Annotated in this window: 204 protein-coding genes, 2 pseudogenes and 1 riboswitch (2 of these 207 cut by a window edge); of the genes and pseudogenes, 121 read left to right on the forward strand and 85 right to left on the reverse strand. The window is 70.9% G+C overall.

Annotated features, from left to right (window positions below; translation table 11 throughout):
• From PE066_RS10780 to PE066_RS10795, 4 genes are all read left to right on the forward strand, one after another.
• Positions 1-677 carry the 3' portion of an ABC transporter ATP-binding protein gene (locus PE066_RS10780; RefSeq protein WP_271232543.1) on the forward strand. The gene continues 259 nt to the left of window position 1, outside the view, so only the last 677 of its 936 coding nucleotides appear in the window; its start codon lies beyond the left edge, outside the window; it ends in the stop codon at positions 675-677.
• An 11-nt stretch (positions 678-688) separates the two neighbouring features.
• The gene (locus tag PE066_RS10785) at positions 689-1,504 is read left to right on the forward strand and encodes an ABC transporter permease (RefSeq protein ID WP_271232544.1); all 816 of its coding nucleotides are present in this window, start codon (positions 689-691) and stop codon (positions 1,502-1,504) included.
• Positions 1,501-2,028, forward strand: a complete 528-nt coding sequence (locus PE066_RS10790) for a nitrous oxide reductase accessory protein NosL (protein ID WP_271232545.1) — start codon at positions 1,501-1,503, stop codon at positions 2,026-2,028. The genes PE066_RS10785 and PE066_RS10790 overlap by 4 nt, the downstream gene beginning before the upstream one ends.
• 91 nt (positions 2,029-2,119) lie before the next feature.
• A complete protein-coding gene (locus tag PE066_RS10795) occupies positions 2,120-3,643 on the forward strand; it encodes a YifB family Mg chelatase-like AAA ATPase (RefSeq protein ID WP_271232546.1) in 1,524 nt (507 codons plus the stop codon).
• A 10-nt stretch (positions 3,644-3,653) separates the two neighbouring features.
• On the opposite strand, the gene PE066_RS10800 is transcribed toward PE066_RS10795, so the two are convergent.
• Positions 3,654-4,640, reverse strand: coding sequence for a YihY/virulence factor BrkB family protein (locus PE066_RS10800; protein WP_271232547.1), 987 nt, complete (start codon positions 4,638-4,640; stop codon positions 3,654-3,656).
• A gap of 74 nt (positions 4,641-4,714) precedes the next feature.
• Positions 4,715-7,438, reverse strand: a complete 2,724-nt coding sequence (gene metH, locus PE066_RS10805) for a methionine synthase (RefSeq protein ID WP_271232548.1) — start codon at positions 7,436-7,438, stop codon at positions 4,715-4,717.
• Between the two features lie 37 nt (positions 7,439-7,475).
• A riboswitch (S-adenosyl-L-homocysteine riboswitch) is annotated at positions 7,476-7,549 on the reverse strand.
• A gap of 72 nt (positions 7,550-7,621) precedes the next feature.
• On the opposite strand from metH, the gene PE066_RS10810 reads away from it, so the two are divergent.
• The gene (locus PE066_RS10810; protein WP_271232549.1) at positions 7,622-8,611 is read left to right on the forward strand and encodes a Bug family tripartite tricarboxylate transporter substrate binding protein; all 990 of its coding nucleotides are present in this window, start codon (positions 7,622-7,624) and stop codon (positions 8,609-8,611) included.
• Positions 8,612-8,615: 4 nt separating this feature from the next.
• Here the strand turns inward: PE066_RS10810 and PE066_RS10815 are convergent, their stop codons facing one another.
• Positions 8,616-9,662: a homocysteine S-methyltransferase family protein gene (locus PE066_RS10815; protein WP_271232550.1), complete on the reverse strand. Its 1,047-nt coding sequence runs from the start codon at positions 9,660-9,662 to the stop codon at positions 8,616-8,618.
• 60 nt (positions 9,663-9,722) lie between these two features.
• Here PE066_RS10815 and recQ point away from each other — a divergent pair, with 60 nt between their 5' ends.
• Positions 9,723-11,576 carry a DNA helicase RecQ gene (gene recQ / locus PE066_RS10820; RefSeq protein ID WP_271232551.1) on the forward strand — a complete coding sequence of 618 codons (1,854 nt, stop codon included), beginning with the start codon at positions 9,723-9,725 and terminating at the stop codon, positions 11,574-11,576.
• 25 nt (positions 11,577-11,601) lie between these two features.
• Positions 11,602-12,267, forward strand: coding sequence for a hypothetical protein (locus PE066_RS10825; RefSeq protein WP_271232552.1), 666 nt, complete (start codon positions 11,602-11,604; stop codon positions 12,265-12,267).
• 26 nt (positions 12,268-12,293) lie between these two features.
• On the opposite strand, the gene PE066_RS10830 is transcribed toward PE066_RS10825, so the two are convergent.
• Positions 12,294-14,591: an ATP-binding protein gene (locus PE066_RS10830; RefSeq protein ID WP_271232553.1), complete on the reverse strand. Its 2,298-nt coding sequence runs from the start codon at positions 14,589-14,591 to the stop codon at positions 12,294-12,296.
• Between the two features lie 119 nt (positions 14,592-14,710).
• Here PE066_RS10830 and PE066_RS10835 point away from each other — a divergent pair, with 119 nt between their 5' ends.
• The 4 genes from PE066_RS10835 to PE066_RS10850 all read left to right on the forward strand — a co-directional run bounded on the left by PE066_RS10835 (position 14,711) and on the right by PE066_RS10850 (position 18,759).
• Positions 14,711-15,910 carry a threonine ammonia-lyase gene (locus PE066_RS10835; RefSeq protein WP_271232554.1) on the forward strand — a complete coding sequence of 400 codons (1,200 nt, stop codon included), beginning with the start codon at positions 14,711-14,713 and terminating at the stop codon, positions 15,908-15,910.
• A gap of 46 nt (positions 15,911-15,956) precedes the next feature.
• Complete coding sequence (locus tag PE066_RS10840; protein WP_271232555.1) at positions 15,957-16,361, forward strand: PaaI family thioesterase; 405 nt, start codon at positions 15,957-15,959, stop codon at positions 16,359-16,361.
• 63 nt (positions 16,362-16,424) lie between these two features.
• Complete coding sequence (locus PE066_RS10845; protein ID WP_271232556.1) at positions 16,425-16,577, forward strand: hypothetical protein; 153 nt, start codon at positions 16,425-16,427, stop codon at positions 16,575-16,577.
• 328 nt (positions 16,578-16,905) lie between these two features.
• Positions 16,906-18,759 carry a phosphoenolpyruvate carboxykinase (GTP) gene (locus PE066_RS10850; RefSeq protein ID WP_271232557.1) on the forward strand — a complete coding sequence of 618 codons (1,854 nt, stop codon included), beginning with the start codon at positions 16,906-16,908 and terminating at the stop codon, positions 18,757-18,759.
• Positions 18,760-18,823: 64 nt separating this feature from the next.
• Here PE066_RS10850 and PE066_RS10855 read toward each other — a convergent pair whose 3' ends face one another.
• Together PE066_RS10855 and PE066_RS10860 are read right to left on the reverse strand one after the other, a co-directional pair.
• Positions 18,824-18,976 carry a hypothetical protein gene (locus tag PE066_RS10855; RefSeq protein ID WP_271232558.1) on the reverse strand — a complete coding sequence of 51 codons (153 nt, stop codon included), beginning with the start codon at positions 18,974-18,976 and terminating at the stop codon, positions 18,824-18,826.
• Between the two features lie 6 nt (positions 18,977-18,982).
• Positions 18,983-19,426, reverse strand: a complete 444-nt coding sequence (locus PE066_RS10860) for a hypothetical protein (RefSeq protein ID WP_271232559.1) — start codon at positions 19,424-19,426, stop codon at positions 18,983-18,985.
• A 113-nt stretch (positions 19,427-19,539) separates the two neighbouring features.
• On the opposite strand from PE066_RS10860, the gene PE066_RS10865 reads away from it, so the two are divergent.
• Entirely contained in the window at positions 19,540-20,505 is a 966-nt protein-coding gene (locus PE066_RS10865) for a LysR family transcriptional regulator (RefSeq protein ID WP_271236558.1), read from the forward strand.
• Positions 20,506-20,530: 25 nt separating this feature from the next.
• Here PE066_RS10865 and PE066_RS10870 read toward each other — a convergent pair whose 3' ends face one another.
• Positions 20,531-20,698 carry a hypothetical protein gene (locus PE066_RS10870; RefSeq protein WP_271232560.1) on the reverse strand — a complete coding sequence of 56 codons (168 nt, stop codon included), beginning with the start codon at positions 20,696-20,698 and terminating at the stop codon, positions 20,531-20,533.
• Between the two features lie 160 nt (positions 20,699-20,858).
• Between PE066_RS10870 and PE066_RS10875 the strand changes: the two genes are divergently transcribed.
• Complete coding sequence (locus tag PE066_RS10875) at positions 20,859-21,692, forward strand: metallophosphoesterase (protein ID WP_271232561.1); 834 nt, start codon at positions 20,859-20,861, stop codon at positions 21,690-21,692.
• Positions 21,693-21,782: 90 nt separating this feature from the next.
• Here PE066_RS10875 and PE066_RS10880 read toward each other — a convergent pair whose 3' ends face one another.
• Entirely contained in the window at positions 21,783-22,691 is a 909-nt protein-coding gene (locus PE066_RS10880; RefSeq protein WP_271232562.1) for a LysR family transcriptional regulator ArgP, read from the reverse strand.
• Between the two features lie 75 nt (positions 22,692-22,766).
• On the opposite strand from PE066_RS10880, the gene PE066_RS10885 reads away from it, so the two are divergent.
• Together PE066_RS10885 and PE066_RS10890 are read left to right on the forward strand one after the other, a co-directional pair.
• Positions 22,767-24,092 (forward strand): D-amino acid dehydrogenase, encoded by a 1,326-nt coding sequence (locus PE066_RS10885; RefSeq protein ID WP_271232563.1) that lies wholly within the window; start codon positions 22,767-22,769, stop codon positions 24,090-24,092.
• A 132-nt stretch (positions 24,093-24,224) separates the two neighbouring features.
• Complete coding sequence (locus tag PE066_RS10890; RefSeq protein ID WP_271232564.1) at positions 24,225-25,232, forward strand: metal-dependent hydrolase; 1,008 nt, start codon at positions 24,225-24,227, stop codon at positions 25,230-25,232.
• A gap of 15 nt (positions 25,233-25,247) precedes the next feature.
• Here PE066_RS10890 and PE066_RS10895 read toward each other — a convergent pair whose 3' ends face one another.
• From PE066_RS10895 to PE066_RS10920, 6 genes are read right to left on the reverse strand one after another with little or no spacing between them, the layout of a single operon-like run.
• Positions 25,248-27,611 (reverse strand): xanthine dehydrogenase family protein molybdopterin-binding subunit, encoded by a 2,364-nt coding sequence (locus PE066_RS10895; RefSeq protein ID WP_271232565.1) that lies wholly within the window; start codon positions 27,609-27,611, stop codon positions 25,248-25,250.
• A 51-nt stretch (positions 27,612-27,662) separates the two neighbouring features.
• Positions 27,663-28,505 carry a M14 family zinc carboxypeptidase gene (locus tag PE066_RS10900; RefSeq protein ID WP_271232566.1) on the reverse strand — a complete coding sequence of 281 codons (843 nt, stop codon included), beginning with the start codon at positions 28,503-28,505 and terminating at the stop codon, positions 27,663-27,665.
• Complete coding sequence (locus PE066_RS10905; RefSeq protein ID WP_271232567.1) at positions 28,498-29,745, reverse strand: acyl-CoA dehydrogenase family protein; 1,248 nt, start codon at positions 29,743-29,745, stop codon at positions 28,498-28,500. The genes PE066_RS10900 and PE066_RS10905 overlap by 8 nt, the downstream gene beginning before the upstream one ends.
• A 38-nt stretch (positions 29,746-29,783) precedes the next feature.
• The gene (locus PE066_RS10910) at positions 29,784-31,022 is read right to left on the reverse strand and encodes a serine hydrolase domain-containing protein (protein WP_271232568.1); all 1,239 of its coding nucleotides are present in this window, start codon (positions 31,020-31,022) and stop codon (positions 29,784-29,786) included.
• A 7-nt stretch (positions 31,023-31,029) separates the two neighbouring features.
• Positions 31,030-31,818: an alpha/beta fold hydrolase gene (locus PE066_RS10915; protein WP_271232569.1), complete on the reverse strand. Its 789-nt coding sequence runs from the start codon at positions 31,816-31,818 to the stop codon at positions 31,030-31,032.
• A complete protein-coding gene (locus tag PE066_RS10920; protein WP_271232570.1) occupies positions 31,815-32,858 on the reverse strand; it encodes a peptidase M29 in 1,044 nt (347 codons plus the stop codon). The genes PE066_RS10915 and PE066_RS10920 overlap by 4 nt, the downstream gene beginning before the upstream one ends.
• Before the next feature lie 36 nt (positions 32,859-32,894).
• On the opposite strand from PE066_RS10920, the gene PE066_RS10925 reads away from it, so the two are divergent.
• The 3 genes from PE066_RS10925 to PE066_RS10935 are packed head-to-tail and all read left to right on the forward strand — an operon-like array spanning position 32,895 to position 34,807.
• Positions 32,895-33,419, forward strand: coding sequence for a flavin reductase family protein (locus tag PE066_RS10925; protein WP_440480527.1), 525 nt, complete (start codon positions 32,895-32,897; stop codon positions 33,417-33,419).
• Positions 33,420-33,423: 4 nt separating this feature from the next.
• Complete coding sequence (locus PE066_RS10930; RefSeq protein ID WP_271232571.1) at positions 33,424-33,852, forward strand: MarR family winged helix-turn-helix transcriptional regulator; 429 nt, start codon at positions 33,424-33,426, stop codon at positions 33,850-33,852.
• Positions 33,853-33,895: 43 nt separating this feature from the next.
• Entirely contained in the window at positions 33,896-34,807 is a 912-nt protein-coding gene (locus PE066_RS10935) for a DMT family transporter (protein ID WP_271232572.1), read from the forward strand.
• 34 nt (positions 34,808-34,841) lie between these two features.
• Here PE066_RS10935 and PE066_RS10940 read toward each other — a convergent pair whose 3' ends face one another.
• A complete protein-coding gene (locus PE066_RS10940) occupies positions 34,842-35,942 on the reverse strand; it encodes an aromatic ring-hydroxylating dioxygenase subunit alpha (protein ID WP_271232573.1) in 1,101 nt (366 codons plus the stop codon).
• Positions 35,943-36,049: 107 nt separating this feature from the next.
• Between PE066_RS10940 and PE066_RS10945 the strand changes: the two genes are divergently transcribed.
• The gene (locus tag PE066_RS10945; protein WP_271232574.1) at positions 36,050-36,955 is read left to right on the forward strand and encodes a LysR family transcriptional regulator; all 906 of its coding nucleotides are present in this window, start codon (positions 36,050-36,052) and stop codon (positions 36,953-36,955) included.
• Positions 36,956-36,970: 15 nt separating this feature from the next.
• Here the strand turns inward: PE066_RS10945 and PE066_RS10950 are convergent, their stop codons facing one another.
• Positions 36,971-38,992 carry an acetoacetate--CoA ligase gene (locus PE066_RS10950; RefSeq protein WP_271232575.1) on the reverse strand — a complete coding sequence of 674 codons (2,022 nt, stop codon included), beginning with the start codon at positions 38,990-38,992 and terminating at the stop codon, positions 36,971-36,973.
• Between the two features lie 123 nt (positions 38,993-39,115).
• Between PE066_RS10950 and PE066_RS10955 the strand changes: the two genes are divergently transcribed.
• The 3 genes and pseudogenes from PE066_RS10955 (at position 39,116) to PE066_RS10965 (ending at position 42,191) form a co-directional block, all read left to right on the forward strand.
• Entirely contained in the window at positions 39,116-39,718 is a 603-nt protein-coding gene (locus tag PE066_RS10955; RefSeq protein ID WP_271232576.1) for a TetR/AcrR family transcriptional regulator, read from the forward strand.
• 214 nt (positions 39,719-39,932) lie between these two features.
• A pseudogene (locus PE066_RS10960) lies at positions 39,933-40,806 on the forward strand (alpha/beta hydrolase).
• 68 nt (positions 40,807-40,874) lie between these two features.
• Positions 40,875-42,191 (forward strand): solute carrier family 23 protein, encoded by a 1,317-nt coding sequence (locus PE066_RS10965; protein ID WP_271232577.1) that lies wholly within the window; start codon positions 40,875-40,877, stop codon positions 42,189-42,191.
• 9 nt (positions 42,192-42,200) lie between these two features.
• On the opposite strand, the gene PE066_RS10970 is transcribed toward PE066_RS10965, so the two are convergent.
• Positions 42,201-42,770 carry a cob(I)yrinic acid a,c-diamide adenosyltransferase gene (locus PE066_RS10970; RefSeq protein ID WP_271232578.1) on the reverse strand — a complete coding sequence of 190 codons (570 nt, stop codon included), beginning with the start codon at positions 42,768-42,770 and terminating at the stop codon, positions 42,201-42,203.
• A gap of 160 nt (positions 42,771-42,930) precedes the next feature.
• Here PE066_RS10970 and PE066_RS10975 point away from each other — a divergent pair, with 160 nt between their 5' ends.
• The 3 genes from PE066_RS10975 (at position 42,931) to PE066_RS10985 (ending at position 45,719) form a co-directional block, all read left to right on the forward strand.
• Positions 42,931-43,791 (forward strand): hypothetical protein, encoded by an 861-nt coding sequence (locus PE066_RS10975; RefSeq protein WP_271232579.1) that lies wholly within the window; start codon positions 42,931-42,933, stop codon positions 43,789-43,791.
• 96 nt (positions 43,792-43,887) lie between these two features.
• Entirely contained in the window at positions 43,888-45,312 is a 1,425-nt protein-coding gene (locus tag PE066_RS10980; protein WP_271232580.1) for an FAD-binding oxidoreductase, read from the forward strand.
• An 11-nt stretch (positions 45,313-45,323) separates the two neighbouring features.
• Positions 45,324-45,719: a glycine zipper 2TM domain-containing protein gene (locus PE066_RS10985; protein WP_271232581.1), complete on the forward strand. Its 396-nt coding sequence runs from the start codon at positions 45,324-45,326 to the stop codon at positions 45,717-45,719.
• Positions 45,720-45,787: 68 nt separating this feature from the next.
• Here PE066_RS10985 and PE066_RS10990 read toward each other — a convergent pair whose 3' ends face one another.
• From PE066_RS10990 to PE066_RS11045, 12 genes are all read right to left on the reverse strand, one after another.
• Positions 45,788-47,218 carry a tetratricopeptide repeat protein gene (locus tag PE066_RS10990; RefSeq protein WP_271232582.1) on the reverse strand — a complete coding sequence of 477 codons (1,431 nt, stop codon included), beginning with the start codon at positions 47,216-47,218 and terminating at the stop codon, positions 45,788-45,790.
• 23 nt (positions 47,219-47,241) lie between these two features.
• The gene (locus tag PE066_RS10995; RefSeq protein ID WP_271232583.1) at positions 47,242-48,087 is read right to left on the reverse strand and encodes a hypothetical protein; all 846 of its coding nucleotides are present in this window, start codon (positions 48,085-48,087) and stop codon (positions 47,242-47,244) included.
• A 32-nt stretch (positions 48,088-48,119) separates the two neighbouring features.
• The gene (locus tag PE066_RS11000; RefSeq protein ID WP_271232584.1) at positions 48,120-48,602 is read right to left on the reverse strand and encodes a hypothetical protein; all 483 of its coding nucleotides are present in this window, start codon (positions 48,600-48,602) and stop codon (positions 48,120-48,122) included.
• A gap of 10 nt (positions 48,603-48,612) precedes the next feature.
• Entirely contained in the window at positions 48,613-49,254 is a 642-nt protein-coding gene (locus tag PE066_RS11005; protein WP_271232585.1) for a penicillin-binding protein activator LpoB, read from the reverse strand.
• Positions 49,255-49,354: 100 nt separating this feature from the next.
• Positions 49,355-50,278 (reverse strand): ParB/RepB/Spo0J family partition protein, encoded by a 924-nt coding sequence (locus PE066_RS11010; RefSeq protein ID WP_271232586.1) that lies wholly within the window; start codon positions 50,276-50,278, stop codon positions 49,355-49,357.
• Positions 50,279-50,280: 2 nt separating this feature from the next.
• Entirely contained in the window at positions 50,281-50,829 is a 549-nt protein-coding gene (locus PE066_RS11015; protein ID WP_271232587.1) for an RBBP9/YdeN family alpha/beta hydrolase, read from the reverse strand.
• Positions 50,830-50,879: 50 nt separating this feature from the next.
• Complete coding sequence (locus PE066_RS11020) at positions 50,880-51,650, reverse strand: ParA family protein (RefSeq protein WP_271232588.1); 771 nt, start codon at positions 51,648-51,650, stop codon at positions 50,880-50,882.
• 7 nt (positions 51,651-51,657) lie between these two features.
• Positions 51,658-52,272 carry a LysE family transporter gene (locus tag PE066_RS11025; RefSeq protein ID WP_271232589.1) on the reverse strand — a complete coding sequence of 205 codons (615 nt, stop codon included), beginning with the start codon at positions 52,270-52,272 and terminating at the stop codon, positions 51,658-51,660.
• Positions 52,273-52,312: 40 nt separating this feature from the next.
• Positions 52,313-52,957, reverse strand: coding sequence for a 16S rRNA (guanine(527)-N(7))-methyltransferase RsmG (gene rsmG, locus PE066_RS11030; protein WP_271232590.1), 645 nt, complete (start codon positions 52,955-52,957; stop codon positions 52,313-52,315).
• Positions 52,954-54,903 (reverse strand): tRNA uridine-5-carboxymethylaminomethyl(34) synthesis enzyme MnmG, encoded by a 1,950-nt coding sequence (gene mnmG, locus PE066_RS11035; protein ID WP_271232591.1) that lies wholly within the window; start codon positions 54,901-54,903, stop codon positions 52,954-52,956. Before mnmG ends, rsmG begins: the two co-directional genes overlap by 4 nt.
• Positions 54,904-54,905: 2 nt before the next feature.
• Positions 54,906-55,328: a type II toxin-antitoxin system VapC family toxin gene (locus PE066_RS11040; protein ID WP_271232592.1), complete on the reverse strand. Its 423-nt coding sequence runs from the start codon at positions 55,326-55,328 to the stop codon at positions 54,906-54,908.
• A complete protein-coding gene (locus PE066_RS11045) occupies positions 55,325-55,576 on the reverse strand; it encodes a type II toxin-antitoxin system Phd/YefM family antitoxin (RefSeq protein WP_271232593.1) in 252 nt (83 codons plus the stop codon). Before PE066_RS11045 ends, PE066_RS11040 begins: the two co-directional genes overlap by 4 nt.
• 62 nt (positions 55,577-55,638) lie before the next feature.
• Between PE066_RS11045 and PE066_RS11050 the strand changes: the two genes are divergently transcribed.
• From PE066_RS11050 to PE066_RS11060, 3 genes are all read left to right on the forward strand, one after another.
• Complete coding sequence (locus PE066_RS11050; protein ID WP_271232594.1) at positions 55,639-56,217, forward strand: NADPH-dependent FMN reductase; 579 nt, start codon at positions 55,639-55,641, stop codon at positions 56,215-56,217.
• A 578-nt stretch (positions 56,218-56,795) separates the two neighbouring features.
• Positions 56,796-57,047 (forward strand): YkgJ family cysteine cluster protein, encoded by a 252-nt coding sequence (locus tag PE066_RS11055; RefSeq protein ID WP_271232595.1) that lies wholly within the window; start codon positions 56,796-56,798, stop codon positions 57,045-57,047.
• Positions 57,048-57,129: 82 nt separating this feature from the next.
• Positions 57,130-57,885, forward strand: coding sequence for a class II aldolase/adducin family protein (locus PE066_RS11060; protein ID WP_271232596.1), 756 nt, complete (start codon positions 57,130-57,132; stop codon positions 57,883-57,885).
• A gap of 21 nt (positions 57,886-57,906) precedes the next feature.
• Here the strand turns inward: PE066_RS11060 and PE066_RS11065 are convergent, their stop codons facing one another.
• Positions 57,907-59,148 carry an AsmA family protein gene (locus tag PE066_RS11065; RefSeq protein WP_271232597.1) on the reverse strand — a complete coding sequence of 414 codons (1,242 nt, stop codon included), beginning with the start codon at positions 59,146-59,148 and terminating at the stop codon, positions 57,907-57,909.
• A 90-nt stretch (positions 59,149-59,238) separates the two neighbouring features.
• Between PE066_RS11065 and gstA the strand changes: the two genes are divergently transcribed.
• Positions 59,239-59,847, forward strand: coding sequence for a glutathione transferase GstA (gene gstA, locus PE066_RS11070; protein WP_271232598.1), 609 nt, complete (start codon positions 59,239-59,241; stop codon positions 59,845-59,847).
• Here the strand turns inward: gstA and PE066_RS11075 are convergent.
• Complete coding sequence (locus PE066_RS11075; protein WP_271232599.1) at positions 59,840-61,039, reverse strand: YbfB/YjiJ family MFS transporter; 1,200 nt, start codon at positions 61,037-61,039, stop codon at positions 59,840-59,842. The genes gstA and PE066_RS11075 overlap by 8 nt on opposite strands.
• A gap of 122 nt (positions 61,040-61,161) precedes the next feature.
• Between PE066_RS11075 and PE066_RS11080 the strand changes: the two genes are divergently transcribed.
• Together PE066_RS11080 and PE066_RS11085 are read left to right on the forward strand one after the other, a co-directional pair.
• A complete protein-coding gene (locus PE066_RS11080; protein ID WP_271232600.1) occupies positions 61,162-62,271 on the forward strand; it encodes an alkene reductase in 1,110 nt (369 codons plus the stop codon).
• Positions 62,272-62,307: 36 nt separating this feature from the next.
• On the forward strand, positions 62,308-63,186 hold the full coding sequence (locus PE066_RS11085) for a pirin family protein (protein WP_271232601.1): 879 nt from the start codon (positions 62,308-62,310) through the stop codon (positions 63,184-63,186).
• Positions 63,187-63,198: 12 nt separating this feature from the next.
• On the opposite strand, the gene PE066_RS11090 is transcribed toward PE066_RS11085, so the two are convergent.
• Entirely contained in the window at positions 63,199-63,591 is a 393-nt protein-coding gene (locus tag PE066_RS11090; RefSeq protein WP_271232602.1) for a hypothetical protein, read from the reverse strand.
• A gap of 207 nt (positions 63,592-63,798) precedes the next feature.
• Here PE066_RS11090 and PE066_RS11095 point away from each other — a divergent pair, with 207 nt between their 5' ends.
• Positions 63,799-64,284, forward strand: a complete 486-nt coding sequence (locus PE066_RS11095) for a Spy/CpxP family protein refolding chaperone (protein ID WP_271232603.1) — start codon at positions 63,799-63,801, stop codon at positions 64,282-64,284.
• A gap of 85 nt (positions 64,285-64,369) precedes the next feature.
• Here PE066_RS11095 and PE066_RS11100 read toward each other — a convergent pair whose 3' ends face one another.
• Complete coding sequence (locus PE066_RS11100) at positions 64,370-64,864, reverse strand: hypothetical protein (RefSeq protein ID WP_271232604.1); 495 nt, start codon at positions 64,862-64,864, stop codon at positions 64,370-64,372.
• Positions 64,865-65,028: 164 nt separating this feature from the next.
• A complete protein-coding gene (locus PE066_RS11105; protein WP_271232605.1) occupies positions 65,029-65,589 on the reverse strand; it encodes an acyloxyacyl hydrolase in 561 nt (186 codons plus the stop codon).
• A gap of 367 nt (positions 65,590-65,956) precedes the next feature.
• Between PE066_RS11105 and PE066_RS11110 the strand changes: the two genes are divergently transcribed.
• From PE066_RS11110 to PE066_RS11125, 4 genes are read left to right on the forward strand one after another with little or no spacing between them, the layout of a single operon-like run.
• Positions 65,957-66,724, forward strand: a complete 768-nt coding sequence (locus PE066_RS11110) for an endonuclease/exonuclease/phosphatase family protein (protein WP_271232606.1) — start codon at positions 65,957-65,959, stop codon at positions 66,722-66,724.
• 9 nt (positions 66,725-66,733) lie between these two features.
• Positions 66,734-67,981 carry a cardiolipin synthase ClsB gene (gene clsB / locus PE066_RS11115; RefSeq protein WP_271232607.1) on the forward strand — a complete coding sequence of 416 codons (1,248 nt, stop codon included), beginning with the start codon at positions 66,734-66,736 and terminating at the stop codon, positions 67,979-67,981.
• Positions 67,978-69,177 carry a lysylphosphatidylglycerol synthase domain-containing protein gene (locus tag PE066_RS11120; RefSeq protein ID WP_271232608.1) on the forward strand — a complete coding sequence of 400 codons (1,200 nt, stop codon included), beginning with the start codon at positions 67,978-67,980 and terminating at the stop codon, positions 69,175-69,177. Before clsB ends, PE066_RS11120 begins: the two co-directional genes overlap by 4 nt.
• Positions 69,174-70,475, forward strand: coding sequence for a UdgX family uracil-DNA binding protein (locus tag PE066_RS11125; protein ID WP_271232609.1), 1,302 nt, complete (start codon positions 69,174-69,176; stop codon positions 70,473-70,475). The genes PE066_RS11120 and PE066_RS11125 overlap by 4 nt, the downstream gene beginning before the upstream one ends.
• A gap of 42 nt (positions 70,476-70,517) precedes the next feature.
• Here the strand turns inward: PE066_RS11125 and PE066_RS11130 are convergent, their stop codons facing one another.
• Complete coding sequence (locus tag PE066_RS11130; protein WP_271232610.1) at positions 70,518-70,976, reverse strand: hypothetical protein; 459 nt, start codon at positions 70,974-70,976, stop codon at positions 70,518-70,520.
• A 178-nt stretch (positions 70,977-71,154) separates the two neighbouring features.
• Here PE066_RS11130 and PE066_RS11135 point away from each other — a divergent pair, with 178 nt between their 5' ends.
• A complete protein-coding gene (locus PE066_RS11135) occupies positions 71,155-71,622 on the forward strand; it encodes an SRPBCC family protein (protein ID WP_271232611.1) in 468 nt (155 codons plus the stop codon).
• A 106-nt stretch (positions 71,623-71,728) separates the two neighbouring features.
• On the opposite strand, the gene PE066_RS11140 is transcribed toward PE066_RS11135, so the two are convergent.
• The 7 genes from PE066_RS11140 to PE066_RS11170 form a co-directional block, all read right to left on the reverse strand.
• On the reverse strand, positions 71,729-72,067 hold the full coding sequence (locus PE066_RS11140; protein WP_271236649.1) for a hypothetical protein: 339 nt from the start codon (positions 72,065-72,067) through the stop codon (positions 71,729-71,731).
• An 83-nt stretch (positions 72,068-72,150) separates the two neighbouring features.
• Positions 72,151-72,726: an NnrU family protein gene (locus tag PE066_RS11145; RefSeq protein ID WP_271232612.1), complete on the reverse strand. Its 576-nt coding sequence runs from the start codon at positions 72,724-72,726 to the stop codon at positions 72,151-72,153.
• Between the two features lie 77 nt (positions 72,727-72,803).
• Positions 72,804-74,018 carry an arabinose transporter gene (locus PE066_RS11150; protein WP_271232613.1) on the reverse strand — a complete coding sequence of 405 codons (1,215 nt, stop codon included), beginning with the start codon at positions 74,016-74,018 and terminating at the stop codon, positions 72,804-72,806.
• A gap of 288 nt (positions 74,019-74,306) precedes the next feature.
• On the reverse strand, positions 74,307-74,822 hold the full coding sequence (locus PE066_RS11155; protein WP_271232614.1) for a DUF6527 family protein: 516 nt from the start codon (positions 74,820-74,822) through the stop codon (positions 74,307-74,309).
• A 205-nt stretch (positions 74,823-75,027) separates the two neighbouring features.
• On the reverse strand, positions 75,028-76,380 hold the full coding sequence (locus PE066_RS11160; protein WP_271232615.1) for a HesA/MoeB/ThiF family protein: 1,353 nt from the start codon (positions 76,378-76,380) through the stop codon (positions 75,028-75,030).
• Positions 76,377-76,760, reverse strand: coding sequence for an E2/UBC family protein (locus PE066_RS11165; RefSeq protein WP_271232616.1), 384 nt, complete (start codon positions 76,758-76,760; stop codon positions 76,377-76,379). The genes PE066_RS11160 and PE066_RS11165 overlap by 4 nt, the downstream gene beginning before the upstream one ends.
• A 5-nt stretch (positions 76,761-76,765) precedes the next feature.
• On the reverse strand, positions 76,766-77,023 hold the full coding sequence (locus PE066_RS11170; protein WP_271232617.1) for a hypothetical protein: 258 nt from the start codon (positions 77,021-77,023) through the stop codon (positions 76,766-76,768).
• Between the two features lie 319 nt (positions 77,024-77,342).
• Here PE066_RS11170 and PE066_RS11175 point away from each other — a divergent pair, with 319 nt between their 5' ends.
• Genes PE066_RS11175 through PE066_RS11185 form a run of 3 tightly spaced genes read left to right on the forward strand, consistent with a single transcriptional unit; the run spans position 77,343 to position 79,116 of the window.
• Complete coding sequence (locus PE066_RS11175; RefSeq protein WP_271232618.1) at positions 77,343-77,915, forward strand: hypothetical protein; 573 nt, start codon at positions 77,343-77,345, stop codon at positions 77,913-77,915.
• Positions 77,912-78,316, forward strand: coding sequence for a hypothetical protein (locus tag PE066_RS11180; protein ID WP_271232619.1), 405 nt, complete (start codon positions 77,912-77,914; stop codon positions 78,314-78,316). Before PE066_RS11175 ends, PE066_RS11180 begins: the two co-directional genes overlap by 4 nt.
• A 5-nt stretch (positions 78,317-78,321) precedes the next feature.
• Positions 78,322-79,116 carry an ImmA/IrrE family metallo-endopeptidase gene (locus tag PE066_RS11185; RefSeq protein WP_271236560.1) on the forward strand — a complete coding sequence of 265 codons (795 nt, stop codon included), beginning with the start codon at positions 78,322-78,324 and terminating at the stop codon, positions 79,114-79,116.
• 47 nt (positions 79,117-79,163) lie between these two features.
• On the opposite strand, the gene PE066_RS11190 is transcribed toward PE066_RS11185, so the two are convergent.
• A complete protein-coding gene (locus tag PE066_RS11190; RefSeq protein ID WP_271232620.1) occupies positions 79,164-79,796 on the reverse strand; it encodes a hypothetical protein in 633 nt (210 codons plus the stop codon).
• Positions 79,797-80,237: 441 nt separating this feature from the next.
• Here PE066_RS11190 and PE066_RS11195 point away from each other — a divergent pair, with 441 nt between their 5' ends.
• Positions 80,238-80,939, forward strand: a complete 702-nt coding sequence (locus PE066_RS11195) for a TauD/TfdA family dioxygenase (protein WP_271232621.1) — start codon at positions 80,238-80,240, stop codon at positions 80,937-80,939.
• Positions 80,940-81,135: 196 nt separating this feature from the next.
• Here the strand turns inward: PE066_RS11195 and PE066_RS11200 are convergent, their stop codons facing one another.
• The 3 genes from PE066_RS11200 to dnaA form a co-directional block, all read right to left on the reverse strand.
• Positions 81,136-83,763 (reverse strand): DNA gyrase subunit B, encoded by a 2,628-nt coding sequence (locus PE066_RS11200; RefSeq protein ID WP_271232622.1) that lies wholly within the window; start codon positions 83,761-83,763, stop codon positions 81,136-81,138.
• A gap of 157 nt (positions 83,764-83,920) precedes the next feature.
• Positions 83,921-85,027: a DNA polymerase III subunit beta gene (dnaN, locus tag PE066_RS11205; protein WP_271232623.1), complete on the reverse strand. Its 1,107-nt coding sequence runs from the start codon at positions 85,025-85,027 to the stop codon at positions 83,921-83,923.
• A gap of 236 nt (positions 85,028-85,263) precedes the next feature.
• The gene (gene dnaA, locus PE066_RS11210; RefSeq protein WP_271232624.1) at positions 85,264-86,676 is read right to left on the reverse strand and encodes a chromosomal replication initiator protein DnaA; all 1,413 of its coding nucleotides are present in this window, start codon (positions 86,674-86,676) and stop codon (positions 85,264-85,266) included.
• A gap of 194 nt (positions 86,677-86,870) precedes the next feature.
• On the opposite strand from dnaA, the gene rpmH reads away from it, so the two are divergent.
• Genes rpmH through mnmE form a run of 5 tightly spaced genes read left to right on the forward strand, consistent with a single transcriptional unit; the run spans position 86,871 to position 90,910 of the window.
• Positions 86,871-87,005 (forward strand): 50S ribosomal protein L34, encoded by a 135-nt coding sequence (rpmH, locus tag PE066_RS11215; protein ID WP_027101598.1) that lies wholly within the window; start codon positions 86,871-86,873, stop codon positions 87,003-87,005.
• A 60-nt stretch (positions 87,006-87,065) separates the two neighbouring features.
• A complete protein-coding gene (locus tag PE066_RS11220; RefSeq protein ID WP_271232625.1) occupies positions 87,066-87,494 on the forward strand; it encodes a ribonuclease P protein component in 429 nt (142 codons plus the stop codon).
• A complete protein-coding gene (gene yidD, locus PE066_RS11225; protein ID WP_271232626.1) occupies positions 87,491-87,763 on the forward strand; it encodes a membrane protein insertion efficiency factor YidD in 273 nt (90 codons plus the stop codon). The genes PE066_RS11220 and yidD overlap by 4 nt, the downstream gene beginning before the upstream one ends.
• Positions 87,760-89,484 carry a membrane protein insertase YidC gene (yidC, locus tag PE066_RS11230; protein WP_271232627.1) on the forward strand — a complete coding sequence of 575 codons (1,725 nt, stop codon included), beginning with the start codon at positions 87,760-87,762 and terminating at the stop codon, positions 89,482-89,484. Before yidD ends, yidC begins: the two co-directional genes overlap by 4 nt.
• 46 nt (positions 89,485-89,530) lie before the next feature.
• On the forward strand, positions 89,531-90,910 hold the full coding sequence (gene mnmE / locus PE066_RS11235) for a tRNA uridine-5-carboxymethylaminomethyl(34) synthesis GTPase MnmE (RefSeq protein ID WP_271232628.1): 1,380 nt from the start codon (positions 89,531-89,533) through the stop codon (positions 90,908-90,910).
• Between the two features lie 149 nt (positions 90,911-91,059).
• On the opposite strand, the gene PE066_RS11240 is transcribed toward mnmE, so the two are convergent.
• Positions 91,060-93,042 (reverse strand): cation:proton antiporter domain-containing protein, encoded by a 1,983-nt coding sequence (locus PE066_RS11240; RefSeq protein ID WP_271232629.1) that lies wholly within the window; start codon positions 93,040-93,042, stop codon positions 91,060-91,062.
• 34 nt (positions 93,043-93,076) lie between these two features.
• Here PE066_RS11240 and PE066_RS11245 point away from each other — a divergent pair, with 34 nt between their 5' ends.
• The 4 genes from PE066_RS11245 to PE066_RS11260 all read left to right on the forward strand — a co-directional run bounded on the left by PE066_RS11245 (position 93,077) and on the right by PE066_RS11260 (position 96,207).
• On the forward strand, positions 93,077-94,126 hold the full coding sequence (locus tag PE066_RS11245; protein WP_271232630.1) for a KpsF/GutQ family sugar-phosphate isomerase: 1,050 nt from the start codon (positions 93,077-93,079) through the stop codon (positions 94,124-94,126).
• A gap of 100 nt (positions 94,127-94,226) precedes the next feature.
• The gene (locus PE066_RS11250; RefSeq protein WP_271232631.1) at positions 94,227-94,787 is read left to right on the forward strand and encodes a KdsC family phosphatase; all 561 of its coding nucleotides are present in this window, start codon (positions 94,227-94,229) and stop codon (positions 94,785-94,787) included.
• Positions 94,784-95,431 (forward strand): LPS export ABC transporter periplasmic protein LptC, encoded by a 648-nt coding sequence (gene lptC, locus PE066_RS11255; protein WP_271232632.1) that lies wholly within the window; start codon positions 94,784-94,786, stop codon positions 95,429-95,431. The genes PE066_RS11250 and lptC overlap by 4 nt, the downstream gene beginning before the upstream one ends.
• The gene (locus tag PE066_RS11260; RefSeq protein WP_271232633.1) at positions 95,431-96,207 is read left to right on the forward strand and encodes an SDR family oxidoreductase; all 777 of its coding nucleotides are present in this window, start codon (positions 95,431-95,433) and stop codon (positions 96,205-96,207) included. The genes lptC and PE066_RS11260 overlap by 1 nt, the downstream gene beginning before the upstream one ends.
• A gap of 44 nt (positions 96,208-96,251) precedes the next feature.
• Here PE066_RS11260 and PE066_RS11265 read toward each other — a convergent pair whose 3' ends face one another.
• Complete coding sequence (locus PE066_RS11265; RefSeq protein ID WP_271232634.1) at positions 96,252-96,740, reverse strand: RNA recognition motif domain-containing protein; 489 nt, start codon at positions 96,738-96,740, stop codon at positions 96,252-96,254.
• Positions 96,741-97,187: 447 nt separating this feature from the next.
• Between PE066_RS11265 and metX the strand changes: the two genes are divergently transcribed.
• From metX to otnI, 4 genes are read left to right on the forward strand one after another with little or no spacing between them, the layout of a single operon-like run.
• Entirely contained in the window at positions 97,188-98,318 is a 1,131-nt protein-coding gene (metX, locus tag PE066_RS11270) for a homoserine O-succinyltransferase MetX (protein ID WP_271232635.1), read from the forward strand.
• On the forward strand, positions 98,315-98,899 hold the full coding sequence (gene metW, locus PE066_RS11275) for a methionine biosynthesis protein MetW (protein WP_271232636.1): 585 nt from the start codon (positions 98,315-98,317) through the stop codon (positions 98,897-98,899). Before metX ends, metW begins: the two co-directional genes overlap by 4 nt.
• A gap of 54 nt (positions 98,900-98,953) precedes the next feature.
• Entirely contained in the window at positions 98,954-99,967 is a 1,014-nt protein-coding gene (gene denD / locus PE066_RS11280; RefSeq protein WP_271232637.1) for a D-erythronate dehydrogenase, read from the forward strand.
• A 1-nt stretch (position 99,968) separates the two neighbouring features.
• Positions 99,969-100,790, forward strand: coding sequence for a 2-oxo-tetronate isomerase (otnI, locus tag PE066_RS11285; protein ID WP_271232638.1), 822 nt, complete (start codon positions 99,969-99,971; stop codon positions 100,788-100,790).
• Here otnI and PE066_RS11290 read toward each other — a convergent pair.
• Entirely contained in the window at positions 100,780-101,238 is a 459-nt protein-coding gene (locus tag PE066_RS11290; RefSeq protein WP_271232639.1) for a DUF421 domain-containing protein, read from the reverse strand. The two genes, otnI and PE066_RS11290, sit on opposite strands and share 11 nt — an antisense overlap.
• Positions 101,239-101,325: 87 nt before the next feature.
• Between PE066_RS11290 and PE066_RS11295 the strand changes: the two genes are divergently transcribed.
• Positions 101,326-101,910: an IMPACT family protein gene (locus tag PE066_RS11295; protein WP_271232640.1), complete on the forward strand. Its 585-nt coding sequence runs from the start codon at positions 101,326-101,328 to the stop codon at positions 101,908-101,910.
• Between the two features lie 4 nt (positions 101,911-101,914).
• On the opposite strand, the gene PE066_RS11300 is transcribed toward PE066_RS11295, so the two are convergent.
• Together PE066_RS11300 and PE066_RS11305 are read right to left on the reverse strand one after the other, a co-directional pair.
• Positions 101,915-102,109 carry a DUF3606 domain-containing protein gene (locus tag PE066_RS11300; protein WP_271232641.1) on the reverse strand — a complete coding sequence of 65 codons (195 nt, stop codon included), beginning with the start codon at positions 102,107-102,109 and terminating at the stop codon, positions 101,915-101,917.
• A 198-nt stretch (positions 102,110-102,307) separates the two neighbouring features.
• Positions 102,308-103,078 carry a DUF72 domain-containing protein gene (locus PE066_RS11305; RefSeq protein ID WP_271232642.1) on the reverse strand — a complete coding sequence of 257 codons (771 nt, stop codon included), beginning with the start codon at positions 103,076-103,078 and terminating at the stop codon, positions 102,308-102,310.
• 81 nt (positions 103,079-103,159) lie between these two features.
• On the opposite strand from PE066_RS11305, the gene PE066_RS11310 reads away from it, so the two are divergent.
• Positions 103,160-104,632 (forward strand): M20 family metallopeptidase, encoded by a 1,473-nt coding sequence (locus PE066_RS11310; protein WP_271232643.1) that lies wholly within the window; start codon positions 103,160-103,162, stop codon positions 104,630-104,632.
• A gap of 258 nt (positions 104,633-104,890) precedes the next feature.
• Complete coding sequence (locus PE066_RS11315) at positions 104,891-105,778, forward strand: alpha/beta hydrolase (protein WP_271232644.1); 888 nt, start codon at positions 104,891-104,893, stop codon at positions 105,776-105,778.
• On the opposite strand, the gene PE066_RS11320 is transcribed toward PE066_RS11315, so the two are convergent.
• From PE066_RS11320 to PE066_RS11330, 3 genes are read right to left on the reverse strand one after another with little or no spacing between them, the layout of a single operon-like run.
• On the reverse strand, positions 105,775-106,953 hold the full coding sequence (locus PE066_RS11320; RefSeq protein WP_271232645.1) for an MFS transporter: 1,179 nt from the start codon (positions 106,951-106,953) through the stop codon (positions 105,775-105,777). The two genes, PE066_RS11315 and PE066_RS11320, sit on opposite strands and share 4 nt — an antisense overlap.
• Positions 106,950-107,681: a 16S rRNA (uracil(1498)-N(3))-methyltransferase gene (locus PE066_RS11325; protein ID WP_271232646.1), complete on the reverse strand. Its 732-nt coding sequence runs from the start codon at positions 107,679-107,681 to the stop codon at positions 106,950-106,952. Before PE066_RS11325 ends, PE066_RS11320 begins: the two co-directional genes overlap by 4 nt.
• 13 nt (positions 107,682-107,694) lie before the next feature.
• Positions 107,695-108,792 (reverse strand): aminoglycoside phosphotransferase family protein, encoded by a 1,098-nt coding sequence (locus PE066_RS11330; RefSeq protein ID WP_271232647.1) that lies wholly within the window; start codon positions 108,790-108,792, stop codon positions 107,695-107,697.
• A 99-nt stretch (positions 108,793-108,891) separates the two neighbouring features.
• On the opposite strand from PE066_RS11330, the gene PE066_RS11335 reads away from it, so the two are divergent.
• From PE066_RS11335 to rsmA, 3 genes are read left to right on the forward strand one after another with little or no spacing between them, the layout of a single operon-like run.
• Entirely contained in the window at positions 108,892-111,261 is a 2,370-nt protein-coding gene (locus tag PE066_RS11335) for an LPS-assembly protein LptD (protein WP_271232648.1), read from the forward strand.
• A 14-nt stretch (positions 111,262-111,275) separates the two neighbouring features.
• On the forward strand, positions 111,276-112,622 hold the full coding sequence (locus tag PE066_RS11340; RefSeq protein ID WP_271232649.1) for a peptidylprolyl isomerase: 1,347 nt from the start codon (positions 111,276-111,278) through the stop codon (positions 112,620-112,622).
• A gap of 23 nt (positions 112,623-112,645) precedes the next feature.
• On the forward strand, positions 112,646-113,416 hold the full coding sequence (gene rsmA / locus PE066_RS11345; RefSeq protein WP_271232650.1) for a 16S rRNA (adenine(1518)-N(6)/adenine(1519)-N(6))-dimethyltransferase RsmA: 771 nt from the start codon (positions 112,646-112,648) through the stop codon (positions 113,414-113,416).
• Positions 113,417-113,680: 264 nt separating this feature from the next.
• Here the strand turns inward: rsmA and PE066_RS11350 are convergent, their stop codons facing one another.
• From PE066_RS11350 to PE066_RS11375, 6 genes are all read right to left on the reverse strand, one after another.
• Positions 113,681-114,109 (reverse strand): barstar family protein, encoded by a 429-nt coding sequence (locus PE066_RS11350; protein ID WP_271232651.1) that lies wholly within the window; start codon positions 114,107-114,109, stop codon positions 113,681-113,683.
• A 46-nt stretch (positions 114,110-114,155) separates the two neighbouring features.
• Entirely contained in the window at positions 114,156-114,551 is a 396-nt protein-coding gene (locus tag PE066_RS11355; protein WP_271232652.1) for a ribonuclease, read from the reverse strand.
• 217 nt (positions 114,552-114,768) lie between these two features.
• A complete protein-coding gene (locus PE066_RS11360; protein WP_271232653.1) occupies positions 114,769-117,081 on the reverse strand; it encodes an NADP-dependent malic enzyme in 2,313 nt (770 codons plus the stop codon).
• A 115-nt stretch (positions 117,082-117,196) separates the two neighbouring features.
• Complete coding sequence (locus PE066_RS11365; protein WP_271232654.1) at positions 117,197-118,582, reverse strand: aminopeptidase P N-terminal domain-containing protein; 1,386 nt, start codon at positions 118,580-118,582, stop codon at positions 117,197-117,199.
• On the reverse strand, positions 118,579-119,259 hold the full coding sequence (locus PE066_RS11370; protein ID WP_271236561.1) for a nucleotidyltransferase family protein: 681 nt from the start codon (positions 119,257-119,259) through the stop codon (positions 118,579-118,581). The genes PE066_RS11365 and PE066_RS11370 overlap by 4 nt, the downstream gene beginning before the upstream one ends.
• A gap of 14 nt (positions 119,260-119,273) precedes the next feature.
• Positions 119,274-119,636 carry an S-adenosylmethionine decarboxylase gene (locus PE066_RS11375; RefSeq protein ID WP_271232655.1) on the reverse strand — a complete coding sequence of 121 codons (363 nt, stop codon included), beginning with the start codon at positions 119,634-119,636 and terminating at the stop codon, positions 119,274-119,276.
• 96 nt (positions 119,637-119,732) lie between these two features.
• Between PE066_RS11375 and tkt the strand changes: the two genes are divergently transcribed.
• From tkt to PE066_RS11400, 5 genes are all read left to right on the forward strand, one after another.
• The gene (tkt, locus tag PE066_RS11380) at positions 119,733-121,823 is read left to right on the forward strand and encodes a transketolase (protein WP_440480528.1); all 2,091 of its coding nucleotides are present in this window, start codon (positions 119,733-119,735) and stop codon (positions 121,821-121,823) included.
• Between the two features lie 48 nt (positions 121,824-121,871).
• Positions 121,872-122,459 carry a hypothetical protein gene (locus tag PE066_RS11385; RefSeq protein WP_271232657.1) on the forward strand — a complete coding sequence of 196 codons (588 nt, stop codon included), beginning with the start codon at positions 121,872-121,874 and terminating at the stop codon, positions 122,457-122,459.
• Between the two features lie 31 nt (positions 122,460-122,490).
• Positions 122,491-123,492, forward strand: a complete 1,002-nt coding sequence (gap, locus tag PE066_RS11390; RefSeq protein WP_271232658.1) for a type I glyceraldehyde-3-phosphate dehydrogenase — start codon at positions 122,491-122,493, stop codon at positions 123,490-123,492.
• A gap of 109 nt (positions 123,493-123,601) precedes the next feature.
• Complete coding sequence (locus tag PE066_RS11395; RefSeq protein ID WP_271232659.1) at positions 123,602-124,834, forward strand: adenylate/guanylate cyclase domain-containing protein; 1,233 nt, start codon at positions 123,602-123,604, stop codon at positions 124,832-124,834.
• Positions 124,835-124,932: 98 nt separating this feature from the next.
• On the forward strand, positions 124,933-125,274 hold the full coding sequence (locus PE066_RS11400) for a DUF3703 domain-containing protein (protein ID WP_271232660.1): 342 nt from the start codon (positions 124,933-124,935) through the stop codon (positions 125,272-125,274).
• 10 nt (positions 125,275-125,284) lie between these two features.
• Here the strand turns inward: PE066_RS11400 and PE066_RS11405 are convergent, their stop codons facing one another.
• Positions 125,285-128,221, reverse strand: coding sequence for a DNA topoisomerase III (locus PE066_RS11405; RefSeq protein ID WP_271232661.1), 2,937 nt, complete (start codon positions 128,219-128,221; stop codon positions 125,285-125,287).
• Between the two features lie 79 nt (positions 128,222-128,300).
• Here PE066_RS11405 and PE066_RS11410 point away from each other — a divergent pair, with 79 nt between their 5' ends.
• From PE066_RS11410 to PE066_RS11425, 4 genes are all read left to right on the forward strand, one after another.
• A complete protein-coding gene (locus PE066_RS11410; RefSeq protein WP_271232662.1) occupies positions 128,301-128,771 on the forward strand; it encodes an SET domain-containing protein in 471 nt (156 codons plus the stop codon).
• A 90-nt stretch (positions 128,772-128,861) separates the two neighbouring features.
• A complete protein-coding gene (locus tag PE066_RS11415) occupies positions 128,862-129,605 on the forward strand; it encodes a biotin--[acetyl-CoA-carboxylase] ligase (RefSeq protein WP_271232663.1) in 744 nt (247 codons plus the stop codon).
• A gap of 9 nt (positions 129,606-129,614) precedes the next feature.
• On the forward strand, positions 129,615-130,274 hold the full coding sequence (locus tag PE066_RS11420) for an SPOR domain-containing protein (RefSeq protein WP_271232664.1): 660 nt from the start codon (positions 129,615-129,617) through the stop codon (positions 130,272-130,274).
• 19 nt (positions 130,275-130,293) lie between these two features.
• Entirely contained in the window at positions 130,294-130,953 is a 660-nt protein-coding gene (locus tag PE066_RS11425) for a glutathione S-transferase family protein (protein ID WP_271232665.1), read from the forward strand.
• On the opposite strand, the gene PE066_RS11430 is transcribed toward PE066_RS11425, so the two are convergent.
• The 3 genes from PE066_RS11430 to PE066_RS11440 all read right to left on the reverse strand — a co-directional run bounded on the left by PE066_RS11430 (position 130,938) and on the right by PE066_RS11440 (position 133,740).
• The gene (locus PE066_RS11430) at positions 130,938-132,416 is read right to left on the reverse strand and encodes a sensor histidine kinase (RefSeq protein ID WP_271232666.1); all 1,479 of its coding nucleotides are present in this window, start codon (positions 132,414-132,416) and stop codon (positions 130,938-130,940) included. The genes PE066_RS11425 and PE066_RS11430 overlap by 16 nt on opposite strands.
• 94 nt (positions 132,417-132,510) lie before the next feature.
• Positions 132,511-133,185, reverse strand: a complete 675-nt coding sequence (locus tag PE066_RS11435; RefSeq protein ID WP_271232667.1) for a response regulator — start codon at positions 133,183-133,185, stop codon at positions 132,511-132,513.
• 69 nt (positions 133,186-133,254) lie between these two features.
• Entirely contained in the window at positions 133,255-133,740 is a 486-nt protein-coding gene (locus PE066_RS11440; RefSeq protein ID WP_271232668.1) for a MarR family winged helix-turn-helix transcriptional regulator, read from the reverse strand.
• Between the two features lie 144 nt (positions 133,741-133,884).
• Here PE066_RS11440 and recA point away from each other — a divergent pair, with 144 nt between their 5' ends.
• On the forward strand, positions 133,885-134,949 hold the full coding sequence (recA, locus tag PE066_RS11445; RefSeq protein ID WP_271232669.1) for a recombinase RecA: 1,065 nt from the start codon (positions 133,885-133,887) through the stop codon (positions 134,947-134,949).
• A 30-nt stretch (positions 134,950-134,979) separates the two neighbouring features.
• A complete protein-coding gene (gene recX / locus PE066_RS11450; protein ID WP_271232670.1) occupies positions 134,980-135,423 on the forward strand; it encodes a recombination regulator RecX in 444 nt (147 codons plus the stop codon).
• A gap of 56 nt (positions 135,424-135,479) precedes the next feature.
• Here the strand turns inward: recX and argC are convergent, their stop codons facing one another.
• The gene (argC, locus tag PE066_RS11455) at positions 135,480-136,400 is read right to left on the reverse strand and encodes an N-acetyl-gamma-glutamyl-phosphate reductase (RefSeq protein WP_271232671.1); all 921 of its coding nucleotides are present in this window, start codon (positions 136,398-136,400) and stop codon (positions 135,480-135,482) included.
• Between the two features lie 153 nt (positions 136,401-136,553).
• On the opposite strand from argC, the pseudogene sucC reads away from it, so the two are divergent.
• The 12 genes and pseudogenes from sucC (at position 136,554) to PE066_RS11515 (ending at position 153,741) form a co-directional block, all read left to right on the forward strand.
• A pseudogene (gene sucC, locus PE066_RS11460) lies at positions 136,554-137,716 on the forward strand (ADP-forming succinate--CoA ligase subunit beta).
• A gap of 17 nt (positions 137,717-137,733) precedes the next feature.
• Entirely contained in the window at positions 137,734-138,627 is an 894-nt protein-coding gene (gene sucD / locus PE066_RS11465; protein ID WP_271232672.1) for a succinate--CoA ligase subunit alpha, read from the forward strand.
• Positions 138,628-138,948: 321 nt separating this feature from the next.
• Positions 138,949-141,633: a CHASE2 domain-containing serine/threonine-protein kinase gene (locus PE066_RS11470; protein ID WP_271232673.1), complete on the forward strand. Its 2,685-nt coding sequence runs from the start codon at positions 138,949-138,951 to the stop codon at positions 141,631-141,633.
• An 11-nt stretch (positions 141,634-141,644) separates the two neighbouring features.
• Positions 141,645-142,430 carry a Stp1/IreP family PP2C-type Ser/Thr phosphatase gene (locus tag PE066_RS11475; RefSeq protein WP_271232674.1) on the forward strand — a complete coding sequence of 262 codons (786 nt, stop codon included), beginning with the start codon at positions 141,645-141,647 and terminating at the stop codon, positions 142,428-142,430.
• 57 nt (positions 142,431-142,487) lie between these two features.
• A complete protein-coding gene (locus tag PE066_RS11480; protein WP_271232675.1) occupies positions 142,488-143,138 on the forward strand; it encodes an FHA domain-containing protein in 651 nt (216 codons plus the stop codon).
• 32 nt (positions 143,139-143,170) lie between these two features.
• Entirely contained in the window at positions 143,171-145,426 is a 2,256-nt protein-coding gene (locus tag PE066_RS11485; protein WP_271232676.1) for a CHASE2 domain-containing protein, read from the forward strand.
• An 87-nt stretch (positions 145,427-145,513) separates the two neighbouring features.
• Positions 145,514-146,305: an MBL fold metallo-hydrolase gene (locus tag PE066_RS11490; RefSeq protein WP_271232677.1), complete on the forward strand. Its 792-nt coding sequence runs from the start codon at positions 145,514-145,516 to the stop codon at positions 146,303-146,305.
• Positions 146,306-146,345: 40 nt separating this feature from the next.
• Positions 146,346-148,751, forward strand: a complete 2,406-nt coding sequence (locus tag PE066_RS11495) for a GspE/PulE family protein (protein WP_271232678.1) — start codon at positions 146,346-146,348, stop codon at positions 148,749-148,751.
• 193 nt (positions 148,752-148,944) lie between these two features.
• Positions 148,945-149,424, forward strand: a complete 480-nt coding sequence (locus PE066_RS11500; protein WP_271232679.1) for a pilin — start codon at positions 148,945-148,947, stop codon at positions 149,422-149,424.
• An 81-nt stretch (positions 149,425-149,505) separates the two neighbouring features.
• On the forward strand, positions 149,506-151,197 hold the full coding sequence (locus tag PE066_RS11505; RefSeq protein WP_271232680.1) for a PglL family O-oligosaccharyltransferase: 1,692 nt from the start codon (positions 149,506-149,508) through the stop codon (positions 151,195-151,197).
• A gap of 67 nt (positions 151,198-151,264) precedes the next feature.
• Positions 151,265-152,053, forward strand: a complete 789-nt coding sequence (tfpZ, locus tag PE066_RS11510) for a TfpX/TfpZ family type IV pilin accessory protein (protein WP_271232681.1) — start codon at positions 151,265-151,267, stop codon at positions 152,051-152,053.
• 134 nt (positions 152,054-152,187) lie between these two features.
• Positions 152,188-153,741, forward strand: a complete 1,554-nt coding sequence (locus PE066_RS11515) for a Wzy polymerase domain-containing protein (protein WP_271232682.1) — start codon at positions 152,188-152,190, stop codon at positions 153,739-153,741.
• Here PE066_RS11515 and moaC read toward each other — a convergent pair.
• Positions 153,680-154,156 carry a cyclic pyranopterin monophosphate synthase MoaC gene (gene moaC / locus PE066_RS11520; RefSeq protein ID WP_271232683.1) on the reverse strand — a complete coding sequence of 159 codons (477 nt, stop codon included), beginning with the start codon at positions 154,154-154,156 and terminating at the stop codon, positions 153,680-153,682. The two genes, PE066_RS11515 and moaC, sit on opposite strands and share 62 nt — an antisense overlap.
• A gap of 104 nt (positions 154,157-154,260) precedes the next feature.
• Here moaC and PE066_RS11525 point away from each other — a divergent pair, with 104 nt between their 5' ends.
• Positions 154,261-155,787 carry a M48 family metalloprotease gene (locus tag PE066_RS11525; protein WP_271232684.1) on the forward strand — a complete coding sequence of 509 codons (1,527 nt, stop codon included), beginning with the start codon at positions 154,261-154,263 and terminating at the stop codon, positions 155,785-155,787.
• Here the strand turns inward: PE066_RS11525 and PE066_RS11530 are convergent.
• Complete coding sequence (locus PE066_RS11530) at positions 155,755-156,108, reverse strand: phage holin family protein (RefSeq protein ID WP_271236562.1); 354 nt, start codon at positions 156,106-156,108, stop codon at positions 155,755-155,757. The genes PE066_RS11525 and PE066_RS11530 overlap by 33 nt on opposite strands.
• A gap of 76 nt (positions 156,109-156,184) precedes the next feature.
• Between PE066_RS11530 and PE066_RS11535 the strand changes: the two genes are divergently transcribed.
• Together PE066_RS11535 and PE066_RS11540 are read left to right on the forward strand one after the other, a co-directional pair.
• Positions 156,185-156,622, forward strand: coding sequence for a DUF3717 domain-containing protein (locus PE066_RS11535; RefSeq protein ID WP_271232685.1), 438 nt, complete (start codon positions 156,185-156,187; stop codon positions 156,620-156,622).
• Positions 156,622-156,930: a DUF2007 domain-containing protein gene (locus PE066_RS11540; RefSeq protein ID WP_271232686.1), complete on the forward strand. Its 309-nt coding sequence runs from the start codon at positions 156,622-156,624 to the stop codon at positions 156,928-156,930. Before PE066_RS11535 ends, PE066_RS11540 begins: the two co-directional genes overlap by 1 nt.
• A gap of 10 nt (positions 156,931-156,940) precedes the next feature.
• Here PE066_RS11540 and PE066_RS11545 read toward each other — a convergent pair whose 3' ends face one another.
• Positions 156,941-157,501 (reverse strand): YaeQ family protein, encoded by a 561-nt coding sequence (locus tag PE066_RS11545; RefSeq protein ID WP_271232687.1) that lies wholly within the window; start codon positions 157,499-157,501, stop codon positions 156,941-156,943.
• A complete protein-coding gene (gene purB / locus PE066_RS11550; protein WP_271232688.1) occupies positions 157,501-158,880 on the reverse strand; it encodes an adenylosuccinate lyase in 1,380 nt (459 codons plus the stop codon). Before purB ends, PE066_RS11545 begins: the two co-directional genes overlap by 1 nt.
• A gap of 124 nt (positions 158,881-159,004) precedes the next feature.
• On the opposite strand from purB, the gene PE066_RS11555 reads away from it, so the two are divergent.
• The gene (locus tag PE066_RS11555; RefSeq protein WP_271232689.1) at positions 159,005-159,619 is read left to right on the forward strand and encodes a glutathione S-transferase family protein; all 615 of its coding nucleotides are present in this window, start codon (positions 159,005-159,007) and stop codon (positions 159,617-159,619) included.
• A gap of 249 nt (positions 159,620-159,868) precedes the next feature.
• Here PE066_RS11555 and PE066_RS11560 read toward each other — a convergent pair whose 3' ends face one another.
• A complete protein-coding gene (locus PE066_RS11560; protein ID WP_271232690.1) occupies positions 159,869-160,438 on the reverse strand; it encodes a glutathione peroxidase in 570 nt (189 codons plus the stop codon).
• A 96-nt stretch (positions 160,439-160,534) separates the two neighbouring features.
• Between PE066_RS11560 and PE066_RS11565 the strand changes: the two genes are divergently transcribed.
• The 4 genes from PE066_RS11565 to PE066_RS11580 are packed head-to-tail and all read left to right on the forward strand — an operon-like array spanning position 160,535 to position 163,314.
• Complete coding sequence (locus tag PE066_RS11565; RefSeq protein ID WP_271232691.1) at positions 160,535-161,395, forward strand: ferritin-like domain-containing protein; 861 nt, start codon at positions 160,535-160,537, stop codon at positions 161,393-161,395.
• Positions 161,395-161,889, forward strand: a complete 495-nt coding sequence (rfaE2, locus tag PE066_RS11570) for a D-glycero-beta-D-manno-heptose 1-phosphate adenylyltransferase (protein ID WP_271232692.1) — start codon at positions 161,395-161,397, stop codon at positions 161,887-161,889. Before PE066_RS11565 ends, rfaE2 begins: the two co-directional genes overlap by 1 nt.
• 40 nt (positions 161,890-161,929) lie before the next feature.
• Positions 161,930-162,811: an RNA polymerase sigma factor SigJ gene (gene sigJ, locus PE066_RS11575; protein WP_271232693.1), complete on the forward strand. Its 882-nt coding sequence runs from the start codon at positions 161,930-161,932 to the stop codon at positions 162,809-162,811.
• Positions 162,812-162,855: 44 nt separating this feature from the next.
• The gene (locus PE066_RS11580; protein WP_271232694.1) at positions 162,856-163,314 is read left to right on the forward strand and encodes a carboxymuconolactone decarboxylase family protein; all 459 of its coding nucleotides are present in this window, start codon (positions 162,856-162,858) and stop codon (positions 163,312-163,314) included.
• A 13-nt stretch (positions 163,315-163,327) separates the two neighbouring features.
• On the opposite strand, the gene PE066_RS11585 is transcribed toward PE066_RS11580, so the two are convergent.
• From PE066_RS11585 to glnE, 4 genes are all read right to left on the reverse strand, one after another.
• Positions 163,328-166,450, reverse strand: coding sequence for an efflux RND transporter permease subunit (locus PE066_RS11585; RefSeq protein ID WP_271236563.1), 3,123 nt, complete (start codon positions 166,448-166,450; stop codon positions 163,328-163,330).
• Positions 166,451-166,463: 13 nt separating this feature from the next.
• The gene (locus PE066_RS11590; protein WP_271232695.1) at positions 166,464-167,639 is read right to left on the reverse strand and encodes an efflux RND transporter periplasmic adaptor subunit; all 1,176 of its coding nucleotides are present in this window, start codon (positions 167,637-167,639) and stop codon (positions 166,464-166,466) included.
• Positions 167,636-169,075, reverse strand: a complete 1,440-nt coding sequence (locus PE066_RS11595; RefSeq protein WP_271232696.1) for an efflux transporter outer membrane subunit — start codon at positions 169,073-169,075, stop codon at positions 167,636-167,638. The genes PE066_RS11590 and PE066_RS11595 overlap by 4 nt, the downstream gene beginning before the upstream one ends.
• A 112-nt stretch (positions 169,076-169,187) precedes the next feature.
• A complete protein-coding gene (gene glnE, locus PE066_RS11600; RefSeq protein ID WP_271232697.1) occupies positions 169,188-171,974 on the reverse strand; it encodes a bifunctional [glutamate--ammonia ligase]-adenylyl-L-tyrosine phosphorylase/[glutamate--ammonia-ligase] adenylyltransferase in 2,787 nt (928 codons plus the stop codon).
• 24 nt (positions 171,975-171,998) lie between these two features.
• Here glnE and PE066_RS11605 point away from each other — a divergent pair, with 24 nt between their 5' ends.
• The 4 genes from PE066_RS11605 to PE066_RS11620 all read left to right on the forward strand — a co-directional run bounded on the left by PE066_RS11605 (position 171,999) and on the right by PE066_RS11620 (position 179,732).
• A complete protein-coding gene (locus tag PE066_RS11605) occupies positions 171,999-176,129 on the forward strand; it encodes a YhdP family protein (protein WP_271232698.1) in 4,131 nt (1,376 codons plus the stop codon).
• Positions 176,126-176,935, forward strand: a complete 810-nt coding sequence (locus tag PE066_RS11610) for a carbon-nitrogen hydrolase family protein (RefSeq protein WP_271232699.1) — start codon at positions 176,126-176,128, stop codon at positions 176,933-176,935. The genes PE066_RS11605 and PE066_RS11610 overlap by 4 nt, the downstream gene beginning before the upstream one ends.
• A gap of 88 nt (positions 176,936-177,023) precedes the next feature.
• On the forward strand, positions 177,024-179,102 hold the full coding sequence (locus PE066_RS11615) for a two-component system sensor histidine kinase NtrB (protein WP_271232700.1): 2,079 nt from the start codon (positions 177,024-177,026) through the stop codon (positions 179,100-179,102).
• Positions 179,103-179,732, forward strand: coding sequence for a response regulator transcription factor (locus PE066_RS11620; protein WP_271232701.1), 630 nt, complete (start codon positions 179,103-179,105; stop codon positions 179,730-179,732). It begins immediately after the preceding gene.
• 33 nt (positions 179,733-179,765) lie between these two features.
• On the opposite strand, the gene PE066_RS11625 is transcribed toward PE066_RS11620, so the two are convergent.
• Positions 179,766-179,894 (reverse strand): hypothetical protein, encoded by a 129-nt coding sequence (locus PE066_RS11625; protein ID WP_271232702.1) that lies wholly within the window; start codon positions 179,892-179,894, stop codon positions 179,766-179,768.
• A 34-nt stretch (positions 179,895-179,928) separates the two neighbouring features.
• On the opposite strand from PE066_RS11625, the gene mltA reads away from it, so the two are divergent.
• The 4 genes from mltA to PE066_RS11645 all read left to right on the forward strand — a co-directional run bounded on the left by mltA (position 179,929) and on the right by PE066_RS11645 (position 185,131).
• Positions 179,929-181,032, forward strand: a complete 1,104-nt coding sequence (gene mltA / locus PE066_RS11630) for a murein transglycosylase A (protein ID WP_271232703.1) — start codon at positions 179,929-179,931, stop codon at positions 181,030-181,032.
• Entirely contained in the window at positions 181,020-181,409 is a 390-nt protein-coding gene (locus PE066_RS11635) for a hypothetical protein (protein WP_271232704.1), read from the forward strand. The genes mltA and PE066_RS11635 overlap by 13 nt, the downstream gene beginning before the upstream one ends.
• 58 nt (positions 181,410-181,467) lie before the next feature.
• Positions 181,468-182,709, forward strand: a complete 1,242-nt coding sequence (locus tag PE066_RS11640; RefSeq protein ID WP_271232705.1) for an adenylate/guanylate cyclase domain-containing protein — start codon at positions 181,468-181,470, stop codon at positions 182,707-182,709.
• A gap of 109 nt (positions 182,710-182,818) precedes the next feature.
• The gene (locus PE066_RS11645) at positions 182,819-185,131 is read left to right on the forward strand and encodes a PhoX family protein (RefSeq protein ID WP_271232706.1); all 2,313 of its coding nucleotides are present in this window, start codon (positions 182,819-182,821) and stop codon (positions 185,129-185,131) included.
• 13 nt (positions 185,132-185,144) lie between these two features.
• On the opposite strand, the gene PE066_RS11650 is transcribed toward PE066_RS11645, so the two are convergent.
• Entirely contained in the window at positions 185,145-185,624 is a 480-nt protein-coding gene (locus PE066_RS11650) for an Lrp/AsnC family transcriptional regulator (protein ID WP_271232707.1), read from the reverse strand.
• A 126-nt stretch (positions 185,625-185,750) separates the two neighbouring features.
• Here PE066_RS11650 and PE066_RS11655 point away from each other — a divergent pair, with 126 nt between their 5' ends.
• The 5 genes from PE066_RS11655 to PE066_RS11675 all read left to right on the forward strand — a co-directional run bounded on the left by PE066_RS11655 (position 185,751) and on the right by PE066_RS11675 (position 195,339).
• Positions 185,751-189,311, forward strand: a complete 3,561-nt coding sequence (locus PE066_RS11655; RefSeq protein ID WP_271232708.1) for an indolepyruvate ferredoxin oxidoreductase family protein — start codon at positions 185,751-185,753, stop codon at positions 189,309-189,311.
• 182 nt (positions 189,312-189,493) lie between these two features.
• Positions 189,494-189,820: a preprotein translocase subunit YajC gene (yajC, locus tag PE066_RS11660; RefSeq protein ID WP_271232709.1), complete on the forward strand. Its 327-nt coding sequence runs from the start codon at positions 189,494-189,496 to the stop codon at positions 189,818-189,820.
• Between the two features lie 70 nt (positions 189,821-189,890).
• Complete coding sequence (gene secD, locus PE066_RS11665) at positions 189,891-191,771, forward strand: protein translocase subunit SecD (protein ID WP_271232710.1); 1,881 nt, start codon at positions 189,891-189,893, stop codon at positions 191,769-191,771.
• A gap of 9 nt (positions 191,772-191,780) precedes the next feature.
• Positions 191,781-192,731 carry a protein translocase subunit SecF gene (gene secF, locus PE066_RS11670; RefSeq protein ID WP_271232711.1) on the forward strand — a complete coding sequence of 317 codons (951 nt, stop codon included), beginning with the start codon at positions 191,781-191,783 and terminating at the stop codon, positions 192,729-192,731.
• 7 nt (positions 192,732-192,738) lie between these two features.
• Complete coding sequence (locus PE066_RS11675) at positions 192,739-195,339, forward strand: DUF1631 family protein (RefSeq protein WP_271232712.1); 2,601 nt, start codon at positions 192,739-192,741, stop codon at positions 195,337-195,339.
• A gap of 71 nt (positions 195,340-195,410) precedes the next feature.
• Here the strand turns inward: PE066_RS11675 and PE066_RS11680 are convergent, their stop codons facing one another.
• The 3 genes from PE066_RS11680 to PE066_RS11690 all read right to left on the reverse strand — a co-directional run bounded on the left by PE066_RS11680 (position 195,411) and on the right by PE066_RS11690 (position 198,340).
• Positions 195,411-195,887 (reverse strand): DUF494 domain-containing protein, encoded by a 477-nt coding sequence (locus tag PE066_RS11680; RefSeq protein ID WP_271232713.1) that lies wholly within the window; start codon positions 195,885-195,887, stop codon positions 195,411-195,413.
• Positions 195,888-195,984: 97 nt separating this feature from the next.
• Positions 195,985-197,103 carry a DNA-processing protein DprA gene (gene dprA, locus PE066_RS11685; RefSeq protein ID WP_271232714.1) on the reverse strand — a complete coding sequence of 373 codons (1,119 nt, stop codon included), beginning with the start codon at positions 197,101-197,103 and terminating at the stop codon, positions 195,985-195,987.
• 10 nt (positions 197,104-197,113) lie between these two features.
• Positions 197,114-198,340, reverse strand: a complete 1,227-nt coding sequence (locus PE066_RS11690) for a LysM peptidoglycan-binding domain-containing protein (protein ID WP_271232715.1) — start codon at positions 198,338-198,340, stop codon at positions 197,114-197,116.
• A gap of 138 nt (positions 198,341-198,478) precedes the next feature.
• Here PE066_RS11690 and def point away from each other — a divergent pair, with 138 nt between their 5' ends.
• From def to PE066_RS11735, 9 genes are all read left to right on the forward strand, one after another.
• A complete protein-coding gene (gene def, locus PE066_RS11695) occupies positions 198,479-198,991 on the forward strand; it encodes a peptide deformylase (RefSeq protein WP_271232716.1) in 513 nt (170 codons plus the stop codon).
• Between the two features lie 7 nt (positions 198,992-198,998).
• Positions 198,999-199,496, forward strand: coding sequence for a hypothetical protein (locus tag PE066_RS11700; protein WP_271232717.1), 498 nt, complete (start codon positions 198,999-199,001; stop codon positions 199,494-199,496).
• A 16-nt stretch (positions 199,497-199,512) separates the two neighbouring features.
• Positions 199,513-200,478 carry a methionyl-tRNA formyltransferase gene (gene fmt / locus PE066_RS11705; RefSeq protein WP_271232718.1) on the forward strand — a complete coding sequence of 322 codons (966 nt, stop codon included), beginning with the start codon at positions 199,513-199,515 and terminating at the stop codon, positions 200,476-200,478.
• Positions 200,478-201,215 carry an AzlC family ABC transporter permease gene (locus tag PE066_RS11710; protein ID WP_271232719.1) on the forward strand — a complete coding sequence of 246 codons (738 nt, stop codon included), beginning with the start codon at positions 200,478-200,480 and terminating at the stop codon, positions 201,213-201,215. The genes fmt and PE066_RS11710 overlap by 1 nt, the downstream gene beginning before the upstream one ends.
• Positions 201,212-201,553: an AzlD domain-containing protein gene (locus PE066_RS11715; RefSeq protein ID WP_271232720.1), complete on the forward strand. Its 342-nt coding sequence runs from the start codon at positions 201,212-201,214 to the stop codon at positions 201,551-201,553. Before PE066_RS11710 ends, PE066_RS11715 begins: the two co-directional genes overlap by 4 nt.
• Before the next feature lie 76 nt (positions 201,554-201,629).
• Positions 201,630-202,823, forward strand: a complete 1,194-nt coding sequence (locus PE066_RS11720; RefSeq protein WP_271232721.1) for a phosphoglycerate kinase — start codon at positions 201,630-201,632, stop codon at positions 202,821-202,823.
• A 120-nt stretch (positions 202,824-202,943) separates the two neighbouring features.
• Positions 202,944-204,377, forward strand: coding sequence for a pyruvate kinase (pyk, locus tag PE066_RS11725; protein ID WP_271232722.1), 1,434 nt, complete (start codon positions 202,944-202,946; stop codon positions 204,375-204,377).
• Positions 204,378-204,535: 158 nt separating this feature from the next.
• Positions 204,536-205,600 carry a class II fructose-bisphosphate aldolase gene (gene fba, locus PE066_RS11730; protein WP_271232723.1) on the forward strand — a complete coding sequence of 355 codons (1,065 nt, stop codon included), beginning with the start codon at positions 204,536-204,538 and terminating at the stop codon, positions 205,598-205,600.
• 74 nt (positions 205,601-205,674) lie between these two features.
• Positions 205,675-206,583: a phosphoribosylaminoimidazolesuccinocarboxamide synthase gene (locus PE066_RS11735; protein WP_271232724.1), complete on the forward strand. Its 909-nt coding sequence runs from the start codon at positions 205,675-205,677 to the stop codon at positions 206,581-206,583.
• A gap of 72 nt (positions 206,584-206,655) precedes the next feature.
• Here PE066_RS11735 and trxA read toward each other — a convergent pair whose 3' ends face one another.
• Positions 206,656-207,552, reverse strand: coding sequence for a thioredoxin (gene trxA / locus PE066_RS11740; protein WP_271232725.1), 897 nt, complete (start codon positions 207,550-207,552; stop codon positions 206,656-206,658).
• Between the two features lie 46 nt (positions 207,553-207,598).
• Between trxA and purE the strand changes: the two genes are divergently transcribed.
• Genes purE through PE066_RS11760 form a run of 4 tightly spaced genes read left to right on the forward strand, consistent with a single transcriptional unit; the run spans position 207,599 to position 211,303 of the window.
• Positions 207,599-208,093 carry a 5-(carboxyamino)imidazole ribonucleotide mutase gene (gene purE / locus PE066_RS11745; RefSeq protein ID WP_271232726.1) on the forward strand — a complete coding sequence of 165 codons (495 nt, stop codon included), beginning with the start codon at positions 207,599-207,601 and terminating at the stop codon, positions 208,091-208,093.
• Positions 208,090-209,271 (forward strand): 5-(carboxyamino)imidazole ribonucleotide synthase, encoded by a 1,182-nt coding sequence (locus PE066_RS11750; protein ID WP_271232727.1) that lies wholly within the window; start codon positions 208,090-208,092, stop codon positions 209,269-209,271. Before purE ends, PE066_RS11750 begins: the two co-directional genes overlap by 4 nt.
• Positions 209,268-210,260, forward strand: a complete 993-nt coding sequence (locus tag PE066_RS11755; RefSeq protein ID WP_271232728.1) for an L-threonylcarbamoyladenylate synthase — start codon at positions 209,268-209,270, stop codon at positions 210,258-210,260. Before PE066_RS11750 ends, PE066_RS11755 begins: the two co-directional genes overlap by 4 nt.
• A 41-nt stretch (positions 210,261-210,301) precedes the next feature.
• Complete coding sequence (locus PE066_RS11760) at positions 210,302-211,303, forward strand: SGNH/GDSL hydrolase family protein (RefSeq protein ID WP_271232729.1); 1,002 nt, start codon at positions 210,302-210,304, stop codon at positions 211,301-211,303.
• 66 nt (positions 211,304-211,369) lie between these two features.
• Here the strand turns inward: PE066_RS11760 and dacB are convergent, their stop codons facing one another.
• Positions 211,370-212,752 (reverse strand): D-alanyl-D-alanine carboxypeptidase/D-alanyl-D-alanine endopeptidase, encoded by a 1,383-nt coding sequence (gene dacB / locus PE066_RS11765; protein WP_271232730.1) that lies wholly within the window; start codon positions 212,750-212,752, stop codon positions 211,370-211,372.
• A gap of 54 nt (positions 212,753-212,806) precedes the next feature.
• Here dacB and tsaB point away from each other — a divergent pair, with 54 nt between their 5' ends.
• From tsaB to PE066_RS11780, 3 genes are read left to right on the forward strand one after another with little or no spacing between them, the layout of a single operon-like run.
• Complete coding sequence (gene tsaB, locus PE066_RS11770) at positions 212,807-213,508, forward strand: tRNA (adenosine(37)-N6)-threonylcarbamoyltransferase complex dimerization subunit type 1 TsaB (RefSeq protein ID WP_271232731.1); 702 nt, start codon at positions 212,807-212,809, stop codon at positions 213,506-213,508.
• Complete coding sequence (gene rimI / locus PE066_RS11775) at positions 213,505-213,972, forward strand: ribosomal protein S18-alanine N-acetyltransferase (protein WP_271232732.1); 468 nt, start codon at positions 213,505-213,507, stop codon at positions 213,970-213,972. Before tsaB ends, rimI begins: the two co-directional genes overlap by 4 nt.
• A gap of 41 nt (positions 213,973-214,013) precedes the next feature.
• Positions 214,014-214,772 carry a uracil-DNA glycosylase gene (locus tag PE066_RS11780; RefSeq protein WP_440480602.1) on the forward strand — a complete coding sequence of 253 codons (759 nt, stop codon included), beginning with the start codon at positions 214,014-214,016 and terminating at the stop codon, positions 214,770-214,772.
• A 4-nt stretch (positions 214,773-214,776) separates the two neighbouring features.
• On the opposite strand, the gene PE066_RS11785 is transcribed toward PE066_RS11780, so the two are convergent.
• Positions 214,777-215,727 (reverse strand): GlcNAc-transferase family protein, encoded by a 951-nt coding sequence (locus tag PE066_RS11785; protein WP_271232733.1) that lies wholly within the window; start codon positions 215,725-215,727, stop codon positions 214,777-214,779.
• 244 nt (positions 215,728-215,971) lie between these two features.
• Here PE066_RS11785 and PE066_RS11790 point away from each other — a divergent pair, with 244 nt between their 5' ends.
• A complete protein-coding gene (locus PE066_RS11790) occupies positions 215,972-220,105 on the forward strand; it encodes a two-partner secretion domain-containing protein (RefSeq protein ID WP_271232734.1) in 4,134 nt (1,377 codons plus the stop codon).
• Between the two features lie 23 nt (positions 220,106-220,128).
• Here the strand turns inward: PE066_RS11790 and PE066_RS11795 are convergent, their stop codons facing one another.
• The 3 genes from PE066_RS11795 to PE066_RS11805 all read right to left on the reverse strand — a co-directional run.
• Positions 220,129-221,619, reverse strand: a complete 1,491-nt coding sequence (locus tag PE066_RS11795) for an FAD-linked oxidase C-terminal domain-containing protein (RefSeq protein WP_271232735.1) — start codon at positions 221,617-221,619, stop codon at positions 220,129-220,131.
• 91 nt (positions 221,620-221,710) lie between these two features.
• Positions 221,711-222,946 (reverse strand): S1C family serine protease, encoded by a 1,236-nt coding sequence (locus PE066_RS11800; RefSeq protein ID WP_271232736.1) that lies wholly within the window; start codon positions 222,944-222,946, stop codon positions 221,711-221,713.
• A gap of 9 nt (positions 222,947-222,955) precedes the next feature.
• A protein-coding gene (locus PE066_RS11805) for a DUF2846 domain-containing protein (protein WP_271232737.1) crosses the window boundary here: on the reverse strand, positions 222,956-223,156 show its end. The gene runs 393 nt beyond the window's last position; 201 of the gene's 594 nt are visible here — the last part of the coding sequence; its start codon lies beyond the right edge, outside the window; it ends in the stop codon at positions 222,956-222,958.

Below are 223,156 nucleotides of genomic sequence, written 5' to 3' on the forward strand. Positions count from 1 at the left end.
GCGGCATCGGCTACCTGCCCGAGAACGTGGTGCTGTACGACAACCTCACCGGGCTGGAGACGCTGCGCTTCTTCGCCCGCCTGAAGTCGGCGCCGGCCGCCAACTGCGCCCCGCTGCTGGAGCAGGTGGGGCTGGCGCACGCCGCCGCGCGGCCCGTGCGCGAGTACAGCAAGGGCATGCGCCAACGCCTCGGCTTCGCCCAGGCGCTGCTGGGCCGGCCGCGCGTGCTGTTCCTGGACGAGCCCACCACCGGGCTCGACCCGGAGGCGATCCGCGCCTTCCACGCCACGCTGGCGCAGTTGCGCGGCGACGGCGTGACCATCATCCTGACCTCGCACATCCTGGCCGAGCTGCAGCAGCGCGTACACCGGCTGGCGATCCTGGGCTCCGGGCGCGTGCGTGCGGTCGGCAGCGTGTCGGAACTGCGCGAACGCCTGCAGCTGCCGCTGCGGCTGGAGGTGCAGTTCGACCCCGGCGGCGCCGCCGCCGTGGAACGGGCGCTGGCGGCGTTGCCGCTGGCGCAGCCGAGCTGGCAGGAGGGCGCGCTGCAGGCGCAACTGCCGCGCGAGGCCAAGATGCCGGCACTGGCCGCGCTGGCCGCGCTGGGCAGCACGGTCGCCGACCTGAAGATCCACGAGCCGTCCCTCGAGGACGTCTTTTTCGGCGTTGCCGCCTGAAGGAGATGACGATGGAGTTCCGGCAAATCGCCACCATCGCCGCCAAGGAACTGCGCGACCGCCTGCGCAACCGCTGGGTGCTGGCTGTCGCGCTCGTGTTCACCGCCTTCGCGCTGGTCATCGCCTACTTCGGCGGTGCCCAGCAGGGCGCGGTCGGCCTGCGCTCGATCGAGTTCACCATCACCAGCCTGGTCAGCCTGGTGATCTACCTGATCCCGCTGATCGCGCTGCTGCTCGGCTTCGACGCGATCGTCGGCGAGCGCGAGCGCGGCTCGCTCGACCTGCTGCTGGCGCTGCCGATCACCCGGCTCGAACTGCTGCTGGGCAAGTACCTGGGGCTGGCCGCGGCGCTCACCCTGTCCACCGTGGCCGGCTTCGGCCTGGTCGCCGGGGTCCTCGCCACCCAGGCCGGCACGGCCGGGATGGCGGCCTACGCCGGTTTCATGGGCAGTTCGGTGCTGCTCGGGCTGGCCTTCCTCAGCCTGGCCGTGATGCTGTCGGTGCTGGCCAAGGATCGCACGCGCGCCTCGGGCCTGGCGATCGCCACCTGGTTCTTCTTCGTGCTGGTGTTCGACCTGCTGCTGCTCGGCCTGCTGGTGGGCACCGGCGGCGAGCGCGGCGCGCAGGCCTTCCCCTACCTGCTGCTGCTCAATCCGGCGGACGTGTTCCGCATCCTCAACATCTTTTCGCTCGACGACGTGCGCAGCCTGTACGGCCTCACATCCATCGTGCCGGCGGCGCTCGCCAAGCCCTGGCTGATGGCGCTGGTCATGCTGGGCTGGATCGCCGCGCCGCTGGGCGTTGCCACCTGGAGGTTCAGACCATGAAGCGCCGCCACCTGCTGATCGCCGCCGGTACCGCCCCGCTCGCCACGCTGCTCGCCTGCAGCGCCGAATCCGGCGGCAGCGCCGCGTCCGTCACCCCCGCCGAGATCGACCCGGCCACCACCTGCGACCTCGACGGCATGCTGCTGGCCGACTACCCCGGTCCGAAGGCGCAGGTGCACTACGCCGGCGTCGCCGCGCCCGTGTTCTTCTGCGACACGACGGAGATGTTCGCGCAGCTGCTGCGGCCGGAGCAGGTCCGCCCGGTGCGCGCGGCCTTCGTGCAGGACATGGCGAAAGCGGACTGGAGCAATCCGCTCGGCCACTGGATCGACGCCCGCACCGGCTTCTACGTGGTCGGCAGCCGGCGCCACGGCTCCATGGGGCCGACCATCGCCAGCTTCGCCGTGCGCGAGGCGGCGGAAGGATTCGCCAAGGAATTCGGCGGCCGCACGCTCGCCTATGCCGAGGTCAAGCCCGAGATGGCCGACCTGCGCGGCGGCGCCCAGCACGACCAGCGCATGTAAGCCAATCCTGTGCGGTAGCGCACAGGAAATCCGGCGGGGGTCGGCTCGGGTCCCGAGCGGCGCGTTGACGAGCGACGAAGGGAGCGCCCGCATGAGCCTGTCGCTAGTACGCAGCCGCGCGCTGCTCGGCCTGGAGGCCGCCCAGGTCGAAGTCGAGGTCCACCTGGCCAACGGCCTGCCCAACTTCTTCCTGGTCGGGCTGGCCGACACCGAGGTCAAGGAGGCCCGCGAGCGCGTGCGCGCCGCCCTGCTGACCAGCGGCTTCGCCTTTCCCCACAACAAGCGCATCACGGTCAACCTGGCGCCGGCCGACCTGCCCAAGGACTCGGGCCGCTTCGACCTGCCGATCGCGCTGGGCATCCTGGCCGCCAGCGGCCAGCTCGATGGCGAGCGGCTGCTGCCCTACGAGTTCGCCGGCGAGTTGTCGCTGTCCGGGGAATTGCGTCCGGTGCGCGGCGCCCTGGCCATGAGCCTCGCGCTGCAATCGGCTGGCGCGGACACGCAGCTCGTGCTGCCTGCGGGCAGCGCGGAGGAAGCGGCGCTGGTGCCCGGTGCACGGGTCTGGCGCGCCCGCCACCTGACCGACGTGGTGGCGCAGTTCCAGCGCGGCGAGCCGGTAGCCTCCGGCGAGGGCTGGCAACGCGTGCAGCGCCGGCCCCCCAGCGCGCCGGCCGCCTACCCCGACCTGGCGGACGTGAAGGGCCAGGGCGGCGCCAAGCGGGCCCTGGAGATCGCGGCGGCCGGCTCGCACAGCCTGCTGCTGGTCGGCCCGCCGGGCTCGGGCAAATCGATGCTGGCGCAGCGCTTTGCCGGGCTGCTGCCGCCGATGGAGGTGCAGGAAGCGCTGGAGAGCGCCGCCATCGCCAGCCTGGCCGGCCGGTTCGGCCTGGAGCGCTGGGCGGTGCGCCCGACCTGCGCGCCGCACCACTCCGCCAGCGCGGTGGCGCTGGTGGGCGGCGGCTCCCCGCCGCGGCCGGGCGAGATCTCGCTGGCGCACCGCGGCGTGCTGTTCCTCGATGAGCTGCCCGAGTTCCCGCGCGCGGCGCTCGAGGCCTTGCGCGAACCGCTGGAGACCGGGCACATCACCATCGCGCGGGCGGCGCGCCGGGCCGAGTTCCCGGCCCGGTTCCAGTTCATCGCGGCCATGAACCCCTGCCCCTGCGGTTGGCTGGGCGCGCCGCACCGGGCCTGCCGCTGCGGACCCGACCAGGTCAGCCGCTACCAGTCGCGCCTGTCCGGCCCGCTGCTCGATCGCATCGACCTGCAGGTGGAGGTGCCGGCCGTCACGCCGCACGAGTTGCTGGCGGCGCCGGCGGGCGAAGGCACGGCGGCCGTGCGCGCGCGTTGCCTGGCGGCGCGCGAGCGGGCCCTGGCGCGGCAGGGCAAGCCGAACCAGGCGCTGGAGGGCGCCGAGGTGGACACGCACGCGCGCCTGCTGCCGGCTTCGGCCGCCTTCCTCGACCACGCCGCCGCGCGCCTGGCCTGGAGCGCGCGGGCCACCCACCGGGTGCTGAAGGTCGCGCGCACCATTGCCGACCTGGCGGCGGCGAGCGACGTCGAAGTGGCCCACGTGGCCGAGGCAGTGCAGTACCGGCGCGGGCTGCAGGGCCACTGAGGCGCGCCCATCAGCGCGAACCCCGGCGCCGGTGCGAGCTGCCGCCGACCGCGCGCAGGCGCGGTTGTCCGTTGGAGCTGGCGCGCGCTGCGTGCGCCGGCTCCTCCACCGGCTCACCGGCCGTGCGCTTGCGCGTGTCCTCGGCCGCCCGGGCGAAGGCGGCGGCGAACAGCAGCACGCCGGAGGAGAAGTAGATCCACATCAGCACCGCCACCAGCGAGCCGGCGGCGCCGTAGGCCGACACCACGGCGGCGGTGGACAGGTACCAGGCCAGCAATTGCCGCCCCAGGCTGAACAGGATGGCGCCGACCAGCGCGCCGAGCAGCAGGAAGCGCGTGGCGGGCTTGGGCCCGGCGCTCAGGCGCATCAGGGCCACGAACAGCAGCGTCCACAGGCCCAGCACCATCGCCTCGTTCAACAGCCGCAGCAGGGTCTCCAGCAGCAGGAAGTCGCCGAGCGAGGCGGAGAACACCGACAGCAGGGTACTGGCCACCGTCGATGCCACCACCAGGAAGCCGAAGGCCAGGATGTAGGCCAGGCCGCGCAGCCGCAGGCTGGCGGTGAGCCACCACGCGGAGCCGACCCTTGCCTGCCGGCCTTGCGACCAGATCTCGGCGAGGGCCTGCTGCAGCTCGCCGAACACGCCGGTGGCGCCGAACAGCAGCACGCCGAAGCCGATCGCCGTGGCCAGCAGGCCTTCGGCCGGCTGGCGCGTGCTGGCCAGGGCCTGCTGCACCACGGCCGCGGCCTGCGGCCCCACCATCGAGCCGGCTTGGTCGACCAGGACCTGGCTGAGCGCCTGCCGGTCCATCCACCAGCCGAACAGGCCCACCAGCACCAGCAGCAGGGGCGCCAGGCTGAGGATGCCGTAGAACGACATCGCGGCGCTCATGCGCAGGCCGCCCGCTTCGCTCCAGAGCTGCGCCGCGCGCCAGACCGGGTAAGCGGGGCGCCCTGCGCGACGCAGTCGGTGCGGGATGCGGTCGTGCCAGGCCATGCCGCCAGCATCGAAGGCCGGCGCGGCATCCGCTATCGGCCGCGCATGGAAGGCGCGGTCGGAGGCCGCCGACGCTACAGGTTCGACCCCAGCAGCCGTTGCACCTCGGCCTGTTCGGCGCCACGGCGGCGCGCCAGGTCTTCCAGCTGGTCGGTGCCGATGCGCCCGACGTTGAAGTAGGTGCTTTGCGGGTGGCTCAGGTAGAAGCCGCTGACGCTGGCGGCCGGGATCATGGCGCCGCTGTCGGTCACGTCCATGCCGATCTCCTGCGCGCCCAGCAGGTCGAACAGCGGCGCCTTGATGCTGTGGTCGGGGCAGGCCGGATAGCCGGGCGCGGGCCGGATGCCGCGGTACTTCTCGGCGATCAGCTCCTCGTTGGACAGGGCCTCGTCGGCCGCGTAACCCCACAGGTCGGTGCGCACGCGGTGGTGCAGGCACTCGGCGAAGGCCTCGGCCAGGCGGTCGGCCAGCGCCTTGAGCATGATGGCCGAGTAGTCGTCGTGGTCCTTGAGGAAGTAATCGACCTTGGCATCGACGCCCAGGCCGGCGGTGACGGCAAAGGCGCCGATGTAGTCGCGGGCGACACCGCGCGGCGCGACGAAGTCGGCCAGGCAGCGGCTGGGTCGCATCACGCCGTCGATCACCTGCTTTTCGGTTTGCTGGCGCACACCCCACCAGGTCAGCGCCGCGTGCTCGCGCGACTCGTCGGTGTACAGCTCGATGTCGTCGTCGTTCACCGTGTTGGCCGGCCAGAAGCCGAGCACCGCGTGGGCGGTGAGCCAGCGGTTCTCGACCAGCCGCTTGAGCAGGCGCTGGCCGTCCGAGAACACCCGCACGGCCTCGCTGCCGACCACCTCGTCCTTCAGGATTTCGGGGAAGCGCCCGGCCAGGTCCCAGGTCTGGAAGAACGGGCCCCAGTCGATGTACTTCACCAGCTCGGCCAGGTCGAAGTTGCGAAACACGCGCCGGCCGATGAACTTCGGAACCGGCGGCGTGTAGCCGGCCCAGTCGAGCGGCGTCTTGTTGGCGCGCGCCTGCGCCAGCGGCCACAGCGGCGTCTGCTTCTTGCTGGCGTGCAGCTGGCGCACCTTCTCGTAGTCGGCCTCGACCTCGGCGATGAACTTGGCCGCCTGGTCGGACAGCAGGCTCTGCGCCACGCCCACGCTGCGCGAGGCGTCCGGCACGTACACCACCGGGCCTTCGTAGCGGTGCGCGATCTTCACCGCCGTGTGCACCCGGCTGGTGGTGGCGCCGCCGATCAGCAGCGGGATTTTCCTGACGCGGAAGTGCTCGTCCTTCTGCATCTCGCCGGCGACGTACTGCATCTCTTCCAGCGAGGGCGTGATCAGGCCCGACAGGCCGACGATGTCGGCGCCCTCGACCTTGGCGCGCGCCAGGATCTCGTGGCACGGGACCATCACGCCCATGTTCACGACCTCGAAGTTGTTGCATTGCAGGACCACCGTGACGATGTTCTTGCCGATGTCGTGCACGTCGCCCTTGACGGTGGCGATGACGATCTTGCCCCGGCTGCGCACGTCCTGGCCGGCCGCTTCCTGCTGCTTCTTCTCCTCCTCGATGAAGGGGATCAGGTAGGCCACCGCCTGCTTCATCACGCGCGCCGACTTCACCACCTGCGGCAGGAACATCTTGCCGGCGCCGAACAGGTCGCCCACGATGTTCATGCCGTCCATCAGCGGGCCTTCGATCACGTTCAGCGCCCGGCCGCCGCCGGCCAGCACCTGGTCCAGCATCTCGGCGGTGTCGGCCACGATGTGCTCGGTGATGCCGTGCACCAGCGCGTGCGAGAGGCGCCCCTCCACCGGCTGCTGGCGCCACTCGTTGCGCTTGCCCTCGTCGCGCGCGGCGCCCTTGGCCCGCTCGGCGATCTCGACCAGCCGCTCGCCGGCGTCGGGGCGGCGATCCAGCACCACGTCCTCGACCCGCTCGCGCAGTTCCGGATCGAGGTCGTCATAGACGCCGACCATGCCGGCATTGACGATGCCCATGTCCAGGCCGGCGCGGATCGCGTGGTACAGGAACACGGTGTGGATCGCCTCGCGCACCGGGTCGTTGCCGCGGAAGGAGAAGCTCACGTTGGACACCCCGCCACTGACTTTCGCGCCGGGCAGGTGCTGCTTGATCCACTGGGTGGCCTCGATGAAATCGACCGCGTAGTGGTTGTGCTCCTCGATGCCGGTGGCGATGGCGAAGATGTTGGGGTCGAAGATGATGTCCTCGGGCGGGAAGCCGACTTCATCGACCAGGATGCGGTAGGCGCGCTCGCAGATCTCGATGCGGCGCTGGTAGCTGTCGGCCTGGCCGCGCTCGTCGAAGGCCATCACCACCGCGGCGGCGCCGTAGCGGCGCACCAGCCGGGCCTGCCGCTTGAACTCGGCCTCGCCTTCCTTCATCGAGATCGAGTTGACGATGCCCTTGCCCTGCAGGCAGCGCAGGCCGGCCTCGATCACTTCCCACTTGGAGCTGTCGACCATCACCGGCACCCGGGCGATGTCGGGCTCGCTGGCGATCAGGCGCAGGAAGCGCACCATGGCGGCCTTGCTGTCCAGCATGGCCTCGTCCATGTTGACGTCGATGACCTGGGCGCCGTTCTCGACCTGCTGGCGCGCGACGGCCAGCGCCTCCTCGAACTGCCCGGCCAGAATCAGGCGGGCAAAGGCCTTGGAGCCGGTGACGTTGGTGCGCTCGCCCACGTTCACGAACAGGCTGCCCGGCCCGATCGAGACCGGCTCCAGTCCGGACAGCTTCAAGGGGGGAACGGCGGGGGTTTCGGACATCTGCTCACCTTCGTCGGGGTGCGGCCGGGGGCCGCGGTCGAGGTGAGCGCCGTTGGGAAGGGTCTCAAGCCTGACGCCGGGCTGGGCCGGCGCTGCAACGCTCCTTGAGAGCGTGTCATTCTAGCTTCTGGCCCACCGGCGAAAATAACCCGAACCCCGCTACTTTCTTTTCAGGAGATCTGCATGTCCCGCCTTCTGCGCCGCCGCGGCGTCCTTGCCCTCGGTCCTGCCGCCCTGCTGGCGGCCGCCTGGCCGCTGGGGGCGCTGGCCCAGCCGGGCGGACCGGCCCTGCGCATCCTGGTGGGCTTTCCGCCGGGCGGCGGCAGCGACGCGATCGCCCGGGTGCTGGCCGAGAAGCTGGAGGGTTTCCTGGGCCAGCCGGTGGTGGTGGAGAACCGGGCCGGCGCCGGCGGCCAGATCGCGGCGCAGGCGCTCAAGGCCGCGGCAGCGGACGGCCGCACCGTGTTCCTGTCGCACGACCACAGCATCTCGATCCTGCCGCTGGTGATCCGCAACCCCGGCTTCGATCCGGCCCGGGACTTCGTGCCGGTGGCCGGCTTCGCCACCTTCGTCAACGCGCTGGCGCTGTCGGGCGGCACGCCGGCCCAGTCGCTGCCCGAGTACGTGCAGTGGGTGCGCAGCCAGGGCGGCGGCCGCGGCAACGTGGGCGTGCCGGCGCCGGCCTCGGTGCCCGAGTTCCTGGTCAAGCTGATCGGCGAGAAGTTCGGGCTCGACCTGCAGGCGGCACCGTACCGCGGCAGCGCGCCGATGATGGCCGACATGCTGGGCAACCAGATCAGCGCCGGCGTCGGCTCGATCCCCGATTTCATCGAGAACCACAAGGCCGGCAAGATCCGGGTGGTGGCGGTGATGGGCCGCTCGCGCCAGGCGGCGGTGCCCGACGCGCCCACGTTCGCCGAGCTGGGCCTGTCCGGCTTCGAGGAAGTGCCCTACTACGGCCTGTTCGCGCCGGCCGGCACGCCGCAAGCGGCGATCGACCGCATCGGCGCCGCCGTGGCCAAGGCGGTCGCCCTGCCCGACGTGCGCGAGCGCCTCACGACCATGGGGCTGACGGTGGGCTACATGCCGCAGCCGCAGCTCGCGGCGCGCGAGCGGGCCTACTCGCAGGCCTGGGCGAAGATCATCAAGGCCAGCGGGTTCACGCCGCAGTGATGTCTCAGGCCGCTTCCTTGTAGAAGAAATCGCGCTGCCGGCTCCGCGCCGGCAGCGGCGCCACCGCCTCGCCGATCGCCTGGATGTGGGCCGGCGTGGTGCCGCAGCAGCCGCCGACGATGTTGACCAGGCCCTCGGCGGCGAACTCGCGCAGCAGCCGCGAGGTGACCTCGGGCGTCTCGTCGAAGCCGGTCTCGCTCATGGGATTCGGCAGGCCGGCGTTGGGGTAGCAGCTGATGAAGGTGTCCGGCGCGGCCTTGGCCAGCTCCTGGATGTAGGGCCGCATCAGCGCGGCGCCCAGCGCGCAGTTCAGGCCGACCGCCAGCGGCTGCGCATGGCGCACGCTGTGCCAGAAGGCGGTCACGGTCTGGCCGCTGAGGATGCGGCCGGAGGCATCGGTCACGGTGCCGCTGATGATCACCGGCAGGCGCTCGCCGCTGGCCTCGAAGTACTCGTCGATGGCGAACAGCGCCGCCTTGGCGTTGAGCGTGTCGAAGATGGTCTCGACCAGCAGCAGGTCGACCCCGCCCTCCACCAGCGCCTCGACCTGCTCGTAGTAGGCCGCGCGCAACTGCTCGAAATCGACGTTGCGCGCGCCGGGGTCGTTGACGTCGGGGCTGATGCTGGCCGTGCGCGGCGTCGGGCCGAGCGCGCCGGCGACGAAGCGGGGGTGATCGGGCGTGCTGAACTTGTCCGCCGCTTCGCGCGCGATGCGGGCGGCGGCCAGGTTCTGTTCGCGCGCGACCGGAGCCAGGCCGTAATCGTCCTGCGCGATCGCGTTGGCGCCGAAGGTGTTGGTCTCGATGATGTCGGCGCCGGCCGCGAGGAAGCCCTCGTGGATGTCGCGGATCACCTGCGGCTGCGTCAGCACCAGCAGGTCGCTGTTGTTGCGCACGTCCTTCGGGTGGTCCCGGAAGCGCTCGCCGCGGTAGTCGGCCTCGGTCAGCTTCAGGCGCTGGATCATGGTGCCCATCGCCCCGTCCAGGATGAGGATGCGCTGCTCGAGCAGGGCCGGCAACGCCTGGCCGCGGGTATAGGCTGGGAACTTCATGGCCCGCCGATTGTAGGAACCCGGGCCTGGACGCGGGCCGGCAGGGACAATCGCGCCATCGTGAACAACCCCCTTTCCATCCTCCAGCAGGTCTTCGGCTACGAGCGCTTCCGCGGGCCGCAGGCCGAGATCGTCGGGCACGTGATCGCCGGTGGCGACGCGCTGGTGCTGATGCCCACCGGCGGCGGCAAGTCGCTGTGCTACCAGATCCCGGCCATTGCCCGGCAGCGCGCCGGCCAGGGCGTGACACTGGTGGTGTCGCCGCTGATCGCGCTGATGCACGACCAGGTCGGCGCCCTGCACGAAGCCGGCGTCGAGGCGGCCTTCCTGAATTCCGCGCTCAGCTACGAGGAAGCGGTGGCGGTGGAGCGGCGGCTGGCGCGCGGCGAACTGACCCTGCTGTACGCGGCGCCCGAGCGCGTGACCACGCCGCGCTTTCTCGAGCAGCTCGACGCCCTGCACCGGCGCGGCCAGCTGGCGCTGTTCGCCATCGACGAGGCCCATTGCGTCAGCCAGTGGGGCCATGACTTCCGGCCCGAGTACCGCGCCCTGACGGTGCTGCACGAGCGCTTCGCCGGCGTGCCGCGCGTCGCGCTGACGGCGACGGCCGACGCGCTCACGCGCGCCGACATCGTCGAGCGGCTGCAGCTGCAGCAAGCGCGGCAGTTCGTCAGCAGCTTCGACCGTCCCAACATCCGCTACCGCATCGCCGAGAAGAAGGAGCCGGCGGCGCAGCTGCTGCGCTTCATCCAGCACGAGCACGAGGGCGACTGCGGCATCGTCTACTGCCAGACCCGCAAGCGGGTGGAGGAGACCGCGCAGTCGCTGTCTGCGCACGGCGTGCCGGCCCTGCCCTACCACGCGGGCCTGGACGCCGAGCTGCGCCAGCACCACCAGGATCGCTTCCTGCGCGAGGAAGGGCTGGTGATGGTGGCGACCATCGCCTTCGGCATGGGCATCGACAAGCCCGACGTGCGCTTCGTCGCCCACCTCGACATGCCCAAGAACATCGAGGGCTACTACCAGGAGACCGGCCGCGCCGGCCGCGATGGCCTGCCGGCCCAGGCCTGGATGCTGTACGGCCTGCAGGACGTGGTGAACCAGCGCCGCATGATCGACGAGAGTCCGGCCGGCGAGGAGTTCAAGCAGGTGATGCGCGGCAAGCTCGACGCGCTGCTGGCGCTGGCCGAAGCCACCGACTGCCGCCGCGAGCGGCTGCTCGGCTACTTCGGCGAACGTTCACAGCCGTGCGGCAACTGCGACAACTGCCTGGCGCCGCCGCAGCTGTGGGACGGCACCGACGCGGCGCGCAAGCTGCTGTCCACCGTGTACCGGGTGCAGCAGATGAGCGGCATCGGCTTCGGCGCCGGCCATGTGATGGACATCCTGCGCGGGCGCAAGACCGAGAAGGTGGCGCAGTTCGGCCACGAGCAGGTGTCCACCTTCGGCCTGGGCGCTGAATTCTCCGAGGCGCAGCTGCGCGGCGTGCTGCGCCAACTGGTGGCGCTCGGCGCGCTGGCGGTCGATGCACAGGCCTACAACACGCTCAGGCTCACCGACGGCTCGCGGGCGGTGCTGCGCGGCGAGCAGCCGGTGCGGCTGCGCGAATCGGTGGCCCAGGCCAGCGGCGGACGCAAGCGGCGCGAGGCAAGGGGATCGTCGGCGCTGCCGGCCGCGGCCGCGGGGCTGACCGAAGCCGGGCAGGCTCGCTTCGCGGCGCTCAAGGCCTGGCGCGGCGAGGTGGCGCGCTCGCACAACCTGCCGGCCTACGTGATCTTCCATGACGCCACCCTGGCCGCCATCGCGGCGCTGGGGCCCTCGTCGGTGGAGGAACTCGAAGGCATCAGCGGCATCGGCGCGCGCAAGCTGGAGGCCTATGGCCAGGAGGTGCTGCGGGTCGTGGCATCCTCCTAGCCTCGCCCCTGCCGCCCCGCCATCCATGAAGAAACTGCCCCATTGCCTGCCGCGCACCTGGGCCGGCCTGGCCCTTGCGCTGTTGTCGGCCGCCGCCTCGGCCCAGCCGGTGGCCACGCTGGTGGTGCGCGACCTGCTCACCGGCCGCGTCGAGCGGATCGCGCTGCGGTCGTTCGCGCTGGGCAACGGCGACGTGAGCTGGAGCACGGGTGACATGGTGTCGTTGGACCGGCGCATCGTCGCCTGGCGAATGGGGCAGCGCGTGTTCCGCAGCACCAAGGGCTCGCTCTGGACGGTTCCGCTGGAGCCGGGCAGCAGCGGCGAGGCCCGCATCGCGACGCCGCACGGCCGCGGCGTGGCGGGAACGATCCGCTGGAAGGTCAAGCCCGCGGCGGACGGGGAGCACACGCTGGAAGCGGACGTGTACCTCGACACGGCCGCCGGCATCTTCATGCCGAACGTCGCCGCCAGCGGCACCTGGACGGCCCGCTACGAAGGGCTGGTGCCGGTGCCGGTGGAGTCGCGCACCGTCATCCGCGGGGCCTCGAACGGCGGCCCGGGCACCGACCGGTCGGAGTCGCTGCTGGAGTGGCCCGCCATCGAGCCGCAGCGCGATGCAGCCGAGACGCCCGCCCCGGCCGACGCGCCGGCGGCGGCGCCCGCAGCGGCCACACCCCGCACATCGCCCTAGCGGGCCTTGCCGCGCCAGGTGGGACTTCAGGTGAAGCCGATCGGCCGCAGCTCGCGCACCTCCGGCTTGATGCGGTGCTCGGCCTCCAGCTGCTCCAGGAATTCCAGCGGCCCGTAGTCGGCCGCCGCCAGGATCTGCACCTGGCGCTTGACCGCGGCGAAGTCGCCGGGGCACAGCTGGTCGAGCCGCGCCAGCCGTGAGCGCATGTCGGCCGTCAGCGCCGCCGCATGGCCGCCCAGCGCCTCGGTGACGAACATCGCTTCGCGCTGCGCCGCGGTGAGGGCCTTGAACCGGATCTTGAAGGTGAAGCGCCGCAGCGCCGCCTGGTCGATGCGGTCCATCAGGTTGGTGGTGCAGATGAAGATGCCGGCGAAGCGCTCCATGCCCTGCAGCATCTCGTTGACCTCGGTGACCTCGTAGGTGCGCTGGGCGCCGCGCCGGTCGGACAGGAACGAATCGGCCTCGTCCAGCAGCAGCACCGCCTTCTCGGCCTCGGCCTCGCGGAACATGGCGGCCATGTTCTGTTCGGTCTCGCCCACGAACTTGCTCATCAGGTCGCTGGCCTGCTTGACCAGCAGCGGCTGGTCGAGGCTGCGCGCGATGTGCTCGGCCAGCGCGGTCTTGCCGGTGCCCGGCGGGCCGAAAAAGCACAGGGTGCCATGCCCGCGCGCCCTGAGGGCATCGACGATGCGCGGCACCTCGAAGCGGCTCTCGACGTTCAGCATCGCCAGGTCATAGGCGGTGACCGGCGGCCGCAGCGCACCGGGCGCGCGGTTGCCCAGCGCCTGGTCGGCGTTGCGCAACTGGCGCTCGATCAGGCTTTCGGCCGATACGCCAGCGCTTTCGGCCAGCCCGGCAAAGCGAACCGCGGTGCGGATCTGCGCCGGCGTCAGCCCCTTGCGCGCGGTCAGCCGGGCCACGAAGTCCTCGGACACCGCCACCCCTTCCAGCGTCTTGCGCACCAGGCCCTCGCGCGCGCCGGGCGGCGGCGACTTCAGCTCCAGGTGGTAGGCGAAGCGGCGCCGGAACGCCGGGTCGATCTGCTCGATGCGGTTGGTCACCCACAGGGTGGGGACCGGGTTGGATTCCAGGATCTGGTTGACCCACGCCTTGCCGCTGACGCTGTGGTTCGACGGCGCCGCCACCTGATCGGCCCGCGCCATGAGTTGCGCGGCTTCCGAGCTGATCGGCGGAAACACGTCCTCCACCTCGTCGAACAGCAGCGCGGCGCGGGCGCTGCCCTTGAGGAACACCTGGGCGATCTGCAGCGAGCGGTAGCGGTCGCGCCCCGAGAGCGAGTTGCCGTCGCGGTCGGCGTACTCCACCTCGAACAGCTCCAGCCCGGCGGCCTGCGCCACCACCTTGGCCAGTTCGGTCTTGCCGGTGCCGGGCGGGCCGTACAGCAGCACGTTGACGCCCGGCTCCTTGCGCTCCACCGCATTGCGCAGCAGCGCGCACAGCACCTGGGCGTCGTCATGCACGAAGCCGAAATCGGCCAGCATGAGGCCGCTCTTGCTGCTGGGCCGGGTGAACACCGCCATCAGCTCGTTCTGGTTGCGGTACTCGCGCATCAGCACCGGCGGCAGCTTTTCGCTGACCTTCATCAGGTCGGCCAGGTCGGTGATGTTGTGCTCGGAGATCAGGTTCTCCACCAGCCCGATGCGCTCCAGCCGCGAGCCGGCGCGCAGCGCCTCGCCGACGTCGGCGGCGTTGACGCCGGCCAGTTCGGCGATGGCGGCATAAGCCTCGGGCGCGTTGTTGACCTTGAACTCGACCAGGATGCTGCGCAGGTCGCGCTGGTAGCGCGCCAGGGTGCCGTACAGCAGCAGGGCACGCTCGGCCCGGTTGAGCTGCAGCAGGCCGGCCAGCGCGTCGATGTTCTTCTCCACCAGCGTGGACTGCTTCTTCAGGGCGCGGGTCAGCCACTCGCCGGTGGCGGCCAGCACCGACAGCAGGTCCTTGGGCTGGTCCTTCGCGTACTCGTCGAGGTAGAAGAACAGCGTGCCCTCCTCGTACGGCCCGCGCCAGACGCCGTGCCGCTCCAGGAAGTCGGCGGTGGACAGCTGCTCGTGGCCGCGCCAGAACTCGTTGTCCTTGCAGCGGCGGCCGAGGAACTCGCGCAGGCGGGCCAGCGCCGGCGCCGGCCACACCAGGTGCCGCCCGGCCAGCGACAGCAGGCCATTGAGGTCGCGCCGGACGTTGAACTTGCCGCCCTGCTTGGCCGCCAGCGTCAGCACGAAATGCGAGCACATCAGGTCCAGCACCGGCGCGTCCTTCAGACCGGGTGACACCAGCACTTGCGCATCGACCGTTCGCTTGACCATGGGGGGCGGCCTCCAGTGAATGTCCTGCCTGGACACGCGGCGCCTACGATAACCCGGGTTCATCGGCCGTGGAAGGCACGGCGCATCGCCCGGGGCTGTCGGCGGCCTGACAATGCGCCATGCTCGAACTCGCCGACATCCGCGCCGCCGCCGACCGCCTGCAGGGCCACGTGCTGCGCACCCCCTGCGTGGCTTCCCAGACCCTGTCGCAGCTGACCGGCGCGCGGGTGTTCCTGAAGTTCGAGAACCTGCAGTTCACGGCCTCGTTCAAGGAGCGCGGCGCGTGCAACAAGCTGGCCCAGCTGTCCGCGGCGGAGCGGGCGCGCGGCGTGATCGCCATGAGCGCCGGCAACCACGCCCAGGGCGTGGCCTACCACGCGCAGCGGCTGGGAATCCGGGCCGTGATCGTGATGCCGCGCTTCACCCCCGGCGTGAAGGTCGAGCGCACCCGCGGCTTCGGCGCCGAGGTGGTGCTGCACGGCGACACCCTGGACGAGGCGCGCGGCCATGCGATCGAGCTGGCCCAGCGGCAGCAGCTGGTGTTCGTGCACCCCTACGACGACGAGGCGATCGTGGCCGGCCAGGGCACCGCGGCGCTGGAGATGCTGGAGGACGTACCCGAGCTGCAGGCGCTGGTGGTGTCGGTCGGCGGCGGCGGCCTGATCGCCGGCATGGCGGTGGCGGCCAAGGCGATCAAGCCGTCGATCGAGGTGGTGGGGGTGCAGACCGTGCGCTTTCCCAACATGTACAACGCGGTCAAGCACACCGAGCTGCCGCAGGGGCCGTCGACCATCGCCGAGGGCATCGCGGTCGGCACGCCGGGGCGGATCCCGCGCGAGATCATCGAGCGCTGCGTCGACGACCTCCTGCTGGTGGACGAAGGCGACATCGAGCAGGCCATCGTCATGCTGCTGGAGATCGAGAAGACGCTGGTCGAAGGCGCCGGCGCCGCCGGACTGGCCGCGATGCTCAAGCATCCGGACCGGTTCCAGGGCAAGACCGTCGGGCTGGTGCTGGGCGGCGGCAACATCGACCCGCTGCTGCTGGCAGCGATCATCGAGCGCGGCATGGTGCGCGCCGGCCGGCTGGCGCGCATCCGGGTCTGCGCGCGCGACGTGCCGGGGTCGCTGGCCCGGATCACCGCCACGGTGGCGGACGCCGGCGCCAACGTCGACGAGGTGCACCACCAGCGCGCCTTCACCGTGCTGGCGGCGCAGAACGTGGAGATCGAACTGGTGATCCAGACGCGCGGCCCGCAGCATGTGCAGGCGGTGCTGGATGCGCTGCACCAGGCCGGGTTCCAGGCCGAGCGGCAGTGAGACAGGGGCTTTCGTCGAGGCGGACCCATCCGTATCATCTGCCGCCATGACGCTCGACCAGCTGCAGGCCGCCCTTGCCGAGTACTTCGCCCCCTGGGTGCAGGCGCTGGGCCTGAAGGCCGAGGCCTTCGATGCCGACAGCGTGACGCTGCGGCTGCCGCAGGACGCCCAGCTCGCCCGCACCGGCGGCATGCTCTGCGGCCAGGCCATGATGGCCGCGGCCGACACGGCCATGGTGCTGGCGCTGGTCAACCAGTTCGGCGAGTTCCGCCCCTGCACCACGGTCCAGATGAACAGCAGCTTCCTGCGGCCGCTGAGCGGCCAGGACGCCCTGGTGCAGGCCCGGGTGGTGCGCGCCGGCAAGGCGCTGGCGTTCGGCGAGATCGACATCCGCGGCGCCCAGGACGGCAAGAGCGTGTGCCGGGCCAGCACCACCTATGCCCTCCTGTAGAGGCAGGAACCGGCGCGCCGCTAGAATGGCGGCTTTCGAACTGCAGCCACACCCGCCACAGCCATGTCGAGCACCGAACCCCGCCACAGCCACGGCGAAACCGCCGAGCACCAGGACCCGATGGACGCCGTGGTGCACGCCATCCCGGTCGTGATTCCGGCCGTCGGCGCGCTGCTGATGTTCCTGCTGGCCTTCATCGCGGTGTACATGGCCTGACCGGCTGCGCCGTCTTCCTCCGGCAGCCCGGCTTGCGTTTGCAGCCGGGCTGTTTTGTTTGCGCTTCGGCTTCGATCGGCCTGCATAAAGTCATGAGTCTTTTGCATGGAATCGCCGGGATGGCCGAGCCAATGCGGCTTCCCCCTACCTAGAATCCTTCTTCCAGCCGACCCGTGGAACGCGCAAGGTGGTGCTGCAGTGTCTGCCGCCACCGCCGACGCGCCGCACGCCGACTGAGCCAAGCCCGGTTTCAAAAAGGCGCGCTCGGACCGTTGCAGAGCTCTCCCTTTCTGAAACCCGGTTTCTTTGTTTCAGGAGCTTCGTGACGATGAATTCACCCGTGATGCAGGGGCTGAACCTCAATACCCCGTCTTATGTGCGCAACGCCCGGCTGATCGCCTGGGTGGCCGACATGGTGGCGCTGTGCAAGCCCGATTCGGTCTACTGGTGCGACGGCAGCCAGGAGGAGTACGACCGGCTGTGCCAGCAGCTGGTGGACGCCGGCACCTTCAAGCGCCTCAACCCGGCCAAGCGCGCCAACTCCTACCTGGCCTGCTCCGACCCGAGCGACGTGGCCCGGGTCGAGGACCGCACCTTCATCTGCTCGCAGAAGAAGGAGGACGCCGGCCCGACCAACAACTGGATGGACCCGGTGGAGATGCGCGCCACCCTGCAGCCGCTGTTCGACGGCTGCATGCGCGGTCGCACCATGTACGTGGTGCCCTTCTCGATGGGTCCGCTGGGCTCGCCGATCGCCCACATCGGCATCGAGCTGTCCGACAGCCCCTACGTGGCGGTCAACATGAAGATCATGACCCGCATGGGCAAGGCGGTCTATGACGTGCTGGGCGTGGACGGCGCGTTCGTGCCCTGCGTCCACACCGTGGGCGCGCCGCTGCAGCCGGGGCAGGCCGACGTGAGCTGGCCGTGCAACCCGACCAAGTACATCGTCCACTATCCGGAGACGCGCGAGATCTGGTCGTACGGTTCGGGCTACGGCGGCAACGCGCTGCTGGGCAAGAAGTGCTTCGCGCTGCGCATCGCCTCCACCATGGGGCGCGACCAGGGCTGGCTGGCCGAGCACATGCTGATCCTGGGCGTGACCAGCCCGCAGGGCAAGAAGTACCACGTGGCCGCCGCCTTCCCCTCGGCCTGCGGCAAGACCAACTTCGCCATGCTGATCCCGCCCAAGGGATTCGAAGGCTGGAAGGTCACCACCATCGGCGACGACATCGCCTGGATCAAGCCGCACGCCGACGGGCGCCTGTACGCGATCAACCCCGAGGCCGGCTATTTCGGCGTCGCCCCGGGCACCAACTACAAGACGAATCCGAACTGCATGGATTCGCTCAAGCGCGACGTGATCTTCACCAACGTGGCGCTGACCGACGACGGCGACGTCTGGTGGGAAGGCATGGACGGCGAGCCGCCGGCGCATGCAATCGACTGGCAGGGCAAGGACTGGACGCCGGAGATCGGCAAGGCGACCGGCGCCAAGGCCGCGCACCCGAACGCCCGCTTCACGGTGGCCGCCACCAACAACCCGGCGCTGGACCCGGCCTGGGACGACCCCAACGGCGTGGCCATCGACGCCTTCATCTTCGGCGGCCGCCGCTCCACCACGGTGCCGCTGGTGACCGAGGCGCGCGACTGGGTGGAAGGCGTGTACATGGCCGCCACCATGGGCAGCGAGACGACCGCCGCCGCCACCGGCCAGCAGGGCGTGGTGCGGCGCGACCCGTTCGCCATGCTGCCGTTCGCCGGCTACAACATGAGCGACTACTTCCAGCACTGGCTGGACCTGGGCCGCAAGCTGCAGGCTTCGGGCGTCAAGCTGCCGCGCATCTACACCACCAACTGGTTCCGCAAGGGCGAGGACGGCAAGTTCGTCTGGCCCGGCTACGGCGAGAACATGCGCGTGCTCAAGTGGATGATCGACCGCATCGAAGGCCAGGCCGCCGGCCATGACCACGTGTTCGGCATCAGCCCGAGCTACGAGGAGCTGAACTGGACCGGCCTGGACTTCTCGCGCGAGCAGTTCGAGCGCGTGATGGGCATCGACAAGGCCGCCTGGCAGCAGGAGCTGGCGCTGCACGCCGAGCTGTTCGACAAGCTCGCGTACCACCTGCCGGCGGAGCTGACCCGGAACAAGGCGAAGATCGAGCAACGGCTGGCCGCCTGATCCGCGCCTGGCCCCATGAAAACAGCCGCCCTCGGGCGGCTGTTTTTTCGTCGGGAGCGCGGGTTCAGGACTGGCGCGCGGCGACCAGCCGGCGGCGGCGGCGCTCGGCCCGGCGATCGGCGCTGCGCCGGGCCCAGCCGTTCAGGCGCCGCAGCACGGGCCGCGGCACCGAGGCCAGGGTCCAGAGCCAGACGCGGCGGGCAGTGGCCAGCACCATGGCGGCTCAGCGGTAGTTGCGCAGGTCGACCGCGACGTCGCCCGAGGCCATTGCGCGGCTGATGTCGGCCATCACGCGCGCGTCCAGCAGCGCCGCTTCCCAGTACTCGCGGTCGGCGCGGGCCTGGCGGCGGGCGGCGCCCAGGCGCTCCCAGCTGGCCCCGAGCACCCGGCCGGCGCGGCGCGCCGGCGCGGCCAGCAGCGCGATGGCCGCGAAAGCCACCGTCCACAGCGCGATCCAGGCAGCCAGCAGGCCGCCTTCGGTCCAGGTGTCGACGACCTGGTTGGCAACCACCAGCAGCGCGGAGACGAGGGCCGCCAGCAGCAGGGTGGCGGCACTGCGCGAGCTGTCGAAGCTGCGGGCCGTCTGCTTGAGCGACCGGGCAGCGCGCTCGACGCGGGCCACGCCGGCGTGTTGGACGGGGTAGTCGATGTGGGCAAAGCTGGTCATTTGTGGTTCTCCTTCTTCAGTTCCGCAGGCGGCGCCTCGGGATGCCCATAGATTAGGGTTTCCACTGATATATTTCAACTCAATATTGGTGATTCATATCATTCACGAGGATTATTGATGTGACCAACTTCCGCACCCTCGACCTGAATTTGTTGCGCGTTTTCGACCAGGTCATGGCCGAGCGGAACCTGACCCGGGCGGCCCGCAACCTCGCGATGACGCAGCCGGCGGTCAGCAATGCGCTGAGCCGTTTGCGCGATGCGCTGGGCGACAAGCTGGTGGTGCGCAGCGGCTACGGGGTCGAGCCCACGCCCCGCGCCCTGGCGCTCTGGCCGTCGGTCAGCGACGCACTGCGGCAACTGGAGGGGGCGCTGGTGCCCGGCCAGTTCGTCGCGTCCGAAGCCGTCCACACCTTCGTGCTGGCGATGGCCGACGCGACGGCGGCCCTGCTGATGCCGGGGCTGGTCGAAATCATTGCGCACGACGCGCCCGGCATTACCCTGCGCGTGCTGCCGCTGACCACGCGCGACCCGCGCCGGCTGCTGGACGAGGGCACGATCGACGTGGCGGTGGGCTTCTTTCCGGCGGCGGTGGCCGACCTGACGGCGCAGTCGCAGGCGGGCGGGCTGGTCGCCTTCAACCACCAGCGCCTGTACGAGGGCCGCTACGTGTGCGTGATGCGGCGCGAACACCCGCTGGCCGGCCAGCCGATGACCCTGGACGCCTTCTGCGCCGCCTATCACCTGCTGGTCAGTTTTTCCGGCCGCCCCTATGGCTTCATCGACGAGGCGCTGTCGGCGCTCGGGCGCAAGCGGCGCGTGGTGCTGACGGTGAACCAGTTCTTCACGGCCGGCCGGGTGGTGACCGGCTCCGACCTGCTCACGGTGCTGCCCGAGCACTTCGTGCCCGCCACCGGCATCGCCGCCAAGCTGGTGATCCGCGAGCTGCCGTTCGAGGTGCCGCGGGTGCACGTGGAGTCGCTCTGGCACCACCGGCAGGAGCAGCGCAGCGAGCACGCCTGGCTGCGGCTGGCGCTCTACACCGCGGCGCGGCGGGCCTTTGCCGCCGGGCGCGGCTGAGCGCAGGGCAGCGCCGGGCTTGGGCTCAGCGGACGACGCGCAGCCAGGCCGAAGCGGCCCGGCGCAGTTCCGCCGCCTGCTCCGGGTTGCGGCCGAAGCGGGCGCCGGCCTGCTCCATGAGCTGGGCCGGGTAGTCGGCGCCTGCCGGCGAAGCACCGAACAGGCGGGTGAGGAAAGCGAGCAAGGTGTACATGGTTAAGGAGCACCTGGGTCGGTGCGTTTGAGGCTTGAACCAAGAATAAGGGTTTTCCCTTAGCTTTTCCATGCTGCGCCGGCGAGCGGCCATGCCGACTTGGCATGGCCCCGGCCGCGCCGCACATGGGCCCCGGGAACCGGCCGCCACAATCCCCTGCGTGAAATTCCAGCTCGCCTCCGACCTGCACCTTGAAACCCAGCCGGAGGCCCAGCTTCGGCCCGCACCCGGCGCCGAGCTGCTGGTACTGGCCGGCGATATCGGCTCCTACCAGGCCGGCAGCGCCTTGCCGGGCGACGACTTCGGGCTGGAGCGCTTTTCGCCCCGGCTCGGCTGGCCGGTGCCGGTGCTGTTCGTGCCCGGCAACCACGAGTACGACAACCTGGACTTCGACGAGACCCACGCCCGCCTGCGCGAGACCTGCGAGCGGCTGGGCATCACCTGGCTGGAGCGCGAGGTGGTGGTGATCGACGGGGTGCGCTTCGTCGGCACCACGCTGTGGAGCGACTTCGATGCCCTGGCCGCGCAGGCACCGGACACCGGCCAGGCGCTGAAGCAGCGCGACAAGGCCTTCCGCGCGGCCGACTTCTACCTGGCCAAGGCCGCCGCCCGGCGCCGCGGCCAGCCGATGCTGGCCGAGGGCTGGCGCGAGCTGGGGCTGGAGTGCCAGCAGTGGCTGCGCCAGGCCCTGGCCCAGCCGTTCGACGGGCCGACGGTGGCCGTCACCCACTTCGCACCGTCGCTGCGCAGCGCCGATCCGCGCTACGGCATCACGCCCGGCACGGCCGGCTTCTGCAATGCGCTGGACGAGCTGCTGCCACGGGCGCAGTTGTGGGTGCACGGCCACCTGCATTGCCCGCAGGACTACCGGGTGGGCTCGTGCCGGGTGGTCGCCAACCCGCTGGGCTACGCGCGCAAGGGCGAGCAGGACGGCTTCCGGCCGGACCTGGTGCTGGAGGTGCCGGCAGCGGCCGCGCAGCCGCCCGCCCGCTAGCGGGCGCAGTCGTGCCGATCGCGCCAGGCCGAGCGCTCGGCCGACCAGGGCGGCTCGGTGCATGCGCGAGACCTCGCCCTTCAACCGCTCTCACGACTGCCGCAGCGTCTGCGCGGCCGTACCCAGCAGCGCCTCGCTCAGCGCGTCCAGCACCTCGGACTGCAGGTTCCAGCAGTGCCAGTAGAGCTGGACCGGCAGCCGGTGGCCGGGCAGCGCGTCGACGAGCTGGCCCTGCTCCATCAAGCCGCGCACCAGCAGCTCGGGCACCACGCTCACGCCCCAGCCGGCCAGCACGGCCCGCACCTGCCCTTCGGAGCTGGGCACGAAGAGCTGGCGCAGCCCGACCCGGCGCAGCCCGAAGGCGCGCGCCGCGAACTCGGCCTGCAGGTCGTCCTTGCGGTTGAAGGCGATGAAGGGCACGCGGTGGAAGTTGTGCGGCGCCAGCGCGCCCTGCTGGCGCAGGTAGTCCGGCGTGGCGATCGCCAGGTAGTCCATCGCGCCCAGCGGCACCACCTTGCAGCCGCGCAGCGCCTGCCTGAGCGAGGTGACGCAGCCCAGCACCTGGCCTTCGCGCAGCCATTCCTGGGTGAAGTCCTGGTCGTCGGCGATCACCTCCAGCGGCAGGCCCTGGCGCGCCAGCTCGCCCAGCGCCGGCAGCGCCCAGGTCGCGATGCTGTCGGCGTTGATGGCGATGGAGATGCGCTCGTCCTCGCGGCCACCGCCGGCCGAGCTGGGCGCCAGCTCGCGCAGGTCGCGGTCGAGGTCGGCGCGCAGCAGCCGCAGCTGCCGGGTGTGCTTGAGCAGCAACTGGCCGGCGGCGGTGGGCCGCAACGGGCGGCTGCGCACCACCAGCACGGTGCCGACCTGCGACTCCAGCGCGCGCAGCCGCTGCGACACCGCCGACTGGGTGATCGAGAGCCGGCGCGCGGCCCGCTCGAAGCCGCCCTCCTCGACGATGGCGGCCAGGCATTCCAGCGCCGCGGGATCGAAGCTGCTCATATAAGCGTTGCTGATGGACAGGCTGTTAGCCTAACTTTGCTTCATGTCTGCGGCAATCGGGCCGACACTGCTTCCATGAACGTCCTCGTCCTCGGCGCCGGCATCATCGGCACCAGCACCGCCTGGCACCTGCTCGAGCGCGGCCACGATGTCACGGTGGTCGACCGGCAGGACGCCGCGGCGCGCGAAACCAGCTTCGCCAACGCGGCGCAGATCTCGGTCAGCTACTGCGAGCCGTGGGCCAACCGGCAGGCGCCGGCCAAGCTGCTCAAGTGGCTGCTGCGCAAGGACGCCCCGCTGCTGTTCCGCCCGCAGTGGGACTGGCAGCAGTGGCGCTGGGGCCTGCAGTTCCTGGCCCAGTGCCACGACGCCGCCTTCGCCCGCAACGTCGGCCAGCTGGTGGCGCTGGGCCGCTACAGCCACGCCGCGCTCAAGGACCTGGTGCGCGCCACCGGCATCGAGTACCAGCGGCTGCAGCGCGGCATCGCCCATTTCTACACCGACGCGCAGGCGTTCGCCGAAGCCGACGAGGCGGCGCGCCTGATGCAGTCGTTCGGCGTGGCGCGGCGCGTGGTCGGCCGCGACGAGCTGCTGGCGATCGAGCCGGCCTTTCGCGCCTTCGGCGAGCACATCGTCGGCGGCACCTACACACCGAGCGACGAGAGCGGCGATGCGCGCGTGTTCACCGAGCAGCTGGCGCAGCGCTGCGCCGACCGCGGCGCCCGCTTCCTGTACGGCCACGACGTCGATCGGCTGCAGCAGGCCGGCGGCGCCATCGAGGCGGTGCAGGTGCGCGAGCGCGGCACCGGCGTCACCCGGCGCCTGCGCGCCGACGCGGTGGTGGTGGCCTGCGGCTCGTACTCGGCGCCGCTGCTGCGCAGCGTCGGCGTCGACCTGCCGATCTACCCCGGCAAGGGCTACAGCGCCACCTTCCGCATCCTCGAGCAGGCGCGGGCGCCGACGGTCAGCCTGCTGGACGACTCGGTCAAGTGCGCCATCTCGCGCCTGGGCGACGAGCTGCGGGTGGCCGGCACCATCGAGGTGGGCGGCTGGGACACCCGGCTGGACACCCCGGTGGCGCGGGCCCGCTGCGAGATGCTGGCGCGCCGCATCGAGGAGGTCTTCCCCGGCGTGTGCGACACCCGCAGCGAGGCCGAAGGCGGCAACCCGCGCTACTGGGCCGGTCTGCGGCCTGCCACGCCGACCAACATCCCCTACATCGGCCGCACCCGGGTCGGCCGGCTGTGGGTCAACGCCGGCCACGGCACGCTGGGCTGGACCCATGGCGCCGGCTCCGGCAAGGCCATGGCCGCGCTGATCGACGGCGAACGGCCGGACCTGGCGTTCGGCTTCCTCGGCTTCGAGGCGCCGCGGCCCGAACTGCGCCATCGCACCGCTTGAGGGCGGGTGTCACGGCGGCCTCGCGCCGCCCTCCATCACCCGTCGCCTGAGTCCACGCGCCGGCGCGCCAGCGGCTGGAGGTGGGACCCGGCTTGCCGCTTGGCGGCACGGCGCCTGATAGCCTGCGCGCCCATGGATTCGATCTCGCAACTCGCCCTGGGGGCCGCCGTCGGCGTGGCCGTCATGGGCCGCCGCAGCGCGGTATGGAAGGCGGCGCTGGCGGGCGGCATCGCCGGCACCCTGCCCGACCTCGACGCCTTCATCGACCACGGCAACGCCGTGGCCAACATGACCTACCACCGCGCCGAGAGCCACGCCCTGTTCTGGCTGACCCTGGCCTCGCCGCTGGTGGCCGCGCTGGTCAGCCGGGTGGCGGGCGAGGCCGATCGCTTTCGCCGCTGGTGGCTGGCGCTCTGGCTGGCGCTGGTCACGCACCCGCTGCTGGACACGCTGACGATCTACGGCACGCAATTGCTGCTGCCCTTCACCGACCACCCGTTCGGCGTCGGCAGCATCTTCATCATCGATCCGCTCTACACCGTGCCGCTGCTGATCGGGCTGGCGGGCGCGGTGGCGCGCGGCCGCGGCCATGGCGGGCTGCGCTGGAACGCCTGGGCGCTCGGCCTGTCCACCGCCTACCTGGCCTGGAGCGTGGGCGCGCAAGCGCACGTGCGCGCGCTCGCGCAAGACGAGCTGGCGGCCGCCGGCCGCCCGGCCGAGCACCTGCTGGTGACGCCTACGCCCTTCAACACCGTGCTGTGGCGCATCGTGGCCATGCGCGACGGCGGCTACGAGGAGGGCTTCCATTCGCTGCTGGACGGCCGGCCGATCCGCTTCGAGCGCTTTGCCAGCGACCGCGCGCTGGAGCGTGAACTGCAGGACCTGTGGCCGGTGCAGCGCATGCAGTGGTTCACGCACGGCTTCTACCGGATGCAGCGCCAGGGCGACGCGGCCTACATCACCGACCTGCGGATGGGACAGGAGCCGAACTACTCGTTCAACTTCCGGGTCGGGCGGCGCGAAGGCGGTCGCTGGGAAGCGGTGCCGGCGCAGAACCGCGGGGCCCGCGGCGATCTCGGGGCGGGGCTGCGCTGGCTGTGGCGACGGATGGGGGGCGAGGACCTGCCGCCGCCGCGCTGATTGCGGCGTTGCGGATCAGGCCGCCGCCGGCGGTGCCGCCGGATCGCTCGCCGTCATCAGCGCCCACAGCCGCCCGGGCGTCAGCGGCATCTGCAACCGGCTCGCCAACGCCGGGTAGCCGCCGCCCGCCAGCGCATCGGCCACCGCGTTGACCACGCACGGCGTGGCCCCGATGGTGCCGAGCTCGCCCACGCCCTTCACCCCCATCGGGTTGTTCCGGCAGGGCGTGCTCTCGTCCATCGAGGTGACGAACTCGCAGGCCAGCAGGTCGGCACGGGGTGCCGCGTAGTCCATCAGGCTGCCGGTGATCGGCTGGCCGCTGCCCTCGTCATAGACCATCTGCTCCAGCAGCGCCTGGCCCAGCCCCTGCACCGCGCCGCCATCGAGCTGGCCGCGCACGATGGTCGGGTTGACCACCCGCCCGACGTCGTTGACGCTGCTGTAGGCGACCACCTGCACCTGGCCGGTGGCCGGGTCCAGTTCCACCTCGCTGACGTGGCAGCCGTTGGGCCAGCTCGGGCCGGCCACGGTGGTGGTGCTTTCCAGGTGGATGCGCCGCTGCGGCTGGCGCCCGGCCAGCGCAGCCAGGTCGATCGCCAGGTCGGTGCCGCGCACGCCGAAGCGGCCGGCGCGGTACTCGAGGTCCTGCGCGCTGGCCTCCAGCGCCTGCGCCGCCAGCCGGCGCGCTTCGTCCAGCGTGCGCTGCGCCCCCTCGCGCAGCGCCGAGCCGCCGGTGAAGAGCGAGCGCGAGCCGGCGCTGCCGAATCCATCGCCGCGGTCGGTGTCGCCCAGCACCACGCGCACCCGGTCGATCGGCACGCCGAACACGTCCACCACCAGCTGCGCCAGCGTGGTGGCGATGCCCTGCCCCATCGCGTTGACGGCCGAGAACGCCTCGATCACGCCGTCGGGCAGCACGGTGACGGTGACGCGCTCTTCCAGCACGTTGCCGCCGGTCCATTCGAGGAAGGTGGCGATGCCCCGGCCGCGCAGCTTGCCGCGCGCGCGGCTGTGCGCGCGCCGGGCCTCGAAGCCGTTCCAGTCGGCCTGCGCCAGGCCCTGGTCCAGCACGTGCTCGAAGCGGCCGACGTCGTAGGTCTGGCCCATCGGGTTGGTGTAGGGCATCTGCTGCGGCCGGATGAAGTTGCGCCGGCGCAGCGCGATGCGGTCGATGCCGCTCTGGCGCGCGGCCTCGTCCATCAGCCGCTCGATGACGAAGATCGCCTCCGGCCGGCCGGCGCCGCGGTAGGCGCCCGTCGGCGCGGTGTTGGTCAGCACGGCGCCGAAGTGGAAGTCGACCACCGGGATGTCATAGACGCTGGTCTGCACCCAGGGGCCGACCAGCAGCGGGATGACGACGCCGGTGCCGGTGGCGTAGGCGCCGACGTTGGCCAGCGAGCGTAGCCGCAGCGCCAGGATGCGGCCGTCGGCGGCCAGCGCCAGCTGCGCGTGGCTGCGCAGGTCGCGGCCGTGGTGCGAGGACAGGAACTCCTCGCTGCGGTCGGCCGCCCACTTCAGCGGGCGCCGCAGTTGCCGGGCGGCCCAGGCGACGGCGATGTCTTCCGGGTAGGCGCCGGTCTTCATGCCGAAGCCGCCGCCGACGTCGCCCACCGTGACGCGCACCTGCTCGCGCGCCAGGCCGAGCGCATCGCAGACCGAGGTGCGCACGCCGGACGGCATCTGCGTGCTCATGCGAATCGTGAGACGGCCGTCGTCGGCGACCCACGCCAACACCGTGCGCGGCTCCAGCGCCAGCGCCGCCAGGCGCTGGTTGGTCAGGTCCAGCGTGACGCGATGGGCCGCCTGCGCGAAGGCGGCCTCGGCCGCCGCCGCGTCGCCGTAACGTGCCTCGGCGGCGACGTTGTCCGGCGCCTCGTCGCACAGCGCCACGATGCCGCCGTCGACCGCCTGCTGCGCATCGACGACCGAAGGCAGCTCCTCGTACTCGACCCAGACCGCCTCGGCCGCATCGCGCGCCTGCTGCAGCGTTTCGGCCACCACCAGCGCCACCGCCTCGCCGGCGAAACGCACGCGGTCGATGGCCAGCACCGGCCGCGGCGGCGAAGCGGCGGCGCCGCCGCCGGGACGCTGGAAGGCGGCGTTGACCGGCAAGGTCTTGACGCCCGCCAGCTGCAGCTCGGCGCCGCTCGCAACCAGGGCGACGCCGGGCATGGCTGCCGCGGGCGCGGTATCGACCGACACGATGCGCGCATGCGCATGGGGCGAGCGCACGAAGGCCGCATGCAGCAGGCCCTCGGGCTGCAGGTCGTCCGTGAAGCGGCCGCGGCCCTGCAGCAGGCCCTCGTCTTCGATGCGCGGCACCGCGCGCCCGCTGCCGAAGCGGGCGACGATGCCGTTGGATGCGGGATCGGCGCTCATGGACTGTCCTCGCTGGGATCCGGTCCATTGTGCCGCCGGCCGGCGGCGGATTCAGCGCGACATCGACGCCGGCGCCAGCAGCCGCTCGTCCATCCAGCGCAACAGGTCCAGCCACATCTGGCGCATCTCGGCCTCCAGCGGCGTGCGCAGCGCGCTGGGCAGCTCGATGGTCACCACCGGCACGCCCCTGTGCAGGCCGCCGTAGTTGCCCAGCGAGCCGGGAAAGATGCCGACCTGGTCCAGGTACAGCCGGCCCAGCCGCGAGGGCGGCACCGACGGGCCGTCGAAGTCCAGCACGCCATAGGGCGCGTGGATCGACACGATCAGGTGGGGCTGGAAGGCCTCCATCTGCTGGTGCAGGAAGCGGCTCTCCGGCTCCGACAGCGGCTGCGGGCCGGGCCAGCGGCGCCGGTCCCTGCGGGTGCGCTTTTCCCAGTAGACCTGGGCCTCGCGCGCCCAGTCGGGCGTGGGAAAGTTCCGATTCAGGTCGACCCCGTTGGCATTGGTGCGGCGCGGCGGCCGGGCCAGCGCGCCGTCCGGGTTGAGCAGCGGGATGAAGCGCCAGTGCACCGGCTGCGCCAGCCGCGCGGGCTCGCCGGCCAGCCGGATCCAGTGCAGCGCCGCCGAGGCCGACGACAGCTCGTCGCCGTGGATCGCGCCGGCGACCAGCACCCGCATCGTGGCCTTGGGCTGCACCACGTCGCGCAGGTACAGCGGCACGCCGCGCACCGAGCGCGCGCCGCTGTCCACCAGCGCCGCCTGCCGGCACAGCGCGGCGCTCACATTGGGCAGGCGCACCAGGCTGTCGCAGGGTGTTCGGCCCTGGGCCGGCGCCAGCGAGGCGGCCGCGAGCAGGGCCAGGAGCGCGGCCGTGCGGCGCCCCGCCCTACTCATCCTTCTCGCCGGCTTCGTACAGCGTTTCGCGCCCCATCCGGTCGAGCACCAGCTCGGCCGTCCAGGGCAGCATCAGCGAGCCGCAGCGGCTGTCGCGGTAGATGCGCTCGATCGGCAGGTGCTTCATCATGCTCTGGCCGCCGCAGGTGCGGATGGCCAGCCGCGCCAGGTCGTTGGCGCCTTCCATCACCGTGTACTGCGCGGCGTACAGGCGCATGCGCTCGTCCTTGGACGGGTTCGGCCGGGCCTCGCGGATGGCGCGCAGGAAGATGCTCTTGAGGTTCTCCAGCTGGATGCGCATCTGCGCCACCGCCACCTGCTTGGTCGGGTACATGCGGCGCTTGACCGGCGGCTCGCCCGGCACCTCGCCGCGCAGGTACTGCACGGTGAAGTCGTAGGCGGCGTTGGCCAGGCCCAGGTAGGTCGGCGCCAGCGTGAAGAACATCGCCGGCCAGGTCTGCGCGCCCTTGAAGTACACGCCGCGCGGCATGAGCTGGGCCTCGTCGGGCACGAACACGTCCTGGAACGTGAGGTTGCGGCTGACGGTGCCGCGCATGCCCAGCGGATTCCAGTCGCCGCTGATCGCAAAGCCCTCGCTGGTGGCCGGCACCGCCAGGTACAGCGTGTCCCTGGGGTCCGGCTTGACGCCTTCCTGCTCCTCGGTGCACAGCACGCCGTAGTAGTCGGCGGCGCCCGACAGCGAGGCGAAGATCTTGCGGCCGTTGACCACCCAGCCGCCCTCGACCTTGCGCGCCGTGGTGCCGAACGGCGCGCGGCCGGCGGCGGCGGCGCTGCCTTCGGAGAACGGCTGCGCGTAGATCGCGCCGTCCTGCACCACGCGGCGGAAGTGCAGCTCGCGCCGCGCCGCATGCTCGGCACGCTGCGAGTCGGTCATCGGGATGCCATCGGCCAGCACGCCGGTCCACAGCGTCGAGCAGATGTGCATGTTCCAGGTCAGCGCGGTGGCGCCGCAGAAGCGGCCGATCTCGGCTGCCACCATCATGTAGGTGGCGTAGTCGGCGCCGCCGCCGCCGTGCGCGCCGGGGACGCACAGGGCCAGCAGGCCGCTCTCGCGCAGGTCGTCGTAGTTGGCGAACGGGAAGCTGGCCTGCTCGTCCCATTGCGCCGCGCGCGGGGCAAAGCGCTGCTCGCCCAGCTCGTGCGCCAGCGACAGCAGCGAGCGCTGCTGCGCCGTGAGCTCGGTGTCGCCGACCGCGGGCGTGAAGCCCAGGGAAGTCATTGCGTCCATGTCCTTGGTCCTGTGGTGGCCGGATTCCTTCAGTCGGTGCTGCCGCCGAGCGACTGCAGCACGCCGCGCCACAGCGCGTCGCGCTCCTGGAACGGGGCGGGGTCCTGCTGCCCGCTGGCGGCCTGCCAGGCCGAGGTCAGCACCATCACGACGCCCGAGGACGGCTGCACGTAGACCGCCTGGCCGTGGATGCCGTGCATGGCGAAGGTGCGCGCGCGCAGCGGCGACAGCCAGAACTGGAAGCCGTAGCCTTCCCAGCGGGTGGCGCGGTACGGCCGGAAGGCGGCGGGCTGGCGCGCGGCGTCGGTGGCCTGCAGCAGGTAGTCGCGCGAGACGATGGCGCGGCCGTCCAGTTCGCCGTCGCGCGCCAGCAGCAGGCCGAGCCGGCCCCAGTCGCGCAGGCTGGCGTTGAAGAAGGCGAAGGCCCCTTCCTGGCCATCGGCGCCGATGCGCCAGAACGCCTCGTGCTCGGCCCCGATCGGCTCCCACAGCCAGGCCTGGGTCAGCTCGGCCAGGCTGCGGCCGGTGGCGCCGCGCAGCACCCGGCCCAGCACCTCCGTTTCCGCGCTGGCGTAGACGAACTTCTCGCCGGCCGGCGAGTGGCGATCGGCCACCGATCGCAGCACCGGCAGCGTCCCGCCCGCATCGACGACGAAGGCGCGCGTCATCCGGCTCACGTCGTCGCGGCCGTCGTAGCGCTCGCTGAAGCTCAGGCCCGAGGCCATGCGCAGCAGGTGCACGAGCCGCGTCTGCCCGTAAGCGGTGCCCTCCAGCTCGCGGGCGTAGGTCTGCGCCGGATCGTCCAGCGAGGCGATCAGTCCCTTGTCGAGGGCGACGCCCACCAGCAGCGCGGTCACGCTCTTGGCCATCGAGAACGACAGGAAGCGGGCGTCCTCGTGCCGCCCGTAGCGGTAGCGCTCGGCGACGACCTGCCCGTCCTTGAGGATCAGCAGGCCGGTGGCGCGCTGGCGCTCCAGGTACTCGTCCAGCGTGTAGCCGATGTTGCGGTAGCGGTAGCGCAGCGGCGGCGGCGTGGCCATCCGGGCCAGCGGGCGCGGGCGGGGCGAGGCGGCAACCCGGCTGACGCGCACGCCGGGCACCTGGTCGAGCGCCGACCAGGACCCGACCCGGTACGGGTTGTCGTACCAGCCGGCCAGGTTGGGCGCGACCGGATAGCCCTGGTCCTTGCCGAGCAGCTGTTCGTCGGGCTCGGCGCCGGCCAGCGTGGCAGCCAGCAGCAGCAACAGGGGCAGCAGCCGGCGCTTCATGGCGGCCTCAGTGCAGCCGCACGCCCGGCAGCGCCAGGAAATCCAGCACCGCGGCGTCGAAGGCCTCGGGGGCCTCCAGGTTCAGCAGGTGGCCGACGCCGGCCAGCTCGAGGAAGGTGCTGCCGGCGATGGCTTGCGCCATCTTCTTCATCACCGCCGGCGGCGCCTGGCGGTCGTGCTCGCCGGCCAGCAGCAGGGTGGGCACGTGGATGTTCGGCAGGTTGGCGCGGCGGTCGAAGCTGACCAGGGCCTCCAGCGCGCGCCGGTAGGTCGAAGGGTTGACCAGGCCCATGCAGTGCTGCGCCAGCCGCACGCCTTCGGGCAGGGCCGCCGGGCCGATCATCTGCGGCACCAGCGCTTCGGCCAGATCGGCCATGCTGCGGCCGGCGTCCAGCGGCGCGGTGCGCTCGGCCACGAAGGACCGCTGCCAGTCGCCATCGGGCTTGCCGAAGGCCGGCGAGGTGCCGCACAGCACCAGCCGGCTGACCAGCTCCGGGCGGCGCGCCACCACCTCCTGCGCCACCATGCCGCCCATGCTGTGGCCCACCAGCACGACATGCTCGCACGCCAGGCCCTCGATCAGCGTGATGCAGCTCTCGGCCAGGCCCTTGAAGGTGTAGGGCTCGATCGGCGCGCTGTGGCCGTAACCGGGCATGTTCCAGGCCACCGCGCGATAGCCGCACGATGCGAAGCTCTCCACCTGCGGCGCGAACGCCAGGTGGCCGCCGCCGATGCCGTGCAGCATCAGCACCGTGGGGCCGGCGCCGAGCGTGGTGAAGGTCGGCAGCGTGCTCATGCGAGGAGCCGGCCCTGCTCCACCACCGGCGTGCCGTCCAGCGTGACCGTGCAATGGCGCAGCGGCAGGTCGAAGTGGCCGAGCGTGTGGCGGCCGGCGACCTCGTTGGCGCCGGTGCTGTAGAGGAAGTTGCCGGCGAAGGCGCGCAGCTCGGTGCCGTTGAAGTCGCGCTTGTCGTACAGCGCCATGCTGTCCCAGCGCGCCGCGGCATTCAGGCCGTAGCCGACGTGGCTCACCGCGTAGGCCTCGCGGTCGTTCCAGGCGGCGATGTAGCTGCGCATCAGCTCGGCATCCAGGCCGGTGCCTTCGATCCGGGTGACGTAGTCGGCCTCGATGACCAGCGTGACCGGCTGCTCCAGGTAGCGCTTGAACGTGAGGTTGACGTCGCCCGGCGCCAGCACCAGCCGGCCGTCGACGCTGCCCGCCGCCGGGAAGGCCAGCGCCAGCCCGCCCGGCCAATGGGTCATGGTGCCGGGCCGCGTGGTGTAGCCCCAGTTGCCACCGGCCACGGCGCCCTGCAGCGAGATCCGCAGGTCGGTGCCCGCTTCGGAGGTGACCCGCATCTCGCGCGCACCGCGCAGCCGCTTGACGTGTTCCTTGACCCGCCGCTCGAGCGAGCCATCGTCCAAGGGCGCCAGCCGGGCCAGCGCCTCGGGGTGTTCGTTGCTCACGTACAGGACGCGGGCGCCGCCTTCGAGGATGGCCGGGAGCTCCGGGGCATGCATCAGGCCTTCGACCGTGCAATCGACCACCAGCGTGCTGCCGGCCAGCGCTGCGACCGCCGGCGCGATGTGTTGCAGGGCGTCCGAGGCGCCGGTGGAGCGCGCCGGCGGGGTGCCGCTCGCGAACACCGTGGGCATCACCAGGCCGAACACGCGCGCGCCCAGGCGCGCGGCCGCCAGCCGGGCCAGCTCCACCAGCACCGGCCGGCTCTGGCTTTCGCTGAGCACGGCGACGGTGTCGCCCGGCTGGACGGCGCAGCGCCGCAGCACGGCCTCGAAGGCATCCAGCCAGGCGGGTTCGATTCTTTCCTGCAGCATGGGTCGGGCGTCTTGGGCCATACTACATGAAATTTCATGCAAACCGTGCTGATGAGCCCGCCCCGCAAGGCCCAGCCCCCGACGTTCTCGGCCACGGAGTTCCGCCGCGCGCTGGGCATGTTCGCCACCGGCGTCACCATCGTCACGGCGATGACGCCCGACGGCAAGCCCATCGGGCTGACGGCCAGCTCCTTCAATTCGGTCTCGCTCGAGCCGCCGCTGGTGCTGTGGAGCCTGTCGCGCGCGGCCGCCTCGCTGCCGGCCTTCAGCACCGGCTCGCACTACGCCATCAACATCCTGGCGGCCGACCAGAAGCTGCTGGCCGAGCGCTTCGCGGTCAAGGGCGCCGAGCGCTGGAACGGCGTGGCCTTCACGCGCGGCTGCGGCGACGCGCCGCTGCTGGCCGGCTCCGCCGCCACCTTCGAGTGCTTCAACCGCAGCCGCTACGAGGAAGGCGACCACGTGATCTTCGTCGGCGAGGTCGAGCGCTGCACCTGGCGCGCCGGCGCGGCGCCGCTGCTGTTCCATGGCGGGCGCTTCTACACCGAGCTGCCGCTCTAGCGCCATGGCCGCGCGCTTCGTCGACAACTACCTGGGCTACCTCCTCGGGCAGGCCAACCATGCCCTGTACAAGGACTTCGACGCCCAGGTGCGCGCGCGCGGCCTGTCCTCCATCGAGTGGCGCGTGCTGGCCACGCTGCACGACGGCGACCCGCTCACCGTCAGCCAGCTGGCGCACGAGGTGCTGTCCAAGCAGCCCACCGTGACCAAGCTGGTCCAGCGCATGGCCGAGCAGGGCTGGCTCGCGCTGCAGAGCGACCCGGCCGACCAGCGCCGCACCCTGGTCTCGGCCACCGTCGCCGGGCGCCGCCTGGTCAGGCCGCTGGTGGAGCAGGCCAAGGCACACGAGGCCCGCCTGCTGCGCGCGCTCGGCGCCACCGAGAAGAAGGCGCTGCGCCAGCTGCTGGAGAAGCTGGTGACGGCGCGCGGCTGATCGCCCGCGCGCGACTGGCGGCGGGCCGCTACGATTGCCGCCGATGAGGCAGAGAAAGAACACCCTCGACGGCCTGGCCGTGTCGCTGCTGCTGGCCTGCTGCCTGTTCTGGGGCTTCCAGCAGATCCTGATCAAGACCACCGTCGTGGAAGTGCCGCCGCTGTGGCAGGCGGCGCTGCGCTTTGCCGGCGCCACCGTGCTGCTGGGGATCTGGTGCGCCGTGCGCGGCGTGCCGCTGTTCCAGCGCGACGGCACGCTGCGCGCCGGGCTGCTGGCCGGCGCCCTGTTCGCCGCCGAGTTCTGCTGCATCTACCTGGGCCTGCTCGACACCACGGCGTCGCGGCTGACGGTGTTCCTCTACACCTCGCCCTTCGTGGTGGCGCTGCTGACGCCGCGCTTCGTGCCGAGCGAGCGGCTCGGCACGGTGCAGTGGGTCGGCCTGGTGATCGCCTTCGGCGCCGTCGCCGTGGCCTTCAGCGAAGGCTTCACCGGCTCCACCAGCGCGCGCCAGTTGCGCGGCGATGCGCTGGCGCTGGCGGCCGGCACGCTGTGGGGCCTGACCACGCTGGTGATCCGCGCCTCGCGCCTGGGCAGCGCCTCGGCCGAGAAGATCCTGTTCTACCAGGTGGCCGTCACGGCGGTGGTGGCGCCGCTGCTGTCGCTGGCCTGGGGCGAGAGCTGGTCGCTGCGGTACTCGGCCTATGCCTGGGGCTCGATCGCGCTGCAGACCGCGATCGGCGCCTTCGCCAGCTACCTGGCCTGGATGTGGCTGCTGCGCTACTACCCGGCCACCCGCCTGTCCTCGTTCACCTTCCTGACCCCGGTGTTCGCGCTGGTGTTCGGCGTGGCGCTGCTGGACGAGCCGCTGACCCTGCAACTGGTGCTGGCGCTGGCCGCGGTGGCCGCCGGCATCGTGCTGGTGAACCGGCGCAAGGCCGTCCCCCAGGCGGCCTGAGCGCCAGGCCGGCCGGGAGTCCCCCGGCAGCCCCCTAGGCCATGCCGATCTGGTGCGGCCTGGCCGCGGGCTTGGCCGCCGCTTGGCTGGTGACCTGCTGCGCCTGCTCCTGCGCCACCAGCGTGGCCAGGGTGCGGCGGAAGTGCGACAGGGCGGCGTCGGAGGCGATCGCCTGCAGTTCGAACTGCGGATCCGCATCGATCACCACCTGCTGCGCCTCGATCAGGTGCTTGTCCTCCAGGAAGCCCTCGATCAGGCTCTGGTGCAGCGAGCGCGAGATGTTGGCGTCGTCGCCCTCCCAGTTGTTCAGGTAGGTCCAGAAGAAGTGCGTGGTGCGGCGCGTCTCCGGCGTCATGAACTGGCAGTTGCGGTACTCCCGGGTGCCTTCCCGGTGGCCCTTGTCGCTGCCGCTGCCGGCCGGCGAGAACATCGACTCCAGGAAGAAGATGCCGGGGATGTGCATGTGGCCGATGTTGCGCCGGTCCACGTGCCGGTCCTTCTCGGCGGCCGGCAGCACCTTGCGGTGGAACGGCGGCGGCGCCGCGTCCAGGTGCCAGCGCTCGACCCGGAAACCGCGCGGCAGCCGCTCGATCGCCACTGGCTTGGTGACGTAGGCGTACTCCTCGGAGCCGCCCAGGGTCCTGGTGTGCACGAAGGCCAGGTGCGCGAAGTCCGACAGGTTGTCGACGATCAGCAGCCAGTTGGCCCGGTAGTGCATGTAGTCGGGGATGCCCTTCCACTGCGGATCGCGCAGGTAGGGAAAGTCAATGATGTCGGCCGGGTCGGCCCTGGCCGGATCGCCCATCCAGATCCAGACCAGGTGGTCCTTCTCGACCACCGGAAAGCTGCGCACGCCCAGCTTGGCCGGAATCACCTCCTGGCCGGGGATCTGGATGCACTTGCCGCTCGGGTCGAACTTCAGCCCGTGGTACATGCAGCGCAGGTCGTCGCCCTCGCGCCGGCCCAGGTGCAGCGGCACGCCGCGGTGGCAGCAGCGGTCCTGCAGGGCGACGACCTTGCCGCTCTCGCTCTTGTAGAGCAGCACGGCTTCTTCCAGCAGCGTGCGCGCCAGCAGCCGGCCATCCAGCAGTTCGTGGTCCCAGGCGGCCACGTACCAGCAGTTCTTCAGGAACATCGCGTTCTCCCGCGGACCGTGCCGCGCCAGTGGAACGGACAATGCTAGGAAGCGCCTGGGCGGCGATCAAGGGTCCGTCGTGGCCACTGTGTTCCGGATCCTGAACAATGAATTGGGACGACTTCGATGCCTTCTGCCAGGTGGTCGACCACGGCGGCTTCAGCGCGGCGGCGCGCGCCCTGGAGCGGCCCAAGTCCAGCCTGAGCGCATCGGTGGCGCGGCTGGAGGCGCAACTGGGCACCCGGCTGCTGGAGCGCACCACCCGCCGCCTGCGCCTGACCGAGGCCGGCGAATCGCTCTACCGTGACATCGCCAGGCCGTTCTCGCAGTTGCGCGAAGTGGCCGTCGACGCGATGGCGCAGGGCGCACGGGTGCAGGGCACGCTGCGCATCGCCGCGCCCTACGAGTTCGGCGCCCACCACCTGTCGTCGGTGGCCTGCCGCCTGCTGGCGCTGCACCCGCAACTGAAGGTGCAACTGGACGTCGAGCACGACCGGGTGCCGCTGTTCGAACGCCATTACGACATCGTGTTCTCGCCCATCGAGCAGGGCTTCGCGCCGGCCACGGTGGTGGCGCGGCGCGTCTACTCGCTCGAGCGCGGCGTGTTCGCCTCGCCCGAGCTGATGGCGCGCTTTCCCGACTTCGCCGGCGCCGAGGACCTGAACGCGCTGCCGCTGCTGGCCGGCGGCGACGACAGCGCCTGGTCGTTCTCGGGCCCGGACGGCGCGGTGAAGGTGGAAGTGCGCAATCCGCCGCTGCGCAGCGGCAATGCCGAGGTGCGCCTGCGCGCGGCCATCGCGGGGCTGGGCGTCGCGCGCATCACCGCCACCTTCTGCGCGCCGGCGGTGGCGCAGGGCCGGCTGGTGCGCTTGCTGCCGCAGTGGACCTGCGAGCCGCTGCGCATCTACGCCCTGCTGCCCGGCCGCCGGCTCGTGCCGGCCAAGGTCCGGGCCTTCCTCGACGGGCTCGAGCAGGAAGCGGCACAGCCAGGGAGCCTGGCGGCAACGCCGTGAGGAACCTCGCCGGGACTAAGCGAGACCGTCGTCGGCCGCGCTGCGCTCCTTCGCCAGCCGCACGAACCAGTCCAGGCTGGCCGGGTTGGCCATCGCGTCCTTGTTCACCACCTTCTCCAGCGGCTGGCCCAGCAGCAGCTTCTTGACCGGCAGCTCCTGCTTCTTGCCCGACAGCGTGCGCGGGATCTCCGGCACCTGGAACACCTGGTCGGGCAGGAAGCGCGGGCTGAGCGCCGCCCGGATCGCGCCGTGGATCCGCGCGCGCAGGGCCTCGTCGAACTCGACGCCGGGCCGCAGCACCACGAACAGCGCCATCCAGCTCTCGCGCCCCAGGTACTCCAGGTCGACCACCAGCGAATCGAGCACCTCGGGCAACGCCTCGACCGCGCTGTACAACTCGCTGGTGCCCATGCGCATCCCGTGCCGGTTGATGGTGGCGTCGCTGCGCCCGTAGATGATGCAACCGCCCTCGGGCGTGATCTCGAGCCAGTCGCCATGGCGCCAGACGTTCGGGTACATGTCGAAGTAGCTCGACAGGTAGCGCTGGTTGCCCGGGTCGTTCCAGAAGTACAGCGGCATCGAGGGGATCGGCCGGCTGCACACCAGCTCGCCCACTTCGCCGACCACCGGCCGGCCCTGCTCGTCCCAGGCCTCCACCGCGCAGCCGAGCAGGCGGCACTGCATCTGGCCGGCCACCTGCGGCAGCTCGCGGTTGCCGCCGATGAAGGCGCCGGCGAAATCGGTGCCGCCGGAGATGTTGCACCACCAGATGTCGGGCACGCCCAGCTGTTCGAATTGCTGCGTGCCCCAGCGCTGGACCTCTTCCGACAGGGGCGAGCCGGTGGTGCCGAGCGTGCGCACGGTCCTGAGCCCCGGGTAGTGCGAGAGCTGCACCCCGGCCTTCATGCAGTTGGCGAAGAAGGCGGCGCCGGCGCCGAAGAAGGTCACGCCCAGGTCGGCGGCGAAGCGCCACAGCACCGTCCAGTCGGGCTGGTCCTTGCTGCCGCCCGGGTTGCCGTCGTAGATGCAGCAGGTGGTGCCCAGCGCCAGCCCCGCCATCTGGGCGTTCCACATCACCCAGCCGGTGGAGCTGTACCAGTGGTAGCGCTCGCCGAAGCTGTTGGCGTCGTAGCTGCAGCCGATGTCGTTGTGCAGCGCCATCATCAGCAGCATCGTCATCAGGATGCCGCCGTGGCCGTGCACGATCGGCTTGGGCAGGCCGGTAGTGCCGCTGGAGTAGACGATCCACAAGGGGTGGTCGAACGGCAGCCAGAGCGGCTCGAAGGCCTCGACCTCGGGGCCGCGGCGCGCCGCGGCGGCGGTGAAGTCGGCGTGCGGCGGCAGCCCGGCGCCGGCCGTGCCGCCCAGGTTGCGCAGCACCAGCAGGTGCCGCACGCTCGGCAGCGCCGCCTTCAGTTCGGCCACGACGGCGCCGCGGTCGTGGTCCTTGCCGCCGTAGGTCACGCCGTCGCAGGCGATCAGCACCGTCGGCTCGATCTGGCGGAAGCGGTCCAGCACCGCGTTCGTGCCCATGTCGGGCGCGCACAGGCTCCACACGGCGCCGACGCTGACCACCGCCAGGAAGGCGACGATGGTCTCCGGCACGTTGGGCAGGTAGGCCGCCACCCGGTCGCCCGGCTGCAGGCCCTGCGCCTTCAGGTGCAGCGCCAGCGCCGCCGCCTGCCGCTGCAGCTCGGGCCAGGACAGCTCGTGCTGCTGCCCCTTCTCGTTGCGGCTGACCAGCGCCGGCAGGCCCGCCGCCTGCGCCGGCTGCACATGCCGCAGCACCTGCCGCGCGAAGTTCACCTGGGCCCCTTCGAACCAGCGGGCACCGGGCATCTTCTCCTCGGCCAGCACCTGCGCGTGCGGCGTCGGCGACTGCAGCTCGAAGTAGTCCCAGATGCTCTGCCAGAAAGCGCCGAGGTCCGTGACCGACCAGCGCCAGAGCGCGTCGTAGGAGTCGAAGGCCAGCCCGCGCTCGCTGCGCAGCCAGTCCTGGTACAGCCTCAGCCGAGGCACGAAAGGCGGCTTGCTCATGCGCGCTAGGGTAGCGCGGGACGGCATGCCGGACATCGGTGAATCGCCGCGGTGAGCGTCGCGCTGACCGGGCCGGACATGGCCCCGCTTGCCACTTCGCACGATCGTGCTAAAGTCCGCGCCATGGAAGCCAGGACCGCCCGCAGCGAGCTGACCCGCGCCGCCATCGTCGGCGCGGCGCTGGACCTGGCCGCGGCCGAGGGGCTGGAGTCGATCACCCTGCAGGCGGTGGCCGACCGCATCGGCCTGTCCAAGAGCGGCGTGTTCTCGCGCGTGGGCTCGCGCGAGACGCTGCAGAAGGCGGTGGTCGAGGAGTTCGGCCGGCGCTTCATCGAGGACGTGTTCGTACCGTCCATGCAGCAGCCCAAAGGCTTGCCGCGGCTGGAGGCGATCGTGCAGCGCTGGATCGTGCGCACCCGTGACCTCGAGGCGCGCACCGGCTGCATCTATTCGGCCGGCGCCTTCGAGCTGGACGACCGCCAGGGCCCGCTGCGCGACCAGCTGCACGGCGAGGTGGTGCGCTGGCGGGCCGCCTTGCGGCGCACCGTGCTGCAGGCCGTCGAGGCCGGGCACCTGCGGCCGGACACCGACGCCGAGCAGCTGGTCGCCGAACTCTCCGCGCTCGTGCTGGGTCTGGTGCACGACACCCGTTTCCTGCGCGACGGCCGCGCCGCCGAGCGCGCCCAGGCCAGCTGGCAGCGGCTGCTCGCCAGCTACCGGGCCTGACGCCCCACACCATCCAACCCGGACGCAGCCATGCCGCACCGTTTCTCCACGCGCCAAGTTCGCACGATCGTGCGAAGAAAGGACTTGCCATGTTGATCTTCCTGATGCTCGGCCTCGGCTGGGGCGCCTTCGAGGTGGTGCGCGCCGCCATCCGCTCGCTGCAGGCGCTGCCGCGCCGCAACGAAGACATGGTCTTCTGGTGAAAGGAGCGGCCATGAGCACCCGCACCGCCCTGCAGGCGACGTCCGCCTTCTACCAGGCCAGCCCCGGGCTGCGCCTGTTCCGGCTGGCGCTGGGCGCTTCCCAGCGCGTCTGGCCGGCGTTGGCGGTCCGCAGCGCCATCCGGTTGTTCAGCACGCCGCTGCCGCCGCGCCCACTGGCGCCCCGAATGGCAGGCCGCCAGCTGGGCCTTCGAGGACGGCGGCCTCACGCTCTACAGCCAGCCGGTGGCGCCGCACGCGCCGGTGGTGCTGCTGGCGCACGGCTGGGGCGGCCACGCGCGCCAGCTGCTGCCGCTGGCCGAGGCGGTGGCCCAGGCCGGCTTGCGGCCGGTGCTGCTGGAGATGCCGGCCCACGGCGCCAGCGCCGGCTCGACCAGCAACCTGCCGCAGTTCGCACGCGCCCTCGACTACGCCGTCGCGCGCCTGCAGCAGCAGGGCCACCGGCTGCACGCCGTGGTGGCGCATTCGCTGGCCGCCAATGCCGCCGCCTATGCGTCCAGCCGCGGACTGCCGGTCGATCGCCTGGTGCTGCTGGCGCCGCCGTCGTCGCCGCTGGAGTACACGCGCCTGTTCGCCGCGGTGTTCGGCCTGTCCGAGCGCACCCGCTCGCGCATGCAGGCCCGCATCGAGGCGCGCGAGGGTGTGGTGATGCGCCAGTTCGAGCCGGCCGAGGTCGGCCCGCGGATCGGGCTGCCGACGCTGGTGGTGCACGATCGCGGCGACAGCATCAACCGCTTCGCCGATGGCCAGGCCTTCGCCGGTGCCATCGGCGGCGCCCGCCTGCTGCCGACCGAGGGCCTGGGCCACCGGAAGATCCTCAAGGACGCGGCGGTGCTGGAAGCAGTGGCCGCCTTCCTGCGGCCCTGAAGATCCCGCTGCAGGATTTGTCACGTTCCCGGTAGCATCGCCGCACCTCAACAATCGAAGGAGCGGAGATGGGAATGTTCAGCTGGGCCGAGCGGCCCGCGCAGGTGCTGCAGCAAGGCGGCGTCATCGGCCCCGACGAGCGCCTGCCCTGGCCGCAGACGGCGGCCATGGGGGTGCAGCACGTGATCGCGATGTTCGGCGCCACCGTGCTGGCGCCCATCCTGATGGGGTTCGACCCCAACCTGGCCATCCTGATGAGCGGCATCGGCACGCTCATCTTCTTCTTCATCACCGGCGGCAAGGTGCCCAGCTACCTGGGCTCGAGCTTCGCCTTCATCGGCGTGGTGATCGCCGCCACAGCCTATGCCGGCAAGGGCCCCAACGCCAACATCGGCGTGGCGCTGGGCGGCATCATCGCCTGCGGCGTGGTCTACACGATCATCGGCTTCATCGTCCATGCCGTCGGCACCGGCTGGATCGAGCGCCTGATGCCGCCGGTGGTCACCGGCGCCGTGGTGGCCGTGATCGGCCTGAACCTGGCCGGCATCCCGGTCAAGAACATGGCGGCCAGCAACTTCGATTCGTGGATGCAGGCCGTCACCTTCGTCTGCGTGGCGCTGGTGGCGGTGTTCACCCGCGGCATGGTGCAGCGCCTGCTGATCCTGGTCGGCCTGATCGCCGCCAGCATCGTCTATGCGATCCTGGCCAACGGCCTGGGCCTGGGCAAGCCGATGGACTTCTCCGGCATCGCCGCCGCCGCCTGGTTCGGCGCGCCCAGCTTCGCCGCACCGGTGTTCAGCGGCCAGGCGATGCTGCTGATCGCGCCGGTGGCGGTGATCCTGGTGGCCGAGAACCTGGGCCACATCAAGGCGGTGACCGCCATGACCGGCCGCAACCTCGACCCGTACATGGGCCGCGCCTTCATCGGCGACGGCATCGCCACCATGGTCAGCGGCTCCGCCGGCGGCACCGGCGTCACCACCTACGCCGAGAACATCGGCGTGATGGCGGCCACCAAGATCTATTCGACCGCGGTGTTCGTGCTGGCGGCGCTGATCGCCATCCTGCTGGGCTTCTCGCCCAAGTTCGGCGCCGTGATCCAGGCCATTCCGCTGCCGGTGATGGGCGGCGTGTCGATCGTGGTGTTCGGGCTGATCGCCGCGGCCGGCGCCAAGATCTGGGTCGACAACCGGGTCGACTTCGCCGACAACCGCAACCTGATCGTGGCGGCCGTCACGCTGGTGCTGGGCACCGGCGACTTCACGCTCAAGTTCGGCGGCTTCGCGCTGGGCGGCATCGGTACCGCCACCTTCGGCGCGATCCTGCTGTACGCGCTGCTCAGCCGGGGCGGCCGGGCACCGCAAGCCGCCGCCGCGCCGCGCTGAGGCGCCGGGTCAGTCGCTGGAAGCCGAGCGGGCCAGCCGCTCGCTCTTCCAGTAGACGTCGTCACCGCCGTCCATGCGATTGAGCACGCGGGCCAGCACGAACATCAGGTCCGACAGCCGGTTGAGGTAGCGGCGCGGCGTGTCGTTGAGCGGCTCGGCCTGGCCCAGAGCCACCACCGCCCGCTCGGCCCGGCGCGCCACCGTGCGGCAGACGTGCGCCTGCGCGGCGGACCGGTTGCCGCCGGGCAGGATGAACTCCTGCAGCCGCGGCAACGCGGCGTTGTGCTGCGCCAGCGCCTCGTCCAGCACGGCCAGCGCCTCGGCCTTGAGCAATTCGTAGCCGGGAATGGACAGCTCGCCGCCCAGGTTGAACAGCTGTTGCTGCACTTCCACCAGCAACTCGCGCACGGCATCGGGCAAGCGCTCGCACAGCAGCACGCCGATGTGCGAATTCAGCTCGTCGACATCGCCCATGGCGTGCACCCGCAAGCTGCTCTTGGGCACGCGTGTGTTGTCGCCGAGTCCGGTGGTGCCGTCGTCGCCGGTGCGGGTGGCGATCTGGCTCAGGCGATTGCCCATGGTGCGCTTCCTTCGCTGCTGTTTGCCCGGATCGATTGTCCCACCGGGGCCCAGCCGCGTCGGCGGCGCCGGTGCGAGGCGTCCTACGCACATTGGCGTGTGTGCACGACAGCCAGCGAGCCAACGGCCGCGCCACCATGGACCGGTCAGGAGTGATGCGATGCGATCCTTGCTCCATTTCCACCCCCGCCCGCCGGTGCGGCTGGCGGCGCTGCTGCTGGCGCTGGGCGCGGCACCGACCTTCGCGCAGCTGCCGGCGCGCAGTGCGACCTCGCCGCCACCGGCGGCCTTCAGCACCCGCCCGGGGGTCCGCCCGGCGACGGTGACCACGCCCGCGACCGTGACCACCCCGGCCACCCCGCCTGTCTCGGTCGTCCCCGGCGGCGGCACCGCGGTCCTGCCGCCGACCGCGCCCGCCCCCGCCGGGCTGGCGCCGGTGTCGCCTTTTCCGGCCGGCCTGCCCTCGCCCCTGCCCTTCCCTGCCGGAACGCCCTCGACGGTGATCGCGGCGCCGGGCACCAGCGCCGCCATCACGGCACCCAGCACCACCGCGCGGCCGGATGCCGCCGGCGTGGCCGGCACGGTGGTCACGGTGCCCAGCAGCACGCGCGGCGTGGTGACCGTGCCCGGCTCGACCCTGTCCATTCCGACCGGCACCGCCGGGATGCCCGCGGCAGTGGGCGCCACGGTGGCGCCGGACGTGGGCACCCCGGTCAACGCCGGCGCCGCCACGGTCGGCGACGTCATGGGTGTGCCGATCGCACCGGCTGCGGGCGGCTATGCCGGTGGCCTGACCGGCGGCACGCCCTCGGTGGCGCCGCAGGCGACCGTGGCCGTGCAAGGGCCGCTCACCGCGCTGCAGATCGCCCAGTTCTTCCAGCAGGCCGACGCCGACCGCGACGGCCTGCTCAGCCGGGCCGAAGCGCTGCGCCTGCCCCTGGTCACCATGACCTTCGAGGACATGGACCGCAACCGCGACGGCAGCGTCTCGCGCGCGGAGTACGCCGACAGCCTGCAGTAGCCGCGGTAGCCCGGCGAGGGCTTGAGCCCGGGCGCGGAGCACCGGCACCGTCGCGCCTTGCCGCTTAAACTGCCTGCTTCCCAGGAGAGCCCGCCGATGAACGCGCCCACCGCCGTGTCCCACCTCGTCCCCGAGTTCCACCCGCGCCCGGTGCCGCAGGCGCTGCTGGACGCGCTGGCGGCGCGCTTCGGCGCCCAGTGCTCCACCGCCGCCGCGGTGCGCGAGCAGCACGGGCGCGACGAATCCTCGTTCGACGTGCCGCCGCCGGCCGCGGTGGTGTTCGCCGAAAGCACGCAGGACGTGGCCGATGCGGTGGCGCTGGCGGCGCAGCACGAGGTGCCGGTGATTCCATTCGGCGTCGGCTCCTCGCTGGAAGGCCACCTGCTGGCGGTGCAGGGCGGCATCAGCATCGACCTCTCGCGCATGAACCAGGTGCTCGCCGTCCACGCCGAGGACCTGACGGTGACGGTGCAGGCCGGCGTCACGCGCAAGCAGCTCAACGACGAGATCCGCAGCACCGGCCTGTTCTTCCCGATCGACCCCGGCGCCGACGCGACGATCGGCGGCATGAGCGCCACCCGGGCCTCCGGCACCAACGCCGTGCGCTACGGCACCATGCGCGAGAACGTGCTGGCGCTGGAGGTGGTCACCGCCAGCGGCGAGGTGATCCGCACCGGCACCCGCGCCCGCAAGTCGTCGGCCGGCTACGACCTGACCCGCCTGATGGTGGGCAGCGAGGGCACGCTGGGCGTCATCACCGAGATCACGCTGCGGCTGTACCCGATCCCGGAGGCGATCTCGGCGGCGGTGTGCTCCTTCCCCAGCATCGAGGCGGCGGTGCGCACCGTGATCCAGGTGATCCAGCTCGGCGTGCCGATCGCCCGCGTCGAGCTGATCGACGCCAACAGCGTGCGCATGGTCAACCGGCACAGCAAGCTCACGCTGCGCGAGGAACCGATGCTGCTGATGGAGTTCCACGGCTCGCCCGCCGGCGTCCAGGAACAGGCCGAGGCGGTGCAGGAGATCGCCGGCGAGCATGGCGGCAATGCCTTCGAGTGGGCCACCACGCCGGAGGAGCGCACCCGCCTGTGGACGGCGCGGCACAACGCCTACTTCGCCGCCATCCAGTCGCGCCCGGGCTGCCGCGCCATCTCCACCGACACCTGCGTGCCGATCTCGCGGCTGGCCGACTGCCTGCTCGACTCGGTGGCCGAGGCCGACGCCGGCGGCCTGCCCTACTTCCTGGTCGGCCACGTCGGCGACGGCAACTTCCACTTCGGCTACCTGCTCGATCCGAACGACCCGCGCGAGCGCCAGGTCGCCGAGGAACTCAATCACAAGCTGGTGGCGCGCGCGCTGGCGCTGGGCGGCACCTGCACCGGCGAGCACGGGGTCGGGCTGCACAAGATGGGCTTCCTGGTCGACGAGGCCGGCGACGGCGCGGTCGACATGATGCGCACCATCAAGCGCGCGCTGGATCCCAAGAACATCCTGAACCCCGGCAAGATCTTTTCGCTCTGAGGAGGGCTCCCATGAAGATCCGCACCGTCACCCTGCTGGCTGCCTGCACGCTGCTGGGCGCCTGCGCCCACCGGCCGGCGCCGGTGAACTATGGCCATCCGGCGTTGAATGCGGCGGCGGCACCGGCGCCGCGCCTGCAGAACGATCCCGGCCGGGTGGCACTCGGCACGGTGATCGGTGGGCTGGCCGGCGCGCAGGTGGGCGGCGGCTCGGGCCGGCTGGCGGCGGCCGGCGCCGGCGCGGCGATCGGCGCGATGGCGGCCCAGGGCGACTACAGCCACGAGGCGGCGCTGGGCGGGCTGGCCGGCGGCCTGATCGGCTCGCAGGTCGGCGGCGGCAGCGGCCGGCTGGCGGCGACCGCGGCCGGCGCGGGTCTGGGCGCCTGGCTGGCGGTGCCCCGGAACTAGCAAGCAAAAGGCCCGGCGCAAAGGCCGGGCCTGCTGCGCGGCTGGCGGGCGCCAGCCAGCCCGATCGCTTACTGCGGCGCGAACAGCGCCTGGATCTCCTGCCGGAACACCGGGTCGCGCTTGTGCTCGCCCGGCTCCAGCGGCCCGGCCTCGGACAGCAGCGAGGCCGGCGCGACCGACCGTCCCCAGTAGAGCTGGCACCGGGGCGCATCGACCAGGCGGGTCGCCGCCAGCACCGTGGTCTTGCCTTCGGCCTCGACGCTGACGCCCAGCCGTGCAGCGCCGACCTTCTGCTGCGCGGTGGCCAGCCACACGGTGGCGGGCAGTTGCTCCCATTCGCGGATGTCGGCCTGCGCCTGGGTCGACTGGGCCACGCCCTCGGCCACCAGGCCGGCGAACAGGCCCACCATGCCGACGCCGGCGGCGTCGCGGTTGCCGGACATCATGCCGGCCTGCAGGCTGGCCGCGCCGATGGTGGTGGCCACCGTGGAGACGTTCTCGGCCCCCTCGCGGAACGAGGCCTTGCCGCCCAGCACGGCGTCGACCGGCCGGCCGCCGCGGGTGGTGGCCTGGAAGCCGACATCGCCGCCGACCATGAAGGTGTCGGCCACGCAGCTGCCGCCTTCGACGCAGGCGGTCTTGACGGTGGACTCCGGCAGCTTGTGCGGCTGCCACTTGAGCGCCTCGGCGTACTTGCCGGCGCCGTACTTGAACGGCACGCGGCCGGTCTCGAACAGCAGCAGCACGGGCCGCTCGACCGGCACGCCCTCGTAGGCCTTGTCGCCCTTGGCCGCCTGCTGCAGGAAGTCGCGCGCGAGCTGGGCATTGCCATCGCAGTAGCTGGCCCAGCCCGCCATGTAGGGCATCAGCCCGAAGTCGCCGGCGTACTGCTCGGCCTCGGCCACGGTGTCCTGGTAGTCGGCCTGCTTGAACATGGCGCGGGCGTTCTGGAAGTCACCCTTGGCCGCCCACACGATGCCGCGGTAGAAGTAGGCCATGGCGCGCTCGTAGGGCTCGCCCTTGAAGTCCTTGACCTTCTCGGCCGTCCACAGCGACTTGGCCTTCTGCGCCTCCGGGTTGTCGGCGTAGATCATCTCGATGCGCACCACCGCCGCCTCGAACGCCTTCTCCGCCAGGTCGACCTGGCCGGCAGCCAGCGCCACCATGCCGATGCGCTGCAGGTTCAGGGTGGCGTTGCGCTCGCCCTCGATGTACAGCCGCTCCATCAGCGCGCGCAGGTCGGCCGGCGCGCCGGCCGCGAACGCGGTGGCGGCGGCCTGCACCTCCGGCGCGACCGGCTTGGCCGGGCCCCACTTCTTGGTCGGGTTGGCGGCCTGCTCGGCCTGCTGCTTGGCGGCCTGCTGCTGCTGCATCTGCATCATGTTCTGCAGGAAGCCGCCGAACTGCGCATGGGCCGGCACGGACAGCAGGCCGCCGCAGGCGGCCAGCACGGCCACGCAGCTGGTGCGCAGGCGGACAAGGGGTCGGGCGATCGTCAATGGGTTCTCCAGGCGGAAATGCATCACAGGGCGCGCGCCAGCCGGGCCAGCGTCTGCTCGGCCACCAGGCGGCCGACGTCGGTCACGGTGCGGGTCTTGACCACTTCGCGGAAGCCGCCCTTGGGGTCGGCCTCGTAGCGCGGCGCCGGACGCGGCGTGCCTTCGGGCTCCTGCCCGTTCATATAGCCCTCGGCCAGCACCACGCCGTCGGCCAGCCGCTTGATCGACACGTAGGTGGACCAGCCGGTGGCGGCGGCGGGATCGCGGGTGTTGAGCACCTCCATGAGCAGCTTGGCGTGGCGGGACAGCGCCTGGGTCTCGACCTGCTGGCTGTCCAGCGCGTCCTTGCGGGCCGCCGCGGTGGTCCTCATCACCACGTTGCGGTCCACCAGGCGCGCGCCGGCGCCGGCCATGGTCTGCATGAAGGCGCTGCGCATCTCCAGGTCGGTGCGCTCGACCGGGCCGGCGCGGCGGGCCTGCTCGGTCCTGGTCTCGCGCGCGGTGACGGTGGTGCTGCTGACGGTGGCGCCGGCGACTTCGGCACCGGCATAGCCCGGCAACCGCACCGCCTCGGCCGAGGCGGCCCCGGCGCGCACGCTGTCAATGCTCACCTGGCTGGCCGTGCCCTGCTGCAGCATGTCGGTGAACTCGCGGTTCCACAGCACGGCGATGGTCGGGCGGCCGGCCTTGGCATAGGCCGACAGGAAGGCGGCCCGGTTGAATTCCGGCTGCGCGGCGGCCGGCACGGGCGCCGGCGTCAGCACCTCCGGCATGCCGCGGCGGTAGGCGCTCTCGGGGATGGCGGGCGTTTGCGCCGCGGCGGCGGCCGCGAGCAGCGGCACGCCCAGCAGCATGAGGCGACGCTTCATGGCAGGACCTTTCGGGAAGGGGTTGGCGGCGCTCAGCGGGCCGGCGGCGGATCCAGCGGCACGCGGTAGCTCTGGCCCGGGGCGAACTGCGACTGACCGCGGTTGGCGTCGTAGATGTCGACCGCGACACGGCTGGTGGCCTGCGAGATGGCCGACTCGCCGTACACCGCCTGGCCGCGCGGGGGCAGGAACACCGTCTTCCAGGCGCTCGGCGGCTCGCTCTGGCCGCGGTCGCCGCTGAAGCGCGTGCGCACGCTGAGCACCACGTCGACGTCGGTGCAGTTCTGCACCGTGGTCTGCACCGCCGCCATGCCGGTGCCGGTGCGCGAGGTGACCACCTCCTGCACCCCGATCACCTTGGACAGCTCGGGCGACAGCACCGAAACGGCGGCCAGGTGGGGCTGGCCGGCCTGGCGGTCCCAGGTGGTGCAGCCGGTGAACGCGGGCGGCGTGCTCTGGGTGGCGCAGCCCGCCAGCAAGGCGGCCGCGCAGGCGGCCAGCAGATGGCTCTTCATGGAATTCCCCTCAGCGGTAGATGACGTCGTCGGCGGCGGCGCGCGAGAACTCGTAGATGCCGGTCCAGACGATCTCGCCGGTCTCCAGGTCGGTCATCTCGAACGAGATCTGGGTGTAGCGCTGCACCATGCCGGTCCTGACGTTGCGGCTGTCCAGGGAATTGATCTTGCCGGACAGGCGGTAGTCGGCGCCGAGCTGGGCCTTGGTCAGGCCGATGGTGCCCACGTCGGTGGTGCCGGAGCGCTTGAGCGCGCGCTCGTTCTCCACCATCGCGGTGTTCTGGCGGTTGACGAACTGCATGCGGGCCCGCGCCGCCCGGTTGAGGTTGACCATCAGCCGCTGGGTGATGATGTTGCGGTTGATCGCCTGCGAGCTCTCGTTGACGAAGTAGGCGCTGTCGATGATCACGCGCGGCCGCTTGCCGGTCTCCACGAAGATCGGCTCGGCCAGCATGTCGCGCATCATCTGGTCGGTCATGGCCACGATGTCCTGGCCTTCGACCCCCACCCCCGACACCGGTCCCTTGCGGCTGGAGTCGACCTCCATCGACGACACCCCGGTCGCGTTCTGCAGGGGCGGGTTGGTCTGGCACCCGGCCAGCGTGGAAGCCAGGGCAAGAATCAGTGCGGCGGGTCTGGCGGGGTGGAGCATGGCGGCCTTAAGTTGCAAACAAGCACACATTGTTGCAACCTTGGTCGGGGCCCGTCCATCCCCCAATTGGGCGCGCCGCCCGCCGTGTTGGCCCGAAGCGTCAGCCGGCGCGCAGCCGCTCGATCAAGCCGCTCAATTCGTCGAGCGAGCCGAAGCCGATCGCCACTTCGCCCGACTCCTCGGCGCGGCCGGCGCGCTTGATGCGCTTCTTCACCCGGATCTCGACTTCGGCGGTGAGCAGGTCCGACAGCTCCTCCTCCAGCCGCCGCAGGTCGCGCGACTTCTCCTTCTTCGGCTTGGGCGAGGTGAGCTGGAATTCGGCCCCGATTTTCTTCACCAGCGACTCGGCCTCGCGCACCGACAGCTTGCGCGCCGTGATCTGGTTGGCCGCCGTGATCTGGGCGGCGCGCTCCAGCGCCAGCAGGGCCCGGGCATGGCCCATGTCCAGGTCGCCGGCCATCAGCATGGTCTGCACCGGCTCGGCCAGGTTCAGCAGGCGCAGCAGGTTGGACGCCGCGCTGCGCGAGCGCCCCACGGCCTGCGCCGCCTGCTCGTGGGTCAGGCCGAAGTCGCGCACCAGGCGCTGCAGGCCCTGCGCCTCTTCCAACGGGTTCAGGTCCTCGCGCTGGATGTTCTCGATCAGCGCCATGGCGGCGGCCGACTCGTCGGGCACGTCGCGCACCAGCACCGGCACGCTGTCCAGGCCGGCCAGCCGCGCGGCGCGGAAGCGCCGCTCGCCGGCGATGATTTCGTACTTGCCGGCCTGCTCGCCGCCGGCCAGCCGGCGCACCAGGATCGGCTGCATGATCCCTTGCGCCTTGATGCTCTCGGCCAGCTCGTACAGCGCGCCCTCGTCCATGCGGGTGCGCGGCTGGTACACGCCGGGCACCATGTCCGACAGCCGCAGCGAGGCCGGCTGGCCGGGGTTGGCGCCGGGCGCTTCGGCGGCGCCGTTGCCGCTGGCGGCGGGTCCCAGCAGTGCCTCGAGGCCGCGCCCCAGTCCCTTGGGTTTTCGGGTCACCATGGTCATCTCTCTCGCAGGTTCATCAGTTCATCGAGCAGGGCCTGGCCGCGCGGCCAATCGCCCAGGCCGGAATCGGCATTGAGGTGGCCGGCTTCGCCGTGATCGACGAAGCGGCTGCCCCAGGCTTGCGCCAGCTCTCGGGCGCGCTCCAGGCGGCAATAGGGGTCGTTGCGGCTGGCCACCAGCACGCTGGGAAAGGGCAAGGGCTGGCGTGCAATGGGCGCCCAGCCGCGAAGCTGCTCGCGCAGATCGGGCCGTTCGACGTCGCCGGGCGCGACCAGCAGGGCGCCGCGGACCCGCGCCGTGCTGCGCGACACCGAGGCCCAGGCCGCGGCCAGGATGCAGCCCAGGCTGTGCGCCACCAGCACCACCGGCGCCTCGCTCGCCAGGACCGCGTCCTCCAGCCGCGCGCTCCAGTCGCCCCGCAGCGGCCGCATCCAGTCGTGCTGCTCCACCCGCCGGTAGCCGTGCCGCGCTTCCCACAGCGACTGCCAGTGCTGCGGGCCGCTGTTCTGCCAGCCGGGCAGCAGCAGGACGTCACCAGCCTTCATTCGCTAGCAAAACGAGAGCATGAAAGCCAGGATCGGCGCGCCATTGGCACTCACATCTTCTTCACGCGGGCGACCATCTCGTGGGCGAACTCGACGAAGGCCTGGCTGCCGCGGGCCCCGGGGTCGAACACCACGCCCGGCAGTCCGTAGCTGGGCGCCTCGGCCAGGCGCACGTTGCGCGGGATCACGGTGTCGAACACCTTCTCGTGGAAGTGGGCCTTCAACTGCTCGCTCACCTGCTGCTGCAGCGTGATGCGCGGATCGAACATCACGCGCAGCAGGCCGATGATCTGCAGGTCCTTGTTCAGGTTGGCATGCACCTGCTTGATGGTGTTGACCAGGTCGGTGAGGCCCTCCAGCGCGAAGTACTCGCACTGCATCGGCACGATGACGCCATGGGCGGCGCACAGGCCGTTGAGGGTGAGCATCGACAGCGACGGCGGGCAGTCGAGCAGCACGAAATCGTACTCGTCCCGCACTGTGGCCAGCGCCTCGCGCAGGCGGCGCTCGCGCCGCTCGACGTCGACCAGTTCCACTTCGGCGCCGGCCAGCTCGCGGTTGGCGCCCAGCACGTCGTAGCCGCACTTGTCGCTGTGCACCCGAGCTTCGGCGATGCTGGCCGACTCCAGCAGCACGTCGTAGACCGTCAGTTCGAGCTGGCGCTTGTCCACCCCCGAACCCATGGTGGCGTTGCCCTGCGGGTCCAGGTCGATCATCAGCACGCGCTGGCCGACCTTGGCCAGGCCGGCGGCCAGGTTGACGGTGGTGGTGGTCTTGCCGACGCCGCCCTTCTGGTTGGCGACACAAAAAATGCGGGCCATCGGTCGGCTACTTCGACAGGGCCAGGCGGATGCCGAAGCCGACCAGGAACAGGCCGGCGAGCTTTTCCAGGGTGCGCCCGATCACCGGCTGGGCGCGCAGCCGCGCGGCCAGGAAGTGGGTCAGCAGCACGGCGACCAGGCCATAGACGAAGGTCAGCACCGCGATGGTGGCCGCCATCACGCCGAAGGTCAGCAGGCCCTGGTGGCGCTGCGGGTCGACGAACAGCGGGAAGAACGCCATGTAGAACACGATCGCCTTCGGGTTGAGCAGCGTGATCACCGCCGCCTGGCGGAAGTAGTGGCCGGCATGGATGGTCAGCACCGGCGCGCCGCCGGGCTTGGCCAGCAGCATCCGCAGCCCCAGCCACGCCAGGTAGCCGGCGCCCAGCCACTGCACCGCATGGAAGGCCGCCGGGTAGGCCAGCAGCAGCGCCGCCACCCCGGCCACCGCCGCCCACATCAGCACCTGGTCGCCGGCGATGATGCCGAAGGTCGCCGCCAAGCCGCCGCGCAGGCCGCCCTTGCCGGTGGAGGTGATCAGCGCCAGGTTGCCGGGACCGGGGATGGCCAGGAAGATGATGATGGCGGCGACGAAGGCGCCGTAGTCCGCGACCCCGAACATTGAATCCCCCGGTGTTCTCGTGTGGAGCGGCGAGTGTAAGTCAGCCGCCCGGCGGCACCGGCCGCAACCAGACGATGCAGCGTTCCGCAGCCAGGCCCGGAACCGTGAGATGTTCCACGTGAAACACGACCACGTCCGGCGGCAAGGCGGCGATCTCCTCCTGCGGGTACTTGCCCTTCATGGCCAGCCAAGCGCCCTGCTCCGCCAGCGCCTGGCGCGAGCCGGCGGTGAAATCGGCCAAGGAAGCGAAGGCGCGCGCGCTCACCAGGTCGTAGCGGTCGGCCACCGTTTCGACCCGGGCATGGACGCCGCGCAGGTTGGGCAGCTTGAGCGCCGCGGCCGCCTGCTGGACGAAGGCCGCCTTCTTGCCCACCGCGTCAACGCAGTCGACCCGCCAGCCGGGGCAGCAGATGGCGATCACCACGCCCGGCAGGCCGGCGCCGGCGCCGACGTCCAGCAGGCGGCCTGCCTCGCCGGCTTGGCGCCGCAGTGGGCCGACCACCGCCAGGCTGTCCAGCAGGTGGTGGGTCAGCATCTCGCGCGGGTCGCGCACGGCGGTCAGGTTGTAGACCTTGTTCCATTTGGCCAGCAGGTCCAGGTAGCCGAGCAGCGCATCCTGCTGCTCGGGCCGCAGGGACAAGTCCAGCCCGGCCAGTCCGGCCTCCAGTTCGGCGCGCAAGCTCATGCGGCCTGCTTGGGCTGGTTGGCGGCCTCGGTGAAGCCCTGGAACCGGTTCTTCTTCAGGTGGATCAGCAGCAGCGAGATCGCCGCCGGCGTCACCCCCGAGATGCGCGAGGCCATGCCCAGCGTTTCCGGCCGGTGCTGGCTCAGCTTTTGCCGCACCTCGATCGACAGCGCCATCACCTGCATGTAGTCCAGCTCGGGCGGCAGCCGCAGGTTCTCGTAGTGGGCTGCGCGCTCGACCTCGTCCTTCTGGCGCTCGATGTAGCCGGCGTACTTGGCGTCGATCTCCAGTTGCTCGACCACCGGTCCGTACAGCTCGCCCAGTGTTTCACGTGAAACAGCCGGGCTGGCGTGGCGGCCGCCGTCAAGGGACATCAGCGCCTCGTAGCCGACCCCGGGCCGGCGCAGCAGGTCGGCCAGGTGGTGCTCGTGCTCGATCGCCTTGCCCAGCACCCGCTCCGATTCGGCCGCCGGCAGGTTGCGCGGGTTGACCCAGACCGTGCGCAGCCGCTGTGTTTCACGTGAAACCGCATCGCGCTTGCGGTTGAAGGCATCCCAGCGGTCGTCCGGGATCAGGCCCAGCTGCCGCCCGGCCTCGGTCAGCCGCATGTCGGCGTTGTCTTCGCGCAGCTGCAGCCGGAACTCGGCCCGGCTGGTGAACATGCGGTACGGCTCGGTCACCCCCTTGGTGATCAGGTCGTCCACCAGCACGCCCAGGTAGGCCTCGTCGCGGCGCGGCACCCAGGGCTCGCGACCCTGGCACTGCAGGGCGGCATTGATGCCGGCGAACAGGCCCTGTGCCGCCGCCTCTTCGTAGCCGGTGGTGCCGTTGATCTGGCCGGCAAAGAACAGGCCGCCGATCTGGCGCGTCTCGAAGCTGCTGCGGAGCGAGCGCGGGTCGAAGTAGTCGTACTCGATGGCGTAGCCCGGCCGCAGGATGTGCGCCTGCTCCAGCCCGGGCAGGGTGCGCACCAGCGCGTATTGGATGTCGAACGGCAGGCTGGTCGAAATGCCGTTGGGGTAGAACTCGTTGGTCGTCAGCCCCTCCGGCTCCAGGAACACCTGGTGGCTGTCCTTGCCGGCGAAGCGGTTGATCTTGTCCTCCACACTCGGGCAGTAGCGCGGCCCCACCCCTTCGATCTTGCCGGTGAACATCGGGCTGCGGTCGAAGCCGGAGCGGATGATCGCGTGGGTGCGCTCGTTGGTGTGGGTGATCCAGCACGGCACCTGGCGCGGATGCATTCCGGCCCGCCCCATGAAGCTGAACACCGGCAGCGGATCCAGGTCGCCCGGTTGCGCCTCGCAGCGCGAGAAATCGATGGTCCGGCCGTCGATGCGCGGCGGCGTGCCGGTCTTCAGCCGCCCCTGCGGCAGCTTCAGCTCCTTCAGCCGGGCCGACAGCGAGACCGCCGGCGGATCACCCGCACGGCCGGCCGCATAGTTGTTCAGCCCGACGTGGATCTTGCCGTCCAGGAAGGTGCCGGCCGTCAGCACCACGGTGCGCGAACGGAAGCGGATCCCGACCTGCGTGACGGCGCCGACCACCCGGTCGCCCTCCACCATCAGGTCGTCCACCGCCTGCTGGAACAGCGTCAGGTTGGCCTGGTTCTCCAGCCGCCGGCGGATCGCCGCCTTGTAGAGGATGCGGTCGGCCTGGGCCCGGGTGGCGCGCACGGCCGGCCCCTTGGAGCTGTTGAGGATGCGGAACTGGATTCCCGCCTCGTCGGTGGCGATCGCCATTGCCCCGCCCAGTGCATCGACTTCCTTGACCAGGTGGCCCTTGCCGATGCCGCCGATCGACGGGTTGCAGCTCATCTGGCCCAGGGTCTCGATGTTGTGGGTCAGCAGCAGGGTCCGGCAGCCCATGCGGGCCGCGGCCAGCGCCGCCTCGGTGCCGGCGTGGCCACCGCCGACGACGATGACGTCGAATTCTTCCGGGTAAAGCATGTCTAGGCCTCGATCAGTTCGGTGGTCAGGCCGGCGGCTTCGGCCGCCAGCGCCTGCCGGCGGTCGGCGGTGACGAACAGGTCGACCCCCGCCACCTGCGCCGACGCGACGTGCAGGGCATCCAGGGCGCGCAGCCGGCTGCGCTCCATCACGGCGATGGCATGCGCCTCCACCCGGCGGTCCAGCTCGATCCGGGTGAAGGCGCCGAAGTGCTGCTGCACGACCGCCATGATGCGCAGGTAGTCGTCGGCCGCCACCAGGCCATCGTGGCGCTGGCGGTGGAGGGCCGAGGCAACTTCGACCTTGCAGTGCGCCGCCACCACCAGCTCGCGCGCGGAGCCGACCAGCGCACGCACCTGGTCGCTGCCGCGCTCGCGGCTGTACAGCTTGTAGAGCGCCGAGGTGTCCATCAGCAGGCGGTTCACCAGCCACCCTCGCGTTCTTCGACGATGAGCTGGGCGCCGGTCTTGCCGTCGGGCCGGGTGATCCGCAACGGCTCGAACGGCTGCTTCCAGCTCGGCGGCGGCTCGTCGGCGGGGCGCTCCGGCTGCACCGGCACCAGGTCGGCCACCGGCTTGCCGTGCCGCATGATGCGCACGGTCTCGCCCCGCTCGACGCGGTCCAGCATGGCGGAGGCGTTGGCTCGGAATTCGCTCAGCGGGAGCACGTGCATGTACAACTCCAATGGTTTTGTACATTTTACCGGCTGCTGGAAGCCCGTGATGCAATCGGGTCATGAAGCTCCTCGTGTTCGCCGGCAGCACCCGACAGCAGTCGCACAACCGCCGTCTCGCCGGCGTGGTGGCCCGCATGGCCCGGCAGCAAGGCGTCGAGGTGACGCACCTCGAACTGGCGGACTTCGATGTGCCCATGTACAACGCCGACCTCGAGGCACGCGGCACTCCGGCCGATGTGCTGCGGCTCAAGCAGATCGCCTTCGAGCATCCGGCCTGGATCATCTGCGCGCCGGAGTACAACGCCAGCTACCCCGCCCTGCTGAAGAACACGCTCGACTGGATCTCCAGCCCGGTGAAGGCCGACCCCGTCTGGCGCGACGACTTGCGCGCCACCCGCGGCAAGGTCGTGGGCATGCTCAGCGCCTCGCCCGGCGCCTTGGGCGGCCTGCGCTCGCAAAGCCACCTCGCGCCCTTGCTGCTGACCCTGCGTTGCTGGCTCGCCCCGGAACACTTCGCGCTGGGCCACGCCGCCAGCGCTTTCGATGCCGCCGGCGAGCTGGTCGACGAAGCGGCGCGCCGACGGGTGCAGGCGGTGCTCGATCAAGTGCTCTGGGCGGCGTCACGACTGCAGGCGTGACGGTCGTGCCCTGCTGACGGCACTGAGCCGACGGCCACGCCCCCGTCGATCAGCTCACTTCCTCCGGATTCCCGCGCTCTTTAGGCACGCGCCGACGCGCGCCGCCGCAACCTTCGACGCCCAGGACCGCCTGGGGCGCAGGGACCGCGCCGCCCGAAAAAGCGCGTGGACAAACCTGTTGAGCGTTTCGGCACAACCCATGGGTTGTCCACAAGCCGAGCCATGCGGCCAGACTTGTCCCTTTTGGCGCGACAGCGCGAAAGCGCCCTTCCCCACATCCTTCAAGCGACCGCAAGTCCCTGTCAGGGCTCGGAAAGATGAGGTTGTCCACACGGGTCGCGGACCCCTACTACTACTACTAATTAAAGAAATAAGATAAATAAGAACAGCCAAGGCCCCGCCCCCGGCCCATGGCGCACGTGATCCCGCGCCGGGCGCCTCCGCGCCGATTCCCGGCGTGCTGCGGCAAATCGGGCTGTCGCCAAGAACCTGCCCGCGCGGCCACCGGCTGGAACCCACCTGGCAACGCCGGCCCACAATGAGGCGTTTCGTGTACGGATCCCGCCAGTCAGATGCCAATGGCCTGCCGCCCGGGCTGCGCTGCGTGCTGCATCGCGCCCTCGATCACCAGTTCGATTCCAGGAATGCCCGGAGGCAAGCCAGCCGGCGTGCGCTGCGTGCAGCTCGACGAGCTCGACCGCTGCAAGCTGTTCGGCCGTCCGGAGCGCCCCGCGGTGTGCGGCGGGCTGCAGCCGCAACCCGAGATGTGCGGCGACTCGCGCGGGCACGCACTGCACTACCTGCGCCGGCTGGAAGAGCTGACCGCCTGAGCACGCAGGCCGCGCTGACCGGCACGGCCCCGCCGCGTGAGGGAACAATGGCGTTTCCGCCCCCGCCGCCCAGGAGCCCGTCATGAACATCGCCTCGCTGAAGGAAGTGGTCAGCGCCCCCGAATGGGAGCTGCGCGTGCAACTCGCCGCCTGCTACCGGCTGGTCGCCCTGTACGGCTGGAGCGACCTGGTGTTCACCCACATCAGCGCGCGCGTGCCCGGCCCCGAGCATCACTTCCTGATCAACCCCTACGGACTGATGTTCGAGGAGATCACCGCCTCCTCGCTGGTGAAGGTCGATCCCGGCTGCAACAAGGTGATCGACTCGCCGTTCCCGGTCAACCCGGCCGGCTTCACCATCCACAGCTGCATCCACGACGCGCGCCGCGACGTCGGCTGCGTGCTCCACACCCACAGCCGCGCGGGGGTGGCGGTCAGCGCGCAGAAATGCGGCGTGCTACCGATCAGCCAGCAGAGCACGTTCGTGCTGGCCTCGCTGGCCTACCACGACTACGAGGGCGTGGCGCTGCGCGACGACGAGAAGCCGCGCCTGGTGGCCGACCTGGGCGACCGGAACTTCCTGATGCTGCGCAACCACGGCCTGCTGACCGTCGGCGCGACGGTGCCCGATGCCTTCCTGGCGATGTACCTGTTCGAGAACACCTGCCGCATCCAGATCGATGCGCAGGCGGGCGGCGAGCTGGTGCAGGTCAACCCGGCCATCCTGCAAGGCATGGCGCAGGTGATGAAGACCGTCACCGCCGGCCAGGGCGCGCAGATCGCCTGGCCGGCGCTGCTGCGCAGGCTCGATCGCAGCGATCCTTCCTACCGGACCTGAGCCGGCCGGCCGGGCGGGCGTTCAGCGGCCGAACAAGCCGCGCAGGCCCTTTTCCACCTTCTCGCCCAGGTGCGAGGCCGCGCCCGAACCGGGCAGCGACACCCCCACCGGCGTGACCGAGGGCTGGTCCAGCGTGCCGGCCACCTGCAGCGGCACCCCGGCCACCGATCCCAGCGGCCCGGCCGTGAGCTTGGCCTCCACCCGGCCGCTCAGCGAGCGGTCGGCCGCCAGCGTGACATGGCCGGTGGCCGACAGCAGGCCCGAGCTGGCCACCAGGTTGGTCAGGTGCACGACCCGGCCCTGGGTGGCGACGTTGCCGGTCAGCGTGTCCAGGGCGGTCTGGCCACCGCGGCTGGCGCCCAGGGTGCGCACCGCCTGGGCCAGGTCCACCCCTTGCAGCACCGCGTTGCGCACGGTGAAGCGGGTCTGGCTGCGCAGCGCGTCGGCCAGTGCCGCCGGATCGCGGAACTCGGCCTGCAGGCTGGTGCGCGCGTCCAGCTTGCCAGCCAGCGCGCGGCTGGGTGCGGTCAGCGCCGACACTTCCACGCGCTCGGTGGCGAGATCGCCGGTCAGGCGCCAGGCCCCGCCCTTCTGCGACTGCAGCCGCAGCGGGCCGCTGACGGTGCCGCCGCCGATGTCGGCGCGCAGCTGCCAGGCGTCGGCTTCGCGTTGCAGGCGCGCCTTGGCGCCGGCGAAGCGGCCCGCCACCACGTCGACCCGCAGCGACTGCGGCAGCGGCTCGTTCTCGAAGGCCACCTCGGCGTCGACCGTCAGCCGCTGCGACTTGGCATCGACCCAGGTGACGTGATCGAGCACGATGCGCCGCGGCAGCAGGGTGGCGGAAGCGCCCGGCTCCTGCGGCTTGGCCGGCGCACCCGCGGCGGCCTCCTGTTTTTGCACGGCGGTGGCCAGGGCCACCAGTCCCTGCTGCGGCAGCACGGCATTGCGCACCACCAGGGCATCCAGCTCGGGCCGGCCCGCCAGCAGCGAGGACCAGACCGGGCGCGCCTCGACCCGCTCCAGCGTCAGTGGCGGCCGGGTCTGCACCCGTACGTCGTCCACCGCCACCGACGGCGCCGGCCAGACCGACAGCCGGATCGCGCCGAGCTGCACCGGCAGCCCCAGCGCCTGCGAGGCCTGCTGCTGCGCGCGCTGGCGGAAGTCGTCGCTGGCGGCCCAGCGCCACAGGCCGAACAGCGCCGCTGCCAGCAGCAGCACCAGGCCGAGCGCGAGGCCCAGCAGCCACTTGATCGATGTACGCATCGCCGGATTCTCTCAAGGCCGGCCCCAGCAGGGAATCGGCTGCCCGGCTAGCATCGCGTTTTTCCGCTTTCCCAACTGCGTTTTTCCAACATGAAGCTTTACTACTCACCCGGCGCCTGTTCGCTGTCGCCCCACATCGTGCTGCGCGAAGCCGGCCTGGCCTTCGAGCTGGTGCTGGCCAGCACCAAGACGCACCAGCTGCAGGACGGCACCGACTACTACGGCATCAACCCGCTCGGCTACGTGCCGCTGCTGGAGCTGGACGACGGCACGCGCCTGCGCGAAGGCCCGGCCATCGTGCAGTACGTCGCCGACCAGGTGCCGACCAAGAACCTGGCGCCGGCCAACGGCACCCTGCCGCGCTACCGCCTGCAGGAGTGGCTGACCTTCATCGGCACCGAGGTGCACAAGTCGTTCTCGCCGCTGTTCAACCCGGCGATGCCGGAAGAAGGCAAGCAGATCTACCGCGACCGCATCGCCGCCCGCCTGCGGTGGGTCGACGGCCAGCTGGAAGGCAAGCAGTACCTGATGGGCGACGCGTTCAGCGTGGCCGACGCCTACCTGTTCGTGGTGACCAACTGGGCCAAGCCCATGAACCTGGACCTGTCGGCCTACAAGCACCTGCTGGCCTGGCGCGATCGCATGGCGGCGCGCCCCGCGGTGCAGGAGGCGATGAAGGCCGAAGGCCTGGTCAAGTAAGCGCCGGCCGGGGCAGCGGCTGCTGGCGCCAGGCCAGCAGCGCCCCCAGCCACAGCGCGCCGGCCGAGTACAGCAGGCCGCGCGCCAGGCCGCCCGGCCCATCGGCGATCCAGCCGACCACCGTCGGCCCGACGATCTGGCCGGCCGCGAACACGATGGTGAAGGCGCTGATGCCGCTGGCCCAGTGCGGCGCCGCCAGGTTGTGCCGCACCAGCGCGGTGGTCGAGGCCACCACCGACAGGAACACCCCGCCGAACAGCAGCCCGGAGGCCAGCACCAGCGGCCAGGCCGAGGTCAGCGCCGGGATCAGCGTGGCCACCCCCAGCAGGCCATTGAGCAGGGCCAGCGCCTGGCCGCCGCGGTAGCGATCCAGCAGGCCGGCCCACAGGCGCGACGACGCCATCACGGCCACGCCCAGCAGCGCATAGAACAGCGTCAGGCGGCCCGGTCCGGCGCCCTGCTCGCGCAGCAGCGCGATCACGAACGTCATGTAGCCGATGTAGCCGACGCCGAACAGGCTGTAGCCGGCCAACCCTGGTCCGAAGTCGCGCCAGTGAAACGCACGCGTGTCCGGCGCCCGGAACGAGGACGGGTTCGCCGCCGCGCCGGCCAGCACGCGCGCGGGCCAGGCCAGCACCGCGGTGCAGGCCACGCAGGCCAGCGCCAGCGCCCACCAGGCCCAGGCCCAGGCGTGCGCCAGCTGCGCCGCAGCCTGCAGCACCAGCGGCACCAGCAAGGCCGACAGCGCGATGCCGACGCCGGTGCCGCCGTAGTAGATCCCGAGCAGCAACCCGCCGCGCTGCGGCTGCAGGCCGGCCAGCCGCGCTGCCAGCACGCCGCCGGCGATGAATACGAAGGCGCTGGCCACACCGGCGAGCAGGCGCTGCAGCAGCAGCGGCGCGGCTTCGCTGAAAAAACCGGACAGGGCCATGAACAGGCTGGCCAGCGCGGCGCCGGCCAGCAGCAGGCGCGAGGCCCCGGCACGCCCCAGCAACCAGGGCGTGGCCAGCGCGCCCAGCAGGTAGCCCAGGGCGTTGGCGGTGTTCATGCCGCCGGCCAGCGCATACGACCAGTGCAGGTCCTCGCGCATCGGCGGCAGCAGCAGCGCGTAGGCGAAGCGCGTGATCCCCAGCGACACGGCGGCGCCGAGCGACAGCGCCAGCGCGAGGGGAAGGTGGGAGAGCGGCGCCATCGGCTGGGAGGTCGAGGCGCATTGTCGGCGATGGCACGGATCGCATCGGCTTGCAAGCCGCAAGGGCTTGGCGAGTTGGGCTACGCTGACCCACTCCCCGCGAACGACAAAACAAAGGTCCGATGCCCAGTCTCTTCGATCCCGTGCGCGCCGGCGACCTGGCGCTTCCCAACCGCATCGTCATGGCTCCGCTCACGCGCAACCGTGCACCCGGCGCGGTGCCCACCGCGCTGATGGCCGAGTACTACGCGCAGCGCGCCAGCGCCGGCCTGCTGGTGTCCGAAGGCACCGCGATCAGCCACCAGGGCCAGGGCTATGCCGACGTGCCCGGCCTGTACTCGCCCGCGCAACTGCAAGGCTGGAAGCAGGTGACCGATGCCGTGCATGCGCGCGGCGGCCGCATCGTCACCCAGCTTTGGCACGTGGGCCGCGTGTCGCACGTGGAGCTGCAGCCCGGCGGGCAGGCGCCGGTGGCGCCGTCGGCCATCGCCGCGAAGACCAAGACCTTCCTGATCCGCGACGGCGCCGGCGGCTTCGCCGACACGTCCACCCCGCGCGCGCTCGAGGCGCAGGAACTGCCCGGCATCGTGGCCGACTTCGGCCGCGCCGCACGCAGCGCGGTGCGCGAGGCCGGCTTCGACGGCGTCGAGGTGCATGCGGCCAACGGCTACCTGCTCGACCAGTTCATGAAGCTGGGCGCCAACCAGCGCACCGACGCCTACGGCGGCTCGATCGAGAACCGCGCGCGGCTGCTGCTGGAGGTGATGCGGGCCGTGGCCGAAGGCGCCGGCCCCGGTCGCACCGGCATCCGCCTGTCGCCGATCACGCCGGCCAACGACATCCACGATCCCGACCCGCAGCCGCTGTTCGAGTACGTGGTGCGGCAACTCGCGCCGCTGGGGCTGGCCTACGTGCACGTGATCGAAGGCGCCACCGGCGGCGCGCGCGAGCTGCCGGATCGCCCGTTCGACTTCGACGCGCTGCGCCGCGCCTACCGCGAGGCCGGCGGCCAGGGCGCCTGGATGGTCAACAACGGCTACGAGGGCGCGTCGGCCCAGCAGGCGATCGAGGGCGGGGCCGACCTGGTGGCGTTCGGCCGCAGCTACATCGCCAACCCCGACCTGGTCGAGCGCCTGCGCACCGAGGCCCCGCTCAACAAGCCCGACCGCGCCACCTTCTATGGCGGCGGCGCCGCCGGTTACACCGACTACCCGTCGCTGCAGGCCGGCTGAGCTCGCAAAATCCGGATCAACCCCCAACTGACGCAGATGAGCACCGCCGTACAGCAGCCGCGCAAGGTCGAAAGAGTGGTCGCCGGGCAGGCGACCCAGGACGGGGCGGGCGTCAAGCTCACCCGCCTGCTGACCCAGGACCTGCAGCGCCGGCTCGACCCCTTCCTGATGCTGGACAACTTCGCCAGCGACGACCCGAACGACTACGGGGCGGGCTTTCCCGACCACCCGCACCGCGGCTTCGAGACCGTGACCTACATGATCAGCGGGCGCATGCGGCACCGCGACAGCCAGGGCCATGAAGGCCTGCTGCAGAACGGCGGGGTGCAGTGGATGACCGCCGGCCGTGGGCTGGTGCACAGCGAGATGCCGGAGCAGGAACAGGGCTTGATGGAAGGCTTCCAGCTCTGGCTGAACCTGCCGGCGCGTGACAAGCTGCGCGAGCCCTGGTACCGCGACATCCAGTCGGACCAGATCCCCGAGGTTCGCACGCCCGCCGGCGTGACCGTGCGCGTGATCGCCGGCGAAAGCCAGGGCGTGCGCGGCAGCGTGCAGCGCGAGGTGACCGAGCCGCTGTACCTGGACCTGCACTTCGACGCCGACCCGGCCCAGCGCTTCGAGCAGCCGCTGCCCGCGGGCCACAACGCCTTCATCTGCGTCTATCGCGGCAGCGTGCAGGTGGGCGAAGGCGCGGCGGCCAGCGTGGTGTCGCGCGGCCAACTCGCCATCCTGGCCGACGGCGGCGATGGCGTGCTGCTGCGTCCCGCGCCCGGCAGCGCCGAAGCGCCCCGCGCCCTGCTGATCGCCGGCCAGCCGCTGCGCGAGCCGATCGCGCAGTACGGACCGTTCGTGATGAACACGCGCGAGCAGCTGCTGGAAGCGGTCGAAGACTTCAACCGCGGGCGCTTCGGCTAGGCCGCCGCGGCGCTATTGCGCCGGCGGCGCGGCCGGCTCGGCGGCATCGCCCGAACCGGCTTCGCGCACGTCGCCCCAGGTCCGCGCGCGCTCCAGCACGCGCGTGACGTTGTGGCCGATGGCCGAGGAGATACCGGTGCGTCGCTCGGCGCCCTGGAAGGCCTCGCGCTGGGCGCGCACGCGCGAGTCGTGCAGCACCACGGCGCCGGCGCTTTCGCGGTCTTCGGCCGGCAGCGGCTGCACGTCGCTCAGCACCTGGCCGGGTACCGGCTGCGGCGGCGCGTTGTCGATCTCGGCCGGCTGCACCGATTGGCCCTGCGCGCCGGCTGCCAGCCCGGCCAGCACGGCGAGGCCAGCCACCTTCCAGGCCAGCAGCTGCTCGGGTTGTGCCTTGTTCGGGTCCATGCAGCCATCCTGGCCGCGCCGGCGGCGCGCGTCTGTGGCCGGGCGCGACCAGTTGCCGTAGGACGCCCCGCACGCCCGCAAGGATGCGACAAACCTTTACAACGGCGCTACCTTGGGCGCACGGGCTGCTTACATCGCGGCGCGAGACTGGCTTCCAACCTGAGGCATGAATCCCGCCCAGGCTCACCGGAAAGGAAGGAAAGTGCCATGAAACTGAATGTCCGCAAGCACCTGCTGGCCGTCGCGCTGGTGGCCGGCGTGGCCGGTGGCGCGGTGGTCGCGCAAACCCAGCCGCCGCAAGCCAACGGCCCGGGCACCGAAAGCCGCCAGAGCCGCCACCACGACCCGGCCAAGATGGCCGAGCGCGTCAACCAGCGCCTGGCCAACCTGAAGCAGAAGCTGCAGGTCACGCCGGCCCAGGAAGCCGCCTGGACCAGCTTCGCCAACGCCATGCAGCCGCCGGCGCAGCGCCCGCGCGCCGACCGCGAAGCCCTCGCGCGCATGACGACGCCGGATCGCATCGACCACATGCGGGCGCTGCGCGACCAGCGCAACGCGGAGATGGACCGGCGTGCCGACGCCACCAAGGCCTTCTATGCCCAGCTCAGCGCCGAGCAGAAGAAGACCTTCGACGACGAGAGCGCGCGCATGTTCCAGCGCGGTGGCCGCCACATGGGCCGGCATCACGGCTGATTCCCGAAGCGCGCTGCGGATCGCCCCCATGAAAAAGCCTGCCGGCTCGCGCCGCGCAGGCTTTTTCTCTTCATCAGACCGACGCTCAGTTGAGCAGCGGATCGTCCGGGTTCCCGTTCGGCCGGCCGCCGACCATGGTGCTCATCTCGCCGGCGCGCTGCGGCACCCGCTCCACCGTCTGCTGCGGTGGCACCACCAGGCGGCTGTCATGGACCACCGGGTTGTGGGTCGACATGTTCGGCACGCCGTTCGTCATCGTGCTGACCTCGCCCGCCCGGGTCGGGATGTTGCTGGTCTCGGTCGCGCCGGACCAGGGCACCACGCGTGCGTCGGCGGGCGCGCCCATGACCGCGGTGTCCGGTGAAGCGGCGCTGTACACCGGCTCACCGGTGGCGCTGGTCACTGGGGCGGCGTGCCGCGGCGCGTTGCTGGTGGCCATGTTGGGCACGCCGTGCGTCACGGTGCTGGCCTCGCCGGCCGCCACCGGCACGTCGCTGGTGGCCGTGGCGGTTTGCGCGTACGCGCCACCGGCCAGCAGGCCGGCCAGCAACAGCGCAGCGGTTGTCTTGGCTGGGGTCATGATGGATCCTTTCGAATGATCAAATGGAAGCGCCCCATGCGAGGGGCGTGAATCCACTTTAGGACGGGCGCCCCTGCGGTCACTGCCGGACGTCCGCGGCGGCGCCTGTAGGACGGCGGGTTCCACCGGCGCGCGGGCGAACCTCGGCCCTGTGCAGGCCTTGGTCAGAAGCGCGCCGAGTAGCGCAGCATCAGCAGATCGAGTCCCGGGTTGGGCTGCTTCAGCCCGGCGTTGGAGGTGTGCTGCCAGCGCAGGCTCAACTCGTGCTGGCCCCGGGCGCCGAAGTTGCGGCCCACCGCCAGGTTGTCGCTGAAGTTCCAGCGCGAGCCCATGGTGCGCGCCGGCGTGGTGAACAGGCTGTCGGTCACCGACAGGCCGATGCCGCCTTCCACGAACCAGGGCGAACGCCCCTCGTCCGGCCGGTAGCGCAGCAGCGGCACCAGTCCGGCTTGCGTGTAGCCCTCGTGCGCGCCGGCCGCGCCGCGGGCACGCCACTGGCTGACGAACAACTCGGTCTGGGCGCTGAACTCGCCGCCGGCGGCTTGCGCACGCCAGTCCCAGGGCCACAGCAGGCCGATCCCGGCCGCCTGCACACCGTTCTCGCCGACGCCGCCCTGCGCGAAGACCGCGCCCGGATGCAGCCCCTCGGTCGGCGCGGCGCCAGCGGCGGCCGCGAAGAGGCTCGCGAGCAGGGCGCCGCCGATCGATCGGGTGAGCGCGCGCAAGCCCCGCCTTCGCGCCGCCTGGTGAACGGCTGCGGCCCAGCGGGCGGCAAGTGCAACGGACACCGATCGGCGGGCAGCCGGAACCACCGGCAGTGCATGGCCAGCGGGTGCGCGGCGTGCGGGCGGGGTCGACATGGCGTGGCGCGACAAGCTCGGAGCGCCCATTGTGGGCCAGCCTTGCCCGGCGCAGGGGCGCGCCGGGCGCAGCAAGCCCCGTTCGCCGCACGACTGCGCAGCGTCGCACGCCCTTTCCCTGCAAGGGCCGCCGCCTTCCCTGCCTGCCGTCCTACACCCCACCGCAGAGCGGGTCGGTAGAAAGTGCGGAAAAAGGAACCGCAACGCGAAAACGGGCCCGCAACGACACGGTATGACAGAGACCACGGCCACTGCCGCGCCGCTGACGGTGATGACGGTCAACATCCACAAGGGTTTCACCTTCTTCAACCGCAAGTTCATCCTGCCGGAACTGCGCGACGCCGTCCGCAAGGTCGGCGCCGACGTGGTGTTCCTGCAGGAGGTGCTGGGTGCGCACAGCGGGCACGGCAGCCGCTTCGAGGACTGGCCCGATGCGCCCCACTATGAATTCCTGGCCGACACGATCTGGCCGCAGTACGCCTACGGGCGCAACGTCGCCTATCCCAAGGGCGAGCACGGCAATGCGCTGATGTCCAAGTTTCCAATCGTTTCCTACCAGAACCACGACGTGTCGCTGCCGGGGCCGGAGCGGCGCGGCCTGCTGCACTGCGTGTTGCGCATTCCCGGGCAGGCGGTCGAGGTGCACGCCGTGTGCGTGCACCTGGGGCTGGCCGAGACGCACCGCGTGCAGCAGCTCGACCTGCTGTGCGAGATGGTGCGCAGCGAGGTGCCCGACAACGCGCCGCTGATCGTGGCCGGCGACTTCAACGACTGGCGCCGCCGCGCCAACGCCATCCTGGAGCGCGAGATCGGCCTGCGCGAGGTGTTCGTCACCGCCTATGGCGAGCCGGCCCGCACCTTCCCGGCGCGCTTTCCGCTGCTGTGCCTGGACCGCATCTACGTGCGCAACGCCTCGGTGCACCTGCCGGTGGTGCTGCCGCGCCGGCCCTGGTCGCACCTGTCGGACCATGCGCCGCTGGCCGCCGAGATCCACCTGTGAGCACCGGCCATGCAGCGCTGGCACGACGGCAACCATTTCACCCTGCTCGAAAACGGCGAGCAGTTCTTCCCGCGCGTGTTCGCCTGCATCGCCAACGCGCGCACCGAGGTCGTGCTGGAGACCTTCATCCTGTTCGAGGACAAGGTCGGGCTGCAACTGCACGAGGCGCTGGTCGCCGCCGCCCGGCGCGGCGTGCAGGTCGACGCCACCATCGACGGCTGGGGCTCGCCCGACCTGTCCGAGCGCTTCATCGCGAGCTTGTGCGAAGCCGGCGTGCGGCTGCACGTGTTCGACCCCGGGCCGCGCCCGTTCGGGCTGCGCCCCAACCTGCTGCGCCGGCTGCACCGCAAGATCGTGGTGGTCGACGGCGAGGTCGCCTTCATCGGCGGGATCAACTACTCGGCCGACCACCTGGGTGATTTCGGCCCGCAGGCCAAGCAGGACTATTCGGTCGAGGTGCGCGGCCCGCTGGTCGGCGAGATCCACCGCTTCGCCCACGCGGCGCTGGCCGCCGGCTCGCGCCACACCCCGCACCGCCGCTGGTGGCGCTGGCGCCGGCAGGCGCGCTTTGCGCCCGGACAACTGGCGCATGCGGGCAGCGCCCGCGCCATGCTGGTGACGCGCGACAACGGCCGGCACACCACCGACATCGAGCGCCAGTACCGCATCGCCATCCGCGCCGCGCGCGAGCGGGTGGTGATCGCCAATGCCTACTTCTTCCCCGGCTACCGGCTGATCCGCGACCTGCGCCGGGCGGCCCGGCGCGGCGTGGACGTGCGCCTCATCCTGCAAGGCACGCCGGACATGGCCATCGTCAAGGTCGGCGCCAGCGCGCTCTACAACCACCTGCTCAAGGCCGGGGTGCGCATCTTCGAATACTGCGAGCGGCCGCTGCACGGCAAGGTGGCGCTGGTCGATGACGAGTGGGTCACCGTCGGCTCCAGCAACCTCGATCCGCTGAGCCTGCAGCTCAACCTGGAAGCCAACGTCGTGATCCGCGACCGCGACTTCAACGCGCTGTTGTACGAGCGGCTCGACGCCCTGGTGCGCGACAGTTGCCGCCAGGTGCAGCCCGAGTCGGTGCAGGCGGCCGGCGGCCTGCGCCAGCTGCTGCGCAGTTTCATTGCCTTCCACCTGGTGCGCATCTACCCGACGGTCAGCGCCTGGCTGCCGCGGCACCGGCCGCGGCTGATGCCGGCCATGGCCCGGCCGCTGGCGCCGGCCGGCGCTCCGCCGATCGGACAGGAGCGGCGATGAACCCGCGGCCGGCCCGCCCGGGCGATGTCGCATCGGCGCACGGCCACGCGCCCGGCCATGGCGCGCACGGCACCCATGCCCCGCACGCGCACAGCCACGGCGCACACGGCCACGTGCATGGTCCGCAGGCCGGGCACGGCCCGCACCCCGGCCCGCCGCATCCGGCCCACGCGCGCACGCACCGCGCCAACGGGCCGCCCCACCGCGAGCGCGTCCGCATGACCCAGCGCGCCTGGTGGCCCTGGGCGCGGCGCACGGCATCGGTGCTGTTCTTCGCGCTGGTCGGCTGGCTGCTGTGGCGCTATGCCGGCAACATCGCCTGGGGCGAGGTGCTGCAGTCGCTGCGCGATTTGCCGCGCGCGGCGCTGCTGGCCGCCGTCGGGCTGGCCGCCGCCAGCCACCTGCTGTATGCCTGCTTCGACCTGATCGGGCGGCGCTACACGCGCCACACGCTCAAGACCGGCATCGTGATGGCGGTCACCTTCGTCAGCTACACCTTCAACCTGTGCATCGGCTCGCTGGTGGGCGGCGTCGGCTTCCGCTACCGCCTGTACTCGCGGCTGGGGCTGAAGACCGGGGTGATCACGCGCATCGTGTCGATGAGCATGCTGACCAACTGGCTGGGCTACAAGCTGCTGGCCGGCTTCCTGTTCGTGGTGCACCCGCTGGCGCTGCCACCCGAATGGCACTTGGGCAACTACGGCCTGCAGTGGGTCGGCTCCGCGCTGATGGCGATCTCGCTGGGCTATCTGCTGGCCTGCTGGAAGATGGGCGACCACGTCTGGCACTGGCGCGGCCACGAGCTGTACCTGCCGCCGTGGCGGATGGCGGTGCTGCAGATGGCCATCTCGTGCATCAACTGGAGCCTGATGGCCGGCGTGATCTGGGTGCTGCTGCTGCGCCAGCTGCCCTACACCGATGTACTCACCGTGCTGCTGGTGGGCGCCATTGCCGGCGTGGTGCTGCACGTGCCGGCCGGGCTGGGCGTGTTCGAGGCGGTGTTCCTTGCGCTGCTGGGCCACCGGATCGGCGCCGGGCCGCTGCTGGCCGCCCTGCTGGGCTATCGCGCGGTCTATTACATCGGGCCGCTGGCGATCGCTGCCGTGATGTACCTGGGGATGGAAGCGCGCGCCCGCCGGCTCAAGCGCAAGGCCCACGTCGGCCGGCCGGCGCTGCGCCGGGAGGAGTCCGCATGAGCATGCCGCGGCTGTCCGGCGAGACCGACCTGGCCGGCTTTCGGACCCAGGCGCGCGACCTGCTCGCCCACCAGGTGCCGCCGGAGGAGGTGCAGTGGGAAACCGTGCACGCGCTCAGCGACGACCTCGATGCGCAGCCCGTCGACGTCGAAGCCGGCGACCGCCCGCGCGACCTGCCGCGGGCCGCCGCCGCCATCGTGCCGGCCTCGTTCCTGCGGCTGTGCGAGGTGGTGGTGCTGCACCACGACCCGCAGCGCTTCGCCCTGCTGTACCGCCTGCTGTGGCGCCTGGTGCACGAGCCGGCGCTGCGCACCGATCCGCTCGATGCCGACATGCTGCAGGCCCAGCAGATGGCGCAATCGGTGCGGCGCGAGATGCACAAGATGAAGGCGCTGCTGCGCTTCCACCCGGTGTTCGACGAGGAGCACGCGGGCGAGCTGCTGCACCTGGCCTGGTTCGAACCCACCCACCACATCGTGGAGGCGCTGGCGCCCTGGTTCGCGCGGCGCCATGCGGCGCTGCGCTGGGCCATCCTGACCCCGCAGCGCTCGGTGCGCTGGGATCGCGAGCGGCTGCTGCTCGGCCCGGGGGCGCGCCGCCAGGACGATCCCGGCCCGCGCGGCAGCGACGAACGCTGGCTGGCGGCCTACCACCGCGTCTTCCGGCGCGGCAGGCTGGCGGGCGCCGTGGCGGGCGCCGGCGCCGGCGACGCCGGCATCGCATCGCTGGAGGAGCTCAAGGCCGCCACCATGCGCTGCCGCGAGTGCCCGATCGGCGAGCACGCCACCCAGTCGGTGATCGGCGAAGGACGGCTGCAGGCACCGCTGATGCTGGTGGGCGAGCAGCCCGGCAACCAGGAAGACCTGCAGGGCCACCCGTTCGTCGGCCCGGCCGGACGCCTGCTCGACAGCGCGCTGGACGCGATCGGCATCCCGCGCGAGATCGTGTTCGTCTCCAATGCCGTCAAGCATTTCAAGTTCGAGCTGCGCGGCAAGCGCCGCATCCACAAGAGCCCGAACCAGCGCGAAGTGTCGGCCTGCCTGCACTGGCTGGAAGACGAGATCGCGCTGGTGCGGCCGCGCGCGCTGGTGGCGCTGGGTGCCACCGCCGCGCGCGCCCTGCTCGGCCGCGCCGTCTCGGTGACGGCCGAGCGCGGCAAGTGGCTGCCGCGCTCCGACGGCCTGAAGGTGCTGGTGACGCTGCACCCGTCGGCCCTGCTGCGGCTGATGCCGCAGGACCGGGAAGAGGGGTTCAAGGCCTTCGTGGCCGATCTGCGCAAGGCGAAGGCGGCGCTGTGACGGCCCGGCTGCCCGCCTCTTCGCTCGATGGCCAGGAGTGGGCTATTCCCGCGAACGCTCCTCGCCGCTGCGTGGCGCGCGCTTGACCTTGTCGCGCGTGCGCTGCTGCTTGCGGATGCCGCTTTCGTCGCCGTCGCGGGGCGCCACATCGACGCTGCCGCGGTCGCGCCGCGGTTCGACCTCGTCCAGTTGCGCCGGCTGCGGCTGGTCCGGGCTGCGCGGCCGATCCAGCCCGCGGTCGCGCGGCACGGTCGGGCCCGTGTCGTGGCCGGGCCCTGGCCGCGGCAAGCGCAGGTCCTCGGTGCTCTGCACGCCCAGGCCGCCCTGCGGCGGTCCCGACATCGCGCCCAGGCCGCCCTGGGCGCCGGCCATCGCCGGGCGGCCTTCGAAACCGGCTGCCGAGCCGGCCTTCTGTCCGTGGGCGTCGGACAAGGTGAGCAAGGCCACGGCCAGCACAGCCGCGACGGCGGCCCAGTGCCATGGCGTGTGGTGCATCTTCATGGCGATCTCCTGGCGGGACACTGCCGCCAGTGTCCGCAACCGGCGCCACGACGACGAGGCGCCGGCAGCCACAGAATGCGTAGGACCCGGCTGTCTGCCGGGCCATAGGCCCAGCCCTACAAGGGCACGCGGCCCGCGCCGGCTGACGCGACCACGGCCGTGGCCGATAAACCCGGCCATGGCGACCTCCACCATCGTGCGCGTGCAGCGCGCCTTCGACTGCACGGCCGAGACGATCTACGACGCCTGGCTGGACCCGCGCATCGCGCGGCAGTTCTGGTTCGCCACCCCGCCCACCGGCGAGGTGGTCCGCTGCGACATCGAACCCGGCGTCAACGGTCGCTTCACCATCGTCGACCGGCGACCGCTGGAGTCCGATCCGACGCACACCGTCGACATCGAGCACAGCGGGCGCTTCCTGCAACTGGACCGGCCGCGCCGCATCGCCTTCAGCTTCGGGCTGCCGCAGTTCCAGGCGCACGAGACGGCGGTGATCGTCGACATCGAGCCGCAGGGCGACGGCTGCCTGCTCACGCTGCGCCACGACACCGGGCCCGCCGACGAGGAAACGCTCGACATGCTCGAGCGCGCCGAGGAGGGCTGGAGCACCGTCCTGGCCAACCTGGAGCGGGCGCTGAAGGGCTGACTCGGCGGACGGGGCGAGCCGGCCGCTTGGCGCTCCCCTTCTTCGTCATCCCCGCGAGAGCAGGGATCCCAGGTTTCCCGCCAGTTGCGCCGGCGCGCCCGAACCCTCAGCTCTTGCCCGACGGCCGCGGCGTGCGCTCGCCACTGGCCGGCGAGCCCTGGCGCACTTGCGGCTTGTTGCCGCTGCCGACCTGCATCTCCTGGTCGTGCCGGCTGTGCGGCGTGCGCCGGCCTTCGTTGCGCTGGGTGGGCGCCTGCTCGCCCATCTTGTTGTGGTCGTTGGCGGACTTGCCGCTGTGGGGCGCCTGCCGGTCCTGCTCGGACACCGACTGCACGCTGTGCCGGCGCGCCTGCTCCTCGACTGCCGCGGCGCTGCCGACCATGCCGGACTCGGGGTGCTTGTCGCGGCTTTGCTCCTTGCGAAGGAAGTCCTGCTTCTTGCTCATCGCTTGTCCTCCATCGGCGCGCGAGCGCGCGCGGGTGACCAGCATTCTGGAACTGCCGACCCGAAGCGGGTGTCGGACTGTGCCTAGAACGGCCGCACGCCGATCAACCAGGCATGGCCCCAGAACGCGAAGGCGCCGTAGGCCAGCAGGCCGACCGCCACGGTGGCGGCGGTACCGGCCGCCGTGCCGGGCGCGTAGTGAACGTTGTCGGTCCGATCGCGCCGGCGCGCCGCGCGGAAATTCAGCACCGCCCACAGCAGGAACGCGCCGAACAGCACCACGTCGGCCAGCGTGCCGTTGGCCAGCAGGTGGGCGAAGGCCCAGGTCTTGACGCCCAGCACCATCGGGTGGTGCAGCCGCGCCTTGATCGCGTTGCGCGGCACATAGGCAGCCACCAGCAGCACGAACGAGAACAGCATCAGCAGCGCCGCCACGTGGTTCATCGCGCGCGGCGGCATCCACAGCAGCACCGGCTGCTGGCGCGCCAGCCCGTAGCCCCACACGATCAACACGAAACCGACCAGCGAGACGACGGAGTAGAGGCCCTTGTACGGCATCTCGCCCATGCCGGCGATCCAGCGCCGGCGCGCGCCCTCGGCGAAGACGCGGGTCGAATGCACGCCCAGGAACAGTAGCAGTCCCAATACCAGCACGGCCATGAATCACCTCCTCGGTTCGAAGTTGCGGCGATTGTGCGTTACGCACCGTGGTTGGCGTATGTCCGCTTCCGGCCGCGTCAGCGCCGCTGCATCCAGATCGCCAACACCACCGATGCCAGCGCACCGATTGCGCCGGCCAGGTAGACCGAATCCACCCCGGCCTGCAGCGCCAGCAAGCCGCCCAGTGGCCCGGCCAGCCCCATCGACAGATCCTGGAACGCCACGTAGCCGCCCATGGCCGCGCCGCGGCTCTCCGGCGGCGCGCGGCGCACGGCCTCGACGCCGAAGCCCTGGAAGGCCAGCGCATAACCGGCGCCGGTAAGCGCTGCGCCGAGGCAGGCGAGCCACTCGATGGTCGCCCACCAGATCAGGAACTGGCCGGCCGCCTCCACCGCCACGCACACGGCCGCCACCCGGGCCCCACCGAGCAGGTCCGGCAGGTGGCCCACCAGCAAGCGCGCGACGATGAAGCCGCCGCCCAGCCAGGTGAACGCCAATGCGGCGCTGCCCCAACCGCGCTCCACCCACAGCAGCGCGACGAAGGCGTTGATTGCGGCATAGCCGAAGGACGACAGCGTCAGCGCCAGCCCGGGCAGCTTGACCAGGCCGACCACCTTGTAGAACGCCGGCCGTTCGACCGGCGCCGGCCGCTCGCCGTGGATGCCCGCCACGATCGCCAGCGTCAGCAGCGGAACCAGGATCGTCGCCCACGCGATGCCGGCATAACCAAAGCGCGCATACACCCAACCGCCCGCCGGCGCGCCGGCCGCGTACGCGCCGAACAGCGCCATGCCGATCCAGCCGATCACCTTGCCCGAATGGGCCGGCCCCAGCCGCGCGATGCCCCAGCTCAGGGCCGCGGTGATGATGAACGGCTCCGCGATGCCGGTGAGCACCCGCGCCGCCACCAGCAGCAGGTACGAGAGCGTCGGCCGATCAACGAAAGCGAGCGAAGCGAAGTACACCGCGCCGACGCCGCACACCCCGAGCAGCCCGGTCGGCACCGCCACCTTGGGGCCGCGGCCGTCGCTCACCTCCCCGGCCCACAAGCGGCCGACGAGGATGGAGGCTACGTACTGCGCGCCCATCACTACGCCGACGAAGAAGGTGCCTAAGCCGAGGTTGTCGTGGACGTGGCGTGGCAGCACCGGGAAAGCCATCCCCATCGCGAAGAAGCCGACGAAGACTGCCAGCATTAGCGGCAGGAGGGGGAGGAAGGCGGACCAGAGTGACGCTGGAGCGTGCTGGGCCGTGAGGTGGGTCGTGGTCACGGGGCGAATGGTGCCATCCATTACCACGTGGGTGGCGCGCCGAAGGCACACGCGCGTTCATGCCTCGCAATCAAGGGGCTGGCAATGCAATGCTTGCCAATAGGGAACTGACTACTTGGACGTTCACGCCGGGGAGCCGCCAACGCCGCGCACTTTATTGGGACATTGCGGAGCCGTGAAGCTCGAGCCACGGAGCCAGTGTGATGCAAGGACGTTTATGTCAATTGCGTAATCGGCCGCGAGGGCGGTCCGCGCGTGGAAGCTGCGCGATCGATGCTGCCGTCACCTGCAGCCCGAGCTCCACGTGACTCACGTCCGTTCGCGCCGGAACCACCCCTGCCGATCACCGCCGCCTTCGACAACTACGCCGCGTATCTGAAGTCGCCGGCATGCAGAGAGTGCCGCCCACGGGACCTCGTTGAGTTCCTGCGCGACATCCGAATACGGGCGCAGCGTGTCACTTAAAGCCTGCAAGACGCGGGCTTCAAACACCACGCCCACGGACAGCAATTCGTCCCCCCAGTCGCACCAATAGATGCGCGACCGCCAGACGATGAAGTGGCTGCGGCAGCCAGTGTTGCGCCACACGGATGGATAGAGGCTGAGAGCCTGTTCCTCCAGATATACGCGCCACGCCGGTCCACTGCGGCGATCCAAATTTATGGTGAGCACTTCGCCACAGCCATCGGGGCAGACCATGGTCAAGGATCGATCGACTCCGCGGTGAACCACCACGGCCTGGCCGGGCGCATCTAGGTGATCGTCGGCCTCGTGCCGGTGTTCCACCATTCCGCGGAAGTCCAGGGTCCGGGCGCGGCGCTTCATGTGGCCTCCTGATTTCGGCACTCCATCTGCTGAACCCCTTCGAGAAGCGGCGGTAGAGGATTCGTCGCTAGGCCGCGGCCGTGGAGGAAGTGCATCGCATCATGCTCCGTAACATTGGAGCCCATTTCGCACGGGGGCCGTGTTCAGCGTGCTCCTAGTGGTTAGCTCGGCTGGGGGGCGGCCTAGCCCGAGCACCTTGCCGTGTTCAACCATGGCCGGGCCCCATGCGAACGGGAAGCCCCCAGGCATCGCCGCGGGCGAGCGCCCCCTCACCCGAACAGACGATGCAGCCAGGGCGGGGCGCCAGCAACTGCGGCCGGATGGCGCTGCGGACGCCGTCGTAATGCAGCAGACGGGCATCTCCAGGGTACCCCGTCAGCGCGGATAGGAACATCGCCACCGCCGCAGATGTGACGACGCCGTTGAGCGGCATCACGGCGGGCTGCGGAATGGATGCATTCTCGAAGTACGGGTCGGCGCGCCGCTGGGCGGCACTCATCAACTCCCAGCGGACTTGCTGGCCGTCTAGGCCGTCGGCGCAGACGAGGCAGCCCAGCCCTGGCGAAAGCATCTGGACGCGACCGGTGACCGAAGCAATGCGGCCTTCCCGCACGTGAATGGCCACGCCCATGTCGATGGCTGGAATCAGGTACTGGTACGCGATCTGGTTGATGACCGCCCGGCTGGCCATGGAGTCGGTGCAACCGAAAATGAAGTCCGCCCCGAGGAGCCGCGCCGCAACCGTGACGTCCACCACGTCGCTGGCCACGACCTCGCATTGCATCTGGGGGTTGATCGCCAGAACCGCCCGTTGGGCGACGGCCACCTTCGGCAAGCCCACGTCGGCCGGGGTCGTACCCAGCAGTCGGTTCAGGTTGCTGGTGTCCACGGTGTCGTGGTCGATCAGCAGCAAGTGGCCGATGCCTAGATGGGCTAGTTCATGCGCGATGAAGGAGCCGGTGCCGCCGGCGCCCACAATGGCAACGCGGACGTCGCGAAGACGCGCTTGACCCGCCTGGCCAAAAGCCCGCACCTGCCGGTCGTAGCGCAAGTCGCTGTGCGCAATCGACGGTTGCACACCGTAGATGTGCACGGTCGGCCCGACGCCCATTGGGATTACGGATGGGCCGCAGCCCAGCTCGCGCAAGTGCAAGTTGGAGTGGGTTACCACCCCGGCAAAGTGGGCTTGCTCGCGGAGCCGGCCGCCGAAATAGTCCGCCAAGGGCATTTCGCCGGCGTCGTCGACCGGAGAGAAGCCGTCCAGCCCGTTAGCGCCAGGGTGGGTGTGCAGCAGTGCAATCCCGGCGCCCGCCGCGCGAGCGCGATTGGACACAGCGAGGATGAACTCCGATGTAAGCGACACACGCTCGGGCGTGCGTCGCTGGTAGGCCTCATGCGGCACCGGCTCCAGCGCTTGCACAACGTAACGGCGCTGCCCGAATAGCCCGCTTGGCGACGCCGGCTGCACGAAGCCGACCGCGCAACTTTCGTCCGCATGGCTGGCCGCAAGTTCGTGCATCCGGGCGAGGGCATCCAGCGGAAACGCAATCTTGGTCATACCGGTCGCGCCAATCGCTGGCGGATCACCGTCAACCAAGTTAGGAGATCGTCGCGAGCTGCGTTCCAGACCTGCAGATGCCAGGAAAACCAGAGTGCCGCTTGGCCGGGCAGGTGCGGGATTGGCGTCGTGAGCGCGGCGTTCTGGGGCAGCGCGCCGGAGCTCAATCGCAGGTCGGGATCTGCCCAGAAGCAGTCAGGCTGAGCGAACGGGTACCCTTGGGGTGTGATCAGGTGCACGGCCGTGGAGGGCTTGTTCCAGCCTGTCGGCAGCGCCACCGTTGGAATGGAGATCAGCTGGCTGCCGTCGGGTAACGACCGCAGCTGCAGTTCTGGCTCGCGCGCACGCAGGCGCTCGACGTGGAGGTCAGTGGGGCCCATGGCGATCAGCCGAAGTTGGCCGGCGGCACCAGCGTGAAGCGGCGCGGACCACCGTGGCGTTCGTCCAGGGACACCTCTTCGTCGTCGGCGATGATCCGGTCCGGCTCGTTTCCGTGGCCCTCCAAGGACAGCTTGCTGCCCGGTGCCACGTCCGGCACGTAGGCCTTGATCTGCGCGCCCGTCAGCTGGACCTGGCCGGTTTCGTACTTTTGACTGCCCACAAAGAACTTGTAGCTTTCGGGCTTTTTGGTGGTCTCGTTCACGTGCAACCCCTTATGCGGTGGGTGGTGGCAGCGGGCTGTTCCCGCCACCTACTTTCCATTGCTCCAGACCAGGCCCGACTGCGACATTCACCAGCGAATAACGCCGAGTGACGGCACCCGACGGCACCTCCTCCTTTGCGGTGCTCCGGCGCCGACGCATTGCGGACAACGTCCCGCGAAACGCTCGCCTTCGGCGAATGAGCGAAGGCCACTTGCGTCGGCAGCCGTCATGCTGGACAGTAGGAAGCGCAAGAACTTCTTGTGCCGATGTCCGAGTTCCGGTCGCGAGGGAGCAGTAGGGGTGACGGAGAAGATGCTGATGAACGCGCACAGCCAGTGGACGCCCGAGGAATTCCAGAGTTGGCTCGCTGCCAACATGTCGAGGCCTGTCGAGCACAAGCGCTGGGTGATGCTGGCGTCGCGCTTTCTGAAGGGGCTGCAGGTGGATCCTCAGGCGCTGCTCGCGGAGGCAATTGATCGCACCCTGAGGGGTGTCCGGAAGTTCAACCGCGAACACCCGATCGAGGCCAACCTCTACGGCACGATGCGCAGCATCGCTTCCAGCTGGCACAAGGCGCGAAAACGCAAACCCGAGATTGGTCTGGAAGATCTCATCAGCTCAGACGAAAACGAGCTGGATCCGCTGGAGGTGCTGGTGGCGCCGGAGGGTGCCCAGCCCAGTCCGGAAGAAGAACTGGCCTTCAAACAAGAATTGGATGGAATATTGACGTTGTTCGAGGATCGCGAGGACGCGCAGATGGTAATCCTGGGCCGAGCCGAGGGCCTGAAGGGCGCAGCGTTGGCGGAGTTCGCCGGCGTGGACCAGCCCAAGCTCGCTTCGGTGCAGCGGTTGATCAGCCGGCGTCTTGTAGGCTACAGGAGAGAAGCATGACCAATCCGAGCGCAAGAAGGCAGCTCTCCAACGTTTGGCAGGCGGCCGTAGAAGACCTTATGGCAATGTCTGAGAGTGAGATTGACGCGGAGCTGCGGGAGATGGGCATGGAGCCGGAGGCCGCGGCACAGAAGGGCAAGCTGGCCGTCGAGCAAGGTGTGGAGAAAGCGCGGGCGCGTAAGCGCACTCAGCTGCGCGAACAGATGGAAGCCGCACGCAAGAAGCCTAAGGTTCTGCGCGATCCTTCGGTCACTGCCGCGCAGGCCAGGAAGCAGATTGCGCAGCTACAGGCGGCCAACGACGCGATGTTGACCATGGCGGCTCGTAATCGTGATCCCCAGGACTTCAGCGACCAGGAGGCCCTTGACCTGTTCTGGAAGATCGAGGAACTCAAGTCTTGAATGTCATGCGACGCCCCGAAGAGCTCTTGGCCAATTGCTTCGTCGATCATCCGGACGACATCGACCTGGAGGTGATTGCGTTCCATGAAGGGCTGGAAGTGCGCGACGAGCACCTCGTAGGCTGCGAAGCGAGCTTAGTGGGGTATGGAAAAAAGGGCATCATCACCATCGCGCCCGGCGTGTCACCCGAGCGGCGGCGGTTTTCGATCGCGCACGAGGTCGGGCACTGGGAACAGCATCGCGGTCAGAGCTTTTCGTGCCGCATTGATGAACGGGCCCTGGATAAGGCGGCCAAGAGTATGGAGAGGGAAGCAGACGACTACGCCTCGTCCCTCATGATGCCGACGGGTCTTTTTAAGGAGGCGATCGCCACCAGCAAGGGCGCCGTTTCGCTCGCACTGCTCAATGGTCTGGGTACTACCTTCAAGGCCAGCTTCCCGGCTGCGGCGATCCGCTTCGTCGAGCTGTCCGGCGAGCCGGTGGTGTTGATCTTCAACGGAGTCGGCAACAGCCGTTGGTGGTCGGCTCGTTCGAAGCGAGTGCCGGAGCATCTTTGGCTGCGGCGCGAAATCGAATCGGACAGCTTCGCCAGTGACTTGCGTACGGCGACTCTGGCCACCAAGCGTCAGGGAAAGATGCCTGCGGAGGTGTGGATCAACGGCATCGCCGAAGATCGGTTCGAGTTGCAGGAGCACTCCGTGCGGCTGCACGAAGGGGTCTACACCTTGCTACATTTGACGGACGAATCCTTGCTCGAGGAGCGCCTCTCAGCCAAGCGTGCCTGGAAGATGCGCGATTGAACATGCCGAGTGGCGGCCGACCTCCAGTACGCACCTACGATCAGCTATCAAGCGGCCACCACGACGCCGGATACGGCGATGCACAGGCACGCGAGTTCCGACAGCGAAATTCCCTGCTCCTTCGCCAAGAGAACGGCCTTTAGGTATCTTTTCCGCGGGAGTCGCAGTGACCACTGCTTCGTGTTGTCCGACTGAAACTCCGCATACGAGGCACGGAAGTCCTTCAGCACGGCCGCAGACGCCTCATCCCATAGCCGCTTTTCGAACAGCTCGAGACCTCGCTCAAACATGTCTCTGGCCACCACCGAGGTTTGTTGATCAAGCTCTCCTGCATGTTCAACCAAGAACGCGCGAAGGTACTCAGTGGAGGTGACCCCTATGGTGCTGTTCGGCTCCTTCGTTCGCACCGGTGCAGGTTGCGTGACTTCGTTGACCTGGTCCGCCAAGCGCTTCACACTGGCTGCCGGACGGGAAGACGCGAGTACCCCATCGACTAGGTGCTCAACGTCCTGCTTCAGCCTCAGTTGATGCTTGGGCTGCGAGAGCGCTCGTTGGGCAGTCCCCTTCATCGGGATGACGATGGTGACGGTCAAAGAACGCTTGTCCGCATCGACGGCCACGTTCGATGATGGCCTGATCGCGCCGCCGTGCTTAGGCGCCGCCTTCTCCAGTGATTTCATGATCCTCGTACCCCTGTTCTCAAGGCCATAATGGTCAAGATGAGTCAGGTTCAGCTGACTGTATCGCCGTATCAAAAACATATCAACGTCAGGGGACGAACGCTGTAGGTGGAAACGCTGCCCGGACTAGGCCTTTGCGTAAGACGCTACGTGGGGCACCTGCTTAGCACGAGGGGCCCATCTTGGGCCGGCCAGGCGCTTTCGCAACCGGCGGACTTATCGCGCGACGAGGGTGATGCGTTCTTGGTCGCCCTGCGGGAGGCAGGCCTGTCCGGCGAGGTAGTTCGGGAGAGGGCTCGCCGCCATGCTTTTCTGCACCTTTCTGGTGCATTCTCCGTAGACGGCTTACCCGAGACGCCTTCGTACTGGTACCCAGTCCCGGCTTGTCCAGCTACGTCGGCGGCCAGCATTGCGGTCGCGTTGCTTGCCGGAACGTGCGGGATGGAGGTGGTCTCGTACGGTTCTGAGAACGACGGCGTGCCGTTCGTCAATCTGGTGACCCTTCCAGGGGCGGGCGCAATGGCTGAAAAGTCGAAGGGTGGTATGCGGGGGCACACTGACGCCGCTACTTTCCCTTTCCGCGGCACGTTCGATCCGGAGAACAAGCGCATCGCGCCCTCGCCGGACATCGTATTTCTGGCCGCCTGCCGGAATCCTGACCGCGTGCCGACCGTCGTCATGCCGCTCGAGGACGTGCTAGGAAAGCTCAGCGCCGACCAACTCGCCGCCCTCAAAGGCCCGAACATAGTTCTGAATGCCCAGCGGAGCTTTCAACGTGGGACGAAGCAAATCCTCGGCGACGAGCATCTGTTAGACGGAGCTGCAATATTGCTGGACTGCAACGAGGGTACGTGGGTCCGGTACACGCACTCACAAAGTCATTTGTACGACGAGGCTGATAAAGCCGCCGGCGCGGCGAAGGAAGCCTTCGAGCATGCTTGCGCGTCCTCGGCCCAGCACCTCGCTTTAGAGCCGGGAGACCTTCTGCTCGTCAATAACCGCAGGGCCTTGCACGGCAGGGCGGCGGTCGGTGACTCTATTGGCGGGAGAGGTCGATGGCTCGTCAGGAGCTACGGCCTTGATTGCACGACCCTACGTGGCGAGCAGCGCTACGAATCCGCACCATACAAGCTCTTCCCTTAGCGGTTGCGCTTCTTCCGACGTGCCCACTTAAGAGAGCGTTGGCCCCGCACCCGGTCGCTCAAGGTCCGGCCGGAGAGTCTGACCAATCGCCGCAGAAGCTGCACCTAGTGCCTAACTGCGACACTTACCCAAGGCGCCGACTTTCTCGGGTTTTGCTTCGGAAATTCTCAGGTTTTGCCGGCGCCTACAGCCGCCATCACACGTCGATATTCGCCGCCCTCAACGCATTCGTCTCAATGAAGTCCCGGCGCGGCTCCACCTCATCGCCCATCAGCATGGTGAACACCTTGTCGGCTTCGATGGCGTCCTCGATCTGCACGCGCAGCAGGCGGCGCACTTGCGGGTCCATGGTGGTTTCCCACAGCTGCTCGGGGTTCATCTCGCCCAGGCCCTTGTAGCGCTGGCGCGCGGTGGTGCGCTCGGCTTCGCCGATCAGCCACTGCATGGCCTGGCGGAAGTCGCCGACCTTCTCCTCCCGGGCGCGCTCGCCTTCGCCGCGCGTGACCTTGGCGCCTTCATGCAGCAGGCCGCGGAAGGTGTCGGCGGCCTCGGCCAGTGCCTGGTAGTCGGCGCCGTGCACGAAGTCCTGCGTGATCACGCTGCTCTTGACGTTGCCGTGGTGGCGCCGGCTGATGCGCAGGATGGGCTTGTCGGTGCGGGCGTCGAACTCGCCCGCCACTTCCGCCAGCGGCGAGTTGTTGGCGCGGTCGATCTCCTGCAGCTTGGCCTGCAGCGCCAGCGCCGACGCCTCGGCCTCGGGCACCGTGTCCAGGTTCAGGCGCACGCCGTCGGCGATGGCGCGCAGCGCCTCCGAGTCCATGAAGCCGGACAGGCGGTCGATCACGCGCTCGGCCACCTGGTGCTTGCGCGCCAGCTCGGCCAGCGTCTCGCCGCTGATGGTGCTGGGGTTGTCGCCGCCGGTGACGATGCCGGCGCCGTTCAGCGCCACGCGCAGCAGGAAGGCGTCGAGCTCGGTGGCGTCCTTCAGGTACAGCTCTTCCTTGCCGGCCTTGACCTTGTACAGCGGCGGCTGCGCGATGTAGATGTGGCCGCGCTCCACCAGCTCGGGCATCTGCCGGTAGAAGAACGTGAGCAGCAGCGTGCGGATGTGGGCGCCGTCGACGTCCGCGTCGGTCATGATGATGATGCGGTGGTAGCGCAGCTTGTCGACGTTGAAGTCGTCGGCGTCGGACTTGTTGCTGCCGTTGCCGTTGCCGTTGCCGTTGCTGTTGCCATGCGCGCTGCCGCCGGCCTTGCCGATGCCGGTGCCCAGCGCCGTGATCAGCGTCAGGATTTCGTTGGACGTCAGCAGCTTCTCGTAGCGCGCCTTCTCCACGTTCAGGATCTTGCCGCGCAGCGGCAGGATTGCCTGGAACTTGCGGTCACGCCCCTGCTTGGCGCTGCCGCCGGCGGAGTCGCCCTCGACGATGTAGATCTCGCACAGCGCCGGGTCCTTCTCCTGGCAGTCGGCCAGCTTGCCGGGCAGGCCCATGCCGTCCAGCACGCCCTTGCGGCGCGTCATCTCGCGTGCCTTGCGCGCCGCCTCTCGCGCGCGGGCCGCCTCGACGATCTTGCCGACGATGGTCTTGGCGTCGTTCGGCCGCTCCTGCAGGTAGTCGGTCAGCTTGCTGGCCACCACGTCCTCGATCGGGCCGCGCACCTCGCTGGAGACCAGCTTGTCCTTGGTCTGGCTGGAGAACTTGGGCTCGGGCACCTTGATGCTCAGCACGCAGGTCAGGCCCTCGCGCATGTCGTCGCCGCTGATCTCGACCTTGGCCTTCTTGGCCAGCTCGTTTTCCTCGATGTACTTGTTGATCACGCGCGTCATCGCCGCGCGCAGGCCGGTGAGGTGGGTGCCGCCGTCGCGCTGCGGGATGTTGTTGGTGAAACAGAGGACCTGCTCGTTGTAGCCGCTGTTCCACTGCATCGCCACTTCGACGCCGACCATGGTGCCCTGGTCGCTGACCTTCTCGCCCACCGCATGGAAGGCGTTGGGGTGCAGCACCTGCTTGCCCTTGTTGATGAAGTCGACGAAGCCCTTGACCCCGCCGGCGCCGGAAAAGTCGTCGCTCTTGCCGCTGCGCTCGTCCAGCAGCTTGATGTTGACGCCGTTGTTCAGGAACGAGAGCTCGCGCAGCCGCTTGGACAGGATCTCGTAGTGGAAGTCGGCGTTCTCGCGGAAGATGTCCGTGTCCGGCAGGAAGTGCACTTCGGTGCCGCGCTTGTCGGTGTCGCCCAGCACCAGCATCGGGCGTACCACCGCCTTCTGGCCGTCGGGGCCGGTCTGTTCGCCGACCTCGCCGCTCTTGACCACCACGCCCCGGCTGAATTCCAGCACGTGCACCTTGCCGTTGCGCCGCACCGTCAGGCGCAGCGACTTCGACAGCGCGTTGACGCAGCTCACGCCCACCCCGTGCAGGCCGCCCGAGACCTTGTAGCTGTTCTGGTTGAACTTGCCGCCGGCGTGCAGCTCGGTCAGCGCGATCTCCGACGCGCTGCGCTTGGGCTCGTGCTTGTCATCCCACTTGAGGGCCGTCGGGATGCCGCGGCCGTTGTCCGCCACGCTGATCGAGTTGTCGGTGTGGATGGTCACCACGATGTCGTCGCAGTGGCCGGCCAGGGCCTCGTCGATGGAGTTGTCCACCACCTCGAACACCAGGTGGTGCAGGCCGGTGCCGTCGGACGTGTCGCCGATGTACATGCCCGGGCGTTTGCGCACCGCTTCCAGTCCCTCCAGGATCTGGATGGAGCTGGCGCCGTAACCGTCGGCGGGGGTGCTGTCGGCCGGCAGGGCGCCGGCGTTCGGGTTGTTTTGCTCAGGCATACACGTCTTTTCTCTGTCGCTTGAAACACGCAACCCGCCGGGGCGGCGGGTGCGGGTTTGTATTCCGTCGTCCCCGCAAGTCGGGGACCCAGCGCAACGCGCCTGCGGCGCTCGCGCTCCGCGTTGCGGTGGATTCCCGCCTGGGCGGGAATGACGGCTAGATCCTCATCGGCATCACCACGTACTTGAAGTTCACGTCTTCCGGGTTGGTGACGAGGGCGGAACTGTTGGAGTCGGCCATCTCGATCTTGACCATCTCCTGGCCCATGTTGGCCAGTGCGTCGATCAGGTAGGTGACGTTGAAGCCGATCTCGATGGTGTCGCCGCCGTAGTCGATGTCCAGTTCGTCGACCGCCTCTTCCTGCTCAGCGTTGTTGCTGGCCACGCGCAGCGTGCCGGGCTCCAGTGTCAGGCGCACGCCCTTGAACTTCTCCGACGTCAGGATGGCGGTGCGCTGCAGGCTGGCCAGCAGCGGCGCGCGGCCCAGCGTGACGCTGTTCTTGTGGTTCTTCGGGATCACGCGGTTGTAGTCGGGGAACTTGCCCTCGACCAGCTTGGTGACGAACTCCATGCCGCCGAACGAGAACTTGGCCTGGTTGGGCGCGAACTGCATCTCGATGGCGCCCTCGGCGTCGGACAGCAGGCGCTGCATCTCCAGCACGGTCTTGCGCGGCAGGATCACCTCCTGGCGCGGCACATCGACTTCCAGCGTGGCGCTGGCGAACGCCAGCCGGTGGCCGTCGGTGGCCACCAGCGACAGCTGCTTGCCCTCGGCCACGAACAGGATGCCGTTGAGGTAGTAGCGGATGTCGTGCACCGCCATCGCGAACGACACCTGCGCCAGCAGCGCCTTGAGCGTCTTCTGCGGCACGCTGAAGACCGGGCCGAAGGTGGCCGACTCCTGCACCAGCGGGAAGTCTTCCGCCGGCAGCGTCTGCAGCGTGAAGCGGCTCTTGCCGCCCTTGAGCACCAGCTTGCTCTGGCTGGACTCCAGGCTGACGGTCTGGTCGGACGGCATCGTGCGCAGGATGTCGATCAGCTTGCGCGCGCCCACCGTGGTGGTGAAGTTGCCGGCGTCGCCGCCCAGCTCGGCCGTGGTGCGGATCTGGATCTCGAGGTCGCTGGTCGTGAGCTGCAGCTGGCCGCTCGTCTTGCGGATCAGCACGTTGGCCAGGATCGGCAGCGTGTGCCGGCGCTCCACGATGCCGGCGACCGACTGCAGCACCGAGAGCAGCTTTTCCTGGGTGGCCTTCAGGACGATCATTTGAGCCTCTCCTCTTTCTGGATTCTTTGTTTAAAGGTAGTAGTAGCTAGATAAGGGGCGCCGGGCCGTGTGGACAAGGCGCATTTTCCCCTTTTTCATCAGGCACTTGCGGCCGCTGCAAGGCTGTGGGCGAGCGTGCTTCCGGGCTGCTTCGCCAATTGGGACAACCCGGCGCCGGGCGCCGCCGCTGTGGACAACGGGGCCCTTGTGCCGGAATGCTCCACAGGGTTGTTCCATCAGCCCTTGAGCGTCTGCTCCAGCACGTGCAGCTGCTGGTTCAATTCGGTCACGTTCTGGCGCTCCTGGGCGATCTTGCGCACGGCGTGCAGCACGGTGGTGTGGTCGCGCCCGCCGAACAGCTCGCCGATCTCCGGCAGGCTCTTCTGGGTCAGCTCCTTGGCCAGGTACATGGCGATCTGGCGCGGCCGGGCGATCGAGGCCGGGCGCTTCTTGCTGTACATGTCGGCGACCTTGATCTTGTAGTAGTCGGCCACCGTCTTCTGGATGTTCTCGACGCTGATCTGCCGGTTCTGGATCGACAGCAGGTCGCGCAGCGCCTCGCGCGCCAGCTGGATGGAGATCTCCTTCTGGTTGAAGCGGCTGTAGGCCAGGATCTTGCGCAGCGCGCCTTCCAGCTCGCGCACGTTGGAGCGCACGTTCTTGGCCACGAAGAAGGCCACTTCCTCGGGCATCTCGGTGCCCTCGGCGCCGGCCTTGTTGATCAGGATGGCCACCCGCATCTCCAGCTCCGGCGGCTCGATGGCCACCGTCAGGCCCGAGTCGAAGCGCGAGACCAGGCGTTCGTGGATGTCGGCCAGCCCCTTGGGGTAGGTGTCCGACGTCATCACGATGTGGCTTTTCTTGGCCAGCAGGGCCTCGAAGGCGTTGAAGAACTCCTCCTGGGTGCGGTCCTTGTTGGCGAAGAACTGCACGTCGTCGATCAGCAGCAGGTCCAGCGAGTGGTACTTGCCCTTGAACTCGTCGAAGGTCTTGCGCTGGTAGGCCTTAACCACATCGGAGACGAACTGCTCGGCGTGGATGTAGAGAACTTTCGAACCGGGGCGCTCGGCCAGCAGCTTGTTGCCCACCGCATGGACCAGGTGGGTCTTGCCCAGGCCGACGCCGCCGTAGATGAACAGCGGGTTGTACAGCTGCCCGGGCATGCCCGCCACGTGCATGGCGGCCGCGCGTGCCATGCGGTTGGCCGTGCCTTCAACCAGGGTGTCGAAGGTCAGCGCGGTGTTGAGCCGGTTCTTGAAGGCGCCGGGCGCGCTTTCGTCGGCCAGCTCGACCGGTTCGGTGGCCGGCGGTATCTCCGGGGCCGAAACCCCAACGAAAGGCCTGGCCGGACTCTCGCGCTGAGCGAGCGCTAACTCAAGCTGCACCGGCTGGCCATAGAGCTTCTCCAGCGTGGCGGCGATGCGGCCCGCGTACTGGGCTCGCACCCAGTCGAGCTTGAAGCGGTTGGCCACGTACAGCGTGACCTTGGAAAAGTCGTCGGTCACCCGGGCGGCCAGCGGCTTGATCCAGGTGTTGAACTGCTGCTCGGGCAGCTCCTGGGCGAGTTGCTCGACGCAGGCCTGCCATAGGCTGCCCCCCGCGCCCATCGGCGCTCCTGCCGGCAGGCTGTTGCCGTACCCCTCGCTCATCCGGTTTGCCGCCCTCTGTGGATAGTTGTCATTCGCGCAAACAGTTGATTGTAATTTATGAAGACGTTATCCACACCGGGTTTTCGCTCTTGCGGGGGGCCGCCCCCGGGCGCGGAGCACAGCCTTTTCCTTGTCCAGCCCGGCGATTTGACCGATAATCGCGGGTTCCCTACGGACAGACGATCCACAGAACCATGAAACGCACCTACCAACCCTCCAAAGTGCGCCGCGCCCGCACCCACGGCTTCCTGGTCCGCATGAAGACCCGCGGCGGCCGTGCCGTGATCAACGCCCGCCGCGCCAAGGGCCGCAAGCGCCTGGCCGTCTAAGGCCGGGCTGCGCCTGGGCGTCGTCGCCGGGCCGAGCCTGCCGAGCAGTCCGGCTCCCCCGTGCAGCGGCTCAAGACCCCGGCGCAGTTCAAGGCCGTGATGGCCGGTGGGCGCACCATCGCCCGCACCGAGCATTTCGCGCTGCACCGCGTCCCGCTCGGTCCCGATCCGCGGCCGGCTGCGGCCGAAGGAGCTCCCACAGGGCCGGAACCCCCCAGGTCGCCGGCCCTGTTTGCTGTCCGGCAGGAACCTTGGCTGGGTGTCATCGTTCCCAAGCGCTGGGCCCGCCGCGCCGTCACCCGCAACGCCATCAAGCGCCAGATCTACACCGTGAGTCAGGATTTCGAAGCCGACCTGCCCGCCGCCGCCCACGTGGTGCGGCTGCGCGCCGGCTTCGACCGTGCCGAATTCCGCAGCCCCAGTTCCGCCGTGCTCAAGCAGGCGGTGCGGGCCGAGCTGCTGCGCCTGTTTTCGGAGGCCACGCGATGATCCGCGCCGTCCTGATCGGCCTGGTCAAGGGCTACCGGCTGCTGCTGTCGCCCTGGCTGGGGTCGGCCTGCCGCTTCACGCCGACCTGCTCGGCCTACTCGCTGCAGGCGCTGGAGCGGCATGGCGCCGCGGCCGGCAGCTACCTGACGCTGGCGCGCCTGGTGCGCTGCCATCCCTGGTGCGCCGGGGGCATCGATGAAGTGCCCGCGCACCCGCCGCGGCTGTTCACCCGCCTCCTGCCGCCCTCCTCGCAGAAGAAGACTTCATGAACGACATTCGCCGCACCATCCTGTGGGTGGTCTTCGGTTTCTCCATGGTGCTGCTGTGGGACCAGTGGCAGGTCCACAACGGCCGCCAGGCCACCTTCTTCCCGCAGCCCAAGCCGGCGGCCACCGCCTCCGCGCCGAAGGACGCGACGCCTGCCGCCGGCGCATTGCCGAGCGCGTCGGCGCCCGCGCACGCCGGCGCCGTCCCTGCTGCGGGCGGCGCCACGCCGCCGGCCGCGGTGCCGCAGGCCCCGCGCGAGCGCTTCACCGTCACCACCGACCTGCTGCGCCTGACCTTCGACTCGGAGGGCGGCTCGCTGGTGCGCACCGAATTCCTGCAGGTCAGCGCCGACTCCAGCCAGGGCAAGGCGGGCACCAGCACCTTCGTGCTGCTGCAGGACGAGCCGGGCCCGCAGGGCAAGGTCTACGTGGCCCAAAGCGGCCTGATCGGCGGCGACTTCCCCAACCACACCACGCCGATGGCGGCCAGCGGCGAGCGCGAGCTCAAGCCGGGCAGCGACGAGCTGAAGGTGCGGTTCGAGTCGCCGGTGGTCGGCGGCGTCAAGCTGGTCAAGATCTACACGCTCAAGCGCGGCCACTACGAGGTGGACGTGACCCACGAGGTGACCAACGCCGGCGGCCAGCCGGTCGCGCCCCAGCTCTACATGCAGCTGGTGCGCGGCGGCTTCGACGCCAGCAGTTCCTCCTTCATGAACCCGACCGCCACCTTCACCGGGCCGGCGGTGTTCACGGCCGACCAGAAGTTCCAGAAGGTCGAGCTGTCCGAGATCGACAAGAACAAGGCCGACTTCCAGAAGGAGGCCAGCGCCGGCTACGTGGCGATGGTGCAGCACTACTTCGCCAGCGCCTGGATCCTGCCGGACGGCGTCAAGCGCGAGAACTTCGTGCGCAAGGTCGACAACCGCTACTCGGTCGGCATGATCGCGCCGGTCGAGGCGGTCGCGCCCGGCGCCAGCAAGGCGCTGGAGGCGCGCTTCTTCGCCGGCCCGCAGGTCGAGAAGATGCTGGAGGGCATCTACCCCGGGCTGGACCTGGTCAAGGACTACGGGATGTTCACCATCCTGGCCAAGCCGCTGTACTGGCTGCTCGACAAGATCCATTCGCTGATCGGCAACTGGGGCTGGGCCATCATGGGGCTGGTGCTGGTGATCAAGATCGCCTTCTACTGGCTGCAGGCCAAGGGCTACGAGAGCATGGCCAAGATGAAGGCCATCAACCCGCGCGTGATGCAACTGCGCGAGCGCTACAAGGACAACCCGCAGCAGATGCAGCAGGAGATGATGCGCATCTACCGCGAGGAAAAAGTCAACCCGCTGGGCGGCTGCTTCCCCATCATGATCCAGATCCCGGTCTTCATCGCCCTGTACTGGGTGCTGCTGACCAGCGTGGAGATGCGCAACGCGCCCTGGATCGGCTGGATCCACGACCTGGCCTCGCCCGACCCGTACTACATCCTGCCGCTGGTGATGACGCTCACCACCCTGCTGCAGACGGCGCTCAACCCGGTGCCGCCGGATCCGATGCAGGCCCGCCTGATGTGGTTCATGCCGCTGGCGTTCTCGGTGATGTTCTTCTTCTTCCCGGCCGGCCTGGTGCTGTACTGGATCACCAACAACGTGCTGTCGATCGCCCAGCAGTGGCTGATCAACACCCGCATGGGGGTGCCGCCCGAGTTCAACTTGCCCAAGTTCAACAAGAGCTGATGAAGGGGGCCGCGCAAGCGGCCCTTGTCCTTTGCGGCCATCCGCCATGCTGCCCCGCCACGACCAGCCCATCGCCGCCATCGCCACCGCCCCCGGGCGCGGCGCGGTGGGCATCGTGCGCGTGTCCGGGCGCAGCGTGCAGCCGGTGATCGACGCGCTCTGCGGCCGGGCGCTGCGGCCGCGCGAGGCCAGCTACCTGCCGTTTCGCGCGGGCGACGGCTCGCCCATCGACCAGGGCCTGGCCATCCACTTCCCGGCGCCGCACTCCTACACCGGCGAGGACGTGCTGGAGCTGCAGGCGCACGGCGGCCCGGTGGTGATGCAGCTGCTGCTGGCGCGCTGCCTGGAGGCGGGCGCCGGCATCGGCTTGCGCCTGGCGCAGCCCGGCGAGTTCACCGAGCGCGCCTTCCTGAACGACAAGATCGACCTGGCCCAGGCCGAGGCGATCGCCGACCTGATCGACGCCAGCACCGAAGCCGCCGCGCGCAGCGCCAGCCGCTCGCTGGCCGGCGAGTTCTCGCGCGAGATCGGCGCCCTGCGCGATGCGCTGGTGCACCTGCGGATGCTGGTCGAGGCCACGCTCGACTTCCCCGAGGAGGAGATCGACTTCCTGCGCCAGGCCGACGCCCAGGGCCAGCTCGACCGGCTGCAGGCGACGCTGGCGGCGGTGATGCAGCGGGCGCGCCAGGGCGCGCTGCTGCGCGAGGGCATCAAGGTGGTGATCGCCGGCCAGCCCAACGCCGGCAAGAGCTCGCTGCTCAACGCGCTGGCCGGCGCCGAGCTGGCCATCGTCACGCCGATCCCGGGCACCACGCGCGACGTGGTGAGCCAGACCATCCAGGTCGAGGGCGTGCCGGTGCACGTGGTCGACACCGCCGGCCTGCGCGAGAGCCAGGACGTGGTCGAGCGCATCGGCATCGAGCGCGCCTGGTCGCAGATCGCCGGCGCCGATGCCGTGCTGTTCCTGCACGACCTCACGCGCGGCCAGGAGCCGGGCTACCGCGCCGCCGACGAGGAACTGCTGCAGCGGCTGCGCGCGCACGTGCCGGACGCGGTGCCGGTGCTGCAGCTGTGGAACAAGGCCGATGCCGCGCCCGGGGCCGCCGTGCCGCCCGACGCCCTGCGCCTGTCGGCGCGCACCGGCGACGGGCTGCAGGGGCTGCGCCGGCGGCTGCTGGAGATCGCCGGCTGGCAGGCCGCGCCCGAGGGCGTCTACATTGCGCGCGAGCGCCACCTGCAGGCGTTGCGGCAGGTCGATGCGCACCTGATGGAAGCGGCCGCGCACCTGGCCGGCGAGATGCCGGCGCTGGACCTGCTGGCGGAAGAGCTGCGCCTGGCGCAGAACGCGCTCAACGAGATCACCGGCGAGTTCACGGCCGACGATCTGCTGGGGGTGATCTTCTCGAGCTTCTGCATCGGGAAGTGACCGACCTCGCCCGCGCAGCGGGCGCGTCGGTCGTCCCCGCGAGCGACGCGGAAGCGGGGATCCAGAACGAGACCGCGCGCAGCCCCATGGATGGCGGGTCCGGGCCCGCCCAGACAAGTTCACCGCCCCGCTGCCGCGAGACGGCCGCCCTATCCCCCCAGCAGCTTCTCCTCGGCCAGCGCCAGCGCTTCCGGCCGCCCCGAGAGCACCACCGTGTCGCCGCCCTCCAGCGAAGGATCGGCCTCCACCTGGGCCGACGTGCCGCTGGCGCGCCGCAGGCTGACCACCCGGATGCCCATGGCGTGGAACGCGAAATGGCCGAGCCGGCGGCCGACCGAGCGGCCGCCCGGCGGCAGCGTCACGGTCGACAGCCGCTCCTGCTGGCGCTCGTCGGCGCTGTCGTCGGCGCCGTGGAAATAGCCGCGCAGCAGGCTGTAGCGGGCATCGCGCTGGTCCTGCACCAGCCGGATCACCCGCCGCATCGGCACGCCCACCAGCGCCAGCGCATGGCCGGCCAGCATCAGCGAGCCCTCCAGCGCCTCCGGCACCACCTCGGTGGCGCCGGCCGCCTGCAGCTTGTCCAGCTCGCGGTCGTCCTGGGTGCGCACGATCACCGGCACCTGCGGCGCATGGGCGCGCACGTGGGCCAGCACCTTGAGCGCGCCCGGCACGTCCAGGTAGGTCACCACCAGCGCGCTGGCGCGCGCCAGCCCGGCCGCCATCAGCGCCTGCAGCCGCGCGGCGTCGCCGAACACCACCGAATCGCCGGCCGCGGCGGCCTGGCGCACCCGGTCGGGGTCGAGGTCGAGCGCCATGTAGGGGATGTTCTCGCGCTCCAGCACGCGCGCCAGGTTCTGGCCGCTGCGGCCGTAGCCGCAGATGATCACGTGCCGGTTGACGTTGATCGAGCGGCGCGCGATCGAGGTCATCTGCAGCGACTGCTGCAGCCACTCGCTGGCCACCAGCTTCATCACCAGCTTGTTGCTGTACAGGATGATGAAGGGCGTCGCCAGCATCGACAGCACCATGCTGGCCAGGATCGGGCTGCGCAGGCTGTCCGGCAGCAGCGCGTGCTGCTGCGCCAGCGTCAGCAGCACGAAGCCGAATTCGCCGGCCTGCGCCAGGTACAGGCCGGTGCGCAGCGACACGCCGGCGGTCGCGCCCAGCGTCCGGGCCAGCGCCGTCACCAGCGCCAGCTTGAACAGCACCGGCAGCGTGACCAGCACCAGCACCAGCGGCCAGCGCTCGGCGACCACGCGCCAGTCCAGCAGCATGCCCACGCTGATGAAGAACAGGCCCAGCAGCACGTCGTGGAACGGCCGGATGTCGGTTTCGACCTGGTGCTTGTATTCGGTCTCGGCGATCAGCATGCCGGCGATGAAGGCGCCCAGCGCCAGCGACAGCCCGGCCAGCTCGGTCAGCCAGGCCAGGCCCAGCGTGACCAGCAGCAGGTTCAGCACGAACAGCTCTTCGCTCTTGCGGCGCGCCACCAGCGTCAGCCACCAGCGCATCACCTTCTGGCCACCCACCAGCAGCAGCGTGACCAGCGCCGCGGCCTTCAGCAGCGCCAGCGCCAGCGCGGCCAGCATGCGTTCGGGCTCGCTGCCCAGCGCCGGGATCAGCACCAGCATCGGCACCACCGCCAGGTCCTGGAACAGCAGCACGCCCACCACCCGCCGGCCGTGCTCGGAATCCAGCTCCAGCCGCTCGGCCACCAGCTTGAGCACGATGGCGGTGCTGCTCATCGCCAGCGCGCCGGACAGCACCAGCGCCGTCTGCCAGCTCATGTGCCACAGCCCGGGCGCGATCGCCGCCAGCGCCAGGCTGCCCAGGGTGCCAACCACCACCGTCAGCAGCACCTGCAGCAGCCCCAGGCCGAACACGTGGCCGCGCATGGAGCGCAGCTTCGACAGGCTGAACTCCAGCCCGATCACGAACATCAGGAACACCACGCCGAACTCGCCGACGTAGCGGACGGCGCCCGAGTCCTGCGCCAGCGCCAGCGCGTGCGGTCCGATCAGCACGCCCGCCATCAGGTAGCCCAGCATGGGCGGCAGCTTGAGCGAGCGGCAGGCCACCACGCCGAGCACCGCGGCCAGCAGGTACACCAGCATCAGCTCCAGCGTGGACATGCAACATGCTAACGGGGCCCCTAGAATCGCCGCCATGCCCGCTTTCCCCCACTCGGCGCCGGCCGCATCGACGCCGGCTGCACCGCCGGCGCCGGGCAGTTCCACCCCCGAATTCGACCCCGCCCGCGCCCTGCGCCTGGCGCAGGAGACCTTCGACATCGAGGCCGCCGCCGTGCTGGGCCTGAAGGCGCGCACCGGCGATGCCTTCGGCCGTGCCGTGCTGGCCATGCTGGCCGTGCGCGGCCGGGTGGTGGTGATGGGCATGGGCAAGAGCGGCCACATCGGGCGCAAGGTGGCCGCCACGCTGGCGTCCACCGGCACCGCGGCGCTGTTCGTGCACCCGGCGGAGGCCAGCCACGGCGACCTCGGCATGATCAAGCCGGTCGACCTGGTGCTGGCCATCTCCAACGGCGGCGAGAGCGACGAGATCACCGCCATCCTGCCGGTGCTCAAGCGGCTCGGCGTGCCGCTGGTGGCCGTCACCGGCAACCTGCACTCGACCCTGGCGCGGCACGCCGACATCGTGCTGGACAGCGGCGTGGAGAAAGAGGCCTGCCCGCTGAACCTGGCCCCGACCGCCAGCACCACCACCCAGCTCGCGCTGGGCGATGCGCTGGCGGTGGCGCTGCTGGATGCGCGCGGCTTCCGCGAAGAGGACTTCGCCCGCTCGCACCCCGGCGGCGCCCTCGGCCGCAAGCTGCTGACCCACCTGGCCGACGTCATGCGCACCGGCGACGCGGTGCCGCGCGTGGGGCCCGACACGCCGTTTCCCGACCTGATGCGCGAGATGAGCGCCAAGGGGCTGGGCGCCTCGGCCATCGTCGATGCGCAGGAGCGGGTGCTGGGTGTCTTCACCGACGGCGACCTGCGCCGGCTGATCGAGAAAGGCGTGGACCTGCGCCGGGTACGCGCGAGCGAGGTCATGCACGCCAACCCGCGCACCATCCGCGACGACGCGCTGGCCGCCGAGGCGGCCGAGCTGATGGAGCGGCACCGCATCACCAGCGTGCTGGTGGTCGACGCCCAGGGCCGGCTGTGCGGCGCGGTGAACAGCAACGACCTGATGCGGGCCAAGGTGATTTGATGGCAGGCCCACCCCCGAAGCGGCCTTCGGCCGCCTCCCCCGCGAGGGGGCGCCACCAGCGGACCGGCGCAGCCGGATCCGCGGTGGCCCTTGAACCGGCATGCAGGGCGCAAGCGTGAGCGGGCCGTCGGTCGGATTCCCGCCGGAACTGCTGCTCGCCGCCCAGGGCGTGCGGGTGGCCTTCTTCGACGTCGACGGCGTGCTCACCGACGGCGGGCTGTACCTGTCGGCCGAGGGCGAGTCGCTCAAGCGCTTCCACATCCTCGACGGGCTGGGGCTCAAGCTGCTGCAGCAGGGCGGCATCGAGCCGGTGGTGATCACCGGGCGCGATTCGCCGGCGCTGCGGGCGCGGCTGGCGGCACTGGGCGTGGCCCGGGTGCACTACGGCACCGAAGACAAGGCGCCGGCGGCCGAGCGGACCCTGGCCGAGATGGGGCTGGGGTGGACCCAGGCCGCCGCCATCGGCGACGACTGGCCCGACCTGCCGGTGCTGCGCCGCTGCGCGTTCGCCGCGGCGCCGGCCAACGCCCACGCGGAGGTCCGCGCCGCCGCCGCCTACGTCACCCGCGCGGCCGGCGGCCATGGCGCGGCGCGCGAGTTCTGCGACCTGCTGCTGGTGGCCGCCGGCCGCTACGCCGATCTGCTGGAGCGCTACCGATGAGCGGCGCCGCGACCCTGCCGCTGGCGCAGGCCTGGCGCTGGATCCGCCGCACCTGGGACCGGGCGGCGATCTACCTGCCGGTGATCCTGATGGGGGTGCTGGCGCTGGGCACCTACTGGCTGGCCAGCAACACGCCCTCGTTCCTGGGCGCGTCGGATGCCGCGCGGCCGCCGACCCACGAGCCGGACTATTTCATGCGCGGCTTCGCGGTCAAGACCTTCGAGCCCGGCGGACGCCTCAAGAGCGAGGTGCTGGGCACCGAGGCGCGCCACTACCCGGACACCGACACGCTGGAGATCGACAACCCGCGCATGCGCTCCTGGGACGAGAAGGGCTCGCTCACGATCGCCACCGGCCGGCGCGCCATCAGCAATGCCGACGGCTCCGAAGTGCAGCTGATCGACGACGCGGTGGTCACGCGCGAGCCCCCGGCCGGCAGCGAGGCGCCACGGATGGAGATCCGCGGCGAGTTCCTGCACGTGTTCGTCAACACCGAACAGGTGCGTTCGCACAAGCCGGTGGAGCTGCTGCGCGGCAACGACCGCTTCACGGCCAACACGCTGGACTACGACCACCTCGACCGCGTCGGCGAGCTGCACGGCCGGGTGCGCGGCACCCTGGTGCCCGACCCCCGGCGCCGGTGATGGCGCGCCCGCTGGTCTTCATCACCGGCGCCTCCAGCGGCATCGGCCAGGCGCTGGCGGCCTGCTACTACCGCGCCGGCTGGAGCCTGGCGCTGACGGCGCGGCGCGCCGGCGAGATCCAGGCCTGGGCGGCGGCCGAGCGGCTCGAGCCGGGCCGCTACGCCGTCTATGCGGCCGACGTGGCCGACACGGCCAGCATCGTCGCGGCCGGCCAGCAGTGCCTGGCCCGACAGGGCCTGCCGCAGGTGGTGATAGCCAACGCCGGCATCAGCATCGGCGTGGACACCGCCGTCCGCGAGGACCTGGACGTCATCGCCCGCACCTACGCCACCAACAACGTCGGCCTGGCCGCCACCTTCCACCCGTTCGTCGCCGCGATGGTGGCGCGCGGCTCGGGCACGCTGGTGGGCATCGCCAGCGTCGCCGGCATGCGCGGCCTGCCCGGGCACGGCGCCTACTGCGCCAGCAAGGCGGCGGTGATCAGCTACTGCGAGAGCCTGCGCGGCGAGCTGCGCGCCAGCGGCGTCAAGGTGGTGACGATCTGCCCCGGCTACGTCGACACCCCGCTGACCCGACAGAACCGCTACGCCATGCCGTTCCTGCTGCTGCCGGCGCAGTTCGCCGAGCGCGCCGCACGGGCGATCGGGCGCGGCAGCAGCTACCGGGTGATCCCCTGGCAGATGGCCATCGTGGCGGCGCTGCTGCGCTGGCTGCCCAACAGCCTGTTCGACCGCCTGCTGGCCGGCCGTCCACGCAAGCATCGGCAGGGGGAATGAAAAAAGGCTCCCGCAGGAGCCTTTTTGCACTGGATCGCCGGCGATCAGTAGTTGCCGCCGCCACCACCACCGCGGTTGCCGCCGCGCGGGCCGGAACCGTAAGGGCTGCGGAAGCCGCCGTCGCCGCCACCGCCACCGCCACCGCTGCGGCCACCGCCGCCGCCGAAGCCGCGGCCGCCACCGCCACCGCCGTAGCCGCCGCCACCACCACCGTAGCCGCCACCGCCACCGCCACCGCCGTAGCCGCCACCACCGCCGCCGCCACCGAAGCCGCGCGGGCGCTGCTCCATCGGGCGGGCTTCGTTGACCACCACGCTGCGGCCGCCGAGCGGCTGGCCGTTCATGCCGCTGATGGCGGCCTGCGCTTCGGCATCGCTGCCCATTTCAACGAAGCCGAAGCCCTTGGAGCGGCCGGTATCGCGCTCCATCATGACCTTGGCACTGGTGACGGCACCGAACTGGCTGAAGGCCTGTTCGAGGTCGCTGTCGCGCACGCTGTAGGGCAGGTTGCCTACGTAAAGTTTGTTGCCCATTGAGTGGGACTCCTGGAAGAACACATTTGAAGAAGCGATGGAGTCCGGAAAACGCATCAACCGAGAGCGAAGCGAAAGCGACCTGCTCACCGCAAACTGACGTGGCACTGCTTATCCACGTCAATCCATTATGGAGCAGATATGCGGCCCCATTGCAAGGGGGGAGCGCCCCGGAATGACCCGAATATGGCGCCCGGCGGCCTGTTGTTGAGCCGCCGCCGGGGCCTTCGATGAGCTGGGATGCGGTGCCCATCCGGGCCGCCGCCCCGACGCCTGGCCGGTCTCGCCGCGAGCCGGCGCTGGCCGGGGCCTGTCGGGCGCGTTGCTATACTGCCGACCCAGCGCCGATTTGCCACCGCTTGCGGGCGCTTTAACAAATGCAGCTAAAGACGCCGATGCAACCCGGTCCGCTTTAGCTGGCCGGGTTTTCTTGTTTTCGGGCCGACCATGCCGCTGATCGCGCAACCGCAGTCCATGCACTTCGCCGAGCCGCTGCCGCTGCGCAGCGGCGCCGCCCTGCAGGACTACGAACTGGCCTGCGAGACCTACGGCACCCTCAACGCCGACCGCTCCAACGCGGTGCTGGTCTGCCATGCCCTCAATGCGTCGCACCACGTGGCCGGGGTGTATGCCGGCCAGGAGCGCTCCGAAGGCTGGTGGGACAGCATGATCGGCCCCGGCAAGCCGGTGGACACCGATCGCTTCTTCGTCATCGGCGTCAACAACCCCGGTTCGTGCTTCGGCTCGACCGGCCCCAAGCACCTGAATCCGGCGACCGGCCGCGCCTGGGGCGCCGACTTCCCGGTGGTGACGGTGGAGGACTGGGTCGATGCGCAGGCCCGGCTGCTGGACCGCCTGGGGATCGACAGCCTGGCCGCGGTGATGGGCGGCAGCCTGGGCGGCATGCAGGCGCTGTCGTGGACGCTGCAGTACCCGCAGCGGGTGCGCCACGCCGCGGTGATCGCCAGCGCACCCAACCTGACGGCCGAGAACATCGCCTTCAACGAGGTGGCGCGCCGCGCCATCGTCACCGACCCCGATTTCCACGGCGGCCACTTCTACGAGCACGGCGTGCTGCCCCGGCGCGGCCTGCGGATCGCCCGCATGATCGGCCACATCACCTACCTGTCGGACGACGTGATGAACGAGAAGTTCGGCCGCCAGCTGCGCGAGGGCATCGACCTGCGCTACACCACGCAGGACATCGAGTTCCAGATCGAGAGCTACCTGCGCTACCAGGGCGACAAGTTCAGCGAGTACTTCGACGCCAACACCTACCTGCTGATCACCCGCGCGCTGGACTACTTCGACCCGGCGGCACGCCACGGCGGCAACCTGTCGCGTGCGCTGGCGGCCGCCACCGCCCGCTTCCTGCTGGTGAGCTTCACCACCGACTGGCGCTTCTCGCCCCAGCGCAGCCGCGAGATCGTCAAGGCCTTGCTGGACAACCGGCGCAGCGTGACCTACGCCGAGATCGACGCCCCGCACGGGCACGACGCCTTCCTGCTGGACGATGCGCGCTACCACTCGGTGGTGCGTGCCTGGTTCGAGCGCATCGCCTCGGAGCTGCGGGCATGAGCGATCGCGCGACGATGCGCAGCGTCGCCCGGCTGGTGCCGCCGGGCTCGCGCGTGCTCGACCTGGGTTGCGGCGACGGCGCCCTGCTCGACTTCCTGCAGCGCGAGCGCGGCTGCAGCGGCTACGGCATCGAGATCGCCGACGACAACGTGCTGGCCTGCACCCGGCGCGGCGTCGACGTCATCCAGCTGAACCTGGACGAGGGCCTGTCGATGTTCGGCGACGCCAGCTTCGACGTGGTGCTGCAGATCGACACGCTGCAGCACCTGCGCAACGCCGAGACCATGCTGCGCGAGACGGTGCGGGTGGGCAAGCTGGGCATCGTCGCCTTCCCCAATTTCGCCCACTGGCCCAACCGGCTGTCGGTCCTGCGCGGTCGCATGCCGGTGACCAAGCGCATGCCCTACCAGTGGTACGACACGCCCAACATCCGGGTCGGCACCTTCAAGGACTTCGAGGTGCTGGCCACGCGCAACCGGCTGGCCATCCTCGATGCCTTCGGCCTGCAGGAGGGCCGCGAGGTGCGCCGCCTGCCCAACCTGCTGGCGGGCACGGCGGTGTTCAAGTTCGAGCGCGGCTGAGGCCGGCGCCGCGAGCGCTCGGCAGCCCCTCGACGCGACGCTATCCTTGCGCGCATGCACATCCTGATCACCGGCGGCAGCGGCTTCCTCGGCGCCCGCCTGGCCCGGCAGCTGCTGCAGCACGGGACGCTGGCGCTGGCCGGCGCGCCGGCCGCGGCCATCGAGACCCTGACGCTGGCCGACCGCGTCGCCGCGCCCGCCGACCTGCTGGCCGACCCGCGTGTGCGCGCCGTGACCGGCGACCTGCTGGAGCTGGCCTCGGCGCGCGCGCTGCCGGCACCCGGCACCGGCGCCGTGTTCCACCTGGCGGCAGCCGTGAGCGCCGAATGCGAGGCCGATTTCGACCTGGGCATGCGCAGCAACTTCGCCGCCACGCACGCCCTGCTGGAGGCCTGCCGGGCGCTGGGCTCGCGGCCGCTGTTCGTGTTCGCCAGCTCGGTGGCGGTGTTCGGCCGCCAGCCGGGCCGCGAGTTGCCGGCCAGCATCGGCGACGACACCCTGCCGACGCCGCAGGGCAGCTACGGCATCCAGAAGTTCATCGGCGAGCAGCTGGTGGCCGACTACACCCGCAAGGGCTTCGTGCAGGGCCGCAGCGCCCGGCTGATGACGGTGAGCGTGCGGCCGGGCCGGCCGAACGGCGCCGCTTCGGGCTTCCTGTCGGGCATGGTCCGCGAGCCGCTGGCCGGGCAGCGCGCGCCGGTGCCGGTCACCCCGGACACCGCCGTGGCGCTGTCGTCGCCGGCCCGCGCCATCGAGGGCCTGCTGGGCGCGGCGCAGGCGTCCGGCGCGCAGTGGGGACCGGCCACCGCCATCAACCTGCCGTCGCTGCGCACCACGGTGGGCGAGATGGCCGCCGCGCTGCAGCGCGTGGCCGGGCCCGAGGCTGCCGCGCTGCTGGACTGGCGCCCCGAAGACGCGGTGCAGGCGCTGGTGGGCAGCTGGCCGGCGCAACTGCAGTGGGAGCGCGCGCGCGGGCTGGGTCTGGCGGCCGACGACAGCTTCGAGCAGGTGATCCGCGACTATGCGCGCGAGAACCCGCAGGCCGTGCGCCTGCCGCTGCGGGACTGACATGCCGCGCTTCGCCGCCAACCTGTCGCTGCTCTACCCCGAGCTGCCCTTCCTGGACCGCTTCGGGGCCGCCGCGGCCGACGGCTTCGAAGGGGTGGAATGCCTGTTCCCCTATGAGCACGCGGCGGCGGAGATCGCGGCCCGGCTGAAGGACCACGGACTGCAGCAGGTGCTGTTCAACGCGCCGCCGGGCGACTTCGCCGCCGGCGAGCGCGGGCTGGCCGCCCTGCCGGGGCGCGAGGAGCCGTTTCGCGCCGGCGTCCTGCAGGCGCTGCGCTACGCCGAAGCGCTGCAGTGCCCGCGGCTGCACGTCATGGCGGGGCTGGTGCCGGCCGGGGCCGAGCGGGCTGCGCTGCGTGCCCACTACGTGGCCAGCCTGCGCTGGGCCGCGCAACAGGCGCGCGCCATCGGCGTCGACGTGATGATCGAGCCGATCAACCCGCGCGACATGCCCGGCTACCTGCTGCAGCGGCAGGCCGAGGCCCACGCCATCGCCGCCGAGGTCGGCGCGCCCAACCTGAAGGTGCAGATGGACCTGTACCACTGCCAGATCGTCGAAGGCGACCTGGCCACCAAGATCCGCGAGTACCTGCCCACCGGCCGGGTCGGGCATTTCCAGATCGCCAGCGTGCCGCAGCGGCACGAGCCGGATACCGGCGAGCTGGACTATCCGTTCCTGTTCGGCCTGATCGACGAGGTGGCGGCGGCCTGCGGCTGGGACGGCTGGATCGGCTGCGAGTACCGCCCGGCGCGCGGCGCCGTGCCGGGCGGCACCCGCGAAGGGCTGGCCTGGCTGCGCCGCTGGCGCGGCCTCACTGCTTGATGATGCTGATGGTGCCGTCCGCCTCGAGGAAGGCGCAGCGCATCTGCTGGAGCCGGCAGTCGTTCTCGCGCAGCACCTTGTGCACGTCGGCCGGACTGACCCGCTCGCGCCGCAGCACCTGCTCGTACAGCACGCCGTTGCGACCGAGCAGCACCTCGCGGCCTTCGACCAGCTGCTCGAACTGGTCGAAGTGCGCGCTGAGCCAGCCGAGCGTGAAGTTCAGCGCGATCAGCGTGCCGGCGGCGATCAGGCCGCCGCTCACCGAGTCGTCGCCGCCGGACAGGCCGTTGGAGACGGCTTCGCTCAGCAGCAGCACCACCACCAGGTCGAACGGCGTGAACTGGCCCACCGTGCGCTTGCCCGACAGGCGCACCAGCACCAGCAGCGCCAGGTAGATCACAAGGCCCCGGGCGATGAATTCCCACCAGGGCAGGCTCATGTCGAACATCTCGGTTAACCCCCGCTCCGAGTGGAGCATGCGGCGCCGCGCGGCCCTGTCAGCCTCAGCCGTGCGTCGGCGTGCGAAGGCGCGCACATGCTGACGCTGGCCGAGCCGGTGCGCGCCGAAGTGGTGGTGAAGAAGAGCCGCTTCATCGCCTGCGTGCAGCCGGCCGCCGGGCGAGCGCAGGCGCAGGAGGTGGTCGCCGCGATGCGCGCCGAACATCCCGGCGCCACCCACGTCTGCTGGGCGCTGCTGGCCGGGGGCCAGTCGGCCGCCAATGACGATGGCGAGCCCTCCGGCACCGCGGGGCGGCCGATGCTGGAGGTGCTGCGCCGCCAGCGCCTGGACGGTGTGCTGGCCACCGTGGTGCGCTACTTCGGCGGCATCAAGCTCGGTGCGGGCGGGCTGGTGCGGGCCTACACCGACGCCGTCGCCCAGGCCTTGCTGCACGCGCAGAAGGTGCCCCTGCAGCGCACCGTGCGGCTGGCGCTGCAGGTGCCCTACGAGCTCGAGGGGCTGGTGCGGCGTGAAGCCGCGGCGCACGGGGCCGAGCTGCAGCAGGCGGCGCACGCGGCGGCCGTGGTCCTGGTCTTCACGGCGCCGCAGGACGTGGCGCAGGCGCTGCGCGCCCGGCTCGACGAGATCGGCCAGGGGCTGCTGCGCTGGGATCCAGGCTGAGCGGTCAGACCGTCAAGATGTACTCCTGCCCGTCGAGCAGCTGCTCGACCTGGGCGGCGTTGGGGCCGACCTGCTCCACCGCTTCGCGCAATTGCGTTTCATTGCAGGCGAACCGCTTGGTCCACCAGCTCACCTCGCGCGGGTTGTCCATGTCGATCAGCCCGCGATTGGCAGGCACCGTGTCGAATGTGAAGGCCATAGCCTGATGCTCCGTTCAACTGAATTCTTAGACGGGCTCCATTGGGCCGTGCCGGCAAGGCCGTGCTTGCCCGCGACCGGCGAATGCGAATGTCATCCGCTTCCTACGCTCGTGCCACATGAGCGTGCAGACGTAACGGCTGCACACCGCTGACGCATCGAGGAAACAAGACCAGGCCGCCGGCGCGTGCGTTTTCTGCTAGGGAGAGGCCGGCGGGCCCAGCCGTTCGAGCAGGGCCAGGGCTGCGGCGGGGGCCCGCTCCTTGGCGCCGTTGATGAAGAACACGTAGGCGTCGCGCGGCACCGGGCCGCTGCGCCAGGCCCGGGCGCCGTCGGCCCAGCGGTCCAGGGCCTCGCCCGGGTAGCCGGTCACAAGCTGCGGTTCGCTGCGCATCAGGCGCAGGTAGGCGAACGGCGCGTCGACGTCGACGATGTTCGGGTACTTGGGCGAGTCGGTGTGCACCGTGACGCAACCGTGGCGCCGCGCCAGCGCCAGGTAGCCCGGCGTCGCAAAACTCGGGTGCCGCACCTCCAGCACGTGGCGCAGCCGCAGGCTGCCCAGGCTGCGCGGCAGCAAGGCCAGGAAGGACTCGAGCTCGCCCTCGTCGAAGGCCTTGGTGGGCATCAGCTGCCACAGCACCGGCCCCAGCTTGGGGCCGAGTTCGTCCAGGCCGGAGCCGAGGAAGCGGTCGATCGCCTCGCGGGCGCTGCCCAGGTCGCGCCGGTTGGTGGTGGAGCGGTGCGCCTTGATCGCAAAGACGAAGCCGTCGGGCGTGTCGTCGCGCCACTTGGCGAAGGTGGCCGGCTTGAAGGTGCTGTAGAAGGTGCCGTTGACCTCGACCGCGGTGAGGCGCCGGCTGGCCCAGTGCAGCTCCTGGCTGTGCGGCAGTCCGGGCGGAAAGAACGTGCCGCGCCAGGGCTCGTAGGTCCAGCCGCCCACCCCGACATGGATGCGTCCCGTGCTGCTCATTGGCGGTCTCCTTTCGCGTTGCCGCACTTTAGCGGCCGACGTACAGTGGCGGGCTGCCAGACCGAAGGGAACCGTACCGACATGAATGCCCCCCTGCATCGTGAACTGCCCGCCGCCACGCTGGACGCCGCCCGGGTGCTGTCCCAGGCCAGCGAGCAATGGGACCGCGACATCGTCCGCCAGCTGACCGAGTACATCGCCATTCCGGCCAAGTCGCCCGGGTTCGATCCGGACTGGGAGCGCCATGGCCACCTCGAGACGGTGCTGCGCAACGCCGCCGCCTGGGTCGAGGCGCAGAAGGTGCCCGGGCTGAAGCTGGAGATCGTGCGCCTGCCGGGCCGCACGCCGGTGCTGTTCTTCGAGATCGAGGCCACCCGCGCCGGCGGCGGCCAGACCGTGCTGATGTACGGCCACCTGGACAAGCAGCCCGAGTTCAACGGCTGGCGCGCCGACCTCGGCCCGTGGACGCCCAAGTACGAGGACGGCAAGCTGTACGGCCGCGGCGGCGCCGACGACGGCTACGCGGCCTACGCCAGCATCGCGGCGGTGCAGGCGCTCAAGGCGCAGCAGGTGCCGCACCCGCGCATCGTCGGCCTGATCGAGACTTGCGAGGAATCCGGCTCCTACGACCTGCTGCCCTACGTGGATGCGCTGCGCCCGCGGCTGGGCGACGTCGGGCTGGTGATCTGCCTGGACTCGGGCGCCGGCAACTACGACCAGCTCTGGCTGACGACTTCGCTGCGCGGCATGGCCTCGGGCACGCTCAAGGTGCAGGTGCTGACCGAGGGCGTGCACTCGGGCGACGCGTCCGGGCTGGTGCCGTCGAGCTTCCGCATCCTGCGCCAGGTGCTCGACCGGCTGGAGGACAGCCAGTCCGGGCGCCTGCTGCCGGCCAGCTTCCACTGCGAAGTGCCGGCGCCGCGGCTGGAGCAGGCCCGCGCCACGGCGGCGATCCTGGGCGACGAGGTGTACAAGCGATTTCCCTGGGCCCATGCCGACTGCGGCGGCGCCAGCCAGTCGGCGCTGCCCACCACCACCGACCCGGTGCAGGCCCTGCTCAACCGCACCTGGACGCCGACGTTGTCGGTGACCGGCGCCGAGGGCCTGCCGCCGCTGCAGGACGCCGGCAACGTGCTGCGGCCCTACACCGCCTTCAAGCTGTCGCTGCGGCTGCCGCCGCTGGTCGATGCCGCGGCGGCGGTGCAGGAGCTCAAGGCGCTGCTGGAGGACAACGCCCCCTACCGGGCGGTGGTCACGTTCGACGCCGGCAGCGCCGCCACCGGCTGGAATGCGCCGGACACCGCGCCCTGGTTCGCGCAGGCGCTGGACGCCGCCTCGCAGGCCCATTTCGGCGCGCCGTGCGGCTACATCGGCCAGGGCGGCACCATTCCACTGATGAGCATGCTCAGCCAGGGTTTCCCGACGGCGCAGATGATGGTCTGCGGCGTGCTCGGACCGCGCAGCAACGCCCACGGCCCCAACGAGTTCCTGCACGTGCCCTATGCCAAGCGGTTGACGGCGGCGGTGGCCGAGGTGATGGCCCGGATGCCATGAGCGCCGCCCGGCCGCCCGAAGGCGCTCGCACCGCAGTGCGCAGCACGGAGGTGTTCCTGTGCCGCGCCGCCCGGCCGCCCGAAGGCGCTCGCACCGCAGTGCGCAGCACGGAGGTGTTCCTGCGTCGCGCCGCCCGGCCGCCCGAAGGCGCTCGCACCGCAGTGCGCAGCACGGAGGTGTTCCTGTGTCGCGCCGCCCGGCCGCTCAGGGTCACTGCCGATGGCGGGCGGCACCCGGCCGAGCCATGATCGCGCCCCCATGACGCCGGCCTCGTCCGCCACCCTGTCCACCTTCACCGCCAGCGACGGCGACAACCTCGCCCTGCACGACTGGCCGGTTCCCGAAGGCACGCCGCTGCGCGGCGTGGTCCTGCTGGTGCACGGGTTGGGCGAGCACGCCGGCCGCTACGAGGCGCTGGCGCAGCGCCTCAATGCCTGGGGCTTCGCGGTGCGCGGCTACGACCAGTATGGCCATGGCCAGTCCGGCGGCCCGCGCGGCGGCCTGCCGGGCGCGGGCCGGCTGGTGGACGACCTGGCCGAGATGGTGCACAGCGCCCGCACGCGCACCCCGGACGGGGTGCCGCTGATCCTGCTGGGTCACAGCATGGGCGGGCTGGTCGGGGCGCTGTATGCGGCCGCCCACCCGGCCTCGATCGATGCCCTGGTGCTGTCCTCGCCGGCGTTGGGAACCCGCGTGTCGGGGCCGCAGAAGCTGCTGCTGCGCACCCTGCCGCGCCTGGCGCCCGACCTGCGGGTGGGCAACGGATTGCAGACCCGCTGGCTGTCGCACGATCCCGCCGTCGAGCGCGCCTACCTGGCCGACCCGCTGGTGCATGACCGCATTGCGGCGCGGCTGGCCGGCTTCATCACCGAGGGCGGCCCGCGGGTGCTGGCGCAGGCCGCGCAGTGGAAGGTGCCGACCCTGCTGCTGTACGCGGGCCAGGACCGGCTGGTCGATCCGGCCGGCAGCCGCGCCTTCGCCGCTGCGGCGCCGCAGCCGGTGGTCCGCAGCCACTGCTTCGCGGACCTCTACCACGAGATCTTCAACGAGCAGGATGCGCAGCCGGTGTTCGACTGCCTGCAGCGCTGGCTGGACGAGCGCGCGCCGGTCGCCGTGGCGGCGCTCAAGTTGCCGCAAGCCGCCTAAGCGGCGCCGCCCGCCGGCGCGCGCCGTTCGCGCAGTGCCAGCCACGCCAGCGCGGCGGCGGTCAGCGCCAGCGGCAGCAGCGAACCCCAGTTCAGCAGCGCCCAGCCCGAGGTGGTGACCAGCACGCCGGAGGCCAGCGAACTCAATGCCAGCGTCGCCATCACGAAGAAGTTGAGCGCACCCTGCGCCTTGTCGCGCTCCTCGGGGCGGTAGGTCGACAGCGACAGCGTGGTACTGCCGGTGAACAGGAAATTCCAGCCCACGCCCAGCAGGAACAGCGCCACCAGGAACTGGTGCAGGTCGACCCCGGACAGGGCCACGGCGATGCAGGCCAGGTTCAGCAGCACCCCGGCGCCCATCACCGGCAGCGCGCCGAAATGCTTGATCAGGCTGCCGGTGAAGAAGCCCGGCGCGAACATGCCGATCACGTGCCACTGCAGCACCAGCGCGGCGTCGCCGAACGGCAGCCCGCACTGCTGCATGGCGATCGGGGTGGCGGCCATCAGCAGGTTCATCACGCCATAGCTCAGCGCGCCGGCGGCGGCCGCGACGATGAAGGCCGGCTGGCGCATCAGCTCGGAGAGCGGGCGGCCGGCTGCGACGCTGGCGCGGGCCGGCGCGGGCGGAAAGCGCAGCCGGGCCATCAGCGCCATCGACAGCAGCGCCACCCCCGCCAGCGCCAGGTAGGCGCCGGCGAACGGCACCGGCAGCAGGTCGCGCGTGCGCGCCGCCAGGTTGGGGCCGACCACCGCGCCCAGCAGGCCGCCGGCCATCACCAGCGACACCGCCTTCTCGCGCGCCGGCGCGTCCACCAGTTCGGCCGCGGCGAAGCGGTAGAGGCCGGCGTTGGCGTTGTAGTAGCCGGCCACCACGGTGGCGGCGCACAGCAGCCAGAAATCGCGGCTGAAGGCGGCCCAGGCGCACAGCAAGGCCGCCAGCAGCGCCACCAGCAGGCCGGCCTGGAACGAGGCCTGCCGGCCCCAGTGTTGCTGGGTGCGCGCGACCAGCCCGGTGGACAGCGCGCCGCCGACCACGTAGCCCATCACCGGCAGCGTCGCGAGCCAGCCGACCGGCGCCAGCGCCAGCCCGACCAGGCCGTTGATGGCGATGAAGGTGACGTTGTTGGTCAGGTACAGGCCCTGGCAGGCGGCCAGCAGCCACAGCGAACGGTTCATCGGGGGTCTCGCGGGGCCGGCCCGGCGTGCACGGCGAGGTAGGCGAGCGCAGCCAGCGGCGCCGTCTCGGCCCGCAGCACGCGCGGCCCGAGGGTGACCGGCTCGAAGCCGGCGGCGACGGCGGCGGCTTCCTCGCGCGGCGTAAGGCCGCCCTCGGGCCCGGACAGCAGCAGCAGCGGCATGCCGGCCGGCGGCGGCGCCAGCGGCGATGCCTGCGGCGACAGCGACAGCACGCGCAGCGCCATGCCGGCCGGCGGCTGCCAGCGCGCCAGTTCCGCCAGCGGGTGGATCGCCGGCGGCCGATTGCCGCCGCACTGCTCGCAGGCGGCCGCCGCGATCGCCTGCCAGTGCGCCTGCTTGCGGCCGGCGCGCTCGCCCGACAGCCGCAGCACGCTGCGCTCGGTCAACAGCGGCTGCAGGCTGGCCGCGCCCAGTTCGGCGGCCTTTTCCACCAGCCAGTCCATGCGCTCGTTGGCCGGCACGCCGGCGGCCAGGTGGACGCGGACGGCGGGCTCGCGCTCGATCGGGTGGTGCGAGCCCACCGCTACCTGCACATCGCTGCGCCCCATGCGCTCGATGCGCGCGTCCCACTCGCCGCCGGCGCCGTCGAACAGCGTGAGCGGGTCGCCCGGCTGCAGCCGCAGCACCTGCACGTGGCGGGCGGCGGCCGGCGGCAGCGCGAGCGAAGCGCCCTCGTGCAGGGGCCCGGGGCAATGCAGGCGCGGCATCAACGGGCGCCGGTCAGACCCGGCCGAAGGCGTAGCCGCTGGCGGCCTCGGTGCCCTCGACCTCGTCCACCAGCCGCAGCAGCGGCGCCAGCTCGCGGTAGCGGGCGGCGGTGGCGCGGATGTAGCCGATGAAGCGCGGCGTGTCGGCCAGGTACCGGGGCTTGCCGTCGCGCAGCGTCAGGCGGGCGAAGATGCCGGCCACCTTCAGGTGCCGCTGCAGGCCCATCCATTCCACCGCGCGGTAGAACTCGCCGAAGTCGCCGCCCACCGGCAGGCCGGCCTTGAGCGCCTTCTCCCAGTAGCGCACGGTGATGTCCAGCACGAATTCCTCGTCCCAGCTGAGGAAGGCGTCGCGCATCAGGCTGGCGATGTCGTAAGTGACCGGTCCGTGCACCGCATCCTGGAAATCCAGCACCCCCAGCCGCGCCTCGCCTTCGCCGGCGGGCAGCATCAGGTTGCGCGGCATGAAGTCGCGGTGCACATAGACCGCCGGCGCGGCCAGGTTCTGGCGGACGATCAGCGCGAACGTGGCGTCCAGCGTCTCGCGCAGCTTGCCTTCGACCGCAACGGCGCGGTGGCGCGCCAGGTACCAGTCCGGGAACAGCGCCAGCTCACGCGCCAGCAGCGCCTCGTCGTACGGCGGCAGCACGCCCGGGCGCGAGGCCAGCTGCCAGTCGATCAGGGCATCGATCGCCTGCAGGAACCAGGGCCGCGCGGCGTCGGGTTGTGCGGGATCGAGCACCTCGATCAGGGTGCGCCGGCCCAGGTCGTCCAGCAGCATGAAGCCATGCGGCTCGTCCCAGGCCAGCACGCGCGGCACGTGCAGGCCGGCATCGGCCATCAGCCGCGCCACGTGCACGAAGGCGCGGCAGTCCTCCTTGGCCGGCGGCGCGTCCATCACGATGCGGCTGCCGGCGGCGCCGTCCAGGCGCAGGTAGCGGCGGAAGCTGGCGTCGGCCGAGGCCGGCCGCAGGGTCGCGGGGTCCAGGCCGTGGGCCGGTGCGATCGACCCGAGCCATGCGTGGAAAGCCTGTTCGCGATGGGGATCGTCCCAGTGCACGGCAGCGGCCGCGCCGGCGCCCGGCGCCGGGGTGGAGTAAGGGTCGCTCATGGATAATCCATTCTACAAACGCCCCTGCGCCCGGCCCCGAGCTTGCTGCGCGGTTCCCGCCCGATCGCCGACACGCCTTTGAACCACCGGACCCCGCGCATGAACTTCAGGCTAGCGCCGCTTGCGCTGGCGGCGTTCGGGTTCCTGCATGGCGCGGCGTCCTGGGCCCAGGTTGCCGAAGCGCCCGCCGGCCCGGCCGCCCCGATGGACCTGAAGGCCTCGCCCATGCTGCGCGAGGCGATGCCCGACGCGGTGCGGCGCCAGTTGCCGACCTTCGTGTTCGGCGACCACATCAACGGCCGCCCCGACCTCGACACCACGGTCGAAGGCCACGCCGAGCTGCGCCGCGGCGACACCGTGATCAGGGCCGACCGGATGGAGTACTGGCAGCCGGACGACCTGGCCAAGGCGCGCGGCAACGTGCGCATCAACCGGGCCGGCAACGTGTTCGAGGGCCCCTACCTCGAGCTGAAGGTGGATGCCTTCGAAGGCTTCTTCACCCAGCCCGACTACCGGCTGCTGCGCAACGATGCCTACGGCCAGGCGTCGCGGGTGGATTTCCTGGACGAGCATCGTTCGGTCATCCGCGACGCCACCTACACCACCTGCCAGCGCGAGGACTATCCCGGCTGGATGCCGGCCTGGCTGCTGCGGGCCGGCAACATCCGCCTCGACCAGGAAGAGGAGGTCGGCTACGCCACCGACGCCCTGCTGACCTTCAAGCAGGTGCCGATCCTGCCGATCCCGCAACTGAGCTTTCCGCTGTCGGACAAGCGCAAGTCGGGCTTCCTGCCGCCGCTGATCGGCGTGGACAGCATCAATGGCCTGGAGTACCGGCAGCCGTACTACTGGAACATCGCGCCCAACCGCGACGCCACGTTCTACCCGACGCTCATGAGCAAGCGCGGCATCGACCTGGGCGCCGAGTTCCGCTACCTCGAGCCGCTGTACAGCGGCGAGCTGCAGGCCAACCTGATGCCCGGCGACCGGCTGCGCGACCGCACGCGCTGGGGCTACAAGCTGCGCCACGACAGCACGGTGCCGATCGGGCTGGGCCTGCGCGGCAGCAGCTACCTGTACATGAACCTCAACCGCGTCAGCGACGACGACTACTGGCGCGACTTCTCGCGCGCCACCGGTTCGCTGACGCAGCGCCTGCTGGCCAACGACGCGCTGCTGCAGTGGACCAGCGACAGCGGGCGCTGGCTGCTGTCCGCGCGCGCCCTGAAGTGGCAGACGCTGCAGGACGTCACGGCACCGATCACGCCGCCCTACGACCAGCTGCCGCAGCTGCTGGCGCGCTACACGCGGCAGGACCTGCCGCTCGGCCTGGAAGGCTGGGTCGAGGCCAACACCACCCGCTTCCAGTCGGTGTCGCGCCTGACCGGCCAGCCCAACGCGCAGCGCAGCTTCCTGCTCGGGCTGATCGAGCGGCCCTGGCAGGCGCCGGGCTGGTTCGTGGTCCCGCGCATGCAGTTGCACAGCACCCAGTACAACTTCGATGCGCCGCTGCGCGACGGCAGCCGCACGGCGGCCCGCACGCTGCCGATGTTCAGCCTGGACAGCGGGCTGGTGTTCGAGCGCCCGGCCAGCTACCTCGGCCGCCGTTTCCTGCAGACGCTGGAGCCGCGCGCCTTCTACGTCTACACGCCGTTTCGCGACCAGTCGCGCCTGCCCAACTACGACTCGGGCTTCAACGACTTCAACTTCGCGACCATCTACACCGAGAACTCGTTCGGCGGCAATGACCGCATCGCCGACAACAACCTGCTGACGGTGGGCGCGACCACCCGCCTGATCGACCCGGACACGGGCGCGGAGGCGGCCAAGTTCAGCGTCGCCCAGCGGCTGCGGTTCAAGGACCAGCGCGTCACCCTGCCGGGCGGCACGCCGGTGAGCGAGCGGCTGTCGGACATCCTGTTCGGCGCCACCCTGAACTGGGACCCGAAGTGGATGCTGGACACCACGGTCCAGTACAACCCCAAGACCCGCCAGTCGGAGCGCGTGACACTGGGCGGGCGCTACAACCCGGGCAACTACCGCATCGTCAGCGCGGCCTACCGGCTGCAGCGTGGGCAGTCCGAGCAGATCGACATCGGCTGGCAATGGCCGCTGAACGACCTGTGGGGCGATCGCGGCCAGGACCTGGGGCCGGGCCGCGGCCAGGGCGGCGGGCGCTGGTACTCGGTCGGCCGGCTGAACTTCAGCCTGAAGGACGGCCGCGTCGTCGATACCGTGCTCGGGCTGGAGTACGACGCCTGCTGCTGGATCGGCCGGGTCGTGCTGGAGCGGCTGCAAAGCAGCACCAACAGCGCCAGCAAGCGCATCATGTTCCAGCTCGAATTCGTCGGCTTCAGCCGGCTCGGATCGAACGCCCTGGGCACGCTGCGCCAGAATATCCCGCGCTACCAGCTGCTGCGCGACCGCGACGTCGCGGTGCCGCCCAGCCGCTTCACCAATTACGAGTGAGACCCATCGCCGCCATGACCTCCCGCGCCCTTGTCCTCGTGCTGGTCAGCGCCGTCGCGCTGTCTTTGCCCGCCGCCGCGCAATTGCGTGTGTCGCCCCAGATCGGCAGCGGCACCCCCCGGGCGCCGGCCGGCCCGCGTCCGGCCGACCACATCGTCGCGGTGGTCAACTCCGAGCCGATCACCAACAACGAAGTGCGCACGCGGCTGCTGCGCTTCGAGCAGCAGCTCGCCCAGCAGGGCGCCGCCATGCCGCCGCGCAACGAGCTGGCCAAGCTGGTGCTGGAGCGCCTGATCAGCGAGAAGGCGCAACTGCAGTTCGCGCGCGAGTCCGGGCTGCGCATCAGCGACGCGATGGTGGACCAGGCCGAGCAGAACTTCGCCCGCCAGAACGGGATGGACGTCGCCCAGCTGCACCGGCGACTGGCCGCCGAGGGGCTGGATCCCGCCGCCTTCCGCGAGGACTTGCGCAACCAGCTGCTGCTGACGCGACTGCGCGAGCGCGAGGTCGACCAGCGCGTCAAGGTCAGCGAGCAGGACATCGACCAGTTCCTGCGCGAGCAGGCCGGCGGCGCCGGTCCGGTCGAGCTGAACCTGGGCCACATCCTGGTGGCGCTGCCGGAGAACGCCGGCGAGCCGCAGGTCCGCGAGGCCCAGGCCAAGGCCCAGCGGGCGCACGAGCGGGCGCGCAGCGGCGAAGACTTCGGCAAGCTGGCACGGGAACTCTCGGACGCGCCCGACGCGGCGGCCGGTGGCCAGATGGGGCTGCGCAGCGCCGAGCGCTACCCGACGCTGTTCGTCGAGGCCGTGCAGTCGCTGCCGCAGGGCGGCGTCAGCGCGGTGCTGCGCTCGGGCGCCGGGTTCCACGTGCTCAAGGTGCTGGAGCGGCGCAAGGGCGGCCTGCCGGGCGCCGCCGTGACCCAGAACCACGCCCGCCACATCCTGCTGCGGCCCGGATCGCAGCTGAGCGAAGCACAGGCGCGCGACAAGCTGGCCGACTTCAAGCGGCGCATCCAGTCCGGGCAGGCCGACTTCGCCCAGCTGGCGCGCGAGCACTCGCAGGATGCCAGTGCCCAGCGGGGCGGCGACCTCGGCTGGTCAAGCCCCGGCATGTTCGTGCCCGAGTTCGAGGAAACGATCGACGGCCTCGCGCCGGGGCAGATCGCCGAGCCGCTGGTGTCGCGCTTCGGCGTGCACCTGGTGCAGTTGCTGGAACGCCGGGAGGCCAGGCTGACCGAGCGCGAGCAGCGCGAGATGGTGCGCAACGTGGTGCGCGAGAAGAAGCTCGACGAGGCCTACGAGCAATGGGCGCAGGAAGTGCGCGGCCGCGCCTGGGTGGACCTGCGCGAACCGCCGACCTGACGGCGCCTTTTCGGTTCCCGATCTTGGATCGCGCACACCACCGGCCCCGCAAGCGGTTCGGGCAGCACTTCCTGGCCGACCTGTCGGTCATCGATGCCATCGTGCGGGCGATCGCGCCGCGGCCCGGACAGGCGCTGGTGGAGATCGGCCCCGGGCTGGCGGCGCTGACGCAGCCGCTGGTCGAGCGGGCCGGCCGGCTGGCGGTGATCGAACTCGATCGCGACCTGGCAGCCCGGCTGCGCGCGCACCCGCAACTGGACGTGGTGGAAAGCGACGTGCTGCGGGTGGACTTCACGGCGCTGGCGGCCCGGCTCGGCGCGCCCCGGCTGCGGGTGGTCGGCAACCTGCCCTACAACATCTCCACCCCGATCCTGTTCCACCTGCTGGACCATGTGGCGGTGGTGCAGGACCAGCACTTCATGCTGCAAAAGGAGGTGGTGGACCGCATGGTGGCCGCACCGGCAACCGCCGATTACGGCCGCCTGTCGGTGATGCTGCAGTGGCGCTACGAGATGGAAGAGGTGCTGTTCGTGCCGCCGTCGGCGTTCGAGCCGCCGCCGCGGGTCGACAGCGCGGTGGTCCGCATGGTCCCCCGCCCTTCACCGGCGCCGGTCGATTCCGCCTTGCTGTCCGAACTGGTGCAGGTGGCCTTCAGCCAGCGCCGCAAGCTGCTGCGGCATACCCTGGGCAAGTGGCTGGAGCAGAGGCAGTTCGCGGGGAGCTTCGACCTTCAGCGTCGCGCCGAGGAAGTCCCGGTGCCCGAATTCATCGCGCTCGTCCAGGCCGTTGCGTAAGGGGCGCCGATGAAGAAAGGCCGGATCCACTCCGGCCTTCTTGCGCTGGCCACGCGGGGAACGCGCAGCCGCTGGTGCGTGATCAGGCTGCGGCGAGCCAGTAACCCGCGTTGAACGGGCTGCTCATGCGCAGCGCGAGGGGCGAGACGTCCACCAGCTTGTCGGTGGGCATCTTCTCGCCGTTGTCGGTGACGGTGGGCACCGCAGCATCGGTGCCCTGGGCCTCGTTCGCCCGTTCTGCTTGGCCAGCTTGTGCAGAACGGGCTACAGAAAAGAATAGAAGCACCGGAACGGTATCTTGCGGTCGCTCCAGTAGTCGGCGGTGTCGCGAAAGATGTCCAGCAGCTGCTCGCGCGCTTCCTTGTCGAACTTGGCGGTGGCCGGAATCTGCTCGAGCACCACGATGAAGCCGGGCTGCGGCCCCGACTTGTGCACCGGGTCGGTCATGCAGTCGTACAGGGCGTCGAAGTTCTTGCCGAAGTGCGCCGGCAGCATGAACTGCTGGGCGATCAGGTCCAGCACGTCCTGCTTGCTCTGGGCGGTGGCCAGGTTGGCATACAGGAAGTGCTGGCCGAGGGACTGCGCCGTCTCCTGCAGGTCCTGCACGCGGAATGCGCGGATCGACTGCACGATGTTGCTGCGCACGCCCTTCAGGGGTGTGTCTGCGATGTCGGGGCGAAGGGGTTTATCCATCTCCGCGTCTCTTTCCATGGCTGTCAAAAACAGGTCCCGCTTCATTTCAGGGCTCCACGATCTTGCGAAAACTGGCGTAGTGGTCAGCGGTGTAGTAACAAGCGTCCGGCAGCCGGGGCGGCCCGCCGCACACGATGCGCCGGGCCCCCCGGTCGCGCGATCCCGGCGTCTTGACGGTGTATTCGCGCCAATAGCCGCGCTTGTAGGCCGGCAGCAGGCGCTCGCGGTTGAAGAACACCGAGCCGTCCTTCGGGTACGGAAACGGTCCGCCCTGGCGGATCAGCTCGAACGTCTCGCGGCCCTGCCGCGGCAGTTCGGCCACCGAGACCGTGGTATCGGCCGGGCCCTGCAGGGCCCGGGCTGCCGCCGGCCCGGCTCCGGTGAGCACGGCTGCCAACAAGAAGCTAGTGAGTGCAAACTTGATAGCAACGGCGCGCGCCATGAGCAACAACGGACCTTCTGGGTGACCTTCGGACGCCATCCGGGCGCTGCCTCCGAGCCCGGCGGGCCCTCGGGGTTAACCCGGAAAACAAGCGCGCTAGTGTGAACCAAGCCGTCACAAAAGGCAAGCGGACTGCCCAATTTTTGAGCAGTCCGGGAAGGCTTTTGCCGAGCCGCTTGACGAATAGCTAAGTTTGCGCCCGCTATCCGCCGAAACCTTACCGGTCTGAGGCGTTGGCGTCGGTCACGGTCAGCGCCGTCATGTTGACGATGCGCCGCACGGTCGTGCTGGGTGTCAGGATCTGGATCGGCTTGGCAGCGCCGAGCAGCATCGGCCCGATGGCGATGTTGCCGCCGGCCGCCGTCTTGAGCAGGTTGTAGGCGATGTTGGCGGCGTCGATGTTGGGACACACCAGCAGGTTGGCGTCCCCGGCCAGGCTGTTGTGCGGCATCAGCCGGCCGCGCGCGTCGCCGTCCAGCGCCACGTCGCCGTGCATCTCGCCGTCCACTTCCAGCCACGGCGCCTGCTCGCGCAGCAGGGCCAGCGCCTCGCGCATCTTGACCGCGCTCGGCTGGTTGCTGGAGCCGAAGTTGGAGTGTGACAGCAGCGCGGCCTTGGGCTTGATGCCGAAGCGCATCATTTCCTCGGCCGCCATCACCGTGATCTCGGCCAGCTGGGCGGCGCTCGGGTCGTAGTTGACGTGGGTGTCCACCAGGAACACCTGGCGGGTCGGCAGCAGCAGCGCGTTCATGGCCGCGTAGGTGGCGGCGCCCTTGCGCCGGCCGATCACCTGGTCGATGTAGTGCAGGTGCAGGTCGGTGGTGCCCCAGGTGCCGCAGATCATGCCGTCCACCTGCTCCTTGTGCAGCAGCATCGAGCCGATCAGCGTCAGGCGCCGCCGCATCTCGATCTTGGCCATCTGCTGGGTCACGCCCTTGCGGTCGGTCATGCGGTGGTAGGTCTGCCAGAAGTCGCGGTAGCGGTCGTCCTGCTCGACGTTGACCACGTCGTAGTCGCGCCCCTGCGCCAGGCGCAGGCCGAACTTCTCGATGCGCTGGGCGATCACCGCCGGCCGGCCGATCAGCGTCGGCCGGGCGATGCCCTCGTCGGCCACGATCTGGGCCGCGCGCAGGACCCGCTCTTCCTCGCCTTCGCAGTACGCCACGCGCTTGCGCGTGGAGGCCTTGGCCGCCGCGAAGATCGGCTTCATGGTGGTGCCGGAGGCGTACACGAAGCTCTGCAGCTTCTCGCGGTAGGCGTCCATGTCGCGGATCGGGCGCAAGGCCACGCCGCTATCGGCCGCCGCCTGGGCCACCGCCGGCGCGATCTTCATCATCAGCCGCGGATCGAACGGCTTGGGGATCAGGTACTCGGGCCCGAACGCCAGCTTCTGGCCGGCATAGGCGGCCGCCACCACCTCGCTCTGCTCGGCCTGGGCAAGATCGGCGATGGCGTGCACCGCCGCGATCTCCATCTGGTCGGTGATGGTGGTCGCGCCGCAGTCCAGCGCACCCCGGAAGATGTAGGGGAAGCACAGGACGTTGTTGACCTGGTTGGGGTAGTCGGTGCGGCCGGTGGCCAGGATCGAATCGGGCCGCGCCGACTTGGCATCGTCGGGCAGGATCTCCGGGTGGGGATTGGCCAGGGCCAGGATCAGCGGGTCGCGCGCCATCTTGCGCACCATCTCCGGCTTGAGCACGTTGCCGGCCGACAGGCCCAGGAAGATGTCGGCGTCCTCGATCACCTCGGCCAGCGTGCGCGCCGACGTCGGCTGGGCGAACTGTGCCTTGTCGTCGTCCATCAGCTCGGTGCGGCCTTCGTACACCACGCCGGCCAGGTCGGTGGCGAAGATGTTCTGGCGCGGCAGCCCCAGCTTGAGCAGCAGGTTCAGGCAGGCCAGCGCCGCGGCGCCGGCGCCGGAGGTCACCAGCTTGACCTGCGACAGCTCCTTGCGGACCACCTTAAGGCCGTTGAGGATGGCGGCGCCGACCACGATGGCGGTGCCGTGCTGGTCGTCGTGGAACACCGGGATGCGCAGGCGCTCGCGCAGCTTGCGCTCGACGTAGAAACAGTCGGGCGCCTTGATGTCTTCCAGGTTGATGCCGCCGAAGGTGGGCTCCATGGCGGCGATCACCTCCACCAGCCGATCGGGGTCCTTCTCGTCGAGCTCGATATCGAAGACGTCGATGCCGGCGAACTTCTTGAACAGGACGCCCTTGCCTTCCATCACCGGCTTGGACGCCAGCGGGCCGATGTCGCCCAGTCCCAGCACCGCCGTGCCGTTGGTGACCACCCCCACCAGGTTGCCGCGCGCGGTGTAGCGGAACACCTCCGCCGGATCGCGCACGATCTCTTCGCAGGGCGCGGCGACGCCCGGCGAATAGGCCAGCGCCAGGTCGTGCTGGTTGATCAGTTGCTTGGTGGCGTGGATCGCGAGCTTGCCGGGGGTCGGATGCTCGTGGTACTCGAGGGCGGCCTGGCGCAACTCGGCGCGGCTGGCGTCCGCGTACTGCGATTCGATGGGGGGCATGCGGTTGTTCTCCTCTTGCGCGGTCGTCCCCTGCCCGCCGGGCGGGCATCAGGGGCGCGATTGTAGGCGGGCGCTACGTGGAAACCCCGGTACGGGTTCCTGCGTATGACGCGGCTCAGGCGCGCATCAGCGCTTCGATTTCATCCGGCCGAACCGGCACGTCGCGCGTGATCAGCTCGCAGCCGGCCTCGGTGACGATGGCGTCGTCCTCGATGCGGATGCCCAGGTGGTGGAAGCGCTCGGGCACGCCCTCGGCCGGCCGCACGTACAGGCCGGGCTCGATGGTGAGCACCATGCCGGGGCGCAGGATGCGGCTCGGGCGGTTCTTGATCACCTCGCCGGACAGCGGGTCCCTGCGTTCGCTCACCTGGCCGACCTCGGACGGCTCGACGTAGCTGCCGCAGTCGTGCACGTCCATGCCCAGCCAGTGGCCGGTGCGGTGCATGTAGAAGGCGAAGTAGGCGCGCTGCTCGATCACGTCGTCGACGCTGCCGACCCGGTCGCGATCGAGCAGGCCCAGGTCCAGCAGGCCCTGCGACAGCACCCGAACCGTGGCCTCGTGCGGGTCGTTGAAGCGCGCGCCGGCGCGGGTGGCGGCCACGGCGGCGTCCTGCGAGGCCAGCACCAGCTCGTACAGCGCGCGCTGCGGTCCGCTGAAGCGGCCGTCGGCCGGGAAGGTGCGGGTGATGTCGCTGGCGTAGCCGTCGAGCTCGCAGCCGGCGTCGATCAGCACCAGCTCGCCGGCGCGCACCGGGGTGTCGGCGGCGCGGTAGTGCAGCACGCAGGCATTGGCGCCGGCGGCGACGATGGAGCCATAGGCCGGAAACTGCGAGCCGGCCAGGCGGAACTCGTGCAGCAGCTCGGCGTCCAGGTGGTACTCGCGCACGTCGCGGCCCTCGCGCAGCATGCGGGCCGACAACTGCATGGCGCGCACGTGGCCGCGGGCGCTGATCTGCGCGGCGCGGCGCATGGTGTCCTGCTCGTGGGCGTCCTTGACCAGCCGCATCTCGTCGAGCACCGCGCACAGGTCGTCCTGCCGCTCGGGGCACAGCGCCCCGAAGCGCACCCGGGCGCGCACCCGGTTCAGCCAGCCGCCCACGCGCGCTTCCAGCCCGGGGTGGATCGCGAACGGGTACCAGACCGCCTCGCGGTTCTCCAGCAGCTGCGGCAGCGCCGACTCGAGTTCGTCGATCGAATGCGCGGCCTGCACCCCCAGCGCGTCGGGCGCCGCGGCGGGGCCGAGCCGGTAGCCATCCCAGATCTCGCGCTCCAGGTCCTTGGGCGCACAGAACAGCGTGCTGCGGCCATCACCCGTGATCACCAGGAACGCATTGGGCTCGGCGAAGCCGGTCAGGTAGAAGAAGTAGCTGTCGTGCCGGTACGGAAAGTCGCTGTCGCGGTTGCGCGGCCGCTCCGGCGCGGTCGGCACCAGCGCGATGCCATCGGGGCCGATGGCCCGGGCCACGCGTGCGCGGCGCTCGGCGTAAAGGGTGTTGTTCATGCTGCGTTGAGTAGGGCCAGCCGCTCGGGCGTGCCGACGTCGGTCCACTCGCCGTCGTACAGCTGCGCGCTAACCTGGCCATTGTCGGCGGCCTGCCGCAGCAACGGGGCGAGCGGGACTTTCTGCCCCTCGGGATTGCCCGCCGGCAGGCTGGCAAAGAAGGCCTTGCGGTACAGCCCGATGGTGGAAAAGGTGTGGCGGCCCTCGCGCGCGTTCGACAGCAGCCCGTCGGCCGTGATCGAGAAGTCGCCGGCGGGGTTGTGCGGCGGGTTGCGCACCAGGTACAGGTGGGCCAGGCGCGGGCCCTTGGCAAAGCGCTGCAGGGCCTCGGGCGCGAAGCGGAATCCCGGCACGTAGACGTCGCCGGCCACCACCCAGAACGCATCCTCCAGCAGCGGCAGGGCGCGGGCGATGCCGCCGGCGGTCTCCAGCGCACCGCCGAAGTCGACGCCTTCGCGCGACCAGGCCAGTTGCAGCGGGCCATGGCGCTCGCCGTAGTGGCGCTCCAGCCGCTCGCCCAGCCAGTCGGTGTTGATCACGGCCTGGCGGTAGCCGGCGCGCGCGAGCGCCGCCAGGTGCCAGCCGATCAGCGGCGTTCCGTGCACCCGCAGCAGCGGCTTGGGGCACAGGTCGGTCAGCGGCCGCATGCGCTCGCCGCGGCCGGCGGCCAGCACCATCACCGGTGCGCCCGTCACGCGCTCTCTCCGCGGTCGAGCGAACGCTGCTCGGTCCACTCCGGCTGGAAGCGTTGCACCAGCGCCTGCATCAGCTCGCGCGCCCGCACCGCGAGGTCGTCCTGCGCGTGCGTCAGGCAGACGTCCACCAGCACGCCGCGATCGCCCGGCGAGGTATGCAGCAGCACGTGCGAGCCCGGCAGCAGCAGCGCGGCGCTGGCGCCGCCGCCGGGGCCGGCGCACGACAGCTCGTGCTCGACCGCCAGGCCGACGGCTTCGGCCGCCTGGCGCGACCACTGGCCGAGCTGCCGGGGCTCGGTCAGCCAGCGCGCCTCGCAGCGGCATTGGTAGAGATCGGCGGTGAGGTGCAGGCCGCGCATGCGTGCGACTTTAGACCAAGGCACAGGCGAGCTGCCTGGCGGCAGCGGCGGCGGACCTCAACCGCTAAAATTCCGGGTTTCCCCCTAGCCGCGCCCATGTCACTCCACTCTGCTGTTTCCTCCCCGGTCCAAGCTGACGCCGGGGCGACGCTGGACGCTGTCCAGATGGCCAACGCAATCCGGGTCCTCTCGATGGACGCGGTCCAGCAGGCGAACTCGGGACATCCGGGCGCGCCCATGGGCATGGCCGACATCTCGGTGGCGCTGTGGCACCGGCACCTGAAGCACAACCCGGCCGACCCGCACTGGTTCGACCGCGATCGTTTCGTGCTGTCCAACGGCCACGGCTCGATGCTGGTCTACTCGCTGCTGCACCTGACCGGCTACGACCTGCCGCTGCAGGAGCTGAAGAACTTCCGCCAGCTGCACAGCAAGACCGCCGGCCACCCCGAGGTGGGCATCACGCCCGGCGTGGAGACCACCACCGGCCCGCTCGGCCAGGGCCTGACCAACGCGGTCGGCATGGCGCTGGCGGAGAAGCTGCTGGCGGCCGAATTCAACCGCGATGGCCACGTCGTCGTCGACCACTTCACCCACGTGTTCCTGGGCGACGGCTGCCTGATGGAGGGCATCAGCCACGAGGCCTGCGCGCTGGCCGGTGCCTGGAAGCTGAACAAGCTGGTGGCGATCTACGACGACAACGGCATCTCGATCGACGGCCAGGTCACGCCCTGGTTCATCGACGACACGCCGGCGCGCTTCCGTGCCTACGGCTGGAACGTGGTGGGCCCGATCGACGGCCATGACATCGATGCGGTGGACCGCGCCATCGCCGACGCCCGCCAGGGCGTGGGCGGCAGCGCCGAGCGGCCGACGCTGATCGTGGCCAAGACCCAGATCGGCAAGGGCAGCCCGAACCGCGTCAACACCGCCAAGGCGCACGGCGAGGCGCTCGGGCTGGAGGAAGTCCAGCTCACCCGCGAGGCGCTGGGCTGGCCGCACGATCCGTTCGTGGTGCCGCAGCCGGTGTATGACGCCTGGGACGCCAAGGCCCGCGGCGCGGCCGCGCAGGCCGAGTGGGAAGCGCGCTTCGCCGCTTACCGGGCGGCCTACCCGGAGGCGGCAGCCGACTTCCAGCGCCGCATGAAGGGCGAGCTGCCGCGCCACTTCGCCCAGGTGGCGGTCGATGCGGCGGTGGCGGCCCACGCCAAGGCCGAGACGGTGGCGTCGCGCAAGGCCTCGCAGCTGGCGCTGGAGGCGTTCACCGCCGCGCTGCCCGAGCTGCTGGGCGGCAGCGCCGACCTGACCGGCTCCAACCTGACCAACACCAAGAGCACGCCGCCGCTGCGCTTCGACGTCGCCGGCAACGTCAAGCGCGACGAGCTGGGCCGCATCGGCCGCCACATCAACTACGGCGTGCGCGAGTTCGGCATGGCGGCCGTGATGAACGGCGTCGCCCTGCACGGCGGCTACATCCCCTACGGCGGCACCTTCCTGACCTTCAGCGACTACAGCCGCAACGCGATCCGCATGGCGGCGCTGATGAAGCAGCGGGTGGTGCACGTGTTCACCCACGACTCGATCGGGCTGGGCGAGGACGGCCCGACCCACCAGTCGGTCGAGCACGCCGCCAGCCTGCGCCTGATCCCCAACCTGGACGTCTGGCGCCCGTGCGACACGGCCGAGACGGTGGTGTCGTGGGCGGTGGCGCTGCAGAACATGAGCCGGCCGACGGCGCTGCTGCTGTCGCGGCAGAACCTGCCGTACGCGCCCAAGGCCGGGCTGGAAGACATCAGCAAGGGCGGCTACGTGCTGGCCGAGCCGACCGAGGTCGGCCTGGCGCGGGCGCAGGCCGTGATCATCGCCACCGGCTCGGAGGTGCAACTGGCGCTGAAGGCGCAGGAGCTGCTGGCGCACGATGGCATCGGGGTGCGCGTGGTCTCCATGCCCAGCACCACCACCTTCGACCGCCAGAGCGCCGCCTACAAGCAGGAGGTGCTGCCGCGGGCGCTGCCGCGCATCGCGGTGGAAGCCGGCGTGACCGACTTCTGGTGGAAGTACGGCTGCGCCGCCGTGGTCGGCATCGACAGCTACGGCGAATCGGCGCCGGCGAACGTGCTGTTCAAGCACTTCGGCTTCACCCCGGAGAACGTGGCCGACACGGTCCGGGTGGCGCTGGGCCGCTGACGCGCGCAAGGATCGACAACACCGGCTGCCGCCGAGGAGGAGACTGCGATGAAGAACAACACCCGGCTTCTGGCCACCTGGGCCCGGCGCACCGTCCCTGTGCTGCTGCTGGCCGCGAGCGGCCTGGCGTCGGCCCAGCTGATCAGCGCAATCCAGGTGGCGCCGGCGGCAGCCAAACCCGGCGAGGCCGTCACCGTGACCGTCCAGCTCGACGTGATGTCGGGCACCAACTGTGGCGTGCGCATGCACTGGGGCGACGGCAGCACCACCGACCACAAGATCAACCAGGCCAAGGACGTGCCGCTGGTGGTGCAGCGCAGTTGGCCGCGCGCCGGCAGCTACACGGTCAAGGCCGAGGGCAAGACGCTGGGGATGCTGCCCAAGTGCGGCGGCTCCAACCGCGAAGTGCTGGTGACCGTGAGCGCGCCGGCGGTGGCCACTGGCGGCAATGCCCCGACCGGGGCAGGGCCCTGCCCGGCCGGCTGGAAGCTCGGCAAGGGTGGCGTGAGCAAGAATGGAGCCTTCACGTGCACCGCCAAGGCCGGTACCGCACTGCCGGCCGAGCGGCCGTCGTGCCAGGGCGAGCTGACCTACTTCGAGAACGGCAGGCGCGGCCAGCTGGGCTGCCGCCTGTAACGCATTTCCTCATCATCCGGAGAGAGCAAAGATGACCATCAAGATCGGGATCAACGGTTTCGGCCGCATCGGGCGCATGGTGTTCCGTGCCGCGGTGCAGAACTTCAACGACATCGAGGTCGTCGGCATCAACGACCTGCTCGAGCCCGACTACCTGGCCTACATGCTGCAGTACGACAGCGTGCACGGCCGCTTCAAGGGCGAGGTGGCGGTGGACGGCAACACCCTGGTGGTCAACGGCAAGCGCATCCGCCTGACCGCGGCCAAGGATCCGGCCGAGCTGAACTGGGGCGCCGTCGGCGCCGAGGTGGTGGTCGAGTCGACCGGCATCTTCCTGACCAAGGAAGGCGCCCAGAAGCACATCAACGCCGGCGCGAAGAAGGTGATCATGTCGGCGCCGTCCAAGGACGACACGCCGATGTTCGTGTTCGGCGTCAACGACAAGACCTACCAGGGCGAGGCGATCATCTCCAACGCGTCCTGCACCACCAACTGCCTGGCCCCGGTGGCCAAGGTGCTGAACGACAAGTGGGGCATCAAGCGCGGCCTGATGACCACGGTGCACGCCGCCACCGCCACCCAGAAGACGGTGGACGGCCCGAGCAACAAGGACTGGCGCGGCGGCCGCGGCATCCTGGAGAACATCATCCCGTCCTCCACCGGCGCGGCCAAGGCGGTGGGCGTGGTGATCCCCGAGCTGAACAAGAAGCTGACCGGCATGTCGTTCCGGGTGCCGACCTCCGACGTGTCGGTGGTCGACCTGACCGTGGAGCTGAGCAAGGAAGCCAGCTACAAGGAGATCTGCGCCGAGATGAAGGCGCAGAGCGAAGGCCCGCTCAAGGGCATCCTGGGCTACACCGAGGACAAGGTGGTGGCCACCGACTTCCGCGGCGACGCGCGCACCTCGATCTTCGACGCCGACGCCGGCATCGCGCTGGACGGCACCTTCATCAAGGTGGTCAGCTGGTACGACAACGAGTGGGGCTACTCCAACAAGGTGCTGGAGATGGTGCGGGTGGTGGCCGCCCGCTGATCGCTCGTCAGAACGGATGAAGGACGCGCCCGCCCGGGCGCGTTTTTCGTTCCGGCGCGGCCTATCGTGCCGCTCCGCCCGCCCGGTGCGCGGGCCGGCGAGGGGCGGCATGGACGATCCGGCATTCCGGCAATGGCTCACCCGCAGGAGCTGGGCCCTGAGCGTTCGCTACTGCAAGGTGGTGGCGCTGCTGCTGCCGCCGGCGGCGCTGGTGACCGACGTGCCGCTGCTGCGCGCCAACGGGGTGGCGGGCATCGAATGGCTGCTCGCCTGGCAGCTGGCCGCCGAACTGGTCTGCCTGGTTCTGGTCGCGGCCGACCGCTGGTGGCCCGCACTGCGCGGCCGCGAGGCATCGCTGTATGCCTTCTGCACGTTGTTCATCGCCCTGTGCACCTGGATCGGCATGGCCGACGGCGGGCTGCGCGGCGACTTCGCCATCTATGCGGCCGGCATGACGTTCGGCGCGGCGGTGGCCGCCACGCCGCGGCCGATCCGCCAGCCGCTGTATGCCGCCAGCCTGTTCGCCATCGCGGTGCCGGTGTGGCTGCGCGAGGCTGGCGACGGCGCCCGGGTGGCGGCCGGACTGGTCAACCCGTTCTGCGTGGTGATGCTGTGCCTGTGGCTGGACCGCTTCACCTGGTCGCGCGACCGCGCGCTCTATCTCGAGACGCAGCGCGCCGAAGCCGAGCGCGCCCGCGCCGACGAGGTGCTGCACAACGTGCTGCCGCCGGCGGTGGCCGAGGAGATCAAGCACGCCGGCCGGGTGCAGGCGCGCAAGTTCGACAACCTGGGCGTGCTGTTCGCCGACATCGCGGGCTTCACCAGCTTCTCGAGCCGGTTGCCGCCGGACGCGCTGGTGCTGGTGCTGGACGAGATCTTTTCGTCATTCGACGCCCTGGTGCAGCGGCATGGCGTCGAGAAGATCAAGACCATCGGCGACGCCTACATGGTGGTCTCGCACGCCGGCGTGCCGGCCCTGTGCCGGCTGGCGCTGGACCTGCGGGCTGCACTGGAGCACTACAACCATGCGAACGGCACCGCCATGGCCATGCGCATCGGCATCCATGCCGGCCCCGCCGTGGGCGGGGTGCTGGGTGCCCGCCGCTTCCTCTATGACGTGTGGGGCGACACGGTCAACGTGGCCAGCCGGCTCGAGTCGGCCGGCCGGGCGGGCAGCATCCAGGTCAGCGAAGCGGTGGTGCGGCAGGCGGGCGCGGACTTCGCCTTCACCGCCCGCGGGCTGGTTGAACTGCAGGGGCGCGGCCGGGTGCTCACCTACTGGCTGCTGGGCCCGGCGCGGCCGGACAAGCTGGCGCCGGCCGCCTGGGCCGAGGCGGCATGACGGCGTTGGCGCCGCAGGCGCCAGGGCGCCGCCATCGGTCGCCATTCGCGCGGCACTCCCTTGACCTTGCCAGGATGGCAAGGTTTCCAATCGTGCGCATGAACACCTCTACCGCTTACCGCCGACTCATCGATCGACTGGACCGCAACGCTCCGCCCGAGGAGCAGTGGCGCCTGCTGATGGCCGCCCACGTGGCCGGCCAGCTCGTGCTGCGCCTGCACTGGGACAGCCACTGCCGCATGCTGGCACTGGCCTGGCGCCAGCGCGACATCGGCGAGGTGGCCGGCCAGCTGCTGCGCCTGGCGCTGGTGCCCGTCGGCCATGCGCTGCAGCGCCTGCCGGCGGGCAACGTGGGCCGGGCGACCGTGAACGCGTTCCGGCCGATGCAGCCGCCGCCCGAGGTGGCGGCGCTGCTGCGCTGGGCCCGGGGCGCGGACTGAAGGAGCTGGTTCAGCCCAGGTGCTTGCCGACCAGGCCGGCCAGCTCGAACATGGTCACCTGCGGCTTGCCGAACACGGCCTGCAGCTTGGGGTCGGCATTGATGGCGCGCTTGTTGGTGGCGTCCTGCAGGCCGTTGGCCTTGATGTAGTCCCAGAGCTTGCGGATCACCTCGGTGCGCGGCAGCGGCTCGGGCCCGATCACCGCGGCCAGTTCCGCGCTGGGGGTCAGGCCGGGGCCGGCCTTGCGCGGCGCCTTGGGCTTGGCCGCGGCCTTCTTCGCGGCGGCCGGCGCCTTCTTGGCCGCTGGGGCCGCCTTCTTCGCCGCGCCCTTGCCGGCGTACTTTGCCGCCGGTTCGCGCGCGGCCTTGCCGGCCGCCCCCTTGCGCGGCGGGAACTTGCTCTCGCGCGGCTCGAACGCGAAGTTGACCTTGCCGGCTTCGGCGTCCCAGGCCAGGAAGGCCTTGAACGGGCGGCGCGTGCGCATCGAGACGAACTTGTCCAGCAGGTCGGTCTTGCCGCTGGCCAGCAGCTTGGCCATCTGCTCGCGCTCGACCGGCTGCTGCAGGATCACCTGGCCGCTCTTGAAGTCGCAGCTCGGGGTGGGATGCGCCGCGGTCGGCACCGAGTTCTCGCAGACATAGTTCTTGCCCCATTCGAACACCCGGGCGCCGCACTTGGGGCAAGGACCCAGCGGCTGCTGGCCGCTGAAGTCGATCAGCTCGCCGGTCTGCGCCGGATCCTGTTCGCCGCCGAAATCGAACTCCAGTTTCCAGTTCTTCTCGTCCTCGTCGTAGGTCAACGCGATCTCGGCGGTAAAGGGCCAGCCGGCCTTGGAGCGGAAGCCCTCGAGCGGGCCGAGCCGCTTGTCGCGCAGGAACTGCTCGGCCTCGGCGATTTCGAACGGCCGCCCGGCCGGAATCTTGGTGAAGGAAAAGCCGCAGGCGTCCTCGCCACTGCCGCTGCGGCCGGTGCAGGCATAGCGGCGGTAGTTCTCGCGCACCACGCCGCCGCAATTCGGGCACGGGGTGGCCAGCGTGGCGTAGTCGCCGGGCACGGTGTCGCGGTCGTACTCCTTGGCCTTCTTGACGATGTGCTTCGTCATCTCGCCGATCTCGCGCATGAACTCGTCGCGCGACAGCCGCCCGTGCTCCATCTGGGCCAGCTTGTACTCCCACTCGCCGGTCAGCTCGGGGCGGGTCAGTTCCTCCACCCCGAGGCCGCGCAGCAGCGTCATGAGCTGGAACGCCTTGGCCGTGGGCACCAGCTCGCGTCCCTCGCGCAGCATGTACTTCTCGTTGATCAGGCCTTCGATGATGGCGGCGCGGGTGGCCGGCGTGCCCAGCCCCTTTTCCTGCATCGCGTCGCGCAGCTCCTCGTCCTCGATGCTCCGGCCGGCGGTCTCCATCGCGCCCAGCAGCGTGGCTTCCGAGTAGCGCGCCGGCGGGCGAGTCTTCAGGCCGCGCGCTTCCACCGATTCGGTGCGCACCATCTCGCCCGGCTGCACCGGCACCAGCGTGCGGCTGTTCTCGTCGGCGGCATCGCCGCTGTCGGCCTCCTTGCCCCAGATCGCCAGCCAGCCGGGCTTGACCAGCACCTTGCCGTCGGTGCGGAAGCTGTGGCCCGCCACCTGGCTGATGCGCGTCGTCACCAGGTATTCGGCGGCCGGGAAGAACACCGACAGGAAACGGCGCACCACCAGGTCATACAGCTTCTGCTCGGCATCCGACAGGCCGTGCGGCGCCTGCAGGGTGGGGATGATGGCGAAGTGGTCGCTGACCTTGCTGTTGTCGAACACCCGCTTGGTCGGCTTGACGTACTGGTTCTCCAGGGCCTGCCGGGCGAACGGCGCCAGGTGGCCCATGCCGCTGTCGGCCAGCATGCCCATGGTCTGGCCGACCGTGCCCAGGTAGTCTTCCGGCAGGTGCTTGGAGTCGGTCCGCGGGTAGGTCAGCGCCTTGTGCCGTTCGTACAGCGACTGGGCCAGCGCCAGCGTGGTCTTGGCCGAGTAGCCGAAGCGGCCGTTGGCCTCGCGCTGCAGCGAGGTCAGGTCGAACAGCGGCGGCGCCGCGCGCGTCTGCGGCTTGGACTCCTCGGTGACCGTGGCGGCCTTGCCGCGCACCGCGTCGGCGATCGCCTGGGCTTCCTTGAACGACCACAGCCGATCGGCCTTCTGCTCGGCATCCTCCGGGTTCTTCTTCCACTTGGGGTCGAACCACTTGCCCGGGTATTCGCCAGCCTCGGCCAGGAAGCTGGCATGGATTTCCCAGTAGTCGCGGCTGACGAACTTGCGGATCTGCTCCTCGCGCTCGACCACCACCGCCAGCGTCGGCGTCTGCACCCGGCCGACGGTGGTGAGGAAGAAGCCGCCGTCGCGCGAGTTGAACGCGGTCATGGCGCGCGTGCCGTTGATGCCGACCAGCCAGTCGGCTTCCGAGCGCGAGCGCGCCGCCGAGGCCAGGCCTTCCATCTGGCGGTCGCTGCGCAACTGCTCGAAGCCATCGCGGATGGCCTGCGGCGTCATCGACTGCAGCCACAGCCGCTTGACCGGCTTGCCCAGCGCCTTGCCGGCACCGGCGTACTGCTCGATCAGGCGGAAGATCAGCTCGCCTTCGCGCCCGGCGTCGCAGGCATTGATCAGCTCGGTGACGTCCTTGCGCCGGGCCAGCCGGACCACCGCATTGAGCCGGCCCTTGGTCTTGTCGACCGGCTTGAGCTCGAAATAGGGCGGGATCACCGGCAGGTGGGCGAAGCTCCACTTGCCGCGCTTGACGTCGAACTGTTCGGGCGCCTGGATCTCCACCAGGTGGCCCACGGCGCTGGTGACCACGAAGTCCTCGGCCTCGAAGTACTCGTCGTGCTTGTCGAACTTGCCGGCGACCGGCGCCAGGGCGCGCACGATGTCCTGCGCGACCGACGGCTTCTCGGCAATGACCAGAGTCTTTCCCATGTTTCTACAATCCCGCTCTTTGCACGCGCGCATACGCGCACGCGTGCGTGTGTGCAATCAACTTATCAGAGTTTTCCCGATGCCAGAAAAAGCAGGGGGCGGCCGGCGCATCCAGACGCGCCGGTCCGGCGTCCACGGCAAGGGTGTTTTCGCCGTGCAGGACATAGCCGAAGGCGAGACCATCATCGAGTATGTGGGCGAAATCATCTCGTGGAAGGAGGCGCAGCGCCGCCATCCCCACGATCCGGACGATCCCAACCACACCTTCTATTTCCACGTCGACGAGAACCGGGTGATCGACGCCCTGCACGGGGGCAATGCGTCGCGCTGGATCAACCATTCCTGCGACCCGAACTGCGAGGCGGACGAGCAGGACGGCCGGGTCTTCATCAAGGCGCTGCGCAACATCCGCGCCGGCGAGGAGCTGAACTACGACTACGGCCTGATCATCGACGAGCCCTACACGAAGAAGCTCAAGGCCGAATACCCGTGCTGGTGCGGCGCTGCCTCCTGCCGCGGCACGCTGCTGGCGCCCAAGCGGCGGCGCTGAGACGCCGGCCATGGCGCATGACAGCGGCTTCGCCTCGATGAGAAGCGCCGGCGCCCCGGTCATTTCCCGTTCCTTGCCTGTCGCCGCCCCATGACTGCGCTCAGCCGGCAACTCGACGCGCTGCTGCCGGGCCTGGCCGTCGAATCCGTCACCGAGATCGACTCGACCAACAGCGAGCTGATGCGGCGCGCCCGCGCCGGCCGGCTCGAGCCGGTGCTGCTGCTGGCGCAGCGCCAGACCGCCGGGCGCGGCCGGCTGGGCCGCCAGTGGCTGGGGGAGCCGGGCGCCTCGCTCACCTTCTCGCTGGGGCTGCTGCTGGCGCCGCCCGACTGGTCGGGGCTGTCGCTGGCGGCCGGGGTGGCGGTGGCCGAAGCCCTGCACCCGGCGGTGCGCCTGAAGTGGCCGAACGACCTGTGGGTGCAGGACCGCAAGCTGGGCGGCATCCTGATCGAGACCGCAGCGCCGTCGGAGGGCGGACCGGCGCGCTACACCATCGTCGGCCTGGGCCTGAACCTGGCCCCGCGCGAAGGCGACGCCTATGCCACGCCGCCGTGCGCCTTGCGTGAACTGCTGCCGAAGGCGGCCGCCGACGCCGTGCTGCAGCAAGTGGCGCCGCCGCTGCTGCAGGCGGTGCTCGGTTTCGAGCAGTTCGGCTTCGCCCCGTTCCAGGCGCGCTTCGAGGCCCGTGATGCGCTGGCCGGCCGTTCCGTGCGGCTGAGTGATGGCATGGTCGGCAGTGCCCACGGGGTGGACACCCGGGGCGCGCTGCTCGTGCATACTGCCGCCGGCATGAAGGCCGTGGCCACCGCCGAGGTGAGCGTGCGGCCCGCCTGATCCACTCTGATGCTGCGCCTGGCCGTCCTGCTGCTGCTGCTCGCCAATGGCGTCTATTACGCCTGGAGCGAGGGGTTGCTGCTGCCCTGGGGCTGGGGCCCGCTGCCCCAGACCGAGCCGTACCGGCTGGAGCAGCAGATCCAGCCCGAACGGATCCGGGTGCTGCCGGCCGAAGAAGCCAAGCGCCCCGAGGCCGCCACGGCCGCAGCCGCCGTGCGGCTGGGCGAATGCCTGCAGGCCGGGCCGCTGCCGGAGCCGGCCGCCGAACCGCTGCGGCAGGCGATGGCCGGCTGGCCCGCCTCGGCCTGGACGCTGGAGCCGGTGACCGAGCCGCCGCGCTGGATCGTCTACATGGGCAAGTACCCGAGCGCCGCCGAAGTCGATCGCAAGAAGGGCGAGCTGCGGCAGATCGGCGTGGCCTGGGAGCCGCTGACCAACGCCGATCTGGAACCGGGGCTGTCGCTGGGCGGCTTTGCCACCCAGCAGGCGGCCGACCAGCACCGCGACAAGCTGCTGGGGCGCGGCGTGCGCACCGCGCGCGTGCTGCAGGAGCGCCCGGAAACCCGCGGCCACCATCTCAAGCTGGTGGCCATCGACGAGACGTTGCGGGCGCGGCTCGAGGAGCTGCGGCCGCTGCTGAACGGCAAGGCCCTGCGGCCCTGCCGCTGAACCCAGGAGGAAATCCGCGATGACACTCAAGCTCTACTTCGCCCCCGGCGCCTGCTCCTTCGTGCCCCATGCGTTGCTGGAGGCGACCGGGCAGCCGTTCGAGACGCAGATGGTCAAGTTGCACAAGCAGGAGCAGGACTCGCCCGAGTACCGGGCGCTGAACCCGCGCGGACAGGTGCCGGTGCTGGTGGACGGCGAGGCGGTGATCACCCAGATCCTGGCCATCATCGGCTACCTGGACGCGCGTTTTCCGCAGCAGCAGTTCCTGCCGAGCGATCCCCTGGCGCGCGCCAAGGCGATGGAGACGCTGGCCTGGATGAACAACACGGTGCATCCGACCTTCACCCACGTGTTCATGCCGTACAAGTTCAGCGACGAGCCGGACACCCAGGGCCGGATCAAGGCCTTCGCGGCCAGGCAGTACCGGCCGCTGCTGGCCGAGATCGAGGCCATGGCCGCGAAAGCCGCGCAGCAGGGGCGGCCGTTCCTCGGCGGCGAGCGCTTCGGGCCGATCGACGCCTATGCGCTGACGCTGCTGCGCTGGGGCGGCTACGCCGGCATCGACCCGGCCGGCTTTCCGGCGCTCTGGCCCCACGTGCAGAAGCTGGCCACGCTGCCGCCGGTGGCCCGCGCGATGGAGCGCGAGCGCCTGCAGCTGAACGTCTACAAGGCGGCCTGAGCCGCCGCACCGGCGGACCGGGCCGCAGCCGGCGCGCCGGCAAATCGCACCACCGCCCGCACGCCGGGCGGCTGGCTGCCCGGGTGGGCATCCTCCAGCCGCACCTCGGCGTCGTGCTGGCGGGCGATCTCCAGCACGATCGGCAGGCCCAGACCGGAACCGTCGACGTTGGTCTCCAGCGAGCGGTAGAACGGCTGGAACACCAGCTCCCGCTCGGCCTCGGGGATGCCGGGTCCGCTGTCCTCCACCTGCAGCAGCACCACGCCGCCGATCGGGTCGGCCAGCACCCGCGCCGTGACCACGGCCGCTTGCGAAGCGCCGGACGGCGTGAAGTTGAGGGCGTTGTCCAGCAGGTTGCGGATCAACTCCTTCAGCAAGGTCGGGTTGCCGGTGACCTGGGCGCCGACGGCGCCGGGTCCGGCGCCGTCGTAGCCGAGGTCGATGCGCTTGTCCAGGGCGCGCGGCACCAGGTCCTGCACCGCCTCCTGCGTCAGCTGCGCGAGGTCGCACGTTTGCCGCGGCAGCGTCTTGCCGCTGCTCTCGGCGCGGGCCAGCGCCAGCAACTGGTTGACCGTGTGGGTGGCCCGGATGCTGGAGCGGCCGATCTGCTTGAGCGACTGCTTCAGTTCGTCGGCATTGGCGCCTTCGCGCTGGGCCAGGTCGGCCTGCATGCGCAGGCCGGCCAGCGGCGTCTTGAGCTGGTGGGCGGCATCGGCCAGGAAGCGCTTCTGGGTGGCAATGGAGTCCTTCAGCCGCGTGAGCAGGTCGTTGACCGAAGACACCAGCGGCGCCACCTCCAGCGGCACCGCCCGCTCGTCCAGCGGCGACAGGTCGTCCGGCTTGCGCGCGCGGATGCGCTCCTCCAGCTGCGACAGCGGCTTGATGCCGCGCACCAGCGCCAGCCACACCAGCAGCACCGCCAGCGGCAGGATCACGAACTGGGGCAGCATCACGCCCTTGATGATCTCGGTGGCCAGCACGGAGCGTTTCTCGCGCGTCTCGGCCACCTGGACCAGCGCCGGCGCTGCGCCGGGCAGGTCCAGCGCCACCCAGGTGTAGGCCACCCGCACGTCCTGGCCGCGCATCTCGGCGTCGCGCAGGCGCACCTCGCCCGGTGCCGGCGCCTCCTCGCCCGGCGGTTGCGGAAAGTCGCGCTCGCCGCTGAGCAGCTCGCCCTGCGGACCGCGGACCTGGTAGTAGACGTAGTCGGAGTCGTCCGCGCGCAGCAGTTCGCGCGCCGGCTGCGGCAGGTAGAACACCGCCTTGTGGTTCTGCACCGCGACCAGCTGCGCCAGCGCCTGCACGTTGTATTCGAGCGCCCGGTCGAACGGCCTGCCGGCGATGCTCTGGGCCACCAGCCAGGTCAGCGCCAGGCTGACCGGCCACAGCAGCAGCAGCGGCGTGAGCATCCAGTCCAGGATCTCGCCGAACAGCGAGCGCTGCTCGCGCTGGAACAGCTTCATGGCGGGTGGCGGGTGGCGGATGGACGGGCCGGGCGCCGCTGCGGCCCGGCGCCCAGGCGGCGACCCGCCATGGGCGGCGGCGCCAGGCCGGGCGTCATCCGGGGATCTTCTCGAGGCAGTACCCCAGCCCCCTGACCGTGGCGATGCGGATCGGCCCCTTCTCGATCTTCTTGCGCAGCCGGTGGATGTACACCTCGATCGCGTTGTTGCTGACCTCCTCGCCCCACTCGCACAGGCGCTCGACCAGCTGGTCCTTGCTGACCAGCCGGCCGGCGCGCTGCAGCAGCACCTCGAGCAGGCCCAGCTCACGCGCCGACAGCTCGACCAGCTTGCCGTCGATGGTGGCCACCCGGCCGGCCTGGTCGTACACCAGCGGGCCGTGGCGGATGGTGCTGCTGGCGGCGCCCATGCCGCGCCGGGTGAGCGCGCGCACCCGCGCCTCGAGCTCCTGCAGCGAGAACGGCTTGGCCATGTAGTCGTCGGCACCCAGGTCGAGGCCGCGCACCCGCTCCTCCACGCTGTCGGCGGCGGTCAGGATCAGCACCGGAATCGAGGAGCCGCGGGCGCGCAGCTTGCGCAGCACCTCCAGGCCATGCAGCCGCGGCAGCCCCAGGTCGAGGATCAGCAGGTCGAACTCGTTGTTCGTCAGCAGCGCCGCGTCGGCCTCGCGGCCGTTGTCGACGTGGTCGGCGGCGGCGCCCGAAGCGCGCAAGGTGCGCAGCAGGCCGTCGGCCAGCACCTGGTCGTCTTCGGCGATGAGGATGCGCATGGGCGCGAAAGTCTCCTGGCGAAAATTCTAGGTGCCGCCGCGCGCCCGGCCTACAGGGTGGACCCGGGTTCAGCGAGCCGCCGCCGGGCCGGCATACGCCTCCAGCCCGAGTGCCACCACGGTGGCGACCTCGGCGCCGACCTCGGCGCGGAATTCCTGCTCGGCCAGCTGGACGGCCTCGCGAAAGGCGTGCAGCCACGCCAGCCCCGCTTCGGTGAAGCGCACCCGCCGGGCGCGGGCGTCGAGCGGGTCCGGCTCGCGCACCACCAGGCCCCAGGCCTCGCACTGGTTCACCAGGTCGCCCATGGCCTGCTTGCTCATGCCGGCCCGCTCGGCCAGCTCGGTCAGGCGCGAGCCCTCCAGTGCCAGGTGGCGCGTGATGTGGATGTGGGCGGCGCCGACCTGGGCGCGCGCGGCCAGGTTGGACAGCGCCAGCGGCACGTCGATGTTGCGGGCGATCAGCTCGAGCACCCGCTCGTCGAAGCGCCGGCTGGCGTGGCCGAACAGGCGACCCAGGTGGGTCTGGCGCCAGGCGTCATCCAGGCTGGGGAGCATTATTCAAATGGTAAGGCAAACTGACCAAAAACGACGTTACCTTGTTCCATCACTCGCGTTACAGTACTGGCCATGCATCCAGCCTGTGATTCGGCGCAGTGGGTGCCAGCCATCACAACCCATTGATCCACAAGGAGATTTCCCATGGATGCACCAGTCAAGGGCAGCAAGGTCGCCGCGGCCGACAACGAAAAGGCCAAGGCGCTGCAGGCCGCGCTGGCCCAGATCGAGAAGCAGTTCGGCAAGGGCACGATCATGCGGCTTGGCGAGGGCGAGCCGATCGAGGACATCCAGGTCGTCTCCACCGGCTCGCTCGGGCTGGACATCGCGCTGGGCGTCGGCGGCCTGCCGCGCGGCCGGGTGGTCGAGATCTACGGGCCGGAATCGTCCGGCAAGACCACCCTGACCCTGCAGGTCATCGCCGAGATGCAGGCCCAGGGCGGTACCTGCGCCTTCGTCGACGCCGAGCACGCGCTGGACGTGCAGTACGCCAGCAAGCTGGGCGTCAACCTGCCCGACCTGCTGATCAGCCAGCCCGACACCGGCGAGCAGGCGCTGGAGATCGTCGACAGCCTGGTGCGCTCCGGCGCCGTCGACCTGATCGTGGTCGACTCGGTGGCGGCGCTGGTGCCCAAGGCCGAAATCGAGGGCGAGATGGGCGACTCCCTGCCCGGCCTGCAGGCCCGCCTGATGAGCCAGGCGCTGCGCAAGCTCACCGCCACGATCAAGAAGACCAACTGCATGGTCATCTTCATCAACCAGATCCGCATGAAGATCGGCGTCATGTTCGGCAGCCCCGAAACCACCACCGGCGGCAACGCGCTGAAGTTCTACGCCTCGGTGCGGCTGGACATCCGCCGCATCGGCACCCTCAAGAAGGGCGACGAGGCGATCGGCAACGAAACCCGGGTCAAGGTGGTCAAGAACAAGGTCTCGCCCCCGTTCAAGACGGCCGAGTTCGACATCCTGTTCGGCGAGGGCATCAGCCGCGAGGGCGAGATCATCGACATGGGCGTCACCGCCCGGGTGCTGGAGAAGTCCGGCGCCTGGTACTCCTACAAGGGCGAGAAGATCGGCCAGGGCCGCGACAACGCGCGCGAGTTCCTGCGCGAGAACCGCGAGTTGGCGCGCGAGATCGAGAACAAGGTCCGCGAGTCGCTCAACATCCCGCTGCTGCCGGCCGACCTGGTCGACGAGAAGGCGGCGTAAGCGGGCCCGCGCACCGTGCCGCGCGCCGGCATGACGACGCTGTCACTGAAAGGCAGAGCCTTGCGCCTGCTCGGCGGCCGGGAGCATTCCCGCGCCGAGCTGGAGCGCAAGCTGGCTGCGCACGAGCCGGAGCCGGGGCAGTTGCGGCAGGTGCTGGACGAGCTGCAGGCCAAGGGCTTCATCAGCGAGCAGCGGGTGGTCGAGTCGGTGCTGCACCGGCGCGCGGGCCGGCTGGGCGCCGGTCGCATCCGGCAGGAGCTGCAGCAAAAGGGCATCGGCGACGAACTGGTCGCCCAGGCCGTGCAGCAGTTGCGCAGCACCGAGCTGGAACGCGCCCGCGAGGTGTGGCAGCGCCGGTTCGGTGCGCCGCCGCAGGATGCGACCGAGCGCGCCCGGCAGTCGCGCTTCCTGGCCGCGCGCGGCTTCGGCGGCGACGTGATCCGACGGGTCCTGGCCGGCCGCGACGACGACTGAGGCGAAGCCGCCCGCCGACCCGGCCGTTGGCGCAAGCGCGCCGGCGCGAACCGGCGTTAGAGCCCCAGCATCAGCTGCAGGTTCTGCACCGCGGCGCCGCTGGCGCCCTTGCCCAGGTTGTCCAGCCGCGCGATCAGCACGGCATGGCGGTACTCCATGTTGCCGTACACGCGCAGTTCCATCTTGTTCGTGTCGTTCAGCGCGGTGGGCTCGAGCTTGCCGTCCTCGGTGGGCGGCTGCACGCTGACCCACTCGCTGCCTTCGTAGTGGCGCCGCAGCACCTGTTCGATCTCCTGCGGGCTCGGCTGGCCCGGCAGCAGGTCCAGGTGCAGCGGCAGCTCCACCAGCATGCCCTGGCGGAAGTTGCCCACCGAGGGGATGAAGATCGGCCGGCGCGTCAGGCCGGTGTACTTCAGGATCTCGGGCAGGTGCTTGTGCTTCAGCCCCAGCGCATACACCTCGTACGGCGGCGCCTGGCCGCTGTCGTAGGCCTCGATCATGGTGCGCCCGCCGCCCGAGTAGCCGCTGACGGAGGGCAGCGCCACCGGGTGATCGGGCGGCAGCACGCCGGCGTCGATCAGCGGCCGCAGCAGCGCGATGGCGCCGGTCGCATAGCAGCCCGGGTTGCTCACCCGGTCGGCGCTGCGGATCGCCTCGCGCTGGCCGGGCGCCAGCTCGGCAAAGCCGAACACCCAGCCCTCGGCCACGCGGTGGGCGGTGGAGGCGTCGATGATGCGCGGCGCGCGCCCCTGCTCGCGCCGGATCTGGTCGACCATGGCGGCCGACTCGCGCGCCGCGTCGTCATGCAGGCAGAAGATGACCAGATCGACGCCCGCCATCAGCTCGCGCTTGGCCGCCGGGTCCTTGCGGCGCTCGGGCGCGATGCTCACCAGTTCCACCTGCGGCATCGTGGCGAGCCGCTCGCGGATCTGCAGGCCGGTGGTGCCGGCCTCGCCGTCGATGAAGACCTTGGGCATGTTCTCGTCCTGCTGTGCGCGGCGCCCTCGCTGGGGTGCCGTCAGGGTTTGTGCGATGCACCATGATACAGTCGACGGCTGCATTTCGCAGGGCCAGCGCCACAGCCGCGCCGGGGGCCCCTGCACCCTCCACGACTCTCCGGAAGAGACCCCATGAAGATTCACGAGTACCAAGGCAAGGAGATCTTGCGCAGCTTCGGCGTGCCCGTGCCGCGCGGCATCCCTGCATTCACGGTCCAGGAAGCGGTGGAAGCCGCGCAGAAGCTCGGCGGCCCGGTGTGGGTGGTCAAGGCGCAGATCCACGCCGGCGGCCGCGGCAAGGGCGGCGGCGTCAAGGTGGCCAAGTCGATCGACGACGTCAAGCGGCTGGCCGGCGAGATCCTGGGCATGCAGCTCAAGACCCACCAGACCGGCCCCGAGGGCCAGAAGGTGCGCCGCCTGTACATCGAGGACGGCGCCGACATCCAGAAGGAGTACTACGTCTCGGTGGTCACCGACCGCGCGACGCAGCAGGTCGCGTTCATCGCCTCCAGCGAAGGCGGCATGGACATCGAGGAAGTGGCGCACAGCCAGCCCGAGAAGATCAAGAAGGTGTTCGTCGATCCGCTCGAGGGGCTGACGGACGCGCAGGCCAAGGAGCTGGCCGACGGCATCGGCATCCCGGCCGGCTCCACCGCCCAGGCGGTGGACGTGTTCCAGAAGCTGTACCGCTGCTACATGGACACGGATGCTTCGCTGGTCGAGATCAACCCGCTCAACCGCGACGGCAAGGGCAACATCATCGCGCTGGACGCCAAATTCAACTTCGACGCCAACGCCCTGTTCCGCCACCCGGAGATCGTCGCGCTGCGCGACCTGGATGAAGAGGATCCGGCCGAGATCGAGGCGTCCAAGTACGACCTGGCCTACATCAGCCTGGACGGCAACATCGGCTGCCTGGTCAACGGCGCCGGCCTGGCCATGGCGACCATGGACACCATCAAGCTGTTCGGCGCCGAGCCGGCCAACTTCCTCGACGTGGGCGGCGGCGCCACCCCGAGAAGGTGACCGAGGCCTTCAAGATCATGCTGAAGAACCCCAAGGTCAAGGCGATCCTGGTGAACATCTTCGGCGGCATCATGCGCTGCGACACCATCGCCACCGGCGTCATCACCGCCTGCAAGGCGGTGAACCTGAACGTGCCGCTGGTGGTGCGCATGAAGGGCACCAACGAGGAACTGGGCAAGAAGATGCTGGCCGAGTCGGGCCTGCCCATCATCAGCGCCGACACCATGGCCGAAGCGGCCCAGAAGGTCGTCGCCGCCGTCAAGGCCTGAAGCCGGGGAACACAGACATGTCGATCTACATCAACAAGGACACGCGGGTCATCACCCAGGGCATCACCGGCAAGACCGGCCAGTTCCACACCGAGAAGTGCCAGGAGTACGCCAACGGCAAGAACTGCTTCGTCGCCGGCGTCAACCCGAAGAAGGCCGGCGAGAAGATCTTCGACATCCCGATCTTCGGCTCGGTGAAGGAAGCCGCGCAGCAGACCGGTGCGACCGTCTCGGTGATCTACGTGCCGCCCGCCGGCGCTGCCGCGGCGATCTGGGAGGCAGTGGAAGCCGACCTGGACCTGGCGATCTGCATCACCGAAGGCATTCCGGTGCGCGACATGCTGGAAGTGCGCAACAAGATGAAGGCCAAGGAAGCCGCGGGCGGCAAGAAGACGCTGCTGCTGGGCCCCAACTGCCCCGGCCTGATCACGCCCGACGAGATCAAGATCGGCATCATGCCCGGCCACATCCATCGCAAGGGCCGCATCGGCGTGGTGTCGCGCTCGGGCACGCTGACCTATGAGGCGGTGGCCCAGCTGACCGAGATCGGCCTGGGCCAGTCCAGCGCCGTGGGCATCGGCGGCGACCCGATCAACGGCCTGAAGCACATCGACGTGATGAAGGCCTTCAACGACGACCCGGACACCGACGCCGTGATCATGATCGGCGAGATCGGCGGCCCCGACGAGGCCGACGCCGCGCGCTGGTGCAAGGACCACATGAAGAAGCCGGTGGTCGGCTTCATCGCCGGAGTCACCGCACCCCCGGGCAAGCGCATGGGCCACGCCGGCGCGCTGATCTCCGGCGGCGCCGACACCGCGGACGCCAAGCTGGCCATCATGGAGGAGTGCGGCTTCAAGGTGACGCGCAACCCCTCGGAGATGGGCAAGCTGCTCAAGTCGCTGCTCTGACGCTTGACCGCCGGCGGTGCCACCGCCGCTGCTCGAAAGCCGACGCCTTGCCGTCGGCTTTTTTCATGCCCGGCGCGCGTCTGCCGGTCTTGCCGCAAAATTGCAACGAAATGTTCGGATGCTTTGTCAAACTTCCTTGTTCACTTCAGGGGGCTCTGTTAACGTCAGCTGCGAGCCCTGCCCCCCGAAAGTGAGGCGCGGGCCAAGGTGCTGTCCTTGGGCAGTCAAAGCCTTAGAGGGCGAGGGGCAGAAGTGGGTAGATCGTCATCGGCTCAACGCCGCCCGTTCTGGCGGGCGGACTGGTTCACCGGGGCGGCCATCGTGGCCGCCGTGTTCATCCTCTGGAAGTCCACCGGCCTGTTCGAGGCCCTCGAGCGCCGTTTCTACGACGCCGCCAGCAGCCAGAACTCGAGCCCGCCGTCCGACCGCATCGCGGTCATCGCCATCGACGACCAGAGCATCGCCAACATCGGCCGCTGGCCCTGGTCGCGCGACGTGCATGCCGAGCTGATCGACAAACTGGCCGCGGCCAAGGCCAAGACGATCGCCTACAACGTCTTCTTCACCGAGCCGCAGACCGATCGCGGCCTGGTGTTCATCCGCCGGATCAAGCAGGTGCTGGGCGACGGCAACGAGGCCCTGGCCCGCGTGCTGGCCGAGGCCGAGCAGGCGCTCGACGCCGACGGCAAACTGGCCGCCAGCATCGCGCGGGCCGGCAACGTGCTGGTGCCTTCGGTGTTCACGCTGGACGAGCCGCTCGGCAAGCCCGATCGCGAGCTCCCGCCTCCGGTGGCCAGGAACACGGTCGATGCGAGCGGCGGCTTTGCGGTGCCAGCCATCCGCGGCCAGTACCCGCTCGATGCGATCGCCGCCGCGGCCGCCGGCGTCGGCCACCTGAACCAGTGGAGCGACGCCGACGGCGCGGTCCGCGCCGACCCGCTGCTAGTCGACTACTACGGCCGCGGCGTGCCCTCGATGGCGCTGCTGGCCGCCGCCCGCAGCCTGAACCTGGGTGCGGCCGACATCCAGGTGCGGCCCGGCGAAGGCCTGCAACTGGGCCGGCTGCGGGTGCGCAGCGACGAGGCGGCCCGCATCCTGCCGCAGTTCTATCCGCGGCGCGACGGCAAGCCGGCGTTCGCGGTCGATTCGTTCTACGACGTGCTGAGCGGCAAGATCCCCGCCGCCAAGTACGCCGACAAGATCGTCCTGGTCGGCGCGACCGCGGCCGGCGTCGGCAACACTTTCCCGGTGCCCGGGCATCCGGCGCTCAGTCCGGCCGAGCTCATGGCGCACGTCACGTCCAACATCCTGGGCGGCCACGCGATTTCCGAGCCATCCTGGGGCGGCTGGGCGGCCTTTGGCGCCTTCCTGCTGGTGGCCGGCTACCTGATCGCCGTGCTGCCGCGGCTGTCGGCGCGCGCCGGTGCCATCGCCACCGGCGCGCTGCTGCTGGCGCTGCTGGTGTCCGAGTACGTGCTGCTGTCCAGCGCCGCCACCTGGCTGCGCTTCGTGCTGCCCGCCGCCCTGCTGGTGATCGGCCATGCGGCGCTGACCACCAAGCGCTTCCTGGTCACCGAGGCCGGCAAGGCCAGGTCGGACGAGGAGTCGGCCGAGACCAACCGCATGATGGGGCTGGCGCTGCAGGGCCAGGGCCAGCTCGACATGGCGTTCGACCGCTTCCGCCGGGTGCCGCTGGGCGACGCGCTGATGGACAACCTGTACAACCTGGCGCTGGACTTCGAGCGCAAGCGCCAGTTCAACAAGGCCGAGGCCGTCTACGAGCACATGGCCGGCTACGACAAGAACTACAAGGACCTGCAGGCCAAGCTCAACCGGGCCCGGAACCTGTCCGAAACGGTGATGCTGGGCGGTGGGGGCGCCCACCCGGGCGGCACCCTGCTGCTGGACGGCGGCGCCGTCGAGAAGCCGATGCTGGGGCGCTACCAGGTCGAGAAGGAGCTGGGCAAGGGGGCGATGGGCGTGGTCTACATGGGCAAGGACCCGAAGATCGGCCGCGTCGTCGCCATCAAGACCCTGGCCCTGTCGCAGGAGTTCGAGGGCGAGGAGCTGGCCGACGCGCGCGAGCGCTTCTTCCGCGAGGCCGAGACCGCCGGGCGCCTGCAGCACCAGAACATCGTCACCATCTTCGATGCCGGCGAGGAGCACGACCTGGCCTACATCGCGATGGAGTTCCTGCGCGGCAAGGACCTGTCGGACTTCTGCAAGGACGGCCAGTTGCTGCCGGTGCCGCGCGTGCTGTCCATCGTGGCCCGGGTGGCCGAAGCGCTGGCCTATGCCCACCGGCAGAACGTGGTGCACCGCGACATCAAGCCGGCCAACATCATGTACGAGTTCGACTCGGACACGGTCAAGGTCACCGACTTCGGCATCGCCCGCATCACCGATTCCAGCAAGACCAAGACCGGGCTGGTGCTGGGCACGCCCAGCTTCATGTCGCCCGAGCAGATCGCCGGCAAGAAGGTCGACGGCCGCTCCGACCTGTATTCGCTGGGCGTGATGCTGTTCCAGATGCTCGCCGGCGTGCTGCCGTTCCGCGGCGACTCGATGGCCGAGCTGATGTACAAGATCGCCAACGAGGAGCCGCCCGACATCCGCCGCGTGCGGCCCGACATCCCCGAGCGACTGGCCGGGCTGGTGGCCAGGGCGCTGGCCAAGAGGCCCGAGGCGCGCTACCAGGACGGCGACCACTTCGCGGCCGACCTGCGGGTGCTGGCGGCCCAGGGGCCGGCTGCGCCGGCCCGCGATGCAGTCGACCCCGACGGCACCGTCGCCCTGACGCTGTCGTCCGCCGCCCGGGCGCAGGCCGAGGCCGAAAAGACGGTGGTGATGGCGGCCGGCGCCCGCCCTGCCTTCGAGCGTGCCCCTTCGGGCCAGCCGTCGGCGCCCGGCTATGATGCGACCCCGCCCGCCAGCGGCGCCGGTGCATTCGACAAGACGGCCCTTTTCAACAAGCCCGATGCTCCCGGGGCCGATCCGCAGGATTGAGCCGGCCAGCCATGAATTACGAGTTCAGCACCCGCACCGACCCCGGCCTCGCCCGCGAGAACAACGAGGATTCGGTCACCTACGACGAGCCCACCCGGCTGGCCATCCTGGCCGACGGCATGGGCGGCTACAACGCCGGCGAGATCGCCAGCGGCATGGCGACCACCTTCATCAAGTCGGAGCTGGGCCGCTGGCTCACCCAGGCCGGCCGCCACGCCAACGCCAGGGAAGTGCGGCGGGCCATGGAGATCTGCGTCGACAACGCCAACCGTTCGATCTTCAACGCCGCCAACTCCAATCCGCAGTACGCCGGCATGGGCACCACCCTGGTGATGGGCGTGTTCCAGGACGGGCGGCTGCTGCTTGGCCACATCGGCGACTCGCGCTGCTACCGCCAGCGCGGCGCCGAGCTGGCGCAGATCACCAAGGACCACTCCCTGCTGCAGGAGCAGATCGACGCCGGCCTGATCACGCCCGAGCAGGCGGCGGTGTCCACCAACAAGAACCTGGTCACCCGCGCCCTGGGCGTGGAAGACGCCGTGCTGCTGGAAGTCAACGAGCACCGGGTCGATCCGGGCGACATCTACCTCATGTGCTCCGACGGGCTGTCGGACATGGTCGACGACGAAGGCATCGCGCGCATCCTGTCCAACGATGCGCCGCTGGAGGAAAAGGCGCTGCAACTGGTGGATGCGGCCAATGCCAATGGGGGGCGCGACAACATCTCGGTGCTGCTGGCGCAGGCGGACAACGAAAGTAAAAAGAAGAGCCTCATTTACCGATTGCTGGGAAAATAGGCATCCGGTCTCCGGTATCGAATTTGCGACAAGAGATCACGAACAGAGGAGTGGGCCATGCCGAAAATGATCGTTTCGATCGACGGTGTCGTCATCAAGGAAGTGCAGCTGACGAAGGACCGCACGACGCTGGGCCGGCGGCCCTACAACGACATCGTGATCGACAACCTGGCGGTCAGTGGCGAGCACGCCGTGCTGCAGCTGGCCGGCAATGAGGTCCACCTTGAAGACCTGAACAGCACCAACGGCACCTACATCAACGGCAAGGCCGTGAAGAAGCAGCTGTTGCAGAACAACGACACCATCGAAATCGGCAAGTACAAGATCAAGTACATCAACGAGGTGCCGGGCGCCACCTTCGAGAAGACCATGATCATGAAGGCCGGCATGGTGCCCCCGCCGGTGGCCAAGCCGGCCGGCGCGCCGGCGCCCGCCGAGGCCGGCGACGTCAAGGGTGCGATCAAGGTGCTGTCGGGCGCCGCCGCCGGCCGCGAGGTGCCGCTGGTCAAGGTGGTCACCACCATCGGCAAGCCGGGGGTCGCGGTGGCCGCGATCACCAAGCGTCCGCACGGCTTCGTGGTGGCCCATGTCGAGGGCGGCAACAAGCCCATGCTCAATGGCTCGGCCGTCGGTCAGGACCCCGTCACACTCAAGAACGGCGACGTGCTGGAGCTGGCCGGCACCCAGATGCAGTTCGTCCAGGGCTGACCGCAGCCCCCGCCCCCCGGAGACACCGCGCAATGCCGGGCTGGACCCGCCTGCTGGCCCGGCATGGGGCCCGCATCGGGCTCACGCTGGTGCCGCTGCTGATCGCACTGCTGCATGCCACCGGTGCAATGCCGCTGCAGGCACTGCACCGGCTCGACCAGGTGCTGTACGACGCCCGGCTGCGCGCCACCATGCCGGGCACGCTGGACGAGCGCATCGTGATCGTCGACATCGACGAGAAGAGCCTCGGCGAGGTCGGGCGCTGGCCGTGGAGCCGCAACCGCCTGGCCCAGCTGACCGACGAGCTGTTCCAGCGCCAGCAAGTGGCCGTGCTCGGCTTCGACGTGGTGTTCGCCGAGCCGGACGAGAGTTCCGGCCTGAAGCGGCTGCGGCAGCTGGCCCAGTCCGAACTGAAGGACCACCCCGGCCTGGCCGGCCGCATCGAGCAGCTGGCGCCCTCGCTGGACTACGACGCCCTGTTCGCCCGCGCGCTGGCCGATCGGCCGGTGGTGCTGGGCTACTACTTCAGCAGCGATCGCGGCGGTGGCAAGTCCGGCGTCCTGCCGGCCCCCGTGATGCAGGCGCAGGACCTGCTCGGCCGGCCGATCCGCTTCACCCACTGGAACGGCTACGGGGCCAGCATCGAGCAGCTCGCCCGGGCTGCGCCGATGGCCGGTTTCTTCAACCCGATCATCGACATCGATGGCGTGGTGCGCTCGGTGCCGCTGCTGGCCGAGTTCGGCGAGCGCCATTACGAATCGCTGTCGCTGGCCATGTTCCGGCTGCTGACGGGGATGCCCTCGGTGGAGCCTGGCTTCCCTGCCGGCGGCGGCCGGGCCTACCAGGCGCTCGACAGCGTGGTGCTGCGCCTGGGCCAGAAGACCATGGCCATTCCGGTCGACGAGCGGGTGGCTGCGCTGGTGCCGTACCGCGGCCCGGGCGGCGCCAGCGGCGGCTCGTTCCGTTACGTGGCGGCGGCCGACCTGCTGGCGCAGCGCGTCGCGCCCGGCGCCCTCAAGGGCAAGATCGTGCTGGTCGGCACCACGGCGCCCGGTCTGCAGGACCTGCGCTCGACCCCGGTCGGCGAAACCTACCCCGGCGTGGAGACGCACGCCAACCTGCTCTCCGGCCTGCTCGACGGCCGGCTGGCGGTCCGCCCCGACTACGCCGCGGGTTACGAGGTGGTGCTGCTGCTGGTGGCCGGCCTGTTCCTGGCCATCGCGCTGCCGCTGCTGTCGGCTCTCAGGGCGGTGGTGGCCAGCCTGGCGGTGCTGGCGGCGGTGGTCGGCCTGAACATCGGGCTGTACCTGGGGGCCGGGCTGGTGCTGCCGTTGGCGGCGGCGCTGGCCCTGGTGCTGACCGCCTTCGCCCTGAACATGAGCTACGGCTATTTCGTCGAGAGCCGCTCCAAGCGCGAGCTGGCCAACCTGTTCGGCACCTACGTCCCGCCCGAGCTGGTGGACGAGATGGTCAAGGACCCCGACAGCTACAGCATGCAGGCGTCCAACCGCGAGCTGACGGTGATGTTCTGCGACATGCGCGGCTTCACCCGCCTGTCCGAGAAGATGGAGCCGGTGCAGCTGCAGGAGCTGCTCAACTCGGTGTTCAACCGCCTGACCGACATCATCCGCCGCAACCGCGGCACCATCGACAAGTACATGGGCGACTGCGTGATGGCCTTCTGGGGCGCGCCGGTGGAGACTCCCGAGCACGCCCACCTGGCGGTCAAGAGCGCGCTGGAGATGGCCAACGCCGTGCGCCGCATCAACGAGGAACACCGCGGCCAGGGCCTGCCCGAGATCGGCGTGGGAATCGGCCTGAACACCGGGATGATGTGCGTGGGCGACATGGGCTCGCAGGTGCGGCGCAGCTACACGGTGATCGGCGACGCGGTCAATCTCGGCTCGCGCCTGGAAGGGCTGTCCAAGGCCTACGGTGTCGACATCGTGGTGAGTGAATCGACCCGCAAGCTCGCGCCCCAGTTCGCCTGGCAGGAGCTCGATCGGGTGCGGGTCAAGGGCAAGGAGCAGGCGGTCGCGATCTTCTGGCCGCTGGCGCCGGCCGACCGGCTGGACAAGCCCCAGGCCGACGAACTGAAGGCCTGGGGCGCCTTCCTCAAGGCCTACCGGTTGCAGGATTGGGACGCGTGCGACACGCTGATGCTCAACCTGCAGCGGATGAACCCGAGGAAATACCTGTACGAGTTGTATTCCGAGCGTGTAGCCTCGATGAGGCTGCTGCCATTCGACCCCGCCTGGGACGGCGCCACCAATTTCGAGACCAAGTAGAGACCGCCATGGACCGCCCCGCCCGCCCCATGCCGCCGCCCGCGCGCGGCGCCAGTGCCTGCCGCAACCGGCGGCAAGGAGACTGACGTGAGGGTGCGCGTGCTGGGCTGCTCGGGCGCCATCGCCCGGGACTGCCGGACGACTTCCTTCCTGGTCGATGGTGACCTGCTGGTCGATGCCGGCACCGGCGTCGGCGACCTGACGCTGGAGGAGATGGCGGGCATCGGCCACGTGCTGCTGACCCATTCGCACCTCGACCACGTGGCGGCGCTGCCGCTGATGATCGACTCGATCGCCTCGCAGCTCACCCGCCCGGTGTGCGTCCATGCCCTGCCCGGCACCATCGCGGCGCTCAAGGAACACGTCTTCAACAACGTGATCTGGCCCGACTTCAGCCGCATTCCCACGCCCGAGCGGCCCTTCATCACCTTCAGCGAGGTCCGGTTCGGCCAGGTGCTGGAGCTGGGCGGCAAGCGCATCGAGGTGATGCCGGCCGTGCACACGGTGCCGGCCTGCGGCTACGCCATTGCAGGCGGCGGCGGCCACTGGGTGTTCACCGGCGACACCGAGCGCAACCCCGCCTTCTGGCAGCGCTTGAACGCGATGGACGTGGCGGCGCTGGTGATCGAGACCGCCTTCAGCAACCGCGAGCAGGATCTGGCCCGGCGCAGCCTGCACCTGTCCCCGCACGCGCTGGCCCAGGAGCTCGACTGCATCGACAGGAGCAAGTCGTTTCCGATCTTCATCACCCACACCAAGCCGGCCGAGACCGACCTGATCATGGCCGAGATCCAGAAGTTCGACCGGACCCAGCCGTTCGGCCCCAACGTCACCCACGACATCCGCTACCTGCGCGCCGGCCAGGAGTTCGAGCTGTAGCAGCCCCGCGCGCCCGCGTGCACGTCCCAGGAGTCAGCCCATGAGCGCCGTCCTCAAGCAAGAGCGCGATTCGCAGGCGTTCTTCGATTCGCAGCAGCTGCCGCCCGACAAGCGCGGGGTCACGTTCGAGGCGCTGTTCTTCCGGCAACTGCAGCTGGTGACGACCCGCATCCACGAGACGGAGAACATCGAGCAGATCATGCTGGAGTCGAGCCAGGACATCTGCAAGCTGTTCAACGCCGACCGGCTGACGCTCTACGCCGTCAACGAAGACCGCAGCGCCATCATCTCCAAGGTCAAGACCGGCCTGAACGCGGCCAAGGACCTGAAGCTGCCGATCAGCGCGCAAAGCATCGCCGGCTACGTGGCGTTCAGCAAGCAGATGGCCAACATCGCCGACGTCTACGACGACGAGGCGCTCAAGCGCATCCACCCGACCCTGAGCTTCCTGAAGGAGGTCGACAAGCGCTCGGGCTACCGCACCAAGCAGATGCTGGTGGTGCCCATCCTGGACGGCGACGTACTGCACGGCGTCATCCAGGTGATCAACAACAAGAGCGACCAGCCCTTCGGCGAACTGGAGATCGAAGGGGCCGCCCAACTGTCCAAGACGCTGGCCACCGCGATCCGCCAGCGCATGCAGAAGGAACAGGACAGCCAGCGGCGGCGCGCCACCAAGTACGACGGCCTGCTGGCCGACGGCGTGCTGACGCAGGAGGAACTGCACAAGTGCATCGCCAAGGCGCGCGAGGAGGGCAAGCCGGTCGAGCACGTCCTGATGGGCGACTACCAGATCCGCCCGGCGCAGATCGGACCGTCGCTGTCGAAGTTCTTCGCCGTGCCGTACGAGCCGTTCAACGCCGGGCGCATCCGCTCCGAGCAACTGCAGGGCCCCCTCAAGCGCGATTTTGTCGAGGAGCAGGGCTGGATCCCGCTGGAGGAGTCGGCCGAAGGCCTGGTCGTGATGTGCATGGACCCCGAGGCGGTGCGCGGCTCGCGCATCGTGCCGCAGGTGTTCCCGCGCCACTCGAAGTTTTCGTATCGCGTCACCACCCAGACCGAGTTCGAGGAAACGCTGGCCCAGCTCTATGGCCTGGGCGACGGCGGCGCCTCCATCGACGAACTGCTGGCCGACCTGAACGCGCCGGTCGACGACGACGGCGACGACAACAGCCTGGAGTCGGCCGCCTCGGACAACGAACTGGTCAAGTTCGTCAACAAGGTCATCATCGACGCCTACAACCAGCGCTGCTCGGACATCCACATCGAACCGCTGCCGGGCAAGGGCAAGACCGGCATCCGCTTTCGCATCGACGGCAGCCTGGTGCCCTACATCGAGGTGCCGGCGCACTTCCGGCAGGCGCTGGTGACGCGCCTGAAGATCATGTGCGACCTCGACATCTCCGAGCGTCGCAAGCCGCAGGACGGCAAGATCAAGTTCAAGAAGTACGGGCCGCTCGACATCGAGCTGCGCGTCGCCACCATCCCTTCGGCCGGCGGCGTCGAGGACGTGGTGATGCGGATCCTGGCGGCCGGTGAGCCGATCCCGCTGGAAAAGCTCGGGCTCACGGCGGTCAACAAGGAGCGGCTGGAAAAGACCGTCAGCAAGCCCTACGGCCTGTTCTACGTGTGCGGCCCCACCGGCTCGGGCAAGACCACCACGCTGCACTCGATCCTGAAGTACCTCAACACGCCCGAGACCAAGATCTGGACCGCCGAGGACCCGGTGGAAATCACCCAGAAGGGCCTGCGCCAGGTGCAGATCAACAAGAAGGCCGGCATCGACTTCGCGCTGGTGATGCGCGCCTTCCTGCGCGCCGACCCGGACATCATCATGGTGGGCGAGTCGCGCGACAAGGAAACGGTGTCGATGGGTGTGGAAGCCTCGCTCACCGGCCACCTGGTGTTCTCCACCCTGCACACCAACTCGGCGCCCGAGTCCATCATCCGCCTGCTGGACATGGGCATGGACCCGTTCAACTTCGCCGACGCCCTGCTCGGCATCCTGGCGCAGCGGCTGGCCAAGCGCTTGTGCGACTGCAAGGAGCCCTACTTCCCCGAGCCCGACGAGATCAAGACCTTCATCGCCGAATACGCCGACGACCTGCGTCACACGGCCGCCTGGAAGGCCGACTACGGCGCCGAGGCCAAGAAGCTGTACGAGGGCTGGGTCAAGAGCTACGGCGAGAACGGGCGGCTGCGCATGTACCGGGCGGTGGGCTGCGACAAGTGCAACAAGACCGGCTACAAGGGCCGGGTCGGCCTGCACGAGCTGCTGGTCGGCGACGATGGCATCAAGAAGCTGATCCAGGAGCGCGCCCGCGTCGCCGAACTGTTCGTCAGCGCCGTCGCCGGCGGCATGCGCACGCTGAAGATGGACGGGATGGAAAAGATCATGTTGGGGTTGACGGACCTGAAGCAGGTGCGTTCCGTGTGCATCAAGTAGCGCCGGGACCTCCGTACATGTTTCTGCCAATACTGACTTCGTAACTGTTCTGACAACTTTGTCGGAATTTGCTGACTCGCCTGTCAGACGGGCGCGTCGGCCCTCCAGCTCGTCATGATTAGGTATGTATTTCGGCCTGGCACGGCACTTGCGGTATGGCCGGGCTTCTTCAACAACCTCTGGAGGGATCCAAATGAAGCGTCAACTGCAAAAGGGCTTTACCCTGATCGAACTGATGATCGTCGTGGCGATCATCGGCATTCTGGCCGCCGTCGCACTGCCGGCATACCAGGACTACACCGTGCGCGCTCGCGTCTCGGAAGTGATCCTGGCAGCGTCCTCGTGCCGTACCAGCATTACCGAGTCGCTGCAGAGTGCGCCCAATGCCGATGCGCAGTCCGCCATCCAAGGCTGTGCCATCTCCAACACCAAGATGGTGGTGAGCGGCGTGTCCGACAACAATGGCGTGATCACGGTCCAAGGCAGCGCTGCGGCTCTGGGCGGCAGCATCACCTCGACGACCAACCAGATCGAGCTGAAGCCGTACATCGCTGGCGCCGCCGTGGTGGGTTCCACCGACGGCGGCAAGACGATCCAGGAATGGCGCTGCGGCCCCGCCACGAACAATCCGATGCCCGCCAAGTACCTGCCGGGCTCGTGCAAGGCTTCCTGATCATCGGGGCCTGAGCAATTAGGAGAGGCCGCGCAAGCGGCCTCTTTCGTTTTCTGGGCTCACCGCCGTCGCAGTTTCCCAATGCCTTTCAAGCGCGATCTGCGAAACGTCTCGCTGTACGCAGTCCTTCTGACGGTGGCCTTGGCCGTGGGTTGGTTGCTGCCCAACCACTATCCGCCCTGGAATACCTTCCATTCCAACGCCTGGATCGCGGGTGTCTTGTGCGTGATCGCCCTGTGGCGCACCGTGGCCGCCTCGGTCCGCCTGTCTGTCCTGCCGCTGGTCGTGGCGGGGGTGGCACTTGTTCCATGGCTGCAGTACGCGGCCGGGCTGCTGCCGCTCGCCGACTCTGCGCTGGTGGGCTCGCTCTACATGCTGGGCTTGGCCGCAGCGCTGGCTGTTGGCGAGCAATGGAGTCGCCAGCGCCCGGACGAGCCGGCCAGCCTGGTGCTGTCGGCCGCGGCGCTTGCCGCACTGGTCTCGGTTGCCCTGCAGATCTATCAATGGCTGGGGTTTGCGCAGGCTCCGGAACTGACCGACATCTGGATCTTCCCGTCGACAGGTGGGCGTCCCTACGCCAACCTGGGCCAGCCCAACCAGCTCGCTTCGCTGTTGCTCTGGGGCCTGCTCGGCATCGCGCTGGCGTGGCACAAGCGCTGGCTCCGCGGTTGGCTCGCCACCGGGTTGGCCGCCGTCATCCTGTTCGGCGTCGCCCTGACCGAGTCGCGCACCGCGCTACTGACACTCACTCTCTGCGCCATGGGCCTGGCCGCCAGGCGCCCCGCTTTCATCGAGCGCCGCATGGCCCTGATCGCCTTGGGACTGTACCTTGGCTATGTGACCTGTCTGTTCGGCTTGGAGCCCCTGGGGCGATTGGCTGGTAAACCGGACGCCTCTCTCACCGTGTTTCATCGCTCGGCCGGCGAACTGCGTTGGCTGCTGTGGGATATGGCTCTGGATGCCGCTTCGCGCCAGCCGTGGTTCGGCTTCGGCTGGGGACAGACCAATGAGGCGTACCTGCTGGTTCATCCCTGGCATCCAGTCCCGCCGCAGTTCTACGTCGAGCAAAGCCACAACCTGCTGCTGGATCTGGTGCTCTGGGCCGGGTGGCCACTGGCGTCGGTCCTGGCCGTCGCTGGCGCTTGGTGGTTCTGGCGCGTGGTTCGATCGGTGCGCAGCTTGGCGCAGCTGATCACCACGGCAGCGCTGGCGGTGATGCTGGTGCACGCCATGCTCGAACTGCCCCTGCACCATGGCTACTTCCTGTGGCCCTTCGGCCTGCTGGCCGGAGCGGCATCGGCCAAGCTGGAGCTCAAGCCGTTGCTGCAGGTGCCGCGGCGGATCGGCGCCGCGGTCATCGTCGCGCTGGCGTCGGTGCTTGTCATCGTCGTCCACGATTACCTGCGGGTGGAGTCCGCCTTCTCCGAGTTGCGCTTCCAGCTCCAGCGCATCGGGACCGGCCATGACGAAACGCCGCCGCCAACGTTGCTGCTGGCGGAATGGTCGGCCTTCATCGAGATGAGCCGGGCCGTGCCGCACGCGGGAATGAGCATGGAGGAAATCGATCATTGGCAACAGCTGCTGCTGTACAACACCTCGCCCCTGGCATTCCGCAAGGTCATCGCTGCCCTGATGCTGAACGGCCACGTGGAGCAGGCAAGGTTCTGGGCCGATCGTGCCTGTGCAGTCATGCCGCCGCCCGCTTGCCGCAACCAGCTCCGGGAGTGGGAGGGGCGCGAGCAGCCGCCCGCGTCCGCGGCCGGCGCTGGGTGACTACACTTCCGCGCGAGCCGGACGCGCGCCGGCTGCGCCCGACGTGTTCCGCTCCGGTGTACCGCCTATGACCGCCCTCGTTCCTGCACAACTCCTGAGTCTTGCGTTGCGGCAGCGCTTGCTGCCGGTCCTAGTTCACCTGCTCGGTAGCCTCCTGATTGCGCTGACTGCCGCTGGCCTGGTGTTCGGCCTGTGGTATCCCGAGCCGTATCGTCAGATCGCCGGTGGACAGGAGTTGTTCATGTTGCTGGTCACCGTGGATGTGGTGGTCGGCCCCCTCATCACCTTGGTTGTGTTCGACCGGCGCAAGCCGCGGACCGAACTGCGCCGCGACATGGCCGTTGTCGTCCTGCTGCAGCTGGCCGCACTCGGCTACGGCATCTGGACGCTGGCTGCCGCACGGCCGGTGCACCTGGTGTTCGAGCTGGACCGGTTCCGCGTGGTGCATGCGATCGACGTGCCTCCGGAACTGCTGCCCCAGGCGCCCGAGTCGCTGCGCACCCTCCCGTGGACGGGACCGACGCCCATGTCGCTGCGACCGTTTCGCAGCGACAAGGAGAAGTTCGAGGCCACCATGGCCGCACTGGGCGGCGTTTCACTGGCGGCCCGGCCCGATCTCTGGCAAGACTACGAGGCGGGCCGCGTGGCCTTGCTGAGGGAGGCTCAGCCCCTGGGTCGCCTGCGCGAGCGCTTCCCCGCTCAAGCGAGCGAGATCGACTCGGCAGTGGCACGTTCCGGACGGCCTGAGCCCGCGCTGGCCTGGCTTCCGCTGGCTGCCCGCAAGTCCTTCTGGACCGTGCTGGTGGATCGCTCCAGCGCCGAGATCGTGGGCTTCCTGCCGATCGACTCGTTCTGAACGGGGCCGCAATCGAACCTGCAACCGCCGAGCGCCAGGCCGCAGGCGCCCGCCTGGTGCTTGGCCTGGCGGCTGCCTTGCCGTGGCTGAGCCCGCTGACTTTCGGGCCATCCGCCAACGCGGTACCGCTGTTCATGGCCTGGGGCTGCGCGATGCTGGCCTTGGCCGCGAGCGCCGAGCGGCTGCGGGCGGGTGCATGGGCCGCCGGGATCTTGGCACTGGCGGCGGTGGCCGTTCTTGCGGGGCGCTCGGCCGGTCCGCAAGCACTTGCGCTGCTGGCCGCCTTGCTGGCCGCGGCCGCGTGCGCCGCGGCGGTCAAGGCGGCCCGCGACCCGGTTGCCGCCCTGCGCGCCATCGCCTGCGGCTGGTTGCTGGCAGCCCTGGCCAGCAGTGCCATGGCCTTGCTCCAGTACGCCGGCTGGTCGGCGGCTTTCGCGCCCTGGATCACGGCCGCCGATGCGGGAACGGCCTACGCCAACCTGCGCCAGCGCAACCAGTTCGCCACCCTCACCAGCATCGGCCTGTGCGCGCTGCTCTGGCTCGGTGGCGGTCGGCCGCGGCTGGCCGCGGCGGGCGTGCTGCTGCTGGCTTGCGGCAACGCCGCAACGGCTTCGCGCGCGGGCCTGCTGCAGTGGATGTTGCTCCTGCTGCTGGTGCTGGCCTGGCGGGGTGCACAGCGGCGACAGTGGTTGCGGCTGCTCGCCCTCGGATTGGCGGCCTACTCCGCCGCGGCGCTGCTGCTGCCGCTGGCGCTGCAATGGGCGACCGGCGAGGCGACCGACAACGTCTTTGGGCGCCTGGCGCCGCAGGCGGCCTGCAGCACCCGGACCTTCCTGGTGCCCAACGTGCTCGAACTCATTGCAACCCGGCCCCTGTCGGGTTGGGGCTGGGGCGAGCTCGACTACGCCCACTATTGGCACCTGTACGCCCAGCCGCGCTTCTGCGACATCCTGGACAACGCGCACAACCTGCCGCTGCATCTGGCCGTCGAACTGGGGCTGCCAACCGCGCTGCTGCTGACCGGCGCGACCATCTGGCTCGTGGCACGACAGCGTCCGTGGCGCGAAACGCAGGCGCATCGGCAGGTCGCCTGGATGGTGCTGGGCTGCATCGGCCTGCACAGCCTGGTCGAGTATCCGCTCTGGTACGGCCCCTTCCAGATGGCAGCCGGCTTCGCCATCGGCGCCCTCTGGACCAGCAGGCCCGGCGACGGCCGTCCGTCAACAGGATCTGGCGCCCGCTGGGCGATCGCCATCGCTGCGCTGGCCTGCCTGGTTGGCGCCGCCTACGACTATGCCCGCGTGAGCCAGGCCTATCTGCCGCCCGAGCGGCGATGGGACGGATGGCGCCAGGATCCGGTGGCGCAGGCGCGCGACAGCTGGCTGTTTCGCGACCAGGTGGATTTCGCCGAACTGACGCTCACGCCGGTGACGCCGCAAAACGCCGCGGCGGTGCAGCAGCTCGCCTTGCGCATGCTCCACTTCTCGCCGGAGCCGGCGGTCATCGAGAAGCTGCTAGAAAGCACGCTGCTCGTAGGGAGCGACGACCTGCTGGCCGAGCACCTGGCGCGCTACCGCGCCGCCTTTCCCGAGGCCTATCGCCAGTGGATGGATCGGCACGCGGCGGCTACGCCGCCCGCCAGTCCCCCGACTTCCCCCCGCGCTTCTCCAGCAGCTTCAGGTCGGTGATGGTCATGCCCCGGTCCACCGCCTTGCACATGTCGTAGATCGTCAGCAGCGCCACCTGCACGGCGGTCAGCGCCTCCATCTCGACCCCGGTCGGGCCGACGGTCTCGGCCGTTGCGGTGCACACCACGGCATGGGCTGCCTCGTCCAACTCGAACTCCACGGCCACCCGCGTCAACGCGATCGGATGGCACAGGGGCACCAGCTCGCTGGTCTTCTTGGCCCCCATGATGCCGGCCAGGCGGGCGACGCCCAGGACGTCGCCCTTCTTCGCCGTGCCCTGGCGCACCAGGTCCAGCGTGGCCGGTTGCATGGCGATGCGGCCCTGCGCCACGGCGATGCGGTGGCTGGCCGCCTTGGCGCCGACATCGACCATGTGGGCCTGGCCTTGTGCGTCGAAATGGGTGAAGCCGCTCATGACTGGTGGACGATGGGTCGCGGCAATCATAAGCGCCGTCGCGCGCGGGGCTTGCCGCCGGGGCCGGCAGGGCTGTTACCTCTCGTTTACGCTTGTGCCGCATCATGGCGCCAATGAGCCTTCGGCCCCGCACCCCCGTCCGCCACCGCCTCGCTGCGGCGGCGCTCGCCGCCGTGGTGGCCTGCTTTCCGGCCGCGCACGCCCAGCTGCCCACGCTCGGCGACGGCAGCGAGATGAGCAGCGCCGCCGAGCGCCGGCTGGGCGAGAAGATCGCGCGCGAGCTCTATCGCGACCCCGACTACATCGACGACCCGGTGCTGGTCGACTACGTGCAGGACATCTGGCAGCGGCTGCTGGATGCGGCGCGCGCGCGCGGCGAGCTGTCGGCCGAACTGGACGAGCGCTTTGCCTGGCAGGTGCTGCTGGGCAAGGACCGCAGCGTCAATGCGTTCGCGCTGCCGGGCGGCTGGCTCGGGCTGCACCTGGGGCTGGTGAGCGTCACTGCCAGCCGCGACGAGCTGGCCTCGGTGCTGGCGCACGAGCTGAGCCACGTCACCCAGCGCCACATCTCGCGCCTGGTCAGCCAGGAAAAGCGCCAGGCGCCGTGGGTGATCGGCGCGATGATCCTGGGCGCGCTGGCCGCCAAGAAGAGCCCCGACGCCGCCAACGCCATGATTTCCGGCAGCCAGGCGATGGCGGTGCAGAACCAGCTGAATTTCTCGCGCGACATGGAGCGCGAGGCCGATCGCATCGGCTACGGCATCCTGGTGCAGGGCGGCTTCGACCCGCAGGGCTTCGTTGGCATGTTCGACAAGCTGCAGCAGGCCGGCCGCCTGAACGACTCCGGCGCCTTTCCCTACTTGCGCACCCACCCGATGACGACCGAGCGCAGCGCCGACATGCAGGCGCGCCTGCAACTGCTGCCGCGCGAGCAGGCCCAGGGGCCGGCCGGCGCCTCGCTGCTGCACGCCCTGATGGCCGCGCGCGCCCGCGCGCTGTCGGCGGTCGGGGTCGATGCGCTTCGCGCGCTGGCGGCCGAGCCCACGGGCCTGCCGGCCGACGCGCCGCGGGCGCGGCGCGCGGCTTCGCTTTATGCCGCCAGCCTGGCCGCCTCGCGCCTGCGCGACACCGGGGCGGCGGTGCTGCAGGCGCAACGGCTGTCGACGGCGGTGGCCGGCGACGCCGAGGCCGCGCGACAGGCGCGCCTGCTGGCCGCGGAGGTCGCACTGGCCGGTGGCCGCATCGAGAGCGCCGCGGCCTTGCTCGATGGCGCCGCCCGCGCACGGCCGGAGGTGCTGTTGTGGGCGCAGGCCCGGCAGGCTGCCGGTCATCCGGCCGAGGTGGCGCAGCGGCTGCAGGGCTGGGTGGCGCAGCAGCCGCGCGACGCCGCGGCCTGGCAGTTGCTGTCGACGGCCTACGGCGCGCAGGGCCAGTCGCTGCGGGCGATCCGGGCGGCCGCGGAGGCGCAAGTGGCGCAGCTCGACTACGGCGCGGCGCTCGACCGGCTCAAGGCCGCGCAGGACCTGGCGCGGCGCGGCGGCGCGGCGGGCGACCACATCGAGGCGTCGATCATCGACACCCGCACCCGCGAGGTGGAATCACTGTTTCGGGAACAGTCGCTCGAGCGCTGAGTCGATCACCACGCCGAGCGCCGAGTAGATCAGCGAGCCGACCAGCGCCGCCACGAAGCCCGGCACCCGGAAGCCGTCCAGCACCGAGCCGGCGGCCCAGAACATCAGGGCGTTGATGACGAACAGGAACAGTCCCAGCGTCACCAGCGTCACCGGCAGGGTCAGCACCACCAGGATCGGTCGCACCACCAGGTTGAGCAGGCCGATGACGAAGGCCGCGATCAGCGCCGCGGTGAAGTCGCGCACCTCGACGCCCGGATAGACGTAGGCCACGAACAGCAGCGCGGTGGCGCTGAGCAGCCACTTGGCGATCAGCTTCAGCATGGCGCGGGAGGATAGCACCCGTCCTGGCGGCGGGTCCTTTGCCGCAGGGCTATCATGCCGGCCCGATCGCGACATGGCTGCCATCCACATCACCGACATCGAGGCCGCCATCAATTTCTGGCGCGCCCGCAAGCCCTCGCCCGACGGCGTTACGCTGGCGCCCGAGTTGCGCGCGCTGGCCGAGGTGTACGCGCTGATGGTCTATTACCGCGAGGACGAGGCCGACGAGCGCGGCTTTCCGGCCCGCGCCTATGCGGCCTGGAGCGCCTGGTACGACAGCACGCCCGACACGCCCTGCATCGCGATCTGCTCCACCAGCCAGGGCGACGAGGTCTGCAAGGGCTGCGGGCGCAGCTTCGAGGAGGTGCAGCTCTGGCCGGAGATGAGCCCGGCGGCCAAGCGCCACACCTGGCGGCGCATCACGCTGGAGGGCGACGCCTGGCGCTTCAACCGCTACGCCGAGCGCGCGGCCGAAGGGCCGCCGCCGTCCGCGGCGCCGGCGGCCTCCTGATGCGACGGCTGGCGCGCGCTCCCAACATCGCCATCGCGGCGCTGTGGGTCGACGCGCTGCGCCATGCCGGCTTCGACGCCTCGATGCAGCGCTACTTTTTGGGTGCCGCGGCCGGCGAGCTGCCGCCCGACCAGTGTCTGCCGGAAGTCTGGATCGCCGACGATGCGCAGGAAACGGCCGCGCTCGAGCTGCTGGAGGCGCTGCAATCGACGCCGCAGCGGCGCTGGTTCTGTACCTGCGGCGAGCTGGTGGAAGGCGGCTTCGAGAGCTGCTGGAACTGCGGGCGGGCGATGCCGCAGCCGGGCTGAGGCCGGCGGCTCAGCGCCAGCGCACCGGCTCCACGTCCACGCTGCCGCGCGCCGACGACAGCATCAGCACGCCTTCCTGGACGGTCGCCTGCAGTTGCATGCTGCGCTCGGCCAGTGCCGCCAGCGCCTGCGAGGCGGCGGTGGGGATGCGCCAGACCTGCACCTTGTCCAGCCGCGCCAGCTTGCCTTCGATCCCGCGCCACCAGACCTCGGCGGCGTGGTGGAAGGCGTACACCTGCACCTGGTCGGCCCGGGAGCTGGCCCGCGCCAGCGGCTTGTCCTCGGGCTGGCCGACCTCGATCCAGCGGCGGATGCGGCCGGTGAAGTCGCGCAGCAGCACGTCGGGATCGTCCGGGTCGGACAGCCCGGCGCCGAAGCCCAGCGTGCCGTCACCGCCGCAATCGGCCTGCAGCGCATGGGCGTTCAGCGCCAGCGCCACCAGCCGCACCATCATCCGTTCGTCGGTCTCGCTCGGGTGGCGCGCCAGCGTCAGCGCATGGTCGGCGTAGTAGCCGTGGTCGATGTCGGCGACCGCCAGTTGCGCCCGGAAAACCGTGGACTTGAGCGCCATCAGACCCGGCGTGCCAGCTCGGCGGCCTTGCCGATGTAGGCGGCCGGCGTCAGCGCCAGCAGGCGCTCGCGCTCGGCCGGCGGGATGTCGAGCGAGCGGATCAGCGCGTGCAGGTCGCCGGCGTGCACGCGCTTGCCGCGGGTGGCTTCCTTGAGCTTCTCGTAGGCGCCGTGCACGCCGTAGCGGCGCATCACGGTCTGGATCGGCTCGGCCAGCACTTCCCAGGCCTCGTCGAGGTCGGCGGCCAGTGCTTCCTCGTTCAGTTCGAGCTTGGCCAGGCCGATGCCCAGCGAGTGGTAGGCCAGCGCTGCGTAGCCCAGCGCCACGCCCATGTTGCGCAGCACGGTGGAATCGGTCAGGTCGCGCTGCCAGCGCGAGACCGGCAGCTTCTCCGACAGGTGGCGCAGCAGCGCGTTCGACAGGCCGAGGTTGCCTTCGGCGTTCTCGAAATCGATCGGGTTGACCTTGTGCGGCATGGTGGAGGAGCCGATCTCGCCCGCGCGCAGCTTCTGCTTGAAGTAGCCCAGGCTGATGTAGCCCCAGACGTCGCGCGCCCAGTCGATCAGGATGGTGTTGGCGCGCGCCACCGCATCGAACAGCTCGGCCATGTAGTCGTGCGGCTCGATCTGGATGCTGTACGGCTGGAAAGTCAGGCCCAGCCCCAGCGGCTCGGGCGTCTCGACCACCTTGCGGGCGAACGCTTCCCAGTCGAAGCCGGGCCAGGCCGCCAAATGGGCGTTGTAGTTGCCCACGGCGCCGTTCATCTTGCCCAGCAGCCGGACCGACGCGATGCGCTCGCGCGCGCCGGCCAGCCGCACCACCACGTTGGCGATCTCCTTGCCGACGGTGGTGGGGCTGGCGGTCTGGCCGTGCGTGCGGCTGAGCATCGGCACGTCGGCGTAGCCGTGCGCCATGTCGCGCAACCGCGCGATCACCGCGTCCAGCGCCGGCAGCAGCACCTGCTCGCGCGCGCCTTTGAGCTGCAGCGCATGGCTGGTGTTGTTGATGTCCTCGCTGGTGCAGGCGAAGTGCACGAACTCGCTGGCCGCCACCAGTTCGGGCCGGGCCTCGAACTTCGACTTGATCCAGTACTCGACCGCCTTGACGTCGTGGTTGGTGGTCTTCTCGATCTCCTTGATCGCCAGTGCATCGGCTTCGGAGAAGTTCTTCACCAGCCCCAGCAGGTAGGTGCGCGCGCCGGGTGTCAGCGGCTTGAATTCGGCAAACCCGGCGTCCGACAGCGCAATGAACCAGCACACCTCGACCTGCACGCGGCGGTGCATGTAGCCCTGCTCGCTCATGAGCGGGCGCAGCGCCGACAGGCGCGCGGCGTAACGGCCGTCGAGCGGCGACAGCGCGGAGATGGTGGACAGCGTCATGGGAAGGCGGATTGTAGGCGTGCGCCCCCGCGCGGCCGCGGCGCTCTCGCTGTCGCCGCACTGCCACAGCCGCCCGCACCGCCCGGCCTAGAATCCCCGCGTGTCCCCCACCAGCAAGAGTCCCATGAAACTGATCGGCGCCGTGACCAGCCCCTACGTGCGCAAGGTGCGCGTCGTCATGGCCGAGAAGAAGCTGGACTACCAGTTCGTGCAGGAGGACGTGTGGGCGGCCGAGACCACCATCTCGGAATCCAACCCGCTGGGCAAGGTGCCCTGCCTGGTGATGGAAGGCGGCGAGGCGCTGTTCGACTCGCGCGTGATCGTGGAATACCTGGACACGCTGTCGCCGGTGGGCAAGCTGATCCCGCCGGTCGGGCGCGAGCGCGCCGAGGTCAAGACCTGGGAGGCGCTGGCCGACGGCGTGCTCGATGCGTCCATCCTGGCCCGGCTCGAAGCCAACTGGCCCGGGCGCGGCAAGACCCAGCGCAGCCAGGCCTGGATCGACCGCCAGCTGGGCAAGGTGCAGGCCAGCCTGAAGGCGATGTCCCAGGGATTGGCCGACAAGCCGTTCTGTGCCGGCAACCACTTCAGCCTGGCCGACGTTGCCGTGGGCTGCACGCTGGGCTACCTGGATTTCCGCTTCCCCGACATCGACTGGCGCACGCCGCACGCCAACCTGGACAAGCTGTACGCCAAGCTGATGCAGCGCGCCAGCTTCCTGGATTCCCAGCCCGCCTGAGCGGCCCCTGTCCCGCAGCGCGGGCACCGGCGGCTTGCTGCCGCCCGTCGGCCAAAAGAAAATTGCCGCGAAGCGCCCCGTGACGAAGAGGAGGGAGGGAGGAGGAGAAGAGCCGTCCCGGGATTGCAGCCGGGTGGAACCCGGAAGGCTTCGCAGCAGCAAACGAATACTTGTGCCTCTAGGACACGCCGCGCCGGCCGGGGTTCCGCGACCGGGGCGCCGGTCGGTAAAGGTTTGTAGCCGCGCGGCTCAGTGAGCGGCCAGCAGCCGTTCGATCTGAGCCACCAGCGCCTTGTCCTGCGGCGTCGTGCGGCTGCCGTAATGCGCCACCACCTGGCCGTCGCGGCCCACTAGGTACTTGTGGAAGTTCCACGTCGGTTGCTGGCTGGTCTTCGCGGCCAGCGTCTTGAACAGCGGGTTGGCTTCGGCGCCGCGCACGCTGCTCTTGGCGAACATCGGGAATTTCACGCCGTAGGTGTTCTCGCAGAACTCGGCGATGTCGCGATTGCTGCCGCGCTCCTGGGCGAAGTCGTTGGAGGGAAAGCCCAGCACCACCAGCCCCTGGTCGCGGTAGCGCCCGTACAGGTCCTCCAGCCCCTGGTACTGCGGCGTGAAGCCGCAGTAGCTGGCCGTATTGACCACCAGCAGCACCTTGCCGGCGTACTGGCACAACGACTGGGGCTTCTCGTCCTGCAAGCGCGGAAACTGTTGCTGCAGCAGGGCCGGGCAGGCGGCTGCGGCGGTCGCGGGCGACTGGGCGCGGGCTGGGGCCGGCAGCAGGGCGGCGGCTACCAGCAGAGGCGCAAGGAGTCGAAGCATCGGTGTTCTCCGCGACATCAAACGGCCATTCTGGAGCAAGTGTCGCGCCAGCGTCACAGCGCCGCTTAAAATAAAGGCAACTCCACAATGGTCGCCATGCTCTACCCTGAACTGTTCAAGCAACTCGAGTCCGTCCGCTGGGACATGGACAAGGACATCCCCTGGGACCGCTTCGATGCCGGCCAGTTGTCCGACGAGCAGGCGCAGACGATCAAGATGAACGCCATCACCGAGTGGGCGGCGCTGCCGGCCACCGAGATGTTCCTGCGCGACAACCGCGACGACAGCGACTTCTCGGCGTTCATGTCGATCTGGTTCTTCGAGGAGCAGAAGCACTCGCTGGTGCTGATGGAATACCTGCGCCGCTTCCGCCCCGAGCTGGTGCCCACCGAGCAGGAGCTGCACGAGGTGCGCTTCGAGTTCGAGCCGGCGCCGGCCCTGGAGACGCTGATGCTGCACTTCTGCGGCGAGATCCGCCTGAACCACTGGTACCGGCGGGCCGCCGAGTGGCACACCGAGCCGGTCATCAAGCACATCTACCAGACCCTCAGCCAGGACGAGGCCCGCCATGGCGGCGCCTACCTGCGCTACATGAAGCGCGCCATCAACAAGTTCGGCGGCGAGGCCAGGGCCGCGTTCGCCAAGATCGGCGTGCTGATGGCCAGCGCGCGCCGCACCGCGCAGGCGCTGCACCCGACCAACCTGCACGTCAACAAGGCCCTGTTCCCGCGCGACACGGTGCAAAGCCGGCTGCCCAACCCGGAGTGGCTGGAGCACTGGCTGGACAAGCAGATCGCCTTCGATGCCGCCTGGGAAGGCAAGGTGGTCGAGCGCATCCTCCACAACCTGAGCCTGCTGATGGACCGCAGTTTCAAGAGCGTGCAGGAACTCAATCGCTATCGCAAGGAGATGGCGGCCACGCTGGTGCCCGCCACGACGGCGCCGCGCGTCGCCTGATGGCCGCGCCCGCGCCGCCGGACTTCCTGCGCAAGCTCGTCCCGCGTGCCCGGGCCGCCGCCGCCGTGGCGGCGCTGCCGCAGCCGGTGGTGTTCACCAACGGCGTGTTCGACGTGCTGCACCGCGGCCATGCCAGCTACCTGGCGCAGGCGCGCGCGCTCGGCGCCAGCCTGGTGGTGGCGGTCAACACCGATGCTTCCGCGCGCCGCCTGGACAAGGGGCCGGAACGCCCGTTGAACAACGAACAGGACCGGGCCGCCCTGCTGGCCGCGCTCGCATCTGTGGACCTGGTCACCTGGTTCGACGAGGACACCCCGGTGCAACTGCTCGGCGAGCTGCGCCCGGCCGTCTACGCCAAGGGCGGCGACTACGACATGGCCAGCCTGGCCGAGACCGCGCTGGTGCAAGGCTGGGGCGGCCGGGCGGTGGCCATCCCCTTCGTCGAGGGCTACTCGACCACCACCCTGGTGCGCAAGATCCGCGCCGGCCGCTGAACGGCTGTCACGAACGCCACCGTCCCGCCGTCTTGCCGGCATGGACCACCGCACCGAACTCTTCCAGCGCCACCGCCGCCGGCTGCTGGGCGTCGCCTACCGCATGCTGGGCTCGACGTCCGATGCCGAAGACGTGCTGCAGGATGCCTGGCTGCGCTGGAACGAATCCGACACCGACGGCCTGCGCAGCCCCGAGGCCTGGCTGGTGACCGTCGTCAGCCGGCTGGCGATCGACCGCCTGCGCGCGCTGCGCGCGGAGCGCGAGCGCTATCCCGGACTCTGGCTGCCCGAGCCGCTGGTGGAGCCGATCGAGGACGACACCCCCCAGTCCCTGCTGGAGCGCGCCGACGACGTGTCGGTGGCGCTGCTGAAGGTGCTGGAGCAGCTCGGGCCCGAGGAGCGCGCGGCCTTCGTGCTGCGCCAGGTCTTCGACATGGATTACGGCGAGCTGGCGCAGGCCCTGGGCAAGAGCGAGGCGGCTGCGCGGCAGCTCGTGCACCGCGCGTCCGAGCGCGTGCGGGCGGGCCGGCCCCGCTTCGCTGCGGACCCGGAGAACCACCGCCGGCTGGTGGCAGCCTTCGCCGAAGCCGCGGGCTGCGGCGACCTCGCCGGCATGCGCGCGCTGCTCACCGAGCAGGCCGAGCTGGTCGGCGACGGCGGCGGCAAGGTGCCTTCCTTCGATTTCGTGCTGCAGGGCGCGCGCCGCCTCGCGATGGTGTATTTCGCGGTGCGCCGCCGCTTCGACGGCCAGGTGGCCTACCGGCTGGTGCGGGTGAACGGCGAGCCCGGGCTCGCGCGCTTAATCGCCGGGACGCTGGAGTCGGTGCACGCGTTCGAGTTCGCCGGCGAGCGCATCGCGGCGATCCACGTGCAGCGCAACCCCGACAAGCTCGCGCGCGCCGCCGCTGTCACAAGCCGGTGACCCGGCGCGTCTTGCAGATGGATCCATCACCCCAGGAGCAAACCATGGACACCGATCGCATCGCCAACTACCCTCGCCTCATCCCCGAACTGTTCCAGGGCCTGCAGGCGCAGAGCCAGCGCCTGAAGGAGACGACGCTGGGCAAGGCGCTGATCGCGCTGGTGGACCTGCGCGTGTCGCAGATCAACGGCTGCGCCTACTGCGTCGACATGCATGGGCGCGAATTCCTGGCGGCCGACGGCGACCTGCAGCGCCTCAACAGCGTCGCCACCTGGCGCGAGGTGGCGTTCTACAGCGCGCGCGAACGCGCCGCGCTGCAGTGGGCCGAGAGCCTCACCCGCATGGGCGAGACGCACGCGCCGCGCGAGGACTTCGACGCCCTGCAGCCGCACTTCAGCGAGCGCGAGATCGCGGAACTGACGATGGCGGTCGCCGTGATCAACGCCTGGAACCGGGTCGCGGGCGGCCTGCGCACGGCGGTGGCGCGCAAGCCGCTCGCCTGATCCGGCTCAGGGCTCAGGGTTCCGGGCGCGGCTGCGCGGTCGTGGTCACTGCGTGCGGCTCCTTGTGCCGCAGCCGGCGGAGCTGCCGCCGGAAGAACTGCTCGATGTCGTCCACGTAGGTGTAGACCACCGGGATCACCACCAGGCTCAGCACGGTGGAGGTGATCAGCCCGCCGATCACCGCGATCGCCATCGGCGAGCGGAAGCTCTGGTCGGCGCTGCCCAGGCCGAGCGCGATCGGCAGCATGCCGGCGCCCATCGCCAGCGTGGTCATCACGATCGGCCGGGCCCGCTTGTGGCAGGCGTCCAGCAGCGCGTCCCAGCGGCTCATGCCGCGCTCGGTGCGCGCCATGATGGCGTACTCCACCAGCAGGATCGAGTTCTTGGTCGCGATCCCCATCAGCATGATCAGCCCGATCAGCGACGGCATGGACAGCGTGGCGTTGGCCAGCAGCAGCCCGACGAAGGCGCCGCCGATCGACAGCGGCAGCGCCGCCAGGATGGTGAAGGGGTGCAGGAAGTCCTTGAACAGCAGCACCAGCACCACGTAGATGCACAGCACGCCGGTCAGCATGGCCAGCCCGAAGCTGGCGAACAGCTCGCCCATCACTTCGGCGTCGCCGACCTCGCGCACGAACACGCCCGGTGGCAGGTTCTTCACCGCCGGCAGCTCCTGCACCTTGGCGGCCACCTCGCCCAGCGGCTGGCCCGACAGCTCGATCTCGAAGTTGATGTTGCGCGAGCGGTCGTAGCGGTCGATCACCGCCGGCCCGCCGGTCAGCTCCAGCGTCGCCACCTGCCCCAGCATCACCGGCCCGCGCGCGCCCGGCACCGCCAGCCGCTCCAGCAGTGACAGGTCGCGCCGGGCGTCGTCCTGCAGCTTCACCACGATCGGCACCTGCCGCTGCGACAGGTTCAGCTTGGGCAGGGCCACGTCGTAGTCGCCGGTGGTGGCGATGCGCAGGGTCTCGGCGATCGCGCTGCTGGTCACGCCCAGGTCGGCGGCGCGGGCGAAGTCGGGCCGCACGGCGATCTCGGGCCGGATCAGGCTGGCGGTCGAGGCGATCTGGCCCAGGCCGGGAATGGTGCGCAGGTCCCGTTCCACCGCCATCGCGGCCGCCTGCAGCGCCTGCGGGTCCTCGCCGCTGAGCACCAGGATGTATTTCTCGCCCGAGCCGCCCAGGCCGACCTTGCTGCGCACGCCGGGCAGCGGCTCCAGCGCGTGCCGGATCTGGTTCTCGATCGGCTGCTTGCGCGGGCGCTCGCCGCGCGGATCGAGCAGGATGGTCAGCGTGGCCTTGCGCGGCTCGGCCGCGCCGACGTTGGCAAACGGGTCGGTGCCGGCGCTGCCGCCGCCGATGGTGGTGTAGACGCTGCGCACGTGCGGCACCTGCGCGATCGCCTGGCGCGCCTGCTCGGCGACGCGCACGGTCTGCTCCAGCGTGGAGCCGGGCGGCAGCTCCAGGTAGACCTGGGTCTGCGAGTTGTCGTCCGGCGGGATGAAGGCCGCCGGCAGCAGCATCGTGAGCGCCAGCGAGCCGATGAAGAACAGCCCGGCGGCGATCGACGTCGCCAGCCGGTGGCGCAGCGCCCACTGCACCGCGCGGATGTAGGGCGCCATCCAGCCCGGCTCGCGGTGGCCGCCCACCACCGGCTTGAGCAGGTAGGCCGCCATCATCGGCGTCAGCACGCGCGCCACCACCAGCGAGGCGAACACCGCCAGCGCCGCGGTCCAGCCGAACTGCTTGAAGAACTTGCCGGCGATGCCGCTCATGAAGGCGGTGGGCAGGAACACCGCGATCAGGGTGAAGGTGGTGGCGATCACCGCCAGCCCGATCTCGTCGGCCGCCTCCATCGCCGCCTGGTAGGGCGTCTTGCCCATGCGCAGGTGGCGCACGATGTTCTCCACCTCGACGATCGCGTCGTCCACCAGGATGCCGACCACCAGCGACAGCGCCAGCAGGGTGACGATGTTGATCGAGAAGCCCAGCAGGTACATGCCCAGGAAGGCGGGAATCGCCGACATCGGCAGCGCCACCGCCGAGACGAAGGTGGCGCGGAAGTCGCGCAGGAACAGCCACACCACCAGCACCGCCAGCAGCGCGCCTTCGTACAGCAGGTGCAGCGAGCCCTCGTACTCCTCCTGCACCGGCGTGACGAAGTCGAAGGCCTGGGTCAGCCGGATGTGCGGGTGCCGCGCCTTCAGCTCGTCCAGCGCCCGGTGCACCGCGGCGCCGACCGCAATCTCGCTTTCGCCGCGGCTGCGCGAGACCTCGAAGCCGACCACCGGCCGGCCGTCGAGCAGGGCGGCGGCGCGCGGCTCGGCGATGGTGTCGCTGACGGTGGCGATGTCCGACAGCCGGATGCTGCGCCCGGGCGCGCCGGCCGCACCCGCCAGCGCGATCTCGAGGCGGCCGATCTCGCCGGCGGTGCGCACCGTGGCCAGCGTGCGCACCGGCTGCTCGCCGCCGCCCAGGTCGGTGCGCCCGCCGGCGCTTTCGGTCTGCACCTGGCGCAACTGGCGCGACACCTCGGCGGCGGTGATCCCCAGCGCCTGCATGCGCAGCGGGTCGAGCGCGACCCGGACCTCGCGGCTGACGCCGCCCACCCGCGCGACCGCCCCGACGCCGGGCACTGCCAGCAGCCGGCGCGTGACGTCGTTGTCGACGAACCAGGACAGCGCTTCGTCGTCCAGTTGCGAGGAGGCGATGGTGAACGCCAGCATCGGCTGGGTCGCCAGGTCCAGCTTGTTGACCACCGGGTCGCGCAGGTCGGCCGGCAGGTCGCTGCGCACCCGCGAGACTGCCGAGCGCACGTCGTCCACCGCTTCCTGCACCGGCTTTTCCAGCCGGAACTCCGCGGTGATGGTGACCACCCCGTCCTGCACCTTGGTGTACAGGTGCTTGAGGCCCTGCAGCGTCGCCAGCGCGTTTTCCAGCTTGCGGGCGACCTCGGTCTCCAGCTGCCCCGGCGCCGCCCCCGGCAGCGAGGCGCTCAGCACCACCGTCGGCAGGTCGATGTCGGGGAAGTTCTGCACCTTCATCGCCTGGAAGCCGAGCAGGCCGCCGAAGGTCAGCAGCACGAACAGCAGCAGCGCCGGGATCGGGTTGCGGATCGACCAGGACGAGACGTTCAGCACGCGATCGCTCCTAGCGGGCGCTGCCGTTGGCGGCCGAGGCGGCCGGCGCGGCCGGCGCGGCACGCTCGGCCTCGACGATGCGCACCAGGTCGCCGTCGTTCAGGAAACCGGCGCCGCTGGCGACGATGCGCGCATCGGGCGGCAGGCCGGCGGTGATCTCGATGCGGTCGCCGGCCAGCCGGCCGGTCTGTACCTTGGCCTGCGCCACCCGGTTGTCGGCGCCGACGCGCAGCACGTAGCTGAAGCCCTCGCGCAGCACCAGCGCCGACTGCGGCACGGTCAGCGCCGGCGTGCGGCCGAGGTCGAACTCGCCGCGCGCGAACATGCCGGCGCGCGCGCTGCCGTTGCCGGCGCCCGGCAGCGGTGCGAGATCCACGTAGACCAGGGCGATGCGGGTCTGCGGATCGACCGTGGCGCCGAGCGTGCGCAGCTTGCCGGCCAGCCGCGCACCGCTGGCGGCCGTGACGGTCGCCGGCGTGCCGGGCGCCAGCCGCCCGAGTTCGTCGGCGGTGACTTCGGCGCGCCATTCCAGCCGGCCCTGGCGGATCAGCCGGAACAGCTCGGTGCCGGGGGCGACCACCTGGCCGACGGTGGCCATGCGGGCCGAGATGATGCCGCTGTCCGGCGCCGCCAGCGTCGATTGCGCCAGCCGCACCTGCTGCGCCTCGAACACCGCCCGCGCCGCCTGCACGCGCGCCCTGGCGGTCTGCTCGGCGGTCAGGTACTGGTTGATCTGCGCCGCGCTCAGGGCGCCGGTGGCCTGCAGGCTGCGGGCCCGGTCGGCGTTGGCGCCGGCGTCGGCCGCCGCCGCTTCGGCTTCGGCCACGCTGGCGCGCGCCTGCGCCAGCTCGGCGCGCAGGGTGTCGGAGGCGAAGGTGGCCAGCACCTGGCCCTTGTCGACCCGTTCGCCGACGTTGACCCGCACGTCGGTGATGCGCAGGCCGCCGGCCTCGGCGCCGACGCTGGCCTCCTGCCAGGCCGCGATGTTGCCGTTGGCGGCCAGCCGCACCGGCAGCGTGCTGGCCTGGGGCGTGGTGGTGGTGACGGTGAGCGCCGGCTTCGGGGCCGCCGCCGGGCTGGCCGCCGCGGCGTCATCGGTGCTGCGACGCGCCAGCAGCACCGCCACCAGCGCCGCCAGCAGCAGCACGGCCGCCGTGACCGCCGCGGTGCGTTTGGAGATCCTCATTGGCTTTGTCCTTGTTCTTGTTGTGTGCCGTCGATGCCGGCGCTGGCGGCGGCGCTCCAGCCGCCGCCCGCCGCGCGGTACAGGTCGATCCAGGCGCCGATCCCCTCGCGTTGCAGCCCGACCAGCGCGGTCTCGGCGGCCAGCAGGGTGCGGCGCGCGTCCTCCAGCTCCACCACGCTGGCCAGCCCGGCGCGCAAGCGCGCCTCGGTGGCGGCGAACGAGGCCCGATAGCCCTCGGCGGCGATGCGGGCGTCGTCGTTGCGCGAGCGGGCGCTGTCCAGCGCCAGCAGCGCCTGTTCCACCTCGCGCACCGCCTGCCGCACGCGGCCGCGGTACTGGGCGGCGGCGTCTTCGTAGCGGGCCTGCGCCGCTTCCACGTTGGCGGCGCGGCGGCCGCCGTCGAACAGCGGCAGCGACAGGGCGAGCGGGCCGATCGACCAGCTCTGGGCATCGGTGCTGGCGCCGCCGACGCGCACGCTGCCGGCCGCCACCGAGCCGGACAGCGCCAGCCGCGGGTAGCGGTCGGCCTGGGCCGCGCCGACATCGGCGCTGGCGGCGGCCACGGCCAGTTGGGCGCCGAACACGTCGGGGCGCTGCGCCAGCAGCTGCGCCGGCAGCGCCGGCACCGGCGCCAGCACGGCCTCGGCGGGCGGCTGCCAGGGCGCCGCCAGTTGCTGGCGCAAGGCGGGTTCGGGCAGCGCGGTCAGCGCCACCAGCCCCTTGAGTTCGGTTTCGCAGGCGGCCCGTTGCTGGCGTTCGCGCGCGGCGCCCTCGGCGGCACTGGCGCGCGCCAGCGCGGCATCGGCCGGCGCGGCAAAGCCGGCCTCGCTGCTCAAGCGGATCAGGCGCGCCGATTCGGCGCGCGAGCGTGCATCGTTGCCGGCCACGGCCAGCTGCAACTGGCAGGTGCGCCAGCCGAAATAGCTGGCGGCGGTCTCGGCGGCCACCGCCACCCGGGCCTCGTGCCAGCCGGCCCGGGCCGCGGCCAGCCGCGCCTGCGCCGCGTCGCGGCCGGCGGCACGGCCGCCGAACAGGTCCAGCTCCCAGGCGGTCTGGGCGCCGACCTGGCTGACCGTGGCCGTGGTGCCCGGCAGCGCGGCCTGCTGGTTGCCGCGCCCGACCGAGGCACTGGCATCGAGCGCGGGCAGCAGCGCAGCGTGCGCGGCCGCGCGATCGGCACGGGCCTGCGCGATGCGGCTGCCGGCGGCGCTGACGCTGGGGTTGGCCGCCTGGGCCGCGTCGATCAGCTCGGGCAGCAGCGGGTCGCCCAGTTGCTGCCACCAGCGTTGCAGGTCGGCCGGCCGCCCGTCATGCGGGATCGGCGCGTACCAGCCGGGCGCGATCGGGGCCTCGGCCGCTGCCGGCGGTCGCGGCAGCGCGCAGCCGGCCAGCGCCAGCAAGGCCGCGGCCGCGGCAAGCGGTCGGAAGGTGTTCATCGGATCCATCCCTGGTGCGGGCTCGGCGGGCCCTGTGTCGCAAGCCCTCGTGGGGCCGGCTGCCGCCGGGCCGCCCGCGAGCCTACCACCGCCGTGTGGCCGGCCCGGAGCTTCAGCCGAAGACGGCGCTCCAGAGGGCGCCGATCGCCGCGCGCTGCGGCGCCGCCGCTTCCGGCGCGAGCTGGGTCGGCTCCTCGTTCAGGCGGGCGCCGTGCTGCACCCGGCGCAGCTCGCGGTAGGCCGCCGCCGCCTGCTGGCCGACCCCGGCCGGCAGCAGCCCGGCGGCCTCGGCGCGCTGCAGCAGCGCGATGTTGCCGACGTTGGGGATCAGCTCGCGGTGCCGGCCGGCGTGGGCCAGCACCAGGTACTGCACGGCGAACTCGGCATCGACCATGCCGCCTTCGCTGTGCTTGACGTCGAAGCGGCCGGCCTTGACCGGATGGCCGGCGCGCACCCGCTCGCGCATGGCGACGATCTCCTGGCGCAGCGCCGCCAGGTCGCGCGGGGCGGTGATCACCGCTTCGCGCACGGCATCGAAGCGGCCCGACAGGTCCGGCCGGCCCAGCACGCAGCGCGCCCGCGTCATCGCCTGGTGCTCCCAGGTCCACGCCGTGTTGCTGCCGCGGCCCTCCTGGTAGCGGGCGTAGGCGTCGAAGGTGGTCACCAGCAGGCCGGAGCTGCCATTGGGCCGCAGCGCGGTGTCGATCTCGTACAGGTCGCCCTCGGCGGTCTTGGTGGTCAGCCAGGTGATCAGCTTGCGCACCAGCGCGCCATAGACCTCCGGCGCGCGCTCGTCGGCGTCGTCGAACACGAACACGATGTCCAGGTCGCTGCCGTAGCCCAGCTCCTTGCCGCCCAGCTTGCCGTAGCCGATGACGGCGAAGCTCGGCTCGTCGCGGTGGCGCGCCTTCAGCCGGTCCCAGCACCAGCGGGCGGTGACGCGCAGCACGGCGTCGGCCAGCGCGCTCAGGTCGTCGGCCACCTGCTCCACCGTCAGCCGGCCCTCGATGTCGCGTGCCAGCGTGCGGAACACCTCGGCGTGGTGGGCGCGGCGCAGCAGGTTCAGCAGCGCCTCGTCGTCGTCCTCGCCGGTGCGCTGCAGCGCGCGGCGGCGCTCTTCCAGCTCCTGCTCGAAGTCGGCGGGCGCGAACCGCTCGGAGAACAGCGCCTCGCCGGCCAGTTCGTCGATCACGCCGGGGTGGCGCAGCAGGTAGCGCGCCGGCCAGCGCGCCGCGCCCAGCAGGGCCAGCAGGCGCTCGTGCACGCGCGGGCGCTCCAGCAGCAGCGCCAGGTAGCTTTCGCGCCGCAGCAGCGGCTCCAGCCAGTCGGCCATGCGCAGCGCCGCCTCCTCGCTCACCCGCCCCTCCAGCAGCCATTGACCGGTGCGGGCGATCAGGCGCGACAGGCGCTGGCGCGCGTCCTCGCGCAGCGCCTGCACGCGCGGCTGCTCGCACCAGCGGGCGATGCGCTCGCGCAACTGCGCCGGCAACTGCTCCAGCAGCGCTTCCAGGTCGGGCGCGGCCGGCCGGCCGCCCTTGCCGCCGTTGCAGCCCCTGCATTCCTGCGTCGCCCCGAGCAGCTTGTCGAACTCCTGCGCGACGAACTCGCGGTGCCGGTCCAGCTCGTGCAGGAAGGGGCAGCCATCGGCATAGCCCAGGGTGCGGGCGATCCAGGCCAGGTCGCCGTCGTCCTCGTCGGCCGCGCCGCCCATCGGCAGCACGTGGGTCTGCTGGTCGTCCAGGTACTGGATGCGGTGCTCGACCCGGCGCAGGAACACGTAGGCCTCGGCCAGCTGGCGCGCGGTCTCCTCGGGCATCAGGCCGGCGGCGGCCACCCGCTGCAGCGCCTGCAGCGTGGGCCGGGTGCGCAGTTCGGGGAACTGGCCGCCGCGCACCACCTGCAGCAGCTGCACGATGAACTCGATCTCGCGGATGCCGCCGCGCGACAGCTTGACGTCGTTGGCGCGCTCGGGCCGGCCGGCGCTGCGCCGGGCCGCGTGCTCGCGGATCTGCCGGTGCAGCACCCGCAGCGACTCGAACACGCTGTAGTCCAGGTAGCGGCGGAACACGAACGGCAGCACCACCGGGCGCAGCGCCTGCGCCGTGCCCTGCTCCACCTCACTGCGCGGCGCCACCACCCGGCTCTTGAGCCAGGCGAAGCGCTCCCATTCGCGGCCCTGCACCAGGAAGTACTCCTCCAGCGCATCGAGCGACACCGCCGGCGGTCCGGAATTGCCGTTCGGGCGCAGCGCCAGGTCGACCCGGAACACCAGGCCGTGCTCGGTGGTCTCGCCCACCAGCGCGAAGATGGCCCGCACCGCCTTGGCGAAGTACTCCTGGTGGCTGATGCGGCCGCGGCCCTCGACCCCGGCGGTTTCGCCGTCCTGCTCGTACACGTAGATCAGGTCGATGTCGCTGGAGACATTGAGCTCGCGCGCACCCAGCTTGCCCATGCCGATGATCCACAGCGGCACGCGCCGGCCGTCCGGCGCCAGCGGCGCGCCGTGCAGCGCATCGAGGTCGGCCAGCGCCTGCCGGCAGGCGGCGTCGAGCGCGAACTCGGCCAGCGCGGTCATGGCGCCGGTCACGTCGGCCAGCGGCGCCTGCGCCTCGCAGTCGAGCCGAACCAGGCGTTCCACCACCAGTTGCCGCAGGATGCGCAGCGCCGCCGGCAGCGCATGGCCGCGCGCGCGCAGGGCGTCGAAGGTGGCTTGCAGCGCGTCGGGGCCGGGCAGGCCGGCCGTCAGCAGGGGCAGCTCGGCTTCGTAGCGCCTGCGGATGCGCTGGGCAAAGCGCGAATGGGAACCCTCGGGCACCGGCGGCGTCTGATCCGGTGCGGCCAGCCCCGCGCCCGCCGGCGTGTCGCGGCCCGTCGCGCCGGGTGCTGCGCCGCGGCTCATAATTCCTGCCACCCCGAAGTATTCATGAACGATTCGCTGCCGCTTCCATCGGGCCTGCTGAAGGTCTATGCCGCCTGCGCGAAGTGGTCCCTGTGGCTCCTGGCAGCCGCCTGGCTGCTGCTCGCGCTGGGCTGGGGTGCCCTGCACGCGTGGATTGTGCCGCGAATCGGCGAGCTGCGTCCGCAGCTGGAAGCGCAGGCCTCGCGGGCGCTGGGGGTGCCGGTGCGCATCGGTGCGCTGAGCGCCAGCCGCCAGGGGCTGGTGCCCTCGCTGCAGCTCGAATCGGTGGTGCTGCTCGACCCGCAGGGCCGCGAGGCGCTGCGCCTGCCGCGGGTGGTGGCGGCGTTGTCGCCGCGCTCGCTGTGGAACCTGGGGTTCGACCAGCTGTACATCGAGCGGCCGGTGCTGGACGTGCGCCGCTCCGCCGACGGGCATGTCTGGGTCGCCGGACTGGACCTCTCGCGCGGCGCCCAGGGCGGCGACGGCAGTGCCGCCGACTGGGTGTTCCGCCAGGGCGAGTTCGTGATCCGCGGCGGCACCCTGCGCTGGACCGACGAGATGCGCGGCGCGCCGCCGCTGGAGCTGGCCGATGTCGACGTGGTGGTGCGCAACAGCGGCCGCCGCCATGACCTGCGCGTCGATGCCACGCCGCCGCCGGCCTGGGGCGAGCGCTTCACGATGCAGGGCATGTTCCGCCAGCCGCTGCTGTCCACCCACGCCGGCCGCTGGCAGGAGTGGGACGGCCAGATCCATGCCGACCTGCGCCGGGTCGACCTGGGCCAGCTGCGCCGGCACGCGACGCTGGGCGAATTCGAGCTGCACGGCGGCCACGGCGCGTTGCGGGCCTGGGCCGACGTCCAGAACGGGCAGCTGACCGGCGCCACGGTGGACATTTCGGCGGCCGACGTGTCGACCACGCTGGCGCCCGGGCTGCAGCCGTTGGCGCTGGCCATGCTGGCCGGCCGCCTGTCCGGCAAGCGGCTGGCGGGCGGCTTCGAGGCGCAGGCGCGCCAGTTGCAGTTCACCACCGCCGACGGCCAGCACTGGCCGGCCGGCGACGCCTTCGTCTCCTGGGTCGAGCCCGGCCCGCGCCGCGCCGGTGCCGGCGAGCTGCGCGCCGACCGCCTCGACCTGTGGGCGCTCGGCCAGCTGGCCGGCCGGCTGCCGCTGGGCGAGGCCACCCACGCCGTCCTGGCCCGCCATGCGCCGCAGGGCGTGCTGCAGGCGCTGCAGGTGCGCTGGCAAGGCGACTGGCAGGCGCCGCAGAAATACCAGGCCAAGGGCCGGGTGGCCGGCCTGCACGTGGCGGCGCAACCGGCGGCCGGCACCCCCGGCGTGCGCAACCTGGGCGGCGATTTCGATTTCGACGAAACCGGCGGCAAGGCCCGGCTGGCCATCCAGGGCGGCGCGCTGGAGCTGCCCGGCGTGTTCGAGGACCCGCTGCTGCCGCTCGAGCGGCTCAGCGCCGATGCCCAGTGGCAGCTCAAGGGCGAGCGCATCAGCTTCACCGCCAGCAACCTGAAGTTCGCCAACGCCGACGCCCAGGGCGAAGGCCAGGCGAGCTGGCGCACCGGCGACGATCCGGCGCACCGCTTCCCGGGCGTGCTGGACCTGCAGGCCAGCCTGGCGCAGGCCAACGGCGCGCGGGTCTGGCGCTACCTGCCGCTGGGCGTGCCGAAGGAAGCGCGCGACTACGTGCGCGAATCGGTGGTCCAGGCCCAGGTCACCGACGGCCGCTTCCGGGTGCGCGGCGACCTGCGCGGCTTCCCGTTCGACCGCGCACCGGGCGAGTTCCACATCACCGGCCAGGTGAAGAACGCCACCTACGCGTTCGCGCCGAAGAACGTGGTCAAGGGCAGCGGCCCGGCCTGGCCGGCACTGACGCAGCTGTCGGGCCGGCTGGTGTTCGACCGCGCTGGCATGCGGGTGGAGGAGGTCGACGGCCGCTTCGCCAACGCGGCCGCGCTGCGGGTGAAGGCGACCGCCGAGATCCCGGACCTGTCCCACACCACGGTCGGCGTGCGGGGCGAGATCCGGGGTCCGCTGGGCGACGCGCTGGCGCTGGTGCAGCGCTCGCCGGTGGCGGCGCTCACCCAGGATGCGCTGGCCCAGGCCAGCGGCTCGGGGCCGGCCGACGTCAAGCTGCAGCTGTCGCTGCCGATCGACCAGATCGACCGCAGCAAGGTGCAGGGCACCGTCACCTTCGCCGGCAACGACCTGCAGATGACGCCGGAGACGCCGCTGCTGCAGCGCGCGCGCGGCGCCGTGACCTTCAGCGAGCGCGGTTTCGCGCTGGTCGGCACCCAGGCCCGGGCCCTGGGCGGCGAGGTCCGCATCGAGGGCGGCAGCCGCAGCGGCGCCAACGAGCCGCTGGTCCTGATCCGGGCCCAGGGCACCGCCACCGCCGAGGGCCTGCGCCAGGCGCGCGAGCTGGGCTTCGTCTCGCGCCTGGCCAGCCAGGCCAGCGGCTCCTCGCCATACGCCGTGACGCTGGCGTTCCGGCGCGGCACGCCCGAGGTGCTGGTCACCAGCAGCCTGCAGGGGCTGGCGCTCGACCTGCCGGCGCCGCTGTCGAAGGCGGCCGATGCGGCCATGCCGCTGCGCTACGAGACCGCGCTGCTGCGCGATGCGCCCGCCGGGGCGCTGCACGACCGGCTGTCGGTGGAGATCGGCCGCGTCGCCGCCGTCCAGTACGTGCGCGACGTCGCCGGCGACGAGCCGCGGGTGCTGCGCGGCGCCGTCGCCATCGGGTTGCCGGCGGGCGAGACCGCCGCCCTGCCGGACCAGGGCGTGATGGCCAACGTGCGGCTGGGCGCCACCAGCGTCGATGCCTGGCAGCGCGTGCTGGGCGACGCGCCGGGCGCCGCGCCGGCTGCCGGTGGGTCGCCGGCGCAGCGGGCCAGCCGCGGCTCGTCCGCCGCCCAGGGCTATCTGCCGACCCTGATCGCGGTGCGCGCCAGCCAGCTCACGGTGGAGGGGCGCACGCTGCACAACGTGGTGGTCGGCGGCTCGCGCGAGGGCCCGCTGTGGCGCGGCAACGTCGATGCGGACGAATTGAGCGGCTACCTCGAGTACCGGCAGCCGGCCGGGGCCGGCGCCGGGCGCGTCCATGCGCGACTGGCGCGGCTGTCCATCGCGGCGGCGCAGGCCAGCGCGGTGGAGACCCTGCTGGGCGACCAGACCGCCAGCATCCCGGCGCTGGACGTGGTGGTCGACGACTTCGAGCTGCGCGGGCGCAAGCTCGGGCGGCTGGAGATCGACGCTGTCAACCGCGGCGGCGCCGCCGTGGCGCGCGAAGGCGGGGTGCGCGAGTGGCGTCTGAACAAGCTCTCGCTGGCCATGCCGGAGGCGGAGTTCAGCGCCACCGGCAACTGGGCGGCCATCGATGCCCAGGCCGGGCCGCGCCCGGCGCGCGCCGCGCCGGAGCGGCGCCGCACGGTGATGAATTTCCGGCTCGACATCCGCGATGCCGGCCAGCTGCTCACGCGCTTCGGGATGAAGGACGTGGTGCGGCGCGGCGACGGCCGCATGGAAGGCCAGGTCGCCTGGGTCGGCTCGCCGCTGGCGCTCGACTACCCGAGCCTGCAGGGCGCCTTCCACGTCAACGTGCAGGGCGGCCAGTTCCTCAAGGCCGACCCGGGGCTGGCCAAGCTGCTGGGCGTGCTGAGCCTGCAATCGCTGCCGCGGCGGCTGGCGCTCGACTTCCGCGACGTCTTCAGCCAGGGCTTCTCGTTCGACTTCCTGCGCGGCGACATCACCGTCCAGCAGGGGGTGGCATCCACCAACAACCTGCAGATGAAGGGCGTCAACGCCGCCGTGCTGATGGAGGGCAGCGCCGACCTCGCCCGCGAGACCCAGGACCTGCGGGTGGTGGTGGTGCCCGAGATCAACGCCGGCACCGCCTCGCTGGTGGCGGCGGCGATCAACCCGGCGATCGGGCTGGGCACCTTCCTGGCCCAGGTGTTCCTGCGCGAGCCGCTGGCGCGCGCCGCCACCCAGCAGTTCCAGATCGACGGCAGCTGGTCCGACCCGCGGGTGACCAAGCTGGCGCGCCAGCAGTCCGGCGCAGCGGGAGCCGCGGCCGGGGCCGAAGCCGGTTCGGCGCCGGCCCGGCCCGCCGCGGGCGCGTCCGCGGAGAAGGAGGCCAGCCGATGAAGGTCGCTGCGCTGCAGATGGTGTCCGGCACCGGGCTGGAGGACAACCTGGCGGCCGCCCGCCGCCTGATCGGCCAGGCCGCGGCCCAGGGCTGCGAGCTGGTGGTGCTGCCCGAGTACTTCTGCCTGATGGGCCACAAGGACACCGACAAGCTCGCCTGGCGCGAGCAGCCGGGCCAAGGGCCGATCCAGGACTTCCTGGCCGCAGCCGCGCGCGAGCATGGCCTTTGGCTGGTGGGCGGCACGCTGCCGCTGGTGGCGGGCGACGAGCAGCACGTGCGCAACACCAGCCTGGCGTTCTCGCCGGCCGGCGAGTGCGTGGCGCGCTACGACAAGATCCACCTGTTCTGGTTCGACGACGGCCAGGTGAGCTTCGACGAGGCGCGCGTGATCGAGCCCGGCCGCGAGCCGGTGGCCTTCGAGCTGCGCGCGCGCGACGGCCAGTGCTGGCGCGTCGGCCTGTCGGTCTGCTACGACCTGCGCTTCCCCGAGCTGTACCGCGCCCTGCGCGCCGACATCCTGCTGGTGCCCAGCGCCTTCACCTTCGTCACCGGCCAGGCGCACTGGGAGGCGCTGCTGCGCGCCCGCGCGATCGAGAACCTGGCCTGGGTGGTGGCGCCGGCCCAGGGCGGGCGGCACGAGAACGGCCGCCGCACCTGGGGCCACAGCCTGCTGGTCGATGCCTGGGGCCAGGTGGCCGCCTGCCGCGCCGAGGAGGGCGAAGGCCTGGCGGTGGCCGAACTCGATGCGCAGCGGCTGCGCGACTGGCGCCGCCGCTTGCCGGCGCTGGCGCACCGCGTGCTATGAGCACGCCCGACCGACGGCGCTCGCCCCTGCGCAGGCGCAAGAACCAGGAGCAACCCGCGAAGCGGGCCGGATCGCAGGAGGCTTCGCGATGAGCGAGACCGCGGGCGCCGGCAACGCGCCGCCGCAGCCCCGGGCCGCCGGCCTGCCGCGCTGGGGGCTGTGGGTGCTGCTGGTCGCGCTGGTGGCGATCCTGCTGAGCACCCTGGTCTGGCTGGCCGGCCGCTACGAGGCCAGCCAGCTGCAGTCGCGGCTGGAGCGCGACGCCGCCGAGGCGGTCAGCGACCTGCGCTCGGGCCTGACCCGCAACGTGCAGTCGCTGCAGGCGCTGCAGGCCGGCCCCCCGAGCCCGCAGCGCTGGATCGCAGACGCGCAGCTGCTGCTGCACGAGCGGCGCGAGCTGCTGCGCATCGAGTGGCGCAACGAGCTGCTGCAGGTGCAGGCCTTCGCCGAAACCCCTTACCGGCGCGTGCCGGCGTTCGTCCGCACCGGCCGCGACGATGCGCAGGTTCACGTGGTGCTGGCCTGCGCCAATGCGGAACGCGTCAGCGGCCCCGGCTACGGCATCAGCTATTTCCTGCCGCAGCCCGACGGGCAGGGGCTGGAGGTGATGGAGCTGTGCCTGCCCCAGGTCAGCGGCGGCGAGCCGACCGGCTTCGTGATCGCCACCTATGCGCTCGGGCAGATGCTGTCCTCGCTGGTGGGCCCGCAGCTCACGCGGGGCCAGGACGTGTCGTTCACCGAGGCCGACGGCACCCGGCTGGCCATGCACGGCGGCCTGAGGCGCGGCACCCGGATGTTCACCGCCCAGCAGCTGCTCGACCTGCCGGGCAATCCGCTGGTGCTGCGCATGGACGACTGGCGCGCCGAGCCGGACCTGTTCCCGAACGTGCTGACGGCGCTGGTGACGACGATGTCGATCGCGCTGCTGTCGGTGCTGTTCCTGCTGGGCAAGGACATGCGCCGGCGCCTGCAGGCGGAGCACGACCTGGCCGAGGCGCTGGCGTTCCGCAAGGCGATGGAGGATTCGCTGGTCACCGGGCTGCGCGCGCGCGACCTGGCCGGGCGCATCACCTACGTCAATCCGGCGTTCTGCGCCATGGTCGGCTTCTCGGCCGAGGAGCTGCTCGGCCACGGCACGCCGGCGCCCTACTGGCCGCCGGAGCGGGCCGGCGAGTACCAGCAGCGCCAGGAGGTGCGGCTGGCCGGCCGCCACGTGCCGCCGCGCGAGGGTTTCGAGTCGGTGTTCATGCGCAAGGACGGCTCGCGCTTCCCGGTGCTGATCATCGAGGCGCCGCTGATCAACGCGCAAGGCGTGCAGACCGGCTGGATGAGCGCCTTCCTCGACATCAGCGAGCAGCGCCGGGTCGAGGAGCTCTCGCGCGCCAGCCAGGAGCGGCTGCAGGCCACCGCCCGGCTGGCCACCGTGGGCGAGATGGCGTCGCTGCTGTCGCACGAGCTGAACCAGCCGCTGGCGGCGATCTCCAGCTATGCCACCGGCTCGCTCAACCTGCTGTCCTCGGGCGGCGGCGGCGCGCCGGCGCCGGCCGACCTGCAGCTGGCGCTGCGCCGCATCGCCGAGCAGGCCGAGCGCGCCGGCAAGGTGATCAAGAGCGTGCACGATTTCATCCGCCGGCGCGAGCAGGCGCGCGAGCCGGTGGCCCCGCGCGCCCTGATCGACGCCGTGATGCCGCTGGTGACGCTGCAGGCGCGCAAGCTCGGGGTGCGGGTGGAAACGCGGATCGAACCCGGACTGCCGCCGGTGCTGTGCGACCGCACGATGGTCGAACAGGTGCTGCTGAACCTGGCGCGCAACGCCATGCAGGCGATGGACGAGGCCGGCGTGGCCCGCCCCTCGCTGCTGCTGCAGGTGCGCTGGGCCAAGGCGGGCGATGGCGCCGCCCAGGGCTGGCTGGCGTTCTCGGTGGCCGACCAGGGGCCCGGCATTCCGGCGCCGGTGCGCGAGCGCCTGTTCACGCCCTTCTTCACCACCAAGGCCGAAGGCATGGGCCTGGGCCTGTCGATGTGCCGCACGGTGATCGAGCAGCACGGGGGCTCGCTCGCCTACGAGTCCAACCGGCCGCGCGGTACCATTTTCCGCTTCACCTTGCCGACCGCCGCCGCCGAGCCCGCCGCCCCCAGCGGCAGCCGCGCCGCCACCACCGCCTGAATGCAGCCCGCTCCCGATGCCACCGTTTTCATCGTCGACGACGACGAGAGCGTGCGCGAGGCCCTGGCCTGGCTGCTGCGCACCCGCCAGTTGCCGAGCGAACGCTTCGCGACCGCCGAGGAGTTCGAGGGCATGCTGGCGCGCGGCTACCTGCCCACCGAGCCGTGCTGCCTGCTGCTGGACGTGCGCATGCCGGGCATGAGCGGGCTGGCGCTGTTCGACCGCATCGCCGAGCGCGGGCTGGTCGACCTGATGCCGGTGATCTTCCTGACCGGCCATGCCGACGTGCCGACCGCCGTCGACATGGTCAAGCGCGGCGCCTTCGATTTCTGCGAGAAGCCGTTCTCCGACAACGCGCTGGTCGACCGCGTCGAGCAGGCGCTGCAGCGCTCGGCCCAGGTGCTGGCGCAGCGCCGCGAGCGCAGCCGGCTGACCGCGCGGCTGGCCGAGCTGACCGAGCGCGAGCGCGACGTCATGCACCTGGTGGCGCGCGGCCTGCCCAACAAGCTGATCGCCGACCAGCTGGCGATCAGCGTGCGCACGGTGGAAGTGCACCGCTCGCGCGTGTTCGACAAGATGGAGGTGAAGTCGGCGGTGGAGCTGGCCAACCTGCTGCGCGACCGCGAATGACCCGGTGCCGATGACGATCGGCCCGGTCTGCGCTCAGCCGTCCTTCGGCCGGTCTTCCTCGCGCGGCGGCTCGCCCCGGGGCCGGCCGGAGAACATGGTCCACCACACGATCAGCACCAGCACGGCCAGCGCGAGCAGGGCTTCCAGCAGAATCAGCAGCATGAGACGAACCTGGACATGGGCGGCCATTGTAGGAATGCTGGCCGGCTGCGCCTCGGTGCCGCTGCCGGAACCGGCGCCGGTGCCGGCAGCGCCGCCGCCCGCTGCCGTGGCCCCGCCGGCGGCCGACGAGCCGGTGGCCGGCGCGCCGCTGCTGCGCGGCAAGAGCCGCTGGCAGCCGGTGGCCTGGAGCGAGCTGCCGGGCTTCGGCCAGGACACCCTGCACGAGGCCTGGAACGCCTGGCTGCGCAGCTGCGAGCGGCCGCCGCCGGCGTTCGCGCCGCTGTGCCCGCAGGTGCGCCAGCTGTCGATCGCCGGCGCCGACGAGCAGCTCGAGTGGATGCGCCGGCACCTGCAGCCCTACCGGGTCGAGCCGCTGCAGGGCCCGGCCGAAGGCCTGCTCACCGCCTACTACGAGCCGCTGCTGGAAGGCTCGCGCCAGCCGACGGCCCGGCACGCGGTGCCGCTGTACCGGCCGCCCGCGAGCTTGTCCTCGCGCCGGCCCTGGTACACGCGGCAGGAGATCGACACGCTGCCGGAAGCCAAGGCGCAGCTGCGCGGGCGCGAGATCGCCTGGCTGGCCGATCCGCTGGATGCGCTGGTGCTGCAGATCCAGGGTTCGGGCCGGCTGCGCGTCACGGAGGCGGACGGCAGCCAGCGCCTGGTGCGGCTGGCCTTTGCCGGCAGCAACGAGCAGCCCTATCGCAGCGTGGGCGGCTGGCTGCTGCAGCAGGGTGCGCTGCGCGACGCCTCGTGGCCCGGCATCAAGGCCTGGGCGCGCGACAACCCGCAGCGGCTGCAGGAGATGCTGTGGAGCAACCCGCGCACCGTGTTCTTCCGCGAAGAGCCGCTGGACGAACTGGACGCCGGCTTCGGCCCGCGCGGGGCGCAGGGCGTGGCGCTGACGCCGGGGCGCTCGATCGCGGTGGACAAGGACAGCATCCCCTATGGCACGCCGGTCTGGCTGGCCTCCAGCGGCCCGACCGTGCAGCTGCAGCGCCTGGTGCTGGCGCAGGACACCGGCAGCGCCATCGTGGGTGCCGTGCGGGCCGACTGGTTCGCCGGCTGGGGCCCGGAGGCGGGCGAACTGGCGGGGCGGCTCAAGCAGCCGCTGCAGATGTGGGCGCTGTGGCCGCGATGACGCGCGGCGCCTTGATCGCCGCGGCGGCGCTGCTGGCCGCCTGCGCGGCCCTGGAGCCGGCGCCGCCCGCGCCGGTGGCCCCGCAGCCGGCGGCGCTGCCCGCCGCCGATGCGCCGGACGGACCGGACGTGCTGCGCTTGCAGTGCGATGGCGGCCTGCAGCTGCGCCTGCGGGTGCGGCAGGACGAGGTGCAGGTCGACGGCCTGCCCGGCGGCCGCGAGGTGCTGCTGCGCGACGCCGGCGGCGTGACCGACCGGCAGAGCGTCTACTCCAACGAGCACGTGCGCGCCGAGTTCGGCCTCGGCGCGCAGGCGAGCGAAGCGGTCGTGCACCTGCTGCAGCCACAGCCGCATGACCTGAACTGCCGGCGCGACTAGCCCCATGGCCGACGCCGTTCCCGCCCAAGCCCCAGCCACTGGCGGCCCCGCAGGACCGATGCCGTCGAACCCGGATTTCGCGCACTGGCTGGCGCACAAGTCCTGGAAGCAGGGCGTGCGCTTCTGCAAGGTCGCCGCGCTGCTGGTGCCGGTCGTCGCGCTGGCGGTGGACGGCCCGATGCTGTTCGATCCGCTGCGCCGCGGCGATCCGTCCTGGCTGGCCATGGCGCTGTGGCACATCGCGGCCGAGGTCCTGTGCCTGGCCGCCGTCTGGATCGACCGCACCCCGCTCGCGCAACGCCGGACATCGGCCTGCCTGACGGCGCTGGCGGCCGGCCTGCTGCTGCTGACCACCGTGATCGCCATCATCAACTGGACGATCGTGGGCGACCTGTCGATGTTCGCGCTGGGGGCGGTGTTCGTGGCGACGGTGCTGAACACGCCGCGCCCGGTGCGGCGGCCGCTCTACTTCGTCGGCGTGGCCCTGATCTTCGGCTTCATCGTGTTCCGCGTGCCGGACGCGCAGGCGCTGATCAACGCCATGGTGAACCCGGTCTCGATCGCGATCGTGGCGGTCCAGCTGGATAAGTACACCTTCGAGCGCAACCTGGAGCTGTTCGCCGAACGGCAGCGGGCCGAGCACGAGCGCGCCCGCGCCGACAAGGTGCTCTACAACGTGCTGCCCGCGTCGATCGCCGACGAACTGAAGGCCAACGAACGGGTCGATGCGGTCCGCTTCGACAGCATGGGGGTGCTGTTCGCCGACCTGGTGGGGTTCACCAGCTATTCGAGTTCGCTGCCGCCGCAGTCGGTGGTGAAGGTGCTGGACGACATCTTCTCCCGCTTCGACCACCTGGTGGACCGGCACGCGCTGGAGAAGATCAAGACCATCGGCGACGCCTACATGGCCGTCTCCCAGCGGCGCACTGCCGATCTGGCGGCGCTGGCGCTCGACATGCTGCGGGCCATCGATGAGTACAACGCCGCGCACGGCACCGCGTTCCGCCTGCGCATCGGGCTGCACGTCGGCCCGGCGGTGGCGGGCGTGATCGGCGTCAAGCGCTTCCTCTACGACGTCTGGGGCGACACGGTCAACGTCGCCAGCCGGATGGAGTCGGCCGGCGAGCCGGGCCGCGTGCACGTCACCGATGCCGTGCGCCACGAACTGCAGGACCTGTTCCAGTTCGAGGAGCGCGGCGGCATCGAGGTCAAGGGCAAGGGCCGGATGACGACCTGGTTCCTGACCGGGCCCGTCGCCCCCGCGCGCGGCGCGGCGGCCGTGGCCCAGGCGGTGGGCTGAGCGGGCGCCGCCCGCGCCGACACGCGACCGTCATCGCACTGCCACGGCCGCGTCATGGGCCGCACCTAGTCTTCGGGGCACCCATCGCAGTACCCGAAAGACACCGAACATGAATACCAGCCCCCGCCCCGAGCGCACGGCCCTTGCCGGCTCCGACGCCGAGAACTGCAACACCAGCGCCAACCCCGCCTTCGGCGACGTGCTCGAGGCGCGCCTGTCGCGCCGCAACGCCCTGCGCCTGAGCGTGGGCTCGGCCGGCGCCGCCGTGCTCGGCACAGTCGGCCTGTCGGCCTGCGGCGGCGGCGGCGACGCCGCACCGCCCGCGTCGGTGCCGCTGGCGCTGAACTTCGCCGCGGTGCCCAAGAGCACCGCCGATGCCGTATCGGTGCCGGCCGGCTACACCGCCGCCGTGCTGTTCGCGCTGGGCGACCCGATCGCCGCCGCAACGCCGGACTACCGCAACGACGGCACCGACGGCGACTTCGACAACCGCGCCGGCGACCACCACGACGGCATGGAGTACTTCGGCCTGAACGCGACCGGCACCGCCCGCGATGCGGCCGGCTCCACCCGCGGCCTGCTGGTGCAGAACCACGAGGCGACCAGCCACGCCGGCGCCCGCGCCGGCTTTCCGACCGAATATGCCTCCACCTACGTGCACGCCAACGGCGGCACCAACACCTTGCCGCGCCCGGCCGCGGAAGTCGACAAGGAAGTGGCGCTGCACGGCCTGTCCATCATCGAGGTGAGCCGGAACGCCGGCCGCTTCAGCTACGACAAGGCCTCGGCCTACAACCGGCGCGTGACGCCGCTGACGGCGATGCGCATCAGCGGGCCGGCCCGCGGCCACGCGCTGATGAAGACGAAGCACTCGGTCGCCGGCACCGACGCCCGTGGCACCCTGAACAACTGCGGCACCGGCACCACCCCCTGGGGCACCTTCCTGACCGGCGAGGAGAACTTCGCCGGCTACTTCACCCGCAGCGCCACCGACAACGCCGACCGCGCCGCCGCCGGCGACGCCCGCAGCGTGGTGTCGCTCAACCGCTATGGCCGCAGCCAGGGCGCCGCCAGCCGCCATGCCTGGGAAACCGGCGGGCCGGCCGACGCCTACGCGCGCTGGAACATCAGCGCGCTGGCCGGCCAGCCGGCCGACGGCAGCGGCGACTACCGCAACGAGCTCAACACCTTCGGCTGGGTGGTCGAGATGGACCCCTACGACAAGGCCCAGGCCATCCGCAAGCGCACCGCGCTTGGCCGCTTTGCCCACGAGAGCGCCACCTTCGGCCTGCGCACCGCCGGCAAGCCGCTGGCGGTGTACATGGGCGACGATTCGCGCGGCGAGTACATCTACAAGTTCGTGTCGGCCGCCGCCTGGAGCGAGGCCGATGCCAACCCGGCCAACCGCATCACCACCGGCGACAAGTACCTGGACAGCGGCAGGCTGTACGTGGCGAAGTTCAACGCCGACGGCAGCGGCGACTGGATCGAGCTGGACATCGCCAACGCCGCCATCGCCGGCTACGCCACCTACGCCTTCGCCGACCAGGCCGACGTGCTGGTCAACGCCCGGCTCGCGGCCGACGCCGTCGGCGCCACCAAGATGGACCGCCCCGAGTGGTGCGCCGTCCACCCGGTCACCGGCGAGATCTACTACACGCTGACCAACAACAGCAACCGCAAGGTCGAGCCCACCGGCTCGCAGATGGCGGTGGACGCCGCCAACCCGCGCGCCTACAGCGACAGCTACGGCGGCGGCGCCCCGGGCGCGCCCGGCAACATCCACGGCCACATCATCCGCATGAAGGAAGCCGGCGGCGAAGGCGCGGCGACCCGGTTCAGCTGGGACGTCTACCTGTTCGGCGCCGAGGCCGGCGCCGACGCGGCCCGCGTCAACCTGTCGGCGCTGACCGCCGAGCAGGACTTCTCGTCGCCCGACGGCCTGTGGTTCAGCCCCAAGACCGGCCTGTGCTTCATCCAGACCGACGACGGCGCCTACACCGACGTGAGCAACTGCATGATGCTGGCCGGCATTCCGGGCCAGGTGGGCGACGGCGCGGTGGTGCCGCTGGAGTACACCAAGGCCGACGCCAGCAAGCTGGTGGTGAACGCCCGGGTCGGCGCCAAGCCCACTGCCGCCACCCTGCGCCGCTTCCTGGTCGGCCCGGTCGACTGCGAGATCACCGGCATCACCGAGACGCCCGATGGCAAGGCGCTGTTCGTCAACATCCAGCACCCCGGCGAGTCGATCCTGCAGGCCGACATCGCTGACCCGAGCCGCTACACCAGCCACTGGCCGGGCAACGCCGGCTACGGCGCCGGCGGCGCCAACGCCCGTCCGCGCTCGGCCACCATCGTGATCACGCGCGACGACGGCGGCGTGATCGGGGTCAGCGGCGACCGGTTCCTGAACAACAATTGAGCGCCGGGCCGGCTCAGCCCGGCTTCAGGTGCGCCAGCGGCCAGGCGCTGCTGGCCTTGACCTCCCCCAGCGAAAAGCTGGTGTGGAGGTCTTTGACGTTGGGCAGGTTGATCAGCACCTGGCGCGCCAGCTGCGAGAAGGCGTCCAGGTCGCGCGCCACCACCTGCAGCTCGAAGGTGCCGGCGCCGCTGATGTAGTGGCAGGACACGATCTCGGGGATCCGGCGGATCGCCTCTTCCATCTCGCGCGTGCGCTCGCCGGTGTTGCGGTCGGCATCCAGCCGCACGAAGGCCAGCACGCCCAGGCCGATCTTGTGGCGGTCGATCTCGGCGTGGTAGCCCCTGATGTAGCCGGCCTCCTCCAGCGCCCGCACCCGGCGCCAGCAGGGCGCGGCCGACAGGCCCACGCGTTGCGCCAGCTCGGCGTTGGTCAGGCGGGCGTCGGCCTGGAGTTCTTCCAGGATGCGCAGGTCGAACTTGTCGAGTCTTTCCATGATCGGCTAGTTTGAGAAAGAAGCTTTCCGATCCTAGCTGCTGGTGAGCATCAAAAGCAAAGACATATCTGCGCCTGCGCCCTACACTGTGCCGCTGTTGCCGATAGAGCCTGGAGACAAGCCGAAGTGAACGCCCCCCTGCCCGAACACATTCGCAAGGCGCTCGAAACCGTCACCCTGGACGACAAATATTCGCTCGACTACGGGCGTGCCTTCATGAGCGGGGTGCAGGCGCTGGTCAAGCTGCCGATGCTGCAGCGCCAGCGCGATGCGCTGGCCGGCAAGAACACCGCCGGCTTCATCAGCGGCTACCGCGGCTCGCCGCTGGGCGGCTACGACCAGGCGCTGTGGAAGGCCAAGGACTTCCTGCAGGCCCAGCACATCGTGTTCCAGCCCGGCGTCAACGAGGAGCTGGCCGCCACCGCGATCTGGGGCACCCAGCAGCTGGGCTTCGCGCCGCAGGCGCCGCAGAAGTTCGACGGCGTGTTCGGCATCTGGTACGGCAAGGGCCCGGGGGTGGACCGCTGCTCGGACGTCTTCAAGCACGCCAACATGGCCGGCACCACGCCCTGGGGCGGCGTCATCGCGGTGGCCGGCGACGACCACGTCGCCAAGAGCTCCACCGCCGCCCACCAGAGCGACCACATCTTCAAGGCCTGCGGCCTGCCGGTGTTCTTTCCGACCTCGGTGCAGGAAATCCTGGACCTGGGCGTGCACGCCTTCGCCATGAGCCGCTACTCGGGCGTGTGGGCCGGCATGAAGACGATCCAGGAGATCGTCGAGTCCAGCGCCACCGCCCTGATCGACCCCGAGCGGGTGCAGGTGCGGCTGCCGCAGGATTTCGCGATGCCGCCGGGCGGCGTGCACATCCGCTGGCCCGACAGCGCGCTCGAGCAGGAAGCGCGGCTGTTCGACTACAAGTGGTACGCGGCCCTGGCCTACGTGCGCGCCAACCGCCTGAACCACAACGTGATCGAGGGGCCGAACGACCGGCTGGGCCTGATCGCCAGCGGCAAGGCCTACAACGACACCCGCCAGGCGCTGGCCGACCTGGGCCTGGACGAGGCCGAATGCCGGCGCCTGGGTATCCGGCTGCACAAGGTGGCCGTGGTGTGGCCGCTGGAGGCGCAGACCGCGCGCGAGTTCGCCACCGGCCTGCGCGAGATCCTGGTGGTGGAGGAAAAGCGCCAGGTGATCGAGTACCAGCTCAAGGAGGAGCTGTACAACTGGCGCGACGACGTGCGGCCCAACGTGGTCGGCAAGTTCGACGAGGGCCAGGACGGCTTTGCCGGCGGCGAGTGGTCGCGCGCCAACCCCACCGCCAACACCCTGCTGCGCGCCAACGCCGACCTGTCGCCGGCGCTGATCGCCCGTGCCATCGCGCGCCGGCTGCGCAAGCTGGGGCTGGACGCCAACACCAGCGTGCGCATCGATTCGAAGCTGGCGATCCTGGAGGCCAAGGAGCAGGCCATGCAGGCGCTGGAGGTCAAGGGCGACCGCGCGCCCTGGTTCTGTTCGGGCTGCCCGCACAACACCTCGACCGTGGTGCCCGAGGGTTCGCGCGCCATGGCCGGCATCGGCTGCCACTTCATGGCGACCTGGATGGACCGCGCGACGGTCGGCTTCACCCAGATGGGCGGCGAGGGCGTGCCCTGGGTCGGCCAGCAGCCGTTCACCAACGAAAAGCACGTGTTCGCCAACCTGGGCGACGGCACCTACTTCCACAGCGGCCTGCTGGCGATCCGCCAGTCGATCGCCGCCGGCGTCAACATCACCTACAAGGTCCTGTACAACGACGCGGTCGCCATGACCGGCGGCCAGCAGGTGGGCGAGCGGCCGGAGGGCCACTCGGTGCTGCAGATCGCGCAGTCGCTGGTGGCCGAGGGCGTGAGCAAGCTGGTGGTGGTGACCGACCAGCCGGAGAAGTACACGGTGGCCAAGCTGCCGCCGGGCGTGGGCGTCGAGCACCGCGACGAGCTGGACCGCCTCCAGCGCGAGTTCCGCGCCATCCCCGGCTGCACCGCCATCATCTATGACCAGACCTGCGCCACCGAGAAGCGGCGCCGCCGCAAGCGCGGCACGATGGTCGACCCGGCCGTGCGGGTGGTGATCAACGACCTGGTGTGCGAGGGCTGCGGCGACTGCAGCGTGCAGAGCAACTGCCTGTCGGTCGAGCCGCTGGAGACCGAGTTCGGGCGCAAGCGCACGATCAACCAGAGCACCTGCAACAAGGACACCAGCTGCCTGAAGGGCTTCTGCCCCAGCTTCGTCACCGTCGAGGGCGGCAAGCTCAAGTCCAAGGCGAAGGCCAAGGCCGCTTCGCCCTACGAGCTGGGCGAACTGCCCGAGCCGGCGCTGCCGCCGATCGACGGCGCCTGGGGCATCGTGGTGGCCGGCGTCGGCGGCACCGGCGTGATCACCATCGGCCAGCTGCTGGGCATGGCCGGCCACATCGAAGGCAAGGGCATCGTCACCCAGGACGCCGCCGGGCTGGCACAAAAGGGCGGCGCCACCTGGAGCCACGTGCTGATCGGCAACCGGCCGGACGACATCCACACCACCCGGGTCGGCATGGCGGCCGCCGACCTGGTCATCGGCTGCGACCCGATCGTCACCGCTGGCAAGGAAACCGTGCTGCGGATGCGCCAGGGCCGCACCCACGTGGCGCTGAATTCGCACGGCGCGCCGACGGCGGCTTTCGTCAGGAACGCCGGCTGGTCCAACCCGGCCGACGCTTGCGCGGCGGAGGTCGCCAAGGCGGTCGGTGCAGAGGCGCTGGGCGCCTTCAATGCCGACGCCGCTGCCACCCAGCTGATGGGCGACAGCATCTACACCAACCCGCTGATGCTGGGCTACGCCTGGCAGAAGGGCTGGATCCCGCTCGGCCGGGAGGCACTGCTGCGCGCGATCGAGCTCAACGGCGTGGCGGTGGACAACAACAAGGCGGCGTTCGAGTGGGGCCGCCGCGCCGCCCACGACCCCAAGCAGGTGCAGCAGCTGCTGGCGCCGGCCCAGGTGATCGAGTTCAGGAAGCGCGAGACGCTGGACTCGCTGGTGGCGCGCCGGGTCGAATTCCTGACCGCCTACCAGAACGCCGCCTATGCCGCGCAGTACCAGGCCTTCGTCGAGCAGGTGCGCGCGGTCGAGGCGCCGCTGGGAAAGACCGCGCTGGCCGAGACGGTGGCGCGCTACCTGTTCAAGCTGATGGCCTACAAGGACGAGTACGAGGTGGCGCGGCTGCATACCGAGACCGGCTTCCAGGAGCGCATCGCGGCCCAGTTCGAGGGCGACTACAAGGTGCACTTCCACCTGGCTCCGCCCTTGCTGGCCAAGCGCAATGCCAACGGCGAGCTGGTCAAGCGCAAGTACGGACCGGGCATGCTGCTGGGCTTCAGGGTGCTGGCGAAGCTGCGCGGCCTGCGCGGCACGCCGCTCGACCTCTTCGGCCGCACCGAAGAGCGCCGCAGCGAGCGCGCGCTGATCGGCGAGTACCGCCGCAGCATCGAGCAGGTGCTGGCGCGGCTGGACGCGGATCGCCACGCACTGGCGCTGGAGATCGCCGCCCTCCCCGAGCAGATCAAGGGCTACGGCCACGTGAAGGAGCGCAACCTGGCCGCCGCGCGGCAGCGCTGGGCCGGGCTGATGCAGCGCTGGGATGCGGCATCGGCGCAGCGCCAGGCCGCCTGAGTCGCGCCGCTGCGGCCGGCACGCCGGCAGCGCCGGGCGCCTCCCCCCACCGCCGGGCGCGTCCCGGGCACCGAAGGGCGTAGCGCCCCCGTCTTACAATCCCACGCTTGCGCACCCGGGCGCAGCCCAGCGGCTGCGCCCGGGTGCGCTCTGCCAAAGAACGCCTTTTTGCTGGAGCCCCCGTGTTCATTTCCTCCGCCTTTGCCCAGACCGCCCCGGCCACCGGCGGCGACATGCAGTCCTCCCTGATGAGCATGCTGCCGCTGGTGCTGATGTTCGTGGTGCTGTACTTCGTCATGATCCGGCCCCAGATGAAGCGCCAGAAGGAGCACCGCTCGATGATCGAGGCGCTGGCCAAGGGCGACGAAGTCGCCACCGCCGGCGGCGTGCTGGGCCGCGTCACCCGCCTGGGCGAGACCTATATCACCGTCGAGGTCGCCAGCGGCGTCGAGATCCAGGTGCAGCGCAGTGCCGTCGTCCAGGTGCTGCCCAAGGGCACCATCAAGTAACAGCCGCACCGGCGCTGCGGCCGGGCGGGAACTCCCCGCCGGCCGCCGGCTCAAGGGTTCAGGCTCGACCATGAACAGATACCCGCTCTGGAAGTACGCGATCCTCCTGGTCGCGCTGGTGGTGGGGGTGCTCTACACCCTGCCCAATTTCTTCGGCGAGGCGCCCGCGGTGCAGGTGTCCTCGGCCCGCTCCACCGTCAAGGTGGACGCCTCCACGATGGCCCGGGTGGAGCAGGTACTGGCGGCGGCCGGCGTCCAGCCCGAGGCGGTGACGCTGGACGCCAACTCGGTCAAGGTGCGGCTGGACACCACCGACGCCCAGCTCAAGGCGCGCGACGCCATCCAGCACGCGCTGGCGCCCAACCCCGACGACGCCTCCTACGTGGTGGCGCTGAACCTGCTGTCCGACTCGCCGCGCTGGCTGTCGGCGATCGGCGCCGCCCCCATGTACCTGGGCCTGGACCTGCGCGGCGGCGTGCACTTCATGCTGCAGGTGGACATGCAGGCGGCGCTGACCCAGCGCATGGAGTCCATGGCCGGCGACCTGCGCACCCAGCTGCGCGAGGCCGGCGTGCGCCACAGCGGCATCGCCCGCAACGGCCAGCAGATCGAGGTGCGCCTGCGCGACCAGCCGACCCTGGCGGCGGCGCGGCGGGTGCTGCAGGACCAGTTCCAGGACCTGCAGGTGGCGCAAACGCAGGAAGGCAGCGACTTCAAGCTGGTCGCCAGCTTCAAGCCGGAATCCGCGCGGCGGGTGCAGGAGCAGGCGCTCAAGCAGAACATGACCACCCTGCACAACCGGATCAACGAGCTCGGCGTGGCCGAGCCGGTGATCCAGCAGCAGGGGCTGGACCGCATCGTGGTGCAGTTGCCCGGGGTGCAGGACACCGGCCGGGCCAAGAGCATCCTGGGCCGCACCGCCACGCTGGAGATGCGGCTGGTCGATGAAAGCAGCGAGGCGCGCGCCGCCGAACTGGGCACCGGGCCGGTGCCGTTCGGCTCCGAGCGGTTCCTGGAGCGCGACGGCCGCCCGGTGATCCTCAAGAAGCAGGTGATCCTGACCGGCGACAGCCTGAGCGACGCCCAGCCCGGCTTCGACCAGCAGACCCAGCAGCCCAAGGTGGACCTGACGGTCGATGCCAAGGGCGGGCGCATCATGCGCGACGTCAGCCGCGAGAACCTGAAGAAGCGGATGGCGATCCTTCTCTTCGAGAAGGGCAAGGGCGAGGTGCTGACGGCGCCGGTGATCCAGGGCGAGCTGGGCACGCGCTTCCAGATCTCCGGCAGCATGACCGTCAACGAGGCCAACGACCTGGCGCTGCTGCTGCGCGCCGGCTCGCTGGCCGCGCCGATGGAGATCATCGAGGAGCTGACCATCGGCCCCAGCCTGGGCGCCGAGAACATCAGCAAGGGCTTCCACAGCGTGGCCTGGGGCTTCGCCGCCATCGTGGCCTTCATGGCGGTGTACTACATGCTGTTCGGGGTGATCTCCGGCATCGCGCTGGCGGTCAACCTGCTGCTGCTGGTGGCCATCCTGTCGATGCTGCAGGCCACCCTCACCCTGCCCGGCATGGCCGCCATGGCGCTGACGCTGGGCATGGCGATCGACGCCAACGTGCTGGTCAACGAGCGGATCCGCGAGGAATTGCGCGGCGGCGCGGCGCCGCAGGCGGCGATCCACGCCGGCTACGACCGGGCCTGGGCCACCATCCTGGACTCCAACGTCACCAGCCTGATCGCCGGCCTGGCCTTGCTGGCGTTCGGCTCCGGGCCGGTACGCGGCTTCGCGGTGGTGCACTGCATCGGCATCCTGACCTCGATGTTCTCCGCGGTGTTCTTCTCGCGCGGGCTGGTGAACTACTGGTACGGGCGCCAGAAGAAGCTCAAGTCGGTTTCCATCGGCACGGTCTGGCGCCCGAGCCCGGACAGCGCTATAACCCGGGCGGAATAAGGCACAGCCATGGAGTTCTTCAAGATCGGCCGCGACATCCCGTTCATGCGGTATGCGCTGGTGTTCAACGTGATCTCCTTCCTCACGTTCGCACTGGCGGTGTTCTTCCTGGTCACGCGCGGGCTGCACCTGTCGGTGGAGTTCACCGGCGGCACCGTGATGCAGGTCAGCTACGCCCAGGCGGCGGACGTCGAGGGCGTGCGCAAGACGGTGGCCGACCTCGGCTACAAGGACGTGCAGGTGCAGAACTTCGGCACCGCCCGCGACGTGATGATCCGGCTGCCGGCCCAGAAGGGCGTCAGTTCGGCCCAGCAGAGCGAGCAGGTGATGACCGCGCTCAAGAACGCCGAACCCGCGGTGACGCTCAAGCGCACCGAGTTTGTCGGTCCGCAGGTGGGCGAGGAACTGGCCACCGACGGGCTGAAGGCGATGGGCATGGTGATCGTCGGCATCATCATCTACCTGGCGTTCCGCTTCGAGTGGAAGTTCGCGGTGGCGGCGATCATCGCCAACCTGCACGACGTCATCATCATCCTGGGCTTCTTTGCCTTCTTCCAGTGGGAGTTCTCGCTGTCGGTGCTGGCGGCGGTGCTGGCGGTGCTGGGCTACTCGGTCAACGAGTCGGTGGTCATCTTCGACCGGATCCGCGAGGCGTTCCGGCGCTTCCGCAAGATGAACACCCACGAGATCATCGACCACGCCATCACCGCCAACATCAGCCGCACCATCATCACCCACGGCTCGACCCAGGTGATGGTGCTGTCGATGCTGCTGTTCGGTGGCCCGACGCTGCACTACTTCTCGCTGGCCCTGACGGTCGGCATCTTGTTCGGCATCTACTCCTCGGTGTTCGTGGCTGCGGCCATCGCCATGTGGCTGGGGGTCAAGCGCGAGGACCTGGTCAAGTCCGGGCCGCGCAAGGAAGACCCCAACGACCCCAATGCGGGGGCCGTGGTCTGAGCCGGAAGTGACCCCGACCCCGCCTCCCAGCCAAAGCAGCGTCGTCGCACGCCAGGCGCGCGAGCATTTCGTCGCGCAGCTGGAAGGGGTGCTGCAGCCGCTGTCGGATGCCATCCGGGCGCGCCTGCTGGAGCTGATGGACACCGCCGCCGGCAGCCGCGAGGCCCAGGACCGGCGCGACGCGATGCTGGATTTCGAGCACCAGCGCCACGCCTGGGTCGATGCCACGGCGAGCGCCTGGCGCAAGGCGGTGGCGCCGCCCACCGCCACCGCGCGGGTCCGGCTGGAGGCGCTCGATCTCGCGCTGATGGGCGACGACGTGGTCGAGAACAAGATCCTCGCCTCGCGGCTGGCGCTGGCCGTGCTGGAGAAGGCGACCTGGGAGCTCAACGAGATCAAGGTCCGCATGGAGCATCTGGACGGCCAGGAACTGGCCAGCCACGACGTGCTGCGGGCCGAGGCGGTGGCCCAGCTGATGGTGGAGCAGTGGGGCGCCAGCGGGCTGCCGCGGCCGACCTGGGTGCAGGTGCACGAGCTGATCCACAAGCACATGATCGAGCGCATGCAGGCGGCCTACCGGTCCACCAACGAGTTGCTGGTCGCGCGCGGCGTGCTGCCCGATATCGACCTGAGCGCGCGGGTCCGGCGCGGCGCGCCGGCGCCGACTTCGCGGCCGGCGCCGGCCAGCGGCGGGAGTGCCGGTCATGGCGCGGCTGGTGGCGGTAGCGGTGGCGGCGGTAGCGGCGGCGATGCCAGGCCGGGCGGCGGTGCCGGTGCGGTTCGTGGCGCCGCTGGCGCTGGCGGTGGCGGTGGTTTTTCCGGCGGCATGGCCGGCGGCCGGCCCGGCGGCGGTGGCGGTGGCGGTTTCGGCGTTGCTTCGGGCGACGCAGCCGCCAGCGGTGCTGCCGGTTACGCCGGCACCGGCGAGGCGGCGGACGGCGGCACACTGGCGGCACCGGGTTTCGGCGGCTACGCCGGCGCCGCGAGCGCCGGCGGCGGCCGGGGCCGCGGCGGCGCGGCTTCCACCTATGGCGGTCACACGCGCGGCCTGGGCAGCGGCGTCGCCGACGAAACCCGCATGATGACGTCCAGCACGCCGCTGGCCCGCGCGCGCATGCGCGCGACCGGCGTGATCGGCCAGTTGAAGCGCCTGCTCACCGAGAAGGCCGGCTTCGACCCACGCCAGGCGGTGGCGCCGTCGCCGGCCCTGGCGGAGGCGATCAGCCAGCACGCCGGTGCGGTGGCGAGCCGGATGCAGACCCAGGCTGCCGGCCACGACACGGTGGGCGAGGTCGTGGTCTATGACGATGCCGCGGTCGAACAGGCGGTCGCCGACTTGCGCCAGCGCAGCGGCGAGCTCAAGAAGAAGGCGGCCACCACCAGCGAGAAAGCCACGATCGAGATCGTGGCGCTGATGTTCCAGGCCATCCTGGCCGAGGAGCGCATCCCGCCGGGTGTGCGGGTCTGGTTCGCGCGCCTGCAGATGCCGGTGTTGCGGCTGGCGCTGGCCGAGCCGGAGTTCTTCGGAACGCTGGAGCATCCGGCGCGGCTGCTGATCGACCGCATGGGATCGTGCGTGCTGGGCTTCAATGCCGCCACCATCGGCGGCAGCGCACTGGAGGCGGAGATCAAGCGGGTGGTGCAGGTGATCGAGCAGTACCCCGAGACCGGCCGCCGCGTGTTCCAGCTGGTCTACGACGAATTCCAGAAGTTCCTCGCCAGGTTCCTGACCGAGAAGAGCGACACCCAGCGGCTGGTGAGCATCGCCCAGCAGGTCGAGCAGAAGGAGGCGATGGCGATCCAGTACACCATCGAGCTGCGCAAGATGCTGGCCGACGTGCCGGTGCGCGAGGAGATCCGCGAGTTCCTGTTCAAGGTCTGGGCCGAGGTGCTGGCCGTGGCTGCGGTGCGCCATGGGCCGCAGCACGCGGACACGGTGGCGCTGAAGAAGTCGGCCGCCGAGCTGGTGTGGTCGGCCAGCGCCAAGCCGAACAAGGCCGAGCGCACCAAGGTGATCCAGGAGCTGCCGGCGCTGCTGCAGCGCCTGCGCCAGGGCATGGGGTTGATGGGGCTCGATGCCGCGCAGCAGGAAAAGCACATCAAGGTGATCAGCGACACCCTGGCCGATGCCTTCAGGTCCAAGACCGAGGCGATCCCGCAGGGGCAGATCGATGCCATCGGCAAGCGGCTGGCGCACCTGGAGGACTTCATCAGCGACGATCCTTCGGCCGACCTGCCGCTGGACCAGGAGGCGCTGGAGATGATGCTGGGCATCGACGCCTCGATGATCGAGGTGGTGGCCGGCGGCGGCTCGCGCCCCAACGACGCCATGCTGGCCTGGGCGGCGGAACTGCAGCAGGGCACCTGGTTCACGCTGGACCACAACGGCCAGGTGCACCAGGTGCAATACGTCTGGCGCAGCCAGCGCAACCAGTTGCACCTGTTCGCCTCGTCCGACGGCCGCAGCTTCCTGCTGCAGATGCGACGCCTGGGCGCCTACCTGCAGGCCGGGCTGCTGCTGCCGGCGGAGGAAGAGGCGCTCACGGTGCGCGCCACGCGCGAGGCGCTGGCGCGGCTGGATGCGAATCCCGAACGGCTGCTTGCGTAATCCGCTTCGCTCCAACAGAAGACAAGGCCCGCAGTCGCGGGCCTTGTCCTTCAGGTTTCAGTTGCTTCGGTCTAGTGGGGGAGGCGGCCGGTGGTGTCGTCGCACAGTTCGTCGAGGATGAGCGCGTCGGGCTCCTGGCCCATGCTCCAGTAGACCATCAGCACGATGATCTTCAGGTCGTCGAGCGACACCGGGCCGCCCGGGGCGGCCATGGCGCGATCGATCACGATCTCGCGCAGGGCCGGGGGTAGCACGCCGGCCGACTCCAGGAAGCGGATGAAGCCCAGGCACTGCGCGCCCAGGTGGTCCTGTTCGGCGACCGAGTGGACCCGCAGGCTGGCGGCGGAGGCCAGGCCGGCGGTGTCGCCGGGTTCGGGCAGGTGGGTGCTCTGGGCCGCGAAGTTCAGGCCGTCGAGCCAGGTCAGGGCCTGCTGGATTTCGTCGGGTTCGAAACCATGCGCACTGAGCTTGCGTCCCAGTTGTTGCAATTCGGGGCATGCATCCCCGCGCCAGTAGTTCTCATAGACAAACACCAGCACTTCGAACATGGGACCAATATAGCCCACAGGCCGGTACCGCTGGACCGGCAGGGCCATCGCTGTTGCGCCTGCGCATCGCGCGGCGGCGTGACCGGCCGGTGTCGATTCAGCCGCGGCCGGTACGCTGGAACAGGCCGCCGGGCAGGCGCGCCACCTGGCCGGCCAGTTCCAGTTCGAGCAGTTGCGCCTGCAGGTCCGCGGCGCCGGTGCCGGTGCGCGCGATCAGCGCGTCCAGCCCGACCGGATCGAACCCCATGGCCCGCAGCAGGAACGGTTCCGGCTCCGCGGCCGCTGCCGCAGGAGATGCAGCAGTGGGCGCGCCCTGCTGCGGCGCCAGCTCCTCCAGCACGTCCTGCGCCGTCTCGACCAGCTTGGCGCCCTGGCGCAGCAGCTCGTGGCAGCCGCGCGCCTGCGGCGAGTGGATCGAGCCTGGAATCGCGAACACTTCGCGCCCCTGCTCCGCCGCCAGGCGGGCGGTGATCAGCGAGCCGGACTTCAGCGCCGCCTCCACCACCAGCGTGCCCTGGCCCAGCGCCGCGATGATGCGGTTGCGGCGCGGGAAGTTCTCGCGCAGCGGGCGCGTGCCCAGCGGGTACTCCGACACCAGCAGGCCGTGCCTTGAGATCCGGTGCGCCAGCTCGAGGTGCCGGCGCGGATAGACCCGGTCCAGGCCGGTGCCGACCACCGCGATGGTTGCCACCGCCGACGCCTGCGCGCCTTCCAGTGCGCCTTCGTGGGCCGCGCCGTCGATGCCCAGTGCCAGGCCCGACACCACCGCCAGGCCGGCCTGGGCGAAGCTGCGGGCGAACTGGCGCGCGTTGAGCGCGCCTTGCGGCGTTGGGTTGCGGCTGCCGACCACGGCGATCGCCGGCGGCCATGACCCGGTCGGCAGTCCCTGCACGTACAGCAGCAGCGGAGGGTCCTCGGTGTGCAGCAACGGCTGCGGGTAGGCCGGGTCGGCCAGGGTGAGCAGGCGCCGCGGCGCCGCCGGGTCGCTGGCCTGCAGCCAGGACCAGGTGGCCTCCACCCGCGCCTGCCACTCCGGCGGCTCGGCGCGCAGCGCCTGCACCTGCCCCGGCGAGGCCACGGTGGCGAGGGCCTCGGCCGACTGGGCGAACAGCTGTTGCGGCAGGCCGAAGGCGGCCAGCAGCCGGCGCGCGCCGGCCGGGCCGACGCCCGGCGTCATCGCCAGCCGCAGCCAGGCCGCCAGTTCGTCGCGCTCCATGGCGCGCCGGTCAGCGCGGGTTGACGATGCGATCGCCGACCTTGACGCCCTCGCCGGTGTCCAGGATCAGCGCATAGGACAGGCGCTCGAACGGGCGGAACACCATCATCAGGCCGTTGCGCTCGTTGGGCAGCTTGATCTCGGTGCGCTCGCCGGGCTGGGAGCGATCGACGAAGCGGGCGCCGGTGCGCTGGATGGCCAGCACGTGGCCCGGTGCGAGGCCGTCGGCCGTGCCCTTGTTGATCAGCACGACCTGGTTCTGGCCGGCCAGCGCGACCGAATCGCCGTACATGGATACCACCAGGCCCTCGATCTTGCCTTCGGGCGCGCGCGGCGTGTAGCTCACGAGCTGGCGGCCCGGCTCGGGCAGCAGCCGGTCACCCACCCGCATCTCGCTGCGGGCCGAGACGATGTCGAGCGTGGCCGCCACCGGCAGCTCGCGGCTGTCGCCGCCGCCGTCCGGCACCGAGGCCTTGTCCTCGCCGCGCACCAGCAGCGCCGAGCCGAGGTACTGCGCCTCGTAGCCCAGCACCGCGCGGGTGACCGGGTCGCGCAGCGCCACGGCGTTGCGGAACACCCGGTAGCCGTCGCCGCCCCGGGTCTTCACCAGCAGCGGCGATTCGGCGCTGCCGCGCGCATAGACGCGGTCGCCGCGCGTGATCAGCACCCGGTTCTCGGGGCTGGCCACGATGCGCGGGGCGCGCTCGAGCACGCCTTCCTCGACGATCACCGGCTCGGCCAGGAACGGCTCGATCAGGTGCGGCTGCAGGGTCGGCAGGGACGAGTCGGCCAGCGATTCGACGCGCACGCGCGGCGACACCCGGACGGTCTCGGTGGGCGGCGCGTCGGCGCCGCCGCGGGCCTGCTGCAGGCGCAGGCGCGCGCGTTCGCCATCGCGCTCGAGCACCAGTTGCTGGCCGGGATAGATGCGGTGCGGGTTGCGCACGTCCTCCAGGTTCATGCCCCACAGCTCGGGCCAGCGCCAGGGGCTGGTCAGGTACAGCTTGGCCAGGTCCCACAGCGTGTCGCCGCGCTTGACCGTGTAGCGGTCCGGCGCGTTGGGGGCGAGTTCGCTCAGCGGCACGCCCGACTGGGCCACCTGCTGGGCCGTGGCGCGCTGTCCGGGCGTGACCGGCTGGGCCAGCACCGGCAACGCAAACACCGCTGCGGCCAGCACGGCAGCAGTGCGCCGGGCCAGCGGCGGGCGGGCGGCCACGGCTTCGCGTTGCGCCATCATCTTTCCTCCTCCTACAGGACTTGATAAGTCACTGTCGATTCTGCGCTCAAGCCCTTGATTGGGCAACGTTTATGGCTACCGGCGCGGACCCGGCCCCGCAAAAGTGGCGAAAATAGCGACAGCCCCCATCTGCGTCCCATGGCCCTCCTGCCCATCCTCCGCTACCCCGACCCCCGCCTGCACACCGTCGCCCGTCCGGTGCAGGCGGTCGATGCCCAAATCCGCCAGCTCGTCGCCGACATGCTGGAGACCATGTACGACGCCCATGGCATCGGCCTGGCCGCCACCCAGGTCGACGTGCACGAGCGGGTGGTCGTGATCGACGTGTCGGAAGAGCGCAACCGGCCGCTGGTGCTGATCAACCCGCAGATCGTCTGGGCCAGCGAGGACCGGCAGGTCAACGAGGAGGGCTGCCTGTCGGTGCCCGGCGTGTACGACGGCGTCGAGCGCGCCGGCGCGGTGCGCGTCACGGCGCTGGACGACCACGGCCAGCCGCGCACGATCGAAGCCGAGGGCCTGCTGGCGGTGTGCATCCAGCACGAGATGGATCACCTGCTGGGCAAGGTGTTCGTCGAGTACCTGTCGCCGCTCAAGCGCAATCGCATCAAGAGCAAGATGCTGAAGGCGCGCCGCGAAACCGAGCGCGCCTGAGGGCCCCATGCGATTGCGCCGCGCCTTCCTGGGCACGGGCCTCGCGGCCCTGCTGGCGGCCTGCGCCAGTCCGTTCCGCAGCTGGGACGTGCAGCCCGGCACCAGCCGGCAGGACGTGCTGGCGCGGCTGGGTCCGCCCACGCGCGTGGTCGCCATCCCCGGCGGCGAGCGGCTGCAGTACTCGCTGCAGCCGTTCGGCCAGGAGGCCTGGATGGTGGACCTCGATGGCGGCGGCCGCGTCGTGCGCGCCCGCCAGGTGCTGACCGCCGCCGAGTTCCAGCGCATCGTTCTCGGCCAGTGGACGCGCGCCGACGTCGAGCGCGAGTTCGGCCCGCCCGCGCGGGTGGACGGCGTCGCGAGCTGGAACGGCCCGGTGCTGACCTGGCGCTGGCGCGATGCCGACCGCAGCGACATGTTCTACTGGGTCTATCTGGACGAGCGCGGCGTCGTCCAGCGGGCCCACCAGGGCATGGAATTCATCAACGCGCCCAACGAGCGCAACTGAGCGCGGCGCCCCCACGATGCGGCTCGTCTTCGCCGGCACGCCGGACTTTGCCCGCGTCGCGCTCGAGCGGCTGCACAACGCCGGCTTCGACATCCCGCTGGTGCTGACCCAGCCCGATCGGCCGGCCGGCCGCGGGCTGAAGCTGCAGCCCTCGCCGGTCAAGCAGTTCGCGCAGCGGCACGGCATCGCGGTGGCGCAGCCGCGCAGCCTGCGGCTGGATGGCAAGTACCCCGAGGACGCCGCGCAGGCCCGCCAGGCGCTGCTGGCCGCGGGCGCCGAGGCGATGGTGGTCGCGGCCTACGGCCTGATCCTGCCGCAGTGGGTGCTCGACCTCCCCCGGCTGGGCTGCCTGAACATCCATGCCTCGCTGCTGCCGCGCTGGCGCGGCGCCGCCCCGATCCACCGCGCCATCGAGGCCGGCGATGCGCAGACCGGCGTCACCATCATGCAGATGGACGCCGGCCTGGACACCGGCGACATGCTGCTGGCCGAGCGCATCGCCATCGCCCCGCACGACAGCACCGGCACGCTGCACGACCGGCTGGCCGCGCTCGGCGGTCGCCTGGTCGTCGAAGCGCTGGAGCTGGCGGCCTGCGGCGGGCTGACGCGCACCCCGCAGCCGGCCGAGGGGGTGACGTACGCCCACAAGATCGACAAGAGCGAGGCGCAGGTCGACTGGTCGCAGCCGGCCGTGTCGATCGAGCGCCGCCTGCGGGCGTTCGACCCGTTCCCCGGCGCCGCCAGCACGCTGGCTGGCGAGGCCCTCAAGCTGTGGCGTGCGCAAGTGCCGGACGCGTCGGCGCCCGACGTCGCGGCGCCGGGCACCGTGCTGGCGGCGGGCTCCGCGGGCATCGAGGTTGCCACCGGGCGCGGCGTGCTGCGCCTGACCGAACTGCAGCGCGCCGGGGGCAAGCGCCTGCCCGCCGCCGAATTCCTGCGCGGCACCGCCATCGCGCCCGGCCAGCGGTTCGGGGCGGCCTGATGTTCTGGCTGCCTGCGGTGCGGCGGCACCCGGAATTCCGCGCCGGCGTGCGGGCCAGCGCCCCGATCACGCCCGGCATCGCGGCCTGGGGGCTGATGACCGGCGTGGCCATGGTCAATGCCGGCATGAGCGTGACCGAGTCGGTGGCGATGACGCTGCTGGTCTACGCCGGCAGCTCGCAGCTCGCCGCCATTCCGCTGCTGGTGGCCGGCGCGCCGATGTGGGTGATCTGGGCCACCGGCTTTTGCGTCAACCTGCGCTTCGTGGTGTTCAGCCTGCACCTGCGCGACTACCTGATCCACCAGCCCCGCTGGCGCCGGCTGGTCAACGGCTTCCTGACCGCCGACATGAGCTACGCGCTGTTTACCGCCCGCCATCCGCTGCCGGCGCAGGACCCGGGCGGGCGCGTCGCGCAGGAGGCCTACCTGGCCGGCAACTACGCGATCACCTGGGTGGGCTGGATCTTCCCGAGCCTGCTGGGCGTGGCACTGGGCAACCTGGTGCCTTCGCAATGGGGCCTCGGGTTTGCCGGCGTGCTGTGCCTGCTGGGGGTGATGTGCTCGCTGGCCAACACGCCGCTGCGCGTCCTGGCCGCGGCGGTGGCGGGCGCGGCGGCGGTGGCGGCCTACGCCCTGCCCTTCAAGCTCAACGTCGTCGCCGCGATCGCGCTGGCGGTGCTGGCCGCCTTCTGGCTGGAAACGCGCGGGCCGGCGCGGCAGCGGGAACACACGGCATGAACGCGGGCACCACCGACTTGTGGACGCTGGCCGTGATCGTCGGCCTGGCCGGCGTCACCGTGCTCAGCCGCTGCTTCTTCTTCATCCTCGAGCGGCCCTGGTCGCTGCCCGACTGGGCGCGGCGCGCGCTGCAGTACGCGCCGGTGGCGGCGCTGGCCGGGGTGGTGCTGCCCGAGGTGGTGATGACCCAGGGCGCGCTCGTCGCCACCTGGCAGGACGCGCGGCTGTTCGCCACCGGGGCCGGCATCGCGGTGTTCTTCTGGCGCCGCAGCGTGCTGGCGACGCTGGTCGTCGGCATGGCGATCTACCTGCCCTTGCGGCTGGGCCTGGGCTGGTAGCGCGGCCCGCGGCGCCGGGGCCGCTGCCTACAATCGCGGGTTCACTTTCTTGCTTCCCATGGCCGAGTTGCGACCCATGAATGTGCTGCGTTTTTCCGATCTGTGTGCCCAGGGCCAGGTGGCCGGCCGGCGCGTGTTCATCCGGGCCGACCTGAACGTGCCGCAGGACGAGCAGGGTCGCATCACCGAGGACACGCGCATCCGCGCCTCGCTGCCCTGCATCCGGCTGGCGCTGGACGCCGGCGCGGCGGTGATGGTGACTTCGCACCTGGGCCGCCCGACCGAGGGCGCGTTCAAGCCGCAGGACTCGCTGGCGCCGGTGGCGCAGCGCCTGTCCGAGCTGCTGGGCCGGCCGGTGCCGCTGCAGGCCGACTGGGTCGATGGGGTGGACGTCCAGCCCGGCCAGCTGGTGCTGCTGGAGAACTGCCGCGTCAACAAGGGCGAGAAGAAGAACGCCCCCGAGCTGGCCCGCAAGATGGCCGCGCTGTGCGACATCTACGTCAATGACGCCTTCGGCACTGCGCACCGCGCCGAGGCCACCACCTACGGCATCGCCGAATACGCCCCGGTGGCCTGCGCCGGGCCGCTGCTGGCCGCCGAGATCGACGCCATCGGCAAGGCGCTGGCCCACCCGAAGCGCCCGCTGGTGGCGATCGTCGCCGGCTCCAAGGTCTCGACCAAGCTCACCATCCTGCAGTCGCTGGCCCGCAACGTGGACCGGCTGGTGGTCGGCGGTGGCATCGCCAACACCTTCCTGCTGGCCGCCGGACTTCCAATCGGCAAGTCGCTGGCCGAAGCCGACCTGGTGGGCGAGGCCCGCGCGGTGATGGAAGCGATGGCCGCGCGCGGCGCCGAGGTGCCGATCCCCACCGACGTGGTCACGGCCAAGGCGTTCGCCGCCGACGCGCCCGCCACCATCAAGGCCGCCGGCGACGTCGCCGCCGACGACCTGATCCTGGACATCGGCCCCGACACGGCCCGGTGGCTGGCCGACCAGCTGCTGGCCGCCGGCACCATCGTCTGGAACGGTCCGGTCGGCGTGTTCGAGTTCGAGGCCTTCTCGCACGGCACCGAGGCGATCGCGCGGGCCATCGCCCGCTCCGATGCCTTCAGCATCGCCGGCGGCGGCGACACGCTGGCCGCGATCGCCAAGTACGGCATCGAGCAGGACGTGGGCTACATCTCCACCGGCGGCGGCGCCTTCCTGGAGATGCTGGAGGGCAAGACCCTGCCTGCGCTGGAGATCCTGGCGCGCCGCGCCGCCGCCTGATGCCGCGGCGGGGACGCCCCGCCGCCCCCGCCCGCTGTTCGCGCACGGGCGCCACCGGCGGCCCGAGTGCGTCGCGCATGTGAGAATGCCGCCCACCCCTTTCCAGGAGGATTTCGCCCCATGGCCCGTCGCGCCACCAAGATTGTCGCCACCCTCGGTCCCGCCTCCAGCGATCCCAAGCTGCTGGAGCAGTTGATCGGCGCCGGCGTCAACGTCGTTCGGCTGAACTTCAGCCATGGCAAGGCGCAGGACCACATCGAGCGCGCGCAACTGGTGCGCGAGGCGGCCCAGCGGGCCGGCCGCGAGGTGGCCATCATGGCCGACCTGCAGGGCCCCAAGATCCGGGTCGGCCGGTTCGCCGACGGCAAGGTGCTGCTCGAGCCGGGCATGAAGTTCGTGCTCGATGCCGCCCGCACCGAGCCCGGCGACGCCGGCGGCGTCGGGCTGGACTACAAGGAGCTGCCGCGCGACGTTCGCGCTGGCGACACGCTGCTGCTCAATGACGGCCTGATCGTGCTGACCGTGGACAAGGTGCGCGGCGACCAGGTGCACACCACCGTCAAGCTGGGCGGCGAGTTGTCCAACAACAAGGGCATCAACAAGCAGGGCGGCGGGCTGTCGGCGCCGGCGCTGACGGCCAAGGACATGGAGGACATCCGCACCGCCATGAGCTTTCAGGCCGACTACGTGGCGGTGAGTTTTCCCAAGACCGCCACCGACATGGAGATGGCGCGCCAGTTGTGCAACGTGGCGGGGGCCGAATACGGCCACAAGCCCGGCCTGATCGCCAAGATCGAGCGGGCCGAAGCCATCCCCAACCTGGAGTCCATCCTCAAGGCCAGCGACGGCATCATGGTGGCGCGCGGCGACCTAGCCGTCGAGGTCGGCAATGCGGCGGTGCCGGCGCTGCAAAAGCGCATGATCCGGGCGGCCCGCAAGTTCGACAAGGTGGTGATCACGGCGACCCAGATGATGGAGTCCATGATCACCAACCCGGTGCCCACGCGCGCCGAGGTCAGCGACGTCGCCAACGCGGTGCTGGACGGCACCGACGCGGTGATGCTCAGCGCCGAGACGGCCACCGGCCGCTATCCGCTGGAGACCATCATCGAGATGGCCAACATCTGCGCCGAAGCCGAGATGGCCGAGGACGTCAAGCTCGACGCCGACTTCAGCGGCATGGAGTTCTCGCGCATCGACCAGTCGATCGCCATGGGCGCGCTGTTCACCGCCTACCACCTGGGCTGCAAGGCGATCGTGGCGCTGACCGATTCCGGCTCGACCCCGCTGTGGATGAGCCGCCATCCGATCCACATCCCGATCTACGCGCTCACGCCGCGCCTGGTGACGCAGCGCCGCATGGCGCTGTACCGCAACGTGCGGCCGCTCTTGATGGACCAGAGCGCCGAGCGCGACACGGCGCTGGCCGATGCCGAGGCCCACCTGAAGAAGCGCGGCATCGTGGCGTCCGGCGACATCTACGCCATCACTTGCGGCGAGCCCATGGGCGCCCCGGGCGGCACCAACATGCTCAAGGTCCTGAGGGTGGCGTGAGCCCGGCCTGACACGGGACTGGCCGGCCGCGCCGGCGACCCAGCGCGACTGTGCACGGGCCCCCGCGGCCAGACCCAGCCGGTAGAATTTGGCTCACGAGCGCGGGGCGTGTGGCGCTTCGCGCGAAGCCGCATTTCATTACTCGACAGGACTGCACCATGCCCCTCGTTTCCCTGCGCGAACTGCTGGACCACGCCGCCGAAAACGGCTATGGCATTCCGGCCTTCAACGTCAACAACCTCGAGCAGGTCCAGGCGGTGATGGAAGCCGCCCGCGAGACGGCCGCGCCGGTGATCCTGCAGGCCAGCGCCGGCGCCCGCAAGTACGCCGGCGAGCCCTTCGTCAAGCACCTGATCCAGGCGGCCCTGGAGGCCTACCCCGAAATCCCGCTGGTGATGCACCAGGACCATGGCCAGAGCCCGGACGTGTGCGCCGGCGCCATCCAGCTGGGCTTCTCGTCGGTGATGATGGACGGCTCGCTGGAGGCCGACGGCAAGACCATCGCCAGCTACGAGTACAACGTCGACGTCACGCGCAAGGTGGTCGACATGGCGCACAAGCTGGGCGTCACGGTCGAGGGCGAACTCGGCTGCCTGGGCTCGCTGGAGACCATGCGCGGCGACAAGGAAGACGGCCACGGCACCGACGCCACCATGACGCGCGAGCAGCTGCTGACCGACCCCGAGCAGGCCGCCGACTTCGTCAAGAAGACCCAGCTCGACGCGCTGGCGATCGCCATCGGCACCAGCCACGGCGCCTACAAGTTCTCGCGCAAGCCCACCGGCGACATCCTGGCGATCGACCGCATCAAGGAGATCCACCGGCGCATCCCCAACACCCACCTGGTGATGCACGGCTCGTCGTCGGTGCCGCAGGAGCTGCTGGCCATCATCAACCAGTACGGCGGCAAGATGAAGGAGACCTACGGCGTGCCGGTCGAGGAGATCCAGGAAGCCATCAAGTACGGCGTGCGCAAGATCAACATCGACACCGACATCCGCCTGGCCATGACCGGCGCGGTGCGCAAGTTCCTGGCCGAGAACCCTGAGAAGTTCGACATGCGCGAGTGGATGAAGCCGGCGCGCGAGGCCGCCAAACAGGTCTGCAAGCAGCGCTACCTGCAGTTCGGCTGCGAAGGCCAGGCGCCCAAGATCCAGGGCCACTCGCTGCAGGTCGTGGCGCAGAAGTACCAGCGCGGCGAGCTGGCGCAGACGGTGAACTGAGGACGCCGCGCCCCCTTGGCGATAATCGAACGGCCCGCGCGTTGCGGGCCGTTTGCTTTTGCCGGACGACTGCCATGACCTCCGCCCTGCACACCTCCTCGCTCACTTCGCTGCCGCTGCTGGCGCGCGGCAAGGTGCGCGACAACTACGCGGTCGGCGACGACCGCATCCTGATGGTCGCCACCGACCGCATCTCGGCCTTCGACGTGATCATGGGCGAGCCGATCCCCGGCAAGGGCGAGCTGCTGACCCACATGGCGCTGTTCTGGTTCGGCAAGCTGGCCCACCTGTGCCCCAACCACCTGACCGGCGAGCTGCCCGACAGCGTGGTGACCTCGGCCGAGATCCAGCAGGTGGTCGGCCGCTCCATGCTGGTGCGGCGGCTCAAGCCGCTGCCGATCGAGGCGGTGGTGCGCGGCTACCTGGCCGGCAGCGGCTGGCAGGAGTACCAGCAATCGCAGTCGGTGTGCGGCGTGCCGCTGCCGGCCGGCCTGACCAACTCGGCGCGGCTGCCGCAGCCGATCTACACGCCGGCGTCTAAGGCGGCGGCCGGCGAGCACGACGAGAACATCACCTACGAGCGCACCGTCGAGCTGGTCGGCGCCGAGGTGGCGGCCAAGGTGCGCGAGCTGAGCCTCGCCCTGTACACCGAGGCGGCGAAGATCGCGCTGGCCCGCGGCCTGATCATCGCCGACACCAAGTTCGAGTTCGGCCTCGACGAGAGCGGCCGCGTGGTGCTGATGGACGAGGTGCTGACGCCCGATTCCTCGCGCTACTGGCCGGTGGAGGGTTACGAGGACGCGCTGCGCGAAGGGCGCAACCCGCCCAGCTTCGACAAGCAGTACCTGCGCGACTGGCTGGAGCAGGCGCGCATCCACGGCAAGCCCTGGGACAAGACGCCGCCGGCGCCGCGGCTGCCGCAGGAAGTGATCGCCCGGACCGCCGCCAAGTACCGCGAGGCGCTCGACCGGCTGACGGGTTAAGGCGCGTTGCGCTGGGTCCCCGCCTGCGCGGGGGATGGCCTTCGGCGCGGCTGCGCCGCGATCCAAGGCCAGCTAGGACAGCACCACGCTGGACAGCCGGCGCCGGTAGGTCGCCACCGTCGGGTCGTCGGGCGGGATCTGGCCTTCGGCCACCTGCGGCCGGGGTGGCTCGATCAGGTCCAGGATGGCGATGTAGGTCTTGCGCGCGGCATCCTCGTTCCAGGCCTTGTCGCGCATCAGGATCTCCAGCAGCTCGTCCATCGCCTCGGTCCAGCGCTGCTGCGCCAGCAGCAGTTGCGCGCGGCCGAAGCGGGCCTCGAAGTCGCGCCGGTTGGCGGCGATGCGGGCGTCCAGCGCGGCCTCGGCCGGCGCCGCAGCGCCCTGCTGGGCCGCAAAGTCCAGGGCCTCGATCACCCGCTGCAGTGATTCGAGCCGGCGGATGCCCGCGGCCTTGCCGGCCACCGGCTCGAACGCGGTTCGCGCGTCGGCCAGCCGGCCGGCCAGCAGCAGCGCCTTGACATAGTCGAATCGGGCCTCGTCGTCGGCCGGGTTGGTGGCCACGGCGTGCTGCAGCTGTTCCAGCCGGTCGCCGGCTTCCTGCGGGGCTTCGACCATCGCCTCTTCCGCCTCGACGGTCTCGGCTGCCGCCGGCAGGTGCTTGTCGAGGAATTGCCGCAGCTGGCCCTCGGGCAGCGCACCCATGAAGCCATCGACCGGCTGGCCGTTCATCAGCAGGATGCAGGTCGGGATGCTGCGGATGCCGAAGGCGGCGGCCAGCTGCTGCTCCTGGTCGGAGTCGATCTTCACCAGCTTGAAGCGGCCCGCGTATTCGGCCTCCAGCTTTTCCAGGATCGGCCCGATCACCTTGCAGGGGCCGCACCAGGGGGCCCAGAAATCGACCAGCACCGGCTGGTTCATGGAAGCGGCGATGACTTCGGTTTCGAAGTTCTCGATCGTGACGTCGATCATGGAGTGCGGGTCCCTAAACTTAGAATTCGGCCTTTAGGAGCACTTCATGCCCCCTGTTCAGGTCGGAGTGGTGATGGGGTCCGGCAGTGACTGGGACACCCTGCAGCACGCAGTGCAGATTCTCCAGGAATTCGGCATCGCCCATGAGGCGAAGGTCGTGTCCGCGCACCGGATGCCCGACGAGATGTTCGCCTATGCCGAACAGGCCGCCGGCCGCGGCCTCAAGGCCATCATCGCCGGCGCCGGCGGCGCCGCCCACCTGCCGGGCATGCTGGCGGCCAAGACCACGGTGCCGGTGCTGGGCGTGCCGGTGCCCAGCCGTCACCTGCAGGGCGTCGATTCGCTGCACAGCATCGTGCAGATGCCCAAGGGCATCCCGGTCGCCACCTTCGCCATCGGCGCCGCCGGCGCCGCCAACGCCGCCCTGTTCGCGGTGGCGATGCTGGCCACCGACGACGAGCGGCTGCGCCGCCAGCTCACCACCTTCCGCACCCGGCAGACCGAACTCGCGCGTGCCACCACGCTGCCGCCCTCGGCATGAGCGGGTCTACGGCGTGGCCGCTGCCGCCTGGCAGCACACTGGGCGTGATGGGGGGCGGCCAGCTCGGCCGCATGTTCGTGCACGCGGCCCAGCAACTGGGCTACGGCACCGCGGTGCTCGACCCCGACGAAGCTAGCCCGGCCGGGCTGGTCAGCCATGTCCACGTGCGTGCGGCCTACGACGACCGCGCCGGGCTCGCGCGGCTGGCGCAGGTGGCGCAGGCCATCACCACCGAATTCGAGAACGTGCCGGCCCAGGCGCTGCAGGCGCTGGCCGCGCAGCGGCCGGTGGCGCCCGGACACGCGGCCGTCGCCATCGCCCAGGACCGGGCCCAGGAGAAGGCCCATTTCCAGCGCTGCGGCGTGCCCTGCGCGCCGCACGCGGTGATCGCCTCGGCCGACGACCTTCAGCAGGTCCCCGCGGATCTGCTGCCCGGCGTGCTCAAGACCGCGCGGCTGGGCTACGACGGCAAGGGCCAGGCGCGGGTGGCCGACCGGGCGGCGCTGGCCGCCGCCTGGGACGAGCTGCGCCGGGTGCCCTGCGTGCTGGAGCGCCTGCTGCCGCTGGCGGCCGAATGCTCGGTGCTGGTGGCGCGCGGCGCCGATGGCGCCATGGTCCACCTGCCGGTGCAGAGGAACCTGCACCGCGGCGGCATCCTGGCCGTCACCGAAGTGGGCGCCGGCGTGCTGCCCGAAGCCACGGCGCAGCAGGCGATCGAGGCCACCCGCGCGATCGCGCAGGGGCTCGGCTACGTCGGCGTGCTGTGCGTGGAGTTCTTCCTGCTGCAGGACGGCGCGCTGGTGGTCAACGAGATGGCGCCGCGGCCGCACAACAGCGGCCACTGGAGCATCGACGGCGCCGACGTGTCGCAGTTCGAGCTGCAGGTGCGCACCCTGGCCGGGCTGCCGCTGGTGGCGCCGCGCCAGCACAGCCACGCGGTCATGCTCAACCTGCTGGGCGAGCTGTGGTTCGCGCGGGGTGCCCAGGCGCAGGAGCCGCCGTGGGCCGAGGTGCTGGCGCTGCCCGGCGTGCACCTGCACCTGTACGGCAAGGCCAGCGCGCGGCCGGGGCGCAAGATGGGGCACCTCACGGTCACGGCCGCCGACGCGGCCGCCGCCCGCGCCACCGCGCTGCGCGCCTGCGAGCTGCTGGGCATCGAGCCGTTCCGAGAGCCATGATCCGCGACCCGAGCGACCCCGCGGCGCTGCAGGAGGCCGTCGCGGCTTTGCAGGCCGGCGAACTGGTGGCCTTTCCGACCGAGACCGTCTATGGCCTGGGCGCCGATGCCGGCAACGACGCCGCGGTGGCGAAGATCTTCGCGGCCAAGGGGCGGCCGAGCGACCACCCGCTGATCGTGCACGTGCCCGATGGCGCCGCCGTCGGCCGCTTCGCCGCCGATGTGCCGGCCTTCGCCCAGCGGTTGATCGATGCCTTCTGGCCCGGCCCGCTCACCCTGATCCTGCCGCGCCGGCCGGAGGTGGCGCGAGCCGCGGCCGGCGGCCACGCCACCATCGGCTTGCGCTGTCCGGCCCACCCGGTCGCCCACGCGCTGCTGCTGGCCGGCGCGCAGGCGTCGCCGCCGGTGGCGGGCCTGGCCGCGCCCAGCGCCAACCGCTTCGGCCGCGTCAGCCCCACCAGCGCGGCCCACGTGGCGGCGGAGTTCGGGGCTGCGCTGCGCGTGCTCGACGGCGGTCCGTGCGAAGTCGGCATCGAGTCGGCCATCGTCGACTGCACGCGCGGCCGGCCGGTCCTGCTGCGCCCCGGCGTGCTGACCGCGCAGCAGATCGAAGCCGCGTGCGGGCAACCGCTGGCGCAACCCGGCGAACTGGGCGACGCGGCGCCCCGCGCCTCCGGCACGCTGGCCTCGCACTACGCGCCGCGGGCGCGCGTGCGGCTGATGGACGCGGAGGCGCTGCAGGCCGCGCTGGACGTGCTGGGCGAAAAGGCCGACGGCATCGCCACCTGGTCGCGCGCGATCCTGCAGACGCACTCGCCCCGGGTGCTGCGGCGGCGCATGCCCGAGGACGCGCGCGAAGCGGCGCGCCAGTTGTTCGCCGTGCTGCGCGAATTCGATGCCCAGGGCGTGCAACTGATCTGGGTCGAGACGCCGCCGGCCGATGCCGACTGGGACGGCGTGCGCGACCGGCTGCAGCGCGCCGCCGCTTGACCGCTCGTTACACTATCGCCGGCTTTTCGACGGAGATCCCCATGCCTTTCCAGCGGTTGCGCCGTGCGCTGCTCACGGCCGCCTGTGTTGCCCCCCTCCTGCTGGCCGCCTGCGGCGGCGGCTCGGTGGAGTCCAAGTTCAGCCCGACCCGCATGGTGGCCTTCGGCGACGCCTCGGCCGATGCCGGCCAGCGCGGCGCGCGCTACACCGTCAACAACGGCGGCACCACCTGGACCGAGCAGGTCGCGTCGCGGTTCGGGCTGGCGCTGACGCCGAGCGCGGCCGGCGGCACCGGCTATGCCATCGGCAGCGCCCGGGTGAGCGCCAAGCCGGACGCCGGCGGCAACGCCGCCACGCCGACCGTCACCGAGCAGATCGACGCTTTCCTGGTCGCCGGCGCGCCGGGCAGCGGTGACCTGATCGTCGTGTCGGCCGGCGCCGCCGACATCATCGCGGAGAGCGCGGCGCTCGGCGGAGGCGGCCAGGATGCGACCCAGACCATCGCCAACGTGCGGCAAGCGGCCATTGCGCTCGCGGCCCAGGTTCGCCGGCTGGTCAATGCCGGCGCCAAGCATGTGCTGGTGACGGGTCCCTACAACCTGGGCCGTTCGCCATGGAACCTCCAGGCGGTCGGTGGGCGGGATACCTGTGAAACCCGCGAAGGGGAGCGGCCGCCGCCCGACGCCTCGCCCGCCTGCCTGAGCAGCGTCTTCAACCAGCGCCTGCTGATCGAGATGAGCAATGCCGGCCTCGGCGCGCGCAGCGTGCTGTACGTGGACGCCGCGCTGTTCTTCAACCTGGTCACCTCCAACCCGGCCACCTACGGCTACACCGACGTGACCAACCCGCTGTGCACTTCGGTCGATCCGGGCCCCGGCATCGGCATCGGCGCCGGCCAGGTCAACTCGGCCCTGTGCAACGCCGGCACGCTGTCGGGCGGGCCGGTCGGTACCACGCTGTTCGCCGACCGGGTCTACTTCACCCCGGCCGGCCACGCCTCGTTCGGCAGCTACGCCTTCGACCGCCTGCGCGAGAACTGGTAAGGCGCGCCGCGCCGATCGTGCAAAGGGGGCCCGCAGGGGCCCCTTTTCAGTTGTCGTCGATCGCCGTCACGGCTGCCGTGCCGTCCAGGCCAGCAGCGCCTCGATCGCCGGGCGCATGGCGCCGGCGTTGGGGTGGTTGGCGATTGCCACCACCACCCAGCGGCGCCCGTGGGTGCCATGCACGTAGCCGGCCACGCCGAACACGTCGCGCAGGCTGCCGCTCTTGAGGTGCGCCTGCGCCGGCGCCTGCAGCCGCCGCAAGGTGCCGTCGCTGCCCGACAGCGGCAGCGAGGCCAGCAGCTCCGGCATCAGCGGCGAGGCCCAGGCGTGCTGCAGCAGGCGCGCCAGTTGCGCGGCGCTGATGCGCGCGTCGCGCGACAGGCCGGCACCGTTGTCGAACACGGGCGGCTGCGGGCCGATGCGCTCGCGCCACCAGTTGCGCAGGATCTCGCGCGAGGCCTCGCGGCTGCCGCGCCCCTCGGCCTGCAGGCTGAGCGTCAGGAACAGCTGCTGCGCCATCACGTTGTTGCTGAACTTGTTGACGTCGCGCACCACTTCCGACAGCGGCGGCGAGGCCTGCTCGAACAGCGGGGCCAGGTGGGCCGGCACGGTGCCGTCGCGCACCTGGCCGCCGAGCGCGGCGCCGCTTTCCTGCCACAGGCCGGCCACCAGCCGCGCGGCATGGCTGGCCGGATCGGCAAACGCCAGCGGCCAGCGGCGCTCGCCGCAGGCGGCCGGATAGGCGCCGGCCAGGCGCGGCTGCAGCGGCGCGCTGAAGTCCGCCTGCAGCGCCGCGCGCCAGTCGCCGCAATCGCCGCCGGCCAGCCGCACCGCGCGCGGCCACTGCACGCCGGTCAGCGGCGGATCGGCCACCACCCGGGCGCTGCCGTCCGCCTGCGGCAGGAAGGTCAGCACCACCGTCCGGTAATTGAGCAGCAGCGCGTCCGGCGCCGCGTTGTAGGGCCGCAGCGGCTCGCCGTCGAAGGCGCCGGCATCGTGCGGCGCCAGCTCGAACGCGCCGTGGTCCAGCACGATGTCGCCGGCGATGCGGTCGATGCCGAGCGCGCGCACGCGGCGCAGCAGCAGCCACAGGCGCTCCAGCACCAGCGTGGGGTCGCCCTGGCCGCGCAGGTACAGGTTGCCCTGCAGCGTGCCGCCGACGATCGGTCCGTCGGCATAGACCGGGGTGGTCCAGGTGAAGGTGGGCCCCAGCAGCTCCAGCGCCGCGAAGGTGGTGGCCAGCTTGGCGATCGAGGCCGGGTTGACCGGCACGTCGGCGCGGTGGCTCAGGCGCGGCGGCGCCGTGCCGTCGGCTTCGGTGACCAGCAGCGTCACGGCCTCGCGCGGCAGGTGGGCGCGGGCCAGCGCGGCATCGACCGCCGGCGGCAGCGGCTGCGCGGCGGCGGCAAAGGCGCACAGCCAGCAGGCCAGGATCAGCAGGCAGCGCATCGGCCGATTATCGGGGCCGATAATCCGGCGCTTGCCTGCCTCCTGCATCCGCCCGTGAACCTGCTTGCCTTCGACACCAGCACCGAGGCGATGAGCGTGGCGCTCGTGCGCACCGGCGCGGCGCCGCTGGCGCACAGCGGCGAAGGCGGCGCCAAGGCCTCGTCCACCCTGATCCCGGCGGTGCTGGACCTGCTGGCACGCGCCGGCATCGGACTGGCCGCGCTGGATGCGATCGCGTTCGGCTGCGGGCCCGGCTCCTTCACCGGGCTGCGCACCGCCTGCTCGGTGGCGCAGGGGCTGGCGCTGGGCGCCGGGGTGCCGGTGCTGCCGGTGGAAACGCTGCTGGCGGTGGCCGAGGCCGCGCGCGAGCGCACCGGCGCCGCCGACGTGCTGGCGCTGCTGGACGCGCGCATGGACGAGGTCTATGCGGCGCGCTATTGGCATGACGGCCAGCGCTGGCAGCGCCAGGGCGAGATCCGGCTGTGCGCGCCCGACGTGCTGGAGCCGGCGCCCTGCATTGCCGGCAACGCCTTCGGGCCGTACGGCGGCCGCCTGCCGGCCGGCGGCGAACGGGTGGAGGCGCTGCCGACCGCCGCCGCCCTGCTGCGGCTGGCGCCGCAACTGCTGGCGCAGGGGCTGGCGCGGCCGGCCGAGCAGGCCCTGCCGCTGTACGTGCGTGACAAGGTGGCGCAAACCACGGCCGAACGCGAGGCCGCGCGGGCCGCAGCCGCCGCAGCAGCCAGAATGGCGCCATGAGCGCCGTGCTGGATGTCCGCGAGGCCCGCTTCGAGCCGATGACCGAGGCGCGCCTGCCGCAGGTGCTGCCGATCGAGCGCAGCGCCTACGAGCACCCGTGGACGCACGGCAACTTCGCCGATTCGCTGCGCTCGGGCTACCAGGCGCAACTGCTGTGCGCGGGTGACCAGGTGGTGGGCTACTTCGTGGCCATGAAGGGCGTGGACGAGGTGCACCTGCTCAACATCACGGTCGCGCCGGCCTGGCAGGGCCAGGGCTGGGGGCGGCTGATGCTGGACGGGCTGGCCGCCTGGTCGCGCGGCCAGGGCGCGCAGTGGCTGTGGCTGGAGGTGCGGGTGGGCAACCTGCGGGCCCAGCGCCTGTACGAACACATCGGCTTCCGGCGCGTGGGCGAGCGCCGCCGCTACTACCCGGCGGCCGGCGGCGGGCGCGAGGACGCCATCGTGATGAGCCTGAAGCTGTGACACTGCAACTCGATCCCCGCCGCCTCGCCATGCTGCGCGAGATGGGCTTGCGGCTGCTGCCGCCCTCGCCGGCGCCCGATTTATCCGAGGCCCAGCCGGTCCAGCCCGCTCCGGCGCGGCCGCCCGCGCCGGAGCGCCCGGTGCAGCCGATGCGCGCCGCCACGGCGGCGGCGCCCGTGCCCGCCGTCGCTGAAGTGCCGCTCGCCGATGTCCCCGACGAGCGCACCGAAACAGTCGACGCCCTGGACTGGGGCGGCCTGGCCACGGCCGTCGCCGCCTGCCGCGCCTGCGGCCTGTGCGAATCGCGTCGCAACACCGTGCTGGGCGTGGGTCCGGCGCAGGCCGACTGGATGGTGGTGGGCGAGGCCCCGGGCGAGCAGGAGGACCTGCAGGGCGAGCCCTTCGTCGGCCCGGCCGGGCAGCTGCTGGACAACATGCTGCGCGCGCTCGGCCTGGACCGCCGGCGCAACGTCTACATCGCCAACGTGCTCAAGTGCCGGCCGCCCGGCAACCGCAACCCGCAGCCGGAGGAAGTGGCCCGGTGCGAGCCCTTCCTGCGCCGCCAGGTGGCGCTGGTGCAGCCGCGCGTGATCCTGGCCATGGGGCGCTTCGCCGTGCAGACGCTGCTGCAGTCGAGCGAGCCGATCGGCCGCCTGCGCGGGCGGGTGCATGCCTACCAGGGCGTGCCGGTGGTGGTGACCTACCACCCGGCCTACCTGCTGCGCAACCTGCCGGACAAGGCCAAGGCCTGGGCCGACCTGTGCCTGGCGGCCGACCTGATGGACGGCGGCGGCGCCTGAACCCTCAGGCCGGCGCCAGCGGCCGGTACGCCTGGGCCGACAGGCTGCGGGCGGCGTAGTCGATGCCGCACCAGCGCGCATAGTCGGCCATGCTGCGCACCGGGCCCAGGCCATAGACGCCCAGCGGCTGGCCGGCCAGCAGCGCCGCCAGCCGCGCGCGCGAGCGCTGCTCCAGCTCCCACCAGTTCTGGCTGCGCCCGGCCTGGTGCGCCGCGTCCCAGTGCAGCGGGCGCTGCGGCCCGCCGGAGCGGCCATCGTTGTACAGGTGCGAGAGCGGCAGGCCGGGCATGTGGAAGATGTCCCAGCCGTGGCTGTACAGGCGCGCGGCCAGCGCCTGCTCCTCGCCGTGGAAGTACAGCGCCGGGTCATAGGGAAAGGCCAGCGCGAAGCGGCCCGGCGCGAACAGGCAGCCGGCGCCCAGGTGGAAGCCGGGCACCGGCCGGTCGCTGTCGACCGGCTGGGCCTCGAAGGCCAGCACCAGGTGGCCGGGTTCGAAGCCGGTGCCCGGCTTGACCACGTGGGCCAGCACCCGGCCGGTGGCCGGCCGCGGCACCGGCAGGCCGTTCTCGAAGCCGAACGCGTTCGGGTAGGCGGAGATCACCAGGCCGGGGCGGCCTGGTGCCAATGCGAGCGCCTGCGCCGCCAGCCGCTCGTCCCAGCCCGCCTCGAAGTCCATGTGCGAGTCGATCTGCAGGAACCAGTCCTCGCCGTCGTACAGGGCCATCGCCAGGGCCCGCGCCCAGCACGGACCGCGCGCGTACACCGGATCGATGCGCTGGTAGCTCAGGCGCGCCGGCGCGAGCAGCTCGAAGATGGAAGCCGGCGGCGGTTGCGGGCTCTGGTCCAGCACGCCGAAATGCAGCTCCCGCGGCCGGCTGGCGGCGGCCCGGGCGCGCGCCAGCGTGAACCCGAGGACCGGGTCGCAGTAGGCGGCGATGCTGATGAAGATGCTCATGGGCCCCGCGAGCATGCCGCACCGAGCGCCCACGGGGCTGTGACATTTGCCGCGGCCTCTGAGGCTGGCCGCGGTCGATGCCGCGAGCACGCCCCTGGCCCGTTGCCCGTTGTGTAACGATATGCTACCTTCGAAACCAACGGTCGAGGGTGCATCGGTGCCTCGCCGGCCCGCCCCCAACCGATCTCACGAGGGCCGCACAGCCATGTCGCGACGCCAGTTCCGCTCCCCGTCCCGCTCCCGTTTGCCGCTTCGTCCGGCGTGCCGCCCGCGGCCGGCGCTGCTGGCACTGGCGCTGGCAGCCGGCTTCGCTGCCGCGGCGGTGCAGGCCCAGCCCAGCGGCGCGCAGGCGATCCACGGCGCCGCCACGCTCAGCCAGCAGGGCAACCAGCTGGTGGTCACCACGCAGAACGGCGCCGGCACCAGCCATTCGGCGATCAACTGGCAGAGCTTCAGCATTCCGGCGGGCACCAGCACGCACTTTGCGCAACCGGGCGCGACCAGCACCTCGATCAACCGCGTGCTCGGCCCCGACCCGAGCGCCATCTTCGGCACCCTGTCGTCCAACGGCCGGCTGGTGCTGGTCAACCCGGCCGGCATCGCGGTGGGCGCCGGGGCGGTGGTCGATACCGCCGGCTTCACCGCCTCCACGCTGCGCATGAGCGACGCCGACGCGCTCGCCGGCCGCCTGCGCTTCGGCGACGGCAGCGCCGCCGGGCCGCTGCGGGTCGACGGCCAGGTGCTGGCGCGCAGCGGCGACGTGGTGCTGATCGGCAGCGACGTGCAGGCCGGCGCGCAGGCGCTGATCCAGAGCCCGCAGGGCGCGACCCTCCTGGCCGCCGGCCGGAGGGTGGAGGTCACCGGACGTGGCCTGGAAGGCATCGTGTTCGAGGTGCAGGCGCCGACCGACCAGGCCGTCAACCTCGGCACGCTGCGCGGCGATGCGGTCGGCGTGTTCGCCGGCACGCTGCGGCACAGCGGGCTGGTGCAGGCCAGCGCGGCCACGCTGGAAGGCGGCCGGGTGGTGCTGAAGGCATCGGAGCACGCCGAAGCGGCCGGGGTAACACAGGCGCAGGGCCTGGGCGGCGCCGGCGGCCAGGTGGACGTGCTGGGGCGCACCGTCGGCGTGATGGCCGGGGCGCTGATCGACACCTCCAACACCGATGGCGGGGGCCGCATCCGGGTGGGCGGCGACTACAAGGGCGGCAGCGCCGAGGTGCCGAATGCGCAGGTCACTTGGGTTGCCGGTGACGCGCAACTGCGCGCCAACGCCACGCAGCAGGGCGACGGGGGCCGGGTCATCGTCTGGGCCGATGACACGACACGCGCCTACGGCCGCATCGAGGCTAAGGGCGGCGCCAACGGCGGCAACGGCGGCTTCGTCGAGACCTCGGGCAAACGGTACCTGGATGTGAACGGCGCGCGGGTGGACGCGTCGGCCGCCAGGGGACAGGCCGGCACCTGGCTGCTGGACCCGAACAACGTCACGATCGTGGCCGGCATGGCAGCCAACGACAGCGTCAACCAGAACCCGGCACCGAACTTTGGTTCGAGCGACAGCGCTGACTCGGTGCTGAGCGAGGAGACGCTGAACACGGCGCTCAACAGCGGCGCCGCCAACGTGGTGGTCTCGACCAGCGGATCGGGCGGCAGCGTGGGCGACATCGTGTTCGACACGACGACCGGCGCCATGACGATCGGCAAGACCAGCCCGGGGACCACCAGCCTGGAGTTGCAGGCCCACGGCAACATCGTCTTCGCCGGCACCAACCGGGTCCATTTCTACGCCGATGATTCCGGCGGCGGGCCGGCCACCCTGAACGTGAATTTCCAGCCCGGCGCCGGCTCGGTGCTGATCAACCCGGGCGCCTGGGTGGAGGCCAGCACCAGCGGCAACGGCAACCAGGTCAACCTCCAGGTCCCGGGGGGCGCCATCCTGGACAACGCCGGCACGCTGGCGCTGAACCTCAATGCCCGCGTGAACCTTGCCACGGGCGCGACCTTGCACAACAACGGCCAGATGTTCGGCTCGGGGGGGGCAAACGGAGGCATCGCCGGTACCGGCACCTTCCGCAACAGCGGCAATGTGAACTACTCGCAGGGGTCGATCAGGGTGGACAGCCTCAACCTGATGGGGGGCTCCCTGAACCTCGCTGCGGGCACCGACCTGGTCGTCAACCGATCGTTCCAGGCGACCGGCGGGACCTTCGATTTCGGCGGTAACAAGCTCGAGCTGAACCAGCAGTCCGGCGACCTGGTGATACCGGGGGCCGGCTACGTCCATGCCAGCGGCAGCGTGAAACTGAAGGCGCTGGCGGGCAACATCCAGGTTGCCACCGATGTGTACGGTGCCACCATCGAGATGACCGCGGGCGGCCACATCGACAGCAGCGGCGTGCAGCTGTCCACCTACGGGACGGCGGCACCGGGGCCCGTCACGGTCAACCTCGTTGCCGGCGGCGACATTGCGTTCGGCGACATCGACACGGGTGGGGACCCGCTCCATGCGACCGGGGTGAACATCGATGCCGGCGGCCATGTCAGCGGCTACGAGATCCGCAGCGACGGCGCCTACGGCTCCGAAGGGCCGGGCGGCAACGGCGGCAGCGTGGCCATCCGTGCCGGCGGCTCGGTCGACCTGCAGTACATCCAGACCTACGGCAGTTCGGGCAGCAGCGGAGGCCGCGGCGGCGACGGCGGCGCCGTGGACATCCGCGCCGGGGGCGCCGTCACGGTGACCTACATCGACACGGTCGGCGGCTCCGGCGACAACGGCTCGCGCGGCGGCAATGCCGGCGCCGTCACCATCGACGCCGGCGGCACGCTGGGCATCGACAGCATCTGGGCCTACGGCGGCGATGGTGGCGATGCCAGCGGCAGCCAGGGGGGCGCTGGCGGCAGCGGGGCGGAGGTCAAGCTGCTCCAGCGAAGCGGCCACCTCGACCTGTCGAACACCTACGTCGATGCCGAAGGCGGCTGGGGCGGGGACAGCGACACCATCGGCGGAACCGGCGGCCAAGGCGGCCGCATCCAAGCCAGTGCCGCGGCCGGCGGCGTGCTGATGGAGGGCTATGGCCGCCTCAGCGTGCGAGGCGGCTGGGGCGGCGACACCTACGGCACGGCGGCGAGCGCGCGTGGGGGGCAAGGCGGCAACGGCGGGTCGATCCGGATCAGCGCGGCCGACAGCAGCCGCCTGCTGGCTAGCCTGGACGCTGCGGGTGGCGACGGTGGCTGGGCCCCGTCCAGCGGTTCGAGTGCCATCGGCGGCAAGGGCGGCAATGGCGGCAGCATCGAGGTGGCGCTGGCGGGCGGCTCGCTCACCCTGGCCGGCGAAGTGATGGCGGGAGCCGGCCTCGGCGGCGAGGCCGCCGACTACGAGACCGGCGGGCGCGACCCGAGCCGGATCGGGGCCCGCGGCGATGCCTGGGGCAGCTTCCGGACCGTGGCGCCGGGCGGCATCGTGGTGCCGTTCGGCCTGCCGCAACCGACGTTCTCGCCGATGGCTGCGCCAGAGTCCACGTTCGCGCCTATGGAGTCGGGCGCGTATGGTGACCTGGTGGTCGATGCCCAGTGGACCAACGAGGCGAACCTGGCGATCGCGTCCGGCGCCCGGGTGCTGACCTCCCAGACGCTCGCGAACAACGGTTCGATCGACATCGCGGCCGGCGCCTCGCTGGAGCTGGGCCACCACGATGACTGGACGGATACGTTCACCCCCGGCGGTGTGACACTGCTGAACAACGCAGGCGCCACGCTGAAGGGCTCGGGCATGGTGGCGGGCGACGTCGTCAATGCCGGCACGGTGGCCGTCGGCGGCGCCGGCGCCATCGGCACGCTGCTGGTGGCGGGCAACTACACACAGCAGTCCACCGGCGTGCTGCAGATGGACATCGCGGCCAACTCACCCTATCTGCCGGGCGTCACGTATGACCAGCTCGTGGTGCTCGGGAATGCGACGCTGGGCGGACAGCTGCAGGTGGCCGCCGTCCCGGCGGTAACCACGCCAAGCGCCAGCCTGCTGCTGGCGGGCGCGTCGTTGCCGATGGCGAGCGAGCCCGCGCCGACCCCCTATTACGAGCTGCTCAGCGCCGGCGCGGCCAGCGGCCAGTTCTCGCTGATCTCCGGCCCGCCCGAGCTGGTGTCGCAGATCCGCATGAACGTCGGCGGCGCGGTGCTGGACGTTCCCGGCCTGCGCACTTCCGGGCTGTTGGCGGCCATGGCGTCGGTGCTGTCGGGCGTGACGCTCGGGCAGATCCAGCAGGTGATCACCGAATCGGTCAACAACTCGATCGCGGGTGAGCAGGCACAGCCGGGCGACGAGGACCGCCGCAACGAGGGCGACATCGTCGTCACCGACGAGGCCTGCAAGCCGGCCTGACCGCCAGCGCGCTAGGCAGCGCTTCAGAACCGCGGCAGGTCCGGGTGCGCCAGCCGGCCGCCGCGCACCAGCATCTTGCCGTACTCGGCGCAGCGGTTCAGCGTCGGGATCACCTTGCCGGGGTTGAGCAGGCCCGCCGGGTCGAAGGCGCGCTTCAGGGCGCGCATCTGCTCCATCTCGCCGGGGCTGAACTGCACGCACATGGAGTTGAGCTTTTCCACGCCGACGCCGTGCTCGCCGGTGACGGTGCCGCCCATGGCGACGCTGGTCTCCAGGATCTCGGCGCCGAACTGCTCGCAGCGGCGCAGCTGGTCGGCGTCGTTGGCGTCGAACAGGATCAGCGGGTGCAGGTTGCCGTCGCCGGCGTGGAACACGTTGGCGCAGCGCAGGCCGTACTTCTTCTCCATGGCCTGGATCGCCAGCAGGATGTCGGCCAGCCGCTTGCGCGGGATGGTCGAGTCCATGCACATGTAGTCGGGGCTGATGCGGCCCGAGGCCGGGAAGGCGTTCTTGCGCCCGCTCCAGAAGCGCATCCGCTCGGCCTCGTCGCGGCTGACGGCGATGGCGGTGGCGCCGGCCGCGCGCAGCACCTGATCCATGCGGGCGACTTCCTCCTGCACCTCCTCGGGCGTGCCGTCGCTCTCGCACAGCAGGATGGCCTCGGCCGCCAGGTCGTAGCCGGCGTGGACGAAGTCCTCGACCGCCGCGGTCATCGGCTTGTCCATCATTTCCAGCCCGGCCGGGATGATGCCGGCGGCGATCACCGCCGCCACCGCGTCGCCGGCCTTTCGCACGTCGTCGAAGCTGGCCATGATGCAGCGTGCCAGTTGCGGCTTCGGGATCAGCCGCACGGTGACCTCGATCGCCACCGCCAGCATGCCCTCGCTGCCGATCACGGCGGCCAGCAGGTCATAGCCGGGCGCGTCCAGCGCCTCGCTGCCGAACACGACCGGTTCGCCGGCGGCGGTGAAGCCGCGCACCCGCAGCACGTTGTGCACCGTCAGGCCGTACTTGAGGCAGTGGACGCCGCCGGAGTTCTCGGCCACGTTGCCGCCGATGGTGCAGGCGATCTGGCTGGAGGGGTCGGGCGCGTAGTACAGGCCGTGGGCCGCGGCCGCTTCGCTGATCGCGAGGTTGCGCACGCCGCACTGCACGCGCGCCGTTCGGCTGGCCGGATCGATGGCCAGGATGCGGTTGAAGCGGGCCAGCGACAGCGTGACGCCGCCGCGGTGCGGCATGGCGCCGCCCGACAGGCCGGTGCCGGCGCCGCGCGCCACCACCGGCACGCCCAGCGCATGGCAGGCGCGCAGCACGCCCTGCACCTGTTCCTCGGTCTCGGGCAGCGCCACCGCCAGCGGCCGCTCGCGGTAGGCGGTCAGGCCGTCGCACTCGTAGGGGGTGGTGTCCTCGGCGTGCCAGAGCAGCGCGTGCGCGGGCAGCACCGCCTGCAGCGCGGGCAATACGCGCTCGAGGCTGGCCTGGGTCGTGGCAACGGGCTCCAGCAGGGCGTTCATGCCGCCTAGGGTAGCGGTTTGCCCGGCGCGCGGGCTGAAGATTCTTCAGCCCTCGGCGCCGTGCAGCTCACGTGCGAGCCGCCTTTCCGCGTCAGTCGTCGCGAATATCGACGAGCTGCAGCTGCTCGTCGATGTAGAAGGCGACACCACCCGAGCCGCCGCGCGTGCGGGCCTCGAAGCGCACGATCCGGCCCAGCTCGGGCGCATACCAGGCGGTGGCCGTGTAGCGGCCCTGCGGGTTGGTGGCGGGGCCGAGGGTGCGGCTGGTGTAGCCGGTGAACGCCACCTGCACGACCCGCAGCTCGCGCTCCTTCAGCCGCATGGTCGTCTCGCCCAGCGTGCGCGCGTCCAGCTCCATGCCCACGAACTGCCCGGGAACGCCGCTGCTGTACCTGATGCTCCAGGCCGAGCCGCGCTGCGGCTCGGCCGTGATCCAGCCGCCCGGCGGCATCGCCACCTCGTATTCGCCGCCGATGGCCTGGGTCAGCGTGACCACGGCGCCGCCGGGCCGCTCGACCCGCGTTCCCTGGTTGAACACCAAGCGGTCGCTGTCGACCCGGTCGAGCCGGTACACCACTGTGCGTACCGCGCCGGTGAGGCGGTCGCGCAACTGGTACTCGAAGACCTGCCCGCGGCCGGGCGCCCGCGCCGCCTGCCGGCCCTCGGCGTGCGCCGCCAGTGCCCGCTGCGCGCGCTGCGGCACCTCGGCAATCCAGCTGGCCGGCAGGGCGAAATTCAGGTTCTGCGCGTCCCGCAGCATGAAGGTGGTGATGCCGATCAGGCGGCCGCGCGCGTCGAACAGGCCGCCCCCGCTGGATCCGTTGGAGATCGGCACGGTGATCTGCAGGGCCGTGAAGTCGCCGCTGGCGGAGCGGCGCACACCTGACAGCAGCCCGTCGCTGATGGTCTGCTCCAGCCCGCGCGGACTGCCGATGGCATAGACGCGCGAGCCGACCCTTACCTCATCGACGCTGCCGATCGGGACGGCGGGCGCGGTGAAGTTCCTCACCTTCAGCAGGCACAGGTCGCGTTCGGGATCCGGCTGGTCCAGGGTGGCGCCGTAGCTGACGTTCTCGCGGCCGACCAGCACCCGCGAGGCCCGGGTCAACACATGGCAATTGGTGACGAGGCTGCCCGGCGCGATCACCACTGCGCTGCCGGTGGCGAGCGGTCGGCCGTTCGCGTCGAGGGTCTCCACTGTCCAGACGCTGGGCGCCAGTCGTTCGAACAGCTGCTCGGGCGCCAATGCGCCGGTGTCCTGGGCGCTCGTGGGGGCGGCGGCCAGGAGGGACAGCACGCCGGCGGCGAAGGATGCGCGTAGCTGCATGGGGCTCCCTCAGCGTGCCGGTGGCAGCAGGCCGCGCAGATCGTCCAGGGTGACGGCGCCGGGAGAGGGCGCCGTGGCGGGGGCGGGCGTGGGCGTGGGTGCAGGCTCAGGTGCGGGTGAAGTCGCGGTCGCCCTGCCCGCCGAGGGAGCGGAGCGATTCGGCGCCAGCGGGATCGAGCCGGTGTAGGCCAGGCTCTGGACGGCGGCGGC

It is taken from the genome of Ramlibacter tataouinensis (assembly GCF_027941915.1).
GTDB lineage: Bacteria > Pseudomonadota > Gammaproteobacteria > Burkholderiales > Burkholderiaceae_C > Ramlibacter > Ramlibacter tataouinensis_C.

Excerpts from the sequence above, each read along its gene's own strand:
- PE066_RS11415 (WP_271232663.1), top strand. The coding sequence starts at position 128,862 with ATGACTGCGCTCAGCCGGCAACTCGACGCGCTGCTGCCGGGCCTGGCC.
- PE066_RS11640 (WP_271232705.1), top strand. The coding sequence starts at position 181,468 with ATGCCGTCGAACCCGGATTTCGCGCACTGGCTGGCGCACAAGTCCTGG.
- PE066_RS10840 (WP_271232555.1), top strand. The coding sequence starts at position 15,957 with ATGACGCTCGACCAGCTGCAGGCCGCCCTTGCCGAGTACTTCGCCCCC.
- secF (WP_271232711.1), top strand. The coding sequence starts at position 191,781 with ATGGAGTTCTTCAAGATCGGCCGCGACATCCCGTTCATGCGGTATGCG.
- PE066_RS11325 (WP_271232646.1), bottom strand. The coding sequence starts at position 107,681 with ATGCCGCGCCTGCATTGCCCCGGGCCCCTGCACGAGGGCGCTTCGCTC.
- PE066_RS11195 (WP_271232621.1), top strand. The coding sequence starts at position 80,238 with ATGGAGGTGGTCTCGTACGGTTCTGAGAACGACGGCGTGCCGTTCGTC.
- PE066_RS11095 (WP_271232603.1), top strand. The coding sequence starts at position 63,799 with ATGAAACTGAATGTCCGCAAGCACCTGCTGGCCGTCGCGCTGGTGGCC.
- clsB (WP_271232607.1), top strand. The coding sequence starts at position 66,734 with ATGCAGCGCTGGCACGACGGCAACCATTTCACCCTGCTCGAAAACGGC.
- trxA (WP_271232725.1), bottom strand. The coding sequence starts at position 207,552 with ATGATCGACGTCACGATCGAGAACTTCGAAACCGAAGTCATCGCCGCT.
- recX (WP_271232670.1), top strand. The coding sequence starts at position 134,980 with ATGACGACGCTGTCACTGAAAGGCAGAGCCTTGCGCCTGCTCGGCGGC.
- PE066_RS11360 (WP_271232653.1), bottom strand. The coding sequence starts at position 117,081 with ATGCCCCCCATCGAATCGCAGTACGCGGACGCCAGCCGCGCCGAGTTG.
- PE066_RS11000 (WP_271232584.1), bottom strand. The coding sequence starts at position 48,602 with ATGAAGAGCCATCTGCTGGCCGCCTGCGCGGCCGCCTTGCTGGCGGGC.
- PE066_RS11580 (WP_271232694.1), top strand. The coding sequence starts at position 162,856 with ATGGACACCGATCGCATCGCCAACTACCCTCGCCTCATCCCCGAACTG.
- PE066_RS11150 (WP_271232613.1), bottom strand. The coding sequence starts at position 74,018 with ATGGATGGCACCATTCGCCCCGTGACCACGACCCACCTCACGGCCCAG.
- PE066_RS11200 (WP_271232622.1), bottom strand. The coding sequence starts at position 83,763 with ATGCCTGAGCAAAACAACCCGAACGCCGGCGCCCTGCCGGCCGACAGC.
- PE066_RS11165 (WP_271232616.1), bottom strand. The coding sequence starts at position 76,760 with ATGGGCCCCACTGACCTCCACGTCGAGCGCCTGCGTGCGCGCGAGCCA.
- PE066_RS11060 (WP_271232596.1), top strand. The coding sequence starts at position 57,130 with ATGAACATCGCCTCGCTGAAGGAAGTGGTCAGCGCCCCCGAATGGGAG.
- PE066_RS11605 (WP_271232698.1), top strand. The coding sequence starts at position 171,999 with ATGAACGATTCGCTGCCGCTTCCATCGGGCCTGCTGAAGGTCTATGCC.
- PE066_RS11145 (WP_271232612.1), bottom strand. The coding sequence starts at position 72,726 with ATGGCCGTGCTGGTATTGGGACTGCTACTGTTCCTGGGCGTGCATTCG.
- PE066_RS11620 (WP_271232701.1), top strand. The coding sequence starts at position 179,103 with ATGCAGCCCGCTCCCGATGCCACCGTTTTCATCGTCGACGACGACGAG.
- PE066_RS10850 (WP_271232557.1), top strand. The coding sequence starts at position 16,906 with ATGAATTCACCCGTGATGCAGGGGCTGAACCTCAATACCCCGTCTTAT.
- PE066_RS11395 (WP_271232659.1), top strand. The coding sequence starts at position 123,602 with ATGGACGATCCGGCATTCCGGCAATGGCTCACCCGCAGGAGCTGGGCC.
- PE066_RS11125 (WP_271232609.1), top strand. The coding sequence starts at position 69,174 with ATGAGCATGCCGCGGCTGTCCGGCGAGACCGACCTGGCCGGCTTTCGG.
- PE066_RS11565 (WP_271232691.1), top strand. The coding sequence starts at position 160,535 with ATGCTCTACCCTGAACTGTTCAAGCAACTCGAGTCCGTCCGCTGGGAC.
- PE066_RS10885 (WP_271232563.1), top strand. The coding sequence starts at position 22,767 with ATGAACGTCCTCGTCCTCGGCGCCGGCATCATCGGCACCAGCACCGCC.
- PE066_RS11495 (WP_271232678.1), top strand. The coding sequence starts at position 146,346 with ATGAGCGCCGTCCTCAAGCAAGAGCGCGATTCGCAGGCGTTCTTCGAT.
- rimI (WP_271232732.1), top strand. The coding sequence starts at position 213,505 with ATGAGCGCCGTGCTGGATGTCCGCGAGGCCCGCTTCGAGCCGATGACC.
- PE066_RS11075 (WP_271232599.1), bottom strand. The coding sequence starts at position 61,039 with ATGGCGCCGCTCTCCCACCTTCCCCTCGCGCTGGCGCTGTCGCTCGGC.
- argC (WP_271232671.1), bottom strand. The coding sequence starts at position 136,400 with ATGCCCAAGGTCTTCATCGACGGCGAGGCCGGCACCACCGGCCTGCAG.
- sigJ (WP_271232693.1), top strand. The coding sequence starts at position 161,930 with ATGGACCACCGCACCGAACTCTTCCAGCGCCACCGCCGCCGGCTGCTG.
- PE066_RS11710 (WP_271232719.1), top strand. The coding sequence starts at position 200,478 with ATGTTCTGGCTGCCTGCGGTGCGGCGGCACCCGGAATTCCGCGCCGGC.
- PE066_RS11350 (WP_271232651.1), bottom strand. The coding sequence starts at position 114,109 with ATGGATAAACCCCTTCGCCCCGACATCGCAGACACACCCCTGAAGGGC.
- PE066_RS11400 (WP_271232660.1), top strand. The coding sequence starts at position 124,933 with ATGAACACCTCTACCGCTTACCGCCGACTCATCGATCGACTGGACCGC.
- PE066_RS11500 (WP_271232679.1), top strand. The coding sequence starts at position 148,945 with ATGAAGCGTCAACTGCAAAAGGGCTTTACCCTGATCGAACTGATGATC.
- PE066_RS10870 (WP_271232560.1), bottom strand. The coding sequence starts at position 20,698 with ATGTACACCTTGCTCGCTTTCCTCACCCGCCTGTTCGGTGCTTCGCCG.
- PE066_RS11025 (WP_271232589.1), bottom strand. The coding sequence starts at position 52,272 with ATGTTCGGGGTCGCGGACTACGGCGCCTTCGTCGCCGCCATCATCATC.
- PE066_RS11385 (WP_271232657.1), top strand. The coding sequence starts at position 121,872 with ATGAAGAACAACACCCGGCTTCTGGCCACCTGGGCCCGGCGCACCGTC.
- PE066_RS11240 (WP_271232629.1), bottom strand. The coding sequence starts at position 93,042 with ATGTCCACGCTGGAGCTGATGCTGGTGTACCTGCTGGCCGCGGTGCTC.
- gap (WP_271232658.1), top strand. The coding sequence starts at position 122,491 with ATGACCATCAAGATCGGGATCAACGGTTTCGGCCGCATCGGGCGCATG.
- PE066_RS11485 (WP_271232676.1), top strand. The coding sequence starts at position 143,171 with ATGCCGGGCTGGACCCGCCTGCTGGCCCGGCATGGGGCCCGCATCGGG.
- PE066_RS11315 (WP_271232644.1), top strand. The coding sequence starts at position 104,891 with ATGACGCCGGCCTCGTCCGCCACCCTGTCCACCTTCACCGCCAGCGAC.
- PE066_RS11435 (WP_271232667.1), bottom strand. The coding sequence starts at position 133,185 with ATGCGCATCCTCATCGCCGAAGACGACCAGGTGCTGGCCGACGGCCTG.
- PE066_RS11680 (WP_271232713.1), bottom strand. The coding sequence starts at position 195,887 with ATGTTCGAAGTGCTGGTGTTTGTCTATGAGAACTACTGGCGCGGGGAT.
- PE066_RS11715 (WP_271232720.1), top strand. The coding sequence starts at position 201,212 with ATGAACGCGGGCACCACCGACTTGTGGACGCTGGCCGTGATCGTCGGC.
- glnE (WP_271232697.1), bottom strand. The coding sequence starts at position 171,974 with ATGAGCCGCGGCGCAGCACCCGGCGCGACGGGCCGCGACACGCCGGCG.
- tkt (WP_440480528.1), top strand. The coding sequence starts at position 119,733 with ATGTCACTCCACTCTGCTGTTTCCTCCCCGGTCCAAGCTGACGCCGGG.
- otnI (WP_271232638.1), top strand. The coding sequence starts at position 99,969 with ATGCCGCGCTTCGCCGCCAACCTGTCGCTGCTCTACCCCGAGCTGCCC.
- PE066_RS11735 (WP_271232724.1), top strand. The coding sequence starts at position 205,675 with ATGACCTCCGCCCTGCACACCTCCTCGCTCACTTCGCTGCCGCTGCTG.
- mnmE (WP_271232628.1), top strand. The coding sequence starts at position 89,531 with ATGCTGCCCCGCCACGACCAGCCCATCGCCGCCATCGCCACCGCCCCC.
- PE066_RS11045 (WP_271232593.1), bottom strand. The coding sequence starts at position 55,576 with ATGCACGTGCTCCCGCTGAGCGAATTCCGAGCCAACGCCTCCGCCATG.
- PE066_RS11720 (WP_271232721.1), top strand. The coding sequence starts at position 201,630 with ATGAATGTGCTGCGTTTTTCCGATCTGTGTGCCCAGGGCCAGGTGGCC.
- metX (WP_271232635.1), top strand. The coding sequence starts at position 97,188 with ATGCCGCTGATCGCGCAACCGCAGTCCATGCACTTCGCCGAGCCGCTG.
- PE066_RS11100 (WP_271232604.1), bottom strand. The coding sequence starts at position 64,864 with ATGACCCCAGCCAAGACAACCGCTGCGCTGTTGCTGGCCGGCCTGCTG.
- PE066_RS10800 (WP_271232547.1), bottom strand. The coding sequence starts at position 4,640 with ATGGCCTGGCACGACCGCATCCCGCACCGACTGCGTCGCGCAGGGCGC.
- PE066_RS11610 (WP_271232699.1), top strand. The coding sequence starts at position 176,126 with ATGAAGGTCGCTGCGCTGCAGATGGTGTCCGGCACCGGGCTGGAGGAC.
- PE066_RS11110 (WP_271232606.1), top strand. The coding sequence starts at position 65,957 with ATGACAGAGACCACGGCCACTGCCGCGCCGCTGACGGTGATGACGGTC.
- PE066_RS11750 (WP_271232727.1), top strand. The coding sequence starts at position 208,090 with ATGAGCGGGTCTACGGCGTGGCCGCTGCCGCCTGGCAGCACACTGGGC.
- PE066_RS11260 (WP_271232633.1), top strand. The coding sequence starts at position 95,431 with ATGGCGCGCCCGCTGGTCTTCATCACCGGCGCCTCCAGCGGCATCGGC.
- PE066_RS11175 (WP_271232618.1), top strand. The coding sequence starts at position 77,343 with ATGAACGCGCACAGCCAGTGGACGCCCGAGGAATTCCAGAGTTGGCTC.
- mltA (WP_271232703.1), top strand. The coding sequence starts at position 179,929 with ATGCTGGCCGGCTGCGCCTCGGTGCCGCTGCCGGAACCGGCGCCGGTG.
- PE066_RS11795 (WP_271232735.1), bottom strand. The coding sequence starts at position 221,619 with ATGAACGCCCTGCTGGAGCCCGTTGCCACGACCCAGGCCAGCCTCGAG.
- moaC (WP_271232683.1), bottom strand. The coding sequence starts at position 154,156 with ATGAGCGGCTTCACCCATTTCGACGCACAAGGCCAGGCCCACATGGTC.
- PE066_RS11405 (WP_271232661.1), bottom strand. The coding sequence starts at position 128,221 with ATGGGAAAGACTCTGGTCATTGCCGAGAAGCCGTCGGTCGCGCAGGAC.
- mnmG (WP_271232591.1), bottom strand. The coding sequence starts at position 54,903 with ATGCTTTACCCGGAAGAATTCGACGTCATCGTCGTCGGCGGTGGCCAC.
- dacB (WP_271232730.1), bottom strand. The coding sequence starts at position 212,752 with ATGCGCTGCCTGCTGATCCTGGCCTGCTGGCTGTGCGCCTTTGCCGCC.
- PE066_RS11130 (WP_271232610.1), bottom strand. The coding sequence starts at position 70,976 with ATGAAGATGCACCACACGCCATGGCACTGGGCCGCCGTCGCGGCTGTG.
- PE066_RS10945 (WP_271232574.1), top strand. The coding sequence starts at position 36,050 with ATGAATTGGGACGACTTCGATGCCTTCTGCCAGGTGGTCGACCACGGC.
- PE066_RS10895 (WP_271232565.1), bottom strand. The coding sequence starts at position 27,611 with ATGAGCGCCGATCCCGCATCCAACGGCATCGTCGCCCGCTTCGGCAGC.
- PE066_RS11160 (WP_271232615.1), bottom strand. The coding sequence starts at position 76,380 with ATGACCAAGATTGCGTTTCCGCTGGATGCCCTCGCCCGGATGCACGAA.
- denD (WP_271232637.1), top strand. The coding sequence starts at position 98,954 with ATGCACATCCTGATCACCGGCGGCAGCGGCTTCCTCGGCGCCCGCCTG.
- PE066_RS10970 (WP_271232578.1), bottom strand. The coding sequence starts at position 42,770 with ATGGGCAATCGCCTGAGCCAGATCGCCACCCGCACCGGCGACGACGGC.
- tfpZ (WP_271232681.1), top strand. The coding sequence starts at position 151,265 with ATGACCGCCCTCGTTCCTGCACAACTCCTGAGTCTTGCGTTGCGGCAG.
- PE066_RS11625 (WP_271232702.1), bottom strand. The coding sequence starts at position 179,894 with ATGCTGCTGATTCTGCTGGAAGCCCTGCTCGCGCTGGCCGTGCTGGTG.
- PE066_RS10890 (WP_271232564.1), top strand. The coding sequence starts at position 24,225 with ATGGATTCGATCTCGCAACTCGCCCTGGGGGCCGCCGTCGGCGTGGCC.
- PE066_RS11155 (WP_271232614.1), bottom strand. The coding sequence starts at position 74,822 with ATGAAGCGCCGCGCCCGGACCCTGGACTTCCGCGGAATGGTGGAACAC.
- PE066_RS11010 (WP_271232586.1), bottom strand. The coding sequence starts at position 50,278 with ATGGTGACCCGAAAACCCAAGGGACTGGGGCGCGGCCTCGAGGCACTG.
- metW (WP_271232636.1), top strand. The coding sequence starts at position 98,315 with ATGAGCGATCGCGCGACGATGCGCAGCGTCGCCCGGCTGGTGCCGCCG.
- PE066_RS10815 (WP_271232550.1), bottom strand. The coding sequence starts at position 9,662 with ATGAAGTTCCCAGCCTATACCCGCGGCCAGGCGTTGCCGGCCCTGCTC.
- metH (WP_271232548.1), bottom strand. The coding sequence starts at position 7,438 with ATGTCCGAAACCCCCGCCGTTCCCCCCTTGAAGCTGTCCGGACTGGAG.
- PE066_RS11760 (WP_271232729.1), top strand. The coding sequence starts at position 210,302 with ATGCCTTTCCAGCGGTTGCGCCGTGCGCTGCTCACGGCCGCCTGTGTT.
- PE066_RS11265 (WP_271232634.1), bottom strand. The coding sequence starts at position 96,740 with ATGGGCAACAAACTTTACGTAGGCAACCTGCCCTACAGCGTGCGCGAC.
- rfaE2 (WP_271232692.1), top strand. The coding sequence starts at position 161,395 with ATGGCCGCGCCCGCGCCGCCGGACTTCCTGCGCAAGCTCGTCCCGCGT.
- PE066_RS11250 (WP_271232631.1), top strand. The coding sequence starts at position 94,227 with ATGCAGGGCGCAAGCGTGAGCGGGCCGTCGGTCGGATTCCCGCCGGAA.
- PE066_RS10980 (WP_271232580.1), top strand. The coding sequence starts at position 43,888 with ATGAACGCGCCCACCGCCGTGTCCCACCTCGTCCCCGAGTTCCACCCG.
- PE066_RS11615 (WP_271232700.1), top strand. The coding sequence starts at position 177,024 with ATGAGCGAGACCGCGGGCGCCGGCAACGCGCCGCCGCAGCCCCGGGCC.
- PE066_RS11065 (WP_271232597.1), bottom strand. The coding sequence starts at position 59,148 with ATGCGTACATCGATCAAGTGGCTGCTGGGCCTCGCGCTCGGCCTGGTG.
- PE066_RS10955 (WP_271232576.1), top strand. The coding sequence starts at position 39,116 with ATGGAAGCCAGGACCGCCCGCAGCGAGCTGACCCGCGCCGCCATCGTC.
- PE066_RS11090 (WP_271232602.1), bottom strand. The coding sequence starts at position 63,591 with ATGGACCCGAACAAGGCACAACCCGAGCAGCTGCTGGCCTGGAAGGTG.
- PE066_RS10790 (WP_271232545.1), top strand. The coding sequence starts at position 1,501 with ATGAAGCGCCGCCACCTGCTGATCGCCGCCGGTACCGCCCCGCTCGCC.
- PE066_RS11355 (WP_271232652.1), bottom strand. The coding sequence starts at position 114,551 with ATGGCGCGCGCCGTTGCTATCAAGTTTGCACTCACTAGCTTCTTGTTG.
- PE066_RS11055 (WP_271232595.1), top strand. The coding sequence starts at position 56,796 with ATGGCCTGCCGCCCGGGCTGCGCTGCGTGCTGCATCGCGCCCTCGATC.
- PE066_RS11135 (WP_271232611.1), top strand. The coding sequence starts at position 71,155 with ATGGCGACCTCCACCATCGTGCGCGTGCAGCGCGCCTTCGACTGCACG.
- PE066_RS10940 (WP_271232573.1), bottom strand. The coding sequence starts at position 35,942 with ATGTTCCTGAAGAACTGCTGGTACGTGGCCGCCTGGGACCACGAACTG.
- PE066_RS11475 (WP_271232674.1), top strand. The coding sequence starts at position 141,645 with ATGAATTACGAGTTCAGCACCCGCACCGACCCCGGCCTCGCCCGCGAG.
- PE066_RS10925 (WP_440480527.1), top strand. The coding sequence starts at position 32,895 with ATGCAAACCGTGCTGATGAGCCCGCCCCGCAAGGCCCAGCCCCCGACG.
- gstA (WP_271232598.1), top strand. The coding sequence starts at position 59,239 with ATGAAGCTTTACTACTCACCCGGCGCCTGTTCGCTGTCGCCCCACATC.
- PE066_RS10915 (WP_271232569.1), bottom strand. The coding sequence starts at position 31,818 with ATGAGCACGCTGCCGACCTTCACCACGCTCGGCGCCGGCCCCACGGTG.
- PE066_RS11085 (WP_271232601.1), top strand. The coding sequence starts at position 62,308 with ATGAGCACCGCCGTACAGCAGCCGCGCAAGGTCGAAAGAGTGGTCGCC.
- PE066_RS11185 (WP_271236560.1), top strand. The coding sequence starts at position 78,322 with ATGCGACGCCCCGAAGAGCTCTTGGCCAATTGCTTCGTCGATCATCCG.
- PE066_RS11370 (WP_271236561.1), bottom strand. The coding sequence starts at position 119,259 with ATGGTGCTGGCCGCCGGCCGCGGCGAGCGCATGCGGCCGCTGACCGAC.
- dnaA (WP_271232624.1), bottom strand. The coding sequence starts at position 86,676 with ATGAGCGAGGGGTACGGCAACAGCCTGCCGGCAGGAGCGCCGATGGGC.
- PE066_RS10880 (WP_271232562.1), bottom strand. The coding sequence starts at position 22,691 with ATGAGCAGCTTCGATCCCGCGGCGCTGGAATGCCTGGCCGCCATCGTC.
- PE066_RS11555 (WP_271232689.1), top strand. The coding sequence starts at position 159,005 with ATGAAACTGATCGGCGCCGTGACCAGCCCCTACGTGCGCAAGGTGCGC.
- PE066_RS11515 (WP_271232682.1), top strand. The coding sequence starts at position 152,188 with ATGGCCTGGGGCTGCGCGATGCTGGCCTTGGCCGCGAGCGCCGAGCGG.
- secD (WP_271232710.1), top strand. The coding sequence starts at position 189,891 with ATGAACAGATACCCGCTCTGGAAGTACGCGATCCTCCTGGTCGCGCTG.
- PE066_RS11020 (WP_271232588.1), bottom strand. The coding sequence starts at position 51,650 with ATGGCCCGCATTTTTTGTGTCGCCAACCAGAAGGGCGGCGTCGGCAAG.
- PE066_RS10985 (WP_271232581.1), top strand. The coding sequence starts at position 45,324 with ATGAAGATCCGCACCGTCACCCTGCTGGCTGCCTGCACGCTGCTGGGC.
- fmt (WP_271232718.1), top strand. The coding sequence starts at position 199,513 with ATGCGGCTCGTCTTCGCCGGCACGCCGGACTTTGCCCGCGTCGCGCTC.
- purB (WP_271232688.1), bottom strand. The coding sequence starts at position 158,880 with ATGACGCTGTCCACCATCTCCGCGCTGTCGCCGCTCGACGGCCGTTAC.
- PE066_RS11320 (WP_271232645.1), bottom strand. The coding sequence starts at position 106,953 with ATGAACCGTTCGCTGTGGCTGCTGGCCGCCTGCCAGGGCCTGTACCTG.
- PE066_RS11780 (WP_440480602.1), top strand. The coding sequence starts at position 214,014 with ATGGGCTTGCGGCTGCTGCCGCCCTCGCCGGCGCCCGATTTATCCGAG.
- PE066_RS10830 (WP_271232553.1), bottom strand. The coding sequence starts at position 14,591 with ATGGTCAAGCGAACGGTCGATGCGCAAGTGCTGGTGTCACCCGGTCTG.
- PE066_RS11650 (WP_271232707.1), bottom strand. The coding sequence starts at position 185,624 with ATGGAAAGACTCGACAAGTTCGACCTGCGCATCCTGGAAGAACTCCAG.
- PE066_RS11295 (WP_271232640.1), top strand. The coding sequence starts at position 101,326 with ATGCTGACGCTGGCCGAGCCGGTGCGCGCCGAAGTGGTGGTGAAGAAG.
- PE066_RS11140 (WP_271236649.1), bottom strand. The coding sequence starts at position 72,067 with ATGAGCAAGAAGCAGGACTTCCTTCGCAAGGAGCAAAGCCGCGACAAG.
- PE066_RS11755 (WP_271232728.1), top strand. The coding sequence starts at position 209,268 with ATGATCCGCGACCCGAGCGACCCCGCGGCGCTGCAGGAGGCCGTCGCG.
- yidC (WP_271232627.1), top strand. The coding sequence starts at position 87,760 with ATGAACGACATTCGCCGCACCATCCTGTGGGTGGTCTTCGGTTTCTCC.
- PE066_RS10935 (WP_271232572.1), top strand. The coding sequence starts at position 33,896 with ATGAGGCAGAGAAAGAACACCCTCGACGGCCTGGCCGTGTCGCTGCTG.
- PE066_RS11525 (WP_271232684.1), top strand. The coding sequence starts at position 154,261 with ATGGCGCCAATGAGCCTTCGGCCCCGCACCCCCGTCCGCCACCGCCTC.
- PE066_RS11560 (WP_271232690.1), bottom strand. The coding sequence starts at position 160,438 with ATGCTTCGACTCCTTGCGCCTCTGCTGGTAGCCGCCGCCCTGCTGCCG.
- PE066_RS11335 (WP_271232648.1), top strand. The coding sequence starts at position 108,892 with ATGAACTTCAGGCTAGCGCCGCTTGCGCTGGCGGCGTTCGGGTTCCTG.
- PE066_RS11190 (WP_271232620.1), bottom strand. The coding sequence starts at position 79,796 with ATGAAATCACTGGAGAAGGCGGCGCCTAAGCACGGCGGCGCGATCAGG.
- PE066_RS11080 (WP_271232600.1), top strand. The coding sequence starts at position 61,162 with ATGCCCAGTCTCTTCGATCCCGTGCGCGCCGGCGACCTGGCGCTTCCC.
- PE066_RS11800 (WP_271232736.1), bottom strand. The coding sequence starts at position 222,946 with ATGCAGCTACGCGCATCCTTCGCCGCCGGCGTGCTGTCCCTCCTGGCC.
- PE066_RS10920 (WP_271232570.1), bottom strand. The coding sequence starts at position 32,858 with ATGCTGCAGGAAAGAATCGAACCCGCCTGGCTGGATGCCTTCGAGGCC.
- PE066_RS10975 (WP_271232579.1), top strand. The coding sequence starts at position 42,931 with ATGCGATCCTTGCTCCATTTCCACCCCCGCCCGCCGGTGCGGCTGGCG.
- PE066_RS10810 (WP_271232549.1), top strand. The coding sequence starts at position 7,622 with ATGTCCCGCCTTCTGCGCCGCCGCGGCGTCCTTGCCCTCGGTCCTGCC.
- PE066_RS10795 (WP_271232546.1), top strand. The coding sequence starts at position 2,120 with ATGAGCCTGTCGCTAGTACGCAGCCGCGCGCTGCTCGGCCTGGAGGCC.
- PE066_RS11180 (WP_271232619.1), top strand. The coding sequence starts at position 77,912 with ATGACCAATCCGAGCGCAAGAAGGCAGCTCTCCAACGTTTGGCAGGCG.
- PE066_RS10905 (WP_271232567.1), bottom strand. The coding sequence starts at position 29,745 with ATGACTTCCCTGGGCTTCACGCCCGCGGTCGGCGACACCGAGCTCACG.
- PE066_RS10950 (WP_271232575.1), bottom strand. The coding sequence starts at position 38,992 with ATGAGCAAGCCGCCTTTCGTGCCTCGGCTGAGGCTGTACCAGGACTGG.
- PE066_RS11430 (WP_271232666.1), bottom strand. The coding sequence starts at position 132,416 with ATGAAGCTGTTCCAGCGCGAGCAGCGCTCGCTGTTCGGCGAGATCCTG.
- PE066_RS10825 (WP_271232552.1), top strand. The coding sequence starts at position 11,602 with ATGAAGAAACTGCCCCATTGCCTGCCGCGCACCTGGGCCGGCCTGGCC.
- PE066_RS10835 (WP_271232554.1), top strand. The coding sequence starts at position 14,711 with ATGCTCGAACTCGCCGACATCCGCGCCGCCGCCGACCGCCTGCAGGGC.
- PE066_RS11545 (WP_271232687.1), bottom strand. The coding sequence starts at position 157,501 with ATGGCGCTCAAGTCCACGGTTTTCCGGGCGCAACTGGCGGTCGCCGAC.
- PE066_RS11540 (WP_271232686.1), top strand. The coding sequence starts at position 156,622 with ATGCGACGGCTGGCGCGCGCTCCCAACATCGCCATCGCGGCGCTGTGG.
- PE066_RS10910 (WP_271232568.1), bottom strand. The coding sequence starts at position 31,022 with ATGAAGCGCCGGCTGCTGCCCCTGTTGCTGCTGCTGGCTGCCACGCTG.
- PE066_RS11425 (WP_271232665.1), top strand. The coding sequence starts at position 130,294 with ATGACACTCAAGCTCTACTTCGCCCCCGGCGCCTGCTCCTTCGTGCCC.
- PE066_RS11340 (WP_271232649.1), top strand. The coding sequence starts at position 111,276 with ATGACCTCCCGCGCCCTTGTCCTCGTGCTGGTCAGCGCCGTCGCGCTG.
- sucD (WP_271232672.1), top strand. The coding sequence starts at position 137,734 with ATGTCGATCTACATCAACAAGGACACGCGGGTCATCACCCAGGGCATC.
- PE066_RS11440 (WP_271232668.1), bottom strand. The coding sequence starts at position 133,740 with ATGCTCCCCAGCCTGGATGACGCCTGGCGCCAGACCCACCTGGGTCGC.
- purE (WP_271232726.1), top strand. The coding sequence starts at position 207,599 with ATGCCCCCTGTTCAGGTCGGAGTGGTGATGGGGTCCGGCAGTGACTGG.
- PE066_RS10965 (WP_271232577.1), top strand. The coding sequence starts at position 40,875 with ATGGGAATGTTCAGCTGGGCCGAGCGGCCCGCGCAGGTGCTGCAGCAA.
- PE066_RS11015 (WP_271232587.1), bottom strand. The coding sequence starts at position 50,829 with ATGAAGGCTGGTGACGTCCTGCTGCTGCCCGGCTGGCAGAACAGCGGC.
- PE066_RS11645 (WP_271232706.1), top strand. The coding sequence starts at position 182,819 with ATGAATACCAGCCCCCGCCCCGAGCGCACGGCCCTTGCCGGCTCCGAC.
- PE066_RS11420 (WP_271232664.1), top strand. The coding sequence starts at position 129,615 with ATGCTGCGCCTGGCCGTCCTGCTGCTGCTGCTCGCCAATGGCGTCTAT.
- PE066_RS11305 (WP_271232642.1), bottom strand. The coding sequence starts at position 103,078 with ATGAGCAGCACGGGACGCATCCATGTCGGGGTGGGCGGCTGGACCTAC.
- PE066_RS11410 (WP_271232662.1), top strand. The coding sequence starts at position 128,301 with ATGCCAGAAAAAGCAGGGGGCGGCCGGCGCATCCAGACGCGCCGGTCC.
- lptC (WP_271232632.1), top strand. The coding sequence starts at position 94,784 with ATGAGCGGCGCCGCGACCCTGCCGCTGGCGCAGGCCTGGCGCTGGATC.
- PE066_RS11290 (WP_271232639.1), bottom strand. The coding sequence starts at position 101,238 with ATGTTCGACATGAGCCTGCCCTGGTGGGAATTCATCGCCCGGGGCCTT.
- PE066_RS11505 (WP_271232680.1), top strand. The coding sequence starts at position 149,506 with ATGCCTTTCAAGCGCGATCTGCGAAACGTCTCGCTGTACGCAGTCCTT.
- PE066_RS11005 (WP_271232585.1), bottom strand. The coding sequence starts at position 49,254 with ATGCTCCACCCCGCCAGACCCGCCGCACTGATTCTTGCCCTGGCTTCC.
- PE066_RS11300 (WP_271232641.1), bottom strand. The coding sequence starts at position 102,109 with ATGGCCTTCACATTCGACACGGTGCCTGCCAATCGCGGGCTGATCGAC.
- PE066_RS11310 (WP_271232643.1), top strand. The coding sequence starts at position 103,160 with ATGAATGCCCCCCTGCATCGTGAACTGCCCGCCGCCACGCTGGACGCC.
- recA (WP_271232669.1), top strand. The coding sequence starts at position 133,885 with ATGGATGCACCAGTCAAGGGCAGCAAGGTCGCCGCGGCCGACAACGAA.
- PE066_RS11535 (WP_271232685.1), top strand. The coding sequence starts at position 156,185 with ATGGCTGCCATCCACATCACCGACATCGAGGCCGCCATCAATTTCTGG.
- dnaN (WP_271232623.1), bottom strand. The coding sequence starts at position 85,027 with ATGATCGTCCTGAAGGCCACCCAGGAAAAGCTGCTCTCGGTGCTGCAG.
- pyk (WP_271232722.1), top strand. The coding sequence starts at position 202,944 with ATGGCCCGTCGCGCCACCAAGATTGTCGCCACCCTCGGTCCCGCCTCC.
- PE066_RS11785 (WP_271232733.1), bottom strand. The coding sequence starts at position 215,727 with ATGAGCATCTTCATCAGCATCGCCGCCTACTGCGACCCGGTCCTCGGG.
- PE066_RS11700 (WP_271232717.1), top strand. The coding sequence starts at position 198,999 with ATGCGATTGCGCCGCGCCTTCCTGGGCACGGGCCTCGCGGCCCTGCTG.
- PE066_RS11480 (WP_271232675.1), top strand. The coding sequence starts at position 142,488 with ATGCCGAAAATGATCGTTTCGATCGACGGTGTCGTCATCAAGGAAGTG.
- PE066_RS10900 (WP_271232566.1), bottom strand. The coding sequence starts at position 28,505 with ATGAGTAGGGCGGGGCGCCGCACGGCCGCGCTCCTGGCCCTGCTCGCG.
- PE066_RS11245 (WP_271232630.1), top strand. The coding sequence starts at position 93,077 with ATGCCCGCTTTCCCCCACTCGGCGCCGGCCGCATCGACGCCGGCTGCA.
- PE066_RS11595 (WP_271232696.1), bottom strand. The coding sequence starts at position 169,075 with ATGAACACCTTCCGACCGCTTGCCGCGGCCGCGGCCTTGCTGGCGCTG.
- PE066_RS11590 (WP_271232695.1), bottom strand. The coding sequence starts at position 167,639 with ATGAGGATCTCCAAACGCACCGCGGCGGTCACGGCGGCCGTGCTGCTG.
- PE066_RS10855 (WP_271232558.1), bottom strand. The coding sequence starts at position 18,976 with ATGGTGCTGGCCACTGCCCGCCGCGTCTGGCTCTGGACCCTGGCCTCG.
- PE066_RS11690 (WP_271232715.1), bottom strand. The coding sequence starts at position 198,340 with ATGATGGCGCAACGCGAAGCCGTGGCCGCCCGCCCGCCGCTGGCCCGG.
- rsmG (WP_271232590.1), bottom strand. The coding sequence starts at position 52,957 with ATGAGCTTGCGCGCCGAACTGGAGGCCGGACTGGCCGGGCTGGACTTG.
- PE066_RS10845 (WP_271232556.1), top strand. The coding sequence starts at position 16,425 with ATGTCGAGCACCGAACCCCGCCACAGCCACGGCGAAACCGCCGAGCAC.
- PE066_RS11330 (WP_271232647.1), bottom strand. The coding sequence starts at position 108,792 with ATGAGCGACCCTTACTCCACCCCGGCGCCGGGCGCCGGCGCGGCCGCT.
- yidD (WP_271232626.1), top strand. The coding sequence starts at position 87,491 with ATGATCCGCGCCGTCCTGATCGGCCTGGTCAAGGGCTACCGGCTGCTG.
- PE066_RS11365 (WP_271232654.1), bottom strand. The coding sequence starts at position 118,582 with ATGAACAACACCCTTTACGCCGAGCGCCGCGCACGCGTGGCCCGGGCC.
- PE066_RS10930 (WP_271232571.1), top strand. The coding sequence starts at position 33,424 with ATGGCCGCGCGCTTCGTCGACAACTACCTGGGCTACCTCCTCGGGCAG.
- PE066_RS10995 (WP_271232583.1), bottom strand. The coding sequence starts at position 48,087 with ATGAAGCGTCGCCTCATGCTGCTGGGCGTGCCGCTGCTCGCGGCCGCC.
- PE066_RS11120 (WP_271232608.1), top strand. The coding sequence starts at position 67,978 with ATGAACCCGCGGCCGGCCCGCCCGGGCGATGTCGCATCGGCGCACGGC.
- PE066_RS11375 (WP_271232655.1), bottom strand. The coding sequence starts at position 119,636 with ATGCGCGGCCTGCACCTCACCGCCGATCTCTACCAATGCCGCTGCGAG.
- dprA (WP_271232714.1), bottom strand. The coding sequence starts at position 197,103 with ATGGAGCGCGACGAACTGGCGGCCTGGCTGCGGCTGGCGATGACGCCG.
- fba (WP_271232723.1), top strand. The coding sequence starts at position 204,536 with ATGCCCCTCGTTTCCCTGCGCGAACTGCTGGACCACGCCGCCGAAAAC.
- PE066_RS10785 (WP_271232544.1), top strand. The coding sequence starts at position 689 with ATGGAGTTCCGGCAAATCGCCACCATCGCCGCCAAGGAACTGCGCGAC.
- PE066_RS10860 (WP_271232559.1), bottom strand. The coding sequence starts at position 19,426 with ATGACCAGCTTTGCCCACATCGACTACCCCGTCCAACACGCCGGCGTG.
- def (WP_271232716.1), top strand. The coding sequence starts at position 198,479 with ATGGCCCTCCTGCCCATCCTCCGCTACCCCGACCCCCGCCTGCACACC.
- PE066_RS11050 (WP_271232594.1), top strand. The coding sequence starts at position 55,639 with ATGAAGCTCCTCGTGTTCGCCGGCAGCACCCGACAGCAGTCGCACAAC.
- rpmH (WP_027101598.1), top strand. The coding sequence starts at position 86,871 with ATGAAACGCACCTACCAACCCTCCAAAGTGCGCCGCGCCCGCACCCAC.